This window comes from Martelella alba (assembly GCF_006516955.1).
GTDB lineage: Bacteria > Pseudomonadota > Alphaproteobacteria > Rhizobiales > Rhizobiaceae > Martelella > Martelella alba.
Window position 1 is genome coordinate 230,119 of sequence record NZ_VHLG01000004.1, and the last position, 224,930, is coordinate 455,048.

Sequence of the window (224,930 nt, forward strand, 5' to 3'; positions counted from 1 at the left end):
GCGCCCCATGGGCGCCCTTTTTCATGCATCCCAGTCCATGACTTTCAGCTCCGGCCATAAGGCCTGCCAGCGTTCGGACTTATGCTCATAGACCGTCCGCGAAACCTGTGTCTTGTTTGGCCGGACGATGCCGGACACCAGATCGCCAAGCCCGAATGGTGCTTCATGCTCGAAGCCGCCGCCATCAGCAGGTCGCAGGGCAACCGTTGTCGCTGTCGTCGGAAAGGTCGCGATTGCATCGCTCACAGACTGATAGGGGGCAATCTCGTAACCGAAGCGGCTTGCATACCATAAATGCACCCGTGCCTCGTTCTTGACGTCGATCCAGGCGGGGATGCCGGCAAAGGCCTCGCGAATCCGGGCCGCATGACGCGCCTCGCCCCGCTCGGACAGATCATCCGGATCGAAATAGACAATATCGATATCAGCAATGCCATGCCCCGCTTCGAAGCCGAACATTCGGTTCCACAATGTCTGCGCCAAAGCACCGGCCACAAGCCAACAATGCGGCAGATCCACAAGCGCCCAGTTCTCCAGAATGGGAGCGAGCAGCGGGCTCTGGCGCGCGGCATCGATCAGCAGCGACAGTTCATCCGTCATATGATCGCGGCGTTCGGGCCCTTCCCGGTTTGTGGCAGATTTAAACGACAACAAGGCAACCCCTTTGATCAAAGTTTAGCGGGATCGATCGCATGGTCCAGCTTTTTGACATCAGAAAGATAAGCAAACAGACGAAAGCGGAATCTTTCAGGCACAGCTGAGCGATTTTCTGGCAAACATCAATTGTCGCGCCTCCATACGCATTCGCACCAGCAAATCCTTTGAAAAACTTCACCTTTTGTCGCTCTTGAAATCGGCATGACAAAGCCCTTTCTTTAGGGAGGGATGAGGCCGACGAGAAACGCCACCGCCCATCCCGCTTGCCACTCAAACCGGGGGCAGAAAGGAAGGCGTAAGATGATTTCCACCACTATATTCCCCAGCCGCTATGTTCAGGGCGCCGGTGCGCTTGAGCATCTGACGGAAGAAATTGCCCGCCTGGGCAGCAAGGCATTGGCCATTGTCGATCAGGGTGTTGCCACCTTTGTCGGTGCTTATGTGAAAAGCGATGACAGGGCCGCCATCACCACGGAAATGTTCAAGGGCGAATGCTCGGATGAGGAAATAGAGCGGATCGGCAAGCTGGTCGGTGCGGCCGGTGCCAATGTCATCGTCGGCATTGGCGGCGGCAAGGCGCTCGATACCGCCAAGGCCGTTGCCCATCAGGCAAAAGTCCCGGTGGTCATCGCCCCGACGCTTGCCTCCACCGATGCACCCTGCAGTGCCCTGTCGGTGATCTACACCCAGGAGGGCGCCTTCAAGCGCTATCTGCTCTTACCGCATAATCCCGACGTGGTTCTGGTCGACACCAAGATTATCATCGGTGCGCCGGTGCGCCTTCTGGTCGCCGGGATGGGCGATGCGCTGTCGACCTTCTTTGAAGCCGATGACTGCCGCATCTCCGGTGCTGCCAATATGACCGGCCGGCCAGGCTCTGCCACCGCGATCGGCCTGGCGCGCATGTGCTACGACACGCTTCTCGCCGACGGACCGGCCGCCAAGGCTGCCGCCTCGCAGAAGATCGTCACGCCCGAATTCGAACGGATTGTCGAAGCCAACACGCTGCTCTCAGGCCTCGGCTTTGAAAGCGGCGGCCTTTCCGGCGCCCACGCGATCCATAACGGGCTGACGGCACTTCACGGAACGCACAGCTTCTGGCATGGCGAAAAGGTGGCAATCGGCACAGAGGCTCTGCTCTTCCTTACCGGCCGGCCGCAAAGCGTGATCAACGAGGTCTTTGGTTTCTGCGAGGCGATCGGCCTGCCGACAACGCTCGCCGATATCGGTATCGGTGACGCCAGCGACGCCGACCTCATGGCCGTCGCGAAGCTGGCCTGCACCGAGGGTGAGACGATCCACAATATCGATGGCGACGTGACGCCCGAACGCGTAGTCGCAGCGCTGAAGGCCGCCAATGCTGAAGGCATGCGCCGCAAGGCGATGAAACTTGTGGCGTAATCAGAGGGCATAGGACCGGCCGGACTGATGTCGGCCGGTCCTTACACGATCCGTTCAGCACGGGTGAAGACGGAAAAACCGTCGCGCCGGGCAATCGCCACAAGCGTGATCCCGGCATTTTCGGCCGTCTCGATTGCAAGCGCCGTCGGCGCCGAAATGGCGATCAGTACCGGTGCGCCGCAAATGGCGGCCTTCTGTACCATTTCGACGGAAAGGCGTGACGTCACCACGATTGCACCATTGGCGGCAGAAATGCTGCCGCGGGCCATGCCACCAATGAGCTTGTCGAGTGCGTTGTGCCGCCCGACATCCTCACGAACCATGACAATGCCGTGGTCGGGATGGAAGAAGCCCGCCCCATGCACAGCGCGCGTTTCGGCAAACAGCGGCTGAAGTGCGGAAAGCCCATCGACCGCCCGGTGGATGTCAGCCTCAGTCAGCCGGAGACCCTTTTCGGCGACAGCAGGCACGCTCCGCATGGCTGCATCCAGCGATTCCAGACCGCACAGCCCGCAGCCAACCGGCCCCGCCATAGACCGCCTGCGCCGGACAAAGGCATCGCCTGGTTCATCGGCAAGCGAAATCTGCAGTTCGATCCCGGCCTCAAAAGCCAGCACCTCTATCCCGGTGATCTCGTCTGGATGGTCGATAATCCCCTCTGTCAGGCTGAAACCGACGGCAAAATCCTCAAGATCGGATGGTGTCGCCATCATGACGGCATGGCTCGATCCGCGATAGGACATGGCAATCGCCGCCTCTGCGGCAATGACACGCTCCGTGTGCCCTGCCCCATCCGGACCGTGGAAAGCCGACGGCACCGTCAGCGAAATCGGGATCGTGTCCCTATCCATCATGGTCACGCCATCGCCTTGCGGGCATTGGTCCTTTCCCGCAACATGCTGGCAAGCATGCCGAGAGACGACGTCAGATCAAGTTCGGTCGTTGCCGAAAGCGAGATCCTGACGGCGGCGTGTTCCATCGGCAGGCGGCCGACATGGAAGGTAGAACCGGGAGCAACGATGACACCACGCGCGCGTGCAGCCTGAACGAAAGCCTCTTCGCGCATGCCGGAGGGCAGCGGCAGCCAGAGATGCAATGCCCCCGGACTGGTGCGGTAATCCACGCCTCGCAATGCAGCAGCAGCAATGCCATGACGGCGCTTCAGCGCCATGCGCTGCCAATTGATCAGCTCCATCGCCGTACCATCGACAATCCAGCGGCTGGCAATTTCGGCAATGGCCGGAGTGGCGATCCAGTTGGTCGCCAGATGCCGGTTGGCAACGGCTGCCGCATAACGTGGCGGCGCGGCCAGGAATCCCGTCCTGAGGCCCGGGATCGTGTTCTTGGAAAAATCGGTGATATAAAGCGTACGCTCTGGCGCAAAGGCTGCCAGCGGCGGCTGGCGGTTCTCGATCAACGGACCAAGAACATCATTTTCGATGATGGCAAAATCGCGCCGGCGGGCAATCGCGGTGATGGCCCGGCGGCGTGGCGCACTCATCAGCGCCGCATAGGGACCGGCAACCGAGGGCTGGACGAAAACCGCCCGCAGACGCTTACGCCCTGCCGCCTGATCAAGCGCTTCGGGAATCAGCCCTTCCTCATCCATCGGCAAAGGTTCGAGATCGAAGCCGAGATAGCTCGAAAGCGGTTTCAACATCGGGTGGGTCAGTTCCTCTGCCGCCACGACCGAACCGGGCGGCGCAACCCCCATCATGGCCGCTGTAATGCCTTCGCTCGCGCCATTGGTCACCGTGATACATTGCGGCGGCGCCTTCAGTCCGCAGGCGGCCAGCCAGTTGGCCCCGACAAGGCGGTAGCGGTTGAACAGCGCATTCGGCATCATCGAAAAGGCCAGTTCGGGGGGCATATCCGCCCCAAGCGCCGAAAAGGCGGCCGAAAACTTCGCCAGACTGCGGCTTTCGCAGACCGGCTTTAAGATCGACAGATCGACCAGATCACCATTGCGCTCATACATGTGGAGCTGTTCGGGCTCACGGGACTGCGCCCGGACATAGGAACCGCGTCCAACCTCACCGGTCAGAAGTCCGCGCCGCGTGAGTTCTTCATAGGCGCGACTGACGGTCTGCACCGAAATCTTCAGGTCCGCCGCCATCTGCCTTTGTGGCGGAAGCCGCATGCCGTTGATCAGCAGGCCATCACGGATTGCGCCGGAAATCTGCTCTGCGAGCGAAAGATAGGCGGGACGACGGATCAGGCGGGGATTGGGCTTCCAACTTGTCATAATGCGATTGTTGATCGAATTGCCGCAACTTCACAAGCAGAATTGTTTCAATCAGTTGCAGCAAGATTGAACAACCCGCACATTGTCACAGTTTCATGCGGGCCGAAAATTCACGCCTTGCCCAGATGCTTGATCCGCGTGCAGAGCTTGTCGGCCAGCATCAGCGAACCGGCTGCGGCTGCGACCATTTGCGGCAGGGTCAGCCATTCCAAGGTCCAGGCAGCGCCGGAACGCTCCTGTTCATGCACCAGTGCGGTATGCATCGCCGAGAGATTGGCAGCGTTGAAACGGGCCAGCGACACTAAAACTTCGGCGGCAACCGGATTGCGCTTGCCCTCGATATCGGAGGATTCACCGCCTTCGATCAGTTCAATTTCATCCCCCATTTCCGCCAGAAGGGCGATATCCAGGCCGAATTTGCCAAGATTGCCGCTGATCTGCGACATGCAGGACGCAAATTCTGCCAGCACATTGCGCTGGTTCTGCCATTGCGGCGCATCGATAAGGCCGAGGAGATCTGCCAGGGTTGCGCGGACTTCCACGCCCTGTTCCGGCAATTTGTCGAGCGTACCCGCCGCGCCACCGAACTGCACGGCAAAAAGCTGGCCATCCAGACGGAGCAGGAACTGGCGCAGATAAAGAACCGGCTCGCGCCAGGACCGCAACCTGTCCGAAACGGTGATCGGCAATGCGGGCTGCATGCGGGTGCGCGCCATCAGCTGATTGGCGCCAAAGCGGGCATCCAGCGTATCAATGCGCTGGAACAGATGATCGAGCCGGTCGAGAAACAGCGAGGACACCGTCGACAGCCGCATCATCAACGACGTATCGATCACGTCCTGGCTGGTGGCACCGAAATGGACATAGGCTGCCGCATCGCCGCCAACGGCCAGCCTGAGCTGGCGCACCAGATCCGGCACGACGATGCCGTCTCGGCTCGTCGCCTGCCTGAGCGAACCGATATCGGGTGCAAAGCCGGCACAGACTGCGGCAATACGGTCCGCGGCGTCCTGCGGGATTGCGCCGACACGCGCCTCAGCCTCGGCAAGGGCCGCCTCGAAAGCCAGCATCGCCTTCACTTCCGCATCAAAGCTGAAGCAGGCGGCAACTTCATCGTCACCGACGAGACCGGACAGAACAGGATGGTCAAAGGCAGAATAGCTCATGGAAAATACGATCATTCATGAAGTTCGGCATGAATGACCGGCCTCACACCCGCCACCACGCCGCAAATGCCTCAAGGCATTGCGTTGGACCCTTTTGCGCCGCTTTCCATGGCGCAGTCTTGTTAACGCGTAACTTGCGCCAATGAGGCGATTTACGCAAGTAGGACGGCACGTCTTGTTGCAATTGCGAAGTTCAGTGCTTCAACCCGCCAGATCATGACGCTTTGCGAAATCGACAAGAAGTCCGGCATAGAATTCAGGCCGCTCGACGCAGGGGATATGCCCGGCGCCCGCAATCACGGTAAAGGCTGCACCCGGTATCGCATTGGCGGTTTCCTTAACCACCTCCGGCGGTGTTGAACTATCCTCATCGCCAACGAGGCAGAGAACAGGGACGGTAATGGTCGGCGCCACATCCCGGTAATCAGCGTCACGGATCGCCGCGCAGGTGGCGACATAACCTTTCAGCGACTGGCGCACCAGCATGTTCGACAGCCCCGCAATCACTGCATTGTCGGGCCTGCGGAAGGCCGCAGTAAACCAGCGCTCCATGGTGACATCGACCAGACCGGCAATGCCTTCACGGTTCAACAGCGAAATGCGCTCGTTCCAGCTTTGCTGCGTGCCGATTTTCGATGCGGTGTTGGACAGGACCAGCCCCGGCACCAGGTCCGGACGCCTGGCCCAGAGCGCATGGGCGATGAGGCCTCCGACCGAAAGCCCACAGACAAATGCCGGCTTCAGGGACAGGTGATCGAGCAGCGCGATCAGATCGTCGGCATGGTCATCAATCGACTGCGGCGTCTCACCGAGATCCGAAAGCCCATGCCCGCGCTTGTCATAGGTGAGGAAGGAAAAGTGCTCGGCAAGATAAGGGATCATGTAATCCCAGAGCCTGAGATCGGTTCCGAGCGAATTGATCAGCACGATCAGCGGCTTTTGCGCCGGATCGCCATGCAGGCGATAGTGAAGCGTGACCGCGTTCAGCCGCACGAATTGCATTCTGTTTCCTCCCCGGATAGCCCTGTTCGTCAATATCAAAAGAAACGGCGGCTGCGACTATAGCGCAACCGCCGTATCCGTTAAGTCCTTTCGAACGAAGCCGGAGCCATCAGGCCCAGTCGCGAATATCGACGAAATGACCCGCAATCGCTGCGGCCGCCGCCATCGCCGGCGAAACCAGATGGGTACGCCCCTTATAGCCTTGACGGCCTTCGAAATTGCGGTTCGACGTCGAGGCGCAACGCTCTTCCGGCTTCAGCCGGTCGTCATTCATTGCCAGACACATGGAACAGCCCGGCTCGCGCCATTCAAAACCGGCTTCGAGGAAGATTTTGTCGAGGCCTTCGGCTTCCGCCTGTTCCTTGACCAGTCCGGAGCCCGGAACAATCATGGCGTTGACCGTTTCGGCAACCTTCTTGCCCTTGGCAACGGCAGCGGCTGCGCGCAAATCCTCGATACGGCCATTGGTGCAGGAACCGATGAAGACGCGATCAACAGCGACATCCGTCATTTTCGTGCCTGGCTCGAGCCCCATATATTTCAGCGCCCGCCACTTCGAAGCCCGCTTGGTCTCATCGGCGATATCATCCGGGTTCGGCACGGTCGCGGTTACCGAGACGACGTCCTCCGGCGACGATCCCCAGGTCACGATCGGCGGCAGATTTGCGGCATCGAGAACGACGACACGATCATATTCAGCGCCCTCGTCGGAGACGAGCGACGACCAGTAGGCAATCGCACGCTCCAGCGCCTCTCCCTTCGGCGCGCGCGGACGCGACTTGATATAGTCGAAAGTCTTCTCGTCAGGCGCGATTAGACCAGCGCGGGCACCGCCTTCGATCGTCATGTTACAGACGGTCATGCGGCCTTCCATCGAAAGCGAACGGATCGCCTCACCGGCAAATTCAATCACGTGGCCCGTGCCGCCAGCGGTCCCGATCTCGCCAATGATGGCAAGAATGATATCCTTGGCCGTCACGCCTTCCGGCAGCTGGCCATCGACACGCACCAGCATGTTCTTGGCCTTCTTCTGGATCAGCGTCTGGGTCGCCAGCACATGTTCAACTTCGGAAGTGCCGATACCGTGCGCAAGCGCACCGAAGGCGCCATGGGTCGAGGTATGGCTATCGCCACAGACAATCGTCATGCCCGGCAGGGTGAAACCCTGTTCCGGCCCGACGATGTGGACGATCCCCTGACGCTTGTCCTTCTCCGAATAATATTCAACGCCGAATTCAGCGGCATTGCTGGCAAGGGCTGCCACCTGAATGCGGCTTTCCTCGTTCTTGATGCCATTGACGCGATCGGGCGTGGTCGGAACATTATGGTCGACAACAGCCAGCGTCTTTTGCGGCGCATGAACCTTGCGGCCGGCAATCCGCAGCCCTTCAAAGGCCTGCGGCGACGTCACCTCATGCACGAGATGACGGTCGATATAGAGAAGACAGGTACCGTCATCCTGTTGATCCACCAGATGATCGTCCCAGATTTTGTCGTACAGCGTGCGGGCTTTGCTCATGATCGTTTGAACCCTGTTCTGATTGGTATAGCAGGCATGGGCGACGGAACCGTCGCCGCTGGAATTCAGCGCGATCAGCTAAGTCGGGCGTTCAAGGCGCCGGAAATCATCGCAAAGAAACGGCTCGGCAGGCGCTTGTGGTCCTGCAGAACGAAGGCCCTTACGAAACGGGCATCCTTGCGGTCTGTCATCCTGATCATGGGCTGCTCATACCAGCTTTCATGACATGCGGCAATTCAAAGATTTCTGCGTTTTGGCGAACACATTATCGCCATAATCAACGATCGCCGTCGGGGAATTTGATCGAAGCCAAAACCAGCGCTGTGATCTGACAATAAGCAATTGATCGCGCTCGATAATCGAAAAACCTGATGAAATTTAACTCAGATTAGAAATGTCATCTTTTGAAATCTACCATTGATTGCATTCATGCAATCCGAAGTCGTAAAAACCTGTATGATGCAGCAAATTGTGGCAAAGTCTGCCTTATTAGTCACACGCAACTGTCATCAACCGGTCCTAGCTTCCGCATCGTCCGACGGAAGGGCGAGGTTCCGGGCCAGTTGCCGTCGCTGCGGTGTGCAGCAATTGGCAAGCGGCATTATGGAACTGTCATGCGCCGGGCGATCTGTTCCAACCAGAAGCAAGGAAATCCTCATGTCTTTCGTTTCTCGCCGCGCAGCCCTTGCTGCCTGCAGCGCGCTCGCCATCGCCTGTCCGCTCAGCGTCCATGCCGCCGACACTGCCAATCGCAACACGGCAACGCCGATCAAGCATCTGGTGGTGATCTTCCAGGAAAACGTCTCCTTCGACCACTATTTCGCGACCTATCCGAAGGCCGCCAATCCGGAGGGCGAACCGGCCTTCACCGCCGCCGCCGACACGCCGAGCGATATCAACACGCTTGCCCATGCAGGCCTACTCGACAATAACCCCAACAAGACCAATACGGATAATGGCGAAGACGCTGCGGCGCCCTTCCGTCTTGACCGCACCCAGGCGGCCAGTGCCGACCAGAACCACGGCTACACGGCAGAACAGGCCGCCTACAACAACGGCAAGATGGACCTGTTCCCGAAATATACCGGTCGCGGCAGCAAGGGCGGCGCTGGTTCCTTTGGCACCAAGGGCCAGGTCATGGGCTATTATGACGGCAACACCGTCACGGCACTGTGGAACTACGCCCAGCATTTCGCCATGAGCGACAATGCCTTCTCCACCCAGTTCGGCCCCTCGACCCCCGGTGCCATCAACCTGATTTCCGGCCAGACCAACGGCATGGCACTGCCGCCCGGCTACCAGCTGGAAAAGGACGGTACCTATGATGGCGGCCGCGTCGTTCCTGACGGCAACGGCAACTGGACGATGATCTCCGACCTCGATCCGACCGACGATGTCTGCTCCAATCCGAAATATCCCACCGCCTTGATGACCGGCCGCAATATCGGCGACATGATGAATGACCGCGGCATCAGCTGGGGCTTTTTCGAGGGCGGCTTCGACCTGACGCTGACCAATACCAATGGCACGACCGGCTGCGCCCGCACCACCATGTCGGATGTCACCAAGTCAGCCGAAGTTGATTACATCCCGCATCACCAGCCATTCCAGTATTACCCCTCCACCGCCAATCCCAAACATATCCGCCCGGCCTCACCTGAGGTTGTCGGTACCAGCAACGATGGTGGCGCCAACCACCAGTATGACATTCACGATTTCTACGATGCGCTCAAAGCCGGCAACATGCCGACAGTCAGCTTTCTCAAGGCGCCGGGCTATCAGGATGGCCATGCCGGCTATTCCGATCCGCTTGACGAGCAGGAATTCGTGACCAACGCCGTCAACACGATCGAAGACAGCCCGTTCTGGAAGGATACCGCCATCGTCATCATGTATGACGATTCCGATGGCTGGTATGATCATGCGCAGGCTCTGGTGAACCCGTCCGACATTCCGGTCGCCGGCTACGATGTTCTGACCGGCGACAGCTGCGGCACCGGCACCCCGCTTCCGGGCGTCTCCGGTCAGCCGGTTCAGGGCCGTTGCGGCTACGGCACGCGCCAGCCGCTTCTCGTGGTCTCGCCCTATGCCAAGGTCAATTTCGTCGATCACACGCTGACCGACCAAACCTCGGTCATGCGCTTCATCGAGGATAACTGGATGGGCGGTCAGCGCCTCGGCCAGGGCTCCTTCGATGCCATTGCTGGCTCGCTCGACACCATGTTCGACTGGACCAAGGGCGATACGGCAGCGCTGAAGCTAGACACCAAGACCGGCCAGGCGATGTAACCCTGAAAGAGGCAAATATGCTGCACCTGTTCAAGCGGGTGCAGGTCCTGCCCGCCATCGCACTCGCAAGCCTTGCGCTTGCGGGTGCCGTGGCCGCTCTTGCCGACAGTGACCTGCCCTCTTCCGACCCGAGACCGGCTGATGCCGACCAGAAGCTTTCCGCCGTGGCCCGTCTGGGCGAGGACATGTTTTTCGACACGGGCCTGTCAGGCTCCGGCGCCATGTCCTGCGCGACCTGTCATGACCCGAAGAACCACTACGCCCCTGCCAATGACCGCGCCGTTCAGTTGGGCGGCCCCCAACTTGACCAGCCTGGCTACCGCACCGTGCCGACCCTGACCTATGCATTCGAGACCCATCCCTTCTCCATCGGGCCGCTTAGCGCCGCTGAAGAGGTCAATGAGGCCGCTCCGATGGCGGTTGCCGCTGGCGGACAGGCATCCTCTGCCAGTGCCCCCCTTTCCTCAGCCGGTGCCAGGCAGCCCAAGGCCGCCAATATCGCTCAGGCGGCAGCAGCGCTGGTACCGGAAGGCGGGCTGTTCCGTGACGGGCGCGTCGATACGCTGGAGGAACAGGCGCATGCGGTATTGCGCACCCCTTTTGAAATGGCCAATGACAGCGATCATGCGCTCTATCAGCGCATCAGCGCGCATTATGGCGAGCGGATCGCGGCGCTTTTTGGCAAGAATGTTCTGTCTGACGAAAGCATGACCATTGCAGAAGCCGCCTTCGCGCTTGCCCGCTACCAGAGCGAAGCACCGAGCTTTCATACCTTCGACAGCAAATATGATTTCTATCTGCGTGGCGAGGCGGCGCTTTCGGCGGCAGAGACACGTGGCCTGAAGCTGTTTGACGATCCGGCCAAGGGCAATTGCGCCTCCTGCCATATCGACACGCCCTCGCGCGACGGCCGTCCGCCGATGTTCACCGATTATGAATATGAAGCGCTCGGCGTACCGCGCAATCCGGAAATCCCGGCCAATGCCGATCCGGACTGGCATGATCTCGGCATATGCGGGCCGATGCGTGATGATGCCTATGCCAGGCAGCCGGAAAATTGTGGCCTCTTCAAAACGCCGACGCTGCGCAATGTCGCCACCCGCCACGCCTTCTTTCACAATGGCCGCTATCACACCCTTGAGGATGTGCTGCATTTCTATGTCGAGCGCGACACCGACCCGGCGAAATTCTATCCGAAAAACGCCGATGGCACGGTCGACAAATATGACGACCTTCCAGCGCAATATCGCGGCAATATCGATGTGATCGACGCACCTTTCGACCGCAAGCCAGGAGACACGCCCGCCCTTGACGAACAGGAGATCAAGGATATCGAGGCCTTCCTTAACACATTAACGGATGGCTACCGGCCAGATGGATCGGCTGAGTGATACCCGTCAGCGCCTCTGGGCGCGCATCCGCGCCTCCAGGCGGCGCAGAATGAGCGACAGGCCGATGGTCAGCAGCAGATAGACATAGGTGACGATCGAATAGGTCTCGAAAAAGCGAAACGACGAGGCGGCGTAAACCTTGCCCATCTGGGTGATATCGGCCACGCCCAGTACCGAAACCAGCGACGAATCCTTCACCATCGAGACGAAGTCATTCGACAGAGGCGGCAATATGGTGCGGATCGCCTGTGGAAAGATGATGAAGCGGAAACGGTGAAACCGGCTGAGGCCCAGCGCCTTGGCGGCTTCGATCTGGCCGATCTCAACCGACTGGAATCCGGCCCGGAAGATTTCAGCGATGAAGGCAGCATAGCCGATCATCAGCGCCAGAATGGCGCGCCACATCAGCGAAAAATCGCGGATCACGAATTTCGTCATGGCCCCGGCATCGATCAGCGGCGTGCAGAGCGTGTTGACCAGCGCGATGATCGCCGGTGCACCGACAAAGGCGACGTAAAACAGCAGCACCAGGATCGGAATGCCGCGGATGATCTCGACATAAAAGCGCGAGACCTGCCGGGCAACAAGACTGCCGGAAAGGCCCAGAAGCGCAATGCCAAGCCCCAGAGCCGTTGCCAGCGCGAAGCCGGTCAGCGTGACGAAAACGGTGATGCCGATGCCCTTGGAAACGATGCCGAAAACCTCACGGTAGAGCCCGTTTACGGCAATCAGCACGCCACCTGCCAGCATCAGCAGCACAAAGGCATAGAGCCACCAGGGGCGGTCTTCACCGGCAGATCCGGGCATTACTGCCCCATCTTGTAATCAACAAACCATTTCTGGTTCAGCGCATCCAGCGTGCCATCCGCCTTCATCGCTGCAATCGCCTGATTGACCGGCTCTTCAAGATCGGAGCCGATCGGGAAGATAAAGCCGAAATCTTCAGCCCCGAGCGGATCACCCGTCAGCTTCAACGCGCCGGAAGAGGCGTCGACATAGCCATGCGCTGCCGTGCTGTCGGTCAGCACCAGATCGACATCACCGATCCTGAGCGCCTGAACGGCCGCGCCGATGGTCTCGTAGAGCTTGATACGCGGATTGGCCTCATCGCCATCCAGAACATCATAGACGGCCGTATAGAACGGTGTGGTGCCGGCCTGGGTGCCAATCAGGCCGTCGGACAATTCGGCAAAGCTCGCTGCATTGTCAAAACGGTCCTCGTCGGAACGCACCAGCATCAGCATTTCCGAATGCATATAGGGCACAGAGAAATCGACCATTTCTGCACGATCTTCGCGGATTGTAATACCGTTCATCGCCATGTCGTACTGCCCGTCATGCACGGCCTGGATCATCGTGTCCCAGCTGGCATTTTCGATCTCGACATTGAGGTTGAGGCGTTTGGCGATTTCGGCGACCGCGTCATATTCCCAGCCGATCGCCTTGCCCGTCTTCGGGTCGATGAATTGCAGCGGCGGATAGGTGTTTTCTGTCACGACCGTGATCGTGCGGCCTTTCAGATCCGGCAATTCGTCAGCATTGACCGGACCGACAACGGCACCAAGTGAAATGAGAGCAAGAGCGCCGGTAAAAAAGGCGCGGCGGGAGATCATGAGCCCCTCCAGGATTGTTTTTCGTTCTGCCCCTGAAATGGCACCAGCCATGGCAGGGCAAGGCACCCTTTGGCTCATACGACAAAAGGCGCTTCCAAAGAAGCGCCTTTCATAAGCAAATTGGCAGTCTCGCAGATCTTATTCTGCGTTTTCAGCCTTGGCGGCTTCCTTGGCAGCCTTGGCGGCTTCGCGCTCGGCAGCTGCGATGTCACGGGCTTCGTCGTTGAGGCGACGGGCGCGAACGCTGCTGTCTTCGGCGATACGGGCAGACTTGCCGCGACGGCCACGCAGGTAGTAGAGCTTGGCGCGACGGACCTTACCGCGGCGAACAACTTCTACGCTTTCAACCTGGGGCGAATAAACAGGGAATACACGCTCAACACCTTCGCCATAGGAGATCTTGCGAACGGTGAAGCTTTCGTTCAGGCCGCCACCCGAACGGGCGATGCAGACGCCTTCATAAGCCTGTACGCGGGTGCGGTTACCTTCCGTCACGCGGACATTGACGCGAACGGTGTCACCAGCGGAAAATTCCGGGATCTTGCGCTGCTCCTGGATGCGGGCGCTTTCTTCAGCTTCGAGCTGTTCGATGATGTTCATCGGTTCAACCTTTTCATTTCTTGCTTCAACAGCCAGAGCGCCCAGCGAAAATCCTTTGGTCAATGCCGCCGGATGTGCCACGCTTTCCGTGACGGGAGCGAATACGCGGTTCTTCATTCAGGCGACCGGCATCTCCGGTCAGCGCGGGTCCATAACGCAATTCAGCGTCGCTGTCACCCCCTTGCGTGCATGGATGCCGCCTTTTCACCCTCAAGCGGGCTCAATTTCCACCGTCAGGTGCGCAAGACCGTTCAGGCTAGCCAGTTTTTCGCGGTAATAGGCAGGTGACTTCGGGTGAGCGGAGACAAGCGACACGGCCGCCGCCTGATGGCCGGGGCCCAGATACCAGACATGGAGATCCTGCACCCGGTCGCCCTCTTTCTCGATCGTGGCACGGATTGCCGGGGCAAGCCCGCTGTCTTCGTGGTTGAAATCGACAAGAATCGCACCCGTATCGCGGATCAACGTCCAGGACCAGCGCGCGATCACCACCGCGCCGACAATGCCCATAAGGGGATCAAGAAAGGCCCAGCCCCAGATCCGGCCGAAGGACAAGGCGACAATCGCCAGCACCGAAGTCAGCGCATCGGCCAGCACATGAAGATAGGCGGCCCGCAAATTGTGATCATGCTCGCCATGGTGATGCCCGTGGGCGTGACCGTGGCTGTGGCCATGATCGTGACTTTCATGCAGTAGCACGGCGCAGACGAGATTGACGACAAGGCCGATCACCGCCACCAGAATGGCATCGCCGAAATTGATCTCGACCGGGTTTTTCAACCGCACCAGGCTCTCCCAGCCGATCAGAAGCGCGACCAGAGCCAGAACAATGGCGCTGCCGAAAGCGGCCAGGTCGCCGATCTTGCCTGTACCAAAAGTAAAACGCGGGTTCTTCGCATTGCGTCGCGCGTAAAGATAAGCCAGCGCGGCAATCAGCATCGCTGCGGCATGGGTGGACATGTGCCAGCCATCGGCCGTCAGCGCCATCGAGCCGAACAGCGCGCCGCAGACAATCTCGACCACCATCATCGTCGCGGTGATCGCTATCACCACCCAGGTGCGTTTCGCGTTTCGGTCATGGTTTTCGCCGAGAAAGACATGATCGTGATGCGCGGTCAGCACTGGCCCATGATGATGTGCGTGATCATGGTCATGGTCATGGTCATGGTCATGGTCATGGTCATGGTCATGGTCATGGTCATGAGGGTGTTCGTGGTCGTGGCTCATTTCAAGTAACGCCTTATGACATCCATGAGTTCATCGGCTCCGGCAGCACTTTGCTCATTACCGGGCGACATGGGGGCAATCACATGCTCGCGCATATGATCCTCGATCAGTTCCAGCGTCAGCCCGTTTGCCGCCCCGCGCACCGAAGCGACGAGATTGAGAATGTCGACGCAGGGCGCTCCGCCCTCAAGATGCCGCTCGACCGCCTCGATCTGCCCTTTAAGCCGCCGGACGCGGGCAAGAAGCTTTGCCTTGTTATGCTGAGTATGTGTCATAGGATAGGAGGGTACCCTATATTGAACCAGCTTACAATGGCGCATCTCGCCAGAACCGCACGCGCCGATCAGAGATTTCCGATTTCCCAATCCTGCCTGAGAATAGCCATCACACCAGTATTCCAGCGCTCATCCCCGAAACGGGCCGATGACCGGCGTATACCTTCCAGCTGAAAGCCGGTCGCCTGATAGGCATGGATCGCCGCGCTGTTGAAGTCATAGACATTGAGCTCGACCCGCATGATCGCCTGATCGCCGAAGGCCATATTCAAAAGAGCAACAAGCATCGACCGCGAAAGCCCTTTTCCGCGCTGCTCAGGCGCAAGCGCAATCCGGCAAAGCCTAGCAACACCGTCATTGCGATCGAAGAAAATCTGGCCGTGACCAACCACAATCTCGCCCAGCATTGCGGAGAATAGCGCCCAGCTTGGGGCTTCACCGTCGCAAAGAGCCAGCATCGCATCCAATTGCCGATCATCCAGAGGGAAGGAAAGCCGCGTCCCACCCCATTGGGCAAGGGCTCTGGCCTCTTCAAACCAGCTGCAAAGCACTGGAAAATGCGCCCTGGAGAAAGGTTCAAGGCGCAGGGTTTCAGTCATCGTCGCGTTCCTTTTGCAGAAGATCCGGTCGCCGCGCCACCGTCAGCTTCAGCGCCTCTTCATGCCGCCATTTATCAATGGCCGCATGGTTGCCCGAGGTCAGCACATCCGGGATCATCCGCCCTTCCCATTCGGCGGGCCTCGTATAATGGGGATGTTCCAGCAACCCGTTTTCAAAGCTTTCATGGGTGCCGGATTCGAAATTGCCCATCACGCCCGGCAGAACACGCACCACGGCATCAAGCAGTGTCAGTGCCGCGGGCTCGCCGCCAGACAGAACATAGTCGCCGATCGAGACCTCTTCGAGACCGCGCCCATCGATCACCCGCTGGTCCACCCCCTCGAACCGGCCGCAGACGATCACGGCGCCGGGCCCTTCGGCCAACGCACGCACACGCGCCTGGGTCAATGGCTGGCCACGCGGGCTCATCAGCAGGCGCGGTCTGCCGTCATCACCTGAAACCGCATCAATGGCAGACCCCAGAATATCGGCGCGCAACACCATGCCGGCTCCGCCGCCTGATGGCGTATCGTCGACGCTTCGATGCCTGTCGGTGGCAAAATCGCGAATATTGACGGCATCAAGCGACCATTGCCCGCGCTCAAGCGCCCGGCCGGCCAGCGACATGCCGAGATGGCCGGGAAACATTTCCGGGTAAAGCGTGAGAATAGTGGCCCTAAAGGTCATTGCTCAGGCGCCGTTGCCGCCGGAAAAACCATCGCCATCATTATCATTATGATCGATCAGGCCTGCAGCTGTCGGGTCGACAAGGATCCGCTTTGCTTCGAAATCAACCTCCAGCACCGCACGCTCATTGAAGGGGATCAACACCGGACGCCGGCCAGGGCCCTTCAGTTCCAGCAGATCGCCAGCGCCGAAATCAAAAATCGCGCTGACCGAACCATAGCTGTTGCCACCGGCATCGAAAACCTCCAGCCCTTCGAGATCGGCGTAGAAATATTCCTCGTCATCCAGCTCATCATCCGGCAGATTGTCGCGCTCCAGATAGAGCGACAGTCCACGCAGCGCCTCGGCCGCGTTGCGATCATTCACGCCGCGAAAGCGGATCACGACCATATTATTCTTGCCGGGCCGAATTTCGAGCACTTCGAAAACCCGGCCATCTTCAGCATGGAGATTGCCGTAATCGCCAACGGAAAGCGGGTTGCCGGTAAAGCATCGCACGCGAACATCGCCGCGCAGCCCTTGAGCTGCTCCGATTGTCGCCAAAAGAACGGGGTCTTTAAGCTTCGTCATTATCCCTGCCCGCCTCGCTTTTCATCTGCCCGCTTCTAGAACGCCAGAGAAGCGGAGTAAATGTTTTTCGCCGCATTCTACGGCCTCTCATCAAAACGAAACGGACCGCACGGCAAGCGCGCGATCCGTCGAAAGCTCAAGTCAACACCGGCATGCCGGTCGTAAGACTTACTCGGAAGCTTCAGCAGCGGCCTCAGCGGCAGCGGCAGCAGCTTCTTCAGCCTTCTGCTTCTTTTCGGCTTCGCGCTCGATGGCCTTCTTGCCCGGCTTTGCCTTGTTCGGGTTCGAACGCTCGGCACGCTCGGCCAGGCCAGCCTCGGCCAGGAAACGCAGAACGCGATCGGTCGGCTGGGCGCCGGTCGACAGCCAGTACTTGGCGCGCTCGGCATCAAAGACAACACGCTCAGCCGAATCCTTCGGCAGCATCGGGTTCCAGTGGCCGAGCTTTTCGAGGAAGCGGCCGTCACGCGGTGCGCGCTCGTCGGCAACGACGATGTGGTAGTAAGGACGCTTCTTGGAGCCGCCGCGGGCGAGACGAATTTTCAGTGCCATTGTAATTCTCCTTCAAGGCATTTCACCGCTTCGTGGGCGGTTCTGTTCTTATGTTCGTTGCATTTCAGGGCGAAAGAACCGGTTTGAGCCTTCCGCCGGTTTCAGTTCAGCCACCGTGTTCGGCAGCAATCTGCTCATGGTGCCGGATCACTTCCTTGATGATGAAATTCAGGAAGGTTTCGGCGAAATCCGGATCAAGGTCGGCACTCTTAGCCAGCGCCCTGAGCCTTGCAATCTGTGTTTCCTCGCGGGCCGGATCGGCCGGCGGGAGATCATGCATTGCCTTTAGATGCCCGACTGCCTTGGTGCAGCGGAACCGTTCTGCCAGGACATGCACCAGTGCAGCGTCGAGATTATCGATCGACTGGCGGTATTGGGTGAGCTGTTCCTTGACCTTGGGATCAATCATTTCTTTTTCCCCTTGCCGAGGCCCGGCATGCCGCCAAGACCGGGCAGTTTCGGCCCGCCAAGCCCCGGAAGACCGCCCGGCAGGCCACCACCGGGAAGCCCGGCCATGCCACCGCCAAGGCCGGAGCCTTCGGCCTGCTTCTGCAGTTCGGCGAGCTGGCGCGCATCAAGCTTGGACAGATCCGGCATGCCGCCACCCATGCCGCCAAGCCCCATCTTGCCGCCCAGAGCACCCATCATCTTCTGCATGGCGCCGGCGCCCTTGCCCTTGCCACCCATGGCCTTCATCATATCGGCCATCTGACGGTGCATCTTCAAAAGCTTGTTGATATCGGCCGCCGTGGTGCCGGAGCCGGCGGCAATGCGCTGCTTGCGCGAATGCTTCAGCACATCCGGATTGGTGCGCTCCTGCCTGGTCATCGACGAGATGATCGCCAGCTGTCGCTTGAACACCGAATCATCAAGACCGGCAGCGCTCATCTTGTCCTTCATGCCGGACATACCGGGCATCAGCCCCATAATACCGCCCATGCCGCCCATCTTCTGCATCTGCTTCAGCTGCTCGGCGAGATCGTTCATATCGAACTTGCCCTTGGCCATCTTCTGGGCCATGGCCTGCGCCTTTTCGGCGTCGATCGTCTCGGCCGCCCTCTCGACCAGGCTGACAATGTCACCCATGCCGAGAATGCGGTCAGCAATGCGCTTGGGATGAAATTCCTCCAGCGCATCCATCTTTTCGCCGGTACCGATCAGCTTGATCGGCTTGCCGGTGACGGCGCGCATGGAAAGCGCAGCACCGCCGCGTCCATCGCCATCCATACGGGTCAGAACCAGACCGGTAATGCCGACGCGCTCATCAAAGTTGCGGGCCAGATTGACGGCGTCCTGACCGGTCAGGCTGTCGGCCACCAGCAGGATTTCATGCGGGTTCGACTGCTTGCGGATGTCGGCCATCTCGACCATCAGCGGCTCGTCGATATGGGTACGGCCAGCGGTGTCGAGGATCACGACATCATGGCCGCCAAGCTTTGCGGCCTGCACGGCGCGCTTGGCAATGGCCACAGGATCCTGCCCGGCGATGACCGGCAGCGTATCGATGCCGGTCTGGGTACCGAGCTGCTTGAGCTGTTCCTGGGCGGCCGGGCGGCGCGTATCGAGCGAAGCCATCAGCACTTTCTTGCGATCGCGCCTGGTCAGACGGCTGGCAATCTTGCCCGTGGTGGTGGTTTTACCCGAACCCTGCAGACCGACCATCATAATGACAACGGGTGCCGGGGCGTTCAGATCGATGGTGACGCCCTCGGCGCCCAGCATGTCGACAAGCTCGTCATGGACGATCTTGACGACCATCTGGCCGGGCTTGATCGACTTCAGCACATCCGCGCCAATAGCCTTTTCGCGCACGCGATCGGTGAAGGCGCGCACGACCTCCAGCGCAACGTCAGCTTCCAGCAGCGCGCGGCGTACTTCACGCAGCGCGGCCGCAACATCGGCTTCCGAAAGCGAGCCGCGTCCAGTCAGTCCCTTGAGGACGGAACCAAGGCGGTCCTGGAGGTTTTCAAACATACCTGTCTTCCCTTGTCGTTTCGGCTTAAATGTCAGACGAAACGTTGGCATCCTCGCCAGCAAATGCAAGACGCAAAGCAAAATTGCACCCGAGGGCGCAACGCGCTGTCGGATGTTGACCTCCGGGCTCTCTTTATACCTTTACGGGCCCCGGTCGGCTGCTGAACGTCTTCAATGCCAGCTTGACTGGCGGCGTTAAACAGGAAAGACCGGGAAAAGTCAAGTCCGGCATCCAGTGGTGGCATGAATGCCGCCATTCTTTTAAAAGTAGTATTTCACCATAGGCCGTTCATGCTTTATTAACAGTCTTTTCCATTCCCTGTCCGTCAGTGAAACCGCAGTCAGTTTTCCGGCATTCGAGCCTTGCAGCCGATGACGAAAGAGCGTCAGACAAAAACATGATTTTTTCAGGAACCAAAAAAAGCGCCAACCGCTACTATCGCGGCCCCAAAAGCGATCATTTCGACGGGCAGCTGTTCTTCAATCCCGGCGGCAGCGCCCTGCCCGGTTTCCGCGACATCCTGAAATGGCGGTTCCAGTCAAAGCGTGCACGCTGGCCCGCCCGTTTCGACAGCCCGTTTTCGCCTTCTTTGCCGAGCCAAAGGGTCGGCAGGGATGAGATGAAGGTCACCATGATCGGCCATGCCAGCATGCTGATCCAGGTTGCCGGCGTCAATATCCTGACCGATCCCGTCTTTGCCGAACGGGCCAGCCCCTTCACCTTTGCCGGTCCCCGCCGGGTTGCCGAACCGGGCGTGCGTTTTGATGATCTGCCGCCCATTGATGCCGTATTGGTGACGCATAATCATTATGATCATCTCGATATTACCTCACTGAAGCGCCTTCAATTCCGGCACCGGCCGCAATTCGTCACCCCGCTCGGCAATGACAGGATCATTCACCCGAAGATCCCCGATGCCGAGATCTCCATTCTCGACTGGGATGACCACGCCATGCTGTCCGGCGGACTGAAAGTCACGGCAGAGCCCTGCCATCACTGGTCGGCGCGCGGCATCCGCGACCGGCGCATGGCGCTCTGGGCCGCCTTTGTCATTGAGACGCCCGCCGGCGCGATCTACCATATCGGCGATACCGCTTTCTTCTCGGGCCGGAATTATCGTGCGGCAGCGGCAAAATATGGTGGCTTCCGCCTCGCCAACCTGCCGATCGGCGCCTATGAACCACGCTTCTTCATGGAAAGCGCGCATCAAAACCCGCAGGAAGCCGTCAAAGGCATGAAGCTTGCCAATGCCGCCTATGCCGTCGGCCACCATTTCGGCACCTTCCAGCTGACCGATGAGGCGATTGATGCTCCGCTCAAGGCTCTGGAAGAGGCGCTGATTGAGGAAGGCATCGAGACCGGGCGCTTCCGCCCGCTTCTGCCAGGTCAAAGCTTTGACGTGCCGCCGCTCAGATGACGGCTACGGCTTCAGCCGCGCGATCAGCTTATCCGATGTGAGAAACCTTACCGCATCGCGGCCAATCCAGCGTGCCGTTGGATCCGCATTAGCAGAAAGCGCCTCAGCCACCGCCAGTGCCTCCCTGTAACAGGCCGTGTTCCGCTTGCCGATATTGCGAAGTGCCCAGTTTACGGCCTTTTTGACAAAATTCCGCCCATCCCCGGCATAAGCGACAATCAGAGGCAACTGCGCCATAAACACCGTGTCTGCCGTTTCCTTCAGATGGACAGCGGCGCTGGCAATCATGGCAAAGGCGGCTCGGCGGACGAATTCGCGACCGTCTCTAGCAAGCGGCGCGACCAGTTGCGGAAACAGGCCGGCGGCAACGAAGCGATCGGCAGCCTCGTCCACGATTTCCCATGAGGCGAAGTCACCGGCAAGCATGAACGCTTCCTCCGGCGTGAGCTTTTCCGGCTCAAGCGTCATCAGCGCCAGAAGACGCGCCTCCCTGAGCGGGCTTTGCCAAAGCGTGAAGGCACGCACATGATCGCGACCAACCGCCTTGACCAGCGCCCGCAGATCCGGATTGGAAATGCCAATAGCATCATCTGTTGCAATGCCGACCCGCGCCATACCGGCAATGATCGCCGGGTCTGCCATGGCGCGCAGCCTGTCTTCGATCTGTGCCGCATCCAGTGCCGCCAGTGGTTTCTTCACACCCATGACTGACCTCCCTCAGCCCGGGCATCCGGCCGCTGTCATAAAGCCGCCAGACGTTCCCTTTTCTTGACCTGGTGCTCGCGCCAGATCGTGAAGCCACCGGCGATCACGACGATCACCGATCCGGCCATCATATGCACGGTCAGCTTTTCCGAGAAGATCAGCACGCCATAGATCGAGGCATAAACAAGCTGCAGATAGGTCACGGTCTGCACCGTCACCGCCTCGGTCAGCGCCAGGGCCTTGATCATCAGATAGTGACTGGAAATACCCGTGAAGCAGAGTGCGATCAGCCAGAACCAGTCGACCGGCCGGACACTTTCCCAGAAGAAAGGCCCGATGATACTGGTGACAATCAGACCGACAAGCCCGGTGTAGAAGAAGCTGACCTCGGCGCTGTCATAACGCCCGGCCATGCGGGTATAGATCGAATAGAGCGAAAAGGTAATGCAGCAGACAACCGCAATCAGTGTTGTCGAGGTAAAGTCCGCGCCCAGCGGATTGATGATCAAGAGCACGCCGCAAAGCCCGACGGCAATGGCAAGCCAGCGGCGCCAGCCAACCTTTTCCCCCAGAAGCGGTACCGACAGCAGCGCCACCACGAGCGGAGCAGCTGCAAAGACCGCCTGGCTCTTGGCAAGCCCGACATAGGCGAAGGACAATATCGAAATCAGGATCTGCGCCACCAGAAGCAGGCTGCGCCAGATTTGCAAGCCGAGATGCTCGGTCCGGATCGCACCGAAAATGCCGATCTTGGAGCGCGAGGCAATGTAAAACGCAAAAAGGCCGAAGGCCCAATAGCGAATCATCGAAATGAAGAAGGGCGAATAGAGCGGGCCGAGATGACGGCTGATGGCATCCTGGATCGAAAAAATCGTCACTGCGCCGAAAGCATAGAATATACCGGACGCCTTCATTTGGTGCTGGCCTTTTCGCCCCGGCAGGAAACACGAATACGCGACAACCCAGCCAGACGGGGACTGGGCGCGGGACGACGGGCGACAAGGGCAGTCATGGAATAATTCTTTCGATCTGGGCAGGCCAGAGGTCAAAACGCATGGAATGAGCGAAACGGAAACCGTTTGTCACGAAGAACGTTTTTCGATGCGGAGAGCCTGTGGGCGGGCCATGGGGCAGCAGCATGCGTTCAGTCAAAACGACGCATACGTCCATTAAGCACGAAATGACCGGACGGCAAAGTGGTCCGTAACGCTTTTTTACCGGCGTCGTTTTGCTGCAACACCGCCGCAACAATGCCCGACACTCTGGTAATGCTCGTATTTTTACGCCATATAGGCAAAAAAGATGGACGTGATCATGACAAGTGAAATCGCAGGCGCACCACTTCAACGCATGAACGGACTTGGCAACAAGATCCTGGTCATCGACATGCGCGGTCGCTCCGACAAGGTCACGCCCGAAGCGGCCATCCGCCTCAATGCCGACCCGGAAACGACCTTCGACCAGATCATGGCGATTTATGATCCGCGGCCCGATGCGCCTGATGGCTGGATCGACATTCTCAACTCTGACGGCTCCATGGCCCAGGCCTGCGGCAACGGTACGCGCTGCGTCGTTCATTATCTCAACGGCCAGAGCGGCCGCCGACATTTTGATTTTCGCACCATCGCAGGCGCGCTTGAAGCCAATCTGCTGGAAAATGGCCTGATCTCGGTTGATATGGGACCACCGATCTTTGACTGGGAAAAGATCCCGCTTGCCGGTCGCCCGGCCGATACAAGCGACATCACCCTGCCCGAACCACATGAGGCCGATCCGGCGCTCAGGCATTTCTCTGCCGCATCCATGGGCAATCCGCATGCGGTTTTCTGGGTTGGACGCGACGTCAACAACTATCCGATTGCAGATTTCGGACCGCGCTACGAGCACCATCCGCTGTTTCCCGAACGCGCCAATATTTCGCTCGCCCAGGTCACCTCGCCCTCATCGCTGGCGCTGAAGACCTTCGAGCGTGGCGCCGGACTGACACTTGCCTGCGGCTCGGCCGCCTGTTCAGCCGCCGTTTTGGCCGCCAGAACCGGCCGCACCGGCCGCAAGGTCACGGTTTATCTGCCGGCCGGCGATCTCGAGATCGACTGGCGCGAGGCAGACGATCATGTGATCATGACGGGACCGGCCGAACATGAATGGTCGGGAACAGTTGATCCTGCCACCGGCCTGTGGCAGCGAAACTGATCGTTTCTGGCCGCGTTTCGCGCAGTTTTGCCACTATTAGATTATAATACCCTTATAAATTGAAATATTGAATTCCTCTGCTATTGCTTGGGCATGAGCAGACAAACTGATGACCAAAGCAGAACAATGGCATGGCCCGGAGCGGGACGGCGCGCCACACTTGGCAGTTCGCGGCACCTTTTCAGCCATATTTCCAGAACTGAGGTCAACGCGCTGTGCCTGATCAATATCGCAGCGCCCGTTCTCTACGCTTTCATCATAGACGCGCCACTGAGCGAGCTTAACTTCATGCTCGCCGCCATGCGGGCAGAAATGCGCCAGCTTCCCGGAAGCATGTCCGAAACCGCAGATCTGATCAGGCTTGCGGCCTTTATCGGCATCCAATGTCTCAACCTTTATGCCGCTTGCCATTTCGGCAAGCACAGACTTGCCTTCCTGGCTTTGTTTGTCCTGAATTTTCTCGCATTGCCGGTGGCGATGATCGGGTTTGTCCCGGCCCTGCCAGAAATCCTCCAGCATGCGCCTTTCGCCCTTGATGGCCGTCTCGCCCCGGGCACGCATCAGTCTCAGGGGCAGTTTCTGCTCACGCTCATAACCGCTATCCTCTATCGATGAGCTGAACGCATGCACGCTCCAAGGCTGACAAGTATCTTCCACCTCGGCCCGGTCCACTCCGAACCGAAGACGCAGACTGGACGCCGGGTAAACTGGCTGATCCGCACGAGCCACCGCTTTGAGGCAGTGCATCCGGCGCTCAAAGCCTTTCTGGCGATCAACCTTCTGCTGCCAGCGATTTATACATTCTATATCGTTCCGCTGAGCCGCTATCCGCAAACATCCATTCTGGAACACTATAACAGGCAACTTCTGGACGGGCTGACCTCAGAGGCAGATCTGCTTGAACGGCCGGAACATATGCTGGTGCCGGTCCTGCTGCCACTTGCAGTCCTTCTCGGTTCCTTTCTCATGCTTCAGGCACTGAATCTGGTCTGCATCATGCATTTCAGCCGCTACCGTTGCCTCTTCTGCCTGACCACGTTTTTGAACCTGCTGGCGCTGCCGCTCGGCCAGATCAGCTTTCCCGCCATTGCCGCCAGCCTGCCCTTCATCCTGTTCGGCCTTGTCCATATCTGCTGTTGACCACAAAGCCTGCACGGCACACCCTTTTCTTTCCGCACGGGCTTTGCCATATAGGCGCTGAACAGGGTGCCTGCTGAAGCAGACTGCCCCATGGAGAAGATCTGACGGCCGTTGCGGGCCCCGCAATGCCATGAAGTGCTTTGATGACGATCACAACCCTGACATTCGGCTGCAGGCTCAACACCTATGAAAGCGAGGTCATGCGCAAGGCGGCAGAAGATGCCGGTCTTGAGGATGCCATCCTCGTCAATACCTGTGCGGTGACGGGAGAGGCCGTGCGCCAGGCGCGTCAGGCCATCCGTCGCGCGCGCCGCGAAAACCCTGAAGCCCGCATCATCGTGACCGGCTGTGCCGCCCAGACGGAAAGCAAAAACTTTGCCGAAATGCCGGAAGTCGATGCCGTGCTCGGCAATGACGACAAGTTGCGATCCGACGCCTACAGGACATTGCCGGATTTCGGCGTTGCCGCCGACGAAAAACTGATCGTCAACGATATTATGAGCGTCACGGAAACAGCGCCACAGATGGTCCAGTCGATCGACGGCCATGTACGCGCCTTCCTGCAGGTGCAAAATGGTTGCGACCATCGCTGCACATTCTGCATTATCCCCTTTGGCCGCGGCAATTCACGCTCCGTGCCGATGGGCGCCGTGATTGATCAGGCCCGAAGCCTCGTGACGAACGGCTATCGCGAAGTGGTGCTGACCGGCGTTGACGCCACCTCCTATGGCGCCGATCTGCCGGGAACACCGACGCTCGGCTTTCTGGCGAAGACCCTTTTGAAGCAGGTGCCCGAAATCGCCAGACTGCGGCTTTCTTCCATCGATAGTATCGAGGTGGATCGCCATCTTCTGGATCTTATCGCCGATGAACCGCGCTTCATGCCGCATCTGCATCTCTCCTTGCAGCATGGCGACAATCTGATCCTCAAGCGGATGAAACGCCGCCACGCCCGCGAAGATGCACTGGTCTTTATCGAAAAAGCCCGATCACTGCGCCCGGGCATGGCCTTCAGCGCCGATTTCATCGCCGGTTTCCCGACCGAGACGGAAGCCCATTTCGAAAATACGATGGCCCTGGCGCAGGAAGCGGGCCTTGCCCAACTGCACGTATTCCCCTTTTCGCCCCGCCCCGGCACACCCGCCGCCCGTATGCCACAGCTTGACAGGGCACTGGTCAAGGAGCGGGCGCGCCGCCTGCGCGAAACCGGAACCGAGCTTGCCGAAGCCCATCTGGCATCCATGGTCGGAACGCATCAGCTTTTGCTGACAGAGCGCGGTGCGATCGGCCATACCGAGAATTTCACCCCGGTGAAGCTGCCACCGATCGCGTATGGACAATTGGTCCCGGCCTTCATCTCATCGAAACGCGATGGCATGCTTGTCGCCGAATTTGATCGCTGATCCGTCGCTAAAAAGGTGAAAACGACCGTTTCCAATTCATCCGATACGCTATAATAATTCCAGAAAACAGGAATTTCCGACCGCATCGGGTGCCCGACCGCCAAAGCGCTTCCAGGAAAAGCGGATACCGGTTTTCCGTCCGGAAACGCGAAAAAACATAGAGATGGAGCGCTTTCGCATTTCGGAGAAATACGGAAACGCTCTAAAGGTAAGGTCAATCGAAACCTGTTCGGTTGCATGGAAGGATATCGATGGCTCTCGGCTTCCTCAAAAACGTCTTCACCTTCGGCAAGGACAACAAGCCTGAGGATCCCGATAGCGAGACATCCGGTGTGGAAACCGCTGCGGAGACCAAGCGCAAGGCCCAACATGACGCCGCAAGCGCGTTTGAGCGCGACCTGCTAGAGGATGATGCCGCAAAACAGGCACTGCCGGCGCTGGAGGACGATATTTTTGCCCCGGCTTCGCAGGCAATGGGCGAGATGCCGCAAGCCCCGGACGCCGATAGCGCCGAAACCATGCCCGAGCCTGCATCACAAGAAGTGCAAGCGCCTCATCTCGATCCAGCCATCCCCGATACCGATGTCCCAGGCGAGATCGTGCCGGAAGATGTTCAGGCCGAAGCGCCCGTGGTAGAAGACGACCGTGCTGATACGCCCGCGCCGCATCCGGTCGCAGAGGGCTTCTCCTTCGAAGAACAGGCCGTACCGGAAGAACCCGAAACGGTCCCGACCGTCCGGCTTTCCTGGTTTGAGCGCCTGCGCGCCGGGCTTTCGCGGACATCTCATCAACTGGCCGGTCAGATCGCGTCGCTTTTCACCAAGCGCAAGCTGGATGAGGCAACGCTTGAAGAACTGGAAGATCTGTTGATCCAGGCCGATCTTGGCGTCGAAACGGCGATGCGCATCACGGACACCCTGTCTTCGGAGCGTTACGGCAAGGATGTCAGCGGTAACGATGTCGCCCGCATCATGTCCGGCGAGATCATCAAAGTGTTGAAGCCGGTCGCAAGGCCCCTGGCACTCGACCTCAAGCATAAGCCACATGTCATTCTGGTCGTCGGTGTCAACGGTACAGGCAAGACCACAACAATCGGCAAGCTGGCAGCGAAGCTGACCCGGTCCGGGCTGAAGGTGACGCTCGGCGCTGGCGATACGTTCCGCGCCGCGGCCGTCGAACAGCTGAAGATCTGGGCTGACCGCACCGGCGCTGAATTTGTCGGCACAAAGCTTGGCGCCGACGCGGCAGGCCTTGCCTATGACGCTTTCGAACAGGCTCAGGCCAATGGCTCCGATGTCCTGATCATCGACACCGCCGGACGGCTTCAAAACAAAGCCGAACTGATGGCCGAGCTTGAAAAGATCGTCCGCGTTCTGGCCAAGCTTGATCCCGACGCACCGCATACCGTGCTGCAGACGCTGGATGCCACCACCGGGCAAAACGCCATGAACCAGGTCGAGATCTTTCGCAATGTCGCCGGTGTCTCCGGCCTGATCATGACCAAGCTTGATGGCACGGCGCGGGGCGGTATTCTGGTCGCCATCGCCGCCAAGCACAAATTGCCGGTCTATTTCATCGGCGTCGGCGAGGGCATTGACGATCTTGAACCCTTCGAGGCAGAGGAATTTGCCGCCGCCATTGCCGGGACAGAAACGCCGGAATAGTGCGAAAAGGCAAAAAGATAATCAGTGCTTATAGTCACATTCGAAAATCTGCCACTTTTCCGATTGATGACAGACACTATATCGTGCTTCACCGGCATCGCCGGAAATAAAACGGCCGGGCATGATCGAATGGCCAGTACCGCATAGCGCGGAGGGCACAGACGATAAAAAGGATTTTTTTAAAGCGATGACAGCCGAGAACGAGCAGACAAAGACCGTAAAGCGCAAGGAAGATCCGGTCCTCAAACTGGTTCTCGAGCTCGGGCCGCTGATGGTGTTCTTCTTCGCCAATCTACGCGGCGCCTGGCTCGCCCATCTCTTTCCCGCCCTCACCGCCATTGGATCGCCGCTTCTGATCGCGACCGCGCTGTTCATGATCGCGACCGTCATCTCGCTGATCGTCTCGCGCGTCCTGCTCGGGCATCTGCCGATCATGCCACTGGTCTCAGGGGCGGTGGTTCTGGTTTTCGGCGCGCTGTCGATCTGGCTTCAGGATGAAACATTCATCAAGATGAAGCCCACCATCGTCAACAGCCTGTTTGCGCTGGTGCTGCTTGGCGGGCTGTTCTTCGGCAAGTCACTGCTGGGTTATGTCTTCGACAGCGCCTTCAAGCTGGACGAGGAAGGCTGGCGCAAGCTGACGCTGCGCTGGGGCCTGTTCTTCGTCTTTCTCGCCATTCTGAACGAAGTGGTCTGGCGCAACTTCTCCGCCGACACCTGGGTGGCCTTCAAGGTCTGGGCGACGATGCCGCTGACCATCATCTTCACCCTGTCGCAAATGCCGCTGATCATGCGCCATTCGCTCGAACCGCTTGTCGGTGAGAAAAAGCCTGAACCTGAAAACGAAGGCTGAGCCCTTCAGTTCATCAGCCGTGATGCCGGGCCGATAGTCCGGTTGATGACGGGCAGGATCTCATCATTGTAAGACTGGATGTCGATCGGGCCGATCTTCTTGAAGATGATCGTGCCATCCGGGCTGACGATAAAGCTTTCGGGAATCCCGTAAACACCCCAGTCGATTGCCTCCGCGCCATTTTTATCGACCCCGATCGCGGCATAGGGATTGCCCATCTCGCCAAGAAATCGCAGCGCATTGTCCGGATTGTCCTTGTAGTTGATACCGACAACATTGATGTCGGGATCTTTCGACAGGGCCATGATGAAGGGATGCTCCTGCCGGCATGGCACGCACCAGGACGCAAAGACATTGACGATGGTGAGCTTACCGGAAATCTCGGCCGAGGTCAGTGCCGGGCGTTCACTGCCCTGAAGCGCTGGCAGATCCATGGCAGGCGCTGGCTTGCCGATCAGCACCGAGGGGATTTCGGACGGATCCCCGGACGACAGGATCTGAGTGGCAAAGGCGACCGCAAGACCCGCAAAGACGACCAGCGGAATGGCCGCAAGCACGATCCGGCGTTTCGATTGCGACGGCGGCGGCTGCAGATCATCACTCATGGATTGCCTTCACCGAACGCCGCCGCAGGCCTTTTTCTTCCAGAGCCGCCAACTCCCGCCGCCGGGCCCGTCCGTCGAAAAACAGCCATGCAATTAGGGCTAGCATCACCGAAAGACTGGCTCCATAGGCGCTGAAAACGAAAAAAAAGTGATCCATGGCTCTACCCCTCTGCCCGTCGCGCGGCGAGCCTGCGCATTGCCGTCACGCGCCGCCTCAAAATCTCGTTGCGCATGGCGACGAGATGCATGGCGATGAAGGAAAGCGTGAAGGCGGCAGTCATGACGAAGAGCGGACGCAGGAATTCGATATCAATGGCCGGTCCGCCCTTGCGAAAGATGCTTTCCGGCTGATGCAGCGTATTCCACCAGTCGACCGAGAACTTGATGATCGGGATATTGATGACTCCGACCAGAATGAGGATCGCCGCCAGACGTGCGGCGCGCCCCGGATCATCCACCGCGCGATGCAGTGCGATAATGCCGAGATACATCAAAAAGAGCACGAAAAACGAGGTCAGCCGCGCATCCCAGACCCACCAGGTCCCCCACATCGGCTTACCCCAGAGCGAACCGGTCAGGAGAGCCAGAAAGGTGAAGGCTGCACCGATGGGCGCCGCCGCCTTGTGGGCGACATCGGCCAGCGGATGACGCCAGACCAGCGTGCCAAGCGCCGCCACCGCCATGAGCATATAGCAGAACATCGCCAGCCAGGCCGACGGCACATGCACATACATGATGCGCACCGTATTGCCCTGCTGATAGTCCCCCTCGCTCGCGAAGCTGAGATAGAGGCCGGCGGCAAAGCACAACAGGCTGAGACCAGCCAGAACCGGTACGACCCGGCCGCTCAACTGAAGAAAGCGCGTCGGATTGGCAAGAGCGGTCAAACCGCCTGTGCGTGCGCTGGTCTCGCTCATCCTGTTTCCACTCTGACTATATTCTCCTCCGGTTTGGCTCATTCGCCCCCCTGGCGCAAGGCCAGAGCGGCAGCTGCCGTGCCGACCACCGCTAAAATCATCGTGATGGCGACAAGAATAAGGAAGGGCGGCAGAAAGGGCTGGGGGGCGGTCACCGCCGCATAGGTCGCGCCCACGCCGAAAATCAGCACCGGGATCGACAGCGGTAAAACCAGAACCGGGACCAGCAACCCGCCGCGCGGCAGCGATACCGCAATCGCCGCGCCGGCAGCACCGATGAACGTCAGCGCCGGTGAGCCGATGAGCAGTGTCAGTGCGGCGGCACCGATCGCCAGTGGCGCCATATTCAGCATCAGCCCCATCAGCGGCGACAGCACCACCAGCGGCAGAACATTCACGCTCCAATGCGCCATGCATTTGGCGAGAATAACGGTGACAAGCGGACGATCGGACATCAACAGAAGGTCAAGTGAGCCGTCCTCGAAATCGCCCTTGAACAGCCGTTCCAGCCCGATCAGCGTCGAAAGCAGCGCCCCGATCCAGACAATCGCCGGGCCGATGCGTGCAAGAAGCGCCAGATCCGGACCAACGCCGAAGGGGATCACCGCGACCACGGCCAGGTAGAAAACAAGGCCGGTCAGCGCACTGCCGCCGGCACGCATGGCAATCTTCACATCCCTGAGATAAAGCGCCAGCATCGCCCTAGATCTCCATGCCGGCAAGAAAGGGATCGTCTTCATCGGCGGCCGGGCGGACAAGTTCCAGCACGGCTGCAGGTTCAAGCGCAAGCGGTTCATGCGTTGCCGCGACGATCATGCCACCATTGCCGAGATGCGCAGCCATCAGCGCCGTCAGCATGCCCCGTGCCGCCTGATCCAGCGCGGTTGTCGGCTCATCAAGCAACCAGACGGGCCGTCTCACCACCAAAAGCCTTGCAAAGGCGATCCGCCGTTTCTGCCCCTGCGAGAGATAACCGAAGGGTAGATCGAGAACCGCATCGAGACCGACCGCTCTTGCTGCCGCCTCAATCGCCATCCCTGGCCCCGCGCCGCGTATGGCATCCTCCCCGCTCATCAGAAAATCGCGCCAGAAGGAAAGATTGTCGCGGACGGTCAGCGCGCGGTTCATGCCATCGAGATGACCGAGATAGTGACTGACAAGCGTAAGCGGCAGCGAATCGCCAGTTTGCGAATCGTGAAAAAGACAGCTTCCCGCAGCGGCCCGGAGAAGACCGGCGATTACACGCAAAAGGGTTGATTTGCCTGCACCATTCGCGCCGCGGACGATAAGTGCATGGCCTTCCTCAACGCTTACCGACAGGTCGTTAAGGACGCAAACCCCGCCCCGACGGGCAGAAAGCCGCTTAATCTCTATTTTTTGGCTCACATGGCCCCCTTAGCTGCGACCTCTTGGCAGTTCCATAAAAAAAATCAATTTTGGCCCTTCGTTGATCTGGCACCTTGCGGAGAAATTATCTATAAAACGCCCAATCACGCCAGCGGTCGGCGTGAAATTCATCCTAGCGCCGAACATGATGCCGAGGGAACGGTGTCACGTGCGGACAGCGGAAATGATCGCACCCGCATCCTGATGTCTTAAGTACATAGGCGTTCGCACGACTTATGTTGGCTAATCAGAAGAAGCGGGGTTTTATCCGTGGCCAAATCCATTGATAGCTTCAACTGTCGCTCCACACTTTCCGTGGACGGCAAGGAATATGTTTATTACAGCCTGCCGAAGGCCGAGGAAAACGGCCTTGCCGGCGTTTCCAAGCTGCCCTTCTCGATGAAGGTTCTGCTTGAAAACCTGCTGCGCAACGAAGACGGCCGCTCGGTCACCAAGGCCGACATTGAAGCCGTCGCCGCATGGCTTTCCGACAAGGGTTCGGCTGGCGCCGAAATCGCCTACCGCCCGGCACGCGTGCTGATGCAGGACTTCACCGGCGTTCCCGCCGTTGTCGACCTTGCTGCCATGCGCGATGGTATCGTCAATCTCGGCGGCGACCCTGAAAAGATCAACCCGCTGGTTCCGGTCGACCTCGTGATCGACCACTCGGTCATCGTTGACGAGTTTGGCACACCGCAGGCTTTTGCCCGCAATGTCGAGCTTGAATATCAGCGCAATGGCGAGCGTTACCGCTTCTTGAAGTGGGGCCAGCAGGCATTCAAGAACTTCCGCGTTGTGCCGCCCGGCACCGGCATCTGTCACCAGGTCAACCTTGAATATCTGGGCCAGACGGTCTGGACCAAGGACGAGGACGGCGAAACCACTGCCTATCCCGATACCTGCGTCGGCACCGACAGCCACACCACCATGATCAACGGTCTTGGCGTTCTCGGCTGGGGCGTTGGCGGTATCGAAGCCGAAGCCGCCATGCTCGGCCAGCCGGTCTCCATGCTGCTGCCGGAAGTCATCGGCTTCAAGCTGACCGGCGAACTGAAGGAAGGCGTCACCGCGACCGACCTGGTTCTGACCGTCGTGCAGATGCTGCGCAAGAAGGGCGTTGTCTCGAAATTCGTCGAATTCTTCGGCGAAGGCCTGAACAACATGACGCTCGCCGACCGTGCCACCATCGGCAATATGGGTCCGGAATATGGCGCGACCTGCGGCTTCTTCCCCGTCGATGGCGAAACGCTCCGCTACCTCGACATGTCGGGCCGTAGCAAGGACCGCATCGCGCTGGTTGAAGCCTATTCCAAGGCTCAGGGCATGTTCCGCGAAGGCGATGGCTCCGATCTGGTCTTCACCGACACGCTGGAACTGGACCTCGGCGACGTTGTTCCGTCCATGGCCGGCCCGAAGCGCCCGGAAGGCCGTATCGCGCTGGAAAACATCGCCTCCGGCTTCGCCGAAGCCATGGTCAGCATGTATGGCAAGAGCGAATCCGACCTGCCGAAGCGCTATGCCGTTGAAGGCACCGACTTCGATCTCGGCCACGGCGATGTTGCCATTGCTGCGATCACCTCCTGCACCAACACCTCGAACCCGAGCGTGCTGATCGCTGCCGGCCTTCTGGCCCGCAACGCCGTTGCCAAGGGCCTGAAGACCAAGCCCTGGGTCAAGACCTCGCTGGCACCTGGATCCCAGGTCGTTGCCGAATATCTTGAAAAGGCCGGTCTGCAGAAGGATCTCGATGCGCTGGGCTTCAACCTGGTCGGTTTCGGCTGCACCACCTGCATCGGCAATTCCGGCCCGCTGCCGGGCCCGGTTTCCAAGACCATCAATGACAAGGGCCTGATCGCTGCCGGTGTCCTGTCGGGCAACCGTAACTTCGAAGGCCGTATCTCGCCGGACGTTCAGGCCAACTACCTGGCTTCGCCGCCGCTGGTCGTTGCCCATGCGCTTGCCGGCACGGTCACCAAGGACCTGACCAAGGAGCCGATCGGTGAAGACCAGAACGGCAACCCGGTCTTCCTGAAGGATATCTGGCCGTCGGCCAAGGAAGTTCAGGACACGATCGAGAAATACGTCACCCGCGAACTTTACGAATCCAAATATGCGGATGTCTTCAAGGGCGATGAAAACTGGCAGGCCGTTCAGGTTCCCGCCGGTCAGACCTACACCTGGGACGATCAGTCGACCTATGTGCAGAACCCGCCTTACTTCGTTGGCATGGGCAAGTCGGCCGGCGGTGTTTCGAACATCGAAAACGCCCGCGTTCTCGGCCTGTTCGGCGACAAGATCACCACCGACCACATCTCCCCGGCCGGTTCGATCAAGGCGGCTTCGCCTGCCGGTGCCTATCTCATGGATCATGGCGTCGGCGTTGCCGACTTCAACCAGTACGGCACGCGTCGCGGCAATCACGAAGTCATGATGCGCGGAACCTTCGCCAATATCCGCATCCGCAATCACATGCTCGGCCCGAACGGCAAGGAAGGTGGCTACACCATCCACTACCCGTCCAAGGAAGAGATGTCGATCTATGATGCGGCCATGCAGTACAAGGCCGAGGGCGTTCCGCTCGTCATCTTCGCCGGTGTCGAATACGGTAACGGCTCCTCGCGTGACTGGGCTGCCAAGGGCACCAACCTGCTCGGCGTCCGCGCCGTGATCGCCCAGTCCTTCGAGCGTATTCACCGTTCGAACCTGGTCGGCATGGGCATCGTTCCCTTCGTCTTCGAAGAAGGCACGACCTGGGCATCGCTCGGCCTGAAGGGTGACGAAGTGGTGACGATCGAAGGTCTCGACGGCGAAATCAAGCCGCGCGAGAAGAAGATCGCCAAGATCACCTATGGCGACGGCACCGTGAAGGACGTTCCGCTGATCTGCCGCATCGATACGCTTGACGAGGTTACCTACGTCAACAATGGCGGCATCCTGCAGACCGTTCTGCGCCAGCTGGCTGCCTGAGCCAGACCGCGTTCAGCACTGACATTGAGAACCGGGCGGCCAAAAGCCGCCCGGTTTTCGTTGCGACGCACACAAATAAGGTCTAGCCAGAAAGAAAGGGTTTCACTTCTGGCGGGAGGATATTGCCATGGCCCCGATACAATTCGCTGTTGTCGGCTCGGGCTGGCGGGCGGAATTCTTTCTTCGAGCGGCGAAAGCCCTGCCCGCGCATTTTGCCGTCTCGGGCATTGTCACCGGTCGAGATGCAGCCGATCGGAACGCGCTTTCGAACCAGTGGCAGACGCCAGTCTTTGCAACGATCGAAGACCTGCTTGCCGCCACGAAGCCTGCCTTCACCGTCCTGTCGGTCAAGCGCGAGGCGATCTTTGCACGCATGGCCGAACTTGCCTGGGCCAATATGCCGATCCTTGCCGAAACACCGCCTGCGGCAGACCTTGAGGGCCTGAAACAGGTTCATGATCTGGTTCAGGCCGGCGCGAAGATCGAAGTCGCCGAGCAATATTTTCTCCACCCGGTTCTGACCGCCATGCGCACCCTCATCGGCGAAGGCATGATCGGGACGCCGAGCTATGCCCATGTTTCGATCATGCAGACCTATCACGGGATATCGATGATGCGGAAGCTGCTCGGCATCGGTTTCGAGAATGCGACAGTCACCGCAACGCGAGTGTCGCTGCCGGTGGTCAAGGGGCCGGGCCGCTACGAGCAGCCAGCGCAATATGAGGTCATCCCTGCCGATCAGACCATAGCCACCTTCGATTTCGGCAGCCAGATCGGCCTTTATGATTTCGCCGACAGCCAGCACCGAAGCCGCATCCGGGCGCCGCGGATTACCGTGCGCGGGGAACGCGGCGAAATCACACCGGAACGGCTCGATCACCTGCTTGACGAACGCACGCCGGTCTCACTGCCGCTGATCCGCAAGGACACCGGTCATTTCGTCAATTTCGAGGGCTACCGCCATGCCGGCATCATGGCTGGCGACCGCTGGATCTACCAGAACCCGTTTGCCGACGCCTCAATGGCCGATGACGACATCGCCGTTGCCACCTGCCTGATGAATATGCGCCGCTATGTCGAAGACGGAATATCGTCCTACAGTTTCGCCGAGGCTGCACAGGATTGCTATCTGGCCGAGGTCATGAACCAGGCCGCAGCGACGAAATCCGCCATCACCACCACAAGCCAGATCTGGGCTGGCGCATTTTCGCGCTGACGCGCGTTTCACCCCTTCGTGACTTTCTGTTGAAATGCGAAACAGGTAAGCTTGCGGCAATCAAGGCACGACGTATCATGTAAGTTCATGCCTGAAGCAGCTTTACCCCTCACAAGAAGGGTCTGGCTGTGCCAACGGGCAGGATCAGGCCGGAAAGGCTCCGGCTGGGTTCTGCTTCAACAAATAACGGCAAAAGCCAAAGACCGTATCATTCTGACCGGTCGCAGCTGGTGCCACGGGTCCGGGTTCTTCCATGGTGCTGAAACATGCCATCGCCATTGTCATGCTTCTTCTCGCCGCCAGCGCAACAGCGGGCGAGATCAGCCGCCCCATCGGAGTGGTCGAACTGTTCACCTCACAAGGCTGTTCTTCCTGCCCGCCGGCGGACCGAGCCATGGCCGACCTTGCCGATCGCGATGGCATCATCGTCCTGACCTATCATGTCGATTACTGGAACTATCTTGGCTGGTCGGACACGATGAGCACGGCGCAAAATACCCAGCGCCAATATGGCTATGGACACACAATGGGCCGCTCCGGTGTTTACACGCCGCAGGTGATCCTCAATGGCCGCCAGCAGATGAAGGGCACCAATGCCGACAAGATTTCGGCAACGCTTGCTGCGATGACAACATCCGGCAACGGCCCCGACGTCCCTATCAGTGCCCACATGAACGGCGATGAGCTTGACATTCATATCGGCGCCGGCACTGGCAAGGCCGATGTGGTTGTCGTCTATTTCGCCAGTCATGAGGCGGTCAAGATCAATGCCGGTGAAAACAAGGGCAAGATTGTCGACTATCGCAACATCGTCAATGATATCGAGACCGTTGCCATGTGGAACGGCAGCGAGAAGAATATCACCCTTCCGGCCCGTGTTCTCGAACCGCGCAAGAGCGACGGCTGCGCCATCTTGCTGCAAAAGACGGATAAGGACGGCAATCCTGCCGCCATTCTCGGCGCCGCCCTTTTGACATCGCCGCAGAGCTGACGCCCCGTTTTTGCCCGCTTGCCGATGAACACCCGCCATAATCCTCACCGGCGCGTGAACAAAGTTAACGTCTTTTTTACCATGTTATCCGAAAGCTATTGAGAACGATCACGAGACCGGAAGGGTCCGCTGCAACTGGCTTTGCTCAAGCCCAGCCACAGCCGTCCTGCCGCAGAAAGGTCTCGCGTCCCGAAGGCGGCCAGGATGATGGAAAAAAGCATGAGAACCGAACGAACAGGCGAACGCTCCTCTCTTGATAGCCTGAACCGTACGATTGAGGGGCTGGAATCCAGACTGAGCGCCCTGATGTCGACCGATGAGCATATGCCGGAGCACCGCGCTGAATATCGCCCGGAAAACCGCCAGGAATATCGCAATGAGGTCCGCCGCAGCCGTTCACAGCTGGAAGAGGAATTTTCGAGGCGCGAACCGCCCCGCAGCCAGCAATATCGCGATGACCTGGCTCGCAGCGAAAACGCGCAGGCTGAAATGCAGGAAATTGCCCGCGCCCTTCGCGACATGCGCGTGCTTGTCCGCCAGGATTTCACCCTCAGCCTCAAATCCGAGCTTTCTGCCCTCCATGAGGCTCTGAGCGATATCAGCGAACGCGCCGGTTCTCGCCGCCTTGACGAGGAAACCCGCAATGAGCTTGCCCGGATTGCCGGCGGGATCGACTGGCTGATTACCCATCAGACGCCGGAAGACGACCCGCGGCTGATGGCCGAATTCGACCATCTGAAGGAATTGTTGACCGGTCTTGCAAGTGCGCGGGCTGTCGAGCGTGTTGAGCTCCGGGTCTCCGATCTGCAGGACCAGCTACGTGACTTTTCTCCGCAGAAGATCGACGCCAATATCGCCGCCCTCAATGACGGGCTGATCGAGATTGGCGACCGGTTGGACCGCGATACCAGCCGCCGCTCTCTCACCGAGATTGAAGGCCGGCTGACGGCGCTGGCAAGCGCCATGGAAAAGCTCTGCACCCACTACCCGCTTTCCGAGCGCCGCTTCGATGAGCAATTTTATGACCTCGGCCGCCGCATTGAGGACATTGGCCAGACCCTGAACAGACTTCAGGCCGGCACGAGCTACAAGCGTGACAGCGATCTCACCCGGATCGAACAGAAGCTTTCCACCCTGTCCGATCAGGTCACCACGATCGAGCGCTCAGCCAACAACAATCGCGCCGCCGAGCGCGCCGTGGTCGAACGTCTCGAAGCCCATGCCTATCGCCTGGAACAGCTCGGCAAGGGCGGTGATTACAGCCGTCTTGAAAACCGGGTCGAGCAACTGGCCGGACTGCTGGAAAAGCAGTTGCGTCAGCCCGCCTATCCCGCAGAGCTCAGCAGAGCCATCGAAGCGCTGAGCCATAAAGTCGACAGTTTTGATCCTGAGCGAACCGGCGATCGCATCATGAAGCAGCTTTCTGCGCTCGATCTCTCCGGCAAACCGGTCACATTCGACTTTTCTGAAACCGAAAGACGGATCAGCGAGAAACTCGATGCGATCGATCTTGGCGCGACGGAAAAACGCCTTGCAGCCCGCTTTGACACGATCGATCTCGACGGGCTGGAGGGGCGCCTCTCCGATCAGCTCAGCGCGGTTGCCGCAGGGCTTCAAACCGGCCGTTCAGCCGGTGAGGAAAAGGCGATGGAACGGTTGCAGCAACAGGTCGCCGAACTGACCACCATGGTCGGCCGCCCGGCCCCGACCCTGCCGCTTGACGATATGGAGCGCCGGATCGGCGAGCGCATTGACGGGCTGATGGCCAGCAATGACGATTATATCATCGAGGCCGCCCGCCATGCCGCTGAAGAGGCATTGCGCAACCACACGGCTGGAAGCGATCCCGCCGTCAATGAGCAGCTTGCCGTGCTCGGTGCGCTCGTAAACGACCTGAAACAGCTTGAAACCATGAGCCGGACCGGAGCCGGCGAGGTCGAGATTTCCGACATTCATGCCACGCTGAACCGGATTGCCGGCCGGCTGGATACGCTGGAAGGCGATCACGACGACATCAAACCGGTCGCGGATCAGGAGCGGCCGCGCTCCAGTTTCGCCGTTCTGGACGCCATCTTCGCTGCCAATGGCGACGATGACGAGATGAACGATCCGCAGCAGCAGCTCAAGGTAGATGAAGCCAACCAGGCAGACGGTGAAACGGTATCAGCCGATCCCGGCAGGAAGCGCACCAGCCTGCCGACGCTGGACGCAATTTTCGCCGGCGACAAGGATGAGAGCGAACAGCCGGCTACAGTGGAAGCGCCTCGCGCAACCGAGGCCGCCGCCGCAGAACCGGTTCAGTCAGCAGAAACAGCGGATGTGCTCAGCATCATCTCACGGGTTCGCGCCCAGCAGCTCGCCAAGCAGCGCAGCAATGAACCGCCTGCCCGTGCTGAAATCGGCAGCGCACGCAAGCGTGAGCCGGGCCGTCCCGCTGGCCTGAAACATGTCGAAAGCAACACCGTTCCGCGCCAGGATCTGATCGCTGCTGCACGGCGTGCCGCCCGTTCTGCCACCAGCCACAGCGCGGAAGCCATGAACGGTGCTGGCGGACGCAAGGACAAGAAAGATGGCGACGACGACAGTGCCCCTGCCGGCAAGGCAGAGAGCGCCCGCTTTCGCCGCCCGGTTTTCCTCGCCGTTGGTGCCGTGCTACTTGCCATCATGGCTCTGCCAGCCGGTGGCCAGCTGGTTTCGCGCGTTCTGAAGAGCGCACCGGAAGCGCCTTCAAATGCGGCCACAAATATTGGCAGCGCAGACGCGCCGGCAGCCCCCGCCCAGCCGGCCAGAACCGAAATTATCCGTGCGCCCGCCATCACCGCGCCAATGGCGGCCGACGGCGTCCAGCCGGGTTTCAATGCCGACGCCAAAACACCCGACGCAACGGCATTCAACATGAATGGCCCGGACAAAAACATCGTTACCGGCAGCATCAGGCCGGATCAGCCATTGACCGACCAGACCGCGGAAACGGCTAACGAAAAACCTGAGGGCGAAATTTCGGCAAAGACGGCACCTGCCGCAAGCGATACCGCTGACACTGCGCAGGTCACTGCCACTGCGACAGCACATGATGATACCGTGATCAACAGCAAGACCGTGCTGGATACGCTGGCGGCAACGGCTGAAAAGCCAGTGCCGGAAAAAGCCCCTGCTCTCGCCATCCCCGATGGCCTCGGCCCCGCACCGCTCGTCGCTGCGGCAAAGGCTGATGATCCGCGCGCCTTTTATGAGATTGCCGGTCTTTATCAGGCTGGCACCGCCTTGCCGAAGGATCTGAACGCTGCGCGCGCCTGGTTCCAGCAGGCGGCCGATGGCGGCCTGACCCCGGCGGATTTCCAGCTTGGCAGCATCTATGAAAAGGGCATCGGCACAGCCGCCAATCCGGTACGCGCCGTCGATTATTATCGAAAAGCCGCTCAAGCCGGCAATGTCAGTGCCATGCATAATCTTGCCGTGATGCTGGCCAATGGTGCCTCGGGAACGCAGAATTTCGCCGAGGCCGACCGCTGGTTCGAGGAAGCTGCCAATCATGGCGTCTCCGACAGCCAGTTCAACCTCGCCATTCTCTATGCACGCGGCGCCGGCGTAGCGCAGGATCTTGTACTGTCTTATAAATGGTTCGCCATTGCCGCTGAAGGCGGCGACATGGTTGCAGAAGCACGCCGCGATGAAGTCGCCGCCGCGCTTTCAAAAAGCGAATTGACGCAAGCCCGCAAAGCCGTTCATGACTTTCATGCCGAAGCCATTAATGCCAGCGCGAACACGGTCGACATTCCTTGGGACTGGCAGCAGCCCCGCCCCTTGACCGAGAAGGAGCGCCAGAATGTGGTCAGCCAAGTGCAGAGCCTGCTCAATCAGGCCGGTTTTGACGCTGGCCCGGTGGACGGGCTGATGGGAGCGAAAACGGCAGCGGCCGTTATGGCTTACCAGCGCTCGCTTGATCTGCCTGCCAATGGCGATGTGACGCCAGAACTGCTCGATCGGCTGAAATCCGGCAAAAGCGCCTGACAGCAGAAAAGCTTGCGCTGACAGCCTTTCCGGATTGATTGACTTGCCTGCCCATCAGGCGCATTAAGAACGGACCCGCCCGATCGCCAGGTCAATGGAAGCATCGGCCCCAGGCGCGTGACAACGGGTTCAAACCGTGCATTCGAGGAAAGTCCGTGACGATCTATCTTCCGATCGCCGAACTGTCGGTCAACATCTTTGTCATCCTCGGCATGGGAGCAGCTGTCGGGTTTCTCTCAGGCATGTTCGGTGTGGGCGGCGGGTTCCTGATTACACCGCTGCTGATTTTCTACCACATCCCGCCCGTGGTCGCCGTTGCAACCGGCACCAGCCAGGTCGTCGCTTCCTCGGTTTCCGGGACCATCACCCATTTCAGGCGTGGCTCGCTGGATCTGAAACTGGGATCCGTGCTTCTGACCGGCGGTATTGCCGGTGCAACACTCGGCATCTGGGTCTTTGCAACATTACGGCGTCTCGGTCAGCTCGATCTCGTTGTCTCGATCCTCTATGTCGTGCTGCTGACCTCCATCGGCGCGCTGATGATGGTTGAAAGCGTGCGCGCGATCCGCCGCGCTGCGATGAAGCAGCCCGTGCAGCTGCGCCGGCCCGGCCAGCATAACTGGATCCACCGCCTGCCCTTCAAGATGCGTTTCAAGAAGTCCAAGCTCTATCTCAGCGTCATTCCGGTGCTGCTCTTGGGCGCAACAATCGGTGTCATGACTTCCGCGCTCGGCATTGGCGGCGGCTTCATCATGGTGCCTGCCATGATCTATCTGTTGCGCATCCCGACGAATATCGTCGTTGGCACGTCACTGTTCCAGATCATCTTCGTCTCCGCCTATACCACGGTCGTGCAGGCCACCACCAACTATTCGGTCGATATCGTTCTCGCCGCCACGCTGATGATCTCAAGCGTGGTCGGTGCGCAATATGGCGTGCGCGTGGGCCAGAAGCTGAAGGGCGAACAGCTGCGTGCGCTGCTGGCGCTGCTGATCCTGGCGGTCGGCATTCGCCTCGCCTTCAATCTGGTGGTGACGCCGGGAGATTTCTATTCGGTCGTTTTTGCGGGGGCGCCGGAATGAGAGCTCTCCTTGCTTTGGCCCTCTGCCTGCTGCCTCTTGCCGGGATCGCCCATGCCCAGGTGCCAACCGCGCCGCCAGCCGATACCACCGCCATACCCGCGGAATCGCTGGAACTTGGCACATCGACCAGCGAGATCGCCATCACATCGGATTTCTCCGGTGCAACGCTGACCGTTTTCGGCGCCATCAACAATGCCCGGCCTAAGCTGCTGAAAGAAGGCGCCTATGACATCGTCGTGGTGCTGGAAGGCCCCAAGGCGCAGGCTGATATTCGCGAAAAGGACCGCGTCTTCGGCATCTGGATCAACCGCAAAGCCGTGACCTTTGGCCAGGTGCCGCGTTTCTACTCCATCTCCAGCACCAGGCCGCTGGACCAGATTTCCAGCGAAGCCGCGATGATCAATCAGGGCATCGGCATCGACAACCTCAGACTTCCGGCGATCAATTATGTCGGCGAGGCCTCAGATATCCCGCAATTCCGCGATGCGCTGCTCCGGCTCAACACCAGCCAGGGCCTCTATAATGCCGACGAACATGGCGTGAAATTCGTCTCCAACAGCCTGTTTCGCGCCAGCCTGATGATTTCGGTCAACATTCCCGAAGGTCCGCACAGCGTTGAAGCCTTTCTTTACCGCAATGGCGAGCTGATCGCGACCCAGGGCCTGCCGCTGCGCGTGGTCAAGACCGGGCTGGAACAACAGCTCACCGAGGCGGCCCATAACCACCCCCTGCCCTATGGGCTGGCAACGGTGGCGCTTGCGCTGATGTCGGGCTGGCTCGCCAGTATCCTGTTCCGCAAGCCATGACGCATGGTCAGCCGGAAAGCCGGTTGAAAGGCAGGGTATAGACCCGGTCAGAACCGAGCAGATGCACCATCAGCTGCTGCCGTTCAAACAGCCCGGCAAAGGCCCGGTGCTTCAAATCCAGCCCACCGGAAAGCGTACCAAAAGCGGGAAGCATCAGCCGTTTTTCATCGATCGCAAAGCAGGGACGGCGGACATTTTTGTCGCGGCGGCGGAGCGTTGCAGACGGGTGGAGATGGCCGCAGATTTCGGCAATGCCCGGCCCCGGTTCATGACGAAAGCTGAGCCCGGCGAAACTCCACTGATCCAGGGCCAGCCCGGCAAGACCCGCCACGCCATCGGGATCATGATTGCCGTTGATCCAGATCCAGTCACGTCCTGCGATCAATGCGCCAAGCGTTTGCCGGAAATGATCCGGCATTTCGGCGGAACCGCGCCGGTCGTGAAAGCTGTCGCCGAGTGAGACGACGCGCTGCGGCTGGTAACGGCCGATAACGGCAGCAAGGCGCGACAGGACAAGAGATGTATCATAGGGCGGCAGAAGCGAGCCGCGACGGGCATGCGCCGCACCGCGCTCCAGATGCAGATCGGACACGACAAGCAGAAAGAGCTCCGGAAAGAAGGCCGCACCTGAAGGATCCAGCACGATGGAATGGCCGCAAAAGACCGTCTCCGCCTGCTCTTCCGTTTCGCGCCGTGTCGCACCCGTTCTCATATATCCGTCTCGCCGATTGCAGCCAGAATGTCCTCGACCGCCTCATGTAGCAGCTGGTCGCCAGCGCCGCCATTCACACTTTCGCGTCCAATTTCCAGCAGAACCGGCACGGCCAGCGGCGAGACACGTTCCAGCCCGAAATGGGTCAGATGCCCTTTGGCCCGTTTCAGCATGGTGCCAAGCCGGGCGATATCCAGCAAGCCAGCCGCAGCATCGGCGCGCGTGGCTTCAAGCAGGATGTGGTCAGGTTCATGACTTCTGAGCACGTCATAGACGAGATCAGTGGAGACCGTCACCTGCCGTCCGTTTTTCTCCTTGCCCGGATGACGGCGTTCGACGAGACCGGCAATCACCGCACAATTGCGGAAGGACCGCTTCAGCATGAAGCTTTCATCAAGCCAGGCTTCCAGATCATCGCCCAGCATGTCCTCGTCAAAAAGCTCAGCCAGCGTGAGATCGCGGGCGGCGATCATCGCACCGAGGTCCTCAAGGCCCCAGACGGCAATCGAATAGTCGGTCGAAACGAAACCGAGCGGCTTCGCGCCAAGGCGTTCAAGCCGCCGGGTCAAAAGCATGCCGAGCGTCTGATGCGCAAGCCGCCCCTCAAAGGGATAGGCAACCAGATAAAAACGGCTCGAAAGCGGGAAGGTCTCGATCAGAAGCTCGTCACGTTTCGGCAGATGCGAATGCGCGCCCTGAAGCCTCAGCCATTCACGCACGGAAGATGGCAGGACAGCGCGGCGCGCGGGATCATCCAGCATGGCGCGCACGCCTGCCGCCAGATAGGTCGACAGCGGAAACTTGCCCCCGGCATAGGTCGGTATTTTCGGATCGGATGAATAGGCGGCCGAGGCCAGGCATTCATTCTCGCGCAGGCCTTCGAAACGCAAGACCTTGCCGGCAAAGAGGAACGTATCGCCCGGCGTCAGCCCCTCGACGAAATATTCCTCCAGCTGGCCCAGTACCGGGCCACCACGCGCCGCCGCACTGCGTTTGCCCGGCTTCACCATGCGGATGTTCAGCATCGGCATTTCGATGATGGTTCCGATATTGAGGCGATATTGCCGCGCGATTTCAGGATTGGCGACCCGCCAGAGCCCATCCTGGCGACGGCGGATCCTGGCATAGCGCTCATAGGCGCGCAGCGCATAGCCACCGGTGGCGACGAAATCCACCACGCGTTCAAAAGTCTGCCGGTTCAGATGCCGGTAGGGCATCGCCGAAATAACCTCGGCAAAGAGATCGGCAAGGGCAAAGGGTGCCGCACAGGCCATGCCGAGCACATGCTGGGCCAGCACGTCAAGCGCGCCATCACCGATGGGGCTGGTATCCTGCGCACCGACATAATTGGCATCAAGCGCCGCTTGACATTCCATCACCTCGAAACGATTGGCTGGAACGAGAATGGCGCGGCTCGGTTCATCCATGCGGTGATTGGCGCGGCCGATACGCTGGGCCAGCCGGCTCGCACCCTTCGGCGCACCGACATGGATGACGAGGTCGACATCGCCCCAGTCAATACCGAGATCCAGCGTCGATGTGGCAACGACGGCGCGCAATCGCCCCGCCGCCATGGCCGCCTCGACCTTGCGCCGCTGCCCGGCATCCAGCGAGCCGTGATGAAGGGCAATCGGCAGATTATCTTCGTTGATCGTCCATAATTCCTGAAACAGCAACTCGGCCTGCGAACGGGTGTTGACGAAGATCAGCGTCATCGCCCGCCGCTTGAGTTCGGCGTAAACATCAGCCACGGCGTAGCGGGCCGAATGGCCGGACCAGGGAATACGCTCGGAGGCTTCCAGAATGGTGATCTCCGGTCGCGCGCCACCGGCAACCGTAATCAGCCCGGCATGCGGCGGGTGGTCCTCATCGCCATCCTGCGGCTTCAGCCAGCGCTGCAATTCCATCGGATCGGAAACGGTTGCCGACAGGCCGATCGCCGTCATCTTCGGTGCCAGGCGGCGCAGCCGGGCAAGCCCCAGCGCCAGAAGATGGCCGCGCTTGGAGGTTACCAGCGAATGAAGCTCGTCAAAAATCACATAGCGCAGATCGGCAAAGAAACGATCGGCATCGGCGCCCGCAATCAGCAGGGCAAGCTGCTCCGGTGTGGTCAGCAGGATATCCGGCGGCTTCAGCTTCTGACGCTGGCGCTTGCCCTGCGGCGTATCGCCGGTTCGGGTTTCGATCAAGACAGGCAGCCCCATCTCCGTCACCGGCGTTTCGAGATTGCGGGCGATATCGACGGCCAGTGCCTTCAGTGGCGAAATATAGAGTGTGTGAATGCCGGGCGCCCGCGTGCCGGGCTTCGGCTTTTCCCGCGCGGCGAGATCCACAAGGCTTGGCAAAAATCCGGCCAGCGTCTTGCCTGCTCCCGTCGGCGCGAGCAGCAGCATGTCCTCGCCTGCGCCAGCGCGCGCCAGCAGTGACAGCTGATGCTGGCGCGGTTGCCAGCCCTTGGCTTTGAACCAGCGGGCAAAGCGCTCCGGCAGAACCGCCATGGCGGAAAGCGGGATTGTTTCCGTTTCGTTCATGGCGTCACCATGACAGAAGCCGCAGCAAATACCAGCGTCAAATCGCCCTACATGGCGATATAGCGATCGCGACGGTGGTTGATGGCCAGCACGAAATTGATCACCACCGCACCGATGACCGAGCAGATGATGATGAAGGGACTGGCGACGAAGAAGGAGGCAATCAGCACCATGCCATCAAGGCAAAGCTGGATATAGCCCGCCTTGATGCCGAAGCGATCCTGAATATAGAGCGCCAGAATGCCGAAGCCGCCAAGGCTGGCGCCATGGCGAAACAGAACCAGCAGCCCCGCCCCGACGAGGATGCCGCCAAACAGGGCACCGGCCAGCGGATGGGTATCACCGAGCACCAGAAACCGCGGCACGATCGCCGTCAAGACCGAGGTCAGACCGACAGCGGCAAAGGTTTTGAAGGTGAAGAACAGGCCGAGCCGGCGCCAGGCAAAATAGTAGAACGGCAGATTGACGACGAAGAAGGCGAGGCCAAAGCTGATACCCGTCGCATAAAAAGCCAGAAAGGCAAGGCCCGCCGTACCACCGGTCAGAAGCCCGCCGGCTTTGAGCACCAGAATGCCCATGCAATTGAGCATGGAGCCGGTGACGAGCCCCTGCAGGTCCTCCAGAAAGGAATGATTTTCAGGCGTCGAAATGGTGATGCCGGACAAGAATCTGTTCTCGGACAAGGTTTTCTGGCTCCGATAAGGGCCGTCTGGCGGCCGGTTTCCCGGCCCCTTATTGGCGCGAAACGTGTCTGAGGTCAAACAGCTTCACACCGCCTGGCAACGGAAGGATCAGCGCAGGGCGATATAGCGGTCGGCACGGTGATTGAAGGCGATGAAGATATTCATGATCGCCGCTGAGATGACGGAGAGTGCGACCAGTTTCACATCCGCCACGCCGAAAGCCGCCGCCATGACGCCGGCATCAAAGGCTAGCTGCACGAGACCGGCGCGAATTCCGAAACGCTCCTGCACATAGATCGCCAATATGCCCATGCCGCCAAGGCTGGCGCGGTGGCGATAAAGCGCAAGCAGGCCGTAACCGACAAGAAGCCCGCCAAGCACAGCCCCCCAAAGCGGGTGAATAGCGCCGATTTCGAAAAACCGCGCCTGCAGATCCGTCAAAGCGGAGGTGATGGCAATGGCGATGAAGGTCTTGAGGGTAAAATCCAGTCCCATGCGCCGGAAGGAGAGCCAGTAGAAGGGCAGATTGAACAGGAAGAACATCAGCCCGAAATTGAGCCCCCAGCCATAATGGGCAAGAAAGGCAAGCCCCGCCGTGCCGCCAGTCAGAAGTCCGGCCTTGCCGAGAATGTAAAGCCCGAGCGCCGCCACCATGGAACCGGTGAGAATACCCTGAACATCTTCCGCAAGCGTGTGGCGCGCGGGATTGTCATTCCAGAAACCGGCGTTGATATTCGCCATGAATACACTCCGTCCGTGGGCCCGATCGCGAAAAAAGCGATGCCCTGCCTCTTTTCATGAAATGCGTTATGCCCGTCCCGCCGCCCGTGCGGCTGAAGGTCCCGTCCCTGAGACCGGATCACCTGTTTCGGTGTCTCTATGGCTTGATGATGCGCAAACTCTCAGGCGATTGCAAGCAATATAAGTCAGCAAGCCTGACCTATCTTGCAATTGGCAATTTTACTGCGTCTGATCCGTTCTGGCCGCAAGAAACAGGATGCCATGCACCGGTTCGCCGCCATCCTTGCGCAAGGCGGCTCGCTCTTCCGCCAGAACGACAAAACCATAATCGGCCAGTGTTGCGGTGATGTAGCGATGCGCATGGGCATAACGCAGCGAGGGTTGCAGGGTAAAATTGGCCGTCGCACCGCCATCTTCAACCGAAAACAGCAACAGGCCATCCGGTGTCATCAGCCGCATGACATTCTGGAAACAGGTCTCCAGCGCACCGAGATACATCAGCACATCGGCGGCAATCACCAGATCGGCCCGCCCTTCGCCCCCCTCTTCGAAAAACAGGCCGCTTGAAAGCGGTGGCGCCAGAAGATCGGCCTGGGCGAGATGATCGTAGAGGCCTTTTTCCGCGGCCTTGGCCAGCATGTTCTGCGACAGGTCGAAGCCTTCCAGCCGCGCAACACGCTCACGCAGCACCTCGCCGGAAAGCCCGGTTCCGCAGCCTAGATCGACGGCGCATGAAAAGCAGCGCTCCGGCCCGATCGCAGCATTCAGCAGCCGCGCCAGCCGTTCCGGCGACGAATAATCGAGCCGTTCGACAAGCGCTTCATCAAACCGGTCGGCATAGCTGTCAAACAGTGCCTCAACATAGCGGCCGGGCGGATGACGCGGCGCGCTGGTAGCCCCCAGAACCGCAAGCTTGAGCCTGGCCGCAAAGATGTCCTCACGGTCGAGCTGATCGAGCCGCGTCCAGCTGGCGATTGCACCGGCAATGTCACCGGCATGCTCATGAAAGGCTGCCAGCAGCGCCAGTCCCGCCGGCCAGTCGGGAACAAGCTCAAGCGCCTGCAGCATCAGATCTGCTGCAGCGGGAAAATCGCCCGCCTCGTCAAGCATGCGGGCATAATCGGCGCGGCGATCTGCAATCAGATCACCAGAGGAAAGGAAGGATGCATTCATGTCAGAAAAACCGATGGAAGCTGAAAGCCATTCGCCGATACCACGTCAAAAGGCAAGTGCTTTTCACAGGTCGCAGGCGCCATCTTGAATGGGCCGCAAAGGCGCTTTATCTGTGGCAGGAAAGGGAGATCAAGCCATGGGCAACAACGTGAACAGATTTCTGGGCGGCACGGTGATCGGAACGATCGTCAAGCTGCTTGTATTGTCGCTGATTGTCGGCTTCGTGCTCTCCGCGCTCGGTATTCACCCGGCCGATCTTTTCTATGGCATCATCGACTTCGCCCGCAGTCTCTGGTATCGCGGCTTCAACGCGCTTGGCGAGATCGGCAGCTATCTCGTGATCGGGCTGAGCGTCGTGCTGCCAGTCTTCATCGTCATCCGTATCCTGAGTTATCGCCGTTGACCATTTCCGCTCCCCTTGCCGGCCGCCGCACCATTCTGGTCGGCAGCCTCGCCTTGTTCCTGTCCGGCTGCAGCCTGTTTTCAGGCTCCGGCAATGCGCCCATGCCGTCCGGCAGCGTGCGTGCCGAGGATATGACGGCAACCTTCCTGCCGATGGTCAACGCGCTGCGCCAGCGCCACGGATTGCCGCCGCTCAGCGCCTCGCGCGTCTCAGCCGCAACCGCGATCGATCAGGCCAAGCGCATGGCGCTCGCCGACAAGATGAACCATGTGACGAGCCGCAGCGAGAGCCCGCTGCAGCGCTTCAAGCGCATGGGCGTACCATTGCCGGCGGCTGAAAATATCGCCATGCATCAGGCAACGCCGGAACGCGCCTTTCAGGCCTGGGTCAATTCGCCCAAACATCTGGAAAACATGCTCGGCGACTATCGCCATGTCGGCGTTGCCCGGGCTGACAGCCCCAATTCGGGCAACCAGAACTTCTGGTCCATGTGCCTGAGCCAATAGTCTCGCAGCAAGAAGGGGCTGCGTCAGAACCGCTTTTCGGCCCATTCTGCGACGCTTTCGTCACGCAGCGCGCGAAGATTGTCCGCACCGGCCTTTTCCAGCGCCGCAACCATCGCCGAAAGCCCATCGGAGATCAGCTTCGGTCCTTCATAGACCATGCCGGAATAAATCTGCACCAGATCAGCACCGGCACGGATTTTCTCCAGCGCCCGCGCGCCGGTGGAAACCCCGCCGACACCGATGATCGCCATATCAGGCCCAAGCCTCTGGCGCATGCCAGCCAGAACCGCCGTTGAGCGCTCGAACAGAGGTGCACCGGAAAGCCCGCCCGCCTCACCGGAAAGCTTTGCCGATTTCAGCCCGTCGCGCGCAAGTGTGGTGTTCGACACGATGATACCATCAAGCTTCTGCGCCAGAACCTCTGCGGCAATGTCGTCCAGCTCGGCCTGATCCAGATCGGGCGCGATCTTCAGAAAGACCGGCGGCTGCGCCTCGGCGGCGGCACGGGCTTCAAGCACGCGTGACAGCAGGGTCGCAAGTTCGCTGCGCGCCTGGAGATTGCGCAGGCCCGGCGTGTTGGGCGAGGAAATATTGACCGTCAGGTAATCGGCCATGGCGGCAAAACGCGTCGTACCGGCAACATAGTCGGCAATACGATCCTCGCTCGCCTTGTTGGCACCGATATTGATGCCGAGCACACCGCGACGCTTGGCGCGGGCGACATTGGCCGCCAGCGCTTCATGGCCTTCATTGTTGAAGCCCATGCGGTTGATCACCGCCTCATCCTCGACCAGCCGGAACAGGCGCGGCTTCGGATTGCCGGGCTGCGGCTTCGGCGTCACCGTGCCGACCTCGACATGGCCGAAGCCGAGGCCGAACAGCCCGTCAATCGCCTCGCCGTTCTTGTCGAGACCGGCAGCAACGCCAAGCGGATTGGCGAAAGACAGCCCCGCCAGCCGGACGGCCAGGCGCGGGTCAGCCGCATGGCGGGCGCGCGGCAGAAGACCGGTACCGATCCCTGTCAGGGTCAGCGCATGGGCGCGCTCGGGGTCCAGCAGAAAAACGGCCTGGCGCGCACCAAGCTTGAACGGATTGATCATGGCAGAAGTCCCGTGAAATCATGAAGCCCATCGGCACCGATGGGCAGTGCGCGCTCCAGCACAACAGCGCCGAAATCAAGCGGCGCATAGAGATGGGGAAAGGGCTTGCCGCCGCGCGAAATCTCGTATTTCAGCGCCGGCCCGAGAAGGGCGGCATCGACACCGACAAGCAGCAAATCAGCCTGGCCGGAAAAATGCCTGTGCGCCGTTTCCACCACCTGGCTCTCGGTTGAAAAATGAATGAAGCCGTCAGACAGATCAATGGCGGCGCCATCGAAACATCCGGCGGCCTTTGCCGCCCGCCACTCAGCGGCCGAAACGATCTTGTAGATCACACGATCCATGGATCCGGCTCCCTTTCCATCTTTGCGCCAGCATGTGCCGCATTGCGCGCTGAAAGTCCATGCGGCAACGCAGAAAAACGGCTGACAGGCACACCTCCCCCGCGACAGATCGACGCATTTACGGGGATAAACATGACATTAGCTGAGAATTTGCCCCCTATGCCGGCCCTTTTATTGAAATCCGCTTCAATTAGAGCTAAGGAATGGTCTTAAGACCTTGGTTGTACAACTGCCTTTGGGAGGGGGCACGAGATGGCCGCACAAACAATTCTGATCGCTGATGACCACCCGCTTTTCCGCGGTGCACTGAAACAGGCCATTAGTGGCATGGCCGCCTATTACGCCGTCGTTGAAGCCGGGGACTTTGAGGGCGCGCGCGCTGCAGCTGCCGAAAATCTTGATGCCGACCTGATGTTGCTTGACCTTTCCATGCCCGGTGTCAGCGGCTTTTCCGGCCTGATGACATTGCGTGCCGAATATCCATCGCTGCCAATCGTCGTCGTTTCCGCCAGTGATGACAGCGCCACAATCCGGCGGGCGCTCGCCCTTGGCGCATCAGGCTTCATCTCGAAATCCGCCGGACTTGACGAATTGCGCACGGGCATACGCACAGTATTGAGCGGCGGAACCTATCTGCCGGAATCCTATGACGGCTCGGCCGAAACAGACCCTGACGTCGCCGAGATGCTTGAACGGCTGAAGAGCCTCACCCCGCAGCAGTCCCGTGTGCTGCGCATGCTCTGCGAAGGCCTGCTCAACAAGCAGATCGCCTATGAGCTCGGCGTCTCCGAGGCGACGATCAAGGCGCATGTTTCCGCCATCCTTCTCAAACTCAATGTCGACAGCCGCACCCAGGCGGTCATTCAACTCGGCAAGGTCAATATGGCCATGGTCGCCTGACGGCAATGGATGGGGACAGGATTTTATTCCTGATCCCATCTTTACGAATCTCTCCGCCTTGTCTAGATTTCAACGATTGAAACAGTGATTTGAAGACGGCTTGACCGAAGGCGGCGCCAATGCTTTCGCATGATATGATCTGGTCCGCGATCGACACGCTGGCCGCCCAACACAAGTTGACGGCTTCCGGGCTCGCGCGCCGCGCGGGGCTGGATCCGACATCATTCAACCGCTCGAAACGGCTTGGCCCCGACGGCAGGCTGCGCTGGCCGTCAACGGAATCGCTGTCAAAGATCCTTGAGGCCACCCAGACCGACCCGGAAGTATTCTTCGCGCTCGCCCGGCATGATCCCTCAGCGCCCTCCGGCAGCTTCCCGCCGCAGCAGAGCACGATTCCGCTGCTAGGCTTTGCCCAGGCCGGCTCCGGCGGCTTCTTTGACGATGGCGGTTTTCCGGCTGGGCAGGGCTGGGACATGGTCGACTTTCCAACCTCGATCGGCCCGGGACCAGGGGTTTATGCCCTGGAAGTTCAAGGTGACAGCATGATGCCGCTCTATCGGGACGGCGACGTGCTGATTGTCGACCCGAACAGCCAGACCCGCAAGGGCGACCGAATCGTCCTGAAGACATGTGAAGGCGAGGTGATGGCCAAGGTGCTGGCGCGACGCTCAAGCGTTCAGGTCGAGGTTATGTCGCTTAATCCGGAACACCCCAACAGAACATTCGACCTGACTGACGTCGAGTGGATTGCCCGTATCATCTGGGCCAGCCAATAGAATTTCAGGGACATTGCACCATGCAGAACACCACAAGGACACCGCTCAATCACTACGATGCCCTCATCTATGTCATGGTGATGGCCTCGGCCGTCGACAACGGCATGAGCGACAGCGAACTGCGCCGGATCGGCCTCGTCACCCGCTCATTGCCGATTTTCGAAGGATTTGACGAAGAGCGCATCACCGATGTTGCCCATGCCTGCGCCGAAATTCTCGCCGGCCCCGAAGGCATGGAGATCGCGCTTGAAATCATCAAGGATGTTCTCCCGGCAAGGCTTTACGATACGGCCTATGCTCTGGCCGTTGAAATCATGGCCGCCGACCAGAAGGTCCGGCCTGAAGAAATCCGCCTGCTTCAGCTTTTCCGCGACCGTTTCGGGCTCGACAAGCTGACCTGCGCCGCCCTTGAACGCGGCGCGATCGCCCGCTATCGCCACATCTGAGGCGAAGCCTCACAGACTGTGCTTCACGGTGTTGGTGCCGCCTTTCACGGAAGGCGGCACTGAATCTTATGCGTTTTTCTCTCCAGAAGAGCGATGGTCGCACACGAAAATCCTTCACGACCAGGACCACATCTTCGCAACCGCATAAATCAAAATAGTACATACAATAATAAAAGTTATGTTTATTTAATGATAAATTTAAAAATATAGATCTATCCAAATATCTGAATTTTATATCAATATATACTTGAAATATCATTTAATTAATCTAAAAATAAGATCAGGAGATAGATCCTTGGGGGTGATCTGCTCCCCGGGGGCGAAAATGACGGCGTCATTTGCGAATGATGCAATCGGAAATACAATTCCGATTGCGGAAACTTATTGCCAATCGCGTAATTTATTACTAACAGAAAGAGCCTTACTGAAGGCGCTGAATTATACGCAACCCACAATTGATGCCGCCAGCCGCAAGGCCATCGCGAACCAAACCTCTATCGAGGAGGAGTTGCTGGCCGGCGGGCAGCCGGCAGAAGATCACTATCGCCGCTTCGCCGACCATCTCGGCCTGCCCTTCGCCACATCCTTTGCCCCCTTTCACCTGGTAGACAGGCCGAAGCTTGACACGCAGATGGCCAGACCAACAGCCATCCGGCTGGAAGGCCGCAGTGGCGAGAGCCGGATTGCCATCATTCCTGTCGCCACCAAGGCAGAGGCCCTGCACCGGACATTGCGGCGCTTTCCCGAGCTGGCCGAACGGCTGATCGTCACGACCCCCGAGGCAATGCGTCAGGCAATCTGGCAGGCCGGCGAGAAACGCCGCACTTTCCGGGCCATCAACCGGCTCATCACCTGGAACCCGCATTTTTCTGCACGCGTGGTTTTCTGGGGCAAGCAGGGCTTTGTGATCGGCAGTCTGTTCGTCACGCTTTGTGCGCTGCTGGCAGCATTTCCGGTAACAACACTGATTTGCCTGCACGTCGCCATGTCGGCATTCTATTTCAGCTCGCTGATTTTCCGCGCGGCGGCCATGACCATGAGTGCGCCGCCGTTTGAAGCGACCCCACCACCCAGAGACGGAAACCTGCCGGTCTATACGGTTATGGTCGCACTTTACCGTGAGGCCGGCATGATCGAACAGCTCACAGGCGCATTACTGGCACTCGACTGGCCACAGACAAAACTGGACATCAAGTTCGTCTGCGAGGCAGACGACCTGGAAACCATCGCGGCCATCAAGGCATGTCGGCTGCCACCCTGCTTCGAGCTGGTCTGCGTTCCACCATCCCTGCCGCGGACAAAGCCGAAGGCACTCTGCTATGCGCTTGCCGGCGCGCGAGGTGAATTTCTGACCCTATATGACGCAGAGGACCGGCCACATCCACAGCAACTCCGCGCCGCCTATCAAACCTTTTCCCGCGCACCCAAACGGCTGGCCTGCCTTCAGGCCCCGCTCGACATCACCAATGGCAACCAGTCCTGGCTTTGCGGCCTGTTTGCCCGCGAATATGCGGCGCTGTTTCGCGGCATCTTGCCGCTTCTGGCGCACAGCGCGCTTCCCATGCCCCTTGGCGGCACATCCAATCACTTCCGAACGGATGCATTGCGGGCCGTACGCGCCTGGGATCCCTATAACGTCACCGAGGATGCCGATCTTGGCCTGCGCCTGCACCGCCTGGGTTATCGCTGCGGCGTAATCGGCCCTGCAACGCTTGAGGATGCCCCGACAAGTCTGCGCGGCTGGACCGGTCAACGCACACGCTGGTTCAAGGGCTGGCTGCAGACCTTTCTCGTGGCAACACGGGATCCGATCGCCCTGTGGCAGGAGCTCGGCGCTGGCGCCTTCGCGATCTTCATGCTCAATAGCGGCGGCATGCTTGTCTCCGCCCTGCTCCATCCGATCGCCTTCCTGTCTGTGGCCGCCAATCTTGTCCTGCTTGCAACCGGCGGACTCGCTACGGACACGCTGCATATCGCCCTGACGGCTGTCGACATTGCCAATATTGCACTCAGCTATGCCATCTTTCTTCGCCTGGGACAGAAGAACCTGCCGCCGGAACGGACCAGAACCCTGAAAGGCAGCCTGCGACATGTGCCGCTCTACTGGCTGCTCCTCTCCTTTGCCGCCTGGCAGGCGGTGATCGATCTCGTGCACCGCCCGTTCCACTGGAAAAAGACCGAGCACAGCCCCGTCACGCAAAAGGCACCCGGCTAAACACGCCTGCCTCCCCTATATTTCGTTTTATTTCACGTATTTACAGATGCGCGACCAGGGAGCTCCCGCGCGCGGCAGGCCCGTGTCGCGCGTATTTCGCTGCCGGCACGACAGGTGTCTGCAGCCTTAAACCTTGATTTTCCGCAAAACTAAATTATATAGCCTACTATCTATTAGCCCATTATCAGATAGTCAGCTATTAATATGTCCAGCGAAATAAACAGACAGGCCATCACCTTCATGGAGACGATGACCGTCGCCAGCCGAAAGATGCGCACCTATTACAACGCGCAGGTCTCCCGTTACGGGCTGACCTTTGCCCGCGCACGGGTGATCCTGCTGCTGTCAAAAAACAAGGTGATGAACCAGAGCGCGCTGGCCTGTGAGCTGGAACTCGAAAAGCCGACTGTCGTACGCATGCTGGACCGGATGGAAGCCATCGGGCTGATCAGCCGGTCGCCGGACCCCAATGATCGCCGCGCCAATCTGATTTCGCTTTCCGAGCACGGCAAGGCCATGGCGGTCAAGCTTGACCAGGTGCGCGTCGAATTCTTTGACGCCCTGTTTGGCCCGGCTGATGCACAGAAGCTTGCCGGCGGCATTGCGGTTTTCGAAACGATCATCGCCCGGATCGAGAAGCTGGAGGCGCATGATGGCGACATCTGAGCCAGAAACGACCTCTCGGCCCCTGCCCGCAGAGAACGAACAGCCAGCGCCGCCGCCGCGGCCGCTTTATCCCGGCGCTCCGCCGCCGCAGCCGCCAAAACCGCTGCCGCTGCTGCTGCTCTATATGTTTGCCGCAACCGTGGTTGGCATCACCCAGGGCGTCGGCATGTCCTTCATCTCAGTCACGATCCAGCAGATTGCCGGGCCGCTGAAGGCGACGACGGCCGAAGCCAGCTGGTTGACGGCCGCCTATCTGGCCCCCAATGCGGTATTGACCCTGATGCTGTTCAAGATGCGTCAGCAATTCGGCATCCGCCGTTTTGCCGAGGTCTCGATCGTTGTCTATGTGCTGGTCAATCTCTGCCATCTTTGGGTCGACAGCTTCCAGTCGGCGATGATCGTCCGCTTCTTTGCCGGCATTGCCGCCGCGCCGATGTCGTCGATTTCGATCCTCTACATGCTTGAGGGACTGCCACCGCAGAAGAAGATTTCCGTCGGCATTACCGGCGGCATGACCGTCATGCTGCTGGCAACGCCGCTTGCCGGCCTGACCGCGCCTTATCTTTTCAACCACGGCGGCTTCAAGGCGCTCTATATCTGTGAGCTCGGCCTTGCCATGCTATCCCTGATGCTGATCTTCAAGCTGCCGCTTGTCTCCGGCGAGCGCGTCAAGGTCATCAACCGCAAGGACCTGATCTCGTTCACTTTCCTCGCCCTTGGCATGGGTGCGATCACCGTTGTGCTCAGCGTCGGGCGAATCTACTGGTGGACAGAAGTGCGCTGGACCGGCCTGCTGCTGATCCTCGGCGTGGTCTGCCTGATGCTGATGACGCTGATCGAACTGAACCGGCGCGACGAGCCGCTGATCGATATCCGCTGGCTTACCTCGGCGGAGATTATCCACTTCACCGGCGCGCTGATGATCTTCCGCATCATCCTGTCGGAACAGTCGACCGGCGTGCGCTCCTTCTTCATCATGCTGGGGCTCTCCAATGATCAACTGGTCGGTCTCTACGCCGTCATTTTAGGCGCAACCATTGCTGCAGGCGTCGCATGCTCATTGATCATAAAACCCGGCCGGGTGGCGGCCATGCACGGCTTCGCGCTTGTCCTTCTCATGATTGGCTGCTGGCTCGACAGCCAGTCGACCAGCCTGACGCGGCCAAGCGACATGTTTTTGAGCCAGATCCTGATCGCCTTTGCATCCGGCCTGTTCATGCCGCCGGCCATGTTGATCGGCTTTATCGCCGCATTGCGGCGCGGCCCGAACTATATTCTGAGCTTCATCATCGTCTTCCTGACCACGCAAAGGGTCGGCGGCATTCTTGGTTCGGCCATGTTCGGATCCTTCGTCACCTGGCGCGAAAAGATCCATTCGGCAGCCCTCGTTCAAGATCTGACAGCCGGTAACCCGCTTGTCGCGGCCCGCATGAGCCAGCTTTCAGCATCCTATGCCTCTGTCATTCCCGATCCGGTGATCCGCACGGCCGAAGGTGCCGTGCTGCTGGCCAAACAGGTGACGCAACAGGCCTATGTGCTGGCCTATAATGACGCATTCCGTTTTGAATCCCTGCTGGCCCTGCTGGCGCTGATCATTCTCCTCATCGATGTCGCATTCGAGAAGTGGGAGCACATCCGCGCGCGGGCCGAAGGCCTCCCGGCCTGACTCATCCCCAAGGACATCCATCATGACACGTGCACTCCGCTCAATCGCCTCCTATGCAACGCTCGCCATCGGCCTTGCCGGCATTCTTGCCCTGCTGTTTGCCTGGCAGCTTCCGCCCTTCAATTTTTCCGATGCCCGGACAGATAACGCCTATATCCAGGGCCAGGTCACCCTCATGTCACCGCAACTCTCCGGCATTGTCGCCGAAGTTCCGGTTCAGGACTTCCAGAAGGTGAAGAAGGGCGATCTTCTTGTGAAGATCGATGATCGCATTTATCGCCAGCAACTGGCAGAAGCCAAAGCCGCCCTTGATGCTGCCAACAATGCGCTGTCTGCCAACGCCCAGACGCAGGAAACCGCCAAGGCGCAGATTGCCTCCGCCAAAGCCGATGTCGACAGCGCCGAGGCAACACTTGCCAATGCCAGTTCGCAGTGGCAACGCATCCAGACGCTGAGCGAAAAGCAGGTCGCGACCCAGAGCAGCCTAGATACGGCACGCGCAACGCTTGATCAGGCCAAGGCGTCGCTCGCCAAGACCAAAGCCGCACTCGACGTCGCCAACCAGACCCTGAAATCGGCCATCATCAACAGGGATACGCTGAAGGCCAATGTCGCCTCGGCCAAGGCTGCCGCCACTCTCGCCGAGATCAACGTTGACAACACGGAAATCACTGCGCCGCGCGACGGTACGCTTGGCCAGATCAAGACGCGGGTCGGCCAATATGTCTCCGCCGGCACCCAGCTAACCTCACTGGTTCCCGATACTGTTTGGGTCGTGGCCAATTACAAGGAAACGCAGCTGCCCGGCATGAAGGTCGGCCAGCGGGTTACATTCACCGTCGATGCGCTTGACGGCAAGAAATTCAACGGCCGCATTGAGCGCTTCTCGCCGGCAACCGGATCCGAATTCGCCGTGATCAAGGCTGACAATGCCACAGGCAATTTCACCAAGGTCGCCCAGCGCGTGCCGGTCCGAATTGCCATTGACCCCGACCAGGCAGAAGCCGACAAGCTGGTTCCCGGCCTCTCGGTCATCACCACGGTTGACATGAAGGACAGCGGCGATGGTAATAACGCGCTTGCATCGCGCTGAAGCTGCAAAAGGCTTCGGGCGGCGACTGAAGTCACCCGCCCGCGGCCGCATTGCTCAGTCTATGTCACGATGGATCTCAAATCCGAACTGCCGGTTTTTACGGGAGGCAAATTTGCAAAACCGCCCCTCGGAAAGATGGACCAGAACACCAAGCACAGCCTGATCCTGACGATGGTTTGAGCGATCGGATCCCTCGGGGGCAATCACATCTCCGTTCTGGGCTAACACCGCCCAACGTCTAATCAAAGCCGAAGCCTCCGGATCCCACGCATCAAAACCCACACAGGCGCCGTTGACATTGGCACGCCCCTTTGCCCAGACCTTGTCCTTGGAAAAGTAACGAAGCGTTGCAGCATCGGTCCAGCGTGCCAGATCATGCGCCGTTCGCGTCGTAAAAAAGCCATCGTGAAGGATTGCCCGATAGAGCCTGTTCAACGGCTTGTTGAGCAGATTTCCCGCATCCATCCACACAACCGGCCCATCAGCACGACCGATAAATGAACTCAAAATGACCGGCTTCCAGGCATATTGGCCGGCCTGCTTCCGGATATCAAACCAGTCCGGATAGTTTTCGTAGTCAAAGCGCTCAATGCGCGCCTGCGGCGCCGCAGCCTGAACCCCACTGCGCGCTTCGCGCGTCAGCCCCAGATCATAGATCACCAGTTCAGACTGCGCTTCGTAACGCCCGACACTCTCTACAAATTGGCACAGTGACTTCGCATGCGAGGTATCAGCACCCGTAACAATTGTCAGCCGGCTCTTTCGCTTTGTGAAACGAAAAATATTACTCAGATTCATGCTTCATCAATTCGTTGCTATTTTTTTATAAAGACAGCAACGAATTAGTTATAAATCAAATATAAAATACGAAATATTGAAAAATTCGATCTTAAAATTATAATATTTATTTAATAATAAAGAAATACTATAATTTTAAGACTATATATATAACTCTATATGTATTCGTATCTGTCCCTCACGTTGCATAGAACGCGTTTTTGCAGAACAGGACTGGGATTATTGGAGCGGGTAGCGGGAATCGAACCCGCGCGTTCAGCTTGGGAAGCTGACAGGCTACCATTACATCATACCCGCAGGCAGCTTCTGCTCCATAGCACTGCCGCCCCCTGCCCGGCAAGCGCAAAAAGCGCCCTCAGCGCACGGCGGCAGACTGCAACCCGTTGGCAAGGGTTGGCAGCAGTTCGGCAACTGTCGGGTGAATGGGAACGGCCCATTCAAGATCGGTAATATGGGCGCCCATGCTGATCATGTTCGACAGGGCATGAATGGCTTCGTCACCGCCGGGGCCTAAAATGGCGCCGCCGAGCAGAAGGCCGCTGTCGGCATCGGCCACGAGCTTCATCAGGCCCTGGGTTTCGCCACGTTCGCGGGCACGCGCGACGTTCGCCATCGGCCGGCTCGACACGCTGACATTCAATCCACGCTTTTTCGCCTCGGCTTCGCTCAGCCCGGCCCGGCCCAGTGGCGGATCGATATAAAGCGCGTAGCCCGCGACCCGATCTTCCACATGCCGCTTCTCGCCGTTCAAAATATTGGCAGCAACGATCTCATGATCGTTGTAGGCCGTGTGGGTGAAGGCGCCGCGACCATTGCAGTCACCCAGCGCAAAAATGCCTTTCGCACTGGTTTCCAGAAAGGAATCAACGGTGATATAGCCGCGCTTGTCGACGGCAATCCCGGCCTTTTCCAGCCCAAGATCATCTGTATTCGGCCGCCGCCCGAGCGCCACCAGAACATCGGACCCGGAGACTATTGTCTCATCAGCACCATGCCTGACGGTTGCACATATACCGGCGCCATCCGGCGCGAGCCCGATACAGTCGGCACCGGTTAAAATGGTAATGCCTTCCGCCTCCAGAATGTGCCGCACCGCGTCGGCAATCTCCGGGTCCTCACGGCCGATCAGCCGTTCACCACGCTCAATCACCGTGACGCGCGCACCGAAACGGGCAAACATCTGTGCAAATTCCAGCCCGATATAACTGCCGCCAAGCACCAGCAGATGTTCGGGCACCCGTTCAAGCCGCACCATATCGGCATTGGTGAGGTATTTGATCTTGTCGAGGCCCTCGATCGCCGGGATAGCGGGCCTGCCACCGACATTGATAAAGATCCTTTCCGCTGAAATCACATCTTCATCGATGATCAGCGATCGCGGTCCGGAAAACCGGGCATGGCCATGCAGCAGCGTGAGATTTTCCATCCCGTCAAGCCAGGCCTCGAGTCCCTGGCGCGAGGCCGAGACGACCGAACGCGCCCGTTTCATCACCCGTGTCATGTCGACTGAAACGTCACCGACAATATCAACGCCGAAATCACCGGCCCGGCGCGCCAGATGTGCCATGCGCGCGCTCGCCACCAGCGTCTTGGTTGGCGTGCAGCCGGTATTGACGCAAGTGCCGCCCAGACGATGCCGCTCGACCAGCGCAACCTTCTGTCCCGCCGCAACCAACCTTCCGGCCAGCGAAGGCCCCGCCTGCCCCGCCCCGATGATAATTGCATCGTAATATGTCGTCATGCAGCAACCACAATCAAAAGTGCCCCCAGTAAGGCAATGGCATCTTCAATCAGGGCCGCGGGCCGGTCTTGACCAAATTTACGGGCAAGTGCGCCGCGGGCTTTGGCACCGCCAAGCGTTCCGATCACCGCACCGACGAGGCCGGCGACCGCGCCGGGACCGAAACCACCGGCGGCAAAGCCGAGCGCAGTGCCGGCAATGGCACCCATGACGATCCGCGCGCCAAATTGCGGCGGCACGGTACGGCTCGGCGTTGTCGGCAACTGGTCGGTCACAAGTTCGACCAGGGCAAACAATGTCAAAACGCCAACCGCCCAGACCGATCCCATGAAGGACAGGAACGTATGCGACAGATCAATCCAGCCGAGATAGGCTGCCCAGGCAATGGCGGCAGGCGCGGTCATGGCCCTGAGGCCTGCAACCACCCCGATCAACAATGCAAAAAGTAAAGACATCGAGGCAACTCCTGTCAGACAAACGCAAGGTTGCAAGAAGATGACGATAACATAACCGGATATAAACGCACCACAAATCTGACATTCGTCAGTCAGATCAACACATGTGACTGATTTCGTGACACTAATCGGAACCCACTCTTGACGTAGCACTTCGAGCGATTACATTATGGCGTATCCTGGACCTTTCAGCATGAAGGCCAGAAACCCGGTACCGGGCCCCTCTGGCGAGAGTTCGACGGCGCTCTCGTGATGTCGGTACCGTCCGCAGATGAGCCGGCGGACATTGATTACAATGTATCAGAACGGAAATGCCGAGGCGCGGCTCATCGGGCCATCGGCTGTGTGTGCCCTCTCGACAAGCAAATTGGCAGGGACAGATCCGCGCCATTTGCCTTTTACGGGGGCACGGCCATGACACCGTCTTCAAGACCGCTGCACAGCTATTTTCACGGCGCTTTCATCGTCACCGCCATCGGGCTTGGCGGCGCAGCACTCTATGGCTATCTCAGTTTTGACGGGCTGGGCGGTGCGCTCGCATTTCTGTTCATCACGGCCGTGCTTGCTGTTCTGGAAATCTCGCTGTCCTTTGACAACGCCATTGTCAACGCCAACAAGCTCAAGGATATGACAAAGGCTTGGCAACGCCGCTTCCTGACCTGGGGTATTCTGATTGCCGTCTTCGGCATGCGGCTGATCTTCCCGCTGGCCATCGTCGCCGCTGCAGCGCATATCGGCCCGCTCTCGGCGCTTGAACTTGCCGTCTATGATCCGCGCGCCTATGCCGCGATCATGCATGAGGCCCATATGCCGATTGCTGCCTTTGGCGGGACCTTCCTGCTGATGGTCGGGCTTTCCTATTTCTTCGACGGTGACAAGGATATTCACTGGTTGCCAGCGGTGGAGCGCCCCATGTGCCGCTGCTCCTCCATCAAGGGAATCGAAATCGGTCTTGCGCTTGTGCTTGTGCTGTTGTTTTCAAGCCTTGTTCCCGATGCCCGCGCCGCTGATTTCCTCTATCCGGCACTTTACGGCCTTCTGACCTTCCTTGGCGTCGAGGTCTTGAGCGGCTTTCTCGATGCCAGCCAGAAACAGGTTGCCCGCGCCGCCGCCCAAGGCGGGCTTGGCGCCTTCATCTATCTGGAAATTCTCGATGCCAGCTTCTCATTCGATGGCGTCGTAGGTGCCTTCGCGCTGACCAAGAACCTGTTCATCATCGCCGCCGGTCTCGGCATCGGCGCCATGTATGTCCGCTCTCTCACCATCATGCTGGTGGAACGTGGCACGCTGAGCGAGTTCCGCTTTCTCGAACATGGTGCCTTTTATGCGATCCTCATTCTGGCCGTGATCATGTTCTCGCAGACGCTGTTCCACATCCCCGAAGCCGTGACCGGTCTGGTTGGCGCCTCGCTGATCGCGCTTTCGCTCTGGTCATCTATCCGGTGGCGCCGCGCCAATGGCCAGATCGCCGGAAGCAGCTGAGGCTCAGCGCCCGGCGACCCGGTGGAACCTGGCGATCTGGCTTAGGAAAGCCTTCAGATTGACGGTTTTCACCGGCTTGTGCTGAAGCGCCATATCCTCTTCAAGCGCGGCATCGCGCACCTCGCGGGTGCGATCCGCCGTCAGCAGCATGGCCGGGATATGGCGGGAGAAGTGCTCGCGCACCGCCGTCACCGCGTCAATGCCATTTTCATGATCGAGATGATAATCGGCGATGATCACATCAGGAATAAAACCTGAACCGATCGCGTCCTCCCCCGTCGCTGCCGTTTCCACCACACCGCCCCAGCCTTCGACCAGAAGCCGCATGCCTTCAAGAATGGCCTCCTCATTATCGATGCACAGGACTTTCAGCCCGGAAATCGCCTCGACACCGGCAGCATCGATCGTGATCGGCTGATCATGCTCGCTCGCCTCCTCACCTTCGGAAAGCGGCAGGCTGACCCGGAAGACCGTGCCCTTGCCAACGCTGGAATCGATGCTGACGGGATGCGACAGCATACGCGCCAGCCGGTCGACGATGGACAGGCCCAGACCCAGGCCCTGCGCCGTTCGCGCGCCTTCTTCCAGTCGTGTGAATTCCTTGAAAATACTCTCGATCTTGGTCTCCGGTATACCGATCCCGGTGTCGATCACCATCACCGTGGCGCGGTCACGATTACGTCGGACGCCAACCAGAACCTCGCCCGAAAGCGTGTATTTGATCGCATTGGACACCAGATTCTGAATGAGCCGGCGCAACAGATGCACATCGGAGCGAACTTTCAGATGCGAGGGCACGACAATCAGCTTCAGCCCGCGTTCCTGTGCGAGCGGCTGGAAATCGGTCTCAACCCTTCTGAGCAATTCATCAAGCGCGACGGATGTGAAATGCGGCTTCATCGCCCCGGCATCAAGCCGCGAAATATCGAGCACGGCACCAAGAATATCCTCAACCGATTGCAGCGCCGAATCCACTTTTAGCGACAGCACACGGTTGTCGCTTTCGGCTGGCATGCGCTCGCCAAGGGCGGCTGCATAAAGACGCGCGGCATTGAGCGGCTGAAGGATATCGTGACCGGCAGCGGAAAAGAAGCGCGTCTTGCCGATATTCGCCTCATCAGCGGCCCGTCGCGCCTCACGCAGTGCCTCGTTCACCCGCGTCAGCTCGGCGGTGCGCTCATTCACCCGCAGTTCCAGCGTTTCATTGGCCTGTTTCAGCGCCAGATCGGCCGCCACGCGCCGGGTGATATCGGTAAAGGTAACGACCATGCCCTTGTCCGGCATCGGCCGCGACTGCACTTCGATGATGCGATGGCCGCTCTCCAGCACCATGGGGAAGGCCTTCTCATGCCCGCGCAGACGCTTGAGAATATCCTCAGCCTCCTGGCCCGTCAGATCACCGCGTGACGACAGCCGGCCGATGATATTGATCAGCGGATAGCCGACCTGTCCCGCCTCGTCCGGCAGGCTTAAAAGCTCGCGGAAACGTCTGTTCCACACGGTCAGCCGGTTGGTGGCGTCAAAAACGGCAATCCCCTGATCCATATGGGCCAGTGCCGTCTGCAGCATGCCCTGATTATATTGCAGCGCCTCGCTTGCCTGATCGAGCAGGAAGGCCGCATCGCCGGTTGCCGCCTCGGCGCGCTGCAGCACCAGCGACAGCACAAGACGTGCCGAAGACGAGCCGATGGCAGAGGCCAGCAATTGCTCGGAGAAATGGATAAGCGCCATGTCGGCCTGATCACCATCATCAAGCCTGCGCCCGGCACTGTTCTCAAAGGTGGCAAAGGAGCGCAGCGTGCGCTCATCCCCCAGATAGCCGGTGATCGCATCCTTGAGGGCGCCAACCGAAACACCGGTGCCAAGCCCACGGGCCGAGGACTGCCAGCGCGCCTGACGCTTGACGAAAATACCCGACTGGATCCGCTCCAGCGGGCTGGAGGGCCGTGACAGCGAGCCCAGCACCAGGCCGAGAATATTCAGCGACAGGGACAGGCAGGTAACATTCAGCAACGGATCAGCGGCAGGCCCGGTGAAAAGCCCCGTCCCCGGAATGAAGACATCGAGAATATCGCCGGCAAGAGCGGAATGGTCGGGGCCGCCAAGGCTTGGAATGAACAGCAGATAGGCCCAGACGAGGAAGCCGAGCGACAGGCCGATAATGGCGCCACGGGCATTGGCGCGCCGCCAGACCAGCCCGATAATCAACGCCGGGGCTACCTGCGCGATGGCGGCGAAGGCCAGAAGCCCGATCGAAAACAGCCCGCGATCACTGTCGATATGCCGGTAATAGACATAGCCCAGCAGCATGACCCCGAGAATTGAGGCCCGGCGGATATTGAGCAGGAGATTGGAGAAATCCTGCTTGCGCCCAGGGATCGCCGTCATGCGCCGTCTGAGGAAGATCGGATTGACGATATCGTTTGACAGCATGATCGCCAGTGCCACCGAGGAGACGATGACCATGGCTGTCGCCGCCGAAAATCCGCCGATAAAGGTAATCAGCGAAATGAACGGCATGCCCTCGGCGATCGGCAATTGCAGCACATAGAGATCGGCATCGACATGGGGCCCGAGGATCATCAGCCCGCCGAGTGCCACCGGCAGGACCAGAATATTGATCGCCACAAGGTAGAGCGGGAACAGAAAGCGCGCGAGGTTGAGCTCCCGCTCCGAGCGGTTTTCCACCACAGTGACATGAAACTGGCGCGGCAATAGCAGGATCGCGCAGGCCGACAGCAGGATCAGCAGGATCCAGCGGCTGATCGGCGTGTCATAGGACAGAGCGGTCATGGCGGCCGAATTCTCCGCAGCCTTGGCAAAAAGATCGACCGGCCCGTTGAACAGCACGAACAGCACGAAAAAACCAACAGAGCCGAAGGCAATCAACTTGACCACCGATTCCATCGCGATTGCAAGTATAAGCCCGTCCTGATGCTCGGTCGCGTCGGTGTGGCGGGTGCCGAAGATGATGGCGAAGGAGGCCAGCACCAGCGTCACCGCAAAGGGCAGACCGATCGGCAGGAAACCGGCACCGGTGAGCGTGCCATAGGGCGTGCCGACCATGGCCGCAACCGAATCGGAAACGGCCTTCAGCTGCAAGGCGATATAGGGAATGGCGGCCGCCAGCGAAATCACCGCGACGAGGCCCGCAACCGTGGAATTCTTGCCATAGCGGGCCGCGAGGAAATCAGCTGCCGAGGTCAGCTTCTCCGCCTTGGCAAGACCGACCATGCGGCGCAGCAGCGGCATGCCAAGCGTAAACGCAACAATGGGACCAAGATAGATACCGAGAAATTCCAGCCCACGATCCGCCGCAAGACCAACACCGCCGAAATAGGTCCATGAAGTGCAGTAGACAGCCAGCGACAGCGAATAGACGAAAGGCCGGCCGGATAAGGGCGCAAGCTGGCGTTTTGCCCGGCGGTCGCCAAAACTGGCGACCACGAAGAGCAGCAGAATATAAGAAAGCGCCACCAGCAGGATGAGCCAGCTCGGCAACATCGACAGTCCTCCCTGAAGGCCCCGACCTTAGGCGATTGTGGCAGATTTGGGAATGCCTGCCTTTCGACCGGTTTCCGATCACAAAAATCAATGATTCACCGGTGATTTTTCATGTCATCGCCGCGTTTCTGCGGCTAAAAGAATGCTGTCCAAGGAGTGCACCATGACATTGACCGAAAGCCTGAGCGAGCGCTCTCTCAACGCACCCGAGAGCGGTATTGTCGAGATCATCAATTACGCCTTCGGGCGTGACGGGCTGCTGCCGCTCTGGGCCGGCGAAGGTGATCTGCCGACCCCCGCCTTCATCCGCGAGGCCGCGGCCAAGGCACTGGCCGATGGTGAGACCTTCTACACGCTGCAACGCGGCATTCCCGAACTGCGCCAGGCGATCGCCGATTATTACGGCCGGCATTTTGCCAAGACGCTGGCCATGGACAATATCTTCGTAACGACATCCGGCATGCATGCGATCAAGCTGATGGTCGAAGCGCTGACGGAAGTGGGCGATGAGGCAATCTACTTCACCCCCGCCTGGCCGAATATCTCTGCCTCGCTTGGTGTCTGCGGGGCAAAACAGATCGGCGTGCCGCTGGATTTCAGGGATGGCCGCTGGCAGCTCGACCCCGGCAAGGTCGAGGCGGCGATTACCGAGAAGACCAGCGTCATCTTCGTCAACTCGCCCTCCAACCCGACCGGCTGGACGGCGAGCGTCGAGGATCTTCGCGCGCTTCTCGATATCGCGCGCAAAAACGGCATCTGGATCATCGCCGACGAGATCTATGCGCTCTATCATTTTGGCGGCGGCCGCGCGCCCTCCTTCATGGATATCATGGAGGATGATGACCGCGTCGTCTTCGTCAATTCCTTTTCCAAGAACTGGTCGATGACGGGCTGGCGTATCGGCTGGATCGTCGCCCCCGCCGAAATGGGCGATGTCATTGAAAACCTGGTGCAATATACCGTTTCAGGGGTGCCGCAATTTCTGCAGAAGGGGGCTCTGGCAGCCGTGCGCGACGGCGACGGTGTGATTGCTGAAAACTTCCGTCGCGCCAGCCTCTCGCGCGATATTCTCTGCGACCGCCTGCTGGCCACGAACCGGGTTCAGACGCTGAAGCCTCAAGGCGCACTCTACGCCTTCCTCAAGGTCGACGGCATTACCGACAGTCGCCGCGCCGCACTTGATATCGTCGACAAGACAGGCGTCGGGCTGGCACCGGGATCGGCGTTCGGGCCGGGCGGCGAAGCCTTCCTGCGCGCCTGCTTCCTGCGCGATCCGAAGCAGATTGAAGATGCGGCTGACCGGCTCTGCGAATATATCGCCAAGCTTTGAGGCACCGCCTCAACCGGCCTTGACGGCGTGATAGCCGACCAGCGGCAGGAAAACCGTGTCGACAATATCGATGATCACGGCATCCGAGGTCGGTTTCATCGTCATCATCATATCCTGACGCAGGAGATCGACCGGCAGGGAAACGATGCGCGGCGCGATCGCCTGGTCTTCAATCTCGCCACGGGCCGTCGCCCGCGTCAAAAGGATCTCCATCGTATGCTGATCGCGCGAAACGATCTGGCGCTTCAATTCCGCCGGACTTGAATTGGTTTCACGAAAATAATCCGTGAGTTCCACCGAAATCAGCGATCCCATGCGCGACCGCCGGTCGACGATATGCTGCAGCAATGCGATCACATCGTCTCGCAGATCCCCCAGATCAGGAACGATGATCGGGTTCGCCTCGACGTGATAGCGCATGGCGGCCACGGCCAGGTCGGGCCGCGACGCCCAGCGGCGATAAAGCACCGGACGGCTGGTGCCTGCACGTTTGGCCACCGCCTCCATGGTCAGTCCGCCATAGCCCTTCTCCAGCAACTCGTCCCAGGCCGCCTTCAGCAATGCGCTTTCAAGCTCTTCGCCACGCCTTCGTTCCGTCGTCTTCTTCGTCATTCCACAGTCCATAAGAAACACTGACGAATCCTATTGACAGAATTCGACACGAATATTAGATACATCAATGTATCCTAATTGCCAAGGATCGATTACCGGTCCCGATTGGCACAAGCGGATGACCCCATTTTACGTCCGCCATGGCGGTTTGTCTTATCAGGAAAACACATTATGAACGCTTCTTCCGAGCAGAAGCCCGCAGAGGAACTGTCACCTTCCGACAGCGACGTCACCATCGTCAAGCCGAAGCCGCGCCGCGCCGGCCGTTTCATCCTCATGGCCTCAGTGCCCGTCATCCTCGCCGTTGCCGGCTCCTATTTCTATGTCACCGGCGGCCGTGTTGTTTCCACCGAAGATTCCTACGTCGATCAGGATGTGGTGAAGATCGTGCCGGAAGTCTCCGGCAAGATCGTCTCCGTCGGCCCCGGCGAAAACGACGCCGTCACCAAGGGCAGCCTGCTCTTCGCCATTGATGATTCGGTCTATGTGAATGCCGTCGACCAGGCGAATGCTGCCGTGGCTTCGGCACGCCTCGATGTGGAAAAGCTGAAATCGGCCTATCTGAAAACCGAGGCAGAACTTGAAACGGCCGGCGAGGCACTGACCATCGCCCGGGTGCGCCAGCAGCGCCAGCAGAACCTTCTGAAACAGGGCGCCGTCAGCCAGACCGCGCTGGATGAGGCAGACCTGACGCTGAAGAACGCCGAAGGTGCCGTTGTCAGCGCCAGGCAGGATGTCGCCAGTGCCAAGGCCGCTCTTGGCGGCAATCCCGATATTGCCACCGACAGCCATCCCGAAGTGATGGCCGCTCTTGCCAAACTGGATGCCGCCAAGCTGGATCTGGCGCGCACCAAGGTCGTCGCACCGAGCAATGGCATCGTCACCCAGACCACATCGTTGCAGGACGGGCAATATGTCTCGACCTCATCTTCGGTGCTGACGATCGTCGACACCGGATCGACAGTGATCGAGGCCAACTTCAAGGAAACCGAACTCACGCATATGAAGGCCGGCCAGCCGGTCGAAGTGCGTGTTGATGCCTATCCTGATGTGACGATCAAGGGCACAGTCGAAAGCATCGGCGCCGGCACCGGCTCGGCCTTTTCGCTTATCCCGGCCCAGAACGCATCCGGCAACTGGGTCAAGGTGGTGCAGCGCGTTCCCGTGCGCATTGCCCTGGAGCTGACGCCGAAAAGCCCGGATCTTCGCGTCGGCATGAGCGCTCTTGTCGAGGTTGATACCGGACATGCCCGCGGCATGCCTGACTTCGTGAAGAACAGCCTTGCCGCCATCGGCTTCGGCGAACCGGCCCTTGCTGCCGACGGGGATGCTGACTGATGAGCGCCGCCGTAACGGCAGAGCCGGATATGACGAAGGTTCCGTTCAAGGGGCTTTTGACCATATCGATCATGCTCGCCACCATCATGCAGGTGCTCGACACGACGATTGCCAACGTTGCTCTGCCCTCCATGCGTGGTTCGCTCGGCGCCAGCCAAGACCAGGTCACCTGGGTGCTGACATCCTATATCGTCGCTTCCGCCATCATCACCCCGGTCACCGGCTGGCTGTCGGAACGCTACGGGCTCAGGCAGATATTCATCGTCTCCGCCGCCGGCTTCATTGTCACCTCCATGGCCTGCGGCATGGCCTCCAGCCTCAACGAGATGGTGGCCTTCCGCGTGCTGCAGGGCCTGTTCGGCGCCTCGCTGGTGCCGCTGTCCCAGACTGTCCTGCTCGATATCAATCCGCGCGAAAAGCACGGCCAGGCCATGGCGGTCTGGGGCATGGGCGTGATGCTGGGCCCGATCATCGGCCCGACGCTGGGCGGCTGGCTGACGGATAACTGGGGCTGGCGCTATGTCTTCTATGTCAACCTGCCCATCGGACTGCTCGCCCTTGCCGGCATGGTGCTGTTCCTGCCCAAGGCGCCGACCCGCATTCGCCGTTTCGACTTTTTCGGCTTTGCCATGCTATCGATCGCCATCGGCGCGCTGCAAATGATCCTCGACCGCGGCCAGGCGCAGAACTGGTTCCAGTCAACCGAGATCTGGATCGAGACGGGGCTTTTCGTCTCGGGCCTGTGGGTCTTCACCATTCATATCCTGCGCGCCAAGGATCCGTTCATTTCGCTGGCCGTGTTCAAGGACAAGAACCTGCTGATGGCCCTGATCCTCGCCGCACTCGTCGGCGCTATGGTGCTCGGCGGTTCGGCACTGCTGCCATCGCTGCTGCAGGACGTGCTCGGCTATCCGGTGGCCCTGTCAGGCCTTGTCATGGCCCCGCGCGGTTTCGGCACCATGGCCTCGATGATGCTGTATGGCCGGCTTGCCAACCGGATAGACACACGCGTCGCCATTGTCACCGGCCTGTTGCTGACGGCATGGTCGATGCAGATGATGACCGGTTTTTCCACGACGATGGGCAAGGAACCGGTGATTGTCAGCGGCATATTGCAGGGTTTCGGTCTCGGTCTCGTTTTCGTACCACTTTCGGCGCTTGCCTATGCAACGCTCGAAGCCCGATACCGCGCCGAAGCCGCAGGCCTGTTCAACCTGGTGCGCAATATCGGTTCCAGCGTCGGCATTTCACTGCTCTCGACGGTGCTCGCCTGGAACGTCGCCACCAACCGCACCGAGATGACCGCCAAGATCACCGAGGCGGGGCCGCGTCTGGCCGATATTGCCGAGAAAACCGGATTTTCCCATGATATTCTGATCTATCTGGTCAATTCCGAAATCAATGTTCAGGCGGCCCTGATCGCCTATGTCGACGATTTCAAGCTGATGATGCTCGTCACCTTCGCGCTGATGCCGCTGGTGCTGTTCATGCAGAAGCCGAAACCGCGGCCGGTGAAGGTTTCCGAATAGGCCTCACCGAAAAAGGGCCCGCCGATCTGGCGGGTCTCCGACTGCTGACAAACCGCGCCCCTTTCGCTGACGTCGTGCCTGTGCTTGGTCAACAGGCATCCAGCCGACGCGCGTCCGCGCCGCGAAAGACTCTGCTTATTCAAAATCTTAGGAATATGGATCCCCGTGGACCAAGCACGGGGATGACGCCGGAGAGGGCAGCTATTCCACCCCAAACAGGCATTCTGAACGACTTTGTCAACAAGCTGAAGGCCCGCCTATCTGGCGGGCCGTTCCGATCGATCAGGCCTGCAGATTACTGGGCCATTTCCACCGCGCGTTCGGCATCCACCTTGGCCTGCGCCGCATCAACAGCGGCGGTAAAGCTGGCGTAGATATCGGCGCCGCCAGGGACATTGGCGGTAAACCAGTCAAACACCGGAGCCGCCGCATTGCGGAATTCAGACTTTTCATCATCCGTCGGCACGTAAATCTCGCCGCCATCCTTGATAAATTCCTGATAGGCGGCGATTTCCTTGCGCTTGGGGCTGGCAAAGGTTGCCTGCTGCAACGCCTTGAAACCATCGACAACGACCTTCTGCTCTTCAGGCGTGAGGCTGGCGAAGCGGGCGCTGCCCATCCACCAGAAGGCGGCCATGTAGGAATGCCGGTCGAGCGTGATATATTTTAGCCCGGCATCGGGAAACTTCATGTTCATGATGTCGGTGATGCCGTTGGCCGTGCCCTCGACAACGCCGGTCTGCAGCGAGGTAAACAGTTCCGACCACGGCATCGGCGTCGGCGCACCGCCCAGTGTCTTGACCAGTTCCTGCGGCAGTTCGGCGGGCACGGTGCGCATCTTCAGCCCCACCATATCGGCAGGCGTGTGAATGGTGTGCTGGGTATTGGCGAAATTGCGCCAGCCACCGGTATTACCGATGGTCATCAGCCGGATCGCGCCGCCGCTGTCTTCAAGCGCCAGATCGCGCAACTCGGTGGTGAAGGGACCGTTCAGCACGGTCTCGGCAATCCGGTCATCATCCATCAGATAGGGCAGATCCAGAACCTGCAGATAGGGAAACAGGCCCGCAGCACCTGCCGTGGTCGAGACATAGACGTCAATCGTGCCGTCGGCGATGCCCTGCAGGCATTCCTCGCCCGTACCGCAGATCTGCGTACCGAGGAAAATATCGACGGCGATCGCGCCATTGGAGGCGTTTTCGACATAATTCTTGAAGACGACGAGGCCATCATAATCCTCATCCGCTTCGTTGGAATTGGCCACCGCACGCAGCGTGATATCCGCAGCTGCGGCCATGCCGCCAAAGGCAACAAGCGAGACTGCTCCCGCCAGGAGCGAGGCCTTGAACATATGTTTGAACATCAATGTCCTCCCATTTTGCCGGGATCCGTGATCGGTTGATCCCGCTTTCAGTCAATCGAGAAAGCCGAACAGCCTTGGCAGGGTCAGGCTCAGAGCCGGAACATAAGTGATCAGGAAGATAACCGCCACCTCAACCGCAAGAAAAGGCAGAGCTGCACGTGCGACCGTTTCGACCCTGAGTTTCGAAACGGAAGATGTAACGAACAGAACCAGCCCCATGGGCGGCGTCAGCAGGCCGACCGTCAGATTCACCGCCATGATGATGGCGAAGTGCACCGGCTCCACGCCCATGCCGGTAAAGACCGGTCCCAGAATCGGTCCGAGCACGATGATGGCAGGCCCGGCATCGAGAAACATGCCGACAACGAACAGTAACAGGTTGATCAGAAACAGCAGGATCAGCGGATTATCGGACAGAGCGAGCACGAAAGAAGCCAGCATTTCCGGCGTATGAGCCAGCGAGGCCACCGTCTTGAAGGCCATGGCCGCGCCCACCAGCAGCAGCACCACGGAGGATGACAGCGCCGAACGGGTGAGAATGCCCGGCACATCGCCTATTTTCAGCGTGCGCATGACGAAAAAGCCGATGACAAAGGCATAGGCGACAGCGATGGCCGAGGCTTCGGTCGGTGTGAAAACGCCGCCAAGAATGCCCCCCAGAATGATGACCGGCGTCATCAGCGGGAAGAAGGCCTTGAGGCTTGCCCGGCCGCGCTCACGCAGGCTTGCCCGCGCTGTCGCTTCCGGCAGGCCGGCGCGGTCCGCCATCAGCCGGACCACCACCATCAGCGCCAGGCCGATCAGGACACCCGGCACGATCCCAGCCAGAAACAGCGCGGCAACGCTTTCCCCCATGACATAGGCGTAGATGATCATGATGCCCGATGGCGGGATGATCGGACCGATAATGGCGGAGGCTGCGGTCACGGCGGCAGCAAACTTGCGGTCATAACCCTGCTTTTCCATGGCTGGAATCAGCATCGAACCAAGTGCCGAGACATCGGCGACCGCAGACCCGGAAAGCCCGGCAAACAGCATTGATGACAGGATGTTGACATGGGCCAGACCGGCGCGGAAATGACCGATCATGGCCTGTGAGAATTCCACCAGGCGCTCGGTGATCCGCGCCCGGTTCATCAGTTCACCAGCCAGCATGAAAAAGGGCACAGCCATCAGCGGAAAGCTGTCCATGCCGTTATAGACATTGCGATAGAGCAGCACGATGTCGCGTTCCTGCCCGTTCAGCGCCAGCAGCACGGCCGGTGCTGCCACAAGGGCAATCACGATCGGCAGGCCGAGAAACATCAGCACCAGAAACAGCGGCAGAAACAGGCTCAGCATCACTCCGTCTCCAGCCCGATCACCGGCGCCAGCGGATCGAGCCGCTCTGCGCCACCGGCCAGCACCACCAGCTGGCGCAGCATCAGTTCCAGCGAAACAGAAAGCATGGCCGTTACGCCAACCGCAAGCGAGGCCATCATCGCCGCACGCGGCACGCGGATCCAGACGGAGAAATCGAACGCACCCGGTACTTTCAACGCCGGCATGGCAAAGCGGCCGCCAATGCCGCCCACCTCGGCCCAGCCAATCTTGGCGGCGAAGGCAAACAGAATGGCGGAAAATACGAGCAACAGCAAAGAGAGCAGGCTGGCGAGACGCTGAGGCAGAAAGCGGGTGAGCATATCGATGCTGACGAAACCGCCGTGGCGCCAGGCGATCGGCGCCATCAGCCCAACCATCCACAGCATCAAAAAGCGCGACAGTTCTTCCGTCCAGCTCAGTGCGTCATTCAGAAGATAGCGGAACACGACCTGGGTCAGGATCACGAAAACCATGACGCCAAGCGCAGAGGCAGCGATATGGCGAAAAACCTTAAGCACTATGGTGTTCAGCACGCCCCACAGATGAGAGAGCGCCACGAGGACATGCATCGCGTCTTTCCGTTTCGAGTTCCTTAAAAGCGCGGCGACTATGCCGCAATTGCCTCGCCAATACAAAGGAATAGCGACGATTTGCAGGGCTACAAACAGTTTTGACGGGTAAAATCAAAGCGCCGCAAACCGTGAGCCGAAACTCACCGACCGGTCTATCGCAAGGCTGATTTGTCAGGAAAAAGAAAGATTTGTGTGCTTTCACACAAATTGAACTGGTGCCCAGAAGAGGACTCGAACCTCCACACCCTTGCGAGTACCAGCACCTGAAGCTGGCGCGTCTACCAATTCCGCCATCTGGGCAACGAGGAGCGATTTAGAGGGCCAGCACGGGGAAGTCAACAGGCTATTTGACGTTTTCGTGTCAATTTTTTCTCTGACACGAAATTCTTGCATGAAAGCCGTTGAAAACCCCGGTCACGCCGGATCGGAACGATCGACATGTCCGAGATCGCGATCCGGGTCGACCACATCACGCACCAGCTGCTTCAGCTGCTTCGGGCTTGGAAAGCCGCCATCGCGCTTGCGTTCCCACACCAGCTTTTCATCGACATAGATCTCGAAAATGCCGCCCGATCGCGGCTCAAGCGTCACCGCATGCAATTCCTGCGAAAATGTCGAAAGCAGTTCCTGCGCCATCCAGGCCGAGCGCATCAGCCAGTTGCACATGCTGCAATAAACGAACCGCACTGAAGGCTTACCGGTCATGATCTTTCCTTAACTTGAGTTTTTTAATCCATATTATTCGGACACAATCATGGCAATGTGAAATTGACGAATCCGCTTGCCCGGTTAGGGGGGCCATGCTTTGTGTTTCAGCCAAAGACTGGAGTTTTGTCATGCGTGTCGCAATCGTTGAGAATATGGATGCCACCGGCCTTGGCACGGTTGGCGCGGCGTTGAGCGAGGCCAATGCCGAGATCGCCATTTTCCGACCGTGGCAGGATGATCCGCTGCCCGCGCCTGATTCCGATTTTGACGGCCTCGTCGTCTTTGGCGGTGAGCAAAATGCTGTTGACGACGCGGCGCATCCCTATCTGCCCGCCCTTGCCGGGCTGATGCGCGACTATGTCGAGAGCGGACGCGCCGTCATCGGCATCTGTCTTGGCGGCCAGATGCTGGCCCGCGCCTTTGGCGGGCGCAACATTATCGGCGGCGCCAGCGAATTCGGCTGGAAAGCGATTGCCCTGACGGAGGACGGCAAGGCCGATCCGGTGCTCTCCGCTGCAGGCAACAGCTTTGCAAGCTTTCAGTGGCATGACGATACCTTCACCCTGCCAGCAGGGGCGACACGGCTTGCCGGCAATTCCAGCGTCATGAACCAGGCCTTCCGCATCGGCCGGGCAGGCTATGCGACACAGTTTCACTTCGAGGCAGACCGCGCGCTGGTGAAGGAATGGAGCGCCCATTTCGCCAAAGCCGTTGCCAGACATGATCCCGACTTCATGCAGCATTACGAGGCACTGTCCGATACGCTGGGGCGACAGGCCGACCAGGCGGGCCTGGCACTGGCACGCGCCTGGGTGAAAATCATCTGATCACCAAGCCCAGGGGGAGGAAAACGTGGAGGCTGCGATTTTCGAGGGCGGCGGCTTTTGCGGCGGCATTCGTTTTCGCATGCATGGACGGCCGGTGTTCATTCACGCCTGCCATTGCAAAGACTGTCAGCGTCGGACCGGCGACGCTTTTGCCATGAACGGCCTGCCCGAGAATGCGTGCAACTTTGCCTAATGTGACGACATGAAGCAGGACTGGTTGCCGGAAAGCCTCGCCCGGCGCGAAGCCGCGCGCCACAAAGCGAACGCAAAGCGCTGAAATCTTTTGATCGCGACAGGATGCTGTTGCAATTTGAAGCCAGATGATAACAATCATCTACAAACGAAACACGCTCGAATGAGACTGCCCGTGAAAACGAAAACCGCTGTGCTCGTGGCCGGATTTGCAAGCCTTCTTGCTGGCTGCTCGACCTATCAGACGCCATCGCCAAGCCAGGGCATGCCGACCTATTCGCCGGCCAGTGCGGTGGACGGACAGTGGCTGGACCAGAATGGCATTGTTTCGATCTTCACCAACGGACAGTTCCAGACCCGCACCGCCGACACCAATCAGATGCTGGCATCCGGCACCTATACCGATCTCGGCAACAATGTCATCGAGATCGACCTGACTTCTGTCATCCGCCAGACGAAAGCCCGGGTCAACTGCGCCGTGGTCAGCTCCTATCTGATGAACTGCACCCCCAACCAGGGCGCCCAGTTCCAGCTCTACAAGCCCGCTGCCGCACCGCCCGGCTATGTTCTGCCTTCCGCAGCCGCTGCTGCAGGAACAGGCGGCGACACGGCAACCGGTGCGTCTGACTTGCCGCAGCCCTATACGCCGCCGACCTATAATTCGACATCCATGTGATGGCGATAGAAGGCCGCCCGCAGGCGGTCTCCAACTGCTGAAAAGTCGTTCAGATTGCCTGTTCGGGGTGGAATGCCTGCCCCCTCCGTCGTCATCCCCGTGCTTGTCACGGGGATCCAGAATCATAAGATACTGAATAGACGGGTTCTTTCGCCGCGCGGACGCGCGTCGGCTGGATGCCTGTGACAAGCACAGGCATGACGCCAGAAGACGGGGGCCAGGTTTGTCAGCAGCCTGAAGGCCGCCCACGGGCGGCCTTTTTTCATTCGGCCTCAGGCAATACCGCCAAGGCAGATATATTTCAGCTCCGTATAGTCATCGAGACCATATTTGGAGCCTTCGCGACCGGTACCGGACTGCTTGATCCCGCCAAAGGGTGCAACCTCGGTTGAGATGAGGCCGGTATTGACGCCGACAATGCCATATTCCAGCGCCTCGGCCACGCGGAAGATCTTGGCCATGTCTTTCGAATAGAAATACGAGGCCAGGCCAAACTCGGTATCATTGGCCATCGCCACGACATCTTCTTCCGTCTCGAACCGGAACAGCGGCGCGACCGGTCCGAAGGTCTCTTCCCGCGCACAGGCCATATCACCGGTAACCCCGGTCAGGATCGTCGGTTCGAAGAACAGGCCGCCGAGATCATGCGGCTTGCCGCCAAGCTTGACGGACGCGCCTTTCGACACCGCATCCTCGATATGCTCCTTGACCTTTTTCACCGCATTTTCGTCCACCATCGGGCCAATCTCGACATTTTCGGCCAGACCATTACCGACCTTCAACCCGGCAACCCGCGCAGCCAGCTTTTCGGCAAAGGCATCATAGACCGCAGACTGGACGTAAAGACGGTTGGCGCAGACGCAGGTCTGGCCGGCATTGCGATATTTCGAGGCAATGGCACCTTCGACCGCAGCATCGAGATCAGCGTCATCGAAAACGATGAATGGCGCATTACCACCAAGCTCCAGTCCCATCTTCTTGATCTGCTCGGCGCCCTGACGCATCAGGATCCGGCCGACATTGGTCGAGCCGGTGAAGGTAATCTTGCGAACACGCTCATCGTCGGAAAACACCTTGCCGACCATCGACGAATGCGTTGAGGTCAGCACGGAGAGCACACCGGCAGGAACACCGGCGCGTTCCGCCAGAACGGCCATCGCAAGGGCCGAAAGCGGCGTCTGCTGTGCCGGTTTGGCAACCATGGCGCAACCTGCCGCCAGCGCCGGTGCCATCTTGCGCGCCAGCATGGCATTGGGGAAATTCCACGGCGTGATCGCACCGACAACGCCCACCGGCTGGCGGATGACCAGCAGGCGCTTATCCGCTTGATGGCCGGGAATGATGTCGCCATAGGCGCGCTTGGCTTCTTCGCCAAACCATTCGACATAGGCGCCGCCATAAAGGATCTCGCCACGTGCCTCGGCAAAGGGCTTGCCCATCTCCATCGTCAGGATCGTAGCCAGATCATCGGCATTCTCAACCATCAGGTCGTAGAGGCGGCGCAGGATCGCAGCCCGTTCCTTGCCGGTCTTCTTGGCCCAGGCCTTTTGCGCTTCATAGGCCGCCGTAATGGCCTGATCGAGCACGGTCTCGTCGATATCAGGCAGAACCGCCAGTTCTGCGCCATCGGCCGGATTGGTGACAGTAAAGGTCTGATGCACCTCATCAGCGCTGAGCCACCGTCCGGCGACAAATGCCGCGTCAGCCGCCAGTGAAGGATCTTTCAGCCTGTTTTTCAGTTCGCCAGCAATCGTCATGTCTTCTCCCTTCGCCAAATGCCCTGAAGCGAAATCGCACACCGCAGAATTCTTTGTTCAACACCGATGAATTCAGCTATTTCGCGCGTGCGCACATTAATATTTCGAAGCTTCGTCGACAAATGGCGCATTCTTGTCAACCATCAATCCGCTGCACAAGGCAATCCTATCGCATAAACTTCATGCGGCAAGACTGAAAACCCTGAAAAAGCCTGCTATAGCTTCTGCAACGAAACGAAGCGCAACAGCCGAGAGTTCCACCATGCAAACCATTTTCGTCCAGTTCAAATGCCTCTCCGGCACGGCCTATGATGTCGCCGATCTCATCGTGCGTACGCTGGAGGAAACATCGGAGATCTACTCCACCTCTGGCCATTACGATCTTCTGGCCAAATTCTATCTGCCCAAGGACGCCGATATCGGCCATTTCGTCACCAGCAAGCTGCAGACGATTGAGGGCGTGAAGGATACATTCACACTCGTCACCTTCAAGGCCTTTGCCTGACTGAAACCGGGTCAGAACCCGCGATAGGCCCGCGGTGCCAACAGAAAGCTGACCACCAGCATCGGCAGCAGCAGCAGGAAGGTCACAGTCAGCCCGAAAGCTTCGGCAACCGTTCCCATCAATGGCGGAATGCCGATGGTGGAGATGAGCAGCGCCAGCGACATGGCGGCCAGATTATCGGCCGCCGAGCGCCCCGGAAGCTGGGCGACGGCGGCAACGGCGAGCGGCATGTTGAGCGCGATCCCCGCGCCGATGACCGTCAGGGCAACCGCACCGGTGAAGACCCCCGGCACGGCGACAAGAAAAATGATGCCGCAAAAGACGGATACGACCGAGGCCTGCAACAGGCGCACCGACGAGAAACGGCCGCGCAGCTGATCACCGAGCATCCGCATCAGCCCCATGGAGGCCGTGAAACAGGCAAACAATAATCCTGCCGTTGCCGGGTCGGCACCAATCACCGAGCGGATGTAGAAGATCCCCCAGTCATAGATCGTGCCCTCCGCAATCGCCAGGCCAAAGACAATGGCGCAGACCAGAAGCACCGCCTTGCCGGGCAGGACGAAGATCCGTCGCTTGCCACCTTCATCGGCTGGCTGCGGCGCCAGGGACGGCAAAAGCTTCAGCTCCACGGCGGCCAGAACAACGATCAGAGCGGAAATGATGGACAGATGAATAAAAGGCGCCACGCCGCGACCGGCCATAAAGCCGCCAAAGAGCGATCCCAGAAGCAGGCCGATTGACCAGAAACCATGACTGCGCGACAGAACCTTCACACCGGCAAGCCGCTCCGCCTCCATGGCGACCATATTCGCCGCAACATCAAGCAGCGTCCGCACGAAACCAAAAATCACGAAACAGATGAAGAACCACTGATAGCTGACCACACTCATGATCGGCATCAGCGGGCACATGGCGGCCAGCGAAATCGCCGCCGTCACGCGCGGGCTCAGGCGGTTTGTCACCCGGCCGGCAATCGGCAGCGCCGCCAGCGTGCCGATGGACGCACCGAAAATCGCCACGCCGAGCGCAGCTTTGCCAATCCCCATCGCGCCGGCGATTTCCGGCATCCGGATGAAGAGCGAGATGTACAGAAGGGCGTTGCCCAGGAACAGAAGTGCCGGCGGCAGAAAATGGGGCATGGCAAAATGCTTCATCGGGCCGGAGCGGCCGGGCGCGTTTTAAGGAATTGGGGAGCAGATCGGCAATCAATGAATGACCCGCTACCCTAGCCTGTTACACTGCGTTTCCCCGCCTTGCAAGACGGCACGATGCTAAAGATTTTGCCTGCCTCTCACGCATTTTTAAAACTGCGGCGCCTCGACACCTGCTGCACGATGGGCAGCGATCACCGTATTGGCCATCAGCATGGTGATCGTCATCGGACCAACGCCGCCCGGCACCGGCGTGATCGCGCCGGCGATCTTTTCGACGGCGGAAAAATCAACATCACCGATCAGCCGCGTCTTGCCCTCACCCTTTTCCGGCGCCGGAACACGGGTGATGCCGACATCAATCACTGTGGCACCCGGCTTGACCCAATCTGCCTTGACCATTTCTGCCCGCCCCGTGGCCGCGACCAGAATATCGGCCTGACGGCAAACAGCGGCCAGATCAGCGGTACGTGAATGCGCCATGGTGACTGTCGCATTGGCAGCCAGCAAAAGTCGCCCCATAGGCCGCCCAAACAGGTTGGAACGGCCGATCACGACGGCCGACAGGCCCGAGAGATCATCGCCCCGTTCACGGCGCACAAGCACCATGGCACCGGCAGGTGTGCAGGAAATCAGGCCCGTCTTGAAATCGCCCGTCGCAAGCTTGCCGGCATTGACGACATTGAGGCCATCGACGTCCTTTTCCGGCAGGATCATCTGCACCACCCGGTCCTCGTCCAGATGACGCGGCAACGGCAGCTGCACGAGGACACCATGGACCGAAGGATCGGCATTCAGCGCCGCGACGTGGGCTTCAAGATCCGCCTGACTTGTATCGGCATCAAGTGTGATCTGTATTGAATGAAACCCGCATTCCTTGGCGCGACGCCCCTTGGCGGCAACATAGGTATGGCTTGCCGGATCATCGCCGACAATCACCACGGCCAGGCCCGGCACGACGCCTGTTCGCTCCGTCAGAGCCTGCGCGGAAGCCTTGATATCTTCGATGATTTCGGCGGCAACCGCCTTCCCGTCTATCAACTTCGCCATAGCTGCCACCTTTCAATTCTCTCGTTCACGCATCGCCGCATTCGCGGCTTGCGGAATTTATGGACGAAAAACAAAAAAGCAAGCGCGTGAGCGCTTGCTTCGAAATCTTCAAACCGTGTCCGGTTCAGTTCAGCCTCGCCTTGACCTCTTCAACAGACTTGGCAAAAAGCTTGGCCTGAACGGCATCGGTGGACTTCTTTTCCAGAACGCTTCGCGCTGCCTCGACCGCAAGATCAACAGCCGCACCGCGCACAGCCTCCAGCGCTTCGCTTTCGGCCTGACGGATCTTCTGTTCCGACAGAACCGTACGACGGGCAATGTAATCTTCTGTCTTCTGCCGGGCTTCTTCCTTGATCGAAGCGGCCTCACGTTCGGCAGCAGAGATGATGCCCTTCGCCTCCTGCTCGGCTTCGCGGCGCTTGCGCTGATAGTCGGCCAGCAGATGCTGTGCCTCTTCACGCAGACGCTTGGCCTCGGCAAGCTCGGTACGGATGCTTTCCGCCCGCCCGTCCAGCGACTTGGTCATCATCGCCGGAACTTTCAGATAAACGATAGCGACGACAAAAATCGCCAGGCCGACGAAGGCGAAAAATGTTGCATCAAATTCCATGGATCAGCCCTCCTTGGCCGCGGTAACGGCGCTGGCGACATCCGCCTTGGCAACGCGACCGCCAATCAGGTGGGTAACGATCAGAGCCGTCGTTTCCTCGGCAATGGCACCGACTTCGGCCAGCGCTTCGGCGCGGACGGCATCGATATGTGCACTTGCTCCGGCAATCTTCTCAGCCAGCTCACTTTCAAGCTTCTGCCGCTCGGCATCCGCTTCAGCGCGCGCTTTTTCAGCTGCCGCAGCAGCGATATCCCGGGCTTTGGAACGTGCCGCTGCCAGCTCGCGCTCATAGGCCGCCATGGCCGCGCTCGCTTCGGAATTCAGGCGGCTCGCCTCGTCCAGATCCTGGGCGATCCGGTCGTGCCGGTCTTCCAGAATTGCGCCAACGCGCGGAACGATAACCCTCTTCATCAGGAAGTAGAGAACGCCGAACGTGATGACCAGCCACAGGAACTGCGACGGAAAGGTCGACACGTCAAAAGGCGGGAAGACGATCTTATCCGCATGGGTGGTCGCTTGTTCCAGCGCCGTTTCCGTTCCGGCGGCTGCACCATGAGCCGTTTCGGCAAATGCCGGTGTCACGAACATACTCATCTCCAAAAGTCTTTGCCGAGACCGGCCACGACACTTTAGCGCACCGTGGCCGTCAATGGCCCTGTCTTAATTTCCGGTTTGGAAATCAGACGGCAAAGAGCAGGATCAGGGCAACCAGCAGCGAGAAGATGCCCAGAGCTTCGGTAACGGCGAAGCCGAAGATCAGGCGGCCGAACTGGCCGTCAGCTGCAGAGGGGTTGCGCAGAGCGCCGGCGAGGTAGTCACCGAAGATACGGCCAAGACCCATGGCTGCACCGCCCATGCCAACGCATGCGATACCGGCACCGATGTATTTTGCTGCTTCCGCGTCCATAAGTTAACTCCTTAAGATGGGTTGTTGCGGCTTGTTGAGCGACAGGCGAACCGACAGAAGAGCCGAAACGCCGTCATTCCCGGATCAATGGCTACCGCCATTGACCGCGTCATTGAGATACATGCATGTCAGCACTGCGAAGACATAGGCCTGCAGGAAAGCGACAAGCAGTTCCAGGGCCGTCAGCGCCACGGTCATGGCGAGCGGCAGGATCGAAACACCGACTCCGACGGCACCGAGTGAACTCAGCGCGACGATAAAGCCGGCAAAAACCTTGAGTGTGATGTGACCGCCAAGCATGTTTGCAAAAAGACGGACGGAGAGGCTGACGGGCCGGGTCAGGAACGAGATCAGCTCGATCAGGAAGACCAGCGGCAAAAGCAGCATCGGCACATCCGGCGGTACGAAGATCTTCATGAACGCAATGCCATGCTTCTTGAAGCCATAGGCCGTGACAATGACCATCACCAGCAGCGCCAGCGAGAAAGTCACCAATATCTGACTGGTCACCGAATAGAAATACGGGAACATGCCAATCAGATTGGCAACCAGAATGAACATGAACAGCGTCAGCACGAATGGGAAGAAGACCATCCCCTTCGCGCCCGCGCCCTCCCGCAGCATCGATGCTATGAATTCATAGACCAGTTCGGCAACCGACTGCGAACGCGACGGGATCAGCCCGCGCTTGGCGGTTGCAAAATACATGAAGCCGGCCGTGACGGCCACGGTAGCGACCATGTAGAGCGACGCATTTGTAAAGGAGAGGTCCACCCCGCCGACATTGATCGGCACAATATTATGAATCAGAAACTGATGGGTCGGATCGTTTGACACCTTGAGCTCTCTCTTTCATCACACCCACCCGGAAAGGGCAGGCAAATCCATCCGTAACGGCGCCCTTTGGCGAAACCGGCTATTTATCGTCCCCATCTAGCCGATCCTCGGGCTGCCTGACAACGCCAATGGCGCGTAAAACATTCAAAACGCCGGCAACAAATCCGAGAAGAATGAAAATCACCATCCCCCATGGACCTGTACCGGCAAAGCGATCGAGAAGATAGCCTATCATGAAGCCAACGAAAACCGCCGAAATGAACTCACTCGACAGTTTCAGTCCCTGCGACATCTGCTTTCTGTCGCTGACCTTTGCAGGCGCCTCCGGCTCGTCCCCGTTCCCTCTTTGCTTGCGAAGCGCCTCGACCTGCTTTTCAAGCTGGAAACGACGCTTCTCAAGACTTTCTTCGTCCTCATTGCGCGGCATGGCCACCTCGTCCCTATCTGCCGCAGAGATCATAAACCGGAAAATGCAGCATAAAGCGCATAATCACCCTTATGAAAGTCGGCCGCACCATAGTTTTAGGTTACCCCCTAGTCAAGGCGTTGACGACCTGCCATCGCGCCTTACCTGTACGACGAAAGTCGTGTCTTAACAGATGTCTAGAACCAGCCGCGCGAGCGAAGCCAGTAGATTGCGAAAAATCCTGTGAGAAACATCAGCGCCAGCGCCGCTGGATAGCCGAAACTCCAGTGCAATTCGGGCATGATATCGAAATTCATCCCGTAGATTCCGGCGATCAGCATCGGCGGCGCGAAAATGACGGAAACCACGGAAAATAATTTCATAATATTGTTCTGTTCCAGGTTGATCAGGCCCAGCGCCGAATCAAGCAGGAATGAGATATTGGATGAAACAAAGCCCGTATGCTCGCTCAGCGACTGGATATCGCGCGCGACGATGCGGCAGAGATCCTTGGTATCCTTGTCATCCTTCACCCGCCTCAGCGACTGGAGATAGGTCGACAGCCGCGACAGTGTCGTCAGGCTGTCGCGGGTCTTGCTGACAAGGCGATGATAGGAGGAGATCTCGATCAGCCTTTCCTCAAGCTCTGCCGGCGGCCGCCGCCGCCCCCTGGCGCCCTCGCCGAAGACGGCAATCGAGATATTGTCGATCTTGGCCACCGCCAGTTCAAGGATTTCGGCCGTCCGGTCGACAATCGTCTCCAGAAGGCAGGCCATCACCTTGACACCCTGCCCGGGCGCAATATCGAGCCGGCGCATATCGGCAGCGAACAGGAAGAAGGGTTTGGGTTCGGCATGGCGGATCGTGATCAGCCGCCCGCCAGTCAGGATGAAACCGACATCGGTCAGATGGGCCAGCCCGAAATCCACATTCATCACTAATGATGCGGTCATATAGACGGTGGAGCCTTCGGTATAGAAGCGGCTCGACGGCTCGATATCCTTCAGTGATTCGCGTGTCGGCATCAAAATGCCAAGCAGGCTTTCAACATGATGAATATCCGCCTCGGACGGATCAAGCATATCGATCCAGACGACATCGTCGTCCAGCGGCAGGGCGGGACCGGAGCTGGCCAGAACACTGCGCTCGCCACCGGCTTTATAAAGATGGATCATGGGCCTCCAGCAGCCTTTCAAAAGGTCGCGTCTTTTAAAGCTATCCAAGCAGCCCCGCCCGCGCAAGCTGCCTTTTTTGAAGTTTCCGCGACAGCTCCGCCCCGGTCCGCCCCGGCATCCACAAACAGATTTTCTTCACCGCTGCGCAGAAGAGGACTCGACAAGTCACAGGATTCCGGTCATGCTTGATTAAACGATTAATCACCTATTGAACCGATGAAGCGACGCAGCGCCAGCCTTTCAGAGATTGCCGCACGATTGCAGATCTCCACTGCCACCGTCTCCAATGCACTTTCGGGCAAGGGGCGTGTCTCGGTGGAGCTTGCGTCGCGCGTTCGGGCGGTCGCGGATGAGATCGGCTATGTTCCAAGTTCCTCGGCGCGCGCATTGCGCACCGGCCAGACCGGTGTCATCGGCCTGGTGCTGCCCGATATCGCCAATCCGCTTTTTCCACAGATAGCCCAGGCCATTGAACACGCGGCCGCTGAAATGGGTTTCGGTGTTCTGATTGCCGATTCGCGCGGTGCGGTGCGCACCCAGACCGAGGCGATCCAGAGATTGGTCGACAGGCAGGTGGACGGCCTGGTCGTCATTCCACGGCGCGGCACCCGCATCACGGCAACGGGCTGTCCCGTGGCAATGATTGATTCGCCCTCCACCCCCGGCAACACGGTTGCCGCTGATCACTGGGAGGGCGGCCGGATGTTGGGCCGGCATTTGAAGGATCACGGCCACCGCAAACTGCTTCTGGTTGGCAATAATCCCGATTCCATCGTTCAGAATGACAGGCTTGGCGGCATTCGGGCGGGTTTTGAACATTTCGGCATCGTCGAAACCGTCTGGATGGATCATCTGAGGCGCTTTCACGGCGCCAATGCGGTGCTCAATCCGGCAGGTTGGCACGCACGCGGTTTCACCGCCTTTGCGGCGACATCGGATCTGCAGGCACTCAGGATCCTCACGGAACTGCAGCATGCCGGCATTGCCGTCCCGGCCATGGCCTCGGTCGCCGGTTTCGACGACCTCGTCTTTTCCTCATCCGTCATGCCGGCTCTGACCAGCATGCGCATGGATATGGGTACGATCGGCCGTATCGCCATCGCTGCCCTGAAATCGGCCATCGAAAAGGGTGGCCATTCCGAAACGGGCTCCGACACGGTTCTGGCCGACCCCGACCGTGTTGCCATGGAGCTTGTCATCCGCCGGTCCACCGGGCCGGCACCAGCAGAAGACGGCAGCAAAGCCGTCCCTGAACCTCTCGTGAAGGAGAACTGAAACAATGCGCAAGACATTACTTCTGGCAGGCGCAGCACTTGCTATATCCGCCTCCATGGCCTCGGCCGAGGACAAGACACTGACCATCTCGGTCTATGCCTTTTCCCAGGATGAGTTCAAGGAACTGGTCTACGATCCCTTTGAGCAGATCTGCGGCTGCAAACTGGTTGTCGAAACCGGCAACAGCATCGAGCGCCTGGCCAAGATGGAAGCCAACAAGGAACATCCGGTCGTCGACATGGCCGTGATCTCCATGGCCGATGCGCTGCAGGCGGCCCGCCAGGGGCTGATCGCGCCGATCGACTATTCCAAGCTTTCCAACTACGACAAGCTCTATGACATTGCCAAGGATCCGAATGGCGACGGCATGAGCGTCGGTTATACCTTCTACGGCACCTCGATCGTCTACCGCACCGACAAGGTCAAAATCGACAGCTGGGCTGACCTTTTGAAGCCGGAACTGGCCGGAGAAGTGGCTTTCCCGAACGTCACCACCAATCAGGGGCCGCCGTCACTTTACATGCTGGGTCTTGCCATGGGTGACGACAGCCCGAGCCTTGAAAAGCCGATCGAAGCCATTGGCGAACACAAGGATGATTTCGTCACCTTCTACGTCAAGTCATCGCAGCTGGCACAGCTGATGGAACAGGAAGAGATCTGGGCGGCGCCGATCGGCCGTTTCGCCTGGGGCATGTTCAAGAACATGGATCTGCCGCTGGCATGGGCAACACCGAAGGAAGGCCAGACCGGCGGCATGAACGTCATGGTCATGACCAAGAACTCCGGCCATGAAGAACTCGCCGAACAGTTCATGGATTACTGGCTCTCCACCGACGTGCAGCAGAAGCTGGCCAATGCGCTGGTCGACAGCCCGGCCAACAAGGAGGTCAAGGTTTCCGATGAGGTCGCCAACAGCATCACCTATGGTGCGGATACCGCCGCCAGCCTGAAGCTGATCCCCTCGGCCACCGCACTCGACTATCGCGACCAGTGGCTTTCCGAATGGAATGACAAGGTTGGCCAGTAAGGCCTGACAATCCGGCTGACGGCTTTGCGGCCGTCAGCAAGCTTCAAGACACACGGCGGATGAGACCTGCCGTGTGTCCTTTCAAGGGTTATCGACACATGTTCCAAAGCCGCGCCGAAGCCATGGCGCTCGTCCTGCCGGCCGCGCTGTTTGCCGGGCTGGTTTTTCTCGTGCCCGTCATCGTTCTGCTGTCGCAGGGCATCCATATTGACGGACAATGGACGCTTGCCGCCTATATTGACTTCTTCTCCAAGACGCTGAACCAGGTCGTGTTCCTGAGAACACTGCGGCTTGGCGTGCTGGTGACCTTTCTTGCCGCGATCATCGGCTATGCTGCGGCATTGTCGATCGTCAGCCTGCCACCGGCCTCCAAGGGCCGCATGGTTGGCCTCGTCGTTCTGCCGCTGATGATCTCGCCGGTCGCACGCACCTATGCCTGGATCGTCATTCTCGGCCGCACCGGCATCGTCAACAAGGCGCTGGTCGCAATCGGCCTCACCGACGAGCCGATCCGCTTTCTGTTCACCGAAACCGCCATCACCATTGGCCTGCTGCAGCTCTTCCTGCCGCTGATGATCATCTCGCTGGTTTCAGCGCTTGAGAACATGCCGCGCGATGCCATTGCCGCGGCCCGCGTTCTCGGTGCCAACTGGTTTCAGGTTTTCTACAAGGTAGTGCTGCCGCTCACCCGCGAGGGCCTCGTCATCGGCGGCACGCTGGTCTTCACCGGTTCGCTCACCGCCTATATCACCCCCGCCATTCTCGGCGGCTCCAAGGTACTCATGCTTGAAACCCTGCTTTACCAGCGCGTCACGGTCGCCAATGATCTCGTCACCGCAAGCGTGATCGCCTTCATCCTCATGGTCATGAGTTTCTCTGCCAATATGGTGCTGAAGCGGGTTGCAGCAGCGCGAGGTGGAAAATGAGAGCCGAACGTTTCGCCACCTATCTGACGCTTGCCGCCGTTCTTCTGTTTCTGATCGGCCCCTTTGTCGTCATCGTCATGGCCGGGCTTTCCTCCGGCAACAATCTCGCCTTTCCGCCGCCTGGCCTGTCGCTGAAGTGGGTCTACAAGGTCTTCACCATCGACAGTTTCCGCGCCAGTTTCGGCGTGTCGATGTTTCTTGCCATTTTCGGCACGCTGGCCGCTCTCATCCTCGGCGTTCCGGCAGCTTATGCACTGTCGCGCTACAAGGTGCCGGGCGCTGAGGCCGTCAGGTTGATCGTTTCCTCGCCGATCATCGTGCCGGGTATCATCGTCGGCCTTGCGCTGCTGCGCTATTTCGTCGTGCCGCTGCAGGTGAAGGTGTCGCTGGCGCTGTTCTGCGCCCATACGGCGCTGATCATTCCCTATGCGGTGCGCGTGGTCTCGGCCAGCCTGCAGAACCTGCGTTCCGATATCGAAGAAGCGGCCGTGCTGCTCGGCGCCAGCCGGGTCGGTGCCTTTTTCCGCGTCATCCTGCCGAATATCCGTGGCGGTGTCCTCTCGGCCTTCATTCTCGGTTTTGTGACGTCATTCAATCAGGTGCCGGTCTCGCTGTTTCTCTCAGGCCCCGGCATCCATACGCTTCCCGTCGATATGCTCGGCTATATGGAAACGACCTACGACCCCTCGATCGCCGCGCTTTCCGCGCTTCTCGCATTTCTGTCGATCGGCATCGTCATGATCGCCGAGCGCTTCCTGGGCTTTACCCGCTATGTCTGATCTTTCTTATCTCTCGCTCGAAAAGCTCACCCTCTCCTATGGCAAAACGGTTGCCGTCGACAGTCTCGATCTTTCCATCGACAAGGGCGAATTGATCGCGCTTCTCGGACCGTCCGGCTGCGGCAAGACCACGACCATGCGCGCCATTGCCGGACTGATGAGCCCTACCGCCGGCCGGATCATGCTGGATGGAACCGATATCTCCCGCGTGCCGCCAAACAAGCGCGCCGTCGGGCTGATGTTCCAGTCCTATGCACTGTTCCCGCATCTCTCCGTCTATGAAAATGTCGCTTTCGGCCTGCGCCTGAAGGGCATGCGCGGCGGCGAACTGGATGCGAAGGTGAAGGGCGGCCTTGAAACGGTTGGCCTGTCGCATCTTTCAGACCGCAAGCCAGCCGCCCTTTCCGGCGGCCAGCAGCAGCGCGTGGCGCTCGCCCGCTCCCTGGTGATGGAGCCGAAAGTGCTTTTGCTTGATGAGCCGCTGTCCAATCTCGATGCGCGCCTGCGCCTTGAAATGCGCACCGAATTGCAGCGCGTTCAGCGCGAAAGCGGACTGACGATGATCTTCGTCACCCATGACCAGTCGGAAGCACTGTCGCTGGCCGATCGGATTGTCGTCATGCATGACGGGCTGATTGAGCAGATCGGCACGCCGGAACAGATCTACCGTCATCCCGAAACCGGTTTCGTTGCCGATTTCGTCGGCTTTGAAAACATCTTCAGCATCGCGGGCGGCATGCTGAAGGGCAAGGGTGAAGCCTTCTCCCCCGAAGGCGCCTTGCCTGACGGCGCCGCCGGTCTTGCCTTCCGCCCGACCGCCGTGCGCCTTGGCGAGGGGCCGCATCGCGGCACGATCATGGGCGCGGCCTTTGTCGGCGAACAGCGCGAATATGTGCTGCACACACCAATCGGCCCGATCAAGGCCGATATCGACGCGACGCTGCCCGCCTTCACCATCGGCGAAACCGTCGCCTTCTCGCTGCCGGTTGCAAATGCCGCCGTGCTGAAGGCCTGAGATCATGGGTATCTGGATCGATACTGATATGGGTTTCGACGACCTCGCAGCGGTTTTGACCGTGCGGGCGTCAGGGCTTGATATCGATGGCCTGTCGCTGGTGTTCGGCAATGCACCGCTGGCCCAGGTGCGTGCCAATGCGGCCGCGGCCGCGCAGGCCTTTTCCTTCCGTTTTCCGGTTCATGCCGGAGCGGATCGCGCCATTCTCGGCGCGGTTGAAACGGCCGAAACCATTCTTGGCAAGACCGGCATGCCGAGCACCGGACGCCAGCTCGAGCCGGCGCCGGAAGCGTTTTCCGGCCCGGCGCTGGACGGGCTCTCGCGCTGGCTTGAGACAGCTGAAAGCCCGCGGCGCGTTCTAGCGCTCGGGCCGCTCACCAATATCGCCATTCTGTGCCTTGCCCGCCCCGATCTGGCGGCGAAAATCGATGAACTCGTCTGGATGGGCGGCGGCGCGACGATGGGCAACCATACCGCCTCTGCCGAATTCAATGCACTCGCCGACCCGGAAGCCGTTGCCATCGTGCTGACCCGCGGCCTGCCGCTGAAAATGGCTGATCTCGATTTCTGCCGGAAGGTGACGATCGGCGCGGAGGATGTCGCGGCAATCCGGGCAAAATCAGGCGCAAATGCCGCTGTGCTCGGCGATCTGAGCGAAGGCTTTCTCGACATTGCCCGTTCGCGCGGGCGCAGCCGCATGGCCTTCTTCGACCCCGCTGCCGCCGCGGCGCTGGCCCGGCCCGCTCTCGTCACCGTGCAAAAGGTCCGCATCGATGTGGAACTGGCGGGCCACCTCACCCGTGGGCGCACTGTGGTCGAAAACCGTCCCCACAAGGCCGCGCCCAATGCCGAACTGCTTGTCGGCATCGATGAACAGGCCGCCCATAGCCTGATCATGGCGGCGCTTCTGGCGGAGGCTGCCCCATGACGGATCTGCACAGTGAACCGGCTGATCTGAATGATGACCGCTTGCGCAGCCGCGCCGTTGCCGCCGCGCGCGGTGATGCTCCCTTCGATCTCCTGATCACCGGCGGCAGCCTCGTTGACGTCGCCACCGGTGAAATCCGTGCTGCTGATATCGGCCTTGTCGGCCCGTTGATCGCTTCAGTCCACGCGCCATCAGCGCGCCGTGATGCAGCGGACATAGTCGATGCCACAGGCAGCTTCATTGCGCCGGGCCTGATCGACAGTCACATGCATATCGAAAGCTCGATGGTCACCCCCGCCACCTACGCGAAAGCCATGCTTTCGCGCGGCGTCACCACCATCGTCTGGGATCCGCATGAATTCGCCAATGTTCACGGACCTGCGGCCGTGCGCTGGGCCATTGACGCCATCCGGGCGCTGCCGCTGCGCGCCATCATCCTCGCGCCCTCCTGCGTCCCCTCGGCACCGGGCCTGGAACTGGCCGGCGCCGATATTGACGGGAAAGCCATGGCGGAAATGCTCGCCTGGCCGGAAATCGGCGGCATTGCCGAAATGATGAACATGGAAGACGTGATCGCCCGCCACCCACGCATGAGCGCGATCATGCAGGCAGGGCTTGCCGCCGGAAAGCCGGTCTTCGGCCATGCGCGCGGGCTTGAAGGCGGCAGGCTTGCAGCCTTCATGGCCGCTGGTGTCTCCTCCGATCACGAACTTACCTCTGCCGCGGATTTTCTCGAAAAGCTGCGCGCCGGGCTTTCTGTCGAGCTGCGCGGATCGCATCCCTATCTGCTGCCGGAAATTGTTGACGCGCTGAAAGGCTTGCCGAACTGGCCCTCGACCATGACGCTCGCCACCGATGACGTCTTCCCCGATGACCTTGTGAGGGAAGGTGGGCTTGACGCGCTGATCGGCAAGCTGACAGCCCTTGGCATGAAACCGGAACAGGCCTTGCAGGCGGCAACGCTGAACGCGGCGCACCGCCTGTCCCGTCCTGATCTCGGCCTGATCGCCGCCGGCCGCCGTGCCGATATCGTGCTGTTTGAAGACCTGACCGCCTTTTCCGCCCGCACGGTCATTGCCAATGGCACTGTCGTTGCCGCAAACGGCAAAACACTGGCGGCCTGCCCGGATGTCAAAACTGAACTGCTGACAGGCTCGGTGAAGGTTCCAAAGCTCACACCGGGTGACTTCAAGCTGAAGGCAGAAGGCTCCCGCGTCGAAATCGCCACCATCGACAAGCCACGCTTCACCCAGTGGGGAAAGATGGAGGCCAGGGTCGAAAACGGCGTGATCGTCAAACCCGACGAGACCACACTGATTTCGGTGATCCATCGCCATGGCCGCGCGGCAGCCGTGCCGCGGACCGGATTTCTGCGCTTCTGGGGCCGATGGAACGGGGCGCTTGCCACCACCATTTCCCACGACAGCCACAACCTCACCGTCTTCGGCGGCAACGAGGAAGACATGGCGATCGCCGCCAATGCGCTGATCGAAGCCGGTGGCGGCATGGCCATTGCATCCCAGGGAAAATTGACCGCGCTTCTGGCCCTGCCGCTTTCCGGCCTCGTCTCCGACCGGCCGCTGGAAGAGGTTGCCCATGACTTTGCCGCGTTGCGCGAAGCAGCCGGCGCAGTCGTCGAATGGCAGCCCCCCTACCTCACCTTCAAGGCAACGGTGGGTGCAACGCTTGCCTGCAATGCCGGACCGCACCAGACGGATCAGGGTATTTCGGATGTCGTTGCCGGCACTTTGTTGAAAGATCCGGTGCTGAGGGTGTTGTGACCCTCAGCCCGCCTTCAGCTCCGTCTCGGTCAGAGACACCCAGAAAGCGGCGCCCGGGATGATGGCGTCGTCGTTGAAATCATAGCCTGTATTGTGATGCAGCGCGCCATCGCGCGCCGGACCATTGCCGAGCCAGACATAACAGCCGGGGATTTCCTGACCAAAAAAAGCAAAATCGTCGCCCGCTGTCGACGGCGGAAAGGCCGTGCGGGTCTTGTTCCCGAAAACTGCCCGGGCCGCCTCAAGCGCGGTTGCCGTTGGACCGGCAGCATTGACGACCGGCGGAATGCGGCGCACGAAACGATATTCCGCAGCAATACCGAAGGCTTCGGCCGTGCCGCGCGCCAGCCGGCCGATCTCTTCCTCCAGCTGATCACGGACATGGGCTGAATAGGCCCGCGCCGTGCCACCGATCTCAACGAAATCCGGGATCACATTCAGCGCCTTGGGATCACCCGCCTGCACCGAGCAGGCCGAAACCACCGCTGGCTGCAGCGGATCGACAACCCGGCCGATGATTGCCTGAAGATTGGCAAGGAAACTGCCCGAAGCCGTCACCGGATCGCGGCCAAGATGCGGCTTGGCGCCATGGGTGCCAACACCCTTCATCGTCACATACCAGCTGTCGGATGAGGCCAGCTGCGGGCCTTCAACCACCGCCATTTCATCGGGATCAAGCCCCGGCATATTGTGAAGACCATAAACGGCATCGCAGGGAAACTGACGGAACAGCCCGTCCTCCACCATCTTTTTCGCCCCGCCCCGGCCTTCTTCAGCCGGCTGGAAGATGAAATGCACCGTGCCGGAAAATTCTCTTGTCTGAGCCAGGTGGCGGGCAGCAGCCAGCAGCATCACCGTATGACCATCATGGCCGCAGGCATGCATCTTGCCGGGGACCGTGCTCTTGTAGGGACGCTCAGCCGTTTCCGGCATGGCGAGCGCATCCATATCGGCGCGCAGGCCGATCGCCCTGGTGCCATTGCCCACCTGCAAAGTGCCGACAATGCCGGTGCCGCCGAGCCCGCGGGTGACGGTGATGCCGTCCTGTTCCAGAAGCTTGGCGACGATGGCGCTGGTGCGCTCCTCCTCGAAGCCAAGCTCGGGATGGGCATGGAAATCATGACGAAGCGCGGTCCAGAAATCGAGATCGGCGGCCAGCGCCGCGTCAATGGTTTCAAGCTTCGTCATTTCGTCCCTTTTCCTTCACCTGAATACTGCAAAACAGAATGCTGCTGCTATAAGACAGTCAGCGCAAGAACACAAAGAAACAGGGCCGGTTTTCCGGCATGGCATTCATGGAACCGCATCATTTCTGGCAGGAGATCCATCCCGCCGCAAGTTTCAACGCATCAGCACCGCTTGACCGTTTTTATCCAGCAACCCTTGCCGATGGCCGCCAGCTTCTGCTGCCGATCCGCCCGCTTTCCGATGGCAGGTCGGCGCTGGCCTCACTGATCGTCAATCAGGCCTCGTTTTCCGTGCTGGATGCCCTTTCAGGCGATGTCGCCGAACGGCTGAAACCCTATGCCCCGGAAGTGATTGTCGGCCTGCCGACACTGGGTTTGACCCTTGCCGCACCCGTTGCCCACAAGCTTGCCCATGGCCGCTATGTGCCGCTCGGCACCTCGAAAAAATTCTGGTACCGCGAGGAGCTTTCCGTGCCGATCTCATCGATCACCACGCCGGAGCAGCAGAAACGGCTCTATGTCGATCCGCGCATGCTGCCGCTGCTCGAAGGACGCCGCGTCGTGCTGGTCGATGATGTGATTTCCTCGGGGAAATCGATCCTTGCCGGACTTGAGCTGCTGAAATCCTGCGGGGTGAAGCCAGTGGCCATCGCCGTTGCCATGTTGCAGTCAAGGCGTGGCCTGGAGGCCATCGAAGCCTTTGACGCAGGCCTTGTTCCAAATGTTCATGCCGCCTTTTCCTCGCCAATCCTGACAAAGGGCGAAGACGGCTATTGGCATGCCTGACACGCAAAAAGCCCCCGCCGGAGCCACGCTCCGGCGGGGGCAATCTCTTTAACCGCGCCAATCAGTTCAGCAGAACCTTCGCTGGATCATTATGGAAAGCATCCGCGCTGTAGGCGACATGATCCTTCAGCGTATTCTGGTCAAAATCGGTATCGATGACCAGATTTCCGTCCTTGTCCTTCATGATCGTCACCGCAGCCGGCGCAATCGCCACCGGCTTTTCGCCGACGCCGAGGAAGCCGCCGACATCGGCGACATAGGCTTCAATACCGTCATTGCCCATGATCACATTCGATACCTCGCCGACCTCATCGCCGCTTTGCGACAGAACCGGTGCGCCCTTCAGCTGATCAGCACTCACGCCGCCCGGCGCCACCGGCGTCATCTGCGCCATGTCAGTCCCGCGCACAGGTCTGCCTTCAACAGAGGCCGTCATGTCCCTGGCGGTGGAGGCCATGCTGTCAGATGTTTTCTTCAACGCATCGCCTGTCTTGTCGGCAGCATCGGCAAGACCATTTGAAAGACTGTCATAGGCCGTACCAGCAGCGTTCGAGACGTTGCGGGCAGTCTCGTGGTACGCTTTTTCGAGACTTTCCATATTCACCGCGCCAACCCGCAGGACATTTTCTCCATCCGGCTTGAAGGCAGGGGCATTTTCAAGATCCTCCCTGGTCGCATCGACCGAAAGATAATTGCCCTCTTCGCTCGCCTTCCAGCTCACGCGGTCGACGTCCACGGCCACATTTTTCTCACCAACGCCGAGAAAGCCACCGACACCGATCACCAAAGCCTGGGCACTGCCATCCGGTGCCATGACGATGTCGTTAACATCACCGATGCTCTGCATCTTGTTGTCTTGCGTGCTCATGCCGTAAACGGGCCAGCCCAGAAGCGTGCTGGCAAGGATCTGATGATCGCCGGCATCAAAGAAGGATGAACCATTGCCGCGCATCCGGTCGTCAGGAAAGAGCGGGTTGGCAGTGGCATCCGCAGGAGCCTGCACCGCTATAGCTGCATCGCCCTTGGCTGTGCTGTCCTGAGCATGGGCTGCACCGGTTGCCAGAAGGGCGACAATGGCGGTGGTCGAAAGAATCTTGCGAAGCATATCAAACTCCTGTTTTCTTCGTTCATCTCAAGCGGGCGTTGTTTCAGCTGTTTTTTCCTGCCCGCCTTTCGCTGGTGGGGAAAACGTGCCGGGGCCTTTCCGGTTCCGAAAAAATCGTGACCAGCCATCAGCCATGGACGGCGTTCCGCCCCGACCACGGGCCGTCAAGCACGGCTTTCCAACGTTATGGCTTACGCGGAACAATGTTGTTTTTAAGATTGTCTTCGCCGCAGGACCGACCGCTATTCAGCGCATTCTGAGCGGCATGTTGATATGCACCTTCAACCCGCTTTTCGCATAGACAACATCCACCCGGCTGCCGACGACCTTGTCGAGGCTGCGTTTGATCAGAACCGAGCCGAAGCCCTGCTGATCGGGCACCGTCACCGGTGGTCCGCCGACCTCCTGCCAGGTCAGGTCGAGATAGCGCCCCTGCTTTCCCACGACACGTTTGACGGCAATGTCCACCATGCCACGCTCGGCCGTCAACGCCCCGAATTTAGCCGCATTGCTGGCAAGCTCATGGATCACGAGGCCAAGCGCCAGCGCCTCATCGGGATCGAGATAGACCGTGTCGCCATTGATGGCGATCTGGCGATCAAAACGGTCCGTATAGGGCGCAATCTGCGAGCGCAGCAACCGCTCCACCTCAATCGCCCCCCATTGCTCATCCGAAAGCAGGGTATGTGCCAGCGACAGAGCCTGCAGCCGCGCCGAAAAGGACATGGTGAACTCGGCGGATGAACGCGACCGCCTGAGCGTCTGGCTGGCAATGGACTGGACGATGGCAAGTGTGTTCTTGACCCGATGGTTGAGTTCGCGCAGCAAAAGCCGCGTCTTTTCCTCGGAGGCCTTGGTGGCGGTGATATCGACCACAACGCCGAAAACCGGACGGATGCCGCCGCGCGCGCTGACCGGGTTGTCATAGGTCCGGCCGAGCGCCAGAAGCCAGCGGCCGGAAGAGCTGACCCTGATCTCACCCTGATATTCCTCGCCACGCGCAAGCGCGCCCTTGAAGGCGCGCATTGTCGCCCCCCGCATGGACGGCGCAATGGCATCAAGCGCGTTTCGGAATGTCACCGGTTCGCCAACCGGCAGGTCCAGCATGGCGCGCAGGGTATTGTCGCATTCAATCGCCCCGGAGGTTCCGTCCCAGCTCCAGGCAGCGATATTGGCGGCTCTGAGCGCCAGCGAATGGCGCGTTTCCGCCCGTGACAGTGCAAGATCGGCCGAAGCCTTGCCGCGCGCCGCATCCTTCAATTCATAAAGCGAACCGGAAAGATCCGCGAGCCGCCTGAGGGCAACCAGCGCCTCGACAGGCGACTTTTCATGCGGCTCGGTATCAAAAACACAAAGTGTGCCAGCCTTGACGCCCTGAACATAGACCGGCGCACCGACGAAAAACATGGCTGGCCGGCCCTGATATTCCGGTACTGAATGTTCAAAGCGCGGATCATCCTGCGGATTGTGGATTTCAAGTGCCGGTTCCACCCCACCGGCAATCGGATAAGCACTGAGCCCCTTCCCGGTTTCAACCTCGGACATTGCCATGCCGAAAGCGGACTGAACCCAGTTGCGATCAAAATCGATGACCATGAGAAAGGCGAATGGCGCAGAAAAGAGCCTGGCGGCCTGCCCCGTAACGGTATCAAAGTCCGCATCTCCATCCTCTGAACGCAATATATATTGCGACAGGATCTTCAGACGCGTCTCATCCTTGATCACCTCCACGAGTTCCTGCGGTAAATGTTTCACTGTCCTGGTCTTCTTCTGTTTCGGCACCACGGGAAAATTCCGCGTCAGCCGCTCAAGCGCATTTCCGGCAGTCGATGAACGCAAGCCTCGGGCGTGAAACGCAACGCATGCGCTTTGGTTCCCGGCCTGAAACTTTTTTTTGCCACAATGCAGACCTCGGCCACAAGGAACAAGTCCACGACCTCATTCGTTGTTTTGACAAGCGCCCGGCGACAGTCTTGCGGGCACAAAAGCGAAAGGAGACATGAATATGGCTAATATTGCTGCCGTTCTGAAACCAAAATCGCATGAAAGCACGATGAATACCGGTCTTTCGGAGCATTATCGCGCCGAGATGGCCGATCACCTGTCGAAGATCCTTGCCGCCACCTACCGGCTGACGATCAAGAGCCATATCTACCACTGGAATGTTGTCGGTCCACTGTTCCGCTCGCTGCATGAGCTAACGGAAGAACACTATAATGACCTGTTTGCGGCAACCGACATCATCGCCGAGCGCATTCGTGCCATCGGCTTTCTCGCACCTGAAACCGTCAGCGCAAGCAGCAGTTTCGCGCCGGATGGCAAGACCATAAGCAGCCTTTCGGCAGATGCCATGGTCCGTGATCTGATTGATGAACATGAAGCCGCTGTCCGCCAGATGCGCATGGCAGGCGAAAAGGCCGGAGAGGCCGGCGATCTGGTCAGCGAAGACATGCTGACCCAGCGCCTGACTTTTCACGAAAAGGCGCTCTGGATGCTGCGCGCGATCATCAGCGACTGACCCAGGCCGTCTTCATCTATGGCGCATAAAGACCGAGCCGGCCATCCTGCGATGGCCGGCTTTCCCATCTTCCCGGAGTCAAACAAAAAGCCACGCCGGAGCGGCGTGGCAGAGGGACAGGAACTGTCGGGAATTGGCGTCAGGCGCTCCGCGTCGTCGCGGCGCCGGTCATGGCGGCGGCCGAATAGGCATCCGGCCCATAATCGCCTTCGCCCTCAATCGACAGCATGTCCTGAAGCTTGGAGCGCGCCCGGGCAATGCGGCTCTTGATCGTGCCGATGGCGCAGCCGCAGATTTCCGATGCTTCCTCATAGGAAAAACCGGAGGCTCCAACCAGAATGATTGCTTCGCGCTGATCATTCGGCAGGCTGTCTAGCGCCTTTCTGAAATCCTTGAGATCCATTACCCCATGCTGCGCCGGATGGATCGACAGCCGGTCAGTGAAGACATTGTCGGGGTCCTGAATCTCACGGCCGCTCTTTCGCATCTGGCTATAGAACTCATTGCGCAGAATGGTGAACAGCCAGGCCTTGAGGTTGGTCCCGACGGTGAAGCTTTCCTGCTTGGCCCAGGCCTTCATGATCGTATCCTGGACGAGATCGTCGGCGCGGTCCTGATGCCCGCACAGCGACACCGCGAATGCACGCAGGCTGGGCAAGGTCTTCAACAGGTCCTTTTTGAAACTCGGATCATTCGTCGTCATATTGCCTCAACCCTCTTTTGCACTGCGCGCTGCCTCTTCGGCGGCATCGAGCTTTTCAAGAAGATCAAGAAAGCGATCGGGAATGTCCTCCTGCTCTATCGATGAATAGAGCGCTTTCAGTCGCCGGCTGATGGCCTCGTTCGGATCGTCCGAGGCGCCGGGCATCATCATGCCTTTCTGCAGGCCAATCGTCTTTTTCACTTTATCGCCTCGCTATGGTCGAATTTATTGTCCTGTCGTTCAAACGTGGCGTCTCAGAAAAAGTTCCGGCGCGTGGAACAAATTTCGCACTCACGCATTTTTAACGTTTGAAGGACTGTTTCTAACTGCAATTCATACCACACGACGATAATAAGGCAGGAGACAATCAAACATGTCGCTTTCTACTCGTATCGCTGCGCATCTGCCGTATCTGAGGCGGTACGCTCGCGCGGTCACCGGCTCCCAGACCTCCGGAGACGCCTATGTGGCAGCTGTCCTTGAAGCCCTGATCGCGGATGTTTCTCTTTTTCCCGACAAGGGCGACGACAAGGTCGCACTGTATAAACTTTTCACCACTTTATTTGGTTCCACGACAATTGAAATCGGCGAGATCGACTCGCCCTTTTCCTGGGAGAAACGGGCGGCGGCCAATTTGCTCGCGCTTCCGGCCAAACCGCGCCAGGCCTTCCTCCTGGTATCGCTCGAGGGATTTTCGGCCAATGAGACCGCGGAAATCCTTTCGGTATCACCGGACGATTTCGGCGCCCTTCTGGATGAGGCCTCTACGGAAATCTCCCGGCAGGTTGCCACCGATATCATGATCATCGAGGATGAACCGCTGATCGCCATGGATATCGAGGAAATGGTCGAAAGCCTTGGACACCGCGTCACCGGCATTGCCCGCACACATAAAGAAGCGGTCGAACTCTTCGCGCAGACGCAGCCGAAAATGGTGCTGGCCGATATTCAGCTGGCCGACGGAAGCTCCGGCATTGACGCCGTCAACGAGATTCTCGCCAGCCATTCCCTGCCGGTCATCTTCATCACCGCCTTCCCTGAAAGGCTGCTGACCGGCGAACGCCCGGAACCGACCTTTCTGGTGACCAAGCCCTTCAATCCCGACATGGTCAAGGCACTGATCAGCCAGGCACTGTTCTTTGAAGAACACAGCAGCGCAGAGGCCTGACCGGACACGCGATCTCCGGAAGATGCGATCATCAGAAACGGGGGCCAACGTGCCCCCTTTTTGATTCTGCCCCGCAGCGGAACCATTTTCGCCAGCCGCCGTTATCCCTCCAGGCACAACAAGCCAGACAAACAAGGAGGTATACGATGCTTCATTATGCGCTCGTCTTCTTCATCATCGCGCTTGTGGCGGCAGCCCTCGGCTTCGGTGGCATTGCAGGCGCGTCAGCGGGTATCGCACAGATCCTGTTCTTTCTGTTTCTGCTATTCTTCGCCGTGGCCGTCATCGTCAATTTCGCGCGACGATAGCCGGAAGAAAACAAAAGAAACGGGCCGTTCCCACAGGGGATACGGCCCGTTTGTTTATCGGCGGTCAGTACCGCCGCAATATGCATCCGCCGCAGATCCGCCAGAATGGCGGGCCGCAGACATGTCATTAGTGATGACGGTTGGCCAGCCAGGAATTCAGCTCGGTCTCGGCCTCGTCGCGGCCACGGACATAATGCTGCTGGATCTTGGAGATCAGCTTGTCGCGGCTGCCGGCAATGAAGTCAAGATCTTCATTGGAAAGCCGCGTCCACTTGGCGCGAACTCTCATCTTGCGTTCCGTCCAGTTATGTTCAACATCCTGCCATGCCATGGTCTTGATCCTTTCGAAAACGGGGACCCCATTTCCAGGCTCTTTGCCACGTAAAACGCAGACTGCGGGTCTGATCCGGGATCTTTCAAGCGGCGCCAGAAATATGTGGCCGCCTTGACTTGTGTCATTATGATTTATGCCCAATCTGGCAAAATGCAAGCGATCGCGAACATTTGGTCCGCATGGCAGCTATGTGCAAAACTCATATATTTGCAAATGCTTAGGCAGCGGGCAATTGCACTTGCTTCTGCGCAGAGAAAAGGCAGCCACGCCCAGCGCAGCTGCCTTTTTCCAAATCGTGGCCTTCCCCAGCCGGTAGCATGGCTCATCAGTGACGCGACATCCATTCATCGACCTCGCGGGTCGCGTCCTCCTCGGCCTTACCGTAACGCTCCTGGATCTTGCCGATCAGCTTTTCGCGTTCCCCAGCCACAATATCAATGTCATCTGAGCTCAGCTTGCCCCATTGGGCCCGGATCTCGCCCTTGAACTGCTTCCAGTTACCCTCAAGCCGGTTCCTGTTCATGATCTTCTCCTTCCTTGTTTCTGTCTGTCACAGAGTAAACGATCGAGTTCTCCGAGAGTTCCCGGTCAGAACAACCGCGCGACACAGGTGAAAGCTGGTGATTAAATTCACCTGACCGTACAAAGAAGGAACACCTTTTCCAAAAAGCGATTGTATTGCGCAACTTAACCTGTCATCAAAACATATATCGTTACGCCGTCGCAAACGATGCCGGACCGTGAAACAGCTGTGAAACCTTAGGTTTATCAATATATACTTAACATAACTAGAGCGTGTCATTTCAGCTTATCGCCTGCGATCCCGTCGCTTCACAGATGCCCTGCGCGTCATCAGCCGTCCGCCCCCTGGAGTTTTAAAGTGAACCGATTCCTCCCAGCCCTGGTCTTTCTCGTCGTCGCGGCGATCGGCCTTGGCATGTCGCTGTCGCTTTACCGGGCTTCCGAGGTCAAGCGGGTCGCCAAGTTCGAGGCCTATGCCGACGAGGCCGCCGCACGGATCGTCGGCCGCTACAAGCAGCATCTTTCCCTTCTCGAAGGCACCAAAGCGCTGTTCGAGGCGAATGCTGGCGCCATCAACCATACGGCCTTCAAGACCTATGTCGGCGGTCTCGACACCGAGGGGCGCTATGACGGCATTCAGGGCATCGGATTTGCCCGTTTGATCCATACCGGCAACGAGGCCGTCATCGAAACGGAAATCAAGCGCAATTACGGCAAGGAACGGAAGGTCTGGCCAGAGGCGACCGATCAGGACTACCGCACGCCGATCGTGCTTCTGGAGCCGAATGACGTCCGCAACGATGTGGCGCTTGGCTACGACATGTACAGCGATCCGGTCCGCCGGGCCGCCATGTCTAAAGCCTTTGCCACGGACACACCGATGGCAAGCGGCCCGGTCCAGCTGGTTCAGGAAATCACATCGATCAAGCAGACCGGCTTTCTGATCTATGTGCCGTTCAAGGTGGAAGATGACGACAATTCGCTGCCGCTTTCAGGCTTTGTCTATGCCCCTTTCCGTGCCGGCGACCTTTACCATGCCATCAGTATCGAAGAGCCGGTTCTACCCTTACAGATCAAGGCCATTGACGTGGAAACGGATATTGCCATGTTCCAGTCCGATGACTTCGATGGTCCAGGTGCCGCCTCGCGCCTTTCAGCTACGCGCGACATCGACATTGGCGGGCGCAAATGGACCCTCGATATCCAGGCTGATCCGGGTTTCCGCGCCGACCAGTTTGATGTGACGCCCTTTGTCGTCGCTGCCGTTTCGCTGCTTTTGGCAGTGGCACTGGCGCTGTCGGCCCAATCGCAGATCAAGGCGCTTTCGGCAGCCCGCGCCATGCATGAACTGACCGAAAAGAGCCTTCAGGAACGCGATCTGATGCTTCAGGAAATGAAGCACAGGATCAAGAATTCCATTGCCCGCGTTCTGGCCATGGCCCGCCAGACAGCACGCCATTCCGATGATCTGAAGGGGTTCATGGACAGTTACACGGCCCGCCTCCAGGCCATGTCAACGGCGCAGGATGTCCTGACCCGTTCCCACTGGCAACGCGCAGATCTGAAGGAACTTCTGAGCAAGGAGCTTGCCCAGGTTTTTGGCGAAACAGACAAAGATTATGACATTGCCGGACCGAGTGTCGAACTGGACGAGAAGGCAACGCAGGCCTTCAGCCTGACCTTCCACGAACTTGCCACCAACGCACTGAAATATGGCGGCGTTTCCGAAGCCGGTGCCAGCCTGAGCGTGACATGGGCCTATGAGGATTCCGGCAAGAAGCGCAAGCTGCGGCTCTCCTGGCGAGAAGGCGGCACTGAACCCATCACTCCCCCCACCAAGAAAGGCTTCGGCACGCGGCTGATTGACGCCAATATCATTGGCGAGCTGAACGGCATGATCGAGCGCCACTATCAGGAGAAGGGGCTTGAGATCGAGATCACCGTGCCGGCTGCCGAGATGATCACCAAGCGGCGCTGGCGGCGGCGCAGACGCTCTGGTGAGGAAGCCGTCTGAACCGGACCGCCCGTCACGATCATTTCAGCAATGCATCAAGCCCGATATAGCCGGTCGGATTGTCCGGGCAGAGACCGAAGCCGCATTCGGCAAGCGTGGAAATGCCATTGCCGACAGCCATAAGCGCAAAGAGCCCTAAAACGGCAATGCCAAGCCCGGAAAGACCGCCAATGGCACCTTTGCCAGCCGGACGCGTCAAGAGCAGCATCAGCCCTGAACCGAGGCAGACCAGCACGAAAAGAATAAAGGCCCAGCTATAGAAATGCAGGCCGAAAAACGGAGCGCCGTAGGCGCCGGTGCCCGGAATGACATGCAGAGCTACCTGTCTCAACGCCACTGCGCCTCCGACGACTGCACCGATGATCATCACGCCATAATGGCGGGCTGCCGAACCGAACAGCACGTTCAGCGCCAGGCCCGTACCGACAATGACAAAGCCCGCCCGCTGAAGAATACATAAGGGACAGGGCAATTCGCCGCCATAGAACTGATCGGCAAAGGCGAACAGCAAAACGGCCGAAATCGCCAGAAGTCCGAGAACATTCAGATGATAGGCTATCCGCTCCGACATATCCGCCCCCTAAAGTTCGATTGCCAGTGGATCAGTGGAATGCAGCTTGAGCAGAACCACCAGCGCAAGCGTTGCCGCAACGGCGACCCAGACCGCAGGCGCGCGATGGCCACGCCAGGCGAAAGCAAGTGAGATCGCACAGGCAAAGAATGGTATTGTCATCATGTTCCCGTCCCTCCATTGGCTCGATAACGGCACAATTTCAGCCTGTTATCGCAAGCGCAATCCCAAAGCGCCGCCGTGCACGACTTTCACCGCTTGTGCCCTTAAGCCCCTAACTGACACGTCAGAGGTGCAAATCCCCGGACTTTTTCTGACGATTTGGCCGATCCCCGTCATTCTGCACCTGTTCTGCCCGTTTCAATGTCACTCGGCAATTGCGCAGATCCGCCGTGGGTGCAATATCTGTCTGAAACATGACATGAGAACAGCCGCTGCGCCGGAATGCGGATGGCACCAGGCTGACAGACCAAGAGAGAATGCGACATGAGTGAAGGCCAGCAGCCGCCCCTTTTAGAAACCAGCGGCCCGGCCGAGGAGACTGCAAGCGCCGAACATGGGCAGGTTCAGCCGGCAGATGCGCCCGGCTCCGCTCCGGTTGCCGCCGAAACGCTCCAGACCAATGTCACCTGTTCACGCGGTTTTCCGCAATGGCTGGCGATGAACAATTGCTCTCTGGCCTTCACCTCCTATCAGACCGGACAGCTCTTCCTCGTTGGCACGCTGCCGAACGGCTCACTGTCGCTGCACCAGCGCAACTTCGTTCGAGCCATGGGCCTGATTGCCGATTCCCAGCGCATGCTGCTGGCGGGCCTTGCCCAAATCTGGCGCTTTGAAAATGTTCTGGCGCCGAATGAGCGCGCCAACCAGACTTTCGACAAGCTTTATGTTCCCCGCCGCGGTCAGACGGTCTCCGATCTCGATGTTCATGAACTGGGCGTTGACAATGCCGGCCGCCTGCTGTTCGTGAACACGAAATATTCCTGCCTGGCCACCGACAGCGTCGTGCACTCGTTCAAGCCGGTCTGGCGTCCGCCCTTCATTTCAAAGCTCGCACCGGAAGACCGCTGCCATCTCAACGGGCTTGCCATGGACAACGGCGTGCCGCGCTATGTCACGTCAGTCTCCACCTCCGACATCGTCGATGGCTGGCGCAGCCAGCGCCGTGATGGCGGTGTGATTGTCGATATCGAGACCGACGAGATCATTGCAGAAGGGCTTTCCATGCCGCATTCGCCGCGCCTGCATGACGGCGCGCTCTGGTTTCTCGATTCCGGCAATGGCTATCTGACGCGGCTTGACCTGCAGAGCCGGCAGAAGGACCGCATCGCGTTTTGCCCCGGCTTTCTGCGCGGCCTGTCCTTCTATAACGGCCATGCCGTCGTCGGCCTTTCACTGGCCCGCCGCGAAGGCGTATTTTCCGGCCTCAATCTTCAGGACGAGCTGGAAAAGCGCAAGGGTGAGCCATGGTGCGGACTGCAGGTCATCAACACCAATAATGGCGACATCGTCGAATGGCTGCGGCTGGAAGGCGGCATCAAGGAACTCTTCGATGTCCGCGTCATTCCCGGCGTGCGCTGCCCGATGGCGCTGCCGACCTTCGGCCCGGATCTTGCCAGCTTCATCACCATCGAAGCCCCGGACCGCCCACTGTCAGAGCGCGGCTTCCAGGCAGCAACACTACCGCAATGACCGACATGGCTTCGCGGCCATATCTCAGACCTGGCCGCTCAAAGCAGAGAAAATCGCGATCAAAGGCCAAGTTCCGCGTGATAGTTCACCAACGTTGAAAACATGTAGCGCCGAGCTATCACGCTGTGGTTGTCGGCACGGATAGCAGCTACATAGCCCTGCACATACTTCTCAAATTGCACGCGAATGAAGTGCGACTTCTGGCGAATCAGAGTATTCTCTGAATTAGGGATTTTGAAAGACCGCTCCGAAATATAAGCATCTTTGATCAACAAAACTGCTTTGCTGTAGTCAAGACCTTTTGTCTCAACAGTTAAGAAACAATGTTTGTGTTTGATATGAGAACGAAGAGGTATTCCGAACCGCAACTCCCGAAATTCAATCAGAACAACACCATAGCCGCGCGTTTTCTGTGGCGTCCATTCTCCATCTGATTTGTCGAGGACTTCTGCGAGATGCGTGTTTTCGTCATAGAAAACGTTCGTGAGTTTCCTGATCTCCACACCAGCTCCTTCGAGCAGATATGAAAAAAGCCCCTTTCAGGGCCTTTTTCATCATTCTTACTGTTCGCTTCTTCATTTTACGTGGCGCCGAACTACGACCACATCATTCAAACTGGGCACTTCTTTTTTTAACGTGGGGAACACCCTTCCGCCACATCACATAGAGAATATAGATATTAGCGCGTCGTTAGTCAACTTTTTGTTGACCGCCTTCGCTTCTCAAACCTCTTTTCAGAGCTTGGAATAGCCCACCACTGATGTCCCCAAACGCGCTTGTTCACAAACGAATCATCTGATTGTGTCAGGGTAATTTGGTGCCCCTTGCCGGGATCGAACCAGCACTCCTCTCGGAACCTGATTTTGAGTCAGGCGCGTCTACCAATTCCGCCAAAGGGGCCCCTCAAGCGTGGTTTGCGGCGCGAATATACGAAGCCTGCGGTGGAGGTCAACCGGAATTTGATCTTGAACATATAAATTACCGCCGTCACGCAGTAGTGATTGATTGTGTACACGCTCGGGATTTATCATTGGTTACGCATATTTTATTCGTTCAACCGCCAATGTTTCAGGATATCCATGCTGCGCCGCCTTTACGACTGGACCATGTCCCTTGCCTCAACACGGCACGCCGAACGCGCGCTGTTCGCCGTTTCCTTTGCGGAAAGTTCGTTCTTCCCGATCCCGCCGGATGTGCTTTTGATCCCGATGGTGATTGCAAAACCGGCGAAATGGCTGAGGATCGCCCTGATCTGCACCATCGCCTCGATCCTTGGCGCCATGCTGGGCTATGCCATCGGCGCCTTCCTGTTCGATGCAATCGGCAAGCCGATCCTGGCCTTTTACGGCAAGGAAGGCTCCTTCGAGAAGATCGCCGAATGGTACAATACCTGGGGCGGCTGGGGCGTGCTCTTTGCCGCCATCACGCCCTTCCCCTACAAGGTGCTGACAATCTTCTCCGGTGCGACCGGGCTCAATTTCGGGATATTTCTGCTGGTCAGCGTCATTGGCCGCGCCTTCCGCTTTTTTCTTGTCGCTTTTCTGCTGCACCATTTCGGCCCGCAGATCCGCGATTTCATCGAGAAATATCTCGGCATCCTCTTCACTGCCTTCGTCATATTGCTTGGCGGCGGCTTCTATCTGGTCAAATTCGTCTTCTAGGATAAAGCATGATCCCGTCCGTTATCAGCGCCCATCGCCGGCTTGTCGGCCTTTCCCTGACCACACTTGGCATGGCGGTTTCCGTCGGCTCGGCGCTCGGTTTCGAACATCTCGGCGGCTACATCCCCTGCCACCTGTGCCTTCTGGAGCGAAACCCCTATTATATCGGCATCCCGATCGGCATTATCGGCCTTCTGGCCTACCGTTTCGGCTGGGATCTTCTGGCAAGGCTCTGCCTTTTGGTGATTGCAGCGCTGATGATCTGGGGCATGGGCATGGGCATCTACCACTCCGGCGTCGAATGGCATTTCTGGGCTGGCCCCACCGATTGCTCCGGCTCAACCGCCGGTGTCACCCGCAATGCCGCCAACCTGCTTGGCGACCTCAACAGCATCACCGGCCCGAAATGCGATGAGGCAGCGCTGCGCGTGCTTGGCCTTTCCTTCGCCGGCTGGAATGTCGTCGTCTCGATCATCATCGCCGCCATCGCATTCTGGGGCATGCTCGGCGGCAAGAAGGCTGCCTGATCCCGCTTTCATGCGAAGATGACAAAAGCCCCGGCGCACTGCACCGGGGCTCAGGCTGCAGACAAGCCTTGCCCCCTTTTCTGAGGTCATGCCTGTGCTTGGTCCACAGGCATCCAGTCAACGCGCGTCCGCGCGGCGAAAGGACTTGTCTATTCAATGCCGTTTGAATCTGGATCCCCGTGACAAGCACGGGGATGACGACGGTGGGAGGGGCTGCTCAGCGCACGGCCGAAACAACAACCTCGATCAGCACGTTCTTGCCCAGTTCAGCCACGCCGATCGTAGCGCGGGTCGGCAGGTGTTCAGCCGGAATCCAGTTGAGCCAGGCTTCGTTCATGCCTTCCTTCTGGTCGAAATCGGTGATGTAGAGCATCGCCGTGACCAGCTTTTCCTTCGATGAGCCAACTTCGGCCAGCAGCTTGTCGATCTTGGCGCAGATCTGCTCCGTCTGTCCCTTCATGTCAAGCGACAGGTCATCGGCAATCAGACCGCCGAAATGCAGAATACCGCCAGCCTCGACGACACGGTGATTGATACGGGTTTGGACATAGCGATTGAGCAAGGTCTTCTCCTTCTTGGCTACTCAGATTGTGTTTGGGTGCGGCGGAGCGCTATAGGGCGGCTTCCGCAAAACGGGAAATTGAAAACGGCGCAATCGGCGCATTGGTCTTGCCGGTGGCGATCAGCTCGGCCATCAGTTCCCCGACACCGGGGCCCATCTGGAAGCCGTGGGCGGAAAAGCCGAAGGCATAGAACAGATTGTCATGGATCGCCGAAGGGCCGATCACCGGAATGTCGTCAGGCATGCGCCCTTCAACGCCGGACCAGCTTCTGACAATCGTTGCGCCACGCATGATCGGAAAGATCGACATGGCGGTCTCGGCGGTCAGCTGCAGATTACGGAACAGGATTTCCGACATGTTGCTGTTTCTGTCCGCCCGGCCGCGCCGGCCGCCGCCGATGACGACGGTTCCATTCGGCATCTGCTTGAACGAGAGCGGCCTGCCAGTCGCCCCGACGACAGCATCGCAGAAATGCGGCAGACGGGCCGTCACGATCATCATCGGCGCGATCGCTTCCACAGGAGCGGGCTCGCCAAGCATTGCGGAGAGTTCGCCAGCCCAGGCGCCACCGGCGATCATCAGCTTCTCAGCTAAAAATTCCCCGCCTGTGGTGCGGATCTTCCACACCCCGTCGCCCTTCGTCACGGACAGCGCGCGGGTGTTTTCAAAAAACCGCGCGCCCTTTTCCTGCGCCTTGCGCTGAAAGGCAAAGGTCGTCTGAAACGGCTGGGCGAAGCCATCCTTCAGGCTCGCCAGACCGCCAACCGCATGATCGGCAACGGCTGGAAGATGAGACCGCAAGGCATCGCGATCGAGGATCACCTCGTGCTCAAACCCCATGCTGCGCAGATCAGCGGCACGGGCTGCAAGTGTTGCAAGCTCGGCCTCCGTTTCGGCGACCTTGATCTGCGGCGCAACCTGAAAGCCGCAATCATCATCAAGCAGATCGGCAATACCGTACCAGATCTGCATCGAGCGATCCGAGATCGGCACCTCGGCATAATGCCGACCCAGACGGCGCACGCCGCCGGCATTGACGCCGGAGGCATGGCGGGCAACCGTGTCCTTTTCGATCACCACCACCTTGAGCCCGCGCATGGCCGAGAAAAGCGCTGCCGAAGACCCGTGAATGCCGCCGCCGATGATGACGAGATCGGCAGTCCGGGCAGTATCCGGCAGGCGCGGATCGGTGCTCATTCGGCTGCCACGCCGCTCTGAGCGGTCTCTTCCGGTTCGTCGGGATGATAGGCTGCAAGCTCTGAAAGCGGGATCGGCTTGAGCGGCGGACGAATGCGGTAATAGCCCGTTTCATCAGGCGTTTCGCCCTTGCGATCGGCAATGATCCCAGCCACCGCCAGACCGCAGACGCGGCCCTGGCACGGCCCCATTCCGGCGCGCAGCATGGATTTCACCTGGTTTGGCCCCGGTGCGCCCAGATCAGCCATTTTGCGAATATCACCGGCCGTGACTTCCTCGCAGCGGCAGACGATTGTCGCATCGGCCGGTGCCAGGATCTCCGGCGCCGGCGCATAGATCTTCTCCAGCATCGGCCGGACCGAAATATCCCGTGCGATACCGGCTTCAAGCCGCGCCATACGTTCAGGCGAGACGGCGATCCCATGCGCCTTGGCAATGTGAAGCGCGGACAGCTTTCCGGCAAGCGCTGCCGATTTGGCGCCGTTGATCGACGCCCCGTCACCGGCGACATAGACGCCCTTGACGCTGGTCTCTCCGGCATCATTGAGAACCGGGCGGAAACAGTGCTGCGATGCGTCCCATTTGTGCTCTGCGCGCACAAGCCGCGTCACCTGCTGGTTTGGCACCACCCCCTGATGCAGCGCAATCGCTGTCGCCTCGATGCGATGTGTCTTGCCGCCCTTCTTGAAGGTGATCGCTTCTGCTTTCTCCTCGCCTTCGATAGCAAGATCGGAAGCGCCTGAATGGATCGGCACACCGGCCGCCTTCAGCCGCGCTACCATCAGCGCACCCTTGATCAGATATTCGCGTGCTCTGAGCGCTTTCGGCACCAATGACATGGCCGACATCACCCGGCCCTTCGGCAGGTTCTCGATGATCGCCTTGGGCGGTGCGCCAGCATTCAGCATCTGCACGGCAACGAGCCAGAGCAGCGGTCCGGCACCGGCGAGCACACAGTCTTCCCGCACCACACCGGCCGATTTCATCAGGATCTGCAAAGCGCCTGCCGTCGTCACACCGGGCAGCGTCCAGCCGGGGACAGGAACCGGACGTTCCAGCGCACCCGTGGCCACCAGAATGGATTTGGCGACAAGCCGGGCTGCCGCCCCTTCCCGGCTGTAATCAACCGTCTTGTCGGAACCGATATTCCACACCAGCGTGCCGGGCAGATAATCCACCTCCGCCTGGCGGAAGCTCTCGACCAGCGAACGGCCCGCGCCGTAATCCTTGCCGAGAACCTGCAGCCGCTTTTGCGATGCGGTTTCGATACCGCGATAGATCTGGCCGCCGGGCCGCGGCTGTTCGTCCATGACGGTGACGGTAAGTCCGGCTTTCCTGGCTTCAACGGCTGCTGCCATGCCCGCAGGCCCCGCGCCGATAATCAGCAGATCAACTTGCCTGACACTCATAGTTCCAGCTCCGCACTGCCCTTTTGACGCTTTACCACGAGGCCTTCGGTTACCTCGGTCATGCAGGCCTGACGGTTCGGCTGACCGTCGACATCGACGAGACAGTCGAAGCACGCGCCCATCATGCAATAGACGCCGCGCGGACTGCCCGAGACGACCGATGCACGGAAATCGGTAATGCCAGCGGCCGTCAGTGCGGCTGCGACGCTGTCACCGGCCTGAGCGGTGATCGTCTCGCCCTCGAAGGTGAAGGTGAGCGTATCGGCACTATCAATGCGCCGCGTTTTCGTCGGTGCCATGACCGAACCTCCTTGCAGAAAAAACGTCCATGTCCGGGTCGAGCGCGCCCTTTGCCAGCATCGGCGCCAGCACTTTCGCGTGGACACCGGCAAGCGTGACACCGGAATGGCAATTGATCGAGAATGCACCGGGATGGCTCTCTGACTGCTGATAGATCGGGAAGCCATCGGGGCTGAGCACGCGTACCGCCGCCCAGCTGCGGATGATCCGCGCCTTGGCCAGAACCGGCAGCGTCTTGACCGCATCACGGGCGATCCGGGTCAGTTCCGGCACGCCGCTTTCGGTGGAATAGCCGGTGTTTTCATGACTGTCGCCCAGCATCACCGTCCCCTCCTCCGTCTGGCGGAGAATATGGGTCGGCATCGGCAGAAGCGGCTTGAGCCGTTCGGTCACCAGGATCTGGCCCTTTTCCGGCACCAGCGGCACGTTGAGGCCGACCGAGGGACCGAGCCATTTATTGCCATGGCCGGCGGCCAGCACCACCTTGGCGCCTCTGAAGGTCCCTTTGGCCGTCGTGACCTTGAAACCAGTGCCATCCCGTTCGACCGCCTCGACCTTTGAGTCCGAGACATAGCGCACGCCATGGGCCGCCATATCGGCATGCAGACCGCGCAACAGCCTGAGAGGGCTCGCATGACCGTCATGCGGACAGTAGCTGGCCCCGACAACGGCCGGCCCAAGGCCCGGCACGAGTTTCAAAAGCTCGGTGCGATCGATGATCTCGGCACCGTAACCGGCAGCGCCATTGACATTATGCATCCGGGCAATATGCGCCTTGCGGGTCTCGACCTCTTCTTCAGAGAAGAGAAACTGCAGGCCACCGGGCTTGTGATAGTCAGGCGCAATACCGCTCGCCTCTGTCAGTTCCTCGGAAAACTGCGGCCACAGATCCGCCGAACGACGTGTCCAGCGCGCATATTCGGGCATTTTCTCGCCCTTGGACTGGACCCAGACAAGCCCGAAATTGCCCCGGCTGGCACGCAGCGCGATATCGCCCTCGTCCAGCACGGTCACGCGCTCGCCAGCACGCGCAAGCCCGTAGGCAAGGGCTGCGCCCACCAGTCCACCACCGACGACCAGCGTGTCGGCGGCACTCACATTTTCAGACATGTTTCCCTTCTCCGATCAGAAGCTTGTCCAGTCCATAAAGCCGGTCGACCAGCACCATCACGCCGACGGTGAACAGTACGGCAACAGCCGAAACCGATGCCACCAGCGGATCGGTGGTCTGGGCGATATGCGAGAACAGGCGGACAGGCAGGGTGGTGGTCGACGGGTTGACGATGAAGATGGTCACCGTCACCTCGTCGAAACTTGTAATGAAAGCCAGCACCCAGCCGCCGACAATACCGGGCAGGATCGATGGCAGGGTGATGCGATAGAAAACGGTCCAGTGCGAGGCACCGAGCGAGATGGCCGCCTTTTCGACCGTGCGGTCGAGGCCGGTCAGCGACGCAAGCACCAGCCGCAGCACATAGGGTGTGATCACCACGGCGTGGCAGATAACCAGGCCGGTGAAAGTGCCATTCAGACCGATAAGCGTCAGAAAACGCAGGAAGGCAATACCGAGCACGACCGTCGGCACCATCAGCGGCGACATCAAAAAGGCCAGCAATGCCTCACGCCCGGAAAAGCGTCCGCGATCAAGCGCCAGTGCCGCCGGCACAGCAACGATTGTTGCAAGACAGGCCGCCAGAACGCCCAGTTCCAGACTGTTGACAGCCGCCTCGATGAATTCTGGATTATCGAGGATCGCCCGGAACCAGCGGAACGAAATGCCGCTCGGCGGAAATTCAAGATAGCCGGTGGGCGTGAAGGCGACGCCGATGACGACGATGATTGGCGCCAACATGAAGGCGGCGAAGAGAAGATTGAAAAGCGTTGCGAAAGCGCCATTGCGTCTCATGCGTAGGCCCTCCCGAAACGGTTTTCCACCAGCCGGTTCCAGGCGACCATGACCACCAGAATGGCGACCATCAGCAGCATGGCAATGGCAGCACCCAGCGGCCAGTTCAGCGTGTTCATGAACTCATCATGCACCGCTGTTGCCACCACCTTGACCCGGCGTCCGCCGAGAATGGCGGGCGTGGCAAAGGCCGAAGCCGAGAGCGAGAAGACGATCAGCGAACCGGAGAGGACACCGGGCACCGCCTGCGGCAGAACAATGCGCCAGAAGATGGTGAGCGGAGAAGCGCCGAGGCTTTCGGCAGCAGCTTCGGTTGACGGATCCTGACGCTGAAGCGCGGCCCAGACGGCCAGAACCATGAAAGGGATCATCACATGCACCAGTGCCAGCACGATGCCGCCGGAGGTGTACATCATCTTGATGGGCCGTTCGATCAGGCCGATATTCATCAGGAAATTATTGATCACGCCCTTGTTGCCGAGAATGATCGCCCAGCCAAGCGTGCGCACCACCACCGAGATCAAAAGCGGGCCAAGCACAACAAGGATCATCACCGAACGGGCCGCCGGGCGCATGCGGTTCAGGAAATAGGATGCAGGCACGCCAATGACGATGCAAAAGAACGTTGTTGCCAGCGCAATGGCGAAGGTGCGACCGAAAATCTCGTAGAAATAGCTGTCGCCCAGCACATCGGCATAGTTTTTCAGGCTGTAGCTGTCATCGATGCCGCCATAGAAATCGAACTGGTGGAAAGCCAGAATAAATGTCATCACCAGCGGCGCCAGCAGGAAAACTGCAAACAGGATCAGCGCCGGCGCCGACAAAAACCAGTGGCCTTGCTTGGAGAGCGTGCTCATGCCTCGGCCTCCTGAACCGGCAGCACCCGCATATCTTTCGGCGTGAAGGAAAGGCCGACCGTATCGCCGATACCGGCCTCGTTCATGCCCATATTGCGCCGGACCACCAGCAAGTCACCAATCGGCGTTTCGATGGTCAGGAGCCATTGATTGCCGAGGAAAACGCGCTCCCGCACGGTACCGGTAAAAAGCGGATTTTCAGCGCTGAACTGAATACGTTCCGGCCTCAGCGAAATCAGCGCTGGACCGGGGCGGAGCTTGACGGGAAGGCCATCAAGACGCGTCCCGCGACAGTCCAGCACCGAGCCCGCATCACTGGTCGAGACAAGCGTAGCGGAGAGCAGATTACTCTTGCCGATGAAGGACGAAACGAAGGCAGTCCGCGGCGTGTCATAGATCTCGAAGGGAGCTGCTTCCTGTTCGATGCGCCCCTTTTCCATGACCACGACGCGGTCCGAAAGTGCCAGCGCCTCGGCCTGATCATGGGTGACCATCAGCGTCGTAACACCAGCCTCGCGCTGGATACGGCGCAGCTCGATCTGCATTTCTTCACGCAGTTTGGCATCAAGATTGGAAAGCGGCTCATCGAGCAGCAGCAGTTCCGGCTCAATCACCAGCGCGCGGGCAAGCGCCACACGCTGACGCTGGCCGCCGGACATGGCACGCGGATAGCGGTCTGCCAGATGGCTGAGATGGACCAGATCCAGCGCCCGGTCGACGCGTCTCTTGCGCTCATCCTTGGCAACCTTGCGCATCTCAAGCCCGAAGGAAACATTTTCCGCCGCCGTCATATGCATGAACAGGGCGTAGGTCTGGAACACGATGCCAAGACCGCGATGGCGCGCGGGAATGGCGGCAAGATCACGGCCGTTCAGCGTGATATGCCCGGAGCTGACCTCTTCGAAACCGGCGATCATCTGCAGGGTCGTCGTCTTGCCGCAGCCGGAGGGCCCGAGCAGGGAAACGAAACTGCCGCGTTCGACATTGAAGGAAATACGGTCGACAGCGGTTGTCGGACCATAGCGCTTGGTCAGCGCGTTGAGTTCAAGAAAAGCCATCTCGCCGAAACTCTCAATCTCAGGAAAAACGATCGCATCGCCGTTTCGGCCTTCCCGCCGGTATAGCGAGGGGGAAGCATCAACGGGAAGGCCGTAACCGGCATCGCCATGAAGCATGGCGCGCCCGATCCGATCTGTGCAAGGGGAGAGATGCCCTGCCGCACCATATTGTTGGCGACAGGGCAATCCTCATGCGATCAGCGTTCGACTTCGCGGTTCCAGCGCGTCGTCCAGTCCTGACGGTTGGGGTTGATGACATCCCAGTCAACCGTGATCAGCGAGTTGATCTTGTCGCCATAGGGCAGCGTTTCAGCCAGTGCCGGCGGCAGTTCTGCCTTCTTGTTGACCGGACCGGCGCCCATGGCGTCAGCCAGTTTCACCTGGACTTCCGGATCCAGAAGGTAATCGATAAAGGCCTGCGCCTCTTCCGAAACGTCACTGTCAACCACCGGACAAGCAGCCAGCATCAGCGCAACGGCGCCTTCCTTGGGATAGATGAATCCGGCCGGGAAGCCGGTATCGGCCAGCGACTTGGTACGGCCCGAACCCCAGACCGAAAGGGCAATTTCGCCCGACTGGAACAGTTCCGACATCTTGCCCGAAGACGGTTCGAACACCAGAACATTCGGCGCAACCTCATCGGCCATGGCCTTGAAGCCCGGATCGATATCGTTTTCACCGCCGCCGGCATCGCGCGCCAGCATCACCAGAGCATGCAGGCCATAGGTGTTGCTGATCGGCGGAACCGAGAGGATCTGATCATATTTCGGATCCTTAAGATCTTCCCAGCTGGTCGGCAGATCCCAGCCTTCCTTGGCGAACCAGTCCTTGTTGTAGGTGAAGCCGGTGGCGACAAAGCCGATGCCGATCGCATCCGGGCTGAACTTGGCGATGTCGTAGACATCGTCCTTGGCAGCCGACTTGGTCATCGGCGCGCAGAAGCCAAGCGCATCCGCCTGATACATCGGGCCGTCATCAAGGATCACGACGTCGAGTTCCTGAGCACCTTTCTGCGCCTGCAGGCGGGCCAGGTTCTCCGTCGAATTGCCGGCGACGAAGGCAATCTTGACGTCATGGGTCTTTTCGAATTCCGGGATGATCAGCTCTTTCATCAGCGTTTCAAACGAACCGCCATAGCCGCCAACTGTCAGCGTTTTCGTTTCTGCAAAGGCACTCGTGGCCAGCAGCGATGCAGCCGCTGCCAGCAAAATTCCGCTCTTCTTCATCTTTGTTCCCCTTATCGGTTTTGTATGAAGCAAAGAGAGTTTCCATGGACTATTGATATTCGGCAAATGATTTTAGTTTGCCTAGCCATAACCATTGGTTATATTACTCTATATGGCCCGCGCTAACATCCGACAGATCGAAGCTTTCAATGCCGTGATGAAAGGTGGCTCCATCACCAAGGCGGCCGAAGCGCTGTTCATCTCGCAACCCGCGGTGACCAAGCTGATCCAGGCCTTCGAGCAATCCTGCGGTTTCAAGCTGTTTGTGCGATCGCAGGGACGGCTTTTGCCAACACAGGAAGCGCGCCGCCTTTTCTCCGAGACAGAAGGCTTCATGACCGGTGTTGAGCGGATCGAAAACACGGCCAACGCGATCCGAACATCAGAGCGTGGCGATATTTCGGTGGTTGCCTATCCCGCTTTGTCGCTCAGGCTGTTGCCGCGTTATGCGGCGCGCTTTCTCGCGGATCGGCCGGAGGTCCGGCTGACGATCCTGACGCGCAATTCCACCGATATTTCCAATTCGATGCTGGCGCGCGCCGCCGATTTCGGCATTTCGCTGCGACCAACCCAGGATACCGGCATCATCTGCCGGCCTTTCCGGGAGAACTGGATGTGCTGTGCCCTGCCCGCAGGCCACAGGCTGGCCGAAAACGATATCATCGATCTGACCGAGATCGAGAACGAGCAGCTGATCTGTCTCGGTCAGGACGACCAGTCCCGCCGGGTAACCGATGATGCCCTGGCACGTTTCGGCGTCAAGGTCCGCCGAATGATTGATGTGCAAATGGCCGATACCGCCTGCATGCTGGTCAGCGAAGGGCTCGGCATTTCACTGGTTCCCTCCATCGCCTCGATCGGCTGGGAAGGACAGAACATCGTCTTCCGCCCGATCGCCCAGCCCTTCAGCACGACGATGTGGCTTTACACATCGGCCTGGGAAGATATGTCGGAACTGGCCAAACTGCTGCTGGAGGCGGTTGAAAACGGCCTTGAAGAGGTCGAACAGGCCCTCTGACCCCGCCCGCCGGACAGGGTCAATGGCTTGATACGCCGGCTGTCTGCCAAGTGTGGCGATGGCCTCAATCCAGCGAGAAGATCACATTGGTCTGGCCGGTGCCCGAAGACGGGAAATAGTCGGTCACGACCTCGCCTTTGCCCTTGTATTGATCCCAGCCCAGCGCACCGAACAGCATGACCGTGTCATGCATATCGCCCTCGCCATCGCAATAGCGGGCATAGTCCGGCAGCATCTGCAGGAAAAGCTCGGTTTCGCCATTCTGCCACATCTCCAGCACGCGGCGGTCAACCACCTCGTTGAATTTCGAGGAGATGGTGAAGGTGCCGTTATTCTCCGCATAGATATCGTTCGGCCAGATCCTGTGTGACAGCGACCCGGAAGCAATCAGCGCAACATTGCTGTCTGAGGCTTCAATCGCTTTCGCAATCGCCTCGCCGAGACGCCGGGATTTTTCCAGACTGTGAACGGTGCACATGGCCGCCACCGAAACGACCTTCAGTGCCGCATCCTGGTTCATATAGCGCATCGGCACCAGCGTTCCATATTCCAGATCGAGACTGTCGACCTGATGGCTGAGCGTATAGACATCCATTGCCCGCGCCGTTTCGGCAATCAGATCGCCAAGTGCGGCATTGCCCTCATATTCATAGGGCAGGTCCTTGATGAATTGCGGAAATTCATGCGAGGTGAACAGCCCCTTGAAATGATGATTGGCGTTGATGTGATAGCCGGCATTGACCAGCCAGTGCGTATCCAGCACGACGAATGTATCAGCGCCGGCCTCCCTTGCACGGCGACCGATTTCGGCATGGCCATCAATGGCCGGCTGACGCAGGCCCTTCAGCGCGCCCTCCTGTTCCGACATCACCATCGTTGGAACATGGCTGACCTTGGCAGCCAGTACGATTTTACCCATCTTGCATTTCCTCCACTTTGTCAGTCTCAAAAACGTTGGCGCCAGACCCCGCCCGATGCCACCGTCAGGTCAGGGCAAGCGAAATCGCCGGAATTGCGATCAACAGGGCCAGACGAAAAATGTCGGCGATCCAGAATGGCAAGATCCCGCGGAAAATCGTCTTCAGCGAAACATCCGGCAGCATCGCATTGAGCACGAAGACATTCATGCCCACCGGTGGTGTGATCAGGCTGACCTCGGTAACCACGACAACGATGATGCCAAACCAGATCAGCACGGCTTCGGGGTCCGAGAGGATGCCGAGGCCGAAATCGAGCTGATACATCAGCGGATAGAAGATCGGCACGGTCAAAAGGATCATCGACAGGCTTTCCAGAACACAGCCGAGAATCAGATAGATGACGATGATGATGCCGAGCACGACCCAGGCATTGATGTTCAGCGCGTAGACCAGATCGGCCAGCGCATCGGGCAGACCCGCCAGATTGATGTAGTTTGAGAAAACCTCGGCACCAATGATGATGGCAAAGATCATCGCGGTTGAAACGGCGGTTTCCGTCAGCGAACGGCCAACATCCTTCAGGCTGGCATGCCCGGTTGCAAGAACCATGATCAGCGCCGCCCCCGCCCCCATGCCTGCCGCTTCGATCGGGGTGAAGAAACCGCCATAAATGCCAACCATGATGAAGACGAACAGACCGGCGGCAAGAATGACACCATAAAGCTCCTGGCCAAGATGATGCTCGACTTCAAAATCTTTCGGCGCCAGCTTGGGATTGACCTTCACCGCAACCGCGACCGCCAGCACATAAAGAGACAGGCCGAGAATACCGGGAATAATGCCCGCCAGGAACAATTTGCCGATGTCGCTTTCTGTCAGGATGCCATAGATGATCAGAATGACAGAGGGCGGAATGAGAATGCCGAGCGTACCGCCAGCGGCAATCGAGCCGGCCGCAAGACTGTCGGCATAGCCGAACTTCCTCAAGGAAGGCATGGCCACCTGCGACATGGTCGCAGCCGTTGCCAAAGACGACCCCGAGACCGCCGAAAATCCGCCACAGCTCAGGACCGCAGCCATGGCCAGGCCACCGGGCAGACGGCGCACAAGGCGCTGCGTGGCGGCGAAAAGCCCGCCGGCAACGCCGGAATGCGCCAGAAGATTGCCCATGAAGATGAACAGCGGAATGACGGACAGCGAATAGGAGAAAATCGTGTCGAACGCCGTGGACCCTAACATGGTCGCTGCCGGGCCGACGCCACGCAGCGATGCAAAACCAACCGTTCCGACAAGGACCATGGCAAAGGCGATCGGCACACGGAACATGGCAAGTCCCAGAAGGATCACCATTGCGATAAGAGGCTGAACCATTTCAGTCTGTCCTCCCGATAAGATCATGTGGCAGGAGAACGATCAGGCCGCTGACAACAAATGTGAGCGCGCCGAGCGCTGCTGCGGGCCAGACCGGAAAGTTGAGGTCATTGGTCACCGCACCATCCTCAAACAGCGAATAGCCATGAGCGGCAACGGTGCAGCCAAGCGCAAACAGCACCAGCGCGCTGACACCGGCGCCAAAGGCACCGAAGATGCGGGCGGATCTTTCCGACCAGCTGCTGGCGAGAATGTCGACCTCCACATGGCCGCCGCGCAATGTCGTGATCGGCAGACCGGCCAGCACCAGATCGGCCAGCAGAACCTGCGTCAGCTCAAACGCGCCCGGCAGCGGCGCATTGAATAGATAGCGCCCCACGACATCAACCACGGTTACAACCACCATGGCGAGAAGCAGCCCGCCACAAACGGCAGGAAGCACCCGCAAGACAAGGAAGCGAAGCCCGATCAGGGGCTTCGCGAGGGGCTTTTGCGCACTCATGGTGCTGGCTTCATGGTCTGCATTTTCGCAAGCGCCGCCGTCGCGTCAAAGCCTTCCGCAGCGACAGCATCAATCCAGGCCTTTTCAAGCGGTGCGCCGGTCGAAACGATATCACCGAGCACATTGTCATCCACCTGATAGATCGCGATCCCGGCATCCTGACAGGTTTTGATGCCGACCTTGTCCGCCTCGTTCCAGGCATTGCCCGCAAGCTCGGAGAAGGCCGGGCCGGAAACCGACATGATGGCCTGCTGGTCTTCAGCGCTCAGCCCGTCCCACTTGCCCTGATTCATCACCAGGAACCATGACGTATTGTAAAGCCCGCCCGGTACGGTCATGACGTCGGTGATATATTTCTCAAGCTTCAGAGCCTGCACCGAATCCATCGCCATGCAGACGCCATCGATGACGCCGCGCGAGAGTTTCTCATAGACTTCACCGGAGGACATGAACAGCGTCGTCGCGCCCAGCCCGGACATCAGATCCCCGGAATAGCCGCCCGGCGTGCGGACCTTGAAGCCCTGAAAATCCGATGCAGCGGCGAATTTGCGATCCTTGGACAAAAGCACGCCCGGCCCATGGGTGAACAGGCCGAGGATCTTGGTGCCTTCATGCTCGGAAGCCGCATCAAGATCTTCGGTATAGACGTTCCAGAAATTCGTTGACGTTGTGACGGCATCATCGCCGAGGAAGGAAAACTGGCCGACGCGCGAACGCATGAAACGGTCATCACTGGTGAAGGAGTGCAGACCATAGGTGATATCGGCCACGCCATCATGCGCCATGTCAAAATGGGCCGGCGGGGCGCCCAGCGGCTTGGACAGAACCCGGATCCTGACCCGACCATCCGTGACCGCCTCAACCTTGTCGGCCCAGGGCTTGATGGCACCGATCACCAGCGGGTGACGCGGCGGCAGCCAGCTTGATAGCACGAAGGTCGTGGTCGCGGCATAGGCCGGAGCCCTGGAGATTGCAGGCACTGCAAGCGACAGGGCTGCGCCCTTCAGAAATGTGCGTTTGGTAAGCTTCATCTTTCCTCCCTTTCGAAGCCAGGCTCAAAAACCGAAAGCACGGCCGTTGAGCAGTTACATCGTCGCCCACCCCGCCGGGGTCGGTCGACAGGTCAAAATGCCGCCCGAAGGGCCCTCAACCCCTTGAGCAGCACACCGACATCGGAACCGACGGCAAGAAAATCCACGCCTGCTTCAGCATAGCCGGCGGCCAGTGTCATATCCGATGTCAGGATTCCCGAGGCCCGGCCAGCTGCCTGAATGCGCTTCAGCGCATCATTGACGACGACCTGCACCGCCTCTGCGCCAGGCTGGCCGAGATATTCCATATCGGCGGCCAGATCGGCGGGGCCGATGAAAACGCCGTCAACACCCTCAACCGTCAGAATGTCATCAAGCGCGGCAATGCCGGCCATGGATTCCACCTGAAGCAGCAGGCAGACCTCGTCATTGGCGGTGCCGAGATAATCAGAAACGGTATTGTAGCCGGAGGCGCGGGCCAGCGCCGCGCCAACACCACGCACGCCTTTCGGCGGATAAAGCACCGAGCGGACCGCCTCGCGCGCCTGATCGGCGCTTTCGATCATCGGCACCAGCAGGGTCTGGGCGCCAAGATCGAGCATCTGCTTGATTTCGGCGCGGTTATCGTCGCGCACCCGTACCACGGGATGCACCGGGGCCCCGGCAGAGGCGATCGCGCGCAGCTGAGACAGGATATCGCGCAGCCCGTTGGGGCCATGTTCACCATCGATCAGCAGCCAGTCATAGCCGGTTCTGGCGGCCAGTTCTGCGACCGAAGCATCGCCGAGACCCAGCCACAGCCCGATCTGGGTTTTGCTCTCACGGAGCCCCTGCTTGAAAATATTGCTTGCTGCGGGCATTACCCAACCTCACTCAAAATCAATGGAAACGGCACCGAATGTGCCGAAATCCGCGTCGATACGTGTGCCCGGCGGGCACTCGATCGGCGCGATGAACGAACCGGACAGCACCACCTGGCCGGCTTCGATCCGCTGGCCATAGGCGCTCATCCGCCGGGCCAGCCAGACCAGCCCCATAACCGGATCATCGAGAACGCCAGCCCCAAGACCGGTCGCTTCCACGTCGCCATTCCTGCGGACAATTGCGCCGACCCAGCGCAGACCAAAGGCTTCCGGTGCGTGGCGCTGCGGAGCAAGAACAATGCCGGCATTGGCGGCATTGTCGGCAACGGTGTCGAAGATCTTGCGGGTTTTGCCGCTCGCCTGATCCTTGCGAACGATGCGGGTGTCGAGGATTTCAAGCGATGGGATCACCGCTTCGGTGGCCGCCAGCACATCCTCCCGCGTGACATCGCCTTCAAGCGCCCGCCGCATCAGGAAGGCGATCTCGCATTCGACGCGCGGCTGGATGAAGCGTCCGGCCGGTACGGTTCCGCCGCTTTCAAACAGCATGTCGTCATAAAGGACGCCGCTGTCCGGCGTATCGATATCGAGCGCCTGCTGCATGACTTTCGAGGTCAGGCCGATCTTCCAGCCGATGATCTTGCGGCCACTGGCGAGCTTCCGGTCGATCTGCGCCTTCTGGATGGCATAGGCATCATCCAGCGTGATCTCGGGATATTTCGCCGACAGCAGCCCGGTCTGGCTGCGGGCCGTCTCGGCTGCAAGAATATCCGCGGCGGCGGTCTGGATTTCGCTCTCGCTCAGCATTTTTCGTCCTCGACACCGTTCTTGAGAACGCCAATGCCGTCGACTTCGACCTCAACCACATCGCCCGGCTTCAGCCAGACCGGGGGATCGAAGCGCGCGCCTGCACCGGTGGGCGTGCCGCAGACGATGACGTCGCCGGGAACCAGCGTGCAGAAGGTCGAGACGTAATTCACGATGAAGCGGAAATCGAACATCATGTTCGATGTGCGGTCGTTCTGACGAACCTCGCCATTGACGCGGGTGGTCAGTTCAACGTCATCCAGCTGATCAGCACTTGTGAACGGCACCAGCCAGGGGCCGATCGCACCGGAGCAATCCCAGTTCTTGCCCTGCGTGACATTGAACTTGGCATGCCGCACCCAGTCACGGATCGTGCCTTCATTGCAGAGCGTCAGTGCAGCAATGTGGTCATAGGCATCTTCTTTCGGGATACGGCGGCCGGCCTTGCCGATTATGATGACGATCTCGCCCTCATAATCAAGCTGCTCGCTTTCCGGCGGGCGGACGAGATTGCCGTTATGACCGGTGAAGCTGGAGGGGAAGCGGATGAACATGGACGGCTTTGTCGGCTGCGACTGGCCGTCCTTGTATTCGGCATTGCGATCGGGAAAATTGACGCCGATGCAGATCAGCTTTTCCGGTGCGGCAATCGGAATCAGATAATCAACATCCGCTTCGGCAAAGGCCGGCTTGCGGCCTGCTGCCGCAGCAATCACCTCGTCCAGCGCCCCGGCCTCGATAATCTGCTGCAGACCTTTGAAGCGGGCGCCGAATTCCGGCGTCAGATCGATAATGCCGTCATCGGTGACAACGCCATAACGGTCAGTACCATTAGCACGGAAGGCTGCAATGCGAGCGGGAATGGGTTTCATGATCGTCTCCTCACGCAATCCCGCCGAAGCAGAGATATTTAATTTCCAGAAATTCCTCGATGCCGTAGCGTGAGCCTTCGCGGCCAAGGCCGGAGCGTTTCACGCCGCCGAAGGGGGCTTCAGCCGTCGAGATCAGCCCGGTATTGATGCCGACCATGCCGTATTCAAGCCGTTCTCCGATGCGCCATGCGCGCGCCAGATCGCGGGTGTAGAAATAGGAAGCGAGGCCGAATTCGGTGTCATTAGCCATGGCGACAACGTCATCATCGCTGCCAAAGCGGAACAGCGGTGCGACCGGGCCGAAGGTCTCCTCGCGGGCAACGGCCATGGTCTGGGTCACGCCAGTCAGCACAGTCGGCTCGAAGAACGTACCGCCCAGCGCATGACGCGCACCGCCCAGCACCACCGCAGCCCCCTTCGCGGTCGCATCGGCGATATGCTCCTCGACCTTTTCGACGGCTGCCGTGTCGATCAGCGGGCCGAATGTCGTATCCTCATCAAGACCGTCCCCAACCTTCAGCGCCGCCAGCCGGTCGCTGAGCTTCATGGCAAAGGCATCATAGACATTGGTCTGAACATAGATCCGGTTGGCACAGACGCAGGTCTGGCCGTTATTGCGGAACTTGGAGATGATGGCACCTTCAACGGCCGCATCGAGATCGGCATCATCAAAGACGATGAAGGGCGCATTGCCACCGAGTTCGAGCGCCAGCTTCTTCACCGTATCGGCCGATTGCCGCATCAGATGAATGCCGACCTCGGTGGAACCGGTGAAGGTGAGCTTGCGGACATCTGCGCTCCCGGTCATTGCCCCGCCAATGGCGCGCGCGGACCCGGTGAGCACAGAAAACAGCCCCTTTGGCAGCCCGGCGCGCTCAGCCAGAACGGCAAGGGCAATGGCCGAAAACGGTGTCTGCATCGCTGGCTTCAGGACGATGGCACAACCGGCAGCAAGCGCAGGACCTGCCTTGCGGGTGATCATCGCATTGGGGAAGTTCCACGGTGTGATCGCCGCAACGACACCGATCGGCTGCTTGATCACGACAATCCGCTTGTCGGTGGCATGGCCGGGAATGACATCCCCATAGACGCGGCGCGCCTCTTCGGCAAACCATTCGATAAAGGAAGCGCCGTAAAGGATCTCACCCTTGGCCTCGGCCAGCGGCTTGCCCTGCTCCATCGTCAGGATCAGGGCCAGATCATCGGCATTGGCAATGATCAGGTCATACCAACGCCGCAGGATCTCAGAACGTTCCTTTGCCGTGCGTTCCGCCCAGGCCCGTTGAGCGACGACGGCTGCGGCAATCGCTGCTTCCGTTTCCGATGCGCCGAGATTGGGCACGCGTCCAATTTCGGCTCCACTTGCCGGATTGGTTACGGAGACACCATCCTCGCCGGCAGCAAACCATGCGCTGCCGACAAGTGCTGCCTGTTTCAAAAGGCCCGGATCCTTCAACATTGGCTCGGGCCTCAAGGTGCGATGATCGGTGAGGCTTCGAGCGCCGATTGCTGCGCCTCGACCCCCTGAAACAGCGAACCGTGCTCGAACCAGCTGCGCGGCGCAGGCGCGCCCCAGAGCGTCTGGCGCTGCGGGTCTTTCAGGTCCCACTTGATCGGCTCGAGATCGGGATCGACCGTCTGATAATCCGAGCAGTAGATCTCGATGCGATGGCCATCGGGATCGAGAATATAGAGGAAGAAGGCATTGGAGATGCCATGGCGGCCGGGACCGCGCTCGATATTGGCCACATAGCCGGTGGTGGCCATCAGGTCGCAAAGATCAATGATGTTGAGCGGCGTCGGCACCCAGAAGGCGGTGTGGTGCAGACGGGGGCCGAGACCATTGGTAAAGGCGATATCATGCACGCCGCCCTTGCGGTGCGTCCAGGCTGCCCAGAGCTTGCCGCTTTCCTCGTCCTCGGTATATTCGGTGACGCGGAAGCCCATCTCATTATAGAAGGCAACCGCCTGATCGACATCGGCTGAAAAGCAGTTGAAATGGTCGATACGGAGCGGCTTCACCCCCTTGTAGAGTTCATATTTCTGATGAATGGGCTGAAGCCGCTTCATCTCGAAATAAAACTCGATCGGCATGCCGAAGCAGTCATGGGTTCTGAGTGTGCGGCCCTGATAGGCACGCTCCACCCATTCAACCACATGGCCCTTGGCCTTGAACCAGTCATAGGCCTTGTCGAGCTCGGCCTCGTCAAACACCTTGAAGGCGAGGCAGCGGATTTGTGCACTGTCGTCCTTCTTCAGGACCAGCGAATGGTGGCCGCGTTCTTCCAGCGCGCGCAGGAAAATGTGGTCCGAATCTTCATCTGTCACCTGCAGGCCCAGCATATCGGCATAAAAGGCACGGCTGGCAGCCAGATCCTTGACGCCGAAAACGGCATGGCTCAGGCGGATGATATTGAAGGGCGGGTAAAGATTGGCGCTAGGGATAGGCATTGAGGTCTCCTCCCGGGGAGTATGTCAGTGGGCGCTGAAAGATCAGGCGCCGAGTTTCGGTATTTTGTGAGATGTGCGCGGGAAGCTGACATTGACGGTTTCCATGTAGAAATCGAATGACCAGTCACCGCCGTCGCGGCCGATGCCGGAGGCTTTGACGCCGCCGAAGGGCGTTTCGAGATGGCGCACATTTTCGGAATTCACCCACATCATCCCGGCTTCCAGCTGATCGGTCATCCGCATGGCGCGATCGAGATTTGCGGTCCACAGATAGGCGGCAAGGCCGTATTGCACGTCATTGGCAATGGCGATGGCCTCATCCTCATCCTTGAAAGGAATGGCAGTGAGAACCGGGCCGAAGATTTCCTCCTGCGCCACAACCATGTCGTTGCTGGCATTGGTGAACAGTGTCGGACGCACAAAGCAGCCTTCCGCGCCGACCTTTTCGCCACCAGCTGCGATCGTCGCGCCATCCGCTCTGGCCTTTTCGAAATAGGAGAGAACCTTCTGCTCGTGTTCGGGATGGATCAGCGGCCCGACCACGGTTTCAGGATCAAGCGGATGGCCAACCTTGATGCGGGAGGCAACCTCTGCAACGCGCCTGGTAAACTCGTCATAGATCGTCTCCTGCACCAGAAGGCGGGACGACGAGGTGCAGCGTTCGCCATTCAGCGAATAGATCATGAAGCTTGCTGCATCGACGGCGCGCTCAAGATCTGCATCGTCGAACACGATGACCGGGTTCTTGCCGCCCAGTTCGAAATGAACACGCTTCAGCGTCTTGGCGCCCTGCGCCATGATCATCGATCCGGTGCGACTTTCACCGACAAAGGCAATCGCCTTGATTCCGGGGTGCTCGGTCAGGGTCTTGCCCGCATCCTCGCCAAAACCGTTGACCAGGTTGAGAACACCCTTCGGCAGCCCGGCGCTTTCGGCAATCTCGACCAGAAGCTTGGCCGTCATCGGCGAAAATTCGGCCGGCTTGTGAACAACGGTACAGCCTGCCGCCAGTGCCGGCGCGATCTTCCACGTGGACAGCATGAAGGGTGTGTTCCACGGGGTGATCACGCCGACAGGACCGAGCGGTCTGCGGGAGGTAACATTCATCTGGGTCGGGGTTCTGAGCGCCTTGCCATCTTCGGCGGACGGCGCCTGATCGGCAAAGAAACGGAAATTTGCAGCACCGCGCAATGCGGCTTTGGACATGAAACGATAGGCCTGCCCGGTGTCCATGCATTCGGTAAAGGCGATCTCTTCGGCGCGCGCCTCAATCGCTTCCGCCACCTTGATGAGAATGGCGCGACGCTCCTTGCCCGGCATTTTGCCCCAGCTTTTGAAGGCTTCTTCTGCGGCTGCGACAGCGCGGTTGATATCCTCCGCGCCGCCCCTGGCAACCTTGGCCAGCGGTTTCAGATCAACCGGCGAAATGGTCTCGAAGGTTTCACCGGAGACAGAAGGCACCGACTGGCCGCCAATATGGTTCATGACGCCTTCAGCGCGAAACTTTGCAAGATATTGTTCAGCGCGGGCAAGATTGTCGTTGAGAGCGCTCATTGAAAGGTCCTTCACTTCTGTCCCGACAGGCGGGTATGAATGGGCGTGTCCTTCCAGCTCAGCTCCGGATCGATGACGCGGATCTCAAGCGAAAGGGCGAAATGGGTGGTGGAAAGCAGGTCGGCAAGCACGGACTGGGCCGCTGCGAAGATGATGTCGCCCGCGACTTTCAGCGCCTCGGCCGGACGTCCGGCGCCAACGGCAAGCGTCATCGCGACGAAATCATTTTCCGGCAGGCCATCGGCGACAATCGCAAAATCAGCGCAATAGGCCCGGACACGGATCCCGGCCAGCGGGAAGATCTCCGTATCAATCATCGCTGCATGCAATGCGCGGCAAAGTGCAGAAATCTCTGTCCGGGACGATACGCCCGGCGAATACTCAACGGCCAGATGTGGCACGAGTCTCCTCCCTCGAACCTTTTTTAACGTGTTAAGTTATCCGGCAGATAACCGCGTCACGTCCTCAAGGGTCACAATATCATTAACATGCTAAATAAAAACCCCAAAAATTCATAAACACTACAAAAGTCTATATTTTATCTGTTGAAAAAAAATTTCGCGTGTTAATTCATAGAGGACAAACAATGTTGGTCGGCATCGGTTTCATCGGTGCAGCGATTGGGAGAGGGAAAACAATGCAGGCCAATCTGCGCGACGGATTTGAACTGGCTGACACGCACCGGACGCTGCCCATGCTGTTACTGCGGTCGCGCGAGGCGGTGATGGAGAAGTTCCGCCCGGTGCTCTATGCCCATGATATTACCGAGCAGCAATGGCGGGTGATCCGGGTTTTGAACGAACGCGGCGAAACCGATGCCTCGAAGCTGGCCGAACTGGCAAGCGTGCTCGCTCCTTCCCTCACGCGGATGCTGCGCTCGCTGGAGACCCGCAAGCTGGTGATCGTCCGCAAGGATGCCAGCGACGGACGACGAAGCCTGATTTCTCTGACAGACAAGGGCCGCGTCTTCATCGCGACGGTTGCCCCGACAAGCGCGCAGATCTATGCAGATATCGAAGCCCGCGTGGGAAGCGAATTGCTGGAGCGGCTTGTCAACGACCTACAGGCGCTGCAGGCCGCCCTTGGCGAAATGCCGTGACAGGTCAGAAGCTGGCCGGGGCAGACCGGCCCGCGGATCAGGGCTCCAGTTCGCTATCCCAGTAGAGATAGTCAATCCAGCTTTCATGCAGATAGTTGGGCGGAAACAGCCGGCCATTATTGTGCAAATCCTGCACCGTCGGCTGAAATGGCCTTTGATGCGGGATCATGCCGGCCTGTTTCGGCAGTTTCGATCCCTTCTTCAGATTACAGGGCGAGCAGGCCGCAACGACATTGTCCCAGGTAGTTTCCCCACCGCGACAGCGCGGGATCACATGGTCAAAAGTCAGGTCATCGCGCGAGCCGCAATATTGGCACTGAAACCGGTCACGAAGGAACACGTTGAAGCGGGTAAAGGCCGGATTGCGTGAAGGTTTGATATAGTGTTTCAGACAGACGACACTCGGCAGCTTCATGGAAAAACTGGGCGAGCAAACTTCCTGATCATATTCGGCAATGATATTCACACGGTCAAGAAAGACCGCCTTGATCGCGTCCTGCCAGGACCATAACGACAAGGGATAATAGCTCAGTGGCCGGTAGTCAGCATTTAGCACAAGCGCTGGCAGGGCCTGAGGCGAGACTGCAATCGTCAAGGCACTCTCCTGATCGATTCGGCATCTACATCCTGTATATTAGGCCTGTTGTTACAGCATTGTGAAGCCTGATTAAATCTTCAGTGCAATTCTCTTTGTTTCGCAATTTCAGCCAAGTGGCAGCACATCGCGTTTCATTTCCCGCGCGTAATAGGCCCAGAAAAGACGTGCTGCCACGGAGCGATAGGGCGCCCAGCCAAGTGCCATCGCCCGGACGGCAGCGATCGACGGCCGCTCGGGAAGCGCAAAGGCATGCGCCAGCGCTGCGCGCAGGGCAAGATCGCCAGCCGGGAAAATATCGCCATGCCCGGCCGAAAACATCAGATAGACCTCAGCACTCCACGGGCCGATCCCCTTGAGCTTTGTCAGTGCCGCCATGGCCTCTTCGCTTTCCATCGCGCCGATCGCCGCAAGATCAAGCCGCCCCTCAATGATGGCAAGGGCGAGGTTCTCCAGCGTTTCCCGTTTCGCCCGCGTCAGGCCGAGCGCCATGCGCTGCGCCGGTGAAAGTGAAAGGAAGCGCTGCGGCGTCAACGCCCCGCAAGCAGCGGTGATCCGTGCCAGAATGGCGCTGGCAGCCTGTTTCGAAATCAGCTGACCGGCAACAACGCCCACCATTCCGGCAAAGCCCGAAGGTGCTCGTCGCGGCGGCAGCAGACCTGCCCGCGCGGCAACGGGAGCGAGCGCGGGCGCAAGGGCGAGAAGCCGCGAAAGCTCGGCCTCGATATCCTTGCTGTTGTAAATCGCGGCCATTGGCACTACCCGTTGATTGATATCAGAGATCCCTGAAACCTTATTTGACATGACCGCTGCTGCTGATCGACCCGTTTTTCGCTTTGCCCCCAGCCCGAATGGCCAGCTTCACCTTGGCCATGCGCTCTCAGCGTTTGAAAATCAGCACTGGGCGGAGAAAACCGGCGGCCGGCTGCTGCTCAGGATCGAGGATATCGACCGCACCCGCTGCACGACCGCGCTTGAGGCCGGACTGATCGCGGATCTGGACTGGCTCGGCATCGCCTATGAGCGGCCCTTCAGGCGGCAGTCCGAGCATTTCGATGACTATCGCAGGGCGCTCGACCGGCTGATCGGCATGGGGCTTGCCTATCCCGCTTTTCTGACCCGTGGTGAGGTCCGCAGCATTGTCGAAGCCCATGAGACAGGCGGCACATGCTGGCCGCGTGATCCCGACGGAGCGCCGCATTATCCGGACGGGGAACGCCATCTCGATGCCGCAGCGCGCGCACGGCGCGCCGCAGAAGGAACCCGCCACGCCATCCGCCTCGACATGGAAAAGGCGCTGAAGCACATCAACGCACCGCTCTACTGGACCGCTTTTGACGAAGGCGGCACGCATCGGATCGAAGCCCGGCCGGAAGACTGGGGCGATATCGTGCTGTCACGCTCCGACGCACCATCGAGCTATCATCTGTCCGTTGTCGTCGACGATGCGCTTCAGAGGGTGACCCATGTGGTGCGCGGAAAAGATCTGGAACTGGCGACGGCAGTGCACCGGCTGCTGCAGGAGCTGCTCGGCCTGCCGGCACCGCTTTATCACCACCACCGGCTGATCAGGGGCGAGGACGGCCGCAAGCTCTCCAAGAGCCATCACGACACGGCGCTCGGCGCATTACGTGACACAGGTGCCTCAGCGCTCGACATCCGGCGTCTTTGCGGCTTCTGACCGGCGCGGGCGGCGCTCAATATGGCTGGCCCAGGGCACATCCTTGATGACATCATATTTCAGCAGAGCTGCATTTATCTCCGCGCCCAGAAGCAGGATGACGCCGATCGTATAGAGAAAAACCAGCAGGATCATCGGTGTGGCAAGGCCGGCATAAGTCGCCGAATATTGGGCGAAATTGGCCAGATAATAGGTGAAGACATAGGCGAAGATCGCCCAGAAGATCAGCGTCAGCACCACGCCGGGCAAAACATCGATCAGCCGTCTTTTGCCCGCAGCAAGGTTCAAATGCGCAATCATCAGTCCCAAAAACAGGACAATCAGCGTGCCGGCGATACGGTTTGACGACAGGGTCTGCAGCAGGTCCTCAAGCCAGGGAAACCAGCGCTCGGCAAAATGCAGCGCAATCGGCACCGCGACAAGCATGAAGCTCATGAAGACGAAAATGATCACCGACATGATGACATAACCGAGGCTTTTCATCCGCAGCCACCACCAGCTGCGATTTTCCTCCACCCGATAGGCGCGGTTGAGCGACAGACGTACCGCCTCCACCCCATTGGAGGCGAAATAGGCCGCGGCCAGCACCGAAACCGTCAGCAATCCGCCGCGCGGCACTGTCAGAACCTGACGGATCTGCTCGGCCACCGGCTGGGCAATTTCCTGCGGCCAGGAGGTCAGGATCAGATTGACGGCGGCATCGGCGAACTGATCAGCGCCGAGAAAGCCCGCCAGTGCCGTGCCGAAAATGACGAAGGGAAACATGGCCAGAAGCGTCGACAGGGCCACATGGCTCGCCATGGCCCAGCCGTCATCCTCGGAAAAATGGTATAGCGCGTCATAGGCAACGCGCAGTGCCGTTCGCACGGGCTTTCTCATTACGTCTCCCCGGAGGCGATCCAGTCGGCCCCCCGCATGGATTCGCCATTCACTCTAACTGTGCTCAGCCTATATAGAAAGACCAATGCATGAAGCCGCCAGGAGGATCCCTTGCACAACAAACCGGTCATCATCATCACGGGCTGCTCATCGGGCATCGGCGCATTTTGCGCAAGGGCGGCCGCCCGCGACGGCTGGCGCGTCTTCGCCACGGCCAGAACGCCCGGCGATCTGGCAGCGCTGGAGGCAGACGGACTTGAAGCGCTCTATCTCGATTATTGCGACGAAGCCTCGATCGAAGCGCTGGTCGATGAGGTGACAAGCCGCACCGGCGGAAGGATCGATGCGCTGTTCAACAATGGTGCCTATGGCCAGACCGGCGCTGTCGAAGATGTGTCAACCGCGGTGCTGCGCGCCCAGTTCGAGGCGAATTTCTTCGGCTGGCATTCGCTCACCCGCAGGATCATTCCGGTGATGCGCAAGCAAGGGTCCGGGCGTATCGTCCATTGCTCCTCGATCCTCGGCCTGCTGCCCTACCGTTATCGCGGTCCCTATACGGCGTCGAAATACGCGCTTGAGGGACTGATGCTGACCCTGCGCATGGAGCTTGAGGGCAGCGGCATCTTCTCGTCCCTGATCGAGCCCGGCCCGATCGCCTCACGCTTCACCGCCAATGCGCTGACGCATATTCGCGCGCATATCGATCTTGAAGGCTCGGTTCACGCCGAAGACTACCGAAGCCAGCTCGCCCGGCTTGAAGGCACAGGCCCGAAAAACCACCACAAGCTGGAACCGGATGCCGTCTATCACGTGCTGAAACATGCGCTTAACGCCAAACGCCCGAAGCCGCATTACCCGGTGACGACACCGGCAAAGCAGGGCCTCATCCTGAAACGCTTGTTGCCGGCCGACTGGTTCTACCGGCTGATGGCGAAGATGAGCTGAAAGATCACGCGCCCTTGCCAACGGCCAGAAATTATCGTCAGATACGGTGACGGGAGCATGCCTGGGGAGGAACCTCATGTCGACATTCACCATCATTTTGCTGCTGATCGTGATGATGCTGGTCGTCCTCGTGCTCGGCCGCGGACTCGTCAACATGATGCGTGGCGGCAGCGGCAATGTCTCCAACCGGCTGATGCAGGCGCGCATCGGCCTCCAGGCGCTTGCCATTGTTCTGATCATGCTGACGCTCTGGATCGTCCAGAACGGGCACTGATCCCTGCAAACTTGAAAAAATTCCGGATAAAATGGTCAAACTGAACAAGATTTACACCCGCACCGGCGACGACGGCACGACGGGGCTCGTTACTGGTCCCCGCCGCAGGAAATGCGATACCCGCATGGAAGCCATCGGCGCGGTGGACGAGGCCAATGCAGCCCTTGGCCTTGCCCGCCTGCATGTGGCCGGCTTTGAAACGCTCGAAGCCGCGTTTACCCGTATCCAGAATGATCTTTTCGATCTCGGCGCCGACCTTTCCACGCCGGAGACCGGCGAAAAACTGAGCTGGGAACCGCTGCGGATCGTCGAAGCACAGGTCACCTGGCTTGAAGGCGAGATCGATCGGCTGAACGAGAAACTCGAACCGCTGAATTCCTTCATTCTGCCGGGCGGCAGCGCGCTTGCCGCAAATCTTCATCTTGCCCGCACGCTGACCCGTCGTGCCGAGCGCGCCATGGTGGCGCTCAGCGCGGAAGAAGCGATCAGCAGACCGGCGCTTGCCTATATCAACCGCCTGTCGGACTTTCTCTTTGTCGCCGGTCGCCACGCCAATGATGACGGACGTTCCGATATCCTCTGGATACCGGGCAAGAACCGTTGATTTGCGGAAAATGACCGCGATTGAGACAATGATTCTTTGTCAAAGGCGGCAAATGAAATTATTCATGTCGCCGATTGGCAAGTGAGCGCGTCGAAAAGACCGCAAGCTTTACCGAATGCCTGCCGTGAACCGGCTGGTCTTCAGATGGAAATTCAGTCCCGGCCCGAGGCTTTACGTCTTCGGCCCTGTCCTGGAGGATGCAATGAAAATTCTGGTCCCGGTCAAACGGGTTGTCGACTACAACGTCAAGATCCGTGTCAAGGCGGACGGCACCGGCGTCGAACTCGCCAATGTGAAAATGTCGATGAACCCGTTCGACGAGATCGCCGTTGAAGAGGCGCTGCGGCTGAAGGAAGCCGGCAAGGCCGATGAGGTGGTTGTGGTGTCAATTGGCCCGGCCAAGGCGGAAGAAACGCTGCGCACGGCGCTTGCCATGGGCGCCGATCGCGGCATTCTGATTGCAACAGATGACACGATCGAGCCGCTTGCGGTCGCCAAGCTTTTGAAGGCCGTCGCGCTGGACGAAGATCCGGGCCTCGTCATCCTTGGCAAGCAGGCAATCGACGACGATGCCAACCAGACCGGCCAGATGCTCTCCGCCCTTCTCGGCTGGGCCCAGGCAACCTTCGCCTCCAAGCTCGAACTTGACGGCGACACCGCCACCGTGACCCGCGAGATCGATGGCGGACTGCAGACCATCAAGGTGACGCTGCCAGCGATCATTACTGCCGATCTTCGCCTCAATGAGCCGCGCTATGCCTCGCTGCCCAACATCATGAAGGCGAAGAAAAAGCCGGTCGACAAGAAGACGCCGGAGGATTTCGGTGTTTCGACGGCTGCCCGCCTTGAAGTGCTGAAGACCGAGGAACCGGCCAGCCGCAAGGCCGGTATCAAGGTGGCCAATGCCGCCGAACTCGTCGACAAGCTGAAAAACGAAGCCGGCCTGCTCTGAGGACAAGTGATCATGACCATTCTTCTTCTCGCCGAACATGACGGCAATAAAATCTCCGACCAGACCGCCAAGGCCGTGACGGCTGCGGCCGAAATCGGCGGTGACATCCATGTGCTTGTCACCGGCAAGGACTGCGCCGCCGCTGGTGCCGATGCCGCCAAACTGGACGGTATTGCCAAGGTGCTTGTCGCCGATGCCGAGGCGCTTTTCGAAAATCTCGCCGAGCCGCTGGCTGCCGAAATCCTAGCGCTTGCCGATGGATATGACGTGATCATGGCGGCAGCCACCTCGACCGCCAAGAGCGTGATGCCGCGCGTTGCAGCACTTCTGGACGTGATGCAGATCTCCGAAATCATCGCGGTCGTCGCGCCCGATACCTTCAAGCGCCCGACCTATGCCGGCAACGCCATCCAGACGGTGAAATCGCACGACGCGAAAAAGGTGATCACCGTGCGCGCCGCAAGCTTTGCCGCAAGCGGCATGTCCGGATCCGCGCCGGTTGAGACCGTGGCCGTTGCCGCAGACACTGGCCCCTCCTCCTTCGTGAAGAACGATCTTTCCGTTTCCGAACGCCCGGAACTGACCTCCGCCAAGGTGATCATTTCCGGCGGGCGGGCGCTTGGCTCGGCGGAGAAATTCCGCGAAGTCATTCTGCCGGTTGCCGACAAGCTGAAGGCTGCTGTCGGCGCATCGCGCGCCGCCGTGGACGCCGGCTATGCCCCCAATGACTGGCAGGTTGGCCAGACCGGCAAGGTGGTGGCCCCCGATCTCTACATCGCCTGCGGCATTTCCGGTGCCATCCAGCATCTGGCCGGCATGAAGGATTCGAAGGTGATCGTTGCGATCAACAAGGACGAGGAAGCGCCGATCTTCCAGGTTGCAGATTACGGCATCGTCGGCGATCTGTTCGAGATCCTGCCTGAACTGGAAAAAGCGCTCTAGAATTAAGAGCCTGACCGCATGAGACAAGACGCCGGCAGCCCCTGCCAGCGTCTGGTTGCTGACAAGGTCATTCAGATTACCTATTTTAGGGTAGAATAGACGCCGCCGCCGTCGTCATCCCCGTGCTCGTCACGGGGATCCAGGGACTTCATGGCATTGAACTAAAAGGGGTCTTTCGCCGTGCAGACGCATAGCGGATGGATATCTGTGTCAAGCACAGGTATGACGCCAGTGGGAGTTGGCAAGCTTTGCCAGCAGTCTGACACCGGCCTTGTGCCGGCGTTTTATTTACCCTGCAGCGCCAGCAAAGGTCTTGTGCGCCAGCCCCGGAAGCATTAGCCGGAAGGCAACCGAGCGCATGCCGACAAAGATCAGCATGGCGATCCAGAGCCCGTGATTGCCGAGAAGCGGCTGCAGCACGGCGAGGGCTGCGACGTAAGCTGCGAGCGACAGCAGCATCAGATTGCGCATGGCAACCGACCATGTGGCACCGATGAAAACACCATCCATCTGGAAGGCGATGACGCCGACAATCGGCATGATCGCGGCATAGGGCAGAAAGCGCGTCGCCAGCGCCTGGGTTGCGGCGTCCGGTGCAATCAGCGCCACGACATGGGGGCCTGACACAAAGAACACCAGCGACACCGCAATGCCAAAGGCGAAGCCCCAGAGCGTGGTCAGCCGCAGAACCCGGTCGAAGGCTGGCCGGTAAAGTGCGCCGACGGCGCGGCCGGCAAGCTGTTCCGCTGCGGTGGCAAAACCATCAAGAAAGGCGACGCCGAAGAAATAGAATCGCAGCAGGATCGTGTTGGCGGCCAGTATTTCCACCCCCAGCGTGCCGCTTTGCCGGGTGAAGAGCGACAGGCCGATCAGCAGTGCGAAAGAGCGGATCATCATGTCGCGATTGACCGAAAACATCCGCTTCAGCGCGGCAAAATCCGGCCGCGACCATGAAGATCGCTCGGTGCGCGACAGGATCAGCCAGCAGCCCAGCAAAGCGGTGACCGCCTCCGCCGCGAGACTTGCCGCGCCCGCGCCGGCAAGGCCATAGCCCATGCCCAGCACCCAGAGAAAACTGAGCGCGATGTTGAGCCCGTTCAGCACCAGTTGAAGCAGGAGCGCCGAAACCGCCTCGCCCCTGCCGATCACCCAGCCGAAGACCACGAAATTGAACAGCGCAAAGGGCGCGGAAAACACCCGCCAGACATAATAGGTCCAGGCAGCCTCCCCTACCTGACCATTGGCGCCGAGTACAAACAGGCCGAAATGGCCAATCGGCACATGAAAAACGACAATCACCAGTCCGGCAACAAGCGCAATCAGAATGCCGCCAGCGAGCATGCGCTGCTCGCCCTCGCGATCCCCTGCGCCGACCGATTGGGCGGTGAAACCCGTTGTTGCACCGCGCAGGAAATTGAAGGTGGTAAACAGGACGTCGAAAATCACCGCCGCCAGTGCCACGCCGCCGACCAGAACCTCGCTTTTCAGCTGGCCGATAACGCCGGTGGCAACAAGGCTGACAAGCGGCGTCGAAAAATGGGCAACCATCATCGGCAGGGCGATGGCGAGCACCAGCCTGTGGGTAACGATAAAGGCGCGTCCCTCAGCGCCTGCACCTTTTGACATGGGCAGCGGTTTTCTGTTTTCTCGACAATGGAAAGCCTTTGATCTGGAAAAGGATTAAGGCCAGCACGGAAGATTGACCTCGCCATCCCCGGCAAGGCGGCCCCAGTATGCCTGCGCCACATCCGGCGTCAAGACGCCAGCGGAGACCTCATATGCCACAGACACGGATTGCAATCGAAACCCATGGACAGGGGCTTTATGAATTCACCCGCCACGCTGCCGATTTTGTCGCGCGGCACAAGCCAGATGAGGGCCTGCTGACCGTCTTTGTCCGCCACACCTCCTGCTCGCTGACCATTCAGGAAAATGCCGACCCGGATGTGAAGCGTGACCTTGCAGCCTTCTTCGCCCGCCTTGTGCCACGCGCCACTGATCCTCAGATGGCCTATCTCATCCATCGTCTGGAAGGCCCCGATGATATGCCCGCCCATATCAAATCCGCCCTCACCCAGACCTCAATCGGCATTCCCGTGGCATCCGGCCGTCTGCTGCTCGGAACCTGGCAGGGCATCTATCTGTTTGAACACCGCGACCGGCCCCACCGCCGCGAGGTCGTCCTGCATCTTTCCGCTTAATCTAAGCGATTGATATCGCTAACAAAGATGAACGCCCTCTGAACACACCGTTCCGGCTCCATTCATTCAAACCTCCTAATATAGCTACAAGCTTATCGAACAGACGATAGCTGCAACGCAAACGGAGGTTCAGACCATGGGACGCATGCTGACAGCAACATTCACCGCCCTTGCGATCCTTGCCGGTGCCACGATGCCGGCAGCGGCCGGCGGATTTCACGATGGCCCCGGCCAGCAACACTGGCGCGCTGACGCCCCGCGCGGGCATGGGACCGGCAATATCGACCGCCGCCAGCCGATGCGGGCCTGCGACCCGCGGGAAGCGCTCCACCGCGCCAAATGGATGGGCATCCGCCATGCCCGCGTGGTCGATGTCGACCGGCGCACAGTCACGATCTACGGTCACGCCCGCCACGGCAGGGTCAATGTGAACTTTGCCAATCGCCCCGGCTGCCCGGCCGTCATGGGTTGGTCCTATCGCTGATCGCAATGCAAAAGACCGGCCGCCCAAGGCGGGCGACCGGTCCTAAAAATGTGCCATCCGGTCTTTACTGGCCAATGGCAAAGGTCATGTTGACCGTAACATCATAGTCGTTTTCACCCGTGGCGATCGGCACCGATCCCATATCCTTCATGGCAAAACTGGCCGTACGCAGCAGCGGCTGCGGGGCACTACCGCCCTCGCTGATCGCAAGGACATTGCCGAGCGAAACACCGGCAGCATCAGCGAGCGTTTTCGCCTTTGCCATGGCCTTGGCCACGGCCTGTTTGCGGGCTGCCTCCTGAGCTGCACTCGGATCTGCATTGGTGAAGGTGATATTGCCGCCGGAATTGACACCAAGCTTGACCGACTGATCAAGCACGGCGCCCAGATTATCAAGCGCACGAACGGTCACATCAAGCCCGTTGACCACCTGATAGCCATCGATGACGCGGCTTTCCGAGCCATCATCACTCGTCACCTGCTTATATTGCGGGTTGATGGAGAAATTGTCGGTCTGAATATCCTTTGCCGCAATGCCCGATGCCTTCAATGCGTCGAGCACTTTCTGCATCGACTGATTGTTGTCGGTCATTGCCGCCTCTGCCGTTTCAGCACGCGACACAACTGCCAGAGAAACAATGGCCATGTCCGGCGCGACACTTGCCGTGCCTTCGGCAGCAACGCTGATGGTTGCAACCGGAGCCGACATGGCGCTCTCCTGTGCTAAAGCCGGTGATGCGACAAGCGGCAAAGCAACAAACGCTGCCGCGGCGAACTGACGTCCAGAAAAGAACATTTGGTTTTCCTCCATTGCGGTCATTGCCCGCTCATGGCGGGTAAATGTGAACCCATTACGGCAGGCTTGCCGAACGGCGCGAATTAGGGTAGTTCGAATGACCGTGCCGGGTGCCATTGCCCGGATTACTACCTTTACGGGTGATTCTGTTTTGTCGCTGTACAACAGATTATCCGCAAAAGGGCCTGTAGCTCAATGGTTAGAGCCGGCGGCTCATAACCGCTTGGTTGGGGGTTCGAGTCCCTCCAGGCCCACCAAATCGCACTTCGGGTGTATGCAGCTTGACGCGGCCTTTTGCAGTGATCCAATTTTCTGAGCGAGCACAGCGCCTATCTCTTTCGTCTCTTCTGGCGCTCTTCAACTGAGCTATCCCCACCGTGAATTTGGCAATATCCACCGTCTAGCTCTCTTTCCATTCTCCAAAGCTGCGTTGCCCACCACCGCTGACAGACAAAGAACAACGCTTTCCTGTCGCCGTAAGCGCACTAAAAAACGCGAACCCCAAGGGGAGCAGGTCATTGGCGTGGGCGCTGGAAGCGTCGCCGGCGGAGTTGATGGCCGGGTACACTTCCCAATATAGTAGAATTACAGTCTAATCATCCGACCATAAAACAGGAAAAAGTAGCTTTCAAATATGAAAAACCCGCTGCTCTCAAATCTTCACGATTTTCATCACCGCAGAGTAGAGGCAACATTCCCTGACCTCGGTGCAGAGAAAATTCGTTCGGCATCAGTTTTTCATAAATACCTCGAATCTCGTCCTGAAAAATTCTTCTCGAAAAGCGCATATCATGCCCTCCTGCATGAACTGCGTAGGGTAGACAACTGCTATGCGAAAGAACTGTTTGCATACCTCAAGGATCACAGGTTCACTATCGACAATGCATTTCGGCATGCGCAGGAAATTAATGCGTTCGGATGGCACGATCAGGAAATGAAAGGTGAGAATGATTACCTGTCGTTGATACTCATAGACCGGGAAGTCCATCCTGCGTATTTACGATTGGTAGAGGGCGTATTCCAACCAATGCTTAGGATCGTCGCCCACTTCTCCAGACTTTCTGCAAACAAAGGCACGGAGGGATTGAACCTCTACAGTATTGTTGCGGAGCTTCCCGATCATGACTTTGCTGATGTGAAGGCGTCATACGTTCACTTGATGCGAAATGGCATCGCACATGGCGGCATTATGCATTCTGGGGATGGAATCATCTACAGAGATAGTAAAGGCAGCGAGCTTGTTCTGAGACCACGCGATACCCTGCAAAAGTTTGATGACATGTTGGACATATGTAACGGCCTGCTTCTTGCATATTCGGTATTCGCCTTTTCTCATAAACATTCTGAGAATTTTGTGCCACAGAATCTTATGGTTGAAGCTCTGTGTGAAGAAACTAGAACTCCCTACTGGGCTGTTACTGGAGCATTGCCGTCTATAATTTTGGGTGATCAAAGCCAGTTGATTATCTATTGCAATGTTCGAACGATGGACGACTTGAAAGTCAAATTTTCCGCTATTCAAACAGCCATTCAAGCTGAGCGGGCAGCTCCAGATTATGACCGTTACTTCATATCCATGAAGGCAAAAAACGGACTGCCGGGATGGGCGAGATTTTCCGGGGCAGAGCTTAAGAAGCATCGACTAAATGACGACGATATCGAACAATACAATGACGCTCTAGAGGAATACTTGCCACTTTTCCTAGGCAAAAGACATATCCCTCGCATTATCCACCGAATGGCAACAATGAAGTATGCTATGCAAGTTGGTTGGCCAGTCATTGTAGCAGATTACCGCGCACGGCTAGGGAAGCCAAATCTTACAATTCGAAATTCAAGCATCCATCGTAATTCATGGGCAGCAGTTTTGAATGCCGATGTAGTCATTGAAGCGGATGGTCAAGAAATCAATCAAGACATCGTTCGAAACAGCAGTCGAGCGGCAATAAAAAGCGCAGCTAAGCACGCTCGACGTCAACTATCTCGGTTCAGCATCGCCAGATATCTACCTTTGGATTTTGCCCAAATAGACGTTTATTGCACTGATTATCGTAGAAGGCGACTGCATGGATTTGGGCTTGGCAAAGACCTTGTCGGTACTATTCGGCTTCAACGGCTTCGCCGAATTCAGTCTCCAGATATCTTAGGGGCAACTATTGAAATTTGGAGAGGCTACAGGTTGGCATGGAACCGACGTTGGCTTGAACGCTGAATCAAACCCGAGCTAAACGGCAAAGTAAGTATTACAGATTGCTTTCAAACCATTCCCGTTTTTCTGATCGGCACAAGCTTAGTCAGCGTCGTGTCGTTGGCACAATAAGCGCCCCACGCCTGCATCAAACTCCGGCGCTTATCGAGCAATCCGCCACGCTGGTGGGCCCGTTCAACCTCGTTGGGATTCTGGTGCACCAATGTGGCTTCCACCACCTCTCCGGGACAATTGGTCGCCTCGGCTACCCATGTGCGGAATGAAGAGCGGAAACCATGACCTGTTACTGGCTTCTTCATCCGCCCCCCCCCCAACAAAGCAATGTCGGACATTACGCGACAGTCTGAACCGGGAAACACATGATCGGTCGTTGTCAGCCGGACTGCCGCAGTGCTTCGCAGCACGGCCAAGGCGTCCGGCGAAAGCGGCACGACAAGCTCACGCTTCACGGCGGGCACCTTCAAGAGGCCGTCACCATCGCCATAGGTTCCGCGCTTGCCCAACACAGCCTTAACTTCGTTCGCTGTCAGCCGGCCCATCTGCGCTTCCCCACACTTTTGGGTCAGCCCTTCCCGATACAATATCGTGGTTGTAGGCGGTCAACAACGAACAACAGCGGGCTACTGCGTCCCAGTTTTCCGTGTAAACGCGGCGACTTATGCGGTCACTGGCGAATGGTTATGAATGTGAAATGGCGGACAGAGAGGGATTCGAACCCTCGATACGGTTTCCCGTATACACGCGTTCCAGGCGTGCGCCTTCAACCACTCGGCCACCTGTCCTTGATACCGCCCGAACCGGGCAGGTCGGCGCGATATATACCGATGGCAGCGCGCTTATCAACCCGAATCTGACAGATTTTTGAAATCATGCGTTAAAAGTCGGTCGGCGCGCCACAATCTCCTGTGTTTTGCGGGCATCCACGCAAGAGCGGCACCAGCGATGCGCGATCTTGCCGCAGGCCCTGTCAGGCACTACCTATTGAGACAGACATCAGGCGCTGGGCGTGCTGCAAACCTGTGCCCGCCTGCGCCAGAAATTTTCCAGGAGACCGCTATGCTTTTCAATGCGCTGAAACGCGACAAGCTTTCCCTGCCCACCGCCGAGACCGCGCTCACCGGACGCGCCCTGCCGATCCCGACGGCCAGGACCCATTTCGTCAGCGGGCGGCCGCTTGCCCCGCCCTATCCCGATCACCTGAAGGAGGTGATGCTTGGCATGGGCTGTTTCTGGGGCGCAGAACGGCTGTTGTGGAACACGCCTGGCGTTTACGTCACGGTTGCCGGCTATTCCGGTGGCATCACCCCGAACCCGACTTACGAGGAAACCTGCACCGGGCTGACCGGCCATACGGAAGTGGTGAAGGTTGTCTATGATCCCGCGATCATCTCCCTGAAGGCGCTGCTGAAAATCTTCTTCGAGGCGCATGATCCGACCCAGGGCATGCGCCAAGGTAATGATATCGGAACAACCTATCGTTCCGCTATCTACTTGAACGATAAGCAAGAACTGACGGAAGCGCATGCTATCGCTGCAGCCTTCGAGAACGCACTTGCCGAAGACGGGCGCCCAGATAAGGTTACAACCGAGATCGCCGAGGCCGGTCCTTTCTACGCGGCCGAGGATTATCATCAGCAATATCTGGCCAAAAACCCCAATGGCTATTGCGGTCTGCGCGGCACCGGTGTCAGCTGCCCGATCGGCTGATCGACGCGACCTGCCGGATCTGCACTGATAGAATGAGGAAAAGGGGCTTTGCGGCCCCTTTTCTTTTTCTTCGCGACTGCGGCAAAATTGGTCGTGTAAATTTTGACCAGTCAGGAAATTTTGTGATGAAATTTTGTCAAAGCCGTGCAACGATGCTTACGGCCTGGCGGATTTCTGCCGGGGGGACGCGTTTGAACTTCCCGTATAGATCGGGACAATACGCGCTGGACCAAGATCTATTACAGGGAACAGAGCTGCAACATGAAAAAAATCATCCTGAGCCTTATTGCCGTTTCGGCCTTGTCCTCGACAGCACTTGCTGCGGACATCAAGCCGGCCATCGTTTACGGCACCGGCGGCAAATTCGATAAGTCCTTCAATGAATCGGCCTATAACGGTGCTGAAAAGTTCAAGGCTGAGACCGGTGTTGAATATCGCGATTTCGAGCCGACTGACGACACCCAGGGTGAGCAGGCGCTCAGAAACTTCGCCTCCAAGGGCTTTTCGCCGATCGTCGCCGCTTCCTTCGCCTGGACTTCCGCTGTCGAGAAAGTTGCCGCTGAATTTCCCGACACCCAGTTCATCCTGATCGATTCCGTCGTTCCGGCTGACAATGTCCGTTCGGTCACCTTCAAGGAAGACGAAGGTTCCTACCTCGTCGGCCTTCTGGCAGCGATGCAGTCGAAATCCGGCAAGCTCGGCTTTGTTGGCGGCATGGACAGCCCGCTGATCAACAAATTTGCCTGCGGTTATACCCAAGGTGCCTCCGCTGTTAACCCCGACATCGAAACCTTCCGCGTGATGACCGGCACGACCGGCGCTGCCTGGAATGATCCGGTGCGTGGCGGCGAGCTGGCCAAGAACCAGATCGACCAGGGTGCCGACGTGATCTATGCGGCAGCAGGTGCCACCGGTCTTGGCGTGCTGCAGACGGCAGCCGACAATGGTGTCTACTCGATCGGCGTTGATTCCAACCAGAACTACCTGCATCCGGGTTCGGTTCTGACCTCCATGGTCAAGCGCGTCGACAATGTTGTCTATGACGGCTTCAAGGAAGCCATGGATGGCACCTTTACCACCGGCGTCCAGAGCCTCGGCCTTGCCGAAGACGGTGTTGGCTATGCTGTCGATGACAACAACAAGGACCTGTTGACCCCGGACATGGTCGCAGCCGCTGAAAAGGCCAAGGCCGATATCATCGCCGGCACGATCACCGTGCACGACTTCACCACCGACGACACCTGCCCGGGCTGGTAATCGGAAAATGGAAAGCCCGCTCCTGCCCTGCCACAGGGGCCGGAGCGGGCTTTCCCGTTCACCTGCGTGACCGGCCGCCATTGACGTTCCGGTCCTGACCACGACGACGGGTCGTTCCGGCAGCATCGTGCTGACCGGAAGCGTCGTAACGCTTTTCAGGGGCAAGCTTATTGACCACTTCACCCGCTATTGAACTGATCGGCATCGACAAGAGCTTCGGCGCAGTTCACGCCAACAAGAATATCGACCTCAAGGTCGAAAAGGGAACGATCCACGGCATCATCGGCGAAAACGGCGCTGGCAAATCCACGCTGATGTCGATCCTTTACGGCTTCTATCAGGCCGATTCCGGCAAAATTCTCGTCAATGGCAAGGAGACTACCATTGCCGACAGCCAGGCCGCCATCGGCGCCGGTATCGGCATGGTGCACCAGCATTTCATGCTGGTCGAAAATTTCACAGTGCTGGAAAATGTCATGCTCGGCGCCGAGGACGGCAGCCTGTTGAAACGTGGCATCGCCAAGGCACGTGCCGAGCTGAAAAATCTTGAGGAAAGCTACGAGCTCAAGGTCGACCCCGACGCCATCATCGAGGAACTGCCCGTCGGCCTGCAGCAGCGCGTCGAAATTCTCAAGGCCATGTATCGCGGTGCCGAGATCTTGATTCTCGACGAACCGACCGGCGTGCTGACACCGGCGGAAGCCGACCACCTGTTCCGCATTCTCGCAGTGCTGCGCGAACAGGGCAAGACCATCATCCTGATCACCCATAAGCTGCGCGAAATCATGGCGATCACCGACAATGTCTCGGTCATGCGCCGCGGCGAGATGGTGGCAACCCGTAAAACCGCCGAGACCACGGTGGAAGAACTGGCCGAGCTGATGGTCGGCCGCCGCGTGCTGTTGCATGTCGACAAGGGCCCCGCCAATCCGGGCGAAGTGCTGCTTTCGGTGCGCAATCTCACCGTCAAAGATATGCGCGGCGTCACCATGGTCGACAATGTCTCCTTTGATGTGCGCGCCGGTGAGCTTGTCGGCATTGCCGGTGTTGCCGGCAATGGCCAGTCGGAACTGCTGGAAGCCATTGCCGGTATCCGCAAGCCCCATTCCGGCGAAATCTATGTCAATGGCCGCAAGCTGGAACGCCCCGACCCGGCGCTGATGCGCAGGCTCGGCCTTGCCCATATTCCGGAAGACCGTCACCATATGGGCCTCGTCCTGCCCTTCGAGGAGCAGGAAAACGCAATCCTCGGCTATCACAATGATCAGCGCTACGGCAAAGCCGGCATGCTGGATCGCCGCGCGGTCCTGAAGGATGCGCGCGACAAGATCGAGAAATACGATATCCGCCCGCCATCGCCGACGCTCAAGACCGCCAATTTCTCCGGCGGCAATCAGCAGAAAATCGTCGTTGCCCGCGAAATCGAGCGCGATCCCGATATTCTGGTGATCGGCCAGCCGACACGCGGTGTCGATATCGGTGCGATCGAATTCATTCATCGCCGGATCATCGATATGCGCGATGCCGGCAAGGCGGTGCTGCTGGTCTCGGTGGAACTCGACGAGATCCGTTCGCTCTCCGACCGGATTCTGGTGATGTTTGCCGGCAGCATTGTCGGCGAGAAGACGCCGGATGCCGAAGAACAGCAACTGGGCCTGATGATGGCCGGCATCGCGGCGTGAGGACGAGATGAGTACTGACAGTAAAAGCATTCCCGGCTGGATCAATTATGCGCTGATCCCGCTCGTAAACCTCCTCTTCGCCTTCTTCATTTCCGGCATTGTCATCTTCATCATCGGGGTTAACCCGTTCTACGCACTGAAGATCATGGTTCAGGGCGCCGTCGGTTCCGGCATGGGGCTGGGCTTCACCCTGTTCTACGCAACGAGCTTCATCTTTACCGGGCTTTCGGTCGCCGTTGCCTACAAGGCGGGTCTGTTCAATATCGGTTCCGAAGGTCAGGCCTATGTCGGCGGTCTTGGTGCGGCATTGGTGGCGCTGGCGCTTGATCACTACGTGCCGTGGTATGTTACCATGCCTTTCGCGATCGTTGCATCGGCCGCCTTCGGCGCGGCCTGGGCCTTCATTCCGGCCTGGCTGCAGGCCACCCGCGGCAGCCATATCGTCATCACCACGATCATGTTCAACTTCATCGCCGCGACGCTGATGGTCTATCTGCTCGTCAATGTGCTGAAGGTTCCCGGCCGGATGTCGCCGGAAACCCGGACCTTCCTGCCCGGCGGGCAATTGCCCGATCTTGGCTGGCTGATGGCGCTGTTCGGGCTGAAGCTTGGTCCTGCGCCCTTCAACGTGTCATTCCTGATCGCGCTCGCCATGGCCTTTCTCGTCTGGCTTTTGATCTGGAGAACCAAATTCGGCTATGAGATCCGCACGCTCGGCGCCTCGCCGTCCGCTGCCGTCTATGCCGGCATTCCCTATGTTCGCACCGTGATCCTGACCATGCTGATTTCCGGCGGGCTCGCCGGTATGATGTCACTCAATGTGGTGATGGGCGCCTCGCAGCGCCTGCAGGTCGATTTCGTCTCAGGCGCCGGCTTTGTCGGCATCGCCGTGGCGCTGATGGGCCGCAACCACCCGATCGGCATCATTCTTGCGGCCTTCCTCTTCGGCGCGCTTTATCAGGGTGGCGCCGATCTCAACTTCGAGGTACCGGCGATCACCCGCGACATGATCATCGTGATCCAGGGTCTGGTGATCCTGTTTGCCGGTGCGTTGGAACACATGTTCCGACCGGCGATCATCCGCACCTATCTGCGACTGACCAAGGCGTGAGGTGAGCATCATGGAACACTACGAAATCTTCATCAGCGTCCTTGCCTCCACCATCCGTCTCTCGGTTCCGCTGATCTTCACGGCCCTTGCGGGCCTGTTTTCCGAACGCGCCGGCATTGTCGATATCGGCCTTGAGGGCAAGATGCTGGCATCGGCCTTCGCCTCGGCCGTTGTCGCCTATCTCACCGGTTCCGCCTGGGCCGGGCTCGGCGCAGGCATCCTCATTTCCATCTGCTTCTCGCTGGTGCACGGCTTTGCCTCGATCACCCATCGCGGCGATCAGGTGGTTTCCGGCGTGGCGCTCAATTTCGTTGCGGCCGGGCTTACCGTCGTGCTCGGCAATGCCTGGTTCCATCAGGGCGGGCGCACACCGTCGGTCAGCAATGATGCCCGCTTCACCGGCATTACCCTGCCCGGTGCGGATGCCATCAAGGATGTCCCCTTCATCGGCCCGCTCTATGCCCAGGTGATCTCCGGCCATAACATCCTGACCTATATGGCTTTTGCGGCCGTGCCGATCGCCTGGTGGATCCTGTTCCGCACGCGCTTCGGCCTCAGGCTCCGCGCCGTCGGCGAAAATCCCGGCGCCGTCGATACCGCCGGCATTTCGGTGACGCTGCAACGCTATCAGGCACTGGTGCTCGCCGGTTTCATGGGCGGCTTTGCCGGAACCTATCTGTCGATTGCCCAGTCCGCCGCCTTCGTCAAGGACATGTCGGCCGGCAAGGGCTATATCGCACTGGCAGCGCTTGTGTTTGCCAAATGGAAGCCGGTTCCGGTGATGTTTGCCTGCCTTCTGTTTGGCTTTCTCGATGCCTTTTCCAATTTCATGCAGGGCAAGCCGCTGCCGCTGATCGGCGTGGTGCCGGTGCAGGTGTTCCAGTCCCTGCCCTATATCCTGACCTGCGTGCTTCTGGCCGGCTTTATCGGCGTGTCTCGCCCGCCCAAGGCGAGCGGCCAGCCCTATACCAAGGAGCGTTGAGATGAACACCACCGAGACGCTGTTCAAAGCGGCAAAGGCTGCAAGCAGCAAAGCCTATGCGCCCTATTCGAAATTCTCCGTCGGTGCGGCCATTCTTGCCGATGACGGCATCCTCTATGCCGGTGCCAATATCGAAAATCTTGCCTTTCCCGAGGGGCTATGTGCCGAGGGCGTCGCCATCGGCCACATGATCATGGGCGGGGCGAAGAAGATCGCCGGTATTGCCGTTTATGCGCCGAAACTGGCACTTTGCCCGCCCTGCGGCGGCTGTCGGCAGAAGATTGCCGAGTTTGCCGATACCGAAACGCGGATCTATCTGTGTGATGACGGTGGCGTTGCCAAAGAGATGACGATTGCGGAACTGCTGCCGCATGTCTTTGAGACCGGTGCGATCGGATGACCACAGCTGCCGACACGCTTCGCCGCGCGCTCGGCGGCTTTTCGGCCCAGACAGCGCTTATTCTCGGCTCGGGCCTCGGCGGGCTTGCAGCCGAGATCGAAGAACCGAAAAGCTTTGATTTCGCCGATCTTCCGGGTTTTCCGCTAAGCCATGTCAGCGGCCATGCGGCCCGGCTGATTGCAGGCACGCTTGCCGGTACGCCCGTAATCGTCCTGTCCGGGCGGGTGCATTATTACGAGCAGGGCCAGGCCGATGCCATGCGCGTGCCGCTTCAGACCCTTACCGCCCTCGGGGTGAAAAATCTTGTTCTCACCAATGCAGCCGGTTCGCTGCGCGACGACATGCCGCCAGGTGCGGTGATGCTGCTGTCCGATCACATCAATTATTCGGGCATGAACCCGCTGATCGGCGAAAAATCCGATCATCGTTTCGTCGGCATGACGCATGCCTATGATACCGACTTGTGCGAAAGCTTGCGCAAGGCAGCGCGAACATGCGACATTGACCTTGCCGAAGGCGTCTATATGTGGTTTTCCGGTCCGAGCTTCGAAACGCCGGCTGAAATTCGCATGGCACGGATACTCGGCGCCGATGCCGTCGGCATGTCGACCGTGCCGGAGGTCATTCTCGCCCGCTTCCTTGGCCTCAAGGTTGCCGCGGCCTCGGTGATTACCAATTTCGGAGCCGGTATGACGGCCGGCGAACTCGGTCATGATGAAACAAAGGAAATGGCGCCTGTCGGCGGTCTGAAGCTGACAGCCATCCTGAAACAGGCTCTAGGGGGATAACACCATGAATAATCCCAGTCTGCAGCAGACCGCGTCTGTCTCGCTTTCGCTGCTCGATCTGACCAATCTGCAGGATGAGTGCACAGACGCTGATATCAAGGATCTGGTGGCCCGCGCCCATTCGCCCTACGGTCCGACAGCGGCAATCTGCATCTGGCCGCGCTTTGTCGCGCTCGCCCGCCAGATGCTCGGCGATGACCATATGATCAAGATCGCAACCGTGGTGAATTTCCCCGGTGGCAACCTGCCCTTGTCCGAAGTCGAGGAAGAGACCGAACGCGCCATCCGCGACGGGGCGGACGAGATCGACCTCGTCATCCCCTACGAAAAGCTGAAGGCCGGCAATGAATGGGCTGTCAGCGAGATGGTGCGCGCCATCCGCTTCCAGTGCCGCGAACCCGTTCTGCTGAAGGTGATTCTGGAGACCGGCGAGCTTGGCGATGCCGCACTCATTCGCCGTGCTGCCGAAATTGCCATCGAGGAAGGGGCGGATTTCATCAAGACCTCGACCGGCAAGGTGGCCATCAACGCCACGCTTGAGGCTGCCGATATCATGCTCGGCGTGATCCGCAACACCGAACGCCGGGTCGGCTTCAAGCCCGCTGGCGGCATTTCCAGTGTGGCTGATGCCAGGCTCTATCTCAGCCTTGCCGAAACGGTGATGGGCGAAGGCTGGGTCTTGCCGTCAACGTTCCGCTTCGGCGCTTCAAGCCTGATGACCGATATTCTCAACATTCTCGATGGCCGCCAGTCGACCGCCATTTCCGGCGGATACTGACAGCGATGCTGCCGCAGGAGACCATTCGCCGGAAACGCGATGGCCTGACGCTTGATGAGGGCGAAATCGCCGCTTTCATCACCGGGCTGAGCGATGAAAGCGTCACCGAAGGCCAGGCGGCAGCCTTTGCCATGGCGGTCTATTTCAGCGGCATGAACCGTGCCGAGACCGTGGCGCTGACCAAAGCCATGCGTGACAGCGGCGATGAGCTGACCTGGGCGAAGAGCGACCGGCCGATCGCCGACAAGCATTCAACCGGCGGTATTGGCGACAATGTCTCGTTGATGCTGGCGCCGATTGCCGCTGCCGCCGGCCTTGCCGTGCCGATGATTTCCGGGCGCGGTCTCGGCGCCACCGGCGGCACGCTCGACAAGCTTGAATCCATCCCCGGCTACAATACAACGCCGGATGAGACACTGTTCCGCAAGGTTGTGGCTGAAACCGGCGCGGCGATCATCGGCCAGACCAGCGACCTGGCCCCGGCCGACCGCAGGCTCTATGCCATCCGCGATGTAACGGCGACGGTGGAATCCATGCCGCTGATCGTCGCCTCGATCCTGTCCAAGAAACTCGCCGCCGGTCTCCAGACACTGGTTCTTGACGTCAAGAGCGGGAGCGGCGCTTTCATGGACACGCCGGAAAAGGCGGCAGAGCTTGCCCGTCTTCTGGTCGAGGTCGCCAATGGCGCCGGGCTGAAAACGACGGCGCTGATCACCGACATGAACGAGCCGCTTGCCGATTCCGCCGGTAATGCCGTGGAAGTGCGCAATGCGCTCGCCTTCCTCAAGGGCGAGAAGACGGGCTCACGGCTTGAAGCCGTCACCATTGCCCTTGCAGCCGAGATGATTGCCGGTGCGGGCCTCGCCCCGACGCTTGGCGAAGCCGAAGCGCTGGCGCGCCGGGTTCTGGCCAATGGATCGGCACTCGACCATTTCGCCCGCATGGTCACGGCCCTTGGCGGCCCGCATGATTTTGTCGAGCGGCCCGAACTCCATCTCGGCCTGTCACCGGTCACGCGTGCGGCCTCAGCCCCCAGGGCCGGATATCTCTCACGCGTCGATGCCCGGGCCGTCGGGATGAGCGTTGTCGCTCTTGGCGGCGGCCGCACCCGTCCCCAGGACAGGATTGACCATTGCGTCGGCTTTTCCTGCCTGCTGCCGCTCGGCAGCTTTGTGGAGAAGGGCGATCCGCTCGCCCTTGTTCATGCCCGCAACGACGATGACGCCCATCAGGGCGAAGCCGACATCATTGCAGCTTATACGCTCAGCGATGAGAAGCCTGCGGAACGCCCGCTGATTGCCGGGCGGTTTCAGTGAAGGGTCAGCTCCCCTGAGAGCTGCTGGCATTCATCCGGACCAATCAGCCGCTGATGCGTATAACGCACCGAATGCAGCGGTCCATCGAGATTTTCTTCCCAGAATTTCAGGAATTTACGCATTGCGGGAAAATCCGGCGCGACGTCGTAGTTTTGCCAGATGAAGCTTTGCAGCAACGTTTCGAAATCAGGAAGGCGATAAAGGATATGCGCGGTGGTCAGGCCGTAGCCTGCGACAAGCAATTCACGTTCAGATGCCAGATGCATGCAGATGTCCCCTTTTTCTCAGAAGCAAGGCTTCCGTTTCATGTTGACATTTGCCAAGCCTGCCGTATTTTCCCGGCGGCATCAATTGATAAATAAATTTTCCTGTTAAAAAACAAATGTTTAGCAGCACACTAAGGCGAGTGCTGCTAAATTTTCATAACCTCAGTCGAAGGTCGGGCCCCATTCCGGGCTGACAATGCGTGCGCCGCTGTCGAGGCCCTTGAGTCGTTCCATTTCTGCCGCAGACAGGCTGATATCGGCAGCCGCCAGGTTCTCCGCCGCGCGGCTTCTGTTGCTCGATGTGGGAATGGCGATGATGCCCAGATGCAGGAGATAGGCGAGCGCGACAGCACCGGCGGAAACGCCATGCGCTTTGGCGATCTCGTTCAACACCGGATCATCCTTCACCCTGCCCTGCGCCAGAGGTGAATAGGCGGTGATCGGGATGTTGCGCTCTGCGCAGAAATCGGCAATCGGGCGGTTGTTCATGAAGACATGGCATTCGACCTGATTGGTGGCGATCTTGCGATCCCCGAGCAATGTCTCTGTCTCGGCAATCAGCGCTTTGGTGAAATTCGAAACGCCGATCCGCTTGGCGAGCCCGGCATCATAGACCTCGGCCAGCTGGCTGACATAGGTTTCAAGCGGCACCTCGCCATGCTTTGAAGGCCAGTGCAGCAACAGCAGGTCGACATGATCGACCTTGAGTTTTTCGAGACTTTCATGAACGCTCGGCATCATCTTGCCGGCACCATAGTGATCCGGCCAGACCTTGGTCGTAATGAACATTTCCTCGCGCGGCAGACCGAAATCGCCAAGCGCCTGTCCCACCTCGGCCTCGTTTTCATAGATCTGCGCCGTGTCGACATGGCGGTAGCCCGCCTCAAGTGCAGCGATCAGCGCCTGATAGCCCTCATCTCCCTTGCGTTTCCAGGTGCCGAAACCAAGCTGCGGAATACCGTTGATCATTGCGATCTCGCTCATGATAGTCTCCTTCAGGCAATATTTCCGGGAAAGGCCATTCAGCCCTTCGGCAAAACGGGGCCGGTTCCGGCGCCGGTCTTTTTAATGGCAGCGGCAATTTCCGCCATATCCTCATCCGTCAGCTCCAGCGAAGCTGCGTCGATCCAGCCATCGATCTGTTCGGGCGCGCGTGCCCCGACAATGGCGCCGGTCAGTCCCGGCCAGGCCAGAACCCAGCCGATGGCAACCGCTGCCTGGCTGACGCCATGACGTTCGGCGACCGGCTTCAGCGCATCGGCCAGCGCCAGATTGGCGGCAAGCTTTTCACCGTTGAACTGCTGATTGTTGCGGCGCCAGTCATTCTCCGGCAGGCTTTCGGCACGTTCCTTGCTGAAACGCCCGGTCAGAAGCCCGGCCTGCATTGGCGAATAGCAGATCACGCCGGTCTGATTCTCCAGGCACCAGGGCAGCAATTGTTCACCGCTATCGCGACGGATTGCCGAAAACGGCGGCTGCAGCGTATCGACATGGCCGATGGCTTCGGCCGCTTCCAGCTCGGCAACGGAATGGTTGGAAAGACCGGCGGCCCTGACCTTGCCTTCGCGACGCATCTCGCACAGCGTACCCCAATAATCTGCCAGCGGCACATCGCCGGAGGGCCAGTGGACCTGGTAGAGATCGATCTGTTCGACGCCAAGACGTTTCAGCGAAGCTTCCAGTTCGCGCCTCAGACTATCGGGATGGCCGATCCGCTTTGGCGGGGCGGCATGATCAGCCTCATCCCAGACAACACCGCATTTGGTGAAGACATAAGGCCGTTCGGACAAAGGAATATCAGCAAGCGCGCGCCGCACCACATCCTCTGAATGGCCGAGGCCATAAACGGCAGCCGTATCGATCCAGTTGACACCAAGTGCCACGGCGCGACGAATGGCAGCAATTGATGCGCTGTCATCCTGATCGCCCCAGCCGGAGGCCCAGTCGCCACCACCGATCGCCCAGGCGCCGAAACCGGTGCGGGTGATCTTCATATCCGTCCTGCCAAATGCACGTTTGGGCAGATCCTGCCCTGTTCTTGCCGATTGTGCCATGACCTGTCTTGCGCGGCAGATGCCACGTCCCCTCCTCTTTGAGACTGCAGTGAACGAGACCGGCGCGGAAGGCGCGGCCCAAAATGAATATCAAGACTAGCGGACCGGCAACGAACGGTCCATGCGGTCCGTCAGAAAGACGAAGGCCGGGATCAGCTGTCCCGGCGCTTTTTACCCGTCGCATTGCGGGTGAACAGAAAGGCAAGGCCGGCGATGGCGGCCAGGCCGGAAATCGGCCTTTCCCTGATGATCGCCGGGAACAGCCCAAGAATGCCGCTCAGCATTTCGGCATTGGCGATACGGGCCTCCTCATAACGCAGCTTGTCCGCCCGGTTCATCAGCATGAGCCAGACGAGCGCAAAAAGCGCCAGCGCCAGAGAGGCAAGCGCCAGGGTCAACACCGCGCCCAGCGCACCGAGCTTTGTCGAAAGCCAGATGGCAAGCGCGGCAACGCCCCAGCCATAGGCTGAGAGAAGCAGGACGAAAATGATCGCGCCGGCAATGGCATTGCGTCGTGCCGCACGGCCAAGGGTTCGCCCATCCAAGCTGAGCGCAATGGCCGCAAGGTCGATGATGCGATTCATGGCTCAGCGCCGGGTAAAGAGCGCGGCCAGAAAACCAATGCTGGCAGCAATGGCAACCGACTGGATCGGCTTCATGCGGATCCGCTCCTCGACCTCTTCCTCAAAGGAAATTGCCTCCTCCCGGGCGCGTTCATAGGCGTCCTGGGTTGCCGCATAGGCCTCATCACGAATGCGTTCGGCCCGCGCCTTGGCGGATGCCACGCCCTCTTCGGCGCGCGCCTTGGCCTCTGCTGCCTTTTCCGTGCCGAGGTCGCCAATCACCTTGGTCAGCTTGGCGATATCGTCGCGGAGCTGATCGATCTGAAGCTGGATATCCTCAGGCGTGGTCTTGGCCGTTTCGCCCGTATCCTTCGCCGTCGCTTTTGCTGCAACCATGTTCTTTCTCCGTCGTTGAAACTGGCAACCTAACTGGGAAATGCGCAAGCTGCCCTGTCAGTTCCATCACGAGAAATGCGCATTCCTCAGATGCTCAGAAAAACATATAGGAAGTGCTGACGATCTTCACAGACTTCTTTCGCCGGACGGGGCGAAAAAACATGATTTCAGCCGGCCGCAGGCAGCGATATTCCCTCGACAGTGCCCTTGCCGACATGTGCCATGATCGCACGGCGCAGATCATCCATCGTGTCATAAATCCGGCCATCAAGCCCATGAACATGAAATTTCACCGCGACAAAGCGCAACCGCCCGTCATCGGGCACGACAATTCCCACCGGTTGCCCGGCATATTCCACCATCTGCTTTTTCATGAACGTATCCGGCCATCGCCAAGCGACAGCCCGCCCTTTCGATTTTCAACCTTGAGGAGTTTCCTGCGATTATTTCGTAAGCTGAAGACAGCACATTCGCATGGTATTCCGGCGACGGAAGGTGCACGGAATCGATATTTTGCGCATCATGGTAGACATCAAGCGCTCCCTCTTGCAGTCGTTTCGACGGCGGTTCACATGGTTCTTTATAGACCGAACCACGCGCCACGAACAGAATTGTAAATCGTCTGTGTGACGGATTTCTTTCGGAAAATTGTCAAAAACCCGGCAAATCCTAAAAGAAAATTTTAATTTTTTGGACAGTCGGAAATTCGCTCCGCCCGTTCAGCGGAGAAAATAGGCGCAAGGCCAATCATAACAAGAGGGCGCCGACAGAAAAACCCACCCCCTCGTACAAATACAACCCTAAGGTTTACATTTTTTTACCCGTAAATAGCTCAGCCCATACGTTCCGAAGCATAGGAACCGGCCGAAGGCGGGAAGACAACCGTGCGGTTGCCATTGATGAAGACGCGGTGATGAATATGGGCATGGACGGCGCGGGCCAGAACCAAAGCCTCGACATCGCGACCAAGCGCAACATAATCATCCGCGCTCTGGGCATGGGTGATGCGCACCGTCTCCTGCTCAATGATCGGGCCTTCATCCAGCGCGGGTGTGACATAATGCGCTGTCGCCCCGATCAGCTTCACGCCGCGCTGATAGGCCTGCTTGTAAGGATTGGCACCCTTGAAGGACGGCAGGAAGGAGTGGTGAATATTGATCACCTGACCTTCCATGCGCTCGCAAAGCCTGTCGGACAGGATCTGCATGTAGCGCGCCAGCACGACGAGTTCGGCCCCGGTTTCATCGACAAGCTCCAGCAGCTTTTCCTCTGCCGCCGCCTTGGTCTCCTTGCGCACCGGAATATGATAGAAGGGGATATCATGATTGACGACGAGCTTCTGATAATCGAGATGGTTCGACACGACGCCGACAATATCGATCGGCAGAGCACCAATGCGCCAGCGGTAAAGCAGGTCATTCAGGCAGTGACCGAAACGCGAAACCATGATCAGCGTCTTGATGCGATGCTCGCCATCATGCAATTTGAAATTCATTTCAAAAGGCGCAGCGACCGCCTCAAAGCCCTCCCGGAGGCTCTCCAGACTGGCGCCTGTCTCCGGAATGAAGCTGACACGCATGAAGAACTTGCCGGTCTCAAGATCGTCAAACTGCGAACTGTCGACGATGTTGCAACCCTCATTGGCCAGATAGCCGGAAATGGCGGCCACGATCCCACGGGTGGAACGGCAGGTTACGGTCAAGACATAGTTCTTCATTTCAGGTCCCATCTAAACCCGCCCGACATGGCGGCAATCCGCTCTAGAACATCGCAATCAGGCTTGCAACCGCAAGACCGCCCGATGTGGCTTTACAGCCCCATCAAACATGGCAAGGTCTGGACAGGCAGCCACGTCCGCGACGTGAAAATGCGTGTCACCGTCATTTTCCTGCGTTGGGATCAGCAAAAAAGACACCGCTTTCACATTTATTTGACCTTTTCTTTCGACTATTCTTTTTGAGTAAGTTTGCCCGGACATTTCGGGCTGAGATGGAGTAAACGATGCCCACGGGATTTCGGCCATGGACCTTCCCTTTGAGACATTACCGGAAATTTGCACATATGGCGCTTGCCGCAGCATTGGCCTTTGCGCCGTTTTCATCGGCGGCAGCCTGTGAGATGAGCCTGCGCGGGATCAATCTGGCCAGCGCCGAATTCGGCGTTCCGGGCGATGCCTATGGCACCGGCTATATCTATCCGACAGAAGCGGTGATCGAGAAATTTGCCGATGCAAAATTCAATACGATCCGCCTTCCCTTTTTGTGGGAGCGGCTGCAGCCCACACTCATGCAATCGCTCGATGCCGATGAACTGAACCGGATCCGCGATACGGTGAAGCTGGCGCATAAATATAATATGGCGATCATTCTCGATCCGCATAATTATGCCCGCTACTATGGCAATCTGATCGGCAGTCCGCAGGTGCCGGTCGAAGCCTTCGCCGATTTCTGGAAGCGGCTCGGCGCTGTCTTTGCCAATGATGACGGTGTGATCTACGGGCTGATGAACGAGCCCTACGACATTGAGGCCAATGACTGGCTGACGGCTGCCAACGCTGCCATCAGCGCCATCAGAACGATCGGTGCCGGCAATTTCCTGCTCGTGCCCGGTACAGCATGGACCGGTGCACATAGCTGGGAACAGACCTTTTACGGCCCGTCCAATGCCTCGGTGATGACCGGTGTTGTCGATACCAGCAACAATTTTGCCTATGAAGTCCATCAATATACCGACAGCGATTATTCAGGCAAAGCGGCTGACTGCACCAATATCACCGGCGCTGTCGACAGCCTGAAACAGTTTACCGACTGGCTCAATGCCAACAATGCTCAGGGTTTTCTCGGTGAGTTTGGCACGACCGATGGCCTGAACTGCCTGATAGGGCTGAAGCAGATGGTTGATATCATCCACAACGATCCCAAGGCCTGGGTTGGCTGGGCCTACTGGGCCAGCGGCGACTGGTGGCAAAAGGGCACGCCGATGATCATCCAGCCCAATCCCCGCGATGGCGGCAGCCAGCAGTTGCGCACACTGGAGCCAATCCTGAACGATCCCGATACGGACAGAACCAGCTGCAACGGCTGAGCATGATCCAGCTATTCGGCAACCGGTGCCCACAACACATCCTCGATGCGCCGGGCACCGGTCGCCAGCATCACCAGCCGCTCAAAGCCAAGCGCAATGCCGCTGGCCTCCGGCATGAATGACAGGGCGGCGAGAAAATCCTCATCCAGCGGGTAGGTTTCGCCATAAATGCGCTGCTTCTCGGCCATATCCGCTTCAAAGCGACGGCGCTGTTCCTCAGGATCCGTCAATTCGCCGAAACCGTTGGCCAGCTCCACGCCCGATACATAAAGCTCAAACCGTTCCGAGACACGCGGATCGGCGGCATCCTTGCGCGCCAGAGCGGCCTCGGGTGCTGGATAGCGATCCAGGAAAGTCGGCCTTCCATGACCAAGATGCGGTTCGATGCGCTCGACCAGAACGCGGGTGAAGAGGTCCGACCAGGTGTCATCCTCGGCAAAGGCAATACCGGCGCCTGTGAGCCCCGCGGCAAGGCGGCTGCGATCTGTCGTGCCATCGGGCGCGATCGTTGCAAGAAGATCGATCCCGGCATGACGGAGAAAGGCATCGGCAACGCTGAGGCGCTCCGGTTCGGCAAAGGGATCGCAGCCAATACCGCGCCAGTTGAATGCCGTCACACCCGCAGCATCGGCGGCCATCCGCATGATCGCACAGCAGTCCTCAAACAGGCGCTGATAGGGTTCTTCGGCGCGATACCACTCCACCATGGTGAATTCGGGATGATGCAGCGGTCCACGCTCGCGGTTGCGCCAGACATGGCCGAAGGCGAAAATGCGTCTTTCGCCAGCCGCCAGAAGCTTCTTGGCGGTGAATTCGGGCGATGTGTGCAGATAGCGGCGCTGCGGCTGCCCGTCATTGCCGATCATATCGGTGGCAAAGGCGTGAAGATGGGTCTCATTGCCGGGTGATATCTGCAGTGCCGGCACATCGACACCGACAAAATCCTCATTGGCGAAATACAGTCTAAGACCGGCCTCGATGCGATTGCGCGCCATAAGAATGGGGCGGCGATCGGCATGCCGGTCCGGATGCCACCATTGAGAAGGCTTAACTTCGCTCATTTAAGCTGCTTTCTGTCGTTCACGGGCTTTGCAGGCTGGAATTTCTTTCCGTTTTGCGTTAGTCCCCGCCCAGGTTTTAAGTTTTGCGGGCCGCGTTGCTGATCCAATAAGCAGATCGCGCCGACGTTACAAGGAAGTCTCATGGTCAAGGTCATCGCCTCTTCGCTGCGCAAGGGCAATGTCGTCGATGTCGACGGCAGGCTCTATGTCGTTCTCACCGCCCAGAATTTCCACCCCGGCAAGGGCACGCCCGTCACCCAGGTGGATATGCGCCGCATCGCCGATGGCGTGAAGGTTTCGGAGCGCTGGAAAACGACCGAGCAGGTCGAGCGCGCCTTCGTGGAAGACAGCAACTTCACCTTTCTCTATTCGGATGGCGAAGGCTTCCACTTCATGAACCCGGAAAGCTACGACCAGGTGACCATGAGCGCGGACGATGTCAGCGATGCCGCCTCCTACCTGTCGGAAGGCATGGCGGTCGTGCTCTCGATCCATGAGGGCAACCCGATCTCGCTGGAACTGCCGCGCCATGTCACGCTGGAAATCACCGAGACCGAACCGGTCGTCAAGGGCCAGACGGCGTCGTCGTCCTACAAGCCTGCCATGCTGTCGAACGGCGTGCGCACCATGGTGCCGCCGCATGTCACGGCCGGCACCCGTGTCGTCATCCTTACCGAAGACGGCTCCTATGTGGAACGCGCCAAGGACTGATTACCTGCCTCTTGCTGGTTCTGTTTTACGACCCCGGCTTTTGCCGGGGTTTTCTTTTGCCTCCTGGCGACACGGATCTGCCGGAAAACGATAACGCGCTGAAATTTCGCGGCAAAGATAACGACGGACCAATTCATCGCTTGACGCCTGGCAGGGAAGTACCGTCATATTCAGGGCGTAAAACAGATCCGGTTCTGGAGGGAAACGGCGGCCTGTCCGAGGGGGCTGGCCGGAGACCGGATTTCGCTCTTTCCCCTGATCAAGAGGAGCTTTCCATGACGAAAATCTTTGCCGCGGCGCTTGTTGGTGTGTCCGCCCTTGCCATCTCTGCAGGATCGGCCTTTGCCGAATATCAGCTCAACATCCTGCACACCAATGATCTTCATTCCCGTATCGAGCCAATCACGAAATATGATTCGACCTGCGCACCGGAAGACGATGCTGCGGGCGAGTGCTTTGGCGGCGTTGCACGCCTGAAAACCGCAATCGACCAGACCAGAGCCGGTCTTTCCGGGCAGAATGTCCTGCTTCTGGATGCAGGCGATCAGTTTCAGGGGTCGCTTTTTTACACCCAGTACAAATCCGGCCCGGTTGCCGAATTCATGAATGCCATGGGCTATGACGCCATGGCGATTGGAAACCACGAGTTCGACGATGGCCCGGAAGAACTGCTCAAGCTTATCGATGCCGTCGATTTTCCGATTATCTCAGGAAACACCGTTCCGACGGACGACAGTATCCTGAAGGACAAATACAAGGGCTATGTCATCAAGGATATTGGCGGTGAGAAGGTCGCCATCGTTTCAGTTCTCGCCACCGATACCGGCGAGACCTCGTCTCCCGGCCCGACAATCACCTTTGAAGACGATATCGCCTATCTGAAAAAAGCTGTCAGCGAAATTGAGGCCGAGGGCGTCAACAAGATCATCCTTCTGTCGCATGTCGGCTATCCGCGCGATCAGGAAATTGCCGCGCAGGTCGATGGTATCGACGTCATCGTCGGCGGTCATTCCCATACGCTTCTGTCGAACACTGACGACAAGGCCGCCGGCCCATACCCGACCAAGGTCACGAACCCGGCGGGCGTTGAGGTGCCAATCGTCACCGCCTATGCCTATTCGAAATATCTCGGCGACCTGAATGTCACCTTCGATGACAACGGCGTGGTTACTGCCGCATCCGGCGACCCTATACTGCTGGATGCGAGCTTCCAACCGGATGAGGCAATCGCCGCGCGGGTCGAGGAGCTGAATGGCCCGCTCACCGAGATCAAGAAAAAGATCGTCGGCGAGGCGACAGCCGAAATCGTTGGTGACCGCACTGTATGCCGCGCTGCCGAGTGCCCGATGGGCGATCTGGTTGCCGATGCCATGCTGGATCGCGTTGCCGATCAGGGGATCACCATAGCCATCCAGAACGGCGGCGGCGTCAGGGCATCGATTGGCGCCGGCACCGTGACCATGGGTGACGTGCTGACGGTTCTGCCCTTCCAGAACACCATCGCCACATTCCAGCTCAAGGGGTCGGATGTCGTCGCAGCGCTCGAAAATGGCCTGTCCCAGATCGAAGACGGCGCCGGCCGTTATCCGCAAGTCTCGGGCCTGAACTACACTTATGACTCCACCAAGGCACCGGGCAGCCGGATCGTCTCTGTCGAAGTCGATACCGATGGCGACGGCGATTTCAGCCCGATCGAGCCAGACACCGTTTATGGCGTTGTCAGCAACAATTACATGCGCGCCGGTGGCGACGGATATTCGATTTTTGCCGAAAAGGGCATGAATGCCTATGACTTCGGCCCCAATCTCGAAGATGCCGTTGCAGCCTATATCGGCGCCAACAGCCCCTACACACCGGCGATTGATGGCCGGATCACGGATGTTTCCAAATAGGCTGTTCGGTTGATGATTTTCAAAGGGCCCGGTTGCTGCTGCAGCCGGGCCCTCAGCTTGCCGACAAAGTCATTCAGCTTGTCTGTTTGGGGTGGAATAGCCATCGCCTCCGTCGTCATCCCCGTGCTTGTCACGGGGATCCATACTCTTAAGAATTTGAATAAGCAGAGTCTTTCGCCGCACGGACGCGCGTCGGCTGGATGCCTGTGGACCAAGCACAGGCATGACGTTAGAGAACGGGCTAGGGCTTGTCAGAAATCAAAAGGCCCGGTTGCTGCTGCAGCCGGGCCTTTTTCGTAGACGCCCGTTTTCAGGCATTTCAGAATAATCAGTCAAATCTGAATCTTGCCGATTGTTAACATTGTGATCACGATTCAGCTCTTGTCGAAACGCAAAACGAGGCCTATTTAGTTAATCAGTTGAACAATTTTAGCCGATATGGAGTCTGTCATGATGAAACTGACCGCTTCGCTGGCTCTCGTTTCCTTCGTTGCTTCTGATGCTTTTGCCACCGAGATTGCCTCTAGAAACGCCAGCCTGATGCCAATTGAGAATGAAAGCAGCATCGTTGAAATGGCTGCCGAAAGCCCTGTTGCCGATGATGCCGTCGTAGCATTCGACGCGGATATTATCGACTGAAGGCCCAGTTAACGCCCGTTCAAGCCCATCGCGCGATATTCCCCCTGCATCGCCTTTGGTTCAGGTGAACGGACGTCAAAGCCGGACAAGTTCTGACCTCCCCCCGCTTGTCCGAAAACACGAAGCCCGGCCCTCCCCTCGGCCGGGTTTTGTGCATTTTCAGAGATGCCTTCTTCCGGCAATTTCAACCCGGGCCGATTGCCGCAGGAGGAAACCTTCGCCGCGACTTCAAGTAACGCTCCACCTTCCTATATAAGGGTGTACCAAGCCCGCTGCGCATGCCGGGCCGACATCAGAGGAGCGTAATGTCAGAGATCCATTCAGCCTGGCCGGACAATCACCCCACCGTCGCCTTTGGCAAGGTCGGTGTCCTTCTTGTCAATCTCGGTACGCCGGACGGAACCGATTACCGTTCTATGCGGCGCTATCTCGAAGAATTCCTCACCGACAAACGCGTGATCGAATGGCCGCGCTGGCTCTGGTACCCGATCCTCTATGGTATCGTGCTGTCACGCCGTCCCGGCAAAGTCGGCAAAGCCTATGAGACGATCTGGAACAAGGATCTGAACGAAAGCTATCTGAGGACCTATACACGCAACCAGGCCGAAAAACTGGCCGCCCATTTTGCCGACCGTCCGGCACTGGTCGTTGACTGGGCAATGCGCTATGGCACGCCTTCGATCGCGGCCCGTCTTGACGCATTGAAGTCGGCCGGCTGCGAGAAAATCCTCGTCTTCCCGCTCTACCCGCAATATTCGGCCTCAACCACGGCCACCGTCAACGACAAGGTTTTTGAGGCGCTTTTGAAGATGCGCTGGCAGCCGGCAATCCGGACCGTGCCGCCCTATCATGATGATCCCGCCTATATTGATGCGCTCGCCAATTCGGTGACGACCCATCTTGCCGGCCTCGACTGGGAGCCGGAGGTGATCCTCACCTCCTTCCATGGCATCCCGCAATCCTATTTCAAAAAAGGCGATCCCTATCACTGCCACTGCCAGAAGACGGCCCGGCTGCTGCGCGAGAAACTCGGTCTTTCCAAGGAAAAACTGATGATCACCTTCCAGTCCCGCTTCGGGCCGGAAGAATGGTTGCAGCCCTATACAGACAAAACCGTCGAACGGCTGGCAAAGGAAGGCGTGAAGCGCATCGCGGTGATGAATCCGGGCTTCGTCTCCGATTGCCTGGAAACGCTGGAAGAGATCGGCGAACAGGCGCGAGAAAGCTTTCTTGAACATGGCGGACAGAATTTCACCCATATTCCATGTCTGAACGACAGCCCGTCGGGAATGGGTGTGTTGTCAGCAGTTGTTCAACGTGAAATTGCCGGCTGGATCTGATATTATCGCCGCATTCGGGGAAAAGCCCGAACGGACTTCGAAAGGATAGCGAAATGGCAGTGCTTACGGGCTTCTCCATCACCATCATCATCCTTGCCGTGCTCGTCATCCTGACGCTGGTCGCCGGAATCAAAACCGTGCCGCAGGGTTATGGTTACACGGTGGAGCGGTTCGGCCGCTACACGCGCACGCTGACGCCGGGCCTCAACCTGATCGTGCCGTTCATCGATCAGGTCGGTAAACGCATCAACATCATGGAACAAGTGCTTGATGTGCCGACCCAAGAGGTGATCACCAAGGACAATGCCAGCGTCGAAGCCGATGCGGTCGCCTTCTACCAGGTGCTCAACGCCGCCAAGGCCGCCTATCAGGTGGCCAATCTCGAGCTTGCCATCCTCAACCTCACCATGACCAATATCCGTTCGGTGATCGGTTCGATGGATCTTGACGAGATGCTATCCAACCGTGATGCCATCAATGAGCGGCTCTTGCGGGTTGTCGACAATGCGGTTGAACCCTGGGGCATCAAGGTCACCCGTATCGAGATCAAGGATATCCAGCCACCGGCCGATCTGGTTGCCGCCATGGCACGCCAGATGAAGGCCGAACGTGACAAGCGCGCCCAGGTGCTTGAGGCTGAGGGACAGCGAAATGCCCAGATTCTGAAGGCCGAAGGTGCCAAGCAGGCCGCCATTCTTGAGGCCGAGGGCGAGCGTGAAGCGGCCTATCGCCAGGCTGAGGCACGTGAAAGACTGGCGGAGGCCGAGGCCAATGCAACGCGGGCCGTTTCCGACGCCATTTCCGGCGGCAATGTCGAGGCGATCAACTATTTCGTTGCGCAGAAATACACTGAGGCCATGGCCTCGATCGGCACGGCCAAAAATGCCAAGGTGGTGCTGATGCCAATGGAAGCCTCCTCGCTGATCGGTACACTGGGTGGTATTGGCGAAATTGCCCGCTCGGTTTTCGGCAAGGATGGTCTGGGCGGCAGCGACGAGCCCCGCCCGGTCCGCTCGACACCGTCCATCCGCAACGAACCGGAAAGCTGAGGGGTTAAGCAATGGAAGGGCTCATTGGCCTGCTCGATCCCTGGCTCTGGTGGATTGTCGGTCTCGTTCTGCTGATCGCCGAACTGTTGCTGCCGGGCGTTTTCCTGATGTGGATCGGTATCGCCGCGCTGGCACTCGGCATCCTGTCGCTGGCCTTTTCGTCCTTCGCGTTCTGGGTTTGGCAACTGCAGCTGTTTCTGTTCGCCGTCTTTTCGGTGCTGGCGATTCTCGGCGGCCGCAAGCTGCTTGCCAAGGGCGACGCACCGCCGGATGAACCTTATCTCAATCGCCGCACCGCCAGCCTTGTCGGCCGCAGCGGTGTACTGACGGAGGCAATCGAAGGCGGGCGCGGACGCATGCGCCTCGACGATACGGTCTGGATCGTCGAAGGCCCCGACCTGCCGGAAGGCACCCATGTCAGGGTCATCTCCGGTGAGGGTGAAAGACTATCGGTCGAACCGGGTCCAAAAATCTGACGCTGGCTTCAGGCCGCGCCAATCTTGAGAAAATCGTGGAAATGGACGATGCCAACCGGGCGGTTGTCACCATTGACGACCATGAGCGCGGAGATATTGTGCTTGTGAATCAGCGCCAGCGCGCCGGACACCAGCATGTCCTGACGGACAACCTTCGGGTCCTTCGTCATGATATCGTCGATTTTCAGCGTGCTGACGTCACGCCACAGATTGCGCGCCAGGTCGCCATCGGTGACAATGCCGGCAAGCCTGCCAGCATCATCCACCGCACCAACACAGCCGAAACGTTTTTCCGACAGGACCATGACCGCCTCCGGCAGTGGTGTGCCGCACTTCACCAGCGGCATGGCGGTTCCGACATGCATGATATCGGCCACCTGGGACAAAAGCGCCCCCAGTTTGCCGCCGGGATGGTAGACCTTGAAATCACCGGCAGAAAAACCACGTGCTTCCAGAAGCGCGATCGCCAGAGCGTCGCCGATGGCGAGCTGCATTGTCGTTGATGTTGTCGGCGCCAACCCGTGCGGGCAGGCCTCTTCGGCTTTCGGCAGGGCCAGCAGGATATCGGCAGCGCGACCAAGCGTTGACTGAGCACCGGCGGTGATCGCAATCAGAGGAATGGCAAAGCGCCGGGTATAGGCCACAAGCGCCGACAATTCGCTGCTCTCGCCGCTCCAGGAAAGCGCCACAACCGCATCCTTTTGTGACACCATGCCGAGATCGCCGTGATTGGCCTCGGCCGGATGAACAAAGAAGGATGGTGTACCGGTGGAGGCGAAAGTGGCGGCGAGCTTGGAACCGATATGGCCGCTTTTGCCGACACCGGACACGACCACATGACCTTCAATCTGCTTGAGCATGGCAACGGCGCGGCCGAGCGGCGCGCCAAGTCCATTTTCAAGCGCGGCGGATACCGCTTCAAGTCCCTTGCGTTCAAAAGCAAGCGTTCTGAGCGCCGAGCGACCCGCCTCGGCCACCATCTGCGTATCTTCTTGTTCAACCATGGCTGTTGCTGTTAGCCCCTTCATTGCGTGCAGGCAACCGCTAATGAGCGCGCAAATTGTTCAAAATGCGAAACCGGAAGATCAGATTTTCCGCTTCATCCAGTCGAGCGCAAGAACCGGCCAGGCCGCCTGGGTCCCGTCCAGTGCGCGAAGGGCAAAACCATGCGGCGCTTCGCCAAAAACATGGGCATCGACCGGCAGTTCCGCCTGCGTAGCCGTTGTCAGGAAATTCAACGCGTGCTGCAGCGGAACGGATCTGTCGTTCAGCGCATAGGCCAGAAAGACCGGCGTTTTCGGCCAGCCATGCGGCTCTCCGGCAATGCCGATGGGCCAGTCATCGTAAAAAGCCTGCTTCTCGGCCGGCGGATAATCCGGCTTGCCCGGCGGAAACTTGTGATCGCGATGATTGGCATTCAGTGGCGCGTAGGCGATGATGGCACCAGCCGCCTTGAGCGTGTGATCCTGGCAGGCCATGACACCGGCGAGATGGCCACCCGATGACAGGCCGACATGGAAAAGCGGCAGACCAGGCTCAGCCTTCACCAGATGATCGAGCGCCGAAAACCCGTCGCCAAGCGCGATATCCTTCGCATTGACCCCGCCCTGCCCGTCATCCTGACCCGGCAGGCGATGAATAAGGATATGAGCCTCAATTCGATTTGCCGCAAGCCAGAGCGCAACATCCGTTCCCTCCTTGTCATAGACAAGCTTGGTGTACCCACCGCCGCCATAGACAATCGCCCTGGCCAGCGGGCGTTCTACGGGAAAGGAATGAAGTTCGGCGCGGCTGACAGTGGCGAACTGACGATCGGGCCAGATGCCGGCAATCCGGTTTTCAACGCCTTCACTCAGGATCGTGACGACCGGTTGCGGCGGGATTTCGGGAAGCGAATTGACAGTTTCGGACATGGCACTTTTTTGAAAATGAAACGACGGCGCGAAATGCGCCGCCGGACTATAGCACCACAAAGGGATCGATGGCTATTTCAGCGCAGCGATCAACGCCTTCAATTCGTTTTCAACCTTGGGACGGATATCCGGACGTTTCAGCGCCAGTGCGACATTGGCGATGATGAAACCTTCCTTCGAACCGCAGTCATAGGTCTGCCCATCAAAAGCATAGCCGTAAAAGGCTTGATCCCTGGCAAGCTTCAGCATCCCGTCGGTGAGCTGGATCTCATTTCCAGCACCCCGCTCAAGTTTCGCGAGGATCGGAAAAATTTCCGGCTGCAGAATGTAGCGGCCATTGATGAAATAGTTGGACGGCGCGGTTCCCGGTTCCGGTTTTTCAACCATTTCCGTGATCTTGAAGCCGCTGCCGACGCTCTCACCCACGCCGACGATGCCATATTTGTGAGCCTGGGCTGGATCGCATTCCTCTACCGAAATGACATTGCCACCGCTGACATTATAGACGTCCATCATACCCTTGAGGCAGGGCACATCCGATGCCATGACCATGTCCGGCAGGATCAACGCGAAGGGCTCGGGACCAATGATTTCACGGGCACACCAAACGGCATGGCCAAGACCATGCGGCTCCTGCTGGCGGGTGAAGGTGGAGGTGCCGGCCTTGGGCAGCATGTCGGTGAGAAGGCTCAGCTCTGCCTTCTTGTTACGCGCCTTCAGCGTGGCTTCCAGCTCATACTGAATATCGAAATAGTCTTCGATGACATGCTTGTTGCGCCCCGTGACGAAAACGAAATGCTCAATCCCCGCAGCAATGGCTTCATCGACCACATATTGAATGATCGGCTTGTCGACGACCGGAAGCATTTCCTTCGGCACGACCTTGGTCGCCGGCAAAAAACGTGTCCCAAGCCCGGCTACAGGAAGAACGGCTTTACGCACCTTACGGAATTCAGACAAGTAAACCTCCAGTCAAATTATCAGCCTCAAGATATAAATATTCGTCGCCAATATACACATTTGATAACAAAATCAGAGCAATGGTGCAATCAGACCAGCCCAACTGAAACGATTAAATACAAACGAAAACGGGAGTGGAAAGCTCCACCCCCGTTGAGATCTTATTACCGTGGCAAAAGACTGGTGCCCATCAGCGTTTCATCGATGGCGCGCGCCGCCTGCCGCCCCTCCCGGATTGCCCAGACAACCAGGGACTGGCCGCGCCGGATGTCTCCTGCCGTCCAGAACTTGTCGACGGATGTCTTGTAGTCCGTGTCATTGGCAACGACATTGACCGAGCCGCGGCTGTCGGTGTTCAGCGTCAGGCGTCCTTCCAGTTCCGACAGGATGCCGGTCTTCAGGGGACCACGGAAGCCGATGGCGATGAAGGCGAGATCAGCCTTGATGACGAATTCGGTACCGGCGATCGGCTTGCGCTTTTCATCGACATGGCAGCACTTCACGCCCGTCAGCACACCTTCCTCACCGACAAATTCCAGCGTTGCGACCTGAAATTCGCGGATTGCACCTTCAGCCTGCGAAGACGAGGTGCGCATCTTGGTCGCCCAGAAGGGCCAGACGGCGAGCTTGTCTTCCTTCTCCGGCGGCTGCGGGCGGATATCGAGCTGGGTGACTTTGACAGCGCCCTGACGGAAGGCCGTGCCGACGCAGTCAGACGCCGTATCACCGCCGCCGACAACAACGACATGCTTGCCGCCAGCCAGGATCGGTTCGGACGGCCAGCCGGTTGATTCAATGTTTTCCCGGCCAACGCGACGGTTCTGCTGCACCAGATAGGGCATGGCATCATGCACGCCATGCAGCTCTTCGCCGCCAATGCCCGATGCGCGCGGCGTTTCCGAACCGCCGCAATAAAGAACGGCATCATAATCGGCAAGCAGCTGCTCGACCTTGACGTCTACGCCGACATTGACACCGCAGCGGAAGGTGACGCCTTCGCCCTTCATCTGCTCGACACGGCGATCGATGAAGTTCTTCTCCATCTTGAAGTCGGGAATGCCATAGCGCAGCAGACCGCCGGGCTTGGATTCGCGCTCATAGACATCGACATCGTGACCGGCGCGGCCAAGCTGCTGTGCCGCTGCCATGCCGGCGGGGCCGGAACCGATGACGGCAACCTTCCTGCCGGTCTTGACCGTCGCCGGACGCGGCACAATGTAGCCAAGCTCATAGGCCTTGTCGGCAATCGCCTGTTCAACCGTCTTGATCGACACCGGAATGTCTTCCAGATTCAGCGTGCAGGCTTCCTCGCAGGGCGCCGGACAGACGCGGCCGGTAAATTCCGGGAAGTTGTTGGTCGAATGGAGATTGGCGATCGCCTCTTTCCAGTTGCCATTATAGACCAGATCGTTCCAGTCCGGGATCTGGTTGTGAACCGGGCAGCCGGTCGGACCATGGCAATAGGGAATGCCGCAATCCATGCAGCGGGCTGCCTGTTTCTGCACTTCCGGATCCGACATCGGAATGGTGAATTCGCGAAAATGGCGAATGCGGTCGGAAGCCGGCTGATACTTCGCGGTCTGCCGGTCGATTTCCAGAAATCCTGTTACCTTGCCCATCTCTGCTCCTGCAGCTATTCAATCACAACGGCCGTACCCGAGGCCGAAACCATCAACATCGCACCGTTGCCGGAATCGATGTTCTCATAATCAATATCCACGCCGACAACTGCATTGCCGCCCAGCTTTTCAGCTTCACGCTGAAGCTCGGCAAAGGCGATCTCGCGTGCCTCGCGCAGCGACTTTTCATAAGCGCCTGAACGCCCGCCAACAATATCGCGGATGCCAGCCATGAAATCACGGAAGATGTTGGCGCCGAGGATTGCCTCACCCGTAACCACGCCCTTATAGGCGCGGATGGTCTTTCCCTCGACCGACGGTGTCGTCGTCATCAGCATGTAAAACCCGCCTTCCCTTCAGCATCAGCCCGGTCCGCCACCTGGAGGCGGCAACCACCCGTTTTACATTTTGAGCAGAAAATACGGGCCGTCCACATCTTTTGCGCCTGTCTCCTTACTTCCTTCTACGGAGGCGCGAGTCAAGCCTTGCGCACCGTTTGAAGTCCATAAGCAGGCACACCTGCCCGGCAGACGCGCTGCCAGACAGGATTTGCCGGTTATTCCGCAGCCACACCCATGCGCATGCGCTCCATATCTTCAAGCGCACGGCGATATTCAACCGGCATGACCTTGCGGAACATGGGGCGATAGGTTGCCCAGTCGTCCAGGATCGCCTTGGCGCGGGCCGAGCCGGTATAGTGGAGGTGTTTCGAAATCAGCTGAACCAGACGCTCCTCGTCATGGCGCGTCATGTCTTCGGACACATCAACGCGGCCCTTGTGCATCAGGTCACCGCCATGATGGTGCAGCTTTTCCAGCATGTCATCTTCTTCCGGCACCGGCTCCAGCATGACCATGGCCATGTTGCAACGTTCGGCAAAATCGCCGCTCTCATCGAGAACATAGGCGACGCCACCGGACATGCCGGCCGCGAAGTTCCGGCCCGTAGGCCCAAGAACGACGACGACCCCGCCGGTCATATATTCGCAGCCATGATCACCGACACCTTCGACAACGGCGATCGCGCCGGAGTTACGCACGGCAAAGCGCTCGCCTGCAACACCATGGAAATAGCACTCGCCCGTGGTGGCGCCGTAAAGCACGGTATTGCCGACGATGATCGACTGTTCGGGAACGATCGGTGAATTTTCCGGCGGACGGACGATGATCTTGCCGCCCGAAAGCCCCTTGCCGACATAGTCATTGCCATCGCCGATGAGATCGAAGGTGATACCATTGGCAAGGAAAGCACCAAAGGACTGACCGGCTGTACCATGCAGCGTAACCGAAATCGTGTCTTCCTTGAGCCCCTTGTGGTTCCAGCGCTTGACCAGTTCGCCCGACAGCATCGCACCCGCCGAACGGTCGACATTCTTGATGTCGACATCGAAGGCGACCGGTTCCTTGCTTTCAAGCGCCGGCATGGCCTTCTCGATCATCTTACGGTCGAGAATATCGTCGATCGGATGCTTCTGGCGCATGGTCCAGCAGGTTTCGTCCTTTTCGGCCGGAACCCGGTGGAAGATGCGGGAGAAATCAAGCCCGCGGGATTTCCAGTGGGCGATCGCCTCATCCTTGTCGAGGATTTCGACAGCGCCGATGACCTCATCCAGACGGGTGAAGCCGAGCGATGCCAGGATCTCGCGCAATTCTTCTGCAACGAAGAAGAAGTAGTTGACCACATGTTCCGGCGTGCCCTTGAAACGCTTTCTGAGCACCGGATCCTGGGTGGCAACACCCACGGGACAAGTATTCAGATGGCATTTGCGCATCATGATGCAGCCCGCCGCAATCAGCGGCGCTGTGGAGAAGCCGAATTCATCGGCACCAAGCGCTGCGCCGATCAGCACGTCGCGGCCGGTCTTCAGACCACCATCAACCTGCAGCGCGATGCGCGAACGCAGGCCGTTCAGCACCAGGGTCTGCTGGGTTTCGGCCAGGCCGATTTCCCAGGGACTGCCAGCATGCTTCAGCGAGGTCAACGGCGAAGCACCGGTACCGCCATCGAAACCGGAGACGGTGATATGATCGGCACGGGCCTTGGCAACACCGGCAGCAACCGTGCCGACACCGACTTCGGAGACCAGCTTGACCGAGACATCAGCCGTCGGGTTGACGTTCTTCAGGTCGAAGATCAGCTGTGCCAGATCCTCGATCGAATAGATGTCATGATGCGGCGGCGGCGAAATCAGGCCGACACCCGGGGTCGAGTGACGGGTCTTGGCGATCGTCGCATCCACCTTGTGGCCGGGCAGCTGGCCGCCCTCACCGGGCTTGGCGCCCTGCGCGACCTTAATCTGCATCATGTCGGCATTGACGAGATATTCCGTCGTCACGCCGAAACGGCCGGATGCGACCTGCTTGATCGCCGAGCGTTCGGCCGGATGCTGGCCATTGGCGAGCGGCAGATAGCGTTCGGCTTCCTCGCCGCCTTCCCCCGTGTTCGACTTGCCGCCGATCTGGTTCATGGCACGCGCCAACGTCGTATGGGCTTCACGCGAGATCGAACCAAAGGACATTGCGCCGGTAGCGAAACGCTTGACGATTTCGCTGGCAGGCTCGACATCTTCAACCGAAACTGGCTTGCGGCCAAGTTCTTCCGCCGACTTGACGCGGAACAGGCCGCGGATGGTGTTCATCCGCAGTGCGCTCTCGTTTTCCATCCGCGAGAAGGCGTCATAGCGGTCGCGGGCATTGCCGCGCACAGCGTGCTGCAGCTCGGCAACCGCATTCGGCGTCCAGGCATGGGCCTCGCCGCGCATACGATAGGCATATTCGCCGCCAATATCGAGCGTCGAGGACAGGATCGGGTCCTTACCGAAAGCGGAGCGGTGACGCATCACCGTTTCCTCAGCGATTTCGCTGAGGCCGACGCCTTCGATCATCGATGCCGTGCCGAAGAAGAAGCGTTCGACAAATTCCGCCGACAGGCCAATCGCGTCGAAGATCTGCGCGCCGCAATAGGACTGATAGGTCGAAATACCCATCTTGGACATGACCTTGAGCATGCCCTTGCCGATCGCCTTGATGTAGCGATAGATCACTTCACCGGAATCGACCTCCTTGGGGAACAGGCCTCGGGTGTGCATGTCAGCCAGCGTATCGAAGGCGAGATAGGGGTTGATGGCCTCGGCGCCATAGCCCGCCAGACAGCAGAAGTGATGCACTTCGCGCGGCTCACCCGATTCCACCACGAGACCAACCGAGGTTCTCAGCCCCTTGCGGATCAGGTGATGGTGGACGGCAGCCGTCGCCAGAAGCGCCGGCAGCGCGATACGATCCGGCCCGATCTGGCGATCCGACAGGATGATGATGTTGTAACCGCCGCGCACGGCCGCTTCCGCCCGCTCGCACAGCCGGTCGATCATCGCCGGCATGCCCGCATCGCCCTCGCTCGCATCATAGGTGATATCGAGCGTCTTGGTGTCGAAACGGTCCTCGGTATGGCCAATATTGCGGATCTTCTCCAGATCGCCATTGGTCAGGATCGGCTGACGGACCTCAAGACGCTTTTCGCGCGAGGCGCCATCGTGATCGAGAATATTCGGCCGCGGGCCGATGAACGAAACCAGACTCATCACCAGCTCTTCGCGGATCGGATCGATCGGCGGGTTGGTGACCTGGGCAAAGTTCTGCTTGAAATAGGTGTAAAGCAGCTTCGACTTGTCAGACATGGCCGAGATCGGCGTATCCGTGCCCATTGAGCCGATCGCCTCCTGGCCGGTCGTCGCCATCGGCGACATCAGCAGCTTGGTGTCTTCCTGGCTGTAGCCGAAGGCCTGCTGGCGGTCGAGCAGCGACACGTCACGGCGGAGCGCACGCGGTTCAACCGGGTTCAGCTCCTCAAGGATCAGCTGGGTGCGGGCCAGCCAGTCCTGATAGGGGTGCTTGCCAGCCAGTTCCGACTTGATCTCCTCATCAGAGACGATGCGGCCCTTGTCCATGTCGATCAGCAGCATCTTGCCGGGCTGCAGGCGCCACTTGGCGGCGATGTTTTCTTCTTCAACCGGCAGAACGCCAGCTTCGGAGGCCATGATGATACGATCATCCTTGGTGATCAGATAGCGGGCCGGGCGCAGACCATTGCGGTCCAGCGTCGCGCCGATCTGGCGACCATCGGTGAAGGCAACGGCGGCGGGACCGTCCCACGGCTCCATCAGCGAGGCATGATATTCGTAGAATGCCTTGCGTTCCGGGCTCATCGACTGGTTGCCGGCCCAGGCTTCCGGGATCAGCATCATCACCGCATGGGCGAGCGAATAGCCGCCCTGCACCAGGAATTCCAGCGCGTTGTCGAAACAGGCCGTATCCGACTGCCCTTCGTAGGAAATCGGCCACAGCTTGGTGATGTCGTCACCGAAAAGCGGCGAGGAGACCGAGGCCTGACGGGCAGCCATCCAGTTCACATTGCCACGCAGCGTGTTGATTTCACCATTATGGGCGACCATCCGATAAGGATGCGACAGCTTCCAGGACGGGAAGGTGTTGGTCGAAAAGCGCTGATGCACAAGCGCCACGGCCGTTTCCACCCGCGGATCAGACAGATCCTTGTAATAGCTGCCAACCTGATAGGCGAGGAACATGCCCTTATAGACGATGGTCGATGATGACAGCGACACGGCGTAAAAGCCGGTTTCCTCGCCATTGCCCTCATTATAGATAGCGTTGGAGATCACCTTGCGCAGGATGAACAGCCGGCGCTCAAAGGCAGCATTGGTATCGGCCCGCTTGCCGGCACCGATAAAAACCTGCAGGTGATAGGGTTCGGTTGCGGCAATTTCCGGCGCCTTGGACAGCGAGGAATTGTCGACCGGCACTTCACGGAAGCCGATGAAGACCTGATCTTCGTCTTCGATGACCTTGCGGATCACGTCCTTGTAATGGGCGATCTTCGCGTCGTCACGCGGCAGGAAGAAATAGCCAACGGCATATTCGCCGACCTTGGGCAGCACGATGCCTTCCGCCGCCATCTCTTCACGGAAAAAGCGATCGGGGATCTGCATCAAAATGCCGGCACCGTCACCCATCAGCGGATCAGCGCCGACAGCGCCGCGATGGGTGAGATTTTCGAGAATGAAAAGACCGTCCTTGACAATCTGATGCGACTTCTCACCCTTCATATGAGCGATGAAGCCGACGCCGCAGGCATCATGTTCGTTGCGCGGATCATAAAGGCCCTGACGTTTGTTCAGACGGCCTTCGGCAGCTTTGTTGGCGGCAGCTTTCACATCAACAGCAGCTACGTTTTCACCAGTGAGCGCGGATGGCGTCATCTTCGTCATTCAAGACCTCCTTCAAGCCTGACACAGGCAGGCGTTACCGGACCGCCCGGACTTCGGCAGTGTTCCAAACACAGCTCACCGGACGTTGCACGTAATTCTTATTTCCCTGATACCGGACCCGACCAGAAACCGAACCGGTTCGTCACACGACCGGCCGATTTTTTCAGCCACGCCGCAACCTTGCCGCTTCCGGTTCGATTATAGACGCAAAATTCGGCCTGCGTCAGCCCCTCGGAAATGTTGCGCGACAATTCTGCTACTCCAGACAGAAAAATAGGACAGCATAACTGTCCTATCAGCATTTGATATGCCAGAAAGTTTTGACCATGGCAAGCGAAATCGCAAACATTCTGTCGCCAATGCGAGCGTAAATTACCAAACATAACCCATTCAAGCAACATTCTTGCGCAATTACCACCCATGCGGGACAGAGTGAGAAAATTGCGGCTGAATATGCGCGAAATTCAGTCCAAACCCGGCGCTTGCGCAATTTCCTGCATCATCCCACTTGCGGCGGTTTGACAGGCCTCGTCAAGCATTGGCCCTTTTCTTCGATCAGAACTTGGCCGATAGTGCCGCCGCCCTCCCGAGCAGACATCGAATATTAAGTCAGGATTGATCATGTATTTTGCCTCCGACAACTGGGCCGGCGCCCACCCCGCCATCGGCGAGGCTCTTATTCGCGAACAGTCGGGTTTTGCCGCAGCCTACGGCACCTCAACGTTGGATCGACGCATCGAAGACCGCTTCAACGCGCTTTTCGAACGCGAGGTTTCCGTCTTTTTCGTTGGCACGGGAACGGCGGCCAATTCACTGTCGCTTTCCGCCATCGGTCGGCCCGGCGGTGTGGTCTTCTGCCACCGCGAGGCCCATATCGCCAACGACGAAGGCGGCGCACCGGAATATTTCACCACCGGCGGCAGGCTGGCGACCGTATCCGGTGCTGACGGCAAGATTGAACCGGCTTCGCTGGAAAAGACCATAGCCCGCTATCCGGCCGGCTTCATTCATCACGGCCAGCCCATGGCCGTATCACTGACCCAGTCGACCGAGATCGGCACCGTCTACAGCCTTGACGAAATTGATGCGGTGGCCGACATCGCCCGCCGCCATGAATTGCCGCTGCACATGGATGGCGCGCGTTTTGCCAATGCGCTTGTGGCGCTCGGCTGCACGCCGGCCGAAATGACCTGGAAGCGCGGCGTCGACATTCTGTCCTTCGGCGGTACAAAGAACGGCTGCTGGTGTGCAGAAGCAATTGTCTTCATGCATCCGGAAAAGGCCAGGGAAATGCCCTATATCCGCAAGCGTGCGGCCCAGCTTTTCTCCAAGACGCGTTTCATCTCGGCGCAGTTTGACGGCTATTTCGAAAATGATCTCTGGCTCGATCTCGCCCGCCATTCCAACGCCATGGCCGACCGGCTGCGCGCCGCCATCACCGCGTCAAAGACCGCAAGGCTTGCCTGGGACACGCAGTCCAATGAGGTCTTCGTCATTCTGCCGGAAAAAAGCGTTCAGGACGCCTGGGGGGCCGGTGCCCGCTTCCATGACTGGCCGGTCCCTGTCGACACTCCTGATCTGGTCAAGCCCGGCGAAATGCTGGTCAGGCTGGTGACAAGCTTTGCCACGACCGGACAGGAAGTCGACGACGTGCTGTCCTACATGAAATAACACAACGTTCACGTGCAGGTGAACCACCGTGTTCGCCGGATGACAGGCGCGTCATCCGGCGTGATGGCTGAGTGCCGCGGCATTGATTTCCAGTTGAAGTTGAAACGCGTCATACATCTTCTCGCAGGCAAGTTGCCTGAAGGACGGTCCATCCCGGGCCGGAAACGAGGAGAAGATCATGACCGATACCAAACTGACCGCCACCGCCCTTGCCGGTGCCCTGCTGGTTGCCGCAGCCGGCCTTGCCACCGCATCTCCCGCCAGTGCTGCCAATGTCAAATGCTATGGCGTCGCCCTTGCCGGCCAGAATGACTGCGCCGCCGGCCCCGGCACAACCTGCGCCGGAACATCCAAGGTCGATTACCAGGGCAATGCCTGGAAATATGTCGCAGAAGGCTCCTGCACCAAGATGATGCTGCCGGGCGACCGCACGGGCTCGCTCAGCCCGCTGATGCGCGACAAACCCGAAATGTGATCCCCGCCGCAGACCGGCGCGCGCACCGTGCCGGTCTGCGCAGGCGGCAGGAGGATACCATGCCGAATTTCCAGCATAGTGCGACCATTCCCGCCCGCGCGGGCGCCGGATTCAAGACCAGCCATGCCGACGCCATTCTCGCAGCGGAGCACCGGATCGGCTTTCTCGAGATCCATGCGGAAAACTATATGGGCGCCGGTGGCCATCCGCACCGGATCCTGGCGCGCATGCGCGAAGACTTTCCGCTGTCGGTCCACGGAGTCGGCATGTCGATCGGTGGCACGCGCGATCTTGATACCGCGCATCTTGAACGGCTGAAACAGGTCGTCACTCGCTATGAGCCGGGGCTCGTTTCCGAACATCTGGCCTGGTCCACCCATGAGAGCGCCTATTTCAACGATCTGCTGCCGCTCCCCTATACCAGGGAGACACTCGACCGCGTCGTCGCGCATATCGACCAGGTCCAGACTGCGATCGGCCGGCCGATCCTGCTTGAGAACCCGTCGAGCTATCTCGTCTTCGACAGTTCAACACTCAGCGAGACCGAATTCCTCGACGCGGTGAGCCGGAGATCCGGTTGCGGCCTGCTTCTCGACATCAATAATGTCTATGTCTCGGCCATCAATACCGGCTTTGATCCGCTGACCTATCTGAAAGCCTTTCCACTGGAGCGCGTTGGCGAGATCCATCTGGCAGGACATGCGGCAGAAGAGGATGACGACGGCCACCCATTGCTGATCGACGCACATGACCGGCCCGTCGCCGATCCCGTATGGGCGCTTTACGCCTTTGTCATCGCCCGAACCGGCCCGCTGCCGACACTGATCGAATGGGACAATGACATTCCCGACTGGCCGGTCCTGATGCGCGAGGCAATCCATGCCGAAACCATCATGAATGAGGAGGGCAACAGCCTGCTTCTGGGTGCGCGTCATGGATAGACCGCAAGACACTGGATCTTTCGCCGCCGCCCTGCTGGATCCCACAGCTACAGCCCCGGACAGTTTAAAACACCCATTCGGCGGCGCTGCGGCCTCCCGTCTTGCGGTCTACCGCAACAATGTGACGGTCGTCCTGGCGGGGGCGTTAAGCGATATTTTCCCCGCAACCGCAGACCTTCTCGGCGCCAGGACATTTTCGGCAATTGCGCGTGATTTCATCCGCGCGAACCCGCCAGTCTCACCGGTTCTGGCGGATTACGGGCATGACTTCCCCGCTTTCCTTCAACATCTGCCGCTTTCCAGTTCACTGTTCTTTCTCGCGGATGTCGCCCGGGTGGAACGCGAGATGCTGACAGCCTTTCACGCCGCAGACAGGCAAGCCCTTGCCGCCGCAACCCTCACCGCTTTAGCCCCCGAAGCGCTTGGCAGCTTAAGGCTTGCAACCCATCCGGCAACGGCACTTCTTTCCCTTTCTTCTTCAGCGGCGACCATCGTGCAACGCTTCAGACAGGGCATCCCCCTTGACGGCTTCGACCCGTCACCGCCGGAAACGGTGCTGGTGACGCGCCCTGCCCTTGATGTGGCGCTTGACGTGCTGGCAACGGGCGCTGCCCCGTTCATCGCCACACTGCTTCAGGGTGAGAGCATTGCCGAAGCCCTTGCCGCAGCTCTGGATGTTGACGCGGACTTCGAACCGGCGACCGGCTTCTCGCTGCTTCTTTCATCCGGCGCCTTTGCCGCCATCAAGCAGGAGACGCAATCATGACTCTGACCTGCCGCATCAAACGGCTTCACACCTGCGCGGTCGAGCAGGCGGACAACATGCTGAAGGATTGGTTTCCCGGGCTTTTTGCACGCTTTGCCTTTGCCGCTGTGCTGCTGCCTTTCTTCATAAGCTCATTCCGCACCAAGGTGGAGCCAGGATTTTTCGGCTTTTTCCATGTCCGTGCATCGGCCTGGTACCAGATCGCCCTGCCCGCCGTAGACGCAGCCGGTGGCGATCTTTCAAAAATCGGCTTCTTTCCCTGGGGAATAATCGTGCTGCTTGGCACCTATGCGGAAATCATCTTGCCGTTTCTGATCGTGTTCGGGCTTTTCACCCGGATCGCGGCCCTTGGCATGATCGGCTTCATTGCCGTGATGAGCCTTGTCGATATCACCGTTCATCAGGTCGATGCTGCAACGATCGGTTCGCTTTTCGACCGCTTCCCGGATGCGACCATTCTGGATCAGCGTCTCTTGTGGACGATCCCGCTGGTGCAACTCGCCTTTTATGGCGCGGGCGCGATTTCGCTGGATCGCCTTCTGTCGCGATTCTGCCGTGCAGCTTGATAAAATGGAAACGGCGCCCGCAAGGGGCGCCGTCAGATTTCTGACAAACCTTAACCCCTTCTCTAACGTCATGCCTGTGCTTGTCACAGGCATCCAGCCGACGCGCGTCCGCGCGGCGAAAGACTCTGCTTATTCAAATTCTTAAGAGTATGGATCCCCGTGACAAGCACGGGGATGACGACGGAGGTGATGGCTATTCCACCCCAAAATGACAAGCTGAATGACTTTGTCAGCAAGCTGACGGCGCCCGGAAGGGGCGCCGTCACAACAACCTGTCAGATCAAAAGGGGCCGTATCAGGCTGCCGTCATGGCTTCTTCGCGTTTCACATCAGCCGGAATGGTTTTCATTCCCTCGCCAGCGCTCGTTTCAATGGCGATACGGCGCGGCTTCATCGCTTCCGGGATATTGCGGAGCAATTCCACGTGAAGCAGGCCATTTTTCAGCGAAGCGCCACGCACTTCCATGTGATCGGCAAGCTGGAAGCGGCGCTCAAAAGCGCGCTTGGCGATGCCGCGATAAAGATATTCGCTGCCTTCATCCTCTTCCTCAAGCTTTTCACCCTTGACCGTCAGCACATTGGCATGGGCTTCGATCGAAAGCTCGTTCTCACCGAAACCGGCAACAGCCATCGAGATGCGATAGGCATTCTCGCCGGTGCGTTCGATATTATAGGGGGGGTAGGCAGGCGACTGGTCAGGCTGGCCCATCGTGTCGAGAAGATTGAAAAGACGATCGAAACCGACAGTGGAACGATAGAGAGGCGAAAAATCAACGTTACGCATGGTGTCCTCCTTTGAGCGACTTTGCGATGTTAACCAACCGGCGTCCCGTAAGCGGCAACGACCGGTGGCGGATGCGAACCCTTATCAGCATCCGCGTATCGAAAAGTTGGGTATTGCCTCAAACCATTTCAAGAGGCTACAATCCCAGCCGGACAAGAGGGGCGGAGGATCGAACTGCAACCGGCAATAGAGGCATTTTTCAAAGCGGTTTGGGTTTTCCTGAACCGGATATGAATGGCACGTTGTTGTTGTGTTCAGCTTATCTGTTGCATCTCTTTCTGGCCGGGATTACGGCGCACCCGTCCCGGCGTCGTCAATACTCTTGACCCAGTATTGGCGATTTCCTTGACCGGAGCCTCTCGCTTCTACCCCTGTATAAGCGGATGGTTCCGGTTCTTTTCTTCCGTTGTTCCATGATTGACTGAAACATCTGCCAAAGCGACTATATGCCGGTTTCGCTGTCCTTTAGCCGATGGCCCATACATGAATATGTTGACAATGCCACTGCAAAACCCACCCCCTGAGAGCCACGAGACAGGTCTGCTTTCCCGCCCTGACGGGACCTGTCTGCGCTTTGGTCTTTTCCCAGCATCCACTGCTTCCGGCACGGTGCTGATCGTTACAGGGCGTTCCGAATATATCGAGAAATACCATGAGACCGCAGCCGATCTCGGTCAGGCCGGTTATGCGTGTGCCGTACTTGATCTGCGCGGCCAGGGCGGCTCGACACGGATCATCGCAGACCAGCGCGCAGGACATGTTGACCGCTTTTCCGACTATACCGAAGATCTCCTGGCCTTCATCAGAAGCGTTCAGACGGCAGGACTGCCTGAGCCCTTCTTCCTCATGGGCCACTCGCTTGGCGGGCTGATCGCGCTTTCGGCAGCAGCACAATTGCAGGAAAGCCTTGCCGGACTGATCCTCTGCGCGCCCTTTACCGGCCTTGCTGGACGGCCGCTGCCCGAGAGCATGCTGCGCCCGATTGCCCGCGCTTTTGCGCTGGCTGGCCTTGCGAAGCGTCCCGTCGGCCGCCATGAGGAGCCCCGCAGCTTTCACCAGCAATCCCTGACATCGGACAGCCGGCGCTATCAGCGCAACATGGAGGCCGCACGCGGCACGAACTACCTTCTCGGCGCACCGACCTTCGGCTGGGTCGCAGAAGCGCTCGGGCAGATTGCCCGCATCACCCGCCCGCATGCCCTGGCCCGCATCGATCTTCCTGTCCTCTTGCTGTCTGCCGGACGCGATACGATCATCAAGCCCGCCACCCAGCGCCGCATTGCCGGACAGCTGAAGACATGCAAGCTGGTGGAAATCCCCGGGGCGGGCCATGAGATCCTGCAGGAAACCGACCCGTTGCGGGACAAGGCGATGGCCGCAATTATCGATTTTCTTGGTGAAAATCTCAGACGTTGAGGATCGCCAGCGCCTCGGCATGCAGTGCAGCACTTCCGGCGGCAACGATATCGCCCCCCTGTTCCGGCCGGCCGCCGCTCCAGGTGGTGACCACACCGCCAGCCTGCTCGATCAACGGGATAAGCGCTGCAATATCGTAGGGCTTCAACCCGCTTTCGACCGCCAGATCCACATGTCCGGCAGCCACCATGGCAAAGGCGTAGCAATCCGTGCCGTAGCGGGCGAGACGCACCTTATCCTCCAGCCGGTTATAGCGCTCCAGCGCCGAACCTTCGATGATGCGGGGCGAGGTGGTGAAGAGCGTCGCATTGGCCAGCCCGCCGCAATTGCGCGTTTCAAGGGTCACATCACCGCCCGGGCCGGAGAAATGCGTTGCTTGGCCGTCGGCAAAGAAGCGCTCACCGGTGAAAGGCTGATCCATCAGTCCCATGAAGGCGCGCCCATCGCGATATAGTCCGATCAGCGTACCCCAGACCGGCAGGCCGGAAATGAAGGCGCGCGTCCCGTCAATCGGGTCAATGACCCAGACATATTTGCGATCAAGGCCGATATTGCCATGCTCTTCCCCCAATATGCCGTGATCGGGAAAGGCTTCGGAAATCAGCGCCCGAATGGCCGCTTCGGCAGCGCGATCCCCCTCCGTCACCGGGTCGAACCCGCCTTCTTCCTTGTTGTCAACGTTGAGCCTGCTGCGAAATCGCGGCAGGGTTTCGGCCCGGGCAGCATCTGCCAGGCTGAAAAAGAAATCACGGTCGGGGAGCATCGGGGAATTTCCTTGGAGAAGTGATCATCGGTCGCGGCGATACTAGAGCGGTTCTGCGGGAAACGAAAGCATTCAGCCATGACGTTGAATTTCATTTGGCCGACGTCTTAACCAGACTCCCGGATGAAAGAAAGGGCATGAAGCTTAAATAATGTGCAACAATATCCTTTGCGTAAATTTCAGGCATTAAAGCTTGACATTCCGGCAAGACGACAGTAATGTGAAATTACAGTCTTTCGACTGTGAATACCCTCCTTGGGTGTTTCCTCCCTAGACTTAACCGCGCCCGAGGCGCGGTTTTTTTTCGAAACATCATCAAGCGACGCAGGGTTATTCAGCAGCCAGACGCGGCGTACCCAGAATTTCGCCAGCCTGCAGTGCAAATTCTGCAATGAAGAGTGACAGCGCCTGTTTTAACGCCGGAAATTCTGGCCGCCGCTGCAGCGTTTCCTCATCGACATAAAGCCGCCGCGAGACTTCCACCTGAAGGGCGTGAACGTCATTGGCAGGGCGGCCGTAATATTCTGTGATGAAACCACCGGCATACGGCTTGTTGTAAACAGTCGAAAATCCCATCCGCTCGAAAATTGATACCGCTGCATAAGAAAGCGCCCGCGAGGCGCTGGTGCCAAACCGGTCACCAATGATGATATCCGGCTTGCGGCGATAGCTGCCGGCGGAAACCGAGCCCGGCATGGAGTGGCAGTCCACCAGTATGGCATGCCCAAAATCACGTTTGGTCTCGCGCAGCAGCCCCTTCAGGCTGGCATGATAGGGCTTGTAGATATTGTCGATGCGGAACACCGCTTCTGCCGCTGGCAGCCGGTCTTCATAAATATCCATATTCTCGGCGACAATACGCGGGATGGTTCCAAGGCCCGCTGCGACGCGCACCGATGTCGTATTGGCATGGGCCGGCAGATCACCATCAAACATCCGCGGATCAAGCTCATAGGGCTCCCGGTTCACATCGATAAAGGCACGTGGAAAGAAGGCGCGCTGCAGCGGCGCCCCGCAGGCCGGTGCTGCGGCAAAAAGCTCGTCGACGAAGACATCCTCCGAGCGCCGTACCTCATGCGCATCCAGGCGCGCGGCAGCCAGAAAGTCCGGCGGATAAACACGCCCCGAATGCGGCGAGTTAAAAACCAGCGGCACCGTCTGCTCTTCCGGACGGATTACCTCGAAATATAAAGTCTCACCTGCAGACGCACCGGCGCCCTCATGATCGTCGTTCATGTTGCCTTCTGTCACTGTTTTCGGCATGAAATCTTAAGCGGTCGATTCGCCGCTGCCAAGCCCTGCCCTTATGGGGGGCCATGCAGCGTCTTCACGGCTTGTTTACCCGGCCGGGCCTATCAAGGGGGCTGGGATAAATGCCGGTATTCCGGGGATGGTTAAGCTCAATGGTACTCAAGATCCTTCTTGCCGAAGATGACAATGATATGCGCCGCTTTCTGGTCAAGGCGCTGGAACGGGCGGGCTATCAGGTCGCCTCGTTTGATAATGGCGCCAGCGCCTATGACCGGCTGCGCGAAGAACCCTTTTCTCTGCTTCTGACCGATATTGTCATGCCGGAGATGGACGGGATCGAACTGGCACGCCGCGCAACAGAACTCGACCCCGACCTCAGGGTCATCTTCATCACCGGCTTTGCCGCGGTTGCGCTCAACGCCGATTCGCAGGCACCGCGCGACGCAAAGGTGCTGTCCAAGCCCTTCCATCTGCGCGATCTGGTTGACGAAGTGGAAAAAGTTCTGGCGGCCTGAGCGACGCTTTCGCCTGTAATATCGGCTACCGACAAAAAAGCTTCAAAAAGCTATTGACGCGGCGGCCAGATTTTGAAATACACCGCGCCACGGATGGGCGTGTAGCTCAGCGGGAGAGCACTACGTTGACATCGTAGGGGTCACAAGTTCGATCCTTGTCACGCCCACCATCCAATTCTTTGTATCAAAAAGGCTTTCGTGAAAACGAAAGCCTTTTTGCTTTCCGTCGCCTCCCTGACCAAAAGCGCCACACGCAGCGCCGTTTCAATATTATGCAGCAATAAAATTGACGGTAATCCCATTGTCGGCATTGACCCCTGAAAATCTATGATGTCACCGTTCAGCGCCCCTGCTGAATTTCAAACGAGAACAGGAAAAGGCGTGATCATGGACGAAAACCAAACCGGTGACATGGCGGCCGATGCGATTATCGTGATGGGGGTCAGCGGCTGCGGCAAATCCTCGACCGCCGCTCTTCTGGCAGACCGCATCGGTGCCCGCTTCATTGAGGGCGATGCGCTGCATCCACGCGCCAATATCGAGAAAATGCGCCAGGGATTTCCGCTTGATGACAACGACCGCTGGCCCTGGCTGGATCGGATCGGTGCGGTTCTTGGCGAGGCGGTCGCCAGTGGCACGCCGGTCATCATCAGCTGTTCAGCACTGAAAAAGGCCTATCGCGACCGGCTGCGCAAAGCGACCGGCGGACCGCTGGCCTTTGTCTATCTCGAGGGCCCGGAAGAGATCCTTGCCGACCGGATGAGCCGGCGCGAGGGCCACTTCATGCCGCTATCACTGCTGAAAAGCCAGATTGCGACGCTGGAAGTGCCAAGCGGCGAGGCCGGTGTCGTCACCGTGTCGATTGCCGGTACACCCGAGGAGATCTGCACTGCCGCCCTTGAGAAGCTGATGACACTGCACTTTGCCTGATCAGAAGGTATGATGTCTGGTCGCTCAGCCGGTAATGATCGGCGGATCACTCTCGCCTTCGACAAGCACCATTGGCCAGACGATCTGCTGCGGCGTTCCGGCATATTCCTCGGCAAAGGCCGGCAGGGTCGCCAGCAGGCTTTCACCAAGCCGTGTCCCTACCGCCTCGGCATCGAGGCGGAAGCAGGTGACGCGTGGCAGCAGGAACCGCCCGACCGGGCTCTCGCGTTCGGCGATGATGGCAAGATCACTGCCCGGCACCAGCCCCTCCTCGCCGAGCCGGCGGTAAAGCCCGACCGACATCATCTCTGCATTCAGGATGACGGCTGTCGGGCGCGGCTTCAGGGCAATGATATGGCTGGCAACCGCATAACCGCCGCTTTCCTGCCCCACCGCACGAAAGACAAGTGACGGGTCAAAGGTGAGGCCGCGCGCGGCCAGGCCGCGGCGATAGCCTTCGAGAAACAGCTGACAGAGATTGACATCGGTATCGGGAACAGCAACCGCGATCCGGCGATGACCACGATCAAAAAGCCGCTCGACCGCCTGCTCGGCAATACCCTCGAAATCGAGATCGATCCAGCGCGCCCCGGCTCCGGCCGACTGGCTGCGCCCAAGCGCGACGAAGGGCATGCCAGCCCGTTTCAGAAAGGCAAAACGTGGATCCTCAACGCGGGTCGCGGAAATGATCACGGCATCAACGATCCGGCGGGCGACCATGCGTTTGAGATAGGCATCCTGCGCTTCGTCACGCGGACAGAGCAGCAGGATCAGATCAAGACCGTGACGAGCCAGCACCGCCTGCAGACCAGAGATCACACGCGGGAAGAAATTCTCGCTCGCTGAACCAACGGCCGAATCCTGCTCCAGGATCAAACCAACCGTCCGGCTCACCCCCTGTCGCAGGCTCCGCCCGGCCTGATTGGGGACATAGCCGAGCTGCTCTGCCGCCTCCAGCACGCGCCGCCGCGTTTCGGGATTGACATCCGCCTTGCCGTTCAACGCCCGCGACACCGTTCCGATGGAAATTTCGAGGTGCTCGGCAAGCTGTCGAATTCCTTTCATTCCACGTTTTCCTCCCATGAGTGACGTACATCTATTGACACTTCGCATAGCATAGGTCTAACGTCGTAAACGTTTACGGCGCACATATCGAGCAGTTTCCTCCGGAAAGGGCCGATTCGGCCCTGCTTTTCAACAGACGGGCCGCGAACCGGGAGGATCGCCTGAAGCTGCGCTGACTGACCATTTCAATGACAGAAGTTTCGGGAGGACCTTCATGACGCATTTTCACAAGATCGCATTGACAGGCGTGGCACTGGCCGGCCTTGCAATCGCCGCTCCGGCCTTTGCCGATCCGGTCGATATTCAACTTTGGGCGGTAGACCGCGACGGTCAGCCGGCGCCGCAACTGGTTGACGAATTCAACAAGAGCCAGAGTGATATTCATGTTGAATACCGCCAGCTCCAGTTTTCCGATCTGCTGAGCGATGTCATGCGTGCCTACGCCATTGGCAAGGCGCCGGATATCTATGCCGTGGACGTTCCCTTCAACGCTATGATGGCCTCCAAGGGCGCACTTTACGACATGACCGATCTGGTCAAGAATTCCGATGTCCTCCATATCGACGACTATTATCCCGGTCCCGTCGCCTCGGCGACCTGGGACGGCGAGCTTTATGGTGTGCCGAAATCGACCAATACGATCGCCCTCTACTACAATGAAGACATGTTCAAGGCTGCAGGCATCACCGAACCGCCGAAAACCTGGGACGCGCTGATTGCCGATGCTCAAAAGCTGACGGACAAGGACAAGGGCGTTTATGGCCTCGCCTTTTCAGCCGAGGCCACCGAGGAAGGCACCTTCCAGTTCCTGCCCTGGGTTCAGATGGCCGGAGGCAGCTGGCAAGATGTCAATGGCGAGGGCGGCGTGAAGGCGTTGACCACCTGGAAGACCATTCTTGATGACGGGCTCGCCTCCCCGGACACGATCTCGCGAAGCCAATGGGATTCCACCTCCACCTTTATCAGCGGCAACGCCGCCATGGCGATCTCCGGACCCTGGGAGCTGGATCGCATGGCCAAGGAAGCCAAGTTTGACTGGAAAGTCGCGCTGCTGCCGGTTCCGGAAGATGGGGCAGAGCGCTCTTCCGCCATGGGCGATTACAACTGGGTGATGTTCAAATCGACCAAGCACCCGAAGGAAGCCTTCAAGGTACTGGAATATCTCGCCTCGAAGGACCCGGAAATGTTCCAGCGTTTCGGCCAGCTGCCGCCGGAGGAAAATGTCGACATTCCCTCCACCGGCAATCCGAATATGGATGAAGCGCTGAAAACCTTTCAGACGCAGTTGAAATACGCCCAGCCGCGCGGTCCCTCGCCGGAATGGCCTGCCGTTTCCAAGGCGATCCAGGATGCGCTCCAGCAGGCGCTGACCGGGGCGAAAACCCCGCAGGCCGCCCTCGACCAGGCCCAGGCCAAGATCGACAAGGCTCTCAACTAACCTCCCGGGACGTGACACACACGTCGATGACAGCCCGCACCCTGCACGGGGTGCGGGAGCGGACCGGCCTTGTCTTCGGCCCATAGGAGTTTCACCGCCATGCGCAACCGAATATCGACATTATGGGACGGGCGCGGATTCGACCTCATTTTGATCGGCATACCGCTGATCTTTCTGATCGCCATCTCCGGCAGCGCCATTGTCTACAATGTCCTGATGAGCTTCCAGAGCGTTGACATGTTCAGCCTTGGCCAGCTCATTCGCCCCTTTGTCGGGCTCGACAACTACAAGCGGATCCTGTCGGATCCCCAGACCTGGCCGATCTTCGGCAACACGCTGATTTTCGTGGTCGGATCGATCCTTGGCCAGTTTCTGCTTGGCCTCGGCCTCGCCCTCTTCTTCCAGCAGCGCTTTCCCGGCTCGACCTGGCTGCGCGGCCTTTTCCTCGTGTCATGGGTCATGCCCGGCCTTGTTGCCGGCGCAATCTGGAACTGGCTTCTGTCGGGTGATTTCGGCGTGATCAACTATTTTCTGATCAATCTCGGCATTATCGATCAGGCAATTTTCTGGCGCTCAAACCCTGATTTCGCCCTTTGGAGTGTGGTCGTTGCCAATATCTGGCTTGGAACCTCCTTCAACATGATCCTGCTTTCCGTCGGCCTTGCTGGCATTCCGAAGGATCTTTATGAGGCAGCGGCACTTGATGGCGCCGGCCCGTTTCGCCGTTTCTACACCATCACCCTGCCGATGATGCGCGCGACGATCGGCGCACTTCTGTCGCTCGGCCTGATTTTCACCCTGCAGCAATTCGACCTGTTTGCCTCGATCACCGATGGCGGGCCGAACAATGCCTCCAATGTTGCCCAATATTGGGCCTGGCAGCTGTCCTTCCAGGAATTTGATTTCGCTGGCGGTGCCACCGTCTCCGTCATGATGATCGTCATCGTGATCGCCGCTGCGATCTATTATGTCCGCTCGACGCGGCAGGAGGTTCGGGGATGACCCATACCAGCCTTCGCAACACCATCCTGATCATCGGCGCCCTCCTCCTGGCAGTCATCTACCTGTTTCCGCTCTACTGGATGTATGTCACGGCGATCAAGACGTCTTCCGAAGCCTTTGCATCACCGCCGATTTTCATCCCCACCCATGCGCAATGGCACAATTTTGTTGATGTCTGGATCAGTCGCGGCATGGGGCGCTATCTGTGGAACTCGTTCTACATCGCGACATGGTCCGTCGTGCTCATCGCCATTCTCGGCTCGGGTGCGGCCTATGTCCTGGCGCGCTACCGCAATCCCTGGATCGATATCGGACTGTTTCTGATCCTCATGCTGCAGGTTCTGCCGCCATCCTTGATGGTGACACCGATTTTCGTCGGCTTCTCGCAGCTCGGCATTCTCGACTATCCGCGCTTTGCCACCGTACTCGGCATCACCGCCAAGAGCATGCCCTTCTTCGTCGTGCTTGTCCGCGCCACCTTCATGAGCGTGCCGATGGAGCTTGAAGAAGCTGCCCTTGTCGATGGCAATTCCCGGATCGGCGCCTTCTTCCATATCGTCCTGCCGCTTGCCCGCAACGGCATCCTGGTCAGCGGCATCCTCATCTACATGCAGGCCTTCGGTGAATTCGTCTATTCCAAGACCTTCATTGCCGATGCCATCTACCAGCCGGCCAGCGTCGGACTGAACACCTTCATGGGCCCCAATACGGTCGAGTGGGACAAGATCATGGCCTATTCCTCAATCTATGTGACCCCCATTCTCGCCGTCTTCGTCCTTCTGCAGCGCAGAATCGTCTCCGGCCTGACTTCAGGAGCTTTGAAATGACAGCCCAGATCGAATTTGACGCGGTCGAGAAATATTACGGTCGCTACCACGCTCTGAAAAACATCAATCTCAGCATCGAAAAGGGTTCGTTCGTCGCCCTTGTCGGCCCGTCGGGCTGCGGCAAATCCACCCTTCTGCGTTCGCTCGCCGGGCTTGAAAAGATCAGCCATGGCGAAATCCGCATCGCCGGGGCGCGCATGAATGAGGCACCGCCACGCCGCCGTGACATCGCCATGGTGTTCCAGTCCTATGCGCTTTATCCGCATATGACGGTGGAGGAAAACCTCACCTATAGCCTCAGGACCCACGGGACGAAGAAGAAGGAGGCCCAGGCCAAGGCCCGCGCGGTTGCCGAAACGACCGGGCTTTCCAACCTCCTGACGCGCTATCCGCGTGAATTGTCGGGTGGCCAGCGCCAGCGCGTTGCCATGAGCCGGGCCATTATCCGCGACCCCAAGGCCTTTTTATTCGACGAACCGCTGTCGAATCTCGACGCCGCCCTGCGCGTCCATATGCGCAAGGAAATCCGCGGCCTGCATGACCGGCTTCATGCCACATCGGTCTATGTCACCCATGACCAGATCGAAGCCATGACCATGGCCGACAAGGTGGTGCTGATGCGCGCCGGTGAAATCGAGCAGCAGGGCGCGCCGCTTGAACTTTACGACAATCCCGTCAACCGTTTCGTGGCCGGCTTTGTCGGATCCCCGGCAATGAATTTCATTGCGGCAACGGTCGGTGATGACGGCCAGACGCTGAAGCTGGAGATCGCCGGTGGACAGACGCTTGCCTATCCCGGACGCCTTGATGCCGGACGCCGCGTGACCGTCGGCCTCAGGCCTGAACATCTTATGCTGGTGCGTGAAGGTGAGGCACAGCTGAAACTGAAACTGCGTCTTGCCGAGGCGACGGGTGCAACCACCTTCCTGTTTACTGACAGCGACCCGGAAGTCGCCATTGTCGTCAATGACCGGGAAAGCGTCACCCCCGGCGCGACACTTAGCCTGCGGATCGATCCCGAACGCATTCACCTCTTTGACCAGGAGACCGGCGTCAGAATCTGACGCCCTGGCCGTTGCGCAGCCAGGTCTTTGCGACGGGGATGGCCGCAAACCTCCGGCTGCATGAGGATACAAGGAACGAACACGATGAAATTTGCTGATGGAAACTGGCAGGTGCCAGACAGTCTCGACCTGATGCATCCGGTCGATTTCTACGAGGCCGAGGAGCGCGACGATACGCTCATTGTCTACGCCTCAGCCTGGCCGCTTGCAGAACGTGCCGCCCAGATCAACGCCCGGCTCTTCACCATGCGCTTCTTCTCGCCGATGGAAGGGATCATCGGCGTTCGCACCGAGCACTTTCGCGGCGGCCTTGACCGCAGCCCGAAATATGCGCTCAGCCATGATGAAGGCTTTGCGCCGAAAATCGCGATCGGCGACGAATATGTGTCGCTGACCTCCGGCAGCCTCACCGTCCGCATCAGGACGAAGGGTCCCTGGCGGCTTGATTTCCTGCGTGACGGCAAGATCATTTCCGGCAGCGACTACAAGGCTGGCGGCTATGCTGTCGACCATGACGACAACGATCGCAAGCATGTATTCGAACGGCTCGATCTGGGGGTTGGCAGCCTGGTTTACGGCCTTGGCGAGCGGTTCACCAATTTCGTGAAAAACGGCCAGAGCGTCGAGATGTGGAACCGCGATGGCGGCGCCAATACCGAGCAGGCCTACAAGAATATTCCTTTCTTTCTCACCAATCGCGGCTGGGGCGTGTTCGTTAATCACACCGGCCGGGTCGAATTCGAAATCGGTTCGGAGAAGGTCTCGAAAGCACAGTTTTCCGTGCCAGGCGAGGCGTTGGAATATTTCATGATCGACGGCCCGGACCCGAAGGCCGTCATTGACCGTTATACACGCCTTACCGGACGGCCCGCCCTGCCGAAGCAATGGTCCTTCGGCCTGTGGCTGACCACCTCCTTCACCACCGAATATGACGAGGCAACCGTTACCGGCTTTCTCGACGGCATGAAGGCGCGTGACATTCCCCTGCATGTCTTCCATTTCGACTGCTTCTGGATGCGCGGTCTGCACTGGTGTGACTTCGAGTGGGACCCGAAGACCTTCCCCGACCCGGAAGAGATGCTGGCCCGTTACAAGGCGCGCGGCCTTCACATCTGCGCCTGGATCAATCCCTATATCGCCCAGCGTTCACGCCTGTTCGATGAAGGCAGAGAACATGGCTATCTGTTGAAGAAACCGGATGGATCCGTCTGGCAATGGGATATGTGGCAGCCGGGACAGGCCGTGGTTGACTTCACCAATCCGGAGGCCTGCGACTGGTACGCCTCCTATCTGAAAGCCCTGGTGGCCCAGGGTGTCGACTGCTTCAAGACCGATTTCGGTGAACGCATCCCCGTCGACGTTGCCTATCATGACGGCTCCGACCCGGAGGAAATGCATAATTACTACACCCACCTCTACAACAAATGCGTCTATGACGCCCTGGAAGAAACCAAGGGCAAGGGTGAGGCTGTGCTGTTTGCCCGCTCGGCGACCGCCGGCGGTCAGCAATTCCCGGTTCACTGGGGTGGTGACTGCTATTCCGACTTCGATTCCATGGCCGAAACCCTGCGCGGAGGACTGTCACTCGGCCTTTGCGGCTTCGGTTTCTGGAGCCATGATATTGGCGGCTTTGAAGCAACGGCTGAAGCCGATGTCTACAAGCGCTGGTGCGCCTTTGGACTGCTTTCAAGCCATTCGCGCCTGCATGGCTCCAAATCCTACCGCGTGCCGTGGCTCTATGACGACGAAGCTGTCGATGTGCTGCGCTTCTTCACCAAGCTGAAACTCTCACTGATGCCGACCATTTATGAGGCTGCGGTCGAAGCGCCGAAAACAGGACTGCCGGTGATGCGGGCCATGATGCTGGAATTTCCCGGCGACCGGGCCTGCGATCCGCTCGACCGGCAATATATGCTGGGTGAAAAACTGCTGGTGGCCCCGGTTCTCAATCATTCAGGCGATGTCGAATATTATTTGCCGAAGGGGCAATGGACCCACCTCCTCAGCAACGAGGTGGTCGAAGGCGGCAGCTGGCGGCTGGATCATTACAGCTTCATGAGCCTGCCGCTCTTTGTCCGGCCAAACAGCCTGATCACATGGGGCGGCCGCGACGACGTGCCCGACTATGACTATGCCGAGGGGGCGACATTCGCGCTCTATGCCCTTGAGGACGGCAAAAGCGCAACAGCGACAATCTATGCCGAAGGCGGCGGAATTGCCCAGTCCATCACGATCGACCGCAAGGGCAGGACTCTGACCGTGACAGCCAGCGACGGGACCCGCCCGTGGCGTCTCCGCCTGCAGAATATCACAGCCGTTGCCGCCGTTGGCGCCGGCATTTCACAAACGGCGGAGGCAGAGGGGCTTCTCCTTGAAGGGAGCGGAGATACGGTCATCACGCTCTGAGCCTCAACAACAGGAATGCAACAAAGGGGCGGGAAATGCCCGCCCCTCAGACTGTTGAGAAAGCGTTCCATTCCCCACTGGCGTCATATCTGTGCCTGACACAGATATCCAGCCGCCGTGCGTCTGCACGGCGAAAGATTGTTATAATCCAAGACCTTGAAGCGCCTGGATCCCCGTGACGAGCACGGGGATGACGATGGAGGGGCCCAACCTCAAACAGGCAATCTGAATGACTTTGTCAGCAAATTGAGGAGCGGGAAATGCCCGCCTCTTTGCCATTTTCCGGTCGCATGCAGTCCCTCAACTTCCGGGGCAGGGATAGGGTGTCTTGCGGCCACCGTCATAGCTAACGGCAAGCCCCTTGAGCAGCAGCGTACTGGACAGATTGCTGCGGTCGGTCAAAGTAACGTCGGCGACCACGCGGCCGAAATATTTGTCGCCGGAAATCTTTTCAAGCTCCACCTCATCACCGTCATGGACCAGAGAAGCCACCATGTCGCGTGCCTCACCCGCTGCGCGCCGCTCATCGGCACAGGAGGAATGCAGCTCCGGCGTATCAATGCCGCGCAGACGCACATAGGTCTCGATAATCTGTCCCGGCCAGGGCCGCGCGTGAACCAGGATCGTGTCGCCATCAACGATGCGAACCACCTCGGCCCGAACAGGACCGCTAAAGACATCCTGCGCTGCCGATACCGACTCGGCAGCGGCAAGGACGGGAAAAACCAGCAAGGGGATCAGACTCAGACGTTTCATGACAAGGAATATATTCCTTGTTTTGCAGTACCGTCAATGGGATTTATTTCCCAATGTGGTTAATATTTTCCTAATATGATCAGAAATCTATGGCCCGACCCTTGATTTCCCAATCGCCGAAACGGGCAGGATCAAGGCCACCGCGTCCGCCGACTTCCTTCGGCCGGGCAGCCTTCTGTTCGGCGGCGCGTCTTTCCTCGGCTTCTGCGAGCGCGCGTTTGGCGGCGTCCGGCAGGCGTTCGCGGCGCTCCTCATAGGTCTCCTCAGCCACAGGCATGTCATTGCCTGCAGTGAGAGCCGCCAGCGCAGCCACATCGGGCGCACCGGCTTCAGAGCCAGGCTGCTCGGTCTCTTTCTCGTTTTCCTGCATGAAACGCACCTTTCCGAAAGGTAACAGATAAGACCGGCCTGACATTATTGATCTGGCAGCCTTCGTAGACCATCTATATAGAACAACGCAGCTCAGGGCGTAAACCGCCTTGCGACCGAACCACGGAGACCTTGATGAATCTGGTGCGAACGGCCATGCTACTGGCCTTCATGACGGCCCTTTTCATGGCGATCGGATATATGATCGGCGGACAGAGCGGTATGTTGATCGCGCTCGTCATCGCTGCTGGCATGAATGTCTTTTCCTACTGGAATTCTGACAAGATGGTGCTGCGCATGTATTCGGCCCGCGAGGTCAATGCCCAGACAGCACCGGATTATTACAACATGGTGGCTGAATTGACGCAGCGCGCCGGCCTGCCCATGCCGAAGGTCTATCTCTACGACAATCCACAGCCCAATGCCTTTGCCACCGGCAGAAACCCGCAAAACGCTGCCGTTGCAGCTTCCACCGGCATTTTGCAGATCCTCTCGCGCGAAGAACTCGCCGGGGTGATGGCACATGAGCTTTCCCATGTTCAGCACCGCGACACGCTGACCATGACGATCACGGCAACGCTTGCCGGTGCGATCTCGATGCTGGGACATTTCGCCTTCTTCTTCGGCGGTGCAAGGCGCGACAACAACAATCCCTTCGGCTTTGTCGGTGTGCTGCTGGCGATGATCGTGGCGCCGATGGCGGCCGCCGTGGTTCAGATGGCGATCAGCCGAACCCGCGAATATGCCGCTGACAAGCGCGGCGGCGAGATCTGCGGCAACCCGCTCTGGCTTGCCTCGGCGCTGCAGAAGATCGCCCATGGCAATGCCGTGGTCCACAACCCGCAGGCCGAGCGCAATCCGGCAACCGCCCATATGTTCATCATCAATCCGCTGGCTGGCGGTGGCCGGGACAATCTTTTCTCTACCCATCCCGATACCGGCAACCGGATCGCCGCGCTGACAGAACAGGCCCGCGCCATGGGCATTACCGGCATGTCTTCTTCAGCCATGTCTTCCAATGGGCCAATGCCCGAACCCTCCCCCATGGTCGAACCCGGCCGGGCAACGCGCGCCTCGCGCTCCGTGCCCACGACCGGCCGCGGCAAGGATGGTGAACCACCGTTCAAGGGGCCGTGGTCGTGAGTGCCGAACAGATGAAAAAAGCCAAGGGCGGCCGTAAACCCGCTTCACCTGAGGCAGAACCCCGGCCGGAACTGAAGCCCGGCTTTGGCGTCCGCGCCGCAGCTTCGAAGATCCTTTCAGCCGTTGTCGACCGCAAGGTGCCGCTTGATGGCATGCTCGATGTCGATCACGGCAACGCCGCCTATCTGGCGCTTACCGGTCCCGACCGGGCGCTCGCCCGGATGATCATCACCACAGTACTGCGCCACAAACCGCAGATCGATGCCGCCATTGACGGGCTTCTGGAGCGCCCGCTGCCCTCCGGCGCGCGCGCGCTGTCCCATGTGCTGAGCGTAGCCGCCGCACAGATCCTCTATCTCGATGTGCCCGATCATGCAGCGGTCGATATTGCCGTGGAACAGGCTGGTGCCGATCCCCGCAACCGTCGCTTTGCCGGCCTGGTCAACGCCGTCCTGCGGCGACTGTCACGGCAGAAGGACCGTATTCTGACCCGCATCGCCGATGTTCCGGCCATGCCGCAATGGTTCTACGACCGGCTGGTTGCCGTCTATGGGGAGAATGATGCTGCCATCATCGCCGATGCGCAGCTGACCCCGCCGACCATCGACCTTTCCGTCAAATCAGATGCTGAAGGCTGGGCCGAAAAACTCGGCGGCACCGTCCTTCCGGGCGGCACTGTCCGGCTGGCAACGATTTCCGCGCCCGTACCGCAATTGCCCGGTTATGAGGAAGGCGAATGGTGGGTGCAGGATGCCGCAGCGGCCATTCCCGCCCGGCTGTTCGGGGATCTCTCTGGAAAACGCGTGATCGATCTTTGTGCCGCACCCGGCGGAAAGACCGCCCAATTGATCCAGCAGGGCGGCGAAGTGACGGCGCTCGAACGCTCGAAGAACCGGCTGAAGCGGCTCAATGAAAATCTTGACCGGCTGAAGCTTTCTGCGATCACGGAAGCTGCCGATATGCTCGACTATAAGCCGGATGCCCTGTTCGACTGCGCCCTTCTCGATGCCCCATGCTCATCGACCGGCACAACCCGCCGTCACCCCGATGTTCTGTGGACAAAGGACGACGCTGATATCGAAAAGCTGGCCGAGGTGCAGTTCACCATGGTCATGGCCGCGCTCAAGCTGATCCGGCCCGGCGGTATGCTGATCTTTTCCAACTGCTCGCTCGATCCGCGCGAAGGTGAAAATGTCACCGCGCGCGCCATCGCTGAAGGTGCGGTGCAGATTGCCTTTCCTGAAGACGGCCGTGCCGGCCTTGAGACACTTCTCAATGAAACCGGTGCGATCCGCACAACACCGGCATCACGGCTGGGAAATGCAGCGGAAGCTGCGCTTGACGGCTTTTACGCCGTTGCTCTTACCCGTAACTGATATAATCTGTTAACCTCTTGTTTGGACGGTTGCTTTAGTCCAGAAGGGATTTTCGGAACGGCTTCGCGTTCCGCATAAGAACGATAATAATCAGGGATGGGTCAATTGGCTTCTGGCTTGGCCGAGACATGGCGCTATGCTGGTCTTGTTGTGCGCGAGACATGGCTGCGGACCACGCGCCGCGGCGCCATTGGAAGGCTGACCGCAATCAGCTTTGGTGGCACGCCGCCAAATCGCCTTCTTGTCGCTCCGACGGACCTGCATGCCGCCGATCCGATTGAGGCGGATCACCTCTTGTCCGGTATATTTTCCCTTGCCGATGGCGTTCTGGAGACGGATGGCGCCTCGCCCTTCGAACTCGAACCGCCCACGGAAGCTTTTGCCGAAGCGCTTATGAGCTTTTCCTGGCTCAGGCAGTTGCGCGCACGCCGTGACGAGGAAACAGGCCTTTACGCCCGTCAGATGGTGTTGAGTTTCCTGCGCCATCACGGCCGCATTTCAGGCCCGGCCTGGCAAACGGACGTGGTGGCGAGGCGGCTGATTGCGCTTCTTTCGCATTCCACGGTGATCCTGCGTGGTGCCGATACCGGTTTTTATCGCCGCTTCCTTAAGGCGATTGGCCGGCATGAGAGACATCTGCGCGCCGAATGGCGCACAATGCCGATTGGTGAGACCCGGCTGAACACGGCGATTGCGCTGGCCATGGCCTCGATCTGCGTTGATCTTCCCGAGACCCGGCGCAATGCAGCGGCCCGGCGACTGGATTTTGAGCTGGAGAGCCAGATCCTGGCCGATGGCGGCCATGTATCGCGCAACCCGCAAGTGCTGCTCAGGCTTTTGTTCGAACTGCTGCCGCTGCGCCAGACCTATATCAACCTCAACCTGCCACTGCCGAAGCGCCTGGTACCCGCCATTGACCGGATCTACCCGGCATTGCGTTTCTTCCGCCATCGCGATGGCGATCTCGCCTTGTTCAACAGTGCAACACCAACGCTTGCGACCGAGCTTTCAGCGATCCTTCGCTATGATGAAAGCGGCGGCCACCCCTTCAGGGCGCTGCCGCATACGGGCTTTCACCGGCTGGAAGCGGGTGCCACCGTGGTGATTGTCGATACCGGCGAGCCGCTGTCGATCGAATTGTCAAAAACCGCCCATGCCGGTGCAAGCGCCTTTGAAATGTCTGCAGGCAGCAGCCGTTTCGTGGTCAATTCAGGCCTGCCGCATTTCGCCAGCGCCGAGATCCGCTCTGCGGTGCGGGCAACGGCAGCCCATTCGGCGGTGACGCTGGAAAACACCTCCTCCATGCGGTTTTCGCATTCCGATTACCTCGGCCCCGTAGCGACGAGCGGCGTCTCCATCGTGGAAGTCGCCCGCGAAAGCGATGCTGATGGTGAAGACCAGCTTCGCATGCGCCATGACGGCTATCTCGGCCGTTTCGGCCTGTTCTGCCGCCGCACAATCTCATTGTCGGCCGATGGCGGGCGGCTGACCGGGCGCGACAGCTTCACCCGCAAAGCCGGCGGCCCGCCGCCTGAAAATGAAGAAGCGATCGCCGTTGCCCGCTTCCACATTCATCCCTCGATCTGGATCACCCGCGAAAGCGAAAGCGAGATACTGCTGACGGCCCCTGACAGTACGAGCTTTTTGTTCTCCGTGCCGGGCGCAAATGCCGATATCGAAGACGATGTCTTCTTCGCCTCCTCTGCCGGACCGCGCCCCTCGCGCCAGATCGCGGTCCCGTTCCGGCTCGGTACTTCGCCCGAAATTCTCTGGACTTTCGAAAGACAGAGCTGAATTTGGCAGAAGCGGTTCCTAAAGCGCCAAAGGCGTGATAACGCCATGTCCGGAAGATGACGGGCGGGCAACGGGCAGAACCCTGCTGCCGGGATCAGATCACCGAACCGCTCCATTTGTCTCATGTCCTGCAATTCCCGACAGGCTTTGACGGCCTGTTTCGGCTGATGAATTGCCCGAAGAAGGAAAGTGCCATGGCTGTTGCCTCGAAGAAAATCCCCGCCCCGGATCTCGTGACCGTGAAGACCGCGCTTCTGTCCGTCTCTGACAAGGCCGGTATTGTCGATTTTGCCCGGGCGCTTTCAGCGCGCGGCGTCAAGCTTCTGTCCACCGGCGGCACCCACAAGGCGCTTTCCGCAGCCGGCCTTGATGTCACCGATGTTTCCGAGGTCACCGGCTTTCCCGAAATCATGGATGGCCGCGTCAAGACGCTGCATCCCAATGTTCATGGCGGCCTCCTCGCCATTCGCGATGATGTTGAGCATCAGACCGCGATGAAGGAACACGGCATTGAGGGGATCGATCTCGCCGTCATCAATCTCTATCCCTTCGAAGAGGTGCGCGCTGCCGGCGGTGACTATCCGACAACGGTGGAAAACATTGATATCGGCGGCCCGGCGATGATCCGCGCGGCGGCCAAGAACCATGCCTATGTGACCGTCATCACCGATCCGGCCGATTATGCTGAGGTCACCGCCGCGCTTGAGGCCGGTCACGGCAAGATCGGCTACCAGCTGCGCCAGCAGCTCGCCGCCCGCGCCTATGCCCGCACCGCCGCCTATGACGCGACGATTTCGCGCTGGTTTGCCGAGACCCTGGAAATAGAGACCCCGCGCAATTTCTCGCTCGGAGGCACGCTGGCCCAGGAAATGCGCTATGGCGAAAACCCGCATCAGCATGCTTCCTTCTACGTGACGGGCGACAAGCGTCCGGGCGTCGCCAATGCTGTCCAGCATCAGGGCAAGCAGCTTTCCTACAATAATATCAACGATACCGATGCCGCTTTCGAACTGGTTGCCGAGTTTGACCCGACGCTCTCGCCAGCCTGCGCCATCATCAAACATGCCAATCCTTGCGGTGTCGCCCGTGCAGCAACGCTGAAGGAGGCCTATGGCCGTGCCCTTGCCTGTGACAGCCAGTCGGCCTTTGGCGGCATCGTCGCCCTCAACCAGGCGCTCGATGCTGAAACGGCAACCGAAATCGTCAAGCTTTTCACCGAAGTGATCATCGCACCGGAAGCCTCCGACGAAGCCAAGGCAATCATCGCGGCGAAGAAAAACCTGCGCCTTCTGACCACCGGCGGCCTGCCCGATCCGCGCGCCAGGGGCTTCAACCTGCGCACTGTTGCCGGCGGCTTCCTGGTTCAGGGGCGCGACAATGCCATGATCGATGCAATCGAGCTGAAGGTCGTGACCGAACGTGCGCCAAGCGAAAAGGAACTGGAAGACCTGAAAATGGCCTTCGCCATCGCCAAGCACGTCAAGTCAAACGCCATCGTCTATGTCAAGGACGGTCAGACAGCCGGTATTGGCGCCGGTCAGATGAGCCGGATCGATTCCGCCCGTATCGCCGCCATCAAGGCTGAGGAAGCTGCAAAGACAGCGGGCTGGGCCGAACCGATGACCAGGGGATCGGCAGTTGCCTCGGAAGCCTTCTTCCCCTTCGCCGATGGCCTGCTTTCAGCCATTGCCGCCGGCGCCACCTCGGTGATCCAGCCGGGCGGCTCGATCCGCGACCAGGAAGTGATCGACGCAGCCAATGAACATGGCGTCGCCATGGTCTTCACCGGCGTCAGGACCTTCCGCCACTAAAGCCGCAGGCGATTGGGCGGCATCGTCCGGAACGCTCGATTATTTTCTTTGAAGCGTCGGGATATCGAAAAACCGGTAGCCACCTTTTCGCCCGGCGCTTCACGACCGATCAGCGGCCGGGGGCTCTGCCCCCGTCCCGTCCGACTGTCAGGAAAATGGCAAGCCCGCCAAGCAGGAAGATGATGATCGTCGCCATGCCGGCACTGGCCGAACCCGTAAGCCCGGTGACAATGGCAAAGGCGCCCGTACCAAGAAAGCTGGTAATGCGCCCGGTCAGCGAATAGAGGCCAAAATAGCGCCCGGCCTCGGAAACCGGTACAGTGCTGGCCAGGAACGCGCGCGAGGCGGCCTGCACCGGCCCGAAAGCAAGCCCGATCAGCAGGGCAAAGCCGATACAGATCTTCTCTGCACCCGAGTCGAACAGCGCGCCGGTATCGGAAGGCATGGCAAACAGCCCGAACAGCATCCCATCCTTCGACATTGATACGAAACCAATGGTGGCGAAGACCAGGATCATCAGCGACACCAGAACCATGGCCCGGGCGGTGAGATGTCTGGAAAGCGCGGCGGCAATGAAACAGCCGGCAAGGGCAGACAGGTTGATCAGAATGCCGAACAGACCGATCTCCACCACATTCCAGCCAAACAGCGCTGCGGCAAAGGCAGGTCCAAGCGTCAAAAGTGCGTTGACGCCGTCCATATAGAGCATGCGCGCAATCAGAAACCGAAAGGTGCTCCGCCGTTTCGACAGGACGGAAACCGTCTGCCGAAGATCGGCAAGGCCAGTTTTCAAGGCCGTTTTCAGCGGCAGTGATCTGGTGGGATCCGGTGTAAACAGAAACAGCGGCATCAGGAAAATGAAGTACCACAATGCCGAAAGCGGCCCCGTCAACCGTTCCGCGTCACCACTCGCCGGGTTGAGGCCGAACAGCGGTTCAAGCCCGATCATGGTCACGCCGCTTTTCGGATCAGCCGACATGAACAGAACGAAGAAGACAAGCGGGATCATGCCACCGAGATAACCGACGCCCCAGGCGATGTTAGAGACGCGGTTGACCGCCTCTTCCGGCACCAGACGCGGCAGCATGGAATCGTTGAACACCACCGATAGTTCAGCCGCCACCGTCGCGATGACAATCATCAGCGCCGGCCAGAAATAGCCTGTTCCAGGCGCAGCAACCCAGAGCATGGCAAGACTTGCCATCTGGAAGATCGCCAGAAAACCGATCCAGCGCTTATTGGCGCCGGTCCGGTCCGAAATTGCACCGGCCAAAGGAGCCATGACCGCAAGCAGAATGCCGGCAATGGTTGCAGCATGCGCCCAGATCTCCTGCCCGGCGACGGGATCACTGCCAAGCCGGGTGACGAAATAGGGCCCGAAGATAAACGTGATGATGATCGTGAAGAAAGGCTGTGCTGCCCAGTCGAAAAGCATCCAGCCCATCAGGCCAAGCTGGCCAGCTTCCGTTGGCAATGCAGCTGCATCTTCCTCCAAAATCGCCATGATCTGCCCCAGATATTCGTCTCTTTTCTCAGGCCTTACATGCTTTATTTGTCAAATGATAGATCTTCGCATGCGGCATATCGGGTGAAAAGCTAAAACTATTTTCGCCCGATATGCCGGAGCCAGGGATCTAGACCGAAAGCTCGCGTGCCATATCCGACAGCAGACCGGCTGCCACCGTGATACGCGCCAGCGAGATATCACCACTCTCGACGAGCTGGGCAAGCTGCTCGGTGATCTGATCGATCCGCACCGCATATGCGGATTTCAGCGTCGTCACCGGTTCGCTTTCCTCTCCATAACGCAGCAGGGCGATGGCAGCGAGGTCACGCCGCGCCGCAGAAATCTGGTCCATGGAGCGCAGCAGCGCCATGCTTTCATAAAAATCCGAAAGCGAAATCCGGCTGGCGGACGTCAAAAGTGCCGAAACACCGAAGGCGCGCGTCACGGTGAAATAGGTGTCCGCTGCCTTCTCCAGTGACACATCCGCCCGTCTGGCAATCTGCAATGCCTCAGGAACGAACAGCATGGCGACGTGACGGGCGATATTGTCGGCGATCTCATCCGGCACCCCCGCCTTGGCCCAGCTGGCCCGCTGATCATGCAGCCATTGTGCCCGCGCATCGGGCAACAGCGTATCGGCATGATCGCGGAAGATCAAAAGGGCCTGCGAAAGCTGCGCGATGGCTGCGGGAATATCGCCATCGGCAAGGCCGTTCTTCAGGAGAAGGTGGGTCAGCACGCTGTAAAGATAGCGCAGCCTGGCATAGAGCGCATTCTGCACCGCGCCATCGACCTGGCCATCAAGACTGTCGACCGACTGCCACAGCGCTTCCAGCCCGAAACCGTCACGCACGATGATCGCGGCCCTGACCACCTGTTCCGGTGTCATGGCGGTCGCATCGCAGGCCTCGATAATAAAGGAGGCACCGCCGCGATTGATCACATCATTGGCAAGCCGCGTCGAAATGATTTCGCGCCGCAGCCGGTGGCTCACGATATCCTCGGCAAAGGTCTCACGCATGCGCGCCGGGAAATAGGCCGAAAGCGTCTCGGCGAAATAGGGCTCATCCGGCAGATCACTGGCGAGGATCTGGTCAAACAGTACGATCTTGGCATAGGACAGAAGCACGGCGATTTCCGGCCGTGTCAGACGCTGCCCGGCCTGGCGTCGCGCCTTCAGCCCGGCACGGTCCGGCAGGGTCTCGACCTTGCGATCAAGCTGACCGGCCTTTTCCAGCACATCCATCATCCGCGAAAGCGACAGGACGCCGTTGTCTCCTTCATCAAGGGTCAGCGAGATGGACAGCGTCTGGCGATAATTGTTTTCGAGGCAAATGGCTGCAACGTCATCGGTCATGGCCACCAGAAGCTCATCACGATCGGCACGGCCGAGCCGGTCCGCCCGCATGGCCGAGGCAAGGGCAATCTTGATATTGACCTCGACGTCGGAGCAGTTCACCCCGGCTGAATTATCGATCGCATCGGAATTCGAGCGGCCACCCTTCAGCCCGTAGGCTATGCGGCCCTTCTGGGTGACACCGAGATTGGCGCCCTCGCCGATCACTTTGGCACCGACCTCATCGGCATTGATGCGGATCGCATCATTGGCGCGGTCGCCGGCCGCTGCATTGCTTTCCTCCGCCGCCTTCACATAGGTGCCAATACCGCCAAACCAGAGCAGGTCCACCGGCGCCTTGAGGATCGCCGTCATGATCTCGAACGGCGTGTACTGGCCCGGAGCCAGACCGATGGCCGTAGCCGCTTCCGGCGAAAGCGTCGCCGATTTCAGCTGGCGCGAGATGATGGTGCCGCCCTGAGACAGGCAGGCAACATTATAGTCCTGCCAGCTGGAGCGCGGCAGTTCGAAAAGCCGCTTGCGCTCGGCAAAGCCGATCGCCGGATCCGGGGCCGGATCGATGAAAATATCGCGGTGATCGAAGGCGGCCACAAGCCGTGTCTGTTCCGACAGCAGCATGCCGTTGCCGAACACATCGCCCGACATGTCCCCAACGCCGATCGCGGTGAAGGGTGTTTTCTGGATGTCGATATTCATCTCGCGGAAATGGCGTTTCACCGCTTCCCAGGCGCCGCGGGCGGTAATCCCCATCTTCTTGTGGTCATAGCCAGCCGAACCGCCAGAAGCGAAAGCATCACCAAGCCAGAACCCCGCCTCGTCTGCAAGACCATTGGCGGTGTCGGAGAAAGTCGCTGTTCCCTTGTCGGCTGCAACCACGAAATAGGGATCATCACCGTCTCGTCTGACGGTCGACGCCGGCGGCAACACCGCCTGACCATCAATATTATCGGTGACGGACAGCAATGTGCGGATATAGCTCTTATAGGCCTCCCGCCCGGCTTCAAACACGGCCTCGCGGCTGCCACCTGCCGGCAGGCGGCGCGGAAAGAAGCCACCCTTGGCACCCACCGGCACGATCACGGCATTCTTGACCTGCTGAGCCTTGACCAGGCCCAAAACCTCGGTGCGATAATCCTGGCCGCGATCCGACCAGCGCAAACCGCCGCGGGCAACCGGCCCGAAACGAAGATGCACACCCTCGACCTCGGCACCATAGACAAAGATTTCACGGAAAGGACGCGGCGCCGGCAGGATCGAGATCGAACGCGAGGCAAATTTCAGCGCCAGATTGGCCGGCGCCCCGCCCGTGGCGCTGCGCTGGAAATAATTGGTGCGCAGCGTGGCATCGATCAGCTTGACATAGAGCCGGAGGATCCGGTCATCATCGAGGCTCGGCACAGCGGCAAGCCCTTCATCGATGGCTTTGTGAAGCCGGCCGAGCCATTCCTGCCGTTCGGCCTCGCCCGGGCCGGGAGTGAAGCTTGCCGCAAACAGCGCAAACAATGAACGGGCCAGCTGCGGATAGAGGCAGAGCGACTGGGCGATATAATCCTGCGTGTAGTTGATGCCAGCCTGACGCATATATTGGGCATAGACGCGCAGCACATTGGCTTCGCCCGCTTCCAGCCCTGCGACCAGAACCAGCCGGTTGAAGCTGTCATTATCGATGACACCGGACAGTACATCCATGAAAGCGCGTTCCAGACGCGCAGCATCGGCGACAAGATCAACCGGCGTCAAAGCCTCGACCATCAGTTCCATGTCATGCAGCACCAGATCGCCCGGCGGATCGAAACCATTATCCAGCGTCAGATCAAATGTACGTTCGGACAAAACCGTAAAACCGAGATTTTCAAGCAGCGGCACACGTTGCGACAGAGCGAGCGGCCCGCCAGCCTTGAAGATCTTCAAACGCAGTTCATCAGCGCTGTCACCGTCAGCCGGACGGTAAAAGGCAATCCGCGGCGCCCCGCTCTCGCCAGCCGCAACGATGCGATCAAGATCGGCCACCGCCTCGTCAGGCCGAAAGGCGGCACGATAGGCTTCCGATACACCAAGCCGCACCGCGCCCGGCCCGGCGAGATGGCGGAAGCGCTCGCTCCAGTCGGAGGCAAGATTGGTAACCGTCTCTTCCAGCACAGCCTGGGGGATCTCCGGGGTTTTCTCGGCCTTGTGCCGCGCAATAATGAAATGCACACGCGCTGAATGACCTTCGGGAAAGCCAGGATAATAGGCTGCCACCCGCCCTTCATAGACCCGGGCCAGATAATCACCGATCTGTTCGCGCAGGCGCGAATCGTAAAGCTGACGCGGGACAAAGACCAGAACGGAGACAAACCGGTCAAACCGGTCAACACGCGTCAGAACACGGATCTTCGGCCGTTCGGCAACCTCAAGGATCTGTCCGCAGAATTCAGTCAGCGTTTCAACCGGGGTCTGAAACAATTCGTCGCGCGGATAGGATTCGAGAATATTCTGCAGCGAGCGGCCGGCATGGCTCTTTTCCTCGAAACCGAAACGCGCCACTACCTGATCGACCTTGGCGCGCAGGAGCGGAATGCGCCGTGCCGCCTGGGTATAGGCTGTGAAGGTGAAGAGGCCGACAATGCGCAATTCACCGACCACACGGCCTTCGGCATCGAGGCGCTTGACGCCGATATAGTCCATATGGGTCCGGCGATGCACGGTAGAAGTGGTGTTGGCCTTGGTCACGATCAGATAATCGGGGCCTTCAAGAAAGGCCAGGATTTCCGGAGTCGAGGCCACGGGCTTGGCACCGCTGCGCAGAACCCGCATGTCGGGATCGGCGAGAATGCCGATACTGGAGCCCTCCACATGTTCGACGCGGCCACCGGCTTCATCGGAGACATAAAGAAGATCGCGCATGCCGAGAAAGGTGAAATTGCCGTCGCGCAGCCATTCCAGAAAGGCAAAGGCCTCATCGCGCACCTCCACCTTGGCCACCGGCACACGGCTGGCCAGTTCTCCCATCGCCGCTTCAAGCTTGCCCAGCATCAAAGGCCAGTCGGAAACCGCCAGATCAACATGATGCAGAACCTGTTCCAGCCGCGCTTTCAGCCGGTCCGCAAGCCCCGGACCGAGGCGGGCGATATGAACCTGAACATGGGAAATACGCTGTTCGGCATCATGCGGGCGCTCCGGCGAGAAAGCCTCGACTGCCGCATCCGGCGTGACGACCAGAATAGGGTGGATGGCAAGAAGGATATCGGCCGTATGTTCGGCGATCTCCGCCATGACGGAATCATAGATGAACGGCATGTTGGCAAGCGTGATCGCGATTACATCAATCGCCGCGCCACCCGGCGCCACGCCTGCAACCGGACCGATGCTGACCCGTGGTGCACCTGCCTGCCAGGCCGAAAGCTCCGATGCAGCATGGGCGGCGACAGCGCCGAGCATGGCCGGTTCGTAGCGATCAAGATCCTCGCGGCTGGCCCGTGCGAACATGATGTCCGGGCTGATAAAGCGCAGGCCGGAATTGCGGGCGCTCTCCTCGGCCGCCTTCAACTTCTCCTGACGCTTCGTATCATTGGTCGTGTACATGTTTCCTCCTGGCGATCTTCGCCATGCCGCGCCGTCTCTCCCGGCCATCCGTCAGGCGTATCCGTAACCGGATGCAATTTTGGAGCGCTTCTTCTTCGCTCTTTGCGTCATTCTGTTGACAGGATTGCGCCAAACACGGTTTAGAGCAGATTAACTTCCTGTCGGATAGCTGCCGCCTTCTCCACCCTAAGGTAGAGCGGCATTAACGAGGACACTTTATGATAAACACACCGGACGGCGCAATCGTCGCGATTTCCAGCCATGTCATGCGCGGACGGGTCGGCAATCGGGCAATCGTCTTCGCGTTGGAAGCACTCGGCTTCAATAGCTGGGCAATCCCCACCGTCATACTGCCCTTTCATCCGGGCCATGGCGCCGCCGCCAGACTGACCTTCGATACAGCCGGATTTTCTGCCGCACTTGACGATCTCGCAACGTCGCGCTGGCGAGGCGAGGTCCGCGCTGTCGTTTCAGGCTATCTCGCAGATGCAGCCCAGGCCGAGGCGATCGCCGGCTTCATCGCCGCATTGCGTAAGGAAACCCCCGATCTCGTCTATCTCTGCGATCCGGTGATCGGTGATTCCGGCGGTCTTTATGTGAAAGAAGAAACCGCAATTGCCATTCGCGACCGCCTGCTGCCGCTTGCCGACATTGCCACACCCAACCGTTTTGAGCTTGCCTGGCTGACGGAAAGGCCTGTCGACGACAATAATGCCATTATCAATGCCGCGCTTTCGCTTGCGCCAGCGGCCGTGGCTGTCACCTCAGCCCACGCCATGATCGCCGACAGTATCGCCACGCTCTATGTTGACGATCGTCAGGCAATTCTGGCAGAACATCCATTGACAAAGAACCCGCCCAACGGGCTTGGCGACCTGTTTTCCGGTCTGTTTCTTGCCCGGCATATGGCTGGGTTGCCACTTGCCGAGACACTTGAAAAGGCAACGGCCAGCGTCTTCGAAGTGCTGGCGCATGCCGTGCACGCCGGAGCCGACGAACTGATGCTGGAAAAGGATCAACAATCGCTGCGCACACCGATGGTAAAAGTTGGACTGCGTCAATTGATGCATCCTTCGCGGCGGCGTAAAAGACAGTAAGGTCGCGGCGAAAAAAGACGCGCGACCCCTATAAAAAGGGATGATATCGCATGGAACTGTTCCCCAAGCCGCTTCTTGACGGCTACAAGAATTTCATGTCCGGCCGTTATGTCGAAGAGCGTGAACGCTATCGCACGCTGGCCGAGGAAGGGCAGAAACCGCAGACATTGATCATTGCCTGCTGTGATTCGCGCGCCGGACCGGAAATGATCTTCAATGCGCGACCGGGTGAACTCTTCGTGGTACGCAATGTCGCCAATCTGGTGCCGCCCTATCAGCCTGACGAGCACTATCACGGCACCTCTGCCGCCGTCGAATTCGCTGTCGAGGGCCTGAAGGTCAAAAACATCGTCGTGCTCGGACACGGACGCTGCGGCGGCATCCATGCTGCACTCTCCCCGGAGGCCGAACCGCTTTCACCCGGCGACTTCATTGGCAAATGGACCTCAATGTTGCGCAAGGACGCCCAGCAGATCAATTCCAACGGGATCATGACCCCTGCCGAACGGCAGACGGCACTGGAGCGCGTGTCGATCCGCAACTCGGTCAACAATCTGCGCTCCTTCCCGAACATTGTCGACGCGGAGAAGCAGGGCAAGCTGAAGATCTACGGCGCCTGGTTCGATATTTCCACGGGCGAATTGTGGGTGATGGACACCAAGACAGGCGATTTCAAACGCCCTGACTGAGCGCTTTTTCAAGACATGATAAAGGCCGGTCCGACAGATGTCGGGCCGGCCTTTATCATGCAAGCTATATTATTCAGGACCCGACGCTCAACGGCCAAGTTCCTGATCGGCACTTTCCTCGATCCGTTCCATATCATCATCGGAAAGGCCGAAATGATGGCCGATCTCATGGATCAAAACATGCGTGACGATATCGCCGAGCGTTTCTTCATTTTCCGCCCAGTAATCAAGGATCGGCCGGCGATAAAGCGTGATCCGGTTGGGCATCTCGCCGGTTTCCACGGTAAAACGCTCGGAGACGCCACGACCCTCGAAAAGACCGAGCAGATCAAAAGGGGTCTCCAGCGCCATATCCTCGAAGACGTCATCGCTTGGGAAATCGGCAATTTCAATGATGATATCTCCGGTGAGCGCGCGAAAAGTCTCCGGCAGCTTGGCATAGGCTTCAATTGCCAGAGACTCGATTGCCTCCAGACCCGGTGCATAACGCTCGCGCCAGTCTTCACTCTTGTTCATGCGGCCCATTGTGTCTCCTTGGATGGAGATCATATAGAGCGTTTCCCGCGCCATTTCGAGACGCAATCGCCGGCTTTCTCGCGTATTGGGCCGCTTTTGGGGCGGCTTTTGCCGAAGAAGACAACAAGTTTGTCAGCGCCAGCGAAAAAAGGCTCCATAAATCGCAAGCGCTACGCTTGACACCCCGCCTGCAAGGCCCTAATAACGCCGTCGTTCCGGGCGCCGACGCCCCGGACATGACCCTGACAGCGCACTTTTCATCACAGAAAAGAACGCCCGGTCTGGCGGAGTAGCTCAGTAGGTTAGAGCAGAGGAATCATAATCCTTGTGTCGGGGGTTCGAATCCCTCCTCCGCTACCAAATTTTATTGATAAATTTGCAACAACAGAAATTCTACCCACAATACACCCCAAGCCGAACGAAGTTCAGGCGGGAACAAGATTGGCAATTCGCGCAGCGGGCCAGTTGTAACCGGATGTGCTGAACGCGCGATGCGACGACACCTTTATCAACAGGTCTTCGGCCCCGTACGGCCCCTCCAAGGTAAGTTCCTTGAAGCGTTTGGAGTACTTCCAGAACCCGCCGCCGTAGTTTTCTTCGCCACCTTCTGAATACCACGTCGTTTCTTCAACGTAGCTTTGGTGCCCTGCGAGGCGACCTAGCCAAAATGCCTTGTCTTTCGGGTCGTACATCCACATGCCGTTTTTGCCGTTGAAGCCGTGAACCCACCGTTCGAAGGTGCGAGGCGAGTAACGCTCGACAAACCAGCCGCCATGTCGTGGCGTGCCTTCGTCCCAAACGTTCGACTTGAGGAAGGGTATCCAAATTTGAGCGATGCCCGCACGCGCGTATGACGAAGCGCGGCGCTCGATTTCGTCTAGACCTATCGGGGTGTGTTGCAGTTCGAACGCGATTTGAAGTCCCTTCGGCGACCATGCCATAACGTCGGCGCGGCGGTCGCCCGGCAAGGTGTTGACGATGAATTCAACTTCCGCCCGTAGCCCCCGCACCTTGAGCGCGTCCGACACAAGAACCTTTGCTTCCATATGGGCGCGCGTCTCGCCTGTCGCCCATGTGCAGTCTGTCGGCGGCTTGTGCGCGAAGTGGGGAACGACCTTCCGGCCCTTCTTAAGCACGACCTTACCACGGCACTTCGGACAATGATAAGTTGGCCCGCGTTCGGCGGAAAATGCGTCGATTCGGCACCCCTCAAGTTCAGCAACAAGCATCGCCACCCCTGCATATCGTCTACGGCGGTGATAATATCATAGATATTGTGGTGAAACGAAAAAGACCGCGCCCGAAAGCGCAGTCGCTGGCACTTGGCCTTGTTTTTACTTGTAATCCTGAAAGCCCGAATATGTTGGACTTCGGCCCGCGATGCTTCAACTTCGGCGATGCCGGCGGGGTTGTCGTTCGCCGCGTGAATGTCGCCGACAAGCAGTTCGTCGTTTTTCAAGGTCTTCTGCACGCCCGAGCCTTCGTCGAGCGCCTTTTAGCCGTCCCGTGCCGTTAGCCCGGCGATGCCGCCTGCCTTGATCGTATCTATGTCCTTGCAAATCCATATGGGGGCAGCCGAGCTTGCCCACAGGGCAGTGTTTCAGCAAGCCGGCAATCACAATCTCAGGTCAAGTAACCAAAAGTGGCACCAAAAACTTGACGTAATGCATCAAAACCACAGCAGCACAAAGACTTGGAACCTATTCAGCCGTCGAATTTTTCCTGAAAAAACAATGCAATACTCACAAACGTGGAGAATAGTTCATCTTGCCATCAAGTTGCCAAGAAGAAACTGAACAAGACGAAAATAATTCAATTAGACTGTGGCCGCGCCCCATGGTTGAAGCCACGCTCGACAGAATGTTCACCAAGAAGACGGCCAGGGCCGAAAAGAGAACTCAATGATACACGCAGAACCACCCAAAGCGGCGACGGAAACCTGTGCCGACAGGGCCTACGCCTTCATCCGCGGACAGATCCTGGATGGCGAGTATGGCGCCGGCATGCTGCTCAATCCTGCAGAAATCGCGGAAAAGCTGGTTTTCAGCGTGATCCCGGTCCGCGAGGCCATGATCCGACTGAAGGCACGTGGCCTGCTGACCCAGAGCGGACGTTCTGGCTATTGCATCGCCACGATCGAGCCAGCAGAAGCAACCATTATCTACAAGGCACTCGCAGCCATCTATACCAGCGCCATTGAACGCTACATCGATACCCGCAGAATGACGCTCGGTGCAATCGACATAAATGCGCTTCAGGGCGAAGACGGCAGCTTCGACAAGCGGGCCTATATCGCCCTCTCACACGAGGTCAGCCGAGCACTCCTGACCAAGAACGAATATGAGGTCACACTGGTTCTGCTCGACAGGCTCTGCGTTATCAATGCCTGTCTTCTTCGACACTCCGATGTGCTGCAAAAAGGCTGTACCGATCTGGTCAAGGTCTGTGAGCTGACCCGCAGCTATAGCCTGGAGGCCGTCGACTATTACAAGAAAATGATTGCCTATATCGTCAATATAATTGCCACTGAGATTGCACCCAAATGGGTCTCCTGGTGAACCCCGTGTGGCATGCCGGGGGAGCGTGCCCGAACGGAATATGACTTATCCCGTTCCGGTAAAGGCTCTGGCACGGCCCCGGGAGAGAAAATCAAGCCCCGAGGCCTGATCGGCTGCGATTACTGTCCCGTCTCGCGAAAGCGGGGCAGCGTCGAAGGCGTATGCATCTGACCGTAAAGCGCAGCCCAGAAGGTCGGACGCTCCTCCCGCGCAACGCTCTGCCAAACCGCGTCCACGGCACGTTCGCCGGCCCAATAGGCATAGACAAAGGGTGCTCTCAACCCATGACTGAGAAATGCCAGTCGGCCAGAAACCGTTTTTGCCGACTGAAAGCCCGCTTCCGCGATGGCTGGCACAATATCTTCAAGCAGCTTGCCTTCCTGATGCATCATCCAGGCCGCATTGCAGCGCAATGCGCTTCTGAGCCGCTGCAGTGCAATGGCAACGGCATCGTCAGGCGTATCGTCCCAATCGAGGAAAGCCATGCCATTATCGGCAATCCCCTCAAAAAGCGCACTTGACGCCGAAGATGTGACCACCTGGGCGCCATCCAGCGGCATGATCCCATCGTTGACATAGGCCTCGCGCAGGCCCAGGTGAACCAGATGGCCCGGAAACGCCTCATGGGTTGCCAGATGCTTCAGGTCATAGGTCGTATAGGGGAAATCAAGATTGAGCAGAACCTTGCGGCCGAGATAGTCACAATAGGCTGAAAATGGCTTGTCCGTGACGCCAACAGGTTCGATCCATTCCTGTGAAAAATCATACATGGTCTGGACGGTGCGTTGCCGCGCCTCGACCATGATCACGCGCAGGACTGAGATCACGTCGTCGGGCGCAACCCGTCTGGCCTCTTCCCAGCGGCAGATGTCGGTCGCAAGATCGCCGTCGCGAAACCCAAGTTCATCGAGCGCCTGACGCATGGCCATGCGGTATTCACCAAGGATTTCATCCGATACGGGACCCGGCTCGATGCGGATCTGCCGCCGCAACCGGTCGGCGAAGCTGATCGGCTTCGCCTCGAATGTATCGATCAGCGCATCAAGCGAGTCGACCATCTCCAGCACGTAATCACGCCGGAGCGGCACGATGTCGGCGACCGTCACGCGCTCCGCAAGGCTGGCAAGTGCATCGCGTGCCTCGGCATAGTCCGTGAAGGAACGGGCGTCGACCGGCGCGACCGAAACAGGGATCAGCCCTTCCGCATTGAGAAAACCATCACCACTACTCAGACTGCGATAAAGCTGATCCAGACCGGCGGTAATTTCCGCAAGCTCCCGGCCACTGTCCATCATGACACGCCCGCGCTCAGACATGGCCGGCGACCTCCTTGGGGTGATAGGGCGCTTCCATCAATGCAATATCCTCGTCGCTCAGCGACACCTCAAGAGCGGCGACGGCGGCATCGAACTGATGCAGCTTGGATATGCCGACCAGCGGCGCGGTGATACCGGGGCGCGTCGCCACCCAGGCATAGGCGATTTCTGCCATCGAACGGCCGTGACGCCCGGCAACCGCCCGCACGGCTTCGATAACCTGGCTATCCTGCGCGGCGGTGCGGTCATAAAGGGCGCCCGCCGTGCCATCGGTTTTCGACCGCGTCGTGTCGCCGCGTCCGGCAAGACGGCCACGGGCCAGCGGGCTCCATGGGATAACACCAATGCCCTCAGCCCGGCACATCGGCAGCATTTCGCGCTCCTCCTCACGATAGATGAGATTGTAGTGCGGCTGCATCGACACGAAGGGCGCCCAGCCATGGGCGCGCTGCAGGCCAAGCGCCTTCATGAACTGCCAGGCAAACATCGACGACGCGCCGAGATAGCGGACCTTGCCGGAACGCACGACATCATTCAGTGCATCCAGCGTTTCCTCCAGCGGCGTTTCATAATCGAAGCGGTGCAACTGCCAGAGATCGAGATAGTCCGTGCCAAGGCGTTTCAGACTGCCATCAATGGATTCGAAAACATGCTTGCGCGACAGACCGCGATCATTCGGATCATCGCTCATCGGGTTATAAAGCTTGCTGGCGATCACCAGCTTGTGACGGGGAAGCCCGGACAGGAGATTGCCCAGCACCGTCTCGCTGGCGCCACGCGAATACATGTCAGCCGTATCGAAGAAATTGATGCCGAGATCGAGCGCCTTTTCGACAATCGGGCGCGCACCGCCTTCATCCAGCACCCATGGCGCCCATTCCGGTGAACCGAAGGTCATGCAGCCAAGCCCCAGCCGCGACACTTTCAGACCCGTTTTTCCCAGAGAGACATAATCCATTAGTACACCATTTCCCATTCAACAACCTGTATCGGAAAGCGCTTTCCGCCACGAAAGCCAAGCTTCCGTCAAATACGACCCCTATTCAGCGCTTGAGAGGGACATAAGTGCACAAAATTGACGCGTATGCAATTTGTATTCAAAAATTAGGCAGTCCCTCTTGCCAATTGCAAAATGCTTGCTAGGCTGTAGGTGTATCAATTGGAAAGAACACATGTTCCCGATCGAAGCTTCCAGTATCGACAAATCGCTGCCGGTCCCTGTGGGGACCCAATTGCACGGACTGATGAGCTACACGCTTGCTTTCGGGAATATTCCGCACGGCACGAAATTGCCTTCGGTCCGCCAGCTCGCCAATGATCTCGGCATTGCGCCCATGACAGTTGCGGAGGTCTACAAGAAACTGCGCGATGCCGGCCAGGTGGAGATGCGCCCCGGCCTTGGCGCCTATTCGGTACTCGGCGCCCACCACAAGAACCGCGACGCTCTGCCGATTGATGATCTCAGGGAGGATATCGCCCGGCTGATCGAAAAGGCGGAAAGTTTCGGCCTTTCAACCATGTCGCTGGTCTCTATGATCAATGCCCAGGCACGCCTGCCGAAGGCGGAAGCGACGCTGGACATCATCTTCGTCTGCATTTTTGAAGGGCCGGGCCGCGACTATGTCGAGGAATTGAAGCCGGTCTTTGCGCCTCAGGACCATGTGCGGCTGGTGCCGCTGGACCTGCTTGCCACGTCTGAAGAATGGCGCGAAGCCTGTGAAAAGGCCGATCTCGTCCTGACTTTTCTGCATCGCGAAGCGGAAGTGCGTGGCCATGCGCCAAACGCCAATGTTTTGGGCCTGCACTTCATTCCCTCGCAAAAAACGCGACAGAATCTGGCCGGGCTTGATCCGCGCGCCCATGTCGCCGCCGTCACCCATTTCAAGGAATATATCGCGATCATGCGACCGAGCGTGCGCGAATTCGCGCCCCATGTCTCCGATATCACGGTGACGTGGTCCTCGGCACCGGACCTGAAGGAAACGCTTTCCCGGTGCGATGCCGTGGTTTTCGCATCCGGTGCTGACGAGGTCGCAGAACGCGCAGCCCCCGGCGCCTTCTGCTTCGAATACCGGCACGCGCCGGATCCGGGGCATATCGAAAGTGTGCTGACGCCTCAGCTTGCCCTGCTCCGGCGCCAGCACATGTCAACCGAAACTGCTGAGCCGCGCAGCCCGCAAAAGAAGGCGGTCGCCTCGGCGCTTCGATCCTAACCAGAGGGACTTAGATGAAATCACTCCTGCTTTCCACGACTTTCGCGGTGGCATTGGCACTTGGTGCAGCCCATGGCACCTTTGCCGCCGGAACCGACACCATCGTCATCGGCACCGATGTCGATGCCGGCACGCTCGATCCGCGCCTTACCCGCGACACCACCGCCCAGCGTACTGCCAATCTGATCTATTCCGGCCTTGTCGACCTGTCGTCCTCGCTGGAACCCAAGCCGGAACTGGCTGCAAGCTGGGAGAGCCCGGATCCGACCACGATCATCTTTCACCTGCGGCCCGATCTGAAATTTTCCGACGGTTCGCCGCTGACGGCCGATGACGTCGTCTACACCTATCAGACGATCCTTGATCCGGATTTCAACGCGCCGCAGCGCACGCTCTACACGCCGATCTCCGCCGTCGAGGCCGTTGATCCGCTGACGGTCAAATTCACCCTTTCAGCGCCCTACGCTCCGCTCCTGTCCTATCTCGACATGGGCATCGTCTCAAAGGCGGCAGCGGAAGGCGGCAGCGATCTTGCCACCAATCCGCTTGGTGCCGGGCCGATGAAGCTTGCCGCCTGGAACCGTGGCAGCGATATCGAACTGGAAAAGAACAACAATTACTGGGGTGAGGCACCGAAGGTTGCCGATGCCAAGATCCAGATCATCGCCGACAACACTTCCCGCGCCCAGGCACTGGAAGCCGGTGATCTGGATGCCATCCAGTCGCCGCTGTCACCGCAGGATATCAAGCGGCTTGAAGGTGACGACCGTTTCGGCAATGCCATCATGCCGGGCCTTGGCGTCACCTATCTGAACTTCAATGTTTCAGACCCGATGCTGTCGGATCCTGACATGCGCCAGGCCTTTGCCATGCTGGTCGATCAGGATACGATCGTGAACCAGATCTATCAGGGTGTTGATGCGGTTGCGACCTCGGTTCTGATGCCGACCTCCTGGGCCTATTCACCCGATATCAAGCAGCCGGCTTTCGATGTTGAAAGCGCTGTTGCCAAGTTCAACGAACTCGGCTGGAAGGATACCAATGGCGACGGCATTCTCGACAAGGATGGCAAACCGCTGAAGATCACGCTGTCCACCCATTCGGAAGACCCGAACCGCGTTCAGTCGGTGGAATATCTGCAGGCCGTGTTCCAGTCCGCAGGCATTGATGCCGAAGTCAATATTTCCGACTGGCCGACCTTCTCGACCAATTATGTCCAGAAGGGCGAACATCAGATCGCACTGCTCGGCTGGCTCAACATCGTCGATCCTGACCGCCTTCTCTACGCGCAGCTGACCACCGATGGCTCGACCAACTGGGGTGGCTATTCCAACCCCGAGGTTGACAAGCTGCTGAACGAGGGTCGCTCGAGCCTTGATCAGGCGGTGCGCACCGAAGCCTATCAGAAGGCTGCGGCGATCCTTGCCAGGGACCTGCCCTATTACATCATCTCCGACCAGGGCTATCAGCTGTTCTATTCCAAGGACATCGCCTACCCGGTCGTCGCCAATCCGCGCGGAACGTTCCGCGGTCTGATCGGCATCGGCCAGTAACACAACATCATAACCGGCCGGGCTTGTCCCGGCTGGCCTCCCCTTCCTCAATCAGGGTGACAGACCATGGCCTTCAAACAGGTTCTCGGGCCGGACTTCTATGCGAAAGTGCATGCCGATATCCGGGCGAAAATGGCAAAGGCAGAGATTGACCTTCTGCTGCTCGATTCCAATGACGATGTGATCTACACAACCGGCTTTTCGCATTATACGACCGAGCGCCCGGTGGTCTTCGCCATCACCAAGGACCGCACCTTCCTGCTGATCCCCAAGCTTGAGGAAGCCCATGCGGCGCATCAGAACATCGCCGCCGAGCCAATCATCTATTTCGAGTTCCCCGGCATCGATCCCTGGGCCGCCGTTCTCGGCCGCGCCCTTGCCGATGTGAAGGGCACGGTCGCCCATTCCGCCAGCATCTCGCTTGCCCGGATCGCCCCGATAAAGGCCGCCTTCCCGCAGGCAGACCGGGTGATCGCGACGGATATTGTCCAGAAGATGCGGCTGAAGAAATATCCCGAAGAAATTCTGCTGCACCGCGAGGCTGCCCGCATTTCCGACGAGATGGTGAAGGCCGGCGTCGCCCTGATCGCCGACGCGATGGCCTCCGGCGGCACGCTGCCAAGCGAGATCGAAATTGAATCCTATGTGTCGCGCCATGCAATGAAGATCATGCATGAAGAGCATGAAAGCGTGATGCTGGTGCAGGGCCTTGCCAGCGGGCTGGTCTATTCCGGCGCGCGCTCGGCCTTTCCCCACGGCATGCCAACCGGCAATCCGGTGAAGCGCGGCGAAAGCATTATTCTCTCGCTCGGCTGCCGGGTTGGCGGGCGGGCGGCGGAAAGCGAGCGCACGCTATTCATCGGCGAGCCGACAAAGACGCAGCAGGAGCACTATGCCGTCGCCTTTGAAGCCCAGCGCCTCGGCACGGCGGGCCTTGTCGCCGGCCAGACCTGCGCTTCTGCCGATAATCGCGCCCTTGCCTATATTCGTAGTTCCGGCATGAGCGATTACCTGCTGCACCGCGTCGGTCACGGCATGGGTATCATGTTCCACGAGCCGCCATGGGTGGAAGCCGGCGATGAGACCATTCTCGAACCCGGCATGATCACCTCGTCGGAACCTGCGATTTTCGTGCCAGGCTTTGCCGGCTACCGCATCGCCGACACGGTTCTGGTGACACAGGAAGGCCCCGACAGCATGACCCATTATCCGCGCGCATTCGAGGAGGTCATCATTGCCTGATCGCGTCAGAGAAAGAGCGGTGCGGAAGGTAGAGCCATGCTAGCCTATATTATCAGACGCATTCTGCTTTTGATCCCGATGGCGATCGGCACGGTGATCGTCACCTTCTGTCTCCTGTTGCTGATCCCCGGCGATCCAGCTGCCGTTCTGCTCGGTCAGGAAGCAAGCCCGGAGGCGATTGCCAGCCTCAGATCCGCCCTCGGCCTTGATCTGCCCTGGTATCAGCGGCTGCTCGCCTATTTCGGCGATCTCCTGCATGGCGATATGGGCATGTCGATCTTCCAGAACGAGCCGGTGGCGAAAATCATCGCCGGCCGTCTGCCCGCTACGCTGGAACTGGCCTTTGTATCGCTCATCATCGCTGTCGCCATTGGCATGACGCTCGGCGTGCTCTCCGCCATGCGCCAGGGGTCCTGGATCGACACGTTTGCCATGCTGTTCGCCCAGCTCGGCGTATCGATGCCGGTCTACTGGCTCGGCCTGCTGCTGATGCTCGCCTTCGCCGTCCAGCTCGGCTGGCTGCCGGCGGTCGGCCGCGGCGAGGGCATTGTCCCGGCCCTTGGTGACGCCTTTACCGGCAATCTGACGCCGTTGACCGATTCCCTAAAACATATCGCCCTTCCGGCGCTGGCGCTGGCAGCCAATTCGGCGGCTGTGATTTCGCGGCTGGTGCGCGCCTCCATGCTCGAAGTCATGCGCGAGGATTTCGTTCGCACCGCCTATGCCAAGGGCCTGCGCCGGCCGCGCGTCGTCATCCGTCATGCGCTCCGAAACGCGCTTTTGCCGGTGCTGTCGATCATCGGCCTGCGCTTTGGCGCGCTGCTGGGCGGCGCAGTGCTGACGGAAAGCATCTTTGCCTGGCCGGGTCTTGGCCAGCTGACCATCACCGCGATCTCGCAACGCGACCTGCCGCTCATTCAGGGCATCGTGCTGACTTTCGCGATTTTGTTCGCGCTGATCAATCTGATCGTCGATCTTCTTTATGCCGCGGTCGATCCGCGCATCAGGCTGGGGTAACGGTCATGCGTGTTCCAAAAGCTCTCCGCAACACCTCACTCGTCATCGGTGCGCTGATATCCGGTGCCATCGTGCTGGCCGCGATCTTCGCGCCCTATATCGCCACCTATGATGTGGCGAAGATGGACATGATGCATCGCTTTGCCTGGCCCAGCGCCGGTCATATTCTCGGTACGGATAATTTCGGCCGGGATCTGTGGTCGCGCCTCGTCTTCGGTGCCCGTGTCTCGATGTCGATCGCGCTGATTTCGGTTCTCGTCTCGGCGATCATCGGCACCATTATCGGCCTTGTGTCCGGCTATTTCGGTGGCTGGGTCGATAATGTGCTGATGCGCATCACCGATGTCTTTCTCGGCTTCCCGCCGCTGATCCTGGCGCTTGCCATCGTCGCGGTGATGGGACCCGGCATTCTCAACATCGCCTTTGCCATCATCGTGGTGAACTGGACAGAATATGCCCGGGTTGTGCGGGCCGCGACACTGGTACTGCGCGAACAGAATTATGTTCAGGCCGCAAAGGCGATCGGCGCCAGCCCCGCCCGCATCATTTTCCGCGAGCTGCTCCCCAACACCTGGGGGCCGATCATCGTGCTCGCCTCACTTGGCGTCGGCACAGCGATCATCTCCGAATCCGCACTCAGCTTCCTTGGCTTCGGCCTGCCACCACCGACGCCGACCTGGGGCTGGACGCTTGCCTATGGCACCCGCTTCATCCGCGATGAGCCGTGGCTTTCCATCATTGCCGGCGCCACCATCATGGTGAGCGTGCTCGGCTTCAACCTGCTCGGCGACGGGCTCAGAGATATCCTTGATCCGCGCCAGCTTACCCGCGGCGGCGGCAAGGCGAAATAAGATTTGAAAATAAGGACTGCATAGACATGGTCAAATCCATTACCCCGATCCGCAAGGTCTTCACCCATCACGCCAATGGCAATGAGGCAGCACTTTTGATGCATGAGATTGCCGGTGAAACCGACGGACCGACAATCGGCATTTCGGCCGCCATCCACGGCAACGAAAACACCGGCTCGCAGGCGATCCTCGAGCTTTACCGGATCATCAAGGATCTGCCGCTGAAGGGAAAGATCGTGCTGGCACCGGTCGTCAATCCCTATGCTTTTGCCGTCAACCATCGCTACGCGCCGAATGACGAGAACGATCTGAACCGCCAGTTCCCGGGCACGCCGACCGGCACCTACAGCCAGCAGCTTGCCTACTGCTTCGCCAATGAATTCCTGCGCAAGATCGACGTTCATATCGACCTTCACTCCGGCACGGATCGCCCGACGGTCGACTATGTCTATATCTGGAACAATGACGAACTTTCGCGTTCCTTCGGCTCCACCGTGCTCTACCGCCCGACCAAGGGCAAGGGCGGCACGGTCTTTGGCGGCACGACGACCGCAGTTACCGTCCAGGAGCGCAATATTCCCGTTGCCGTGATCGAGCTTGGCGGCGGCATCGTCGATCAGCGTCCCTATATCAAGCGCATCGTCGACGGCCTCCTGAACATGCTGAAGACGCTGGGCGCCCTTGAAGGCGAACCGGTTGCCCCGCCGAAGCAGACGGTCGTGACCGAACTGACCGGCATCCGCCCGACCCGCGGCGGCTGGCTGGAGCCGCTCTGCCCGGCCAATGGTGAATTCATCAAGGGCGGTGATCTGCTCGGCCGCGTTGTCAGCCCCTTCACCTTTGAGGTGCTTGAGGAAATCAGGAGCCCTTACGAAAACGGCATCATGATCATGCAGCACCTGACGCGCAACCTCGTCGAAGCCGGTGATTATGGGTTCATGGTCGGCAATCTCGACGGATCAACCGACTGACAGAGTTCGGACCGTGGTGAGGAAGGCTCCCCCCTTTCACCTGCCTCATACCGGTCCGTTCGCCGGCCACCTGGAGACCCGAAACGGGTGGCCGGCTATCTTTGAGAAACAGGAGCGCAGATGATGCAGACAGAAGCAGAGGCCGCACCGGCGATCCGCGTTGTTGATCTCAATATTGAGATCCGCAGCGATCGCGGCAGCTTCCCGGTCGTCTCCGACATGAACCTTTCGGTCGCGCCCGGCGAGACGCTCTGCATCGTCGGCGAGAGCGGCTGCGGCAAATCCATGACCGCCCTTTCGCTGATGCGGCTGCTGCCGGAAGCCGCCCGGGTGACATCCGGCAGGATCGAGATCGACGGGACCGATTTTCTGTCGCTGCCGCAGCGCAAGGTGGAAGACTGGCGCGGCGAGCAGATCGCGATGATTTTCCAGGAGCCGCTCACCGCGCTGAACCCGGTGCTGACCATCGGTGAACAGATCGTCGAAGCTGTGCGGCAGCACCGCCGGACCTCGCGCCGGCAGGCGCTTGCCCGTGCTGTTGAAGTCCTCAAGCTGGTGCAAATGCCGGATCCCGAACGCCGGGCCAGACAATATCCGCATGAACTGTCCGGCGGTATGCGCCAGCGCGCCATGATCGCCCTTGCGGTCGCCTGCGACCCGAAGATCATCATCGCCGACGAACCGACCACGGCACTCGACGTCACCATTCAGGCCCAGATCCTCGGTCTGATCTCCGAGCTTCAGAAGCGCCTCGGCACGGCCCAGATCCTCATTACCCATGATCTTGGCGTGGTCGCCGAAGTCGCCGACAAGGTGATCGTCATGTATGCCGGCCGCCGGGTCGAGGAGGCGAGCGTTTACGATCTCTTCGACCGCCCGCTTCACCCCTATACGCGCGGGCTGCTCGGCGCCATGCCGCGTGCCACCAGCATCGAGCGCGAGGATGGACGGCTCACCGATATTCCCGGGACCGTGCCGCCACTCTTTGATCTGCCGAAAGGTTGTGCATTTGCGCCGCGCTGTCCGGCTGCCTCGAAGCGCTGCCTTGAAGAGCGCCCGCCCTTTGAAGAAAAGACCCCCGGCCACTGGGCCGCCTGCTGGGAGCATGACAATGCCGCATGATGAAGCCCCCCTGCTAGAGGTTCAGGACCTGGAAGTGCATTTTCCGATCCGCGCTGGCGTGTTCAAGCGGCAGGTCGGCGCGGTGAAGGCGGTCGACGGCGTGTCCTTCACGCTCAAGCGCGGCGAAACGCTGAGCCTTGTCGGCGAATCGGGCTGCGGCAAGTCGACCACCGGCCTGGCGCTGATGGGCCTCGTCAAGCCGACCGGCGGCAGGGTCCGCTTCGAGGGCAAGGAGATCGACGGGTTCAGGCGTGCTGCCGTCAAGCAGTATCGCCGGCGGATGCAGATCGTCTTTCAGGATCCTTTTTCATCGCTCAATCCGCGCCACAAGGTGCGCGACATCATCCGCGCACCGCTTGATGTCCACCATATCGGCACGCCGGCGGAGCGCGAGCGAGCGGTTGCCGAGCTGATGCAACGCGTAGGCCTCAGACCCGATCAGGCCGATAATTACGCCCATCAGTTTTCCGGCGGCCAGCGCCAGCGCATCGGCATCGCCCGCGCTCTGGCGCTGAAACCGGATGTCATCGTCTGCGATGAACCGGTCTCGGCACTCGATGTTTCAGTGCAGGCGCAGATCCTCAATCTTCTGATGGATCTGCAGCGTGATCTCGGCATTTCCTATCTTTCGGTTTCCCACGATCTCGGCGTGGTCGAGCATATCTCCACACGTGTGGCGGTGATGTATCTCGGCCGCATCGTCGAGATCGGTTCGAAAGCGCAGCTGTTTGACAAGCCGCTTCATCCCTATACCGAACTTCTGATGCGCTCGGCGCCGTCGCTCGACCCGCGTCATCGCCACAGCTTCTCCACATCCAGCGACGATATCCCAAGTGCCACCAACCGGCCTTCGGGCTGCGCCTTCCATAAACGCTGTCCACTGGCGACCGACCTCTGCCGGACCGATGATCCGCCGCTGACGCGCCGTGAAACGGCTGACCACCGCGTGGCCTGCCATCATCGTTGAACGAAACGGATAATTCCCATGAACAATTCCACGTTTTTTACCGGCGGCCGCATTCTGGACCCGCATTCAGGCACACTTGTTGATGGTCTTTCGGTGCTTGTTGAGGGCGATCGCATCAAGGCAGTTGGCGCCGATATCGAACCGCCGGCCGACGCGCGCGAGATCGCCCTTGGCGGCCGCACTCTGATGCCCGGGCTGATCGACTGTCATGTTCATGTCGGCGCATGGTCTCTGGATCTGTGGGGCAACATGATCGTGCCAGGCTCACTTGCCGCCCTTCGTGCTGCGAAGGTAATGGAAGAGGCGCTGGGGCGCGGTTTCACCACGCTGCGCGATCTCGGCGGAGCTGACGCAGGTCTTGCCCGCGCGGTGGAGGATGGCCTGATCAATGGTCCGCGCCTGATCGTCTGCGGCAAGGGGCTGACGGTAACCGGCGGCCATTCGGATTTGAGAACCCGTAGCGACAACCGGCCGGGCCTCCTGTCGGACCGGGTCGGCTCCATGGGGCTGATCGTCGATGGCGTCGATAATGTCCGCGCCGCCTGCCGGACCATGATCAAGGAAGGCGCGAAATTCATCAAGGTCATGGCCAATGGCGGGGTTTCCTCGCCCAATGACCCGATCCACTCGATCCAATATTCGCGCGACGAGATCGCCGCGATGGTCGAGGAAGCCGACAATGCCGGCTTTTATGTCGCAGCCCATCTCTATACCGACAGGGCGATCGAACGCTGCGTCGAACTTGGCGTGCGCTCGCTTGAACATTGCAATCTGATCACGGCCGAAACCGCGCAGAAAGCCGCAGACAGAGGCTGCATATCCATTCCCACCCTCGTCGCCTATGAGGCGCTGGCGTTAGAAGGCGAGGCCCTTGGCCTAGGCGCTTCAGAATTCGCCAAGATCGAGACGGTCCGACAGGGCGGGCTCGCCTCACTGGAAATTATGCGCGACGCCGGTCTCAAAATGGCTTTCGGCTCGGATCTTCTCGGTGAGTTGCGCAAATATCACTGCATGGAGTTCGAAATCCTCGCCCGCGTTCTGACACCGGCCGAGATCATTCGCTCGGCAACCATCGTCGGTGCAGAACTGTGTCAGATGGACGGCCAAATCGGCGTGATCGCCGAAGGCGCTTTAGCCGATCTTCTGGTGATCGATGGCAATCCGATTGAAAACATCACGCTTCTGGGCGGCGACGGCGCTCACATGGACATGATCATGGCGCGGGGACGTATGCATAAACACATCATCTGAGAAACGCGAATGACCGTTCTTCCAGCGGTCGCAGCATCTCCAAAGTGTCATTGCGACCACATTCCGGCCACCGCTTGTGTCCTCGCTCAGTCGAGATCTTCTTCGTCCGCACCGCCTGATGCAGGCGCTATTGATCAGAACCGGGCATCGGCCTGCTCTTTCACTTGATAGAGGTAGCGCCAGAAACGACAAAACCCCTGCAGCTGGACTGCAGGGGTTAAAGTGATACCGTTGGTTGCGGGGGCAGGATTTGAACCTGCGGCCTTCAGGTTATGAGCCTGACGAGCTACCGGGCTGCTCCACCCCGCGTTATTGTTCGAGC

Annotated in this window: 218 protein-coding genes and 8 tRNA genes; 107 read left to right on the forward strand and 119 right to left on the reverse strand. The window is 59.1% G+C overall.

What is annotated here, in order from left to right:
* Window positions 1–21 precede the first annotated feature (21 nt).
* Window positions 22–651 (reverse strand): nucleotidyltransferase family protein, encoded by a 630-nt coding sequence (locus FJU08_RS09765; RefSeq protein ID WP_328592410.1) that lies wholly within the window; start codon window positions 649–651, stop codon window positions 22–24.
* Between the two features lie 306 nt (window positions 652–957).
* Between FJU08_RS09765 and FJU08_RS09770 the strand changes: the two genes are divergently transcribed.
* A complete protein-coding gene (locus tag FJU08_RS09770) occupies window positions 958–2,058 on the forward strand; it encodes a glycerol dehydrogenase (protein WP_141148812.1) in 1,101 nt (366 codons plus the stop codon).
* Between the two features lie 41 nt (window positions 2,059–2,099).
* Here the strand turns inward: FJU08_RS09770 and fdhD are convergent, their stop codons facing one another.
* The 6 genes from fdhD to FJU08_RS23200 all read right to left on the reverse strand — a co-directional run bounded on the left by fdhD (window position 2,100) and on the right by FJU08_RS23200 (window position 8,190).
* Window positions 2,100–2,912: a formate dehydrogenase accessory sulfurtransferase FdhD gene (gene fdhD, locus FJU08_RS09775; protein WP_141149030.1), complete on the reverse strand. Its 813-nt coding sequence runs from the start codon at window positions 2,910–2,912 to the stop codon at window positions 2,100–2,102.
* Window positions 2,913–2,914: 2 nt separating this feature from the next.
* The gene (ehuR, locus tag FJU08_RS09780; RefSeq protein ID WP_141148813.1) at window positions 2,915–4,303 is read right to left on the reverse strand and encodes a MocR-like ectoine utilization transcription factor EhuR; all 1,389 of its coding nucleotides are present in this window, start codon (window positions 4,301–4,303) and stop codon (window positions 2,915–2,917) included.
* Between the two features lie 110 nt (window positions 4,304–4,413).
* On the reverse strand, window positions 4,414–5,469 hold the full coding sequence (locus FJU08_RS09785) for a 3-carboxy-cis,cis-muconate cycloisomerase (protein ID WP_141149031.1): 1,056 nt from the start codon (window positions 5,467–5,469) through the stop codon (window positions 4,414–4,416).
* A 201-nt stretch (window positions 5,470–5,670) separates the two neighbouring features.
* The gene (gene pcaD / locus FJU08_RS09790; RefSeq protein ID WP_141148814.1) at window positions 5,671–6,471 is read right to left on the reverse strand and encodes a 3-oxoadipate enol-lactonase; all 801 of its coding nucleotides are present in this window, start codon (window positions 6,469–6,471) and stop codon (window positions 5,671–5,673) included.
* A gap of 109 nt (window positions 6,472–6,580) precedes the next feature.
* On the reverse strand, window positions 6,581–7,990 hold the full coding sequence (gene leuC / locus FJU08_RS09795; protein ID WP_141148815.1) for a 3-isopropylmalate dehydratase large subunit: 1,410 nt from the start codon (window positions 7,988–7,990) through the stop codon (window positions 6,581–6,583).
* 74 nt (window positions 7,991–8,064) lie between these two features.
* A complete protein-coding gene (locus tag FJU08_RS23200) occupies window positions 8,065–8,190 on the reverse strand; it encodes a hypothetical protein (RefSeq protein ID WP_268932134.1) in 126 nt (41 codons plus the stop codon).
* Window positions 8,191–8,647: 457 nt separating this feature from the next.
* Between FJU08_RS23200 and FJU08_RS09800 the strand changes: the two genes are divergently transcribed.
* Complete coding sequence (locus tag FJU08_RS09800) at window positions 8,648–10,279, forward strand: phospholipase C (RefSeq protein WP_141148816.1); 1,632 nt, start codon at window positions 8,648–8,650, stop codon at window positions 10,277–10,279.
* A gap of 17 nt (window positions 10,280–10,296) precedes the next feature.
* Window positions 10,297–11,670: a cytochrome-c peroxidase gene (locus tag FJU08_RS09805; protein WP_141148817.1), complete on the forward strand. Its 1,374-nt coding sequence runs from the start codon at window positions 10,297–10,299 to the stop codon at window positions 11,668–11,670.
* 6 nt (window positions 11,671–11,676) lie between these two features.
* Here the strand turns inward: FJU08_RS09805 and FJU08_RS09810 are convergent, their stop codons facing one another.
* The 11 genes from FJU08_RS09810 to ffh all read right to left on the reverse strand — a co-directional run bounded on the left by FJU08_RS09810 (window position 11,677) and on the right by ffh (window position 19,768).
* Window positions 11,677–12,477 (reverse strand): amino acid ABC transporter permease, encoded by an 801-nt coding sequence (locus FJU08_RS09810; RefSeq protein ID WP_141148818.1) that lies wholly within the window; start codon window positions 12,475–12,477, stop codon window positions 11,677–11,679.
* Window positions 12,477–13,283, reverse strand: coding sequence for a transporter substrate-binding domain-containing protein (locus FJU08_RS09815; protein ID WP_141148819.1), 807 nt, complete (start codon window positions 13,281–13,283; stop codon window positions 12,477–12,479). The genes FJU08_RS09810 and FJU08_RS09815 overlap by 1 nt, the downstream gene beginning before the upstream one ends.
* Window positions 13,284–13,421: 138 nt before the next feature.
* Entirely contained in the window at window positions 13,422–13,883 is a 462-nt protein-coding gene (gene rplS, locus FJU08_RS09820) for a 50S ribosomal protein L19 (RefSeq protein WP_141149032.1), read from the reverse strand.
* Between the two features lie 210 nt (window positions 13,884–14,093).
* Complete coding sequence (gene dmeF / locus FJU08_RS09825; protein WP_141148820.1) at window positions 14,094–15,110, reverse strand: CDF family Co(II)/Ni(II) efflux transporter DmeF; 1,017 nt, start codon at window positions 15,108–15,110, stop codon at window positions 14,094–14,096.
* Window positions 15,107–15,385: a metal/formaldehyde-sensitive transcriptional repressor gene (locus FJU08_RS09830; RefSeq protein ID WP_141148821.1), complete on the reverse strand. Its 279-nt coding sequence runs from the start codon at window positions 15,383–15,385 to the stop codon at window positions 15,107–15,109. The genes dmeF and FJU08_RS09830 overlap by 4 nt, the downstream gene beginning before the upstream one ends.
* Window positions 15,386–15,453: 68 nt before the next feature.
* On the reverse strand, window positions 15,454–15,984 hold the full coding sequence (locus FJU08_RS09835) for a GNAT family N-acetyltransferase (protein ID WP_141148822.1): 531 nt from the start codon (window positions 15,982–15,984) through the stop codon (window positions 15,454–15,456).
* A complete protein-coding gene (trmD, locus tag FJU08_RS09840; protein ID WP_141148823.1) occupies window positions 15,977–16,672 on the reverse strand; it encodes a tRNA (guanosine(37)-N1)-methyltransferase TrmD in 696 nt (231 codons plus the stop codon). Before trmD ends, FJU08_RS09835 begins: the two co-directional genes overlap by 8 nt.
* A gap of 3 nt (window positions 16,673–16,675) precedes the next feature.
* On the reverse strand, window positions 16,676–17,242 hold the full coding sequence (gene rimM, locus FJU08_RS09845; RefSeq protein WP_141148824.1) for a ribosome maturation factor RimM: 567 nt from the start codon (window positions 17,240–17,242) through the stop codon (window positions 16,676–16,678).
* A 168-nt stretch (window positions 17,243–17,410) separates the two neighbouring features.
* Window positions 17,411–17,794 (reverse strand): 30S ribosomal protein S16, encoded by a 384-nt coding sequence (gene rpsP, locus FJU08_RS09850; protein WP_141148825.1) that lies wholly within the window; start codon window positions 17,792–17,794, stop codon window positions 17,411–17,413.
* A gap of 106 nt (window positions 17,795–17,900) precedes the next feature.
* Window positions 17,901–18,203, reverse strand: a complete 303-nt coding sequence (locus tag FJU08_RS09855) for a chorismate mutase (RefSeq protein ID WP_141148826.1) — start codon at window positions 18,201–18,203, stop codon at window positions 17,901–17,903.
* Window positions 18,200–19,768, reverse strand: coding sequence for a signal recognition particle protein (gene ffh / locus FJU08_RS09860; protein WP_141148827.1), 1,569 nt, complete (start codon window positions 19,766–19,768; stop codon window positions 18,200–18,202). Before ffh ends, FJU08_RS09855 begins: the two co-directional genes overlap by 4 nt.
* A 398-nt stretch (window positions 19,769–20,166) precedes the next feature.
* On the opposite strand from ffh, the gene FJU08_RS09865 reads away from it, so the two are divergent.
* Window positions 20,167–21,186 (forward strand): MBL fold metallo-hydrolase, encoded by a 1,020-nt coding sequence (locus tag FJU08_RS09865; protein WP_141148828.1) that lies wholly within the window; start codon window positions 20,167–20,169, stop codon window positions 21,184–21,186.
* 3 nt (window positions 21,187–21,189) lie between these two features.
* On the opposite strand, the gene FJU08_RS09870 is transcribed toward FJU08_RS09865, so the two are convergent.
* Window positions 21,190–21,891 (reverse strand): DNA alkylation repair protein, encoded by a 702-nt coding sequence (locus tag FJU08_RS09870; protein ID WP_141148829.1) that lies wholly within the window; start codon window positions 21,889–21,891, stop codon window positions 21,190–21,192.
* A gap of 35 nt (window positions 21,892–21,926) precedes the next feature.
* Window positions 21,927–22,805: a DMT family transporter gene (locus FJU08_RS09875; protein WP_141148830.1), complete on the reverse strand. Its 879-nt coding sequence runs from the start codon at window positions 22,803–22,805 to the stop codon at window positions 21,927–21,929.
* 400 nt (window positions 22,806–23,205) lie between these two features.
* Here FJU08_RS09875 and dapF point away from each other — a divergent pair, with 400 nt between their 5' ends.
* A complete protein-coding gene (gene dapF / locus FJU08_RS09880; RefSeq protein WP_141148831.1) occupies window positions 23,206–24,084 on the forward strand; it encodes a diaminopimelate epimerase in 879 nt (292 codons plus the stop codon).
* Between the two features lie 36 nt (window positions 24,085–24,120).
* Here dapF and FJU08_RS09885 read toward each other — a convergent pair whose 3' ends face one another.
* Entirely contained in the window at window positions 24,121–24,603 is a 483-nt protein-coding gene (locus FJU08_RS09885) for a hypothetical protein (RefSeq protein ID WP_141148832.1), read from the reverse strand.
* Window positions 24,604–24,708: 105 nt separating this feature from the next.
* On the opposite strand from FJU08_RS09885, the gene FJU08_RS09890 reads away from it, so the two are divergent.
* The 4 genes from FJU08_RS09890 to FJU08_RS09905 all read left to right on the forward strand — a co-directional run bounded on the left by FJU08_RS09890 (window position 24,709) and on the right by FJU08_RS09905 (window position 29,144).
* Window positions 24,709–25,224 (forward strand): hypothetical protein, encoded by a 516-nt coding sequence (locus FJU08_RS09890; RefSeq protein ID WP_141148833.1) that lies wholly within the window; start codon window positions 24,709–24,711, stop codon window positions 25,222–25,224.
* Between the two features lie 143 nt (window positions 25,225–25,367).
* Window positions 25,368–26,627: a tRNA (N(6)-L-threonylcarbamoyladenosine(37)-C(2))-methylthiotransferase MtaB gene (mtaB, locus tag FJU08_RS09895; RefSeq protein ID WP_141148834.1), complete on the forward strand. Its 1,260-nt coding sequence runs from the start codon at window positions 25,368–25,370 to the stop codon at window positions 26,625–26,627.
* Between the two features lie 251 nt (window positions 26,628–26,878).
* Window positions 26,879–28,291, forward strand: coding sequence for a signal recognition particle-docking protein FtsY (ftsY, locus tag FJU08_RS09900; protein WP_141148835.1), 1,413 nt, complete (start codon window positions 26,879–26,881; stop codon window positions 28,289–28,291).
* Window positions 28,292–28,478: 187 nt separating this feature from the next.
* Window positions 28,479–29,144 (forward strand): septation protein A, encoded by a 666-nt coding sequence (locus FJU08_RS09905; RefSeq protein ID WP_141148836.1) that lies wholly within the window; start codon window positions 28,479–28,481, stop codon window positions 29,142–29,144.
* Window positions 29,145–29,149: 5 nt separating this feature from the next.
* Here FJU08_RS09905 and FJU08_RS09910 read toward each other — a convergent pair whose 3' ends face one another.
* The 5 genes from FJU08_RS09910 to ccmA are packed head-to-tail and all read right to left on the reverse strand — an operon-like array spanning window position 29,150 to window position 32,040.
* Window positions 29,150–29,749 (reverse strand): DsbE family thiol:disulfide interchange protein, encoded by a 600-nt coding sequence (locus tag FJU08_RS09910; protein WP_141148837.1) that lies wholly within the window; start codon window positions 29,747–29,749, stop codon window positions 29,150–29,152.
* Window positions 29,742–29,906 (reverse strand): heme exporter protein CcmD, encoded by a 165-nt coding sequence (gene ccmD / locus FJU08_RS09915; protein ID WP_141148838.1) that lies wholly within the window; start codon window positions 29,904–29,906, stop codon window positions 29,742–29,744. The genes FJU08_RS09910 and ccmD overlap by 8 nt, the downstream gene beginning before the upstream one ends.
* 4 nt (window positions 29,907–29,910) lie before the next feature.
* A complete protein-coding gene (locus tag FJU08_RS09920; RefSeq protein WP_141148839.1) occupies window positions 29,911–30,666 on the reverse strand; it encodes a heme ABC transporter permease in 756 nt (251 codons plus the stop codon).
* Window positions 30,667–30,704: 38 nt separating this feature from the next.
* Window positions 30,705–31,364, reverse strand: coding sequence for a heme exporter protein CcmB (gene ccmB / locus FJU08_RS09925; protein ID WP_141148840.1), 660 nt, complete (start codon window positions 31,362–31,364; stop codon window positions 30,705–30,707).
* Between the two features lie 4 nt (window positions 31,365–31,368).
* Complete coding sequence (ccmA, locus tag FJU08_RS09930) at window positions 31,369–32,040, reverse strand: heme ABC exporter ATP-binding protein CcmA (protein ID WP_407943702.1); 672 nt, start codon at window positions 32,038–32,040, stop codon at window positions 31,369–31,371.
* Here ccmA and FJU08_RS22740 point away from each other — a divergent pair.
* The 7 genes from FJU08_RS22740 to FJU08_RS09960 all read left to right on the forward strand — a co-directional run bounded on the left by FJU08_RS22740 (window position 31,960) and on the right by FJU08_RS09960 (window position 43,125).
* Window positions 31,960–32,265 carry a hypothetical protein gene (locus FJU08_RS22740; RefSeq protein ID WP_181409811.1) on the forward strand — a complete coding sequence of 102 codons (306 nt, stop codon included), beginning with the start codon at window positions 31,960–31,962 and terminating at the stop codon, window positions 32,263–32,265. The two genes, ccmA and FJU08_RS22740, sit on opposite strands and share 81 nt — an antisense overlap.
* A 57-nt stretch (window positions 32,266–32,322) precedes the next feature.
* A complete protein-coding gene (gene acnA / locus FJU08_RS09935) occupies window positions 32,323–35,019 on the forward strand; it encodes an aconitate hydratase AcnA (protein ID WP_141148842.1) in 2,697 nt (898 codons plus the stop codon).
* A 127-nt stretch (window positions 35,020–35,146) separates the two neighbouring features.
* Window positions 35,147–36,235 carry a Gfo/Idh/MocA family protein gene (locus FJU08_RS23355; protein ID WP_141148843.1) on the forward strand — a complete coding sequence of 363 codons (1,089 nt, stop codon included), beginning with the start codon at window positions 35,147–35,149 and terminating at the stop codon, window positions 36,233–36,235.
* 253 nt (window positions 36,236–36,488) lie between these two features.
* Window positions 36,489–37,226, forward strand: coding sequence for a DUF1223 domain-containing protein (locus FJU08_RS09945; protein WP_141148844.1), 738 nt, complete (start codon window positions 36,489–36,491; stop codon window positions 37,224–37,226).
* Between the two features lie 219 nt (window positions 37,227–37,445).
* Entirely contained in the window at window positions 37,446–41,237 is a 3,792-nt protein-coding gene (locus FJU08_RS09950; protein WP_181409799.1) for a peptidoglycan-binding protein, read from the forward strand.
* A 155-nt stretch (window positions 41,238–41,392) separates the two neighbouring features.
* Window positions 41,393–42,319 carry a sulfite exporter TauE/SafE family protein gene (locus tag FJU08_RS09955; protein ID WP_141148846.1) on the forward strand — a complete coding sequence of 309 codons (927 nt, stop codon included), beginning with the start codon at window positions 41,393–41,395 and terminating at the stop codon, window positions 42,317–42,319.
* A complete protein-coding gene (locus tag FJU08_RS09960; protein ID WP_141148847.1) occupies window positions 42,316–43,125 on the forward strand; it encodes a TIGR02186 family protein in 810 nt (269 codons plus the stop codon). Before FJU08_RS09955 ends, FJU08_RS09960 begins: the two co-directional genes overlap by 4 nt.
* A 7-nt stretch (window positions 43,126–43,132) precedes the next feature.
* On the opposite strand, the gene pdeM is transcribed toward FJU08_RS09960, so the two are convergent.
* From pdeM to FJU08_RS09985, 5 genes are all read right to left on the reverse strand, one after another.
* Window positions 43,133–43,837 (reverse strand): ligase-associated DNA damage response endonuclease PdeM, encoded by a 705-nt coding sequence (gene pdeM / locus FJU08_RS09965; RefSeq protein ID WP_141148848.1) that lies wholly within the window; start codon window positions 43,835–43,837, stop codon window positions 43,133–43,135.
* The gene (locus FJU08_RS09970) at window positions 43,834–46,368 is read right to left on the reverse strand and encodes a ligase-associated DNA damage response DEXH box helicase (protein ID WP_141148849.1); all 2,535 of its coding nucleotides are present in this window, start codon (window positions 46,366–46,368) and stop codon (window positions 43,834–43,836) included. The genes pdeM and FJU08_RS09970 overlap by 4 nt, the downstream gene beginning before the upstream one ends.
* 47 nt (window positions 46,369–46,415) lie before the next feature.
* Window positions 46,416–47,051, reverse strand: coding sequence for a YitT family protein (locus tag FJU08_RS09975; protein ID WP_141148850.1), 636 nt, complete (start codon window positions 47,049–47,051; stop codon window positions 46,416–46,418).
* Window positions 47,052–47,159: 108 nt separating this feature from the next.
* Window positions 47,160–47,792, reverse strand: a complete 633-nt coding sequence (locus FJU08_RS09980) for a YitT family protein (RefSeq protein WP_141148851.1) — start codon at window positions 47,790–47,792, stop codon at window positions 47,160–47,162.
* A 219-nt stretch (window positions 47,793–48,011) separates the two neighbouring features.
* Complete coding sequence (locus FJU08_RS09985) at window positions 48,012–48,965, reverse strand: class I SAM-dependent methyltransferase (RefSeq protein WP_141148852.1); 954 nt, start codon at window positions 48,963–48,965, stop codon at window positions 48,012–48,014.
* Window positions 48,966–49,101: 136 nt separating this feature from the next.
* On the opposite strand from FJU08_RS09985, the gene FJU08_RS09990 reads away from it, so the two are divergent.
* Entirely contained in the window at window positions 49,102–49,368 is a 267-nt protein-coding gene (locus FJU08_RS09990; protein ID WP_141148853.1) for a DUF6460 domain-containing protein, read from the forward strand.
* Entirely contained in the window at window positions 49,365–49,874 is a 510-nt protein-coding gene (locus FJU08_RS09995) for a CAP domain-containing protein (RefSeq protein ID WP_141148854.1), read from the forward strand. The genes FJU08_RS09990 and FJU08_RS09995 overlap by 4 nt, the downstream gene beginning before the upstream one ends.
* Window positions 49,875–49,897: 23 nt before the next feature.
* On the opposite strand, the gene FJU08_RS10000 is transcribed toward FJU08_RS09995, so the two are convergent.
* Both FJU08_RS10000 and FJU08_RS10005 read right to left on the reverse strand, forming a co-directional pair.
* Window positions 49,898–50,974 (reverse strand): quinone-dependent dihydroorotate dehydrogenase, encoded by a 1,077-nt coding sequence (locus FJU08_RS10000; protein WP_141148855.1) that lies wholly within the window; start codon window positions 50,972–50,974, stop codon window positions 49,898–49,900.
* Entirely contained in the window at window positions 50,971–51,318 is a 348-nt protein-coding gene (locus FJU08_RS10005) for a DUF952 domain-containing protein (protein WP_141148856.1), read from the reverse strand. Before FJU08_RS10005 ends, FJU08_RS10000 begins: the two co-directional genes overlap by 4 nt.
* A 252-nt stretch (window positions 51,319–51,570) precedes the next feature.
* Between FJU08_RS10005 and FJU08_RS10010 the strand changes: the two genes are divergently transcribed.
* The 7 genes from FJU08_RS10010 to FJU08_RS10040 all read left to right on the forward strand — a co-directional run bounded on the left by FJU08_RS10010 (window position 51,571) and on the right by FJU08_RS10040 (window position 59,080).
* Window positions 51,571–52,218 (forward strand): response regulator, encoded by a 648-nt coding sequence (locus FJU08_RS10010; RefSeq protein ID WP_141148857.1) that lies wholly within the window; start codon window positions 51,571–51,573, stop codon window positions 52,216–52,218.
* A 119-nt stretch (window positions 52,219–52,337) separates the two neighbouring features.
* Window positions 52,338–52,994, forward strand: coding sequence for a S24 family peptidase (locus tag FJU08_RS10015; RefSeq protein WP_141148858.1), 657 nt, complete (start codon window positions 52,338–52,340; stop codon window positions 52,992–52,994).
* Window positions 52,995–53,014: 20 nt separating this feature from the next.
* Entirely contained in the window at window positions 53,015–53,440 is a 426-nt protein-coding gene (locus tag FJU08_RS10020) for a tellurite resistance TerB family protein (protein ID WP_141148859.1), read from the forward strand.
* A gap of 508 nt (window positions 53,441–53,948) precedes the next feature.
* On the forward strand, window positions 53,949–55,655 hold the full coding sequence (locus tag FJU08_RS10025; RefSeq protein WP_235890646.1) for a glycosyltransferase family 2 protein: 1,707 nt from the start codon (window positions 53,949–53,951) through the stop codon (window positions 55,653–55,655).
* A 204-nt stretch (window positions 55,656–55,859) separates the two neighbouring features.
* A complete protein-coding gene (locus FJU08_RS10030) occupies window positions 55,860–56,321 on the forward strand; it encodes a MarR family winged helix-turn-helix transcriptional regulator (protein ID WP_141148861.1) in 462 nt (153 codons plus the stop codon).
* Window positions 56,308–57,987, forward strand: coding sequence for an MFS transporter (locus tag FJU08_RS10035; protein ID WP_181409800.1), 1,680 nt, complete (start codon window positions 56,308–56,310; stop codon window positions 57,985–57,987). Before FJU08_RS10030 ends, FJU08_RS10035 begins: the two co-directional genes overlap by 14 nt.
* A gap of 22 nt (window positions 57,988–58,009) precedes the next feature.
* Window positions 58,010–59,080 carry an HlyD family secretion protein gene (locus FJU08_RS10040; protein WP_141148862.1) on the forward strand — a complete coding sequence of 357 codons (1,071 nt, stop codon included), beginning with the start codon at window positions 58,010–58,012 and terminating at the stop codon, window positions 59,078–59,080.
* A 54-nt stretch (window positions 59,081–59,134) separates the two neighbouring features.
* Here the strand turns inward: FJU08_RS10040 and FJU08_RS10045 are convergent, their stop codons facing one another.
* The 4 genes from FJU08_RS10045 to FJU08_RS10060 form a co-directional block, all read right to left on the reverse strand.
* Window positions 59,135–59,878 carry a DUF1647 domain-containing protein gene (locus FJU08_RS10045; protein ID WP_141148863.1) on the reverse strand — a complete coding sequence of 248 codons (744 nt, stop codon included), beginning with the start codon at window positions 59,876–59,878 and terminating at the stop codon, window positions 59,135–59,137.
* A 223-nt stretch (window positions 59,879–60,101) separates the two neighbouring features.
* Window positions 60,102–60,175: transfer RNA gene (locus tag FJU08_RS10050), tRNA-Gly, on the reverse strand.
* A gap of 58 nt (window positions 60,176–60,233) precedes the next feature.
* Window positions 60,234–61,619: an FAD-containing oxidoreductase gene (locus tag FJU08_RS10055; protein ID WP_141148864.1), complete on the reverse strand. Its 1,386-nt coding sequence runs from the start codon at window positions 61,617–61,619 to the stop codon at window positions 60,234–60,236.
* The gene (locus tag FJU08_RS10060; protein ID WP_141148865.1) at window positions 61,616–62,074 is read right to left on the reverse strand and encodes a DUF4126 family protein; all 459 of its coding nucleotides are present in this window, start codon (window positions 62,072–62,074) and stop codon (window positions 61,616–61,618) included. Before FJU08_RS10060 ends, FJU08_RS10055 begins: the two co-directional genes overlap by 4 nt.
* 414 nt (window positions 62,075–62,488) lie before the next feature.
* Between FJU08_RS10060 and FJU08_RS10065 the strand changes: the two genes are divergently transcribed.
* Window positions 62,489–63,556: a DUF475 domain-containing protein gene (locus tag FJU08_RS10065; protein ID WP_141148866.1), complete on the forward strand. Its 1,068-nt coding sequence runs from the start codon at window positions 62,489–62,491 to the stop codon at window positions 63,554–63,556.
* 3 nt (window positions 63,557–63,559) lie between these two features.
* On the opposite strand, the gene FJU08_RS10070 is transcribed toward FJU08_RS10065, so the two are convergent.
* Window positions 63,560–67,060, reverse strand: coding sequence for a PAS domain-containing hybrid sensor histidine kinase/response regulator (locus FJU08_RS10070; protein WP_141148867.1), 3,501 nt, complete (start codon window positions 67,058–67,060; stop codon window positions 63,560–63,562).
* 163 nt (window positions 67,061–67,223) lie between these two features.
* Between FJU08_RS10070 and FJU08_RS10075 the strand changes: the two genes are divergently transcribed.
* Window positions 67,224–68,390 (forward strand): pyridoxal phosphate-dependent aminotransferase, encoded by a 1,167-nt coding sequence (locus FJU08_RS10075; RefSeq protein ID WP_141148868.1) that lies wholly within the window; start codon window positions 67,224–67,226, stop codon window positions 68,388–68,390.
* 9 nt (window positions 68,391–68,399) lie between these two features.
* On the opposite strand, the gene FJU08_RS10080 is transcribed toward FJU08_RS10075, so the two are convergent.
* Complete coding sequence (locus FJU08_RS10080) at window positions 68,400–69,002, reverse strand: TetR/AcrR family transcriptional regulator (RefSeq protein ID WP_141148869.1); 603 nt, start codon at window positions 69,000–69,002, stop codon at window positions 68,400–68,402.
* A 171-nt stretch (window positions 69,003–69,173) separates the two neighbouring features.
* Here FJU08_RS10080 and FJU08_RS10085 point away from each other — a divergent pair, with 171 nt between their 5' ends.
* Both FJU08_RS10085 and FJU08_RS10090 read left to right on the forward strand, forming a co-directional pair.
* Window positions 69,174–70,340, forward strand: a complete 1,167-nt coding sequence (locus tag FJU08_RS10085) for an HlyD family secretion protein (protein ID WP_141148870.1) — start codon at window positions 69,174–69,176, stop codon at window positions 70,338–70,340.
* Entirely contained in the window at window positions 70,340–71,869 is a 1,530-nt protein-coding gene (locus FJU08_RS10090) for a DHA2 family efflux MFS transporter permease subunit (protein ID WP_141148871.1), read from the forward strand. Before FJU08_RS10085 ends, FJU08_RS10090 begins: the two co-directional genes overlap by 1 nt.
* 295 nt (window positions 71,870–72,164) lie before the next feature.
* On the opposite strand, the gene FJU08_RS10095 is transcribed toward FJU08_RS10090, so the two are convergent.
* The 5 genes from FJU08_RS10095 to FJU08_RS10115 form a co-directional block, all read right to left on the reverse strand.
* Window positions 72,165–73,232, reverse strand: coding sequence for a TRAP transporter substrate-binding protein (locus tag FJU08_RS10095; RefSeq protein WP_141148872.1), 1,068 nt, complete (start codon window positions 73,230–73,232; stop codon window positions 72,165–72,167).
* A 51-nt stretch (window positions 73,233–73,283) separates the two neighbouring features.
* Window positions 73,284–74,573 carry a TRAP transporter large permease gene (locus FJU08_RS10100; protein ID WP_141148873.1) on the reverse strand — a complete coding sequence of 430 codons (1,290 nt, stop codon included), beginning with the start codon at window positions 74,571–74,573 and terminating at the stop codon, window positions 73,284–73,286.
* Window positions 74,573–75,163, reverse strand: coding sequence for a TRAP transporter small permease (locus tag FJU08_RS10105; protein ID WP_141148874.1), 591 nt, complete (start codon window positions 75,161–75,163; stop codon window positions 74,573–74,575). Before FJU08_RS10105 ends, FJU08_RS10100 begins: the two co-directional genes overlap by 1 nt.
* Before the next feature lie 216 nt (window positions 75,164–75,379).
* Window positions 75,380–75,466: transfer RNA gene (locus tag FJU08_RS10110), tRNA-Leu, on the reverse strand.
* Window positions 75,467–75,580: 114 nt separating this feature from the next.
* Window positions 75,581–75,871, reverse strand: coding sequence for an Rdx family protein (locus FJU08_RS10115; protein WP_141148875.1), 291 nt, complete (start codon window positions 75,869–75,871; stop codon window positions 75,581–75,583).
* A 131-nt stretch (window positions 75,872–76,002) separates the two neighbouring features.
* Between FJU08_RS10115 and FJU08_RS10120 the strand changes: the two genes are divergently transcribed.
* The 3 genes from FJU08_RS10120 to omp10 all read left to right on the forward strand — a co-directional run bounded on the left by FJU08_RS10120 (window position 76,003) and on the right by omp10 (window position 77,569).
* On the forward strand, window positions 76,003–76,701 hold the full coding sequence (locus FJU08_RS10120; protein ID WP_141148876.1) for a type 1 glutamine amidotransferase: 699 nt from the start codon (window positions 76,003–76,005) through the stop codon (window positions 76,699–76,701).
* A 79-nt stretch (window positions 76,702–76,780) separates the two neighbouring features.
* Complete coding sequence (locus FJU08_RS23360; protein ID WP_456237959.1) at window positions 76,781–76,894, forward strand: GFA family protein; 114 nt, start codon at window positions 76,781–76,783, stop codon at window positions 76,892–76,894.
* A gap of 174 nt (window positions 76,895–77,068) precedes the next feature.
* Entirely contained in the window at window positions 77,069–77,569 is a 501-nt protein-coding gene (gene omp10, locus FJU08_RS10130) for an outer membrane lipoprotein Omp10 (RefSeq protein WP_141148878.1), read from the forward strand.
* Between the two features lie 272 nt (window positions 77,570–77,841).
* Here omp10 and FJU08_RS10135 read toward each other — a convergent pair whose 3' ends face one another.
* Entirely contained in the window at window positions 77,842–79,326 is a 1,485-nt protein-coding gene (locus FJU08_RS10135) for an NAD-dependent succinate-semialdehyde dehydrogenase (protein WP_141148879.1), read from the reverse strand.
* Window positions 79,327–79,588: 262 nt separating this feature from the next.
* Here FJU08_RS10135 and FJU08_RS10140 point away from each other — a divergent pair, with 262 nt between their 5' ends.
* The gene (locus FJU08_RS10140) at window positions 79,589–79,831 is read left to right on the forward strand and encodes an Lrp/AsnC family transcriptional regulator (RefSeq protein ID WP_141148880.1); all 243 of its coding nucleotides are present in this window, start codon (window positions 79,589–79,591) and stop codon (window positions 79,829–79,831) included.
* An 11-nt stretch (window positions 79,832–79,842) separates the two neighbouring features.
* Here the strand turns inward: FJU08_RS10140 and FJU08_RS10145 are convergent, their stop codons facing one another.
* The 8 genes from FJU08_RS10145 to FJU08_RS10180 form a co-directional block, all read right to left on the reverse strand.
* Window positions 79,843–80,973 carry an MFS transporter gene (locus FJU08_RS10145; RefSeq protein ID WP_181409801.1) on the reverse strand — a complete coding sequence of 377 codons (1,131 nt, stop codon included), beginning with the start codon at window positions 80,971–80,973 and terminating at the stop codon, window positions 79,843–79,845.
* Window positions 80,974–81,135: 162 nt separating this feature from the next.
* Entirely contained in the window at window positions 81,136–82,035 is a 900-nt protein-coding gene (folD, locus tag FJU08_RS10150) for a bifunctional methylenetetrahydrofolate dehydrogenase/methenyltetrahydrofolate cyclohydrolase FolD (RefSeq protein WP_141148882.1), read from the reverse strand.
* A gap of 124 nt (window positions 82,036–82,159) precedes the next feature.
* Window positions 82,160–82,645 carry a F0F1 ATP synthase subunit B gene (locus FJU08_RS10155; RefSeq protein ID WP_141148883.1) on the reverse strand — a complete coding sequence of 162 codons (486 nt, stop codon included), beginning with the start codon at window positions 82,643–82,645 and terminating at the stop codon, window positions 82,160–82,162.
* 3 nt (window positions 82,646–82,648) lie between these two features.
* The gene (locus FJU08_RS10160; protein ID WP_141149033.1) at window positions 82,649–83,233 is read right to left on the reverse strand and encodes a F0F1 ATP synthase subunit B; all 585 of its coding nucleotides are present in this window, start codon (window positions 83,231–83,233) and stop codon (window positions 82,649–82,651) included.
* Between the two features lie 91 nt (window positions 83,234–83,324).
* The gene (locus FJU08_RS10165) at window positions 83,325–83,552 is read right to left on the reverse strand and encodes a F0F1 ATP synthase subunit C (RefSeq protein WP_141148884.1); all 228 of its coding nucleotides are present in this window, start codon (window positions 83,550–83,552) and stop codon (window positions 83,325–83,327) included.
* An 84-nt stretch (window positions 83,553–83,636) separates the two neighbouring features.
* On the reverse strand, window positions 83,637–84,389 hold the full coding sequence (locus FJU08_RS10170; RefSeq protein ID WP_141148885.1) for a F0F1 ATP synthase subunit A: 753 nt from the start codon (window positions 84,387–84,389) through the stop codon (window positions 83,637–83,639).
* A gap of 79 nt (window positions 84,390–84,468) precedes the next feature.
* Window positions 84,469–84,816: an AtpZ/AtpI family protein gene (locus FJU08_RS10175; RefSeq protein WP_141148886.1), complete on the reverse strand. Its 348-nt coding sequence runs from the start codon at window positions 84,814–84,816 to the stop codon at window positions 84,469–84,471.
* Between the two features lie 176 nt (window positions 84,817–84,992).
* Window positions 84,993–85,970 carry a magnesium transporter CorA family protein gene (locus FJU08_RS10180; RefSeq protein ID WP_141148887.1) on the reverse strand — a complete coding sequence of 326 codons (978 nt, stop codon included), beginning with the start codon at window positions 85,968–85,970 and terminating at the stop codon, window positions 84,993–84,995.
* A 216-nt stretch (window positions 85,971–86,186) separates the two neighbouring features.
* Here FJU08_RS10180 and FJU08_RS10185 point away from each other — a divergent pair, with 216 nt between their 5' ends.
* The 7 genes from FJU08_RS10185 to FJU08_RS10215 all read left to right on the forward strand — a co-directional run bounded on the left by FJU08_RS10185 (window position 86,187) and on the right by FJU08_RS10215 (window position 93,701).
* Window positions 86,187–87,245: a LacI family DNA-binding transcriptional regulator gene (locus tag FJU08_RS10185; protein WP_141148888.1), complete on the forward strand. Its 1,059-nt coding sequence runs from the start codon at window positions 86,187–86,189 to the stop codon at window positions 87,243–87,245.
* Between the two features lie 4 nt (window positions 87,246–87,249).
* Window positions 87,250–88,272, forward strand: coding sequence for an ABC transporter substrate-binding protein (locus FJU08_RS10190; RefSeq protein WP_141148889.1), 1,023 nt, complete (start codon window positions 87,250–87,252; stop codon window positions 88,270–88,272).
* A 98-nt stretch (window positions 88,273–88,370) separates the two neighbouring features.
* A complete protein-coding gene (locus tag FJU08_RS10195; RefSeq protein WP_141148890.1) occupies window positions 88,371–89,198 on the forward strand; it encodes an ABC transporter permease in 828 nt (275 codons plus the stop codon).
* Window positions 89,195–89,977 (forward strand): ABC transporter permease, encoded by a 783-nt coding sequence (locus FJU08_RS10200; protein ID WP_141148891.1) that lies wholly within the window; start codon window positions 89,195–89,197, stop codon window positions 89,975–89,977. Before FJU08_RS10195 ends, FJU08_RS10200 begins: the two co-directional genes overlap by 4 nt.
* Window positions 89,970–90,992: an ABC transporter ATP-binding protein gene (locus FJU08_RS10205; protein WP_141148892.1), complete on the forward strand. Its 1,023-nt coding sequence runs from the start codon at window positions 89,970–89,972 to the stop codon at window positions 90,990–90,992. Before FJU08_RS10200 ends, FJU08_RS10205 begins: the two co-directional genes overlap by 8 nt.
* Before the next feature lie 4 nt (window positions 90,993–90,996).
* Window positions 90,997–91,920, forward strand: a complete 924-nt coding sequence (locus tag FJU08_RS10210; protein ID WP_141148893.1) for a nucleoside hydrolase — start codon at window positions 90,997–90,999, stop codon at window positions 91,918–91,920.
* The gene (locus tag FJU08_RS10215; protein ID WP_141148894.1) at window positions 91,917–93,701 is read left to right on the forward strand and encodes an adenine deaminase; all 1,785 of its coding nucleotides are present in this window, start codon (window positions 91,917–91,919) and stop codon (window positions 93,699–93,701) included. Before FJU08_RS10210 ends, FJU08_RS10215 begins: the two co-directional genes overlap by 4 nt.
* A 3-nt stretch (window positions 93,702–93,704) precedes the next feature.
* On the opposite strand, the gene FJU08_RS10220 is transcribed toward FJU08_RS10215, so the two are convergent.
* Window positions 93,705–94,889, reverse strand: a complete 1,185-nt coding sequence (locus FJU08_RS10220) for a M20 aminoacylase family protein (protein WP_141148895.1) — start codon at window positions 94,887–94,889, stop codon at window positions 93,705–93,707.
* Window positions 94,890–94,996: 107 nt separating this feature from the next.
* Between FJU08_RS10220 and FJU08_RS10225 the strand changes: the two genes are divergently transcribed.
* Window positions 94,997–95,674: a phosphoribosyltransferase gene (locus tag FJU08_RS10225; protein WP_141149034.1), complete on the forward strand. Its 678-nt coding sequence runs from the start codon at window positions 94,997–94,999 to the stop codon at window positions 95,672–95,674.
* A 61-nt stretch (window positions 95,675–95,735) separates the two neighbouring features.
* On the opposite strand, the gene FJU08_RS10230 is transcribed toward FJU08_RS10225, so the two are convergent.
* Together FJU08_RS10230 and FJU08_RS10235 are read right to left on the reverse strand one after the other, a co-directional pair.
* Window positions 95,736–96,779 carry a PRC-barrel domain-containing protein gene (locus tag FJU08_RS10230; protein WP_141148896.1) on the reverse strand — a complete coding sequence of 348 codons (1,044 nt, stop codon included), beginning with the start codon at window positions 96,777–96,779 and terminating at the stop codon, window positions 95,736–95,738.
* Between the two features lie 246 nt (window positions 96,780–97,025).
* Entirely contained in the window at window positions 97,026–98,534 is a 1,509-nt protein-coding gene (locus FJU08_RS10235; protein ID WP_141148897.1) for a sensor histidine kinase, read from the reverse strand.
* Between the two features lie 250 nt (window positions 98,535–98,784).
* On the opposite strand from FJU08_RS10235, the gene FJU08_RS10240 reads away from it, so the two are divergent.
* On the forward strand, window positions 98,785–99,297 hold the full coding sequence (locus FJU08_RS10240) for a Dps family protein (RefSeq protein ID WP_141148898.1): 513 nt from the start codon (window positions 98,785–98,787) through the stop codon (window positions 99,295–99,297).
* Window positions 99,298–99,436: 139 nt separating this feature from the next.
* Here FJU08_RS10240 and FJU08_RS10245 read toward each other — a convergent pair whose 3' ends face one another.
* Window positions 99,437–100,000, reverse strand: coding sequence for an RNA polymerase sigma factor (locus tag FJU08_RS10245; protein WP_141148899.1), 564 nt, complete (start codon window positions 99,998–100,000; stop codon window positions 99,437–99,439).
* Between the two features lie 6 nt (window positions 100,001–100,006).
* Window positions 100,007–100,171: a NepR family anti-sigma factor gene (locus FJU08_RS10250; RefSeq protein ID WP_328592414.1), complete on the reverse strand. Its 165-nt coding sequence runs from the start codon at window positions 100,169–100,171 to the stop codon at window positions 100,007–100,009.
* A gap of 202 nt (window positions 100,172–100,373) precedes the next feature.
* On the opposite strand from FJU08_RS10250, the gene FJU08_RS10255 reads away from it, so the two are divergent.
* Together FJU08_RS10255 and FJU08_RS10260 are read left to right on the forward strand one after the other, a co-directional pair.
* Window positions 100,374–101,168 (forward strand): response regulator, encoded by a 795-nt coding sequence (locus FJU08_RS10255; protein WP_141148901.1) that lies wholly within the window; start codon window positions 100,374–100,376, stop codon window positions 101,166–101,168.
* A gap of 146 nt (window positions 101,169–101,314) precedes the next feature.
* The gene (locus FJU08_RS10260) at window positions 101,315–101,476 is read left to right on the forward strand and encodes a DUF1328 domain-containing protein (protein WP_141148902.1); all 162 of its coding nucleotides are present in this window, start codon (window positions 101,315–101,317) and stop codon (window positions 101,474–101,476) included.
* A gap of 127 nt (window positions 101,477–101,603) precedes the next feature.
* On the opposite strand, the gene FJU08_RS10265 is transcribed toward FJU08_RS10260, so the two are convergent.
* Both FJU08_RS10265 and FJU08_RS10270 read right to left on the reverse strand, forming a co-directional pair.
* Complete coding sequence (locus FJU08_RS10265; protein ID WP_141148903.1) at window positions 101,604–101,807, reverse strand: CsbD family protein; 204 nt, start codon at window positions 101,805–101,807, stop codon at window positions 101,604–101,606.
* Window positions 101,808–102,135: 328 nt separating this feature from the next.
* Complete coding sequence (locus FJU08_RS10270; RefSeq protein ID WP_141148904.1) at window positions 102,136–102,333, reverse strand: CsbD family protein; 198 nt, start codon at window positions 102,331–102,333, stop codon at window positions 102,136–102,138.
* Between the two features lie 357 nt (window positions 102,334–102,690).
* Here FJU08_RS10270 and FJU08_RS10275 point away from each other — a divergent pair, with 357 nt between their 5' ends.
* Window positions 102,691–104,346 carry a CHASE domain-containing protein gene (locus tag FJU08_RS10275; RefSeq protein ID WP_141148905.1) on the forward strand — a complete coding sequence of 552 codons (1,656 nt, stop codon included), beginning with the start codon at window positions 102,691–102,693 and terminating at the stop codon, window positions 104,344–104,346.
* A 19-nt stretch (window positions 104,347–104,365) separates the two neighbouring features.
* Here FJU08_RS10275 and FJU08_RS10280 read toward each other — a convergent pair whose 3' ends face one another.
* Both FJU08_RS10280 and FJU08_RS22745 read right to left on the reverse strand, forming a co-directional pair.
* Window positions 104,366–104,917, reverse strand: coding sequence for a disulfide bond formation protein B (locus FJU08_RS10280; RefSeq protein WP_141148906.1), 552 nt, complete (start codon window positions 104,915–104,917; stop codon window positions 104,366–104,368).
* Between the two features lie 9 nt (window positions 104,918–104,926).
* A complete protein-coding gene (locus tag FJU08_RS22745) occupies window positions 104,927–105,082 on the reverse strand; it encodes a DUF5993 family protein (protein WP_181409802.1) in 156 nt (51 codons plus the stop codon).
* Window positions 105,083–105,403: 321 nt separating this feature from the next.
* Here FJU08_RS22745 and FJU08_RS10285 point away from each other — a divergent pair, with 321 nt between their 5' ends.
* On the forward strand, window positions 105,404–106,609 hold the full coding sequence (locus FJU08_RS10285) for a TIGR03032 family protein (protein ID WP_141148907.1): 1,206 nt from the start codon (window positions 105,404–105,406) through the stop codon (window positions 106,607–106,609).
* Window positions 106,610–106,668: 59 nt separating this feature from the next.
* On the opposite strand, the gene tenpIN is transcribed toward FJU08_RS10285, so the two are convergent.
* A complete protein-coding gene (tenpIN, locus tag FJU08_RS10290) occupies window positions 106,669–107,112 on the reverse strand; it encodes a type III toxin-antitoxin system TenpIN family toxin (protein ID WP_141148908.1) in 444 nt (147 codons plus the stop codon).
* 312 nt (window positions 107,113–107,424) lie between these two features.
* A tRNA-Leu gene (locus FJU08_RS10295) sits at window positions 107,425–107,509 on the reverse strand.
* A gap of 179 nt (window positions 107,510–107,688) precedes the next feature.
* Here FJU08_RS10295 and FJU08_RS10300 point away from each other — a divergent pair.
* Both FJU08_RS10300 and FJU08_RS10305 read left to right on the forward strand, forming a co-directional pair.
* A complete protein-coding gene (locus FJU08_RS10300) occupies window positions 107,689–108,270 on the forward strand; it encodes a YqaA family protein (protein ID WP_141148909.1) in 582 nt (193 codons plus the stop codon).
* 8 nt (window positions 108,271–108,278) lie between these two features.
* Window positions 108,279–108,797: a disulfide bond formation protein B gene (locus FJU08_RS10305; protein ID WP_141148910.1), complete on the forward strand. Its 519-nt coding sequence runs from the start codon at window positions 108,279–108,281 to the stop codon at window positions 108,795–108,797.
* 217 nt (window positions 108,798–109,014) lie between these two features.
* Here FJU08_RS10305 and FJU08_RS10310 read toward each other — a convergent pair whose 3' ends face one another.
* The 9 genes from FJU08_RS10310 to FJU08_RS10350 form a co-directional block, all read right to left on the reverse strand.
* Window positions 109,015–109,359 carry a RidA family protein gene (locus tag FJU08_RS10310; RefSeq protein ID WP_141148911.1) on the reverse strand — a complete coding sequence of 115 codons (345 nt, stop codon included), beginning with the start codon at window positions 109,357–109,359 and terminating at the stop codon, window positions 109,015–109,017.
* Window positions 109,360–109,408: 49 nt separating this feature from the next.
* Window positions 109,409–110,557, reverse strand: coding sequence for an NAD(P)/FAD-dependent oxidoreductase (locus FJU08_RS10315; protein WP_181409803.1), 1,149 nt, complete (start codon window positions 110,555–110,557; stop codon window positions 109,409–109,411).
* Window positions 110,554–111,966 carry an FAD/NAD(P)-dependent oxidoreductase gene (locus FJU08_RS10320; RefSeq protein ID WP_141148912.1) on the reverse strand — a complete coding sequence of 471 codons (1,413 nt, stop codon included), beginning with the start codon at window positions 111,964–111,966 and terminating at the stop codon, window positions 110,554–110,556. Before FJU08_RS10320 ends, FJU08_RS10315 begins: the two co-directional genes overlap by 4 nt.
* Window positions 111,963–112,265, reverse strand: a complete 303-nt coding sequence (locus FJU08_RS10325) for a (2Fe-2S)-binding protein (protein ID WP_141148913.1) — start codon at window positions 112,263–112,265, stop codon at window positions 111,963–111,965. The genes FJU08_RS10320 and FJU08_RS10325 overlap by 4 nt, the downstream gene beginning before the upstream one ends.
* Window positions 112,237–113,376 (reverse strand): NAD(P)/FAD-dependent oxidoreductase, encoded by a 1,140-nt coding sequence (locus FJU08_RS10330; RefSeq protein ID WP_141148914.1) that lies wholly within the window; start codon window positions 113,374–113,376, stop codon window positions 112,237–112,239. Before FJU08_RS10330 ends, FJU08_RS10325 begins: the two co-directional genes overlap by 29 nt.
* Window positions 113,369–114,172 carry an ABC transporter permease gene (locus FJU08_RS10335; RefSeq protein WP_141148915.1) on the reverse strand — a complete coding sequence of 268 codons (804 nt, stop codon included), beginning with the start codon at window positions 114,170–114,172 and terminating at the stop codon, window positions 113,369–113,371. The genes FJU08_RS10330 and FJU08_RS10335 overlap by 8 nt, the downstream gene beginning before the upstream one ends.
* Window positions 114,169–115,029 (reverse strand): ABC transporter permease, encoded by an 861-nt coding sequence (locus FJU08_RS10340; protein ID WP_141148916.1) that lies wholly within the window; start codon window positions 115,027–115,029, stop codon window positions 114,169–114,171. The genes FJU08_RS10335 and FJU08_RS10340 overlap by 4 nt, the downstream gene beginning before the upstream one ends.
* Complete coding sequence (locus tag FJU08_RS10345; RefSeq protein ID WP_141149036.1) at window positions 115,026–116,087, reverse strand: ABC transporter ATP-binding protein; 1,062 nt, start codon at window positions 116,085–116,087, stop codon at window positions 115,026–115,028. Before FJU08_RS10345 ends, FJU08_RS10340 begins: the two co-directional genes overlap by 4 nt.
* A 197-nt stretch (window positions 116,088–116,284) precedes the next feature.
* Complete coding sequence (locus FJU08_RS10350) at window positions 116,285–117,313, reverse strand: ABC transporter substrate-binding protein (protein ID WP_141148917.1); 1,029 nt, start codon at window positions 117,311–117,313, stop codon at window positions 116,285–116,287.
* Window positions 117,314–117,425: 112 nt separating this feature from the next.
* Here FJU08_RS10350 and FJU08_RS10355 point away from each other — a divergent pair, with 112 nt between their 5' ends.
* Entirely contained in the window at window positions 117,426–118,331 is a 906-nt protein-coding gene (locus FJU08_RS10355) for a LysR substrate-binding domain-containing protein (protein WP_141148918.1), read from the forward strand.
* Window positions 118,332–118,395: 64 nt separating this feature from the next.
* Here the strand turns inward: FJU08_RS10355 and hpaD (FJU08_RS10360) are convergent, their stop codons facing one another.
* The 11 genes from hpaD (FJU08_RS10360) to FJU08_RS10410 form a co-directional block, all read right to left on the reverse strand.
* Window positions 118,396–119,250, reverse strand: coding sequence for a 3,4-dihydroxyphenylacetate 2,3-dioxygenase (hpaD, locus tag FJU08_RS10360; protein ID WP_141148919.1), 855 nt, complete (start codon window positions 119,248–119,250; stop codon window positions 118,396–118,398).
* 64 nt (window positions 119,251–119,314) lie between these two features.
* Entirely contained in the window at window positions 119,315–120,622 is a 1,308-nt protein-coding gene (locus FJU08_RS10365) for a TRAP transporter large permease (protein WP_141148920.1), read from the reverse strand.
* A gap of 1 nt (window position 120,623) precedes the next feature.
* Window positions 120,624–121,124, reverse strand: a complete 501-nt coding sequence (locus FJU08_RS10370) for a TRAP transporter small permease (protein WP_141148921.1) — start codon at window positions 121,122–121,124, stop codon at window positions 120,624–120,626.
* Complete coding sequence (locus FJU08_RS10375) at window positions 121,121–122,155, reverse strand: TRAP transporter substrate-binding protein (protein WP_141148922.1); 1,035 nt, start codon at window positions 122,153–122,155, stop codon at window positions 121,121–121,123. Before FJU08_RS10375 ends, FJU08_RS10370 begins: the two co-directional genes overlap by 4 nt.
* 92 nt (window positions 122,156–122,247) lie before the next feature.
* Entirely contained in the window at window positions 122,248–123,015 is a 768-nt protein-coding gene (locus tag FJU08_RS10380; RefSeq protein ID WP_141148923.1) for an aldolase/citrate lyase family protein, read from the reverse strand.
* A 9-nt stretch (window positions 123,016–123,024) separates the two neighbouring features.
* Window positions 123,025–123,825, reverse strand: coding sequence for a 2-oxo-hept-4-ene-1,7-dioate hydratase (hpaH, locus tag FJU08_RS10385; RefSeq protein ID WP_141148924.1), 801 nt, complete (start codon window positions 123,823–123,825; stop codon window positions 123,025–123,027).
* Complete coding sequence (locus FJU08_RS10390; protein WP_141148925.1) at window positions 123,819–124,697, reverse strand: fumarylacetoacetate hydrolase family protein; 879 nt, start codon at window positions 124,695–124,697, stop codon at window positions 123,819–123,821. The genes hpaH and FJU08_RS10390 overlap by 7 nt, the downstream gene beginning before the upstream one ends.
* 10 nt (window positions 124,698–124,707) lie before the next feature.
* Window positions 124,708–126,156: an NAD-dependent succinate-semialdehyde dehydrogenase gene (locus FJU08_RS10395; protein WP_141148926.1), complete on the reverse strand. Its 1,449-nt coding sequence runs from the start codon at window positions 126,154–126,156 to the stop codon at window positions 124,708–124,710.
* A gap of 11 nt (window positions 126,157–126,167) precedes the next feature.
* Window positions 126,168–127,148, reverse strand: coding sequence for a 3,4-dihydroxyphenylacetate 2,3-dioxygenase (gene hpaD, locus FJU08_RS10400; protein WP_141148927.1), 981 nt, complete (start codon window positions 127,146–127,148; stop codon window positions 126,168–126,170).
* 42 nt (window positions 127,149–127,190) lie between these two features.
* Entirely contained in the window at window positions 127,191–128,702 is a 1,512-nt protein-coding gene (gene hpaE, locus FJU08_RS10405) for a 5-carboxymethyl-2-hydroxymuconate semialdehyde dehydrogenase (RefSeq protein WP_141148928.1), read from the reverse strand.
* 11 nt (window positions 128,703–128,713) lie between these two features.
* A complete protein-coding gene (locus tag FJU08_RS10410) occupies window positions 128,714–129,103 on the reverse strand; it encodes a 5-carboxymethyl-2-hydroxymuconate Delta-isomerase (protein ID WP_141148929.1) in 390 nt (129 codons plus the stop codon).
* Window positions 129,104–129,339: 236 nt separating this feature from the next.
* Between FJU08_RS10410 and hpaR the strand changes: the two genes are divergently transcribed.
* Entirely contained in the window at window positions 129,340–129,801 is a 462-nt protein-coding gene (gene hpaR / locus FJU08_RS10415; RefSeq protein ID WP_141148930.1) for a homoprotocatechuate degradation operon regulator HpaR, read from the forward strand.
* Between the two features lie 37 nt (window positions 129,802–129,838).
* Here the strand turns inward: hpaR and FJU08_RS10420 are convergent, their stop codons facing one another.
* Window positions 129,839–130,396 (reverse strand): HNH endonuclease, encoded by a 558-nt coding sequence (locus tag FJU08_RS10420; RefSeq protein WP_141148931.1) that lies wholly within the window; start codon window positions 130,394–130,396, stop codon window positions 129,839–129,841.
* Between the two features lie 108 nt (window positions 130,397–130,504).
* Window positions 130,505–131,149: a DNA-3-methyladenine glycosylase family protein gene (locus FJU08_RS10425; protein WP_141148932.1), complete on the reverse strand. Its 645-nt coding sequence runs from the start codon at window positions 131,147–131,149 to the stop codon at window positions 130,505–130,507.
* Window positions 131,150–131,198: 49 nt separating this feature from the next.
* On the opposite strand from FJU08_RS10425, the gene gluQRS reads away from it, so the two are divergent.
* Entirely contained in the window at window positions 131,199–132,077 is an 879-nt protein-coding gene (gene gluQRS / locus FJU08_RS10430; RefSeq protein ID WP_141148933.1) for a tRNA glutamyl-Q(34) synthetase GluQRS, read from the forward strand.
* On the opposite strand, the gene FJU08_RS10435 is transcribed toward gluQRS, so the two are convergent.
* Window positions 132,042–132,956, reverse strand: coding sequence for a YihY/virulence factor BrkB family protein (locus FJU08_RS10435; protein ID WP_141148934.1), 915 nt, complete (start codon window positions 132,954–132,956; stop codon window positions 132,042–132,044). The genes gluQRS and FJU08_RS10435 overlap by 36 nt on opposite strands.
* Before the next feature lie 111 nt (window positions 132,957–133,067).
* Between FJU08_RS10435 and FJU08_RS10440 the strand changes: the two genes are divergently transcribed.
* From FJU08_RS10440 to FJU08_RS10460, 5 genes are all read left to right on the forward strand, one after another.
* Window positions 133,068–133,901, forward strand: a complete 834-nt coding sequence (locus tag FJU08_RS10440) for an SDR family oxidoreductase (protein ID WP_141148935.1) — start codon at window positions 133,068–133,070, stop codon at window positions 133,899–133,901.
* Between the two features lie 76 nt (window positions 133,902–133,977).
* A complete protein-coding gene (locus tag FJU08_RS10445; RefSeq protein ID WP_141148936.1) occupies window positions 133,978–134,175 on the forward strand; it encodes a twin transmembrane helix small protein in 198 nt (65 codons plus the stop codon).
* 31 nt (window positions 134,176–134,206) lie between these two features.
* Window positions 134,207–134,779 carry a cob(I)yrinic acid a,c-diamide adenosyltransferase gene (locus FJU08_RS10450; RefSeq protein WP_141148937.1) on the forward strand — a complete coding sequence of 191 codons (573 nt, stop codon included), beginning with the start codon at window positions 134,207–134,209 and terminating at the stop codon, window positions 134,777–134,779.
* Between the two features lie 202 nt (window positions 134,780–134,981).
* Entirely contained in the window at window positions 134,982–135,731 is a 750-nt protein-coding gene (locus tag FJU08_RS10455) for an electron transfer flavoprotein subunit beta/FixA family protein (protein WP_141148938.1), read from the forward strand.
* Window positions 135,732–135,743: 12 nt separating this feature from the next.
* On the forward strand, window positions 135,744–136,673 hold the full coding sequence (locus FJU08_RS10460; protein ID WP_141148939.1) for an electron transfer flavoprotein subunit alpha/FixB family protein: 930 nt from the start codon (window positions 135,744–135,746) through the stop codon (window positions 136,671–136,673).
* Between the two features lie 288 nt (window positions 136,674–136,961).
* Here the strand turns inward: FJU08_RS10460 and FJU08_RS10465 are convergent, their stop codons facing one another.
* On the reverse strand, window positions 136,962–138,299 hold the full coding sequence (locus FJU08_RS10465) for an MATE family efflux transporter (protein ID WP_141148940.1): 1,338 nt from the start codon (window positions 138,297–138,299) through the stop codon (window positions 136,962–136,964).
* A gap of 152 nt (window positions 138,300–138,451) precedes the next feature.
* On the opposite strand from FJU08_RS10465, the gene FJU08_RS10470 reads away from it, so the two are divergent.
* A complete protein-coding gene (locus FJU08_RS10470) occupies window positions 138,452–138,874 on the forward strand; it encodes a secondary thiamine-phosphate synthase enzyme YjbQ (RefSeq protein WP_141148941.1) in 423 nt (140 codons plus the stop codon).
* Between the two features lie 136 nt (window positions 138,875–139,010).
* Window positions 139,011–139,358 (forward strand): hypothetical protein, encoded by a 348-nt coding sequence (locus FJU08_RS10475; protein WP_141148942.1) that lies wholly within the window; start codon window positions 139,011–139,013, stop codon window positions 139,356–139,358.
* Window positions 139,359–139,422: 64 nt separating this feature from the next.
* On the opposite strand, the gene FJU08_RS10480 is transcribed toward FJU08_RS10475, so the two are convergent.
* The gene (locus tag FJU08_RS10480) at window positions 139,423–140,154 is read right to left on the reverse strand and encodes an SIMPL domain-containing protein (protein WP_141148943.1); all 732 of its coding nucleotides are present in this window, start codon (window positions 140,152–140,154) and stop codon (window positions 139,423–139,425) included.
* Window positions 140,155–140,335: 181 nt separating this feature from the next.
* On the opposite strand from FJU08_RS10480, the gene FJU08_RS10485 reads away from it, so the two are divergent.
* A tRNA-Ile gene (locus FJU08_RS10485) sits at window positions 140,336–140,411 on the forward strand.
* A gap of 377 nt (window positions 140,412–140,788) precedes the next feature.
* Window positions 140,789–142,366: a hypothetical protein gene (locus FJU08_RS10490; RefSeq protein ID WP_141148944.1), complete on the forward strand. Its 1,578-nt coding sequence runs from the start codon at window positions 140,789–140,791 to the stop codon at window positions 142,364–142,366.
* Window positions 142,367–142,410: 44 nt separating this feature from the next.
* On the opposite strand, the gene FJU08_RS10495 is transcribed toward FJU08_RS10490, so the two are convergent.
* Window positions 142,411–142,902 (reverse strand): tyrosine-type recombinase/integrase, encoded by a 492-nt coding sequence (locus FJU08_RS10495; RefSeq protein ID WP_141148945.1) that lies wholly within the window; start codon window positions 142,900–142,902, stop codon window positions 142,411–142,413.
* A gap of 153 nt (window positions 142,903–143,055) precedes the next feature.
* A tRNA-Ser gene (locus FJU08_RS10500) sits at window positions 143,056–143,145 on the reverse strand.
* A 274-nt stretch (window positions 143,146–143,419) separates the two neighbouring features.
* Between FJU08_RS10500 and msrA the strand changes: the two genes are divergently transcribed.
* The 9 genes from msrA (at window position 143,420) to deoA (ending at window position 152,384) form a co-directional block, all read left to right on the forward strand.
* Entirely contained in the window at window positions 143,420–144,070 is a 651-nt protein-coding gene (gene msrA / locus FJU08_RS10505; RefSeq protein WP_141148946.1) for a peptide-methionine (S)-S-oxide reductase MsrA, read from the forward strand.
* 261 nt (window positions 144,071–144,331) lie between these two features.
* Complete coding sequence (locus tag FJU08_RS10510; protein WP_141148947.1) at window positions 144,332–145,327, forward strand: BMP family lipoprotein; 996 nt, start codon at window positions 144,332–144,334, stop codon at window positions 145,325–145,327.
* A 170-nt stretch (window positions 145,328–145,497) separates the two neighbouring features.
* Window positions 145,498–147,009 (forward strand): ABC transporter ATP-binding protein, encoded by a 1,512-nt coding sequence (locus FJU08_RS10515; RefSeq protein WP_141148948.1) that lies wholly within the window; start codon window positions 145,498–145,500, stop codon window positions 147,007–147,009.
* A 7-nt stretch (window positions 147,010–147,016) separates the two neighbouring features.
* The gene (locus FJU08_RS10520; protein ID WP_141148949.1) at window positions 147,017–148,120 is read left to right on the forward strand and encodes an ABC transporter permease; all 1,104 of its coding nucleotides are present in this window, start codon (window positions 147,017–147,019) and stop codon (window positions 148,118–148,120) included.
* Window positions 148,121–148,130: 10 nt separating this feature from the next.
* Complete coding sequence (locus FJU08_RS10525) at window positions 148,131–149,102, forward strand: ABC transporter permease (protein WP_141148950.1); 972 nt, start codon at window positions 148,131–148,133, stop codon at window positions 149,100–149,102.
* Window position 149,103: 1 nt separating this feature from the next.
* A complete protein-coding gene (locus FJU08_RS10530) occupies window positions 149,104–149,502 on the forward strand; it encodes a cytidine deaminase (protein WP_141148951.1) in 399 nt (132 codons plus the stop codon).
* A complete protein-coding gene (locus FJU08_RS10535; protein WP_141148952.1) occupies window positions 149,499–150,290 on the forward strand; it encodes a purine-nucleoside phosphorylase in 792 nt (263 codons plus the stop codon). Before FJU08_RS10530 ends, FJU08_RS10535 begins: the two co-directional genes overlap by 4 nt.
* Window positions 150,291–150,294: 4 nt before the next feature.
* On the forward strand, window positions 150,295–151,068 hold the full coding sequence (gene deoC, locus FJU08_RS10540; protein ID WP_141148953.1) for a deoxyribose-phosphate aldolase: 774 nt from the start codon (window positions 150,295–150,297) through the stop codon (window positions 151,066–151,068).
* Between the two features lie 5 nt (window positions 151,069–151,073).
* Entirely contained in the window at window positions 151,074–152,384 is a 1,311-nt protein-coding gene (gene deoA, locus FJU08_RS10545; RefSeq protein ID WP_141148954.1) for a thymidine phosphorylase, read from the forward strand.
* Here deoA and FJU08_RS10550 read toward each other — a convergent pair.
* From FJU08_RS10550 to FJU08_RS10585, 8 genes are all read right to left on the reverse strand, one after another.
* Entirely contained in the window at window positions 152,378–152,650 is a 273-nt protein-coding gene (locus tag FJU08_RS10550; protein ID WP_141148955.1) for an usg protein, read from the reverse strand. The two genes, deoA and FJU08_RS10550, sit on opposite strands and share 7 nt — an antisense overlap.
* Before the next feature lie 162 nt (window positions 152,651–152,812).
* Window positions 152,813–153,634 carry an aldo/keto reductase gene (locus tag FJU08_RS10555; RefSeq protein WP_141148956.1) on the reverse strand — a complete coding sequence of 274 codons (822 nt, stop codon included), beginning with the start codon at window positions 153,632–153,634 and terminating at the stop codon, window positions 152,813–152,815.
* Window positions 153,635–153,672: 38 nt separating this feature from the next.
* The gene (locus tag FJU08_RS10560) at window positions 153,673–154,704 is read right to left on the reverse strand and encodes an aldo/keto reductase (protein ID WP_210245220.1); all 1,032 of its coding nucleotides are present in this window, start codon (window positions 154,702–154,704) and stop codon (window positions 153,673–153,675) included.
* A 152-nt stretch (window positions 154,705–154,856) separates the two neighbouring features.
* On the reverse strand, window positions 154,857–155,288 hold the full coding sequence (locus tag FJU08_RS10565) for a hypothetical protein (protein WP_141148958.1): 432 nt from the start codon (window positions 155,286–155,288) through the stop codon (window positions 154,857–154,859).
* A gap of 3 nt (window positions 155,289–155,291) precedes the next feature.
* Entirely contained in the window at window positions 155,292–155,663 is a 372-nt protein-coding gene (locus FJU08_RS10570; protein WP_141148959.1) for a DUF883 family protein, read from the reverse strand.
* A gap of 167 nt (window positions 155,664–155,830) precedes the next feature.
* Window positions 155,831–156,037 carry a hypothetical protein gene (locus FJU08_RS10575; protein ID WP_141148960.1) on the reverse strand — a complete coding sequence of 69 codons (207 nt, stop codon included), beginning with the start codon at window positions 156,035–156,037 and terminating at the stop codon, window positions 155,831–155,833.
* A 458-nt stretch (window positions 156,038–156,495) separates the two neighbouring features.
* Window positions 156,496–157,380: a formyltetrahydrofolate deformylase gene (purU, locus tag FJU08_RS10580; RefSeq protein WP_141149037.1), complete on the reverse strand. Its 885-nt coding sequence runs from the start codon at window positions 157,378–157,380 to the stop codon at window positions 156,496–156,498.
* 57 nt (window positions 157,381–157,437) lie between these two features.
* On the reverse strand, window positions 157,438–157,686 hold the full coding sequence (locus tag FJU08_RS10585) for a hypothetical protein (protein ID WP_141148961.1): 249 nt from the start codon (window positions 157,684–157,686) through the stop codon (window positions 157,438–157,440).
* A 38-nt stretch (window positions 157,687–157,724) separates the two neighbouring features.
* Here FJU08_RS10585 and FJU08_RS10590 point away from each other — a divergent pair, with 38 nt between their 5' ends.
* Window positions 157,725–158,747, forward strand: a complete 1,023-nt coding sequence (locus FJU08_RS10590; protein ID WP_141148962.1) for a glycoside hydrolase family 5 protein — start codon at window positions 157,725–157,727, stop codon at window positions 158,745–158,747.
* An 11-nt stretch (window positions 158,748–158,758) separates the two neighbouring features.
* Here FJU08_RS10590 and epmA read toward each other — a convergent pair whose 3' ends face one another.
* On the reverse strand, window positions 158,759–159,808 hold the full coding sequence (epmA, locus tag FJU08_RS10595) for an EF-P lysine aminoacylase EpmA (protein ID WP_141148963.1): 1,050 nt from the start codon (window positions 159,806–159,808) through the stop codon (window positions 158,759–158,761).
* Between the two features lie 141 nt (window positions 159,809–159,949).
* On the opposite strand from epmA, the gene efp reads away from it, so the two are divergent.
* The 6 genes from efp to FJU08_RS10625 all read left to right on the forward strand — a co-directional run bounded on the left by efp (window position 159,950) and on the right by FJU08_RS10625 (window position 165,915).
* Window positions 159,950–160,519, forward strand: coding sequence for an elongation factor P (efp, locus tag FJU08_RS10600; RefSeq protein WP_141148964.1), 570 nt, complete (start codon window positions 159,950–159,952; stop codon window positions 160,517–160,519).
* A 275-nt stretch (window positions 160,520–160,794) separates the two neighbouring features.
* Window positions 160,795–162,411, forward strand: coding sequence for a bifunctional metallophosphatase/5'-nucleotidase (locus FJU08_RS10605; protein ID WP_141148965.1), 1,617 nt, complete (start codon window positions 160,795–160,797; stop codon window positions 162,409–162,411).
* Between the two features lie 450 nt (window positions 162,412–162,861).
* Entirely contained in the window at window positions 162,862–163,050 is a 189-nt protein-coding gene (locus FJU08_RS10610) for a hypothetical protein (protein ID WP_141148966.1), read from the forward strand.
* A gap of 305 nt (window positions 163,051–163,355) precedes the next feature.
* Complete coding sequence (gene hemH, locus FJU08_RS10615; RefSeq protein WP_141148967.1) at window positions 163,356–164,390, forward strand: ferrochelatase; 1,035 nt, start codon at window positions 163,356–163,358, stop codon at window positions 164,388–164,390.
* 53 nt (window positions 164,391–164,443) lie between these two features.
* The gene (locus FJU08_RS10620; protein WP_141148968.1) at window positions 164,444–165,439 is read left to right on the forward strand and encodes an SPFH domain-containing protein; all 996 of its coding nucleotides are present in this window, start codon (window positions 164,444–164,446) and stop codon (window positions 165,437–165,439) included.
* A gap of 11 nt (window positions 165,440–165,450) precedes the next feature.
* Window positions 165,451–165,915 (forward strand): NfeD family protein, encoded by a 465-nt coding sequence (locus tag FJU08_RS10625; RefSeq protein ID WP_141148969.1) that lies wholly within the window; start codon window positions 165,451–165,453, stop codon window positions 165,913–165,915.
* 8 nt (window positions 165,916–165,923) lie between these two features.
* On the opposite strand, the gene FJU08_RS10630 is transcribed toward FJU08_RS10625, so the two are convergent.
* From FJU08_RS10630 to gltB, 6 genes are all read right to left on the reverse strand, one after another.
* Complete coding sequence (locus FJU08_RS10630; RefSeq protein ID WP_141148970.1) at window positions 165,924–166,919, reverse strand: KpsF/GutQ family sugar-phosphate isomerase; 996 nt, start codon at window positions 166,917–166,919, stop codon at window positions 165,924–165,926.
* An 81-nt stretch (window positions 166,920–167,000) separates the two neighbouring features.
* Entirely contained in the window at window positions 167,001–167,828 is an 828-nt protein-coding gene (locus tag FJU08_RS10635) for an alpha/beta hydrolase family protein (protein ID WP_141148971.1), read from the reverse strand.
* Window positions 167,829–167,900: 72 nt separating this feature from the next.
* Window positions 167,901–168,788 carry a UTP--glucose-1-phosphate uridylyltransferase GalU gene (gene galU / locus FJU08_RS10640; RefSeq protein ID WP_141148972.1) on the reverse strand — a complete coding sequence of 296 codons (888 nt, stop codon included), beginning with the start codon at window positions 168,786–168,788 and terminating at the stop codon, window positions 167,901–167,903.
* A gap of 164 nt (window positions 168,789–168,952) precedes the next feature.
* Complete coding sequence (locus FJU08_RS10645; protein ID WP_141148973.1) at window positions 168,953–170,407, reverse strand: glutamate synthase subunit beta; 1,455 nt, start codon at window positions 170,405–170,407, stop codon at window positions 168,953–168,955.
* 14 nt (window positions 170,408–170,421) lie between these two features.
* Window positions 170,422–170,745, reverse strand: coding sequence for a heavy metal-binding domain-containing protein (locus FJU08_RS10650; RefSeq protein ID WP_141148974.1), 324 nt, complete (start codon window positions 170,743–170,745; stop codon window positions 170,422–170,424).
* A 218-nt stretch (window positions 170,746–170,963) separates the two neighbouring features.
* Window positions 170,964–175,688 carry a glutamate synthase large subunit gene (gltB, locus tag FJU08_RS10655; RefSeq protein WP_141148975.1) on the reverse strand — a complete coding sequence of 1,575 codons (4,725 nt, stop codon included), beginning with the start codon at window positions 175,686–175,688 and terminating at the stop codon, window positions 170,964–170,966.
* A gap of 621 nt (window positions 175,689–176,309) precedes the next feature.
* Between gltB and FJU08_RS10660 the strand changes: the two genes are divergently transcribed.
* The 5 genes from FJU08_RS10660 to FJU08_RS10680 all read left to right on the forward strand — a co-directional run bounded on the left by FJU08_RS10660 (window position 176,310) and on the right by FJU08_RS10680 (window position 180,107).
* Window positions 176,310–177,359, forward strand: a complete 1,050-nt coding sequence (locus tag FJU08_RS10660) for a threonine aldolase family protein (protein ID WP_141148976.1) — start codon at window positions 176,310–176,312, stop codon at window positions 177,357–177,359.
* A gap of 175 nt (window positions 177,360–177,534) precedes the next feature.
* Window positions 177,535–177,834, forward strand: a complete 300-nt coding sequence (locus tag FJU08_RS10665; protein ID WP_407943703.1) for a BufA1 family periplasmic bufferin-type metallophore — start codon at window positions 177,535–177,537, stop codon at window positions 177,832–177,834.
* Between the two features lie 59 nt (window positions 177,835–177,893).
* Window positions 177,894–178,775, forward strand: coding sequence for an MNIO family bufferin maturase (gene bufB / locus FJU08_RS10670; protein ID WP_141148978.1), 882 nt, complete (start codon window positions 177,894–177,896; stop codon window positions 178,773–178,775).
* Entirely contained in the window at window positions 178,768–179,541 is a 774-nt protein-coding gene (locus FJU08_RS10675) for an HvfC/BufC N-terminal domain-containing protein (protein WP_181409804.1), read from the forward strand. Before bufB ends, FJU08_RS10675 begins: the two co-directional genes overlap by 8 nt.
* Window positions 179,538–180,107 (forward strand): DoxX family protein, encoded by a 570-nt coding sequence (locus FJU08_RS10680; RefSeq protein ID WP_141148980.1) that lies wholly within the window; start codon window positions 179,538–179,540, stop codon window positions 180,105–180,107. The genes FJU08_RS10675 and FJU08_RS10680 overlap by 4 nt, the downstream gene beginning before the upstream one ends.
* A 295-nt stretch (window positions 180,108–180,402) precedes the next feature.
* Here the strand turns inward: FJU08_RS10680 and FJU08_RS10685 are convergent, their stop codons facing one another.
* The gene (locus FJU08_RS10685) at window positions 180,403–180,891 is read right to left on the reverse strand and encodes an Hsp20 family protein (protein ID WP_141148981.1); all 489 of its coding nucleotides are present in this window, start codon (window positions 180,889–180,891) and stop codon (window positions 180,403–180,405) included.
* 498 nt (window positions 180,892–181,389) lie between these two features.
* Here FJU08_RS10685 and FJU08_RS10690 point away from each other — a divergent pair, with 498 nt between their 5' ends.
* Entirely contained in the window at window positions 181,390–182,307 is a 918-nt protein-coding gene (locus FJU08_RS10690) for an alpha/beta fold hydrolase (protein ID WP_181409805.1), read from the forward strand.
* On the opposite strand, the gene hisN is transcribed toward FJU08_RS10690, so the two are convergent.
* A complete protein-coding gene (gene hisN, locus FJU08_RS10695; protein ID WP_141148983.1) occupies window positions 182,297–183,070 on the reverse strand; it encodes a histidinol-phosphatase in 774 nt (257 codons plus the stop codon). The two genes, FJU08_RS10690 and hisN, sit on opposite strands and share 11 nt — an antisense overlap.
* A gap of 330 nt (window positions 183,071–183,400) precedes the next feature.
* The gene (locus FJU08_RS10700; protein ID WP_141148984.1) at window positions 183,401–184,306 is read right to left on the reverse strand and encodes an N-formylglutamate amidohydrolase; all 906 of its coding nucleotides are present in this window, start codon (window positions 184,304–184,306) and stop codon (window positions 183,401–183,403) included.
* 167 nt (window positions 184,307–184,473) lie between these two features.
* On the opposite strand from FJU08_RS10700, the gene cpdR reads away from it, so the two are divergent.
* From cpdR to FJU08_RS10715, 3 genes are all read left to right on the forward strand, one after another.
* Window positions 184,474–184,836, forward strand: coding sequence for a cell cycle two-component system response regulator CpdR (gene cpdR / locus FJU08_RS10705; RefSeq protein ID WP_141148985.1), 363 nt, complete (start codon window positions 184,474–184,476; stop codon window positions 184,834–184,836).
* A gap of 95 nt (window positions 184,837–184,931) precedes the next feature.
* Window positions 184,932–185,006, forward strand: a tRNA-Val gene (locus tag FJU08_RS10710).
* A gap of 217 nt (window positions 185,007–185,223) precedes the next feature.
* The gene (locus tag FJU08_RS10715; protein WP_407943697.1) at window positions 185,224–185,766 is read left to right on the forward strand and encodes a gluconokinase; all 543 of its coding nucleotides are present in this window, start codon (window positions 185,224–185,226) and stop codon (window positions 185,764–185,766) included.
* A gap of 24 nt (window positions 185,767–185,790) precedes the next feature.
* Here the strand turns inward: FJU08_RS10715 and FJU08_RS10720 are convergent, their stop codons facing one another.
* Window positions 185,791–186,831 (reverse strand): LacI family DNA-binding transcriptional regulator, encoded by a 1,041-nt coding sequence (locus tag FJU08_RS10720; protein WP_141148986.1) that lies wholly within the window; start codon window positions 186,829–186,831, stop codon window positions 185,791–185,793.
* 214 nt (window positions 186,832–187,045) lie between these two features.
* Here FJU08_RS10720 and FJU08_RS10725 point away from each other — a divergent pair, with 214 nt between their 5' ends.
* From FJU08_RS10725 to yicI, 5 genes are all read left to right on the forward strand, one after another.
* Window positions 187,046–188,269, forward strand: coding sequence for an ABC transporter substrate-binding protein (locus FJU08_RS10725; RefSeq protein WP_141148987.1), 1,224 nt, complete (start codon window positions 187,046–187,048; stop codon window positions 188,267–188,269).
* Between the two features lie 99 nt (window positions 188,270–188,368).
* Window positions 188,369–189,271: a carbohydrate ABC transporter permease gene (locus FJU08_RS10730; protein ID WP_141148988.1), complete on the forward strand. Its 903-nt coding sequence runs from the start codon at window positions 188,369–188,371 to the stop codon at window positions 189,269–189,271.
* Window positions 189,268–190,098 (forward strand): carbohydrate ABC transporter permease, encoded by an 831-nt coding sequence (locus FJU08_RS10735; RefSeq protein WP_141148989.1) that lies wholly within the window; start codon window positions 189,268–189,270, stop codon window positions 190,096–190,098. The genes FJU08_RS10730 and FJU08_RS10735 overlap by 4 nt, the downstream gene beginning before the upstream one ends.
* Complete coding sequence (locus FJU08_RS10740; RefSeq protein WP_141148990.1) at window positions 190,095–191,162, forward strand: ABC transporter ATP-binding protein; 1,068 nt, start codon at window positions 190,095–190,097, stop codon at window positions 191,160–191,162. Before FJU08_RS10735 ends, FJU08_RS10740 begins: the two co-directional genes overlap by 4 nt.
* 84 nt (window positions 191,163–191,246) lie before the next feature.
* Window positions 191,247–193,568 carry an alpha-xylosidase gene (gene yicI / locus FJU08_RS10745; protein WP_141148991.1) on the forward strand — a complete coding sequence of 774 codons (2,322 nt, stop codon included), beginning with the start codon at window positions 191,247–191,249 and terminating at the stop codon, window positions 193,566–193,568.
* 300 nt (window positions 193,569–193,868) lie between these two features.
* On the opposite strand, the gene FJU08_RS10750 is transcribed toward yicI, so the two are convergent.
* Both FJU08_RS10750 and FJU08_RS10755 read right to left on the reverse strand, forming a co-directional pair.
* Window positions 193,869–194,324, reverse strand: coding sequence for a thermonuclease family protein (locus tag FJU08_RS10750; protein ID WP_141148992.1), 456 nt, complete (start codon window positions 194,322–194,324; stop codon window positions 193,869–193,871).
* A gap of 79 nt (window positions 194,325–194,403) precedes the next feature.
* On the reverse strand, window positions 194,404–194,601 hold the full coding sequence (locus FJU08_RS10755) for a DUF1674 domain-containing protein (RefSeq protein WP_141149039.1): 198 nt from the start codon (window positions 194,599–194,601) through the stop codon (window positions 194,404–194,406).
* A 227-nt stretch (window positions 194,602–194,828) separates the two neighbouring features.
* On the opposite strand from FJU08_RS10755, the gene htpX reads away from it, so the two are divergent.
* The 4 genes from htpX (at window position 194,829) to purH (ending at window position 200,817) form a co-directional block, all read left to right on the forward strand.
* Complete coding sequence (gene htpX, locus FJU08_RS10760) at window positions 194,829–195,836, forward strand: zinc metalloprotease HtpX (protein ID WP_141148993.1); 1,008 nt, start codon at window positions 194,829–194,831, stop codon at window positions 195,834–195,836.
* 11 nt (window positions 195,837–195,847) lie between these two features.
* Window positions 195,848–197,212, forward strand: coding sequence for an RsmB/NOP family class I SAM-dependent RNA methyltransferase (locus FJU08_RS10765; RefSeq protein ID WP_141149040.1), 1,365 nt, complete (start codon window positions 195,848–195,850; stop codon window positions 197,210–197,212).
* Between the two features lie 105 nt (window positions 197,213–197,317).
* A complete protein-coding gene (locus tag FJU08_RS10770) occupies window positions 197,318–199,006 on the forward strand; it encodes a heparinase II/III family protein (protein WP_235890649.1) in 1,689 nt (562 codons plus the stop codon).
* Window positions 199,007–199,200: 194 nt separating this feature from the next.
* Window positions 199,201–200,817 (forward strand): bifunctional phosphoribosylaminoimidazolecarboxamide formyltransferase/IMP cyclohydrolase, encoded by a 1,617-nt coding sequence (purH, locus tag FJU08_RS10775; protein WP_141148995.1) that lies wholly within the window; start codon window positions 199,201–199,203, stop codon window positions 200,815–200,817.
* Window positions 200,818–200,926: 109 nt separating this feature from the next.
* On the opposite strand, the gene FJU08_RS10780 is transcribed toward purH, so the two are convergent.
* Both FJU08_RS10780 and FJU08_RS10785 read right to left on the reverse strand, forming a co-directional pair.
* Window positions 200,927–202,321, reverse strand: coding sequence for an MFS transporter (locus FJU08_RS10780; RefSeq protein ID WP_141148996.1), 1,395 nt, complete (start codon window positions 202,319–202,321; stop codon window positions 200,927–200,929).
* Between the two features lie 130 nt (window positions 202,322–202,451).
* Window positions 202,452–207,245 (reverse strand): NAD-glutamate dehydrogenase, encoded by a 4,794-nt coding sequence (locus FJU08_RS10785; protein ID WP_141148997.1) that lies wholly within the window; start codon window positions 207,243–207,245, stop codon window positions 202,452–202,454.
* 218 nt (window positions 207,246–207,463) lie between these two features.
* Between FJU08_RS10785 and pdxY the strand changes: the two genes are divergently transcribed.
* Together pdxY and FJU08_RS10795 are read left to right on the forward strand one after the other, a co-directional pair.
* On the forward strand, window positions 207,464–208,342 hold the full coding sequence (gene pdxY / locus FJU08_RS10790; RefSeq protein WP_141148998.1) for a pyridoxal kinase PdxY: 879 nt from the start codon (window positions 207,464–207,466) through the stop codon (window positions 208,340–208,342).
* A 50-nt stretch (window positions 208,343–208,392) separates the two neighbouring features.
* Window positions 208,393–209,031, forward strand: a complete 639-nt coding sequence (locus FJU08_RS10795; protein WP_141148999.1) for a carbonic anhydrase — start codon at window positions 208,393–208,395, stop codon at window positions 209,029–209,031.
* Between the two features lie 87 nt (window positions 209,032–209,118).
* Here FJU08_RS10795 and FJU08_RS10800 read toward each other — a convergent pair whose 3' ends face one another.
* The gene (locus FJU08_RS10800) at window positions 209,119–209,556 is read right to left on the reverse strand and encodes a metallopeptidase family protein (protein WP_141149000.1); all 438 of its coding nucleotides are present in this window, start codon (window positions 209,554–209,556) and stop codon (window positions 209,119–209,121) included.
* A gap of 274 nt (window positions 209,557–209,830) precedes the next feature.
* On the opposite strand from FJU08_RS10800, the gene FJU08_RS10805 reads away from it, so the two are divergent.
* Window positions 209,831–209,907, forward strand: a tRNA-Met gene (locus FJU08_RS10805).
* A 65-nt stretch (window positions 209,908–209,972) separates the two neighbouring features.
* Here FJU08_RS10805 and FJU08_RS10810 read toward each other — a convergent pair.
* Window positions 209,973–210,776, reverse strand: a complete 804-nt coding sequence (locus FJU08_RS10810) for a competence protein CoiA (protein ID WP_141149001.1) — start codon at window positions 210,774–210,776, stop codon at window positions 209,973–209,975.
* Window positions 210,777–211,448: 672 nt separating this feature from the next.
* Between FJU08_RS10810 and FJU08_RS10815 the strand changes: the two genes are divergently transcribed.
* Entirely contained in the window at window positions 211,449–212,105 is a 657-nt protein-coding gene (locus FJU08_RS10815) for a GntR family transcriptional regulator (protein WP_141149002.1), read from the forward strand.
* Window positions 212,106–212,224: 119 nt separating this feature from the next.
* Here FJU08_RS10815 and FJU08_RS10820 read toward each other — a convergent pair whose 3' ends face one another.
* On the reverse strand, window positions 212,225–213,421 hold the full coding sequence (locus FJU08_RS10820; protein WP_235890650.1) for a hypothetical protein: 1,197 nt from the start codon (window positions 213,419–213,421) through the stop codon (window positions 212,225–212,227).
* Complete coding sequence (locus FJU08_RS10825; protein ID WP_141149003.1) at window positions 213,414–214,379, reverse strand: aldo/keto reductase; 966 nt, start codon at window positions 214,377–214,379, stop codon at window positions 213,414–213,416. Before FJU08_RS10825 ends, FJU08_RS10820 begins: the two co-directional genes overlap by 8 nt.
* A 214-nt stretch (window positions 214,380–214,593) precedes the next feature.
* Between FJU08_RS10825 and FJU08_RS10830 the strand changes: the two genes are divergently transcribed.
* From FJU08_RS10830 to FJU08_RS10870, 9 genes are all read left to right on the forward strand, one after another.
* Entirely contained in the window at window positions 214,594–215,634 is a 1,041-nt protein-coding gene (locus FJU08_RS10830; protein WP_141149004.1) for a GntR family transcriptional regulator, read from the forward strand.
* Window positions 215,635–215,648: 14 nt separating this feature from the next.
* A complete protein-coding gene (locus FJU08_RS10835; protein ID WP_141149005.1) occupies window positions 215,649–217,187 on the forward strand; it encodes an ABC transporter substrate-binding protein in 1,539 nt (512 codons plus the stop codon).
* Window positions 217,188–217,253: 66 nt separating this feature from the next.
* Complete coding sequence (locus FJU08_RS10840; protein ID WP_141149006.1) at window positions 217,254–218,429, forward strand: M24 family metallopeptidase; 1,176 nt, start codon at window positions 217,254–217,256, stop codon at window positions 218,427–218,429.
* Between the two features lie 36 nt (window positions 218,430–218,465).
* A complete protein-coding gene (locus FJU08_RS10845; RefSeq protein ID WP_141149007.1) occupies window positions 218,466–219,446 on the forward strand; it encodes an ABC transporter permease in 981 nt (326 codons plus the stop codon).
* Between the two features lie 5 nt (window positions 219,447–219,451).
* Window positions 219,452–220,297, forward strand: coding sequence for an ABC transporter permease (locus tag FJU08_RS10850; protein ID WP_141149008.1), 846 nt, complete (start codon window positions 219,452–219,454; stop codon window positions 220,295–220,297).
* A gap of 26 nt (window positions 220,298–220,323) precedes the next feature.
* On the forward strand, window positions 220,324–221,268 hold the full coding sequence (locus FJU08_RS10855) for a succinylglutamate desuccinylase/aspartoacylase family protein (protein ID WP_141149009.1): 945 nt from the start codon (window positions 220,324–220,326) through the stop codon (window positions 221,266–221,268).
* A gap of 120 nt (window positions 221,269–221,388) precedes the next feature.
* On the forward strand, window positions 221,389–222,390 hold the full coding sequence (locus FJU08_RS10860; RefSeq protein ID WP_235890651.1) for an ABC transporter ATP-binding protein: 1,002 nt from the start codon (window positions 221,389–221,391) through the stop codon (window positions 222,388–222,390).
* Entirely contained in the window at window positions 222,380–223,357 is a 978-nt protein-coding gene (locus tag FJU08_RS10865) for an ABC transporter ATP-binding protein (protein ID WP_141149010.1), read from the forward strand. The genes FJU08_RS10860 and FJU08_RS10865 overlap by 11 nt, the downstream gene beginning before the upstream one ends.
* A gap of 18 nt (window positions 223,358–223,375) precedes the next feature.
* Window positions 223,376–224,608 (forward strand): metal-dependent hydrolase family protein, encoded by a 1,233-nt coding sequence (locus tag FJU08_RS10870; RefSeq protein WP_141149011.1) that lies wholly within the window; start codon window positions 223,376–223,378, stop codon window positions 224,606–224,608.
* Window positions 224,609–224,840: 232 nt separating this feature from the next.
* On the opposite strand, the gene FJU08_RS10880 is transcribed toward FJU08_RS10870, so the two are convergent.
* Window positions 224,841–224,917 (reverse strand) — tRNA-Met (locus FJU08_RS10880).
* Window positions 224,918–224,930: the final 13 nt, after the last annotated feature.

Excerpts from the sequence above, each read along its gene's own strand:
- FJU08_RS09770 (WP_141148812.1), top strand. The coding sequence starts at position 958 with ATGATTTCCACCACTATATTCCCCAGCCGCTATGTTCAGGGCGCCGGT.
- fdhD (WP_141149030.1), bottom strand. The coding sequence starts at position 2,912 with ATGATGGATAGGGACACGATCCCGATTTCGCTGACGGTGCCGTCGGCT.
- ehuR (WP_141148813.1), bottom strand. The coding sequence starts at position 4,303 with ATGACAAGTTGGAAGCCCAATCCCCGCCTGATCCGTCGTCCCGCCTAT.
- FJU08_RS09785 (WP_141149031.1), bottom strand. The coding sequence starts at position 5,469 with ATGAGCTATTCTGCCTTTGACCATCCTGTTCTGTCCGGTCTCGTCGGT.
- pcaD (WP_141148814.1), bottom strand. The coding sequence starts at position 6,471 with ATGCAATTCGTGCGGCTGAACGCGGTCACGCTTCACTATCGCCTGCAT.
- leuC (WP_141148815.1), bottom strand. The coding sequence starts at position 7,990 with ATGAGCAAAGCCCGCACGCTGTACGACAAAATCTGGGACGATCATCTG.
- FJU08_RS23200 (WP_268932134.1), bottom strand. The coding sequence starts at position 8,190 with ATGATCAGGATGACAGACCGCAAGGATGCCCGTTTCGTAAGGGCCTTC.
- FJU08_RS09800 (WP_141148816.1), top strand. The coding sequence starts at position 8,648 with ATGTCTTTCGTTTCTCGCCGCGCAGCCCTTGCTGCCTGCAGCGCGCTC.
- FJU08_RS09805 (WP_141148817.1), top strand. The coding sequence starts at position 10,297 with ATGCTGCACCTGTTCAAGCGGGTGCAGGTCCTGCCCGCCATCGCACTC.
- FJU08_RS09810 (WP_141148818.1), bottom strand. The coding sequence starts at position 12,477 with ATGCCCGGATCTGCCGGTGAAGACCGCCCCTGGTGGCTCTATGCCTTT.
- FJU08_RS09815 (WP_141148819.1), bottom strand. The coding sequence starts at position 13,283 with ATGATCTCCCGCCGCGCCTTTTTTACCGGCGCTCTTGCTCTCATTTCA.
- rplS (WP_141149032.1), bottom strand. The coding sequence starts at position 13,883 with ATGAACATCATCGAACAGCTCGAAGCTGAAGAAAGCGCCCGCATCCAG.
- dmeF (WP_141148820.1), bottom strand. The coding sequence starts at position 15,110 with ATGAGCCACGACCACGAACACCCTCATGACCATGACCATGACCATGAC.
- FJU08_RS09830 (WP_141148821.1), bottom strand. The coding sequence starts at position 15,385 with ATGACACATACTCAGCATAACAAGGCAAAGCTTCTTGCCCGCGTCCGG.
- FJU08_RS09835 (WP_141148822.1), bottom strand. The coding sequence starts at position 15,984 with ATGACTGAAACCCTGCGCCTTGAACCTTTCTCCAGGGCGCATTTTCCA.
- trmD (WP_141148823.1), bottom strand. The coding sequence starts at position 16,672 with ATGACCTTTAGGGCCACTATTCTCACGCTTTACCCGGAAATGTTTCCC.
- rimM (WP_141148824.1), bottom strand. The coding sequence starts at position 17,242 with ATGACGAAGCTTAAAGACCCCGTTCTTTTGGCGACAATCGGAGCAGCT.
- rpsP (WP_141148825.1), bottom strand. The coding sequence starts at position 17,794 with ATGGCACTGAAAATTCGTCTCGCCCGCGGCGGCTCCAAGAAGCGTCCT.
- FJU08_RS09855 (WP_141148826.1), bottom strand. The coding sequence starts at position 18,203 with ATGATTGATCCCAAGGTCAAGGAACAGCTCACCCAATACCGCCAGTCG.
- ffh (WP_141148827.1), bottom strand. The coding sequence starts at position 19,768 with ATGTTTGAAAACCTCCAGGACCGCCTTGGTTCCGTCCTCAAGGGACTG.
- FJU08_RS09865 (WP_141148828.1), top strand. The coding sequence starts at position 20,167 with ATGATTTTTTCAGGAACCAAAAAAAGCGCCAACCGCTACTATCGCGGC.
- FJU08_RS09870 (WP_141148829.1), bottom strand. The coding sequence starts at position 21,891 with ATGGGTGTGAAGAAACCACTGGCGGCACTGGATGCGGCACAGATCGAA.
- FJU08_RS09875 (WP_141148830.1), bottom strand. The coding sequence starts at position 22,805 with ATGAAGGCGTCCGGTATATTCTATGCTTTCGGCGCAGTGACGATTTTT.
- dapF (WP_141148831.1), top strand. The coding sequence starts at position 23,206 with ATGACAAGTGAAATCGCAGGCGCACCACTTCAACGCATGAACGGACTT.
- FJU08_RS09885 (WP_141148832.1), bottom strand. The coding sequence starts at position 24,603 with ATGCTGGAGGATTTCTGGCAGGGCCGGGACAAACCCGATCATCGCCAC.
- FJU08_RS09890 (WP_141148833.1), top strand. The coding sequence starts at position 24,709 with ATGCACGCTCCAAGGCTGACAAGTATCTTCCACCTCGGCCCGGTCCAC.
- mtaB (WP_141148834.1), top strand. The coding sequence starts at position 25,368 with ATGACGATCACAACCCTGACATTCGGCTGCAGGCTCAACACCTATGAA.
- ftsY (WP_141148835.1), top strand. The coding sequence starts at position 26,879 with ATGGCTCTCGGCTTCCTCAAAAACGTCTTCACCTTCGGCAAGGACAAC.
- FJU08_RS09905 (WP_141148836.1), top strand. The coding sequence starts at position 28,479 with ATGACAGCCGAGAACGAGCAGACAAAGACCGTAAAGCGCAAGGAAGAT.
- FJU08_RS09910 (WP_141148837.1), bottom strand. The coding sequence starts at position 29,749 with ATGAGTGATGATCTGCAGCCGCCGCCGTCGCAATCGAAACGCCGGATC.
- ccmD (WP_141148838.1), bottom strand. The coding sequence starts at position 29,906 with ATGGATCACTTTTTTTTCGTTTTCAGCGCCTATGGAGCCAGTCTTTCG.
- FJU08_RS09920 (WP_141148839.1), bottom strand. The coding sequence starts at position 30,666 with ATGAGCGAGACCAGCGCACGCACAGGCGGTTTGACCGCTCTTGCCAAT.
- ccmB (WP_141148840.1), bottom strand. The coding sequence starts at position 31,364 with ATGCTGGCGCTTTATCTCAGGGATGTGAAGATTGCCATGCGTGCCGGC.
- FJU08_RS22740 (WP_181409811.1), top strand. The coding sequence starts at position 31,960 with ATGGCCTTCCTCAACGCTTACCGACAGGTCGTTAAGGACGCAAACCCC.
- FJU08_RS23355 (WP_141148843.1), top strand. The coding sequence starts at position 35,147 with ATGGCCCCGATACAATTCGCTGTTGTCGGCTCGGGCTGGCGGGCGGAA.
- FJU08_RS09945 (WP_141148844.1), top strand. The coding sequence starts at position 36,489 with ATGGTGCTGAAACATGCCATCGCCATTGTCATGCTTCTTCTCGCCGCC.
- FJU08_RS09950 (WP_181409799.1), top strand. The coding sequence starts at position 37,446 with ATGAGAACCGAACGAACAGGCGAACGCTCCTCTCTTGATAGCCTGAAC.
- FJU08_RS09960 (WP_141148847.1), top strand. The coding sequence starts at position 42,316 with ATGAGAGCTCTCCTTGCTTTGGCCCTCTGCCTGCTGCCTCTTGCCGGG.
- pdeM (WP_141148848.1), bottom strand. The coding sequence starts at position 43,837 with ATGAGAACGGGTGCGACACGGCGCGAAACGGAAGAGCAGGCGGAGACG.
- FJU08_RS09970 (WP_141148849.1), bottom strand. The coding sequence starts at position 46,368 with ATGAACGAAACGGAAACAATCCCGCTTTCCGCCATGGCGGTTCTGCCG.
- FJU08_RS09980 (WP_141148851.1), bottom strand. The coding sequence starts at position 47,792 with ATGGCGAATATCAACGCCGGTTTCTGGAATGACAATCCCGCGCGCCAC.
- FJU08_RS09985 (WP_141148852.1), bottom strand. The coding sequence starts at position 48,965 with ATGAATGCATCCTTCCTTTCCTCTGGTGATCTGATTGCAGATCGCCGC.
- FJU08_RS09990 (WP_141148853.1), top strand. The coding sequence starts at position 49,102 with ATGGGCAACAACGTGAACAGATTTCTGGGCGGCACGGTGATCGGAACG.
- FJU08_RS10000 (WP_141148855.1), bottom strand. The coding sequence starts at position 50,974 with ATGATCAATCCGTTCAAGCTTGGTGCGCGCCAGGCCGTTTTTCTGCTG.
- FJU08_RS10005 (WP_141148856.1), bottom strand. The coding sequence starts at position 51,318 with ATGGATCGTGTGATCTACAAGATCGTTTCGGCCGCTGAGTGGCGGGCG.
- FJU08_RS10010 (WP_141148857.1), top strand. The coding sequence starts at position 51,571 with ATGGCCGCACAAACAATTCTGATCGCTGATGACCACCCGCTTTTCCGC.
- FJU08_RS10015 (WP_141148858.1), top strand. The coding sequence starts at position 52,338 with ATGCTTTCGCATGATATGATCTGGTCCGCGATCGACACGCTGGCCGCC.
- FJU08_RS10020 (WP_141148859.1), top strand. The coding sequence starts at position 53,015 with ATGCAGAACACCACAAGGACACCGCTCAATCACTACGATGCCCTCATC.
- FJU08_RS10030 (WP_141148861.1), top strand. The coding sequence starts at position 55,860 with ATGTCCAGCGAAATAAACAGACAGGCCATCACCTTCATGGAGACGATG.
- FJU08_RS10035 (WP_181409800.1), top strand. The coding sequence starts at position 56,308 with ATGGCGACATCTGAGCCAGAAACGACCTCTCGGCCCCTGCCCGCAGAG.
- FJU08_RS10040 (WP_141148862.1), top strand. The coding sequence starts at position 58,010 with ATGACACGTGCACTCCGCTCAATCGCCTCCTATGCAACGCTCGCCATC.
- FJU08_RS10045 (WP_141148863.1), bottom strand. The coding sequence starts at position 59,878 with ATGAATCTGAGTAATATTTTTCGTTTCACAAAGCGAAAGAGCCGGCTG.
- FJU08_RS10055 (WP_141148864.1), bottom strand. The coding sequence starts at position 61,619 with ATGACGACATATTACGATGCAATTATCATCGGGGCGGGGCAGGCGGGG.
- FJU08_RS10060 (WP_141148865.1), bottom strand. The coding sequence starts at position 62,074 with ATGTCTTTACTTTTTGCATTGTTGATCGGGGTGGTTGCAGGCCTCAGG.
- FJU08_RS10065 (WP_141148866.1), top strand. The coding sequence starts at position 62,489 with ATGACACCGTCTTCAAGACCGCTGCACAGCTATTTTCACGGCGCTTTC.
- FJU08_RS10070 (WP_141148867.1), bottom strand. The coding sequence starts at position 67,060 with ATGTTGCCGAGCTGGCTCATCCTGCTGGTGGCGCTTTCTTATATTCTG.
- FJU08_RS10075 (WP_141148868.1), top strand. The coding sequence starts at position 67,224 with ATGACATTGACCGAAAGCCTGAGCGAGCGCTCTCTCAACGCACCCGAG.
- FJU08_RS10080 (WP_141148869.1), bottom strand. The coding sequence starts at position 69,002 with ATGACGAAGAAGACGACGGAACGAAGGCGTGGCGAAGAGCTTGAAAGC.
- FJU08_RS10085 (WP_141148870.1), top strand. The coding sequence starts at position 69,174 with ATGAACGCTTCTTCCGAGCAGAAGCCCGCAGAGGAACTGTCACCTTCC.
- FJU08_RS10090 (WP_141148871.1), top strand. The coding sequence starts at position 70,340 with ATGAGCGCCGCCGTAACGGCAGAGCCGGATATGACGAAGGTTCCGTTC.
- FJU08_RS10095 (WP_141148872.1), bottom strand. The coding sequence starts at position 73,232 with ATGTTCAAACATATGTTCAAGGCCTCGCTCCTGGCGGGAGCAGTCTCG.
- FJU08_RS10100 (WP_141148873.1), bottom strand. The coding sequence starts at position 74,573 with ATGCTGAGCCTGTTTCTGCCGCTGTTTCTGGTGCTGATGTTTCTCGGC.
- FJU08_RS10105 (WP_141148874.1), bottom strand. The coding sequence starts at position 75,163 with ATGCATGTCCTCGTGGCGCTCTCTCATCTGTGGGGCGTGCTGAACACC.
- FJU08_RS10115 (WP_141148875.1), bottom strand. The coding sequence starts at position 75,871 with ATGACCGGTAAGCCTTCAGTGCGGTTCGTTTATTGCAGCATGTGCAAC.
- FJU08_RS10120 (WP_141148876.1), top strand. The coding sequence starts at position 76,003 with ATGCGTGTCGCAATCGTTGAGAATATGGATGCCACCGGCCTTGGCACG.
- FJU08_RS23360 (WP_456237959.1), top strand. The coding sequence starts at position 76,781 with ATGCATGGACGGCCGGTGTTCATTCACGCCTGCCATTGCAAAGACTGT.
- FJU08_RS10135 (WP_141148879.1), bottom strand. The coding sequence starts at position 79,326 with ATGACGATTGCTGGCGAACTGAAAAACAGGCTGAAAGATCCTTCACTG.
- FJU08_RS10140 (WP_141148880.1), top strand. The coding sequence starts at position 79,589 with ATGCAAACCATTTTCGTCCAGTTCAAATGCCTCTCCGGCACGGCCTAT.
- FJU08_RS10145 (WP_181409801.1), bottom strand. The coding sequence starts at position 80,973 with ATGCCCCATTTTCTGCCGCCGGCACTTCTGTTCCTGGGCAACGCCCTT.
- folD (WP_141148882.1), bottom strand. The coding sequence starts at position 82,035 with ATGGCGAAGTTGATAGACGGGAAGGCGGTTGCCGCCGAAATCATCGAA.
- FJU08_RS10155 (WP_141148883.1), bottom strand. The coding sequence starts at position 82,645 with ATGGAATTTGATGCAACATTTTTCGCCTTCGTCGGCCTGGCGATTTTT.
- FJU08_RS10160 (WP_141149033.1), bottom strand. The coding sequence starts at position 83,233 with ATGTTCGTGACACCGGCATTTGCCGAAACGGCTCATGGTGCAGCCGCC.
- FJU08_RS10165 (WP_141148884.1), bottom strand. The coding sequence starts at position 83,552 with ATGGACGCGGAAGCAGCAAAATACATCGGTGCCGGTATCGCATGCGTT.
- FJU08_RS10175 (WP_141148886.1), bottom strand. The coding sequence starts at position 84,816 with ATGCCGCGCAATGAGGACGAAGAAAGTCTTGAGAAGCGTCGTTTCCAG.
- FJU08_RS10180 (WP_141148887.1), bottom strand. The coding sequence starts at position 85,970 with ATGATCCATCTTTATAAAGCCGGTGGCGAGCGCAGTGTTCTGGCCAGC.
- FJU08_RS10185 (WP_141148888.1), top strand. The coding sequence starts at position 86,187 with ATGAAGCGACGCAGCGCCAGCCTTTCAGAGATTGCCGCACGATTGCAG.
- FJU08_RS10190 (WP_141148889.1), top strand. The coding sequence starts at position 87,250 with ATGCGCAAGACATTACTTCTGGCAGGCGCAGCACTTGCTATATCCGCC.
- FJU08_RS10195 (WP_141148890.1), top strand. The coding sequence starts at position 88,371 with ATGTTCCAAAGCCGCGCCGAAGCCATGGCGCTCGTCCTGCCGGCCGCG.
- FJU08_RS10200 (WP_141148891.1), top strand. The coding sequence starts at position 89,195 with ATGAGAGCCGAACGTTTCGCCACCTATCTGACGCTTGCCGCCGTTCTT.
- FJU08_RS10205 (WP_141148892.1), top strand. The coding sequence starts at position 89,970 with ATGTCTGATCTTTCTTATCTCTCGCTCGAAAAGCTCACCCTCTCCTAT.
- FJU08_RS10210 (WP_141148893.1), top strand. The coding sequence starts at position 90,997 with ATGGGTATCTGGATCGATACTGATATGGGTTTCGACGACCTCGCAGCG.
- FJU08_RS10215 (WP_141148894.1), top strand. The coding sequence starts at position 91,917 with ATGACGGATCTGCACAGTGAACCGGCTGATCTGAATGATGACCGCTTG.
- FJU08_RS10220 (WP_141148895.1), bottom strand. The coding sequence starts at position 94,889 with ATGACGAAGCTTGAAACCATTGACGCGGCGCTGGCCGCCGATCTCGAT.
- FJU08_RS10225 (WP_141149034.1), top strand. The coding sequence starts at position 94,997 with ATGGAACCGCATCATTTCTGGCAGGAGATCCATCCCGCCGCAAGTTTC.
- FJU08_RS10230 (WP_141148896.1), bottom strand. The coding sequence starts at position 96,779 with ATGCTTCGCAAGATTCTTTCGACCACCGCCATTGTCGCCCTTCTGGCA.
- FJU08_RS10240 (WP_141148898.1), top strand. The coding sequence starts at position 98,785 with ATGGCTAATATTGCTGCCGTTCTGAAACCAAAATCGCATGAAAGCACG.
- FJU08_RS10245 (WP_141148899.1), bottom strand. The coding sequence starts at position 100,000 with ATGACGACGAATGATCCGAGTTTCAAAAAGGACCTGTTGAAGACCTTG.
- FJU08_RS10250 (WP_328592414.1), bottom strand. The coding sequence starts at position 100,171 with ATGATGATGCCCGGCGCCTCGGACGATCCGAACGAGGCCATCAGCCGG.
- FJU08_RS10255 (WP_141148901.1), top strand. The coding sequence starts at position 100,374 with ATGTCGCTTTCTACTCGTATCGCTGCGCATCTGCCGTATCTGAGGCGG.
- FJU08_RS10260 (WP_141148902.1), top strand. The coding sequence starts at position 101,315 with ATGCTTCATTATGCGCTCGTCTTCTTCATCATCGCGCTTGTGGCGGCA.
- FJU08_RS10265 (WP_141148903.1), bottom strand. The coding sequence starts at position 101,807 with ATGGCATGGCAGGATGTTGAACATAACTGGACGGAACGCAAGATGAGA.
- FJU08_RS10270 (WP_141148904.1), bottom strand. The coding sequence starts at position 102,333 with ATGAACAGGAACCGGCTTGAGGGTAACTGGAAGCAGTTCAAGGGCGAG.
- FJU08_RS10280 (WP_141148906.1), bottom strand. The coding sequence starts at position 104,917 with ATGTCGGAGCGGATAGCCTATCATCTGAATGTTCTCGGACTTCTGGCG.
- FJU08_RS22745 (WP_181409802.1), bottom strand. The coding sequence starts at position 105,082 with ATGATGACAATACCATTCTTTGCCTGTGCGATCTCACTTGCTTTCGCC.
- FJU08_RS10285 (WP_141148907.1), top strand. The coding sequence starts at position 105,404 with ATGAGTGAAGGCCAGCAGCCGCCCCTTTTAGAAACCAGCGGCCCGGCC.
- FJU08_RS10300 (WP_141148909.1), top strand. The coding sequence starts at position 107,689 with ATGCTGCGCCGCCTTTACGACTGGACCATGTCCCTTGCCTCAACACGG.
- FJU08_RS10305 (WP_141148910.1), top strand. The coding sequence starts at position 108,279 with ATGATCCCGTCCGTTATCAGCGCCCATCGCCGGCTTGTCGGCCTTTCC.
- FJU08_RS10315 (WP_181409803.1), bottom strand. The coding sequence starts at position 110,557 with ATGAGCACCGATCCGCGCCTGCCGGATACTGCCCGGACTGCCGATCTC.
- FJU08_RS10320 (WP_141148912.1), bottom strand. The coding sequence starts at position 111,966 with ATGAGTGTCAGGCAAGTTGATCTGCTGATTATCGGCGCGGGGCCTGCG.
- FJU08_RS10325 (WP_141148913.1), bottom strand. The coding sequence starts at position 112,265 with ATGGCACCGACGAAAACGCGGCGCATTGATAGTGCCGATACGCTCACC.
- FJU08_RS10330 (WP_141148914.1), bottom strand. The coding sequence starts at position 113,376 with ATGTCTGAAAATGTGAGTGCCGCCGACACGCTGGTCGTCGGTGGTGGA.
- FJU08_RS10335 (WP_141148915.1), bottom strand. The coding sequence starts at position 114,172 with ATGAGACGCAATGGCGCTTTCGCAACGCTTTTCAATCTTCTCTTCGCC.
- FJU08_RS10340 (WP_141148916.1), bottom strand. The coding sequence starts at position 115,029 with ATGAGCACGCTCTCCAAGCAAGGCCACTGGTTTTTGTCGGCGCCGGCG.
- FJU08_RS10345 (WP_141149036.1), bottom strand. The coding sequence starts at position 116,087 with ATGGCTTTTCTTGAACTCAACGCGCTGACCAAGCGCTATGGTCCGACA.
- FJU08_RS10350 (WP_141148917.1), bottom strand. The coding sequence starts at position 117,313 with ATGAAGAAGAGCGGAATTTTGCTGGCAGCGGCTGCATCGCTGCTGGCC.
- FJU08_RS10355 (WP_141148918.1), top strand. The coding sequence starts at position 117,426 with ATGGCCCGCGCTAACATCCGACAGATCGAAGCTTTCAATGCCGTGATG.
- hpaD (WP_141148919.1), bottom strand. The coding sequence starts at position 119,250 with ATGGGTAAAATCGTACTGGCTGCCAAGGTCAGCCATGTTCCAACGATG.
- FJU08_RS10365 (WP_141148920.1), bottom strand. The coding sequence starts at position 120,622 with ATGGTTCAGCCTCTTATCGCAATGGTGATCCTTCTGGGACTTGCCATG.
- FJU08_RS10370 (WP_141148921.1), bottom strand. The coding sequence starts at position 121,124 with ATGAGTGCGCAAAAGCCCCTCGCGAAGCCCCTGATCGGGCTTCGCTTC.
- FJU08_RS10375 (WP_141148922.1), bottom strand. The coding sequence starts at position 122,155 with ATGAAGCTTACCAAACGCACATTTCTGAAGGGCGCAGCCCTGTCGCTT.
- FJU08_RS10380 (WP_141148923.1), bottom strand. The coding sequence starts at position 123,015 with ATGCCCGCAGCAAGCAATATTTTCAAGCAGGGGCTCCGTGAGAGCAAA.
- hpaH (WP_141148924.1), bottom strand. The coding sequence starts at position 123,825 with ATGCTGAGCGAGAGCGAAATCCAGACCGCCGCCGCGGATATTCTTGCA.
- FJU08_RS10390 (WP_141148925.1), bottom strand. The coding sequence starts at position 124,697 with ATGAAACCCATTCCCGCTCGCATTGCAGCCTTCCGTGCTAATGGTACT.
- FJU08_RS10395 (WP_141148926.1), bottom strand. The coding sequence starts at position 126,156 with ATGTTGAAGGATCCGGGCCTTTTGAAACAGGCAGCACTTGTCGGCAGC.
- hpaD (WP_141148927.1), bottom strand. The coding sequence starts at position 127,148 with ATGCCTATCCCTAGCGCCAATCTTTACCCGCCCTTCAATATCATCCGC.
- hpaE (WP_141148928.1), bottom strand. The coding sequence starts at position 128,702 with ATGAGCGCTCTCAACGACAATCTTGCCCGCGCTGAACAATATCTTGCA.
- hpaR (WP_141148930.1), top strand. The coding sequence starts at position 129,340 with ATGCAGGCCAATCTGCGCGACGGATTTGAACTGGCTGACACGCACCGG.
- FJU08_RS10425 (WP_141148932.1), bottom strand. The coding sequence starts at position 131,149 with ATGGCCGCGATTTACAACAGCAAGGATATCGAGGCCGAGCTTTCGCGG.
- gluQRS (WP_141148933.1), top strand. The coding sequence starts at position 131,199 with ATGACCGCTGCTGCTGATCGACCCGTTTTTCGCTTTGCCCCCAGCCCG.
- FJU08_RS10435 (WP_141148934.1), bottom strand. The coding sequence starts at position 132,956 with ATGAGAAAGCCCGTGCGAACGGCACTGCGCGTTGCCTATGACGCGCTA.
- FJU08_RS10445 (WP_141148936.1), top strand. The coding sequence starts at position 133,978 with ATGTCGACATTCACCATCATTTTGCTGCTGATCGTGATGATGCTGGTC.
- FJU08_RS10450 (WP_141148937.1), top strand. The coding sequence starts at position 134,207 with ATGGTCAAACTGAACAAGATTTACACCCGCACCGGCGACGACGGCACG.
- FJU08_RS10455 (WP_141148938.1), top strand. The coding sequence starts at position 134,982 with ATGAAAATTCTGGTCCCGGTCAAACGGGTTGTCGACTACAACGTCAAG.
- FJU08_RS10460 (WP_141148939.1), top strand. The coding sequence starts at position 135,744 with ATGACCATTCTTCTTCTCGCCGAACATGACGGCAATAAAATCTCCGAC.
- FJU08_RS10465 (WP_141148940.1), bottom strand. The coding sequence starts at position 138,299 with ATGTCAAAAGGTGCAGGCGCTGAGGGACGCGCCTTTATCGTTACCCAC.
- FJU08_RS10470 (WP_141148941.1), top strand. The coding sequence starts at position 138,452 with ATGCCACAGACACGGATTGCAATCGAAACCCATGGACAGGGGCTTTAT.
- FJU08_RS10475 (WP_141148942.1), top strand. The coding sequence starts at position 139,011 with ATGGGACGCATGCTGACAGCAACATTCACCGCCCTTGCGATCCTTGCC.
- FJU08_RS10480 (WP_141148943.1), bottom strand. The coding sequence starts at position 140,154 with ATGTTCTTTTCTGGACGTCAGTTCGCCGCGGCAGCGTTTGTTGCTTTG.
- FJU08_RS10490 (WP_141148944.1), top strand. The coding sequence starts at position 140,789 with ATGAAAAACCCGCTGCTCTCAAATCTTCACGATTTTCATCACCGCAGA.
- FJU08_RS10495 (WP_141148945.1), bottom strand. The coding sequence starts at position 142,902 with ATGGGCCGGCTGACAGCGAACGAAGTTAAGGCTGTGTTGGGCAAGCGC.
- msrA (WP_141148946.1), top strand. The coding sequence starts at position 143,420 with ATGCTTTTCAATGCGCTGAAACGCGACAAGCTTTCCCTGCCCACCGCC.
- FJU08_RS10510 (WP_141148947.1), top strand. The coding sequence starts at position 144,332 with ATGAAAAAAATCATCCTGAGCCTTATTGCCGTTTCGGCCTTGTCCTCG.
- FJU08_RS10520 (WP_141148949.1), top strand. The coding sequence starts at position 147,017 with ATGAGTACTGACAGTAAAAGCATTCCCGGCTGGATCAATTATGCGCTG.
- FJU08_RS10525 (WP_141148950.1), top strand. The coding sequence starts at position 148,131 with ATGGAACACTACGAAATCTTCATCAGCGTCCTTGCCTCCACCATCCGT.
- FJU08_RS10530 (WP_141148951.1), top strand. The coding sequence starts at position 149,104 with ATGAACACCACCGAGACGCTGTTCAAAGCGGCAAAGGCTGCAAGCAGC.
- FJU08_RS10535 (WP_141148952.1), top strand. The coding sequence starts at position 149,499 with ATGACCACAGCTGCCGACACGCTTCGCCGCGCGCTCGGCGGCTTTTCG.
- deoC (WP_141148953.1), top strand. The coding sequence starts at position 150,295 with ATGAATAATCCCAGTCTGCAGCAGACCGCGTCTGTCTCGCTTTCGCTG.
- deoA (WP_141148954.1), top strand. The coding sequence starts at position 151,074 with ATGCTGCCGCAGGAGACCATTCGCCGGAAACGCGATGGCCTGACGCTT.
- FJU08_RS10550 (WP_141148955.1), bottom strand. The coding sequence starts at position 152,650 with ATGCATCTGGCATCTGAACGTGAATTGCTTGTCGCAGGCTACGGCCTG.
- FJU08_RS10555 (WP_141148956.1), bottom strand. The coding sequence starts at position 153,634 with ATGAGCGAGATCGCAATGATCAACGGTATTCCGCAGCTTGGTTTCGGC.
- FJU08_RS10560 (WP_210245220.1), bottom strand. The coding sequence starts at position 154,704 with ATGGCACAATCGGCAAGAACAGGGCAGGATCTGCCCAAACGTGCATTT.
- FJU08_RS10565 (WP_141148958.1), bottom strand. The coding sequence starts at position 155,288 with ATGAATCGCATCATCGACCTTGCGGCCATTGCGCTCAGCTTGGATGGG.
- FJU08_RS10570 (WP_141148959.1), bottom strand. The coding sequence starts at position 155,663 with ATGGTTGCAGCAAAAGCGACGGCGAAGGATACGGGCGAAACGGCCAAG.
- FJU08_RS10575 (WP_141148960.1), bottom strand. The coding sequence starts at position 156,037 with ATGAAAAAGCAGATGGTGGAATATGCCGGGCAACCGGTGGGAATTGTC.
- purU (WP_141149037.1), bottom strand. The coding sequence starts at position 157,380 with ATGAAGAACTATGTCTTGACCGTAACCTGCCGTTCCACCCGTGGGATC.
- FJU08_RS10585 (WP_141148961.1), bottom strand. The coding sequence starts at position 157,686 with ATGGCCGAAATCCCGTGGGCATCGTTTACTCCATCTCAGCCCGAAATG.
- FJU08_RS10590 (WP_141148962.1), top strand. The coding sequence starts at position 157,725 with ATGGCGCTTGCCGCAGCATTGGCCTTTGCGCCGTTTTCATCGGCGGCA.
- epmA (WP_141148963.1), bottom strand. The coding sequence starts at position 159,808 with ATGAGCGAAGTTAAGCCTTCTCAATGGTGGCATCCGGACCGGCATGCC.
- efp (WP_141148964.1), top strand. The coding sequence starts at position 159,950 with ATGGTCAAGGTCATCGCCTCTTCGCTGCGCAAGGGCAATGTCGTCGAT.
- FJU08_RS10605 (WP_141148965.1), top strand. The coding sequence starts at position 160,795 with ATGACGAAAATCTTTGCCGCGGCGCTTGTTGGTGTGTCCGCCCTTGCC.
- FJU08_RS10610 (WP_141148966.1), top strand. The coding sequence starts at position 162,862 with ATGATGAAACTGACCGCTTCGCTGGCTCTCGTTTCCTTCGTTGCTTCT.
- hemH (WP_141148967.1), top strand. The coding sequence starts at position 163,356 with ATGTCAGAGATCCATTCAGCCTGGCCGGACAATCACCCCACCGTCGCC.
- FJU08_RS10620 (WP_141148968.1), top strand. The coding sequence starts at position 164,444 with ATGGCAGTGCTTACGGGCTTCTCCATCACCATCATCATCCTTGCCGTG.
- FJU08_RS10625 (WP_141148969.1), top strand. The coding sequence starts at position 165,451 with ATGGAAGGGCTCATTGGCCTGCTCGATCCCTGGCTCTGGTGGATTGTC.
- FJU08_RS10630 (WP_141148970.1), bottom strand. The coding sequence starts at position 166,919 with ATGGTTGAACAAGAAGATACGCAGATGGTGGCCGAGGCGGGTCGCTCG.
- FJU08_RS10635 (WP_141148971.1), bottom strand. The coding sequence starts at position 167,828 with ATGTCCGAAACTGTCAATTCGCTTCCCGAAATCCCGCCGCAACCGGTC.
- FJU08_RS10645 (WP_141148973.1), bottom strand. The coding sequence starts at position 170,407 with ATGGGCAAGGTAACAGGATTTCTGGAAATCGACCGGCAGACCGCGAAG.
- FJU08_RS10650 (WP_141148974.1), bottom strand. The coding sequence starts at position 170,745 with ATGCTGATGACGACGACACCGTCGGTCGAGGGAAAGACCATCCGCGCC.
- gltB (WP_141148975.1), bottom strand. The coding sequence starts at position 175,688 with ATGACGAAGATGACGCCATCCGCGCTCACTGGTGAAAACGTAGCTGCT.
- FJU08_RS10660 (WP_141148976.1), top strand. The coding sequence starts at position 176,310 with ATGTATTTTGCCTCCGACAACTGGGCCGGCGCCCACCCCGCCATCGGC.
- bufB (WP_141148978.1), top strand. The coding sequence starts at position 177,894 with ATGCCGAATTTCCAGCATAGTGCGACCATTCCCGCCCGCGCGGGCGCC.
- FJU08_RS10675 (WP_181409804.1), top strand. The coding sequence starts at position 178,768 with ATGGATAGACCGCAAGACACTGGATCTTTCGCCGCCGCCCTGCTGGAT.
- FJU08_RS10680 (WP_141148980.1), top strand. The coding sequence starts at position 179,538 with ATGACTCTGACCTGCCGCATCAAACGGCTTCACACCTGCGCGGTCGAG.
- FJU08_RS10685 (WP_141148981.1), bottom strand. The coding sequence starts at position 180,891 with ATGCGTAACGTTGATTTTTCGCCTCTCTATCGTTCCACTGTCGGTTTC.
- FJU08_RS10690 (WP_181409805.1), top strand. The coding sequence starts at position 181,390 with ATGCCACTGCAAAACCCACCCCCTGAGAGCCACGAGACAGGTCTGCTT.
- hisN (WP_141148983.1), bottom strand. The coding sequence starts at position 183,070 with ATGCTCCCCGACCGTGATTTCTTTTTCAGCCTGGCAGATGCTGCCCGG.
- FJU08_RS10700 (WP_141148984.1), bottom strand. The coding sequence starts at position 184,306 with ATGAACGACGATCATGAGGGCGCCGGTGCGTCTGCAGGTGAGACTTTA.
- cpdR (WP_141148985.1), top strand. The coding sequence starts at position 184,474 with ATGGTACTCAAGATCCTTCTTGCCGAAGATGACAATGATATGCGCCGC.
- FJU08_RS10715 (WP_407943697.1), top strand. The coding sequence starts at position 185,224 with ATGGACGAAAACCAAACCGGTGACATGGCGGCCGATGCGATTATCGTG.
- FJU08_RS10720 (WP_141148986.1), bottom strand. The coding sequence starts at position 186,831 with ATGAAAGGAATTCGACAGCTTGCCGAGCACCTCGAAATTTCCATCGGA.
- FJU08_RS10725 (WP_141148987.1), top strand. The coding sequence starts at position 187,046 with ATGACGCATTTTCACAAGATCGCATTGACAGGCGTGGCACTGGCCGGC.
- FJU08_RS10730 (WP_141148988.1), top strand. The coding sequence starts at position 188,369 with ATGCGCAACCGAATATCGACATTATGGGACGGGCGCGGATTCGACCTC.
- FJU08_RS10735 (WP_141148989.1), top strand. The coding sequence starts at position 189,268 with ATGACCCATACCAGCCTTCGCAACACCATCCTGATCATCGGCGCCCTC.
- FJU08_RS10740 (WP_141148990.1), top strand. The coding sequence starts at position 190,095 with ATGACAGCCCAGATCGAATTTGACGCGGTCGAGAAATATTACGGTCGC.
- yicI (WP_141148991.1), top strand. The coding sequence starts at position 191,247 with ATGAAATTTGCTGATGGAAACTGGCAGGTGCCAGACAGTCTCGACCTG.
- FJU08_RS10750 (WP_141148992.1), bottom strand. The coding sequence starts at position 194,324 with ATGAAACGTCTGAGTCTGATCCCCTTGCTGGTTTTTCCCGTCCTTGCC.
- FJU08_RS10755 (WP_141149039.1), bottom strand. The coding sequence starts at position 194,601 with ATGCCTGTGGCTGAGGAGACCTATGAGGAGCGCCGCGAACGCCTGCCG.
- htpX (WP_141148993.1), top strand. The coding sequence starts at position 194,829 with ATGAATCTGGTGCGAACGGCCATGCTACTGGCCTTCATGACGGCCCTT.
- FJU08_RS10765 (WP_141149040.1), top strand. The coding sequence starts at position 195,848 with ATGAAAAAAGCCAAGGGCGGCCGTAAACCCGCTTCACCTGAGGCAGAA.
- purH (WP_141148995.1), top strand. The coding sequence starts at position 199,201 with ATGGCTGTTGCCTCGAAGAAAATCCCCGCCCCGGATCTCGTGACCGTG.
- FJU08_RS10780 (WP_141148996.1), bottom strand. The coding sequence starts at position 202,321 with ATGGCGATTTTGGAGGAAGATGCAGCTGCATTGCCAACGGAAGCTGGC.
- FJU08_RS10785 (WP_141148997.1), bottom strand. The coding sequence starts at position 207,245 with ATGTACACGACCAATGATACGAAGCGTCAGGAGAAGTTGAAGGCGGCC.
- pdxY (WP_141148998.1), top strand. The coding sequence starts at position 207,464 with ATGATAAACACACCGGACGGCGCAATCGTCGCGATTTCCAGCCATGTC.
- FJU08_RS10795 (WP_141148999.1), top strand. The coding sequence starts at position 208,393 with ATGGAACTGTTCCCCAAGCCGCTTCTTGACGGCTACAAGAATTTCATG.
- FJU08_RS10800 (WP_141149000.1), bottom strand. The coding sequence starts at position 209,556 with ATGGGCCGCATGAACAAGAGTGAAGACTGGCGCGAGCGTTATGCACCG.
- FJU08_RS10810 (WP_141149001.1), bottom strand. The coding sequence starts at position 210,776 with ATGCTTGTTGCTGAACTTGAGGGGTGCCGAATCGACGCATTTTCCGCC.
- FJU08_RS10815 (WP_141149002.1), top strand. The coding sequence starts at position 211,449 with ATGATACACGCAGAACCACCCAAAGCGGCGACGGAAACCTGTGCCGAC.
- FJU08_RS10820 (WP_235890650.1), bottom strand. The coding sequence starts at position 213,421 with ATGTCTGAGCGCGGGCGTGTCATGATGGACAGTGGCCGGGAGCTTGCG.
- FJU08_RS10825 (WP_141149003.1), bottom strand. The coding sequence starts at position 214,379 with ATGGATTATGTCTCTCTGGGAAAAACGGGTCTGAAAGTGTCGCGGCTG.
- FJU08_RS10830 (WP_141149004.1), top strand. The coding sequence starts at position 214,594 with ATGTTCCCGATCGAAGCTTCCAGTATCGACAAATCGCTGCCGGTCCCT.
- FJU08_RS10835 (WP_141149005.1), top strand. The coding sequence starts at position 215,649 with ATGAAATCACTCCTGCTTTCCACGACTTTCGCGGTGGCATTGGCACTT.
- FJU08_RS10840 (WP_141149006.1), top strand. The coding sequence starts at position 217,254 with ATGGCCTTCAAACAGGTTCTCGGGCCGGACTTCTATGCGAAAGTGCAT.
- FJU08_RS10845 (WP_141149007.1), top strand. The coding sequence starts at position 218,466 with ATGCTAGCCTATATTATCAGACGCATTCTGCTTTTGATCCCGATGGCG.
- FJU08_RS10850 (WP_141149008.1), top strand. The coding sequence starts at position 219,452 with ATGCGTGTTCCAAAAGCTCTCCGCAACACCTCACTCGTCATCGGTGCG.
- FJU08_RS10855 (WP_141149009.1), top strand. The coding sequence starts at position 220,324 with ATGGTCAAATCCATTACCCCGATCCGCAAGGTCTTCACCCATCACGCC.
- FJU08_RS10860 (WP_235890651.1), top strand. The coding sequence starts at position 221,389 with ATGATGCAGACAGAAGCAGAGGCCGCACCGGCGATCCGCGTTGTTGAT.
- FJU08_RS10865 (WP_141149010.1), top strand. The coding sequence starts at position 222,380 with ATGCCGCATGATGAAGCCCCCCTGCTAGAGGTTCAGGACCTGGAAGTG.
- FJU08_RS10870 (WP_141149011.1), top strand. The coding sequence starts at position 223,376 with ATGAACAATTCCACGTTTTTTACCGGCGGCCGCATTCTGGACCCGCAT.